200 protein-coding genes and 4 tRNA genes (2 of these 204 cut by a window edge) are annotated in these 230,686 nt (G+C 67.7%); 163 read left to right on the forward strand and 41 right to left on the reverse strand.

The window, feature by feature from the left end; all coding sequences use genetic code 11:
* A protein-coding gene (gene cysS, locus FXO18_RS07555; RefSeq protein ID WP_149360463.1) for a cysteine--tRNA ligase crosses the window boundary here: on the forward strand, positions 1-1,255 show its 3' portion. 149 nt of this gene lie to the left of the window's left edge; 1,255 of the gene's 1,404 nt are visible here — the last part of the coding sequence; its start codon lies beyond the left edge, outside the window; the stop codon is at positions 1,253-1,255.
* Between the two features lie 41 nt (positions 1,256-1,296).
* The gene (gene rlmB / locus FXO18_RS07560; RefSeq protein WP_149360464.1) at positions 1,297-2,265 is read left to right on the forward strand and encodes a 23S rRNA (guanosine(2251)-2'-O)-methyltransferase RlmB; all 969 of its coding nucleotides are present in this window, start codon (positions 1,297-1,299) and stop codon (positions 2,263-2,265) included.
* 261 nt (positions 2,266-2,526) lie between these two features.
* On the opposite strand, the gene FXO18_RS07565 is transcribed toward rlmB, so the two are convergent.
* Entirely contained in the window at positions 2,527-4,449 is a 1,923-nt protein-coding gene (locus FXO18_RS07565; RefSeq protein WP_149360465.1) for an acyl-CoA dehydrogenase family protein, read from the reverse strand.
* A gap of 104 nt (positions 4,450-4,553) precedes the next feature.
* Here FXO18_RS07565 and FXO18_RS07570 point away from each other — a divergent pair, with 104 nt between their 5' ends.
* From FXO18_RS07570 to ccsB, 7 genes are all read left to right on the forward strand, one after another.
* The gene (locus tag FXO18_RS07570; RefSeq protein ID WP_149360466.1) at positions 4,554-4,790 is read left to right on the forward strand and encodes an SHOCT domain-containing protein; all 237 of its coding nucleotides are present in this window, start codon (positions 4,554-4,556) and stop codon (positions 4,788-4,790) included.
* Positions 4,791-4,847: 57 nt separating this feature from the next.
* Positions 4,848-6,182 (forward strand): glutamate-1-semialdehyde 2,1-aminomutase, encoded by a 1,335-nt coding sequence (gene hemL, locus FXO18_RS07575; RefSeq protein WP_149360467.1) that lies wholly within the window; start codon positions 4,848-4,850, stop codon positions 6,180-6,182.
* Between the two features lie 31 nt (positions 6,183-6,213).
* Positions 6,214-6,879 carry a histidine phosphatase family protein gene (locus FXO18_RS07580; RefSeq protein WP_149360468.1) on the forward strand — a complete coding sequence of 222 codons (666 nt, stop codon included), beginning with the start codon at positions 6,214-6,216 and terminating at the stop codon, positions 6,877-6,879.
* Complete coding sequence (locus FXO18_RS07585; protein WP_149360469.1) at positions 6,876-7,475, forward strand: TlpA disulfide reductase family protein; 600 nt, start codon at positions 6,876-6,878, stop codon at positions 7,473-7,475. The genes FXO18_RS07580 and FXO18_RS07585 overlap by 4 nt, the downstream gene beginning before the upstream one ends.
* Positions 7,472-8,305 (forward strand): cytochrome c biogenesis CcdA family protein, encoded by an 834-nt coding sequence (locus tag FXO18_RS07590; RefSeq protein ID WP_149360470.1) that lies wholly within the window; start codon positions 7,472-7,474, stop codon positions 8,303-8,305. The genes FXO18_RS07585 and FXO18_RS07590 overlap by 4 nt, the downstream gene beginning before the upstream one ends.
* 86 nt (positions 8,306-8,391) lie before the next feature.
* A complete protein-coding gene (resB, locus tag FXO18_RS07595) occupies positions 8,392-9,987 on the forward strand; it encodes a cytochrome c biogenesis protein ResB (protein WP_235900527.1) in 1,596 nt (531 codons plus the stop codon).
* A gap of 33 nt (positions 9,988-10,020) precedes the next feature.
* A complete protein-coding gene (ccsB, locus tag FXO18_RS07600; protein WP_149360472.1) occupies positions 10,021-11,001 on the forward strand; it encodes a c-type cytochrome biogenesis protein CcsB in 981 nt (326 codons plus the stop codon).
* 126 nt (positions 11,002-11,127) lie between these two features.
* On the opposite strand, the gene FXO18_RS07605 is transcribed toward ccsB, so the two are convergent.
* The gene (locus FXO18_RS07605) at positions 11,128-12,222 is read right to left on the reverse strand and encodes a calcium/sodium antiporter (RefSeq protein WP_235900565.1); all 1,095 of its coding nucleotides are present in this window, start codon (positions 12,220-12,222) and stop codon (positions 11,128-11,130) included.
* Between the two features lie 228 nt (positions 12,223-12,450).
* Between FXO18_RS07605 and FXO18_RS07610 the strand changes: the two genes are divergently transcribed.
* Positions 12,451-13,575: a MinD/ParA family ATP-binding protein gene (locus tag FXO18_RS07610; protein ID WP_149360474.1), complete on the forward strand. Its 1,125-nt coding sequence runs from the start codon at positions 12,451-12,453 to the stop codon at positions 13,573-13,575.
* Between the two features lie 110 nt (positions 13,576-13,685).
* On the opposite strand, the gene FXO18_RS07615 is transcribed toward FXO18_RS07610, so the two are convergent.
* Positions 13,686-13,904, reverse strand: coding sequence for a hypothetical protein (locus tag FXO18_RS07615; RefSeq protein WP_149360475.1), 219 nt, complete (start codon positions 13,902-13,904; stop codon positions 13,686-13,688).
* A gap of 82 nt (positions 13,905-13,986) precedes the next feature.
* Entirely contained in the window at positions 13,987-14,193 is a 207-nt protein-coding gene (locus FXO18_RS07620) for a BldC family transcriptional regulator (RefSeq protein ID WP_149360476.1), read from the reverse strand.
* Between the two features lie 202 nt (positions 14,194-14,395).
* Here FXO18_RS07620 and FXO18_RS07625 point away from each other — a divergent pair, with 202 nt between their 5' ends.
* From FXO18_RS07625 to FXO18_RS07650, 6 genes are all read left to right on the forward strand, one after another.
* Entirely contained in the window at positions 14,396-14,743 is a 348-nt protein-coding gene (locus FXO18_RS07625) for a DUF4229 domain-containing protein (RefSeq protein ID WP_149360477.1), read from the forward strand.
* A complete protein-coding gene (cds1, locus tag FXO18_RS07630; protein ID WP_149360478.1) occupies positions 14,740-15,879 on the forward strand; it encodes an L-cysteine desulfhydrase Cds1 in 1,140 nt (379 codons plus the stop codon). Before FXO18_RS07625 ends, cds1 begins: the two co-directional genes overlap by 4 nt.
* On the forward strand, positions 15,879-16,580 hold the full coding sequence (locus tag FXO18_RS07635) for an ABC transporter ATP-binding protein (RefSeq protein WP_149360479.1): 702 nt from the start codon (positions 15,879-15,881) through the stop codon (positions 16,578-16,580). The genes cds1 and FXO18_RS07635 overlap by 1 nt, the downstream gene beginning before the upstream one ends.
* Positions 16,573-19,083 (forward strand): FtsX-like permease family protein, encoded by a 2,511-nt coding sequence (locus FXO18_RS07640; RefSeq protein WP_149360480.1) that lies wholly within the window; start codon positions 16,573-16,575, stop codon positions 19,081-19,083. Before FXO18_RS07635 ends, FXO18_RS07640 begins: the two co-directional genes overlap by 8 nt.
* Positions 19,084-19,555: 472 nt before the next feature.
* The gene (locus tag FXO18_RS07645; RefSeq protein WP_149360481.1) at positions 19,556-20,125 is read left to right on the forward strand and encodes a hypothetical protein; all 570 of its coding nucleotides are present in this window, start codon (positions 19,556-19,558) and stop codon (positions 20,123-20,125) included.
* Between the two features lie 552 nt (positions 20,126-20,677).
* A complete protein-coding gene (locus FXO18_RS07650; protein ID WP_149360482.1) occupies positions 20,678-21,058 on the forward strand; it encodes a phage holin family protein in 381 nt (126 codons plus the stop codon).
* A 64-nt stretch (positions 21,059-21,122) separates the two neighbouring features.
* On the opposite strand, the gene FXO18_RS07655 is transcribed toward FXO18_RS07650, so the two are convergent.
* The 3 genes from FXO18_RS07655 to menE all read right to left on the reverse strand — a co-directional run bounded on the left by FXO18_RS07655 (position 21,123) and on the right by menE (position 23,728).
* On the reverse strand, positions 21,123-21,476 hold the full coding sequence (locus tag FXO18_RS07655) for a DUF2568 domain-containing protein (protein WP_187774244.1): 354 nt from the start codon (positions 21,474-21,476) through the stop codon (positions 21,123-21,125).
* Between the two features lie 35 nt (positions 21,477-21,511).
* Complete coding sequence (locus tag FXO18_RS07660) at positions 21,512-22,381, reverse strand: 1,4-dihydroxy-2-naphthoate polyprenyltransferase (RefSeq protein ID WP_149360484.1); 870 nt, start codon at positions 22,379-22,381, stop codon at positions 21,512-21,514.
* Positions 22,382-22,567: 186 nt separating this feature from the next.
* Positions 22,568-23,728, reverse strand: coding sequence for an o-succinylbenzoate--CoA ligase (gene menE / locus FXO18_RS07665; protein ID WP_149360485.1), 1,161 nt, complete (start codon positions 23,726-23,728; stop codon positions 22,568-22,570).
* Between the two features lie 79 nt (positions 23,729-23,807).
* Between menE and FXO18_RS07670 the strand changes: the two genes are divergently transcribed.
* Positions 23,808-24,998 carry a hypothetical protein gene (locus tag FXO18_RS07670; RefSeq protein ID WP_149360486.1) on the forward strand — a complete coding sequence of 397 codons (1,191 nt, stop codon included), beginning with the start codon at positions 23,808-23,810 and terminating at the stop codon, positions 24,996-24,998.
* A gap of 98 nt (positions 24,999-25,096) precedes the next feature.
* Here FXO18_RS07670 and FXO18_RS07675 read toward each other — a convergent pair whose 3' ends face one another.
* Together FXO18_RS07675 and FXO18_RS07680 are read right to left on the reverse strand one after the other, a co-directional pair.
* A complete protein-coding gene (locus FXO18_RS07675) occupies positions 25,097-25,885 on the reverse strand; it encodes an LmeA family phospholipid-binding protein (protein ID WP_149360487.1) in 789 nt (262 codons plus the stop codon).
* An 18-nt stretch (positions 25,886-25,903) separates the two neighbouring features.
* A complete protein-coding gene (locus FXO18_RS07680) occupies positions 25,904-26,305 on the reverse strand; it encodes a VOC family protein (protein ID WP_149360488.1) in 402 nt (133 codons plus the stop codon).
* 944 nt (positions 26,306-27,249) lie between these two features.
* Here FXO18_RS07680 and FXO18_RS07685 point away from each other — a divergent pair.
* From FXO18_RS07685 to FXO18_RS07695, 3 genes are all read left to right on the forward strand, one after another.
* Positions 27,250-27,771, forward strand: coding sequence for a hypothetical protein (locus FXO18_RS07685; RefSeq protein ID WP_149360489.1), 522 nt, complete (start codon positions 27,250-27,252; stop codon positions 27,769-27,771).
* A 121-nt stretch (positions 27,772-27,892) separates the two neighbouring features.
* Positions 27,893-28,267 (forward strand): hypothetical protein, encoded by a 375-nt coding sequence (locus tag FXO18_RS07690; RefSeq protein ID WP_149360490.1) that lies wholly within the window; start codon positions 27,893-27,895, stop codon positions 28,265-28,267.
* Between the two features lie 21 nt (positions 28,268-28,288).
* Complete coding sequence (locus tag FXO18_RS07695; protein WP_149360491.1) at positions 28,289-28,933, forward strand: vWA domain-containing protein; 645 nt, start codon at positions 28,289-28,291, stop codon at positions 28,931-28,933.
* Between the two features lie 48 nt (positions 28,934-28,981).
* Here the strand turns inward: FXO18_RS07695 and FXO18_RS07700 are convergent, their stop codons facing one another.
* The gene (locus FXO18_RS07700; RefSeq protein WP_149360492.1) at positions 28,982-29,899 is read right to left on the reverse strand and encodes a 1,4-dihydroxy-2-naphthoyl-CoA synthase; all 918 of its coding nucleotides are present in this window, start codon (positions 29,897-29,899) and stop codon (positions 28,982-28,984) included.
* Positions 29,900-30,022: 123 nt separating this feature from the next.
* Between FXO18_RS07700 and FXO18_RS07705 the strand changes: the two genes are divergently transcribed.
* Positions 30,023-31,654, forward strand: coding sequence for a 4Fe-4S binding protein (locus FXO18_RS07705; RefSeq protein WP_149360493.1), 1,632 nt, complete (start codon positions 30,023-30,025; stop codon positions 31,652-31,654).
* Between the two features lie 21 nt (positions 31,655-31,675).
* Entirely contained in the window at positions 31,676-32,668 is a 993-nt protein-coding gene (locus FXO18_RS07710) for an o-succinylbenzoate synthase (RefSeq protein WP_149360494.1), read from the forward strand.
* A gap of 4 nt (positions 32,669-32,672) precedes the next feature.
* Here the strand turns inward: FXO18_RS07710 and FXO18_RS07715 are convergent, their stop codons facing one another.
* A complete protein-coding gene (locus FXO18_RS07715; RefSeq protein ID WP_149360495.1) occupies positions 32,673-33,284 on the reverse strand; it encodes a flavin reductase family protein in 612 nt (203 codons plus the stop codon).
* 93 nt (positions 33,285-33,377) lie between these two features.
* On the opposite strand from FXO18_RS07715, the gene menD reads away from it, so the two are divergent.
* The 5 genes from menD (at position 33,378) to FXO18_RS07740 (ending at position 38,619) form a co-directional block, all read left to right on the forward strand.
* Positions 33,378-35,006: a 2-succinyl-5-enolpyruvyl-6-hydroxy-3-cyclohexene-1-carboxylic-acid synthase gene (gene menD, locus FXO18_RS07720; RefSeq protein ID WP_149360496.1), complete on the forward strand. Its 1,629-nt coding sequence runs from the start codon at positions 33,378-33,380 to the stop codon at positions 35,004-35,006.
* Positions 35,007-35,035: 29 nt separating this feature from the next.
* Positions 35,036-35,485 (forward strand): DUF3592 domain-containing protein, encoded by a 450-nt coding sequence (locus tag FXO18_RS07725; RefSeq protein ID WP_149360798.1) that lies wholly within the window; start codon positions 35,036-35,038, stop codon positions 35,483-35,485.
* Positions 35,486-35,547: 62 nt separating this feature from the next.
* Complete coding sequence (locus FXO18_RS07730) at positions 35,548-36,687, forward strand: glycosyltransferase family 4 protein (RefSeq protein ID WP_149360497.1); 1,140 nt, start codon at positions 35,548-35,550, stop codon at positions 36,685-36,687.
* A 33-nt stretch (positions 36,688-36,720) separates the two neighbouring features.
* Positions 36,721-37,419 (forward strand): demethylmenaquinone methyltransferase, encoded by a 699-nt coding sequence (locus FXO18_RS07735; protein ID WP_149360498.1) that lies wholly within the window; start codon positions 36,721-36,723, stop codon positions 37,417-37,419.
* Positions 37,420-37,524: 105 nt separating this feature from the next.
* On the forward strand, positions 37,525-38,619 hold the full coding sequence (locus tag FXO18_RS07740; protein ID WP_149360499.1) for a CaiB/BaiF CoA transferase family protein: 1,095 nt from the start codon (positions 37,525-37,527) through the stop codon (positions 38,617-38,619).
* A gap of 19 nt (positions 38,620-38,638) precedes the next feature.
* Here the strand turns inward: FXO18_RS07740 and FXO18_RS07745 are convergent, their stop codons facing one another.
* On the reverse strand, positions 38,639-39,364 hold the full coding sequence (locus tag FXO18_RS07745; RefSeq protein WP_149360500.1) for a TetR/AcrR family transcriptional regulator: 726 nt from the start codon (positions 39,362-39,364) through the stop codon (positions 38,639-38,641).
* A 227-nt stretch (positions 39,365-39,591) separates the two neighbouring features.
* Between FXO18_RS07745 and FXO18_RS07750 the strand changes: the two genes are divergently transcribed.
* Complete coding sequence (locus FXO18_RS07750) at positions 39,592-40,632, forward strand: polyprenyl synthetase family protein (protein WP_149360799.1); 1,041 nt, start codon at positions 39,592-39,594, stop codon at positions 40,630-40,632.
* Between the two features lie 90 nt (positions 40,633-40,722).
* Positions 40,723-41,589: a zinc metalloprotease HtpX gene (gene htpX / locus FXO18_RS07755; protein WP_149360501.1), complete on the forward strand. Its 867-nt coding sequence runs from the start codon at positions 40,723-40,725 to the stop codon at positions 41,587-41,589.
* Here the strand turns inward: htpX and FXO18_RS07760 are convergent.
* Positions 41,580-42,071, reverse strand: a complete 492-nt coding sequence (locus FXO18_RS07760) for a YajQ family cyclic di-GMP-binding protein (protein ID WP_149360502.1) — start codon at positions 42,069-42,071, stop codon at positions 41,580-41,582. The genes htpX and FXO18_RS07760 overlap by 10 nt on opposite strands.
* Positions 42,072-42,265: 194 nt before the next feature.
* Here FXO18_RS07760 and FXO18_RS07765 point away from each other — a divergent pair.
* The 10 genes from FXO18_RS07765 (at position 42,266) to rplA (ending at position 46,758) form a co-directional block, all read left to right on the forward strand.
* Positions 42,266-42,347 (forward strand) — tRNA-Tyr (locus FXO18_RS07765).
* A 259-nt stretch (positions 42,348-42,606) separates the two neighbouring features.
* Positions 42,607-42,679 (forward strand) — tRNA-Thr (locus FXO18_RS07770).
* A gap of 47 nt (positions 42,680-42,726) precedes the next feature.
* Positions 42,727-42,799: transfer RNA gene (locus FXO18_RS07775), tRNA-Met, on the forward strand.
* 219 nt (positions 42,800-43,018) lie between these two features.
* Positions 43,019-43,483 (forward strand): (3R)-hydroxyacyl-ACP dehydratase subunit HadA, encoded by a 465-nt coding sequence (gene hadA, locus FXO18_RS07780; protein ID WP_187774278.1) that lies wholly within the window; start codon positions 43,019-43,021, stop codon positions 43,481-43,483.
* A 38-nt stretch (positions 43,484-43,521) separates the two neighbouring features.
* Positions 43,522-43,932: a MaoC/PaaZ C-terminal domain-containing protein gene (locus FXO18_RS07785; protein ID WP_235900529.1), complete on the forward strand. Its 411-nt coding sequence runs from the start codon at positions 43,522-43,524 to the stop codon at positions 43,930-43,932.
* Positions 43,933-44,055: 123 nt separating this feature from the next.
* Positions 44,056-44,128 (forward strand) — tRNA-Trp (locus tag FXO18_RS07790).
* 31 nt (positions 44,129-44,159) lie between these two features.
* Positions 44,160-44,528, forward strand: coding sequence for a preprotein translocase subunit SecE (secE, locus tag FXO18_RS16160; RefSeq protein WP_149360505.1), 369 nt, complete (start codon positions 44,160-44,162; stop codon positions 44,526-44,528).
* Between the two features lie 127 nt (positions 44,529-44,655).
* The gene (gene nusG / locus FXO18_RS07800; RefSeq protein WP_407936455.1) at positions 44,656-45,345 is read left to right on the forward strand and encodes a transcription termination/antitermination protein NusG; all 690 of its coding nucleotides are present in this window, start codon (positions 44,656-44,658) and stop codon (positions 45,343-45,345) included.
* A 112-nt stretch (positions 45,346-45,457) separates the two neighbouring features.
* A complete protein-coding gene (gene rplK, locus FXO18_RS07805) occupies positions 45,458-45,892 on the forward strand; it encodes a 50S ribosomal protein L11 (protein ID WP_149360507.1) in 435 nt (144 codons plus the stop codon).
* Positions 45,893-46,047: 155 nt separating this feature from the next.
* On the forward strand, positions 46,048-46,758 hold the full coding sequence (gene rplA / locus FXO18_RS07810; RefSeq protein WP_149360508.1) for a 50S ribosomal protein L1: 711 nt from the start codon (positions 46,048-46,050) through the stop codon (positions 46,756-46,758).
* A 208-nt stretch (positions 46,759-46,966) separates the two neighbouring features.
* Here the strand turns inward: rplA and FXO18_RS07815 are convergent, their stop codons facing one another.
* Entirely contained in the window at positions 46,967-47,884 is a 918-nt protein-coding gene (locus tag FXO18_RS07815; RefSeq protein ID WP_149360509.1) for an alpha/beta fold hydrolase, read from the reverse strand.
* 379 nt (positions 47,885-48,263) lie between these two features.
* Here FXO18_RS07815 and rplJ point away from each other — a divergent pair, with 379 nt between their 5' ends.
* The 25 genes from rplJ to FXO18_RS07940 all read left to right on the forward strand — a co-directional run bounded on the left by rplJ (position 48,264) and on the right by FXO18_RS07940 (position 79,602).
* Positions 48,264-48,800, forward strand: coding sequence for a 50S ribosomal protein L10 (gene rplJ, locus FXO18_RS07820; RefSeq protein ID WP_149360510.1), 537 nt, complete (start codon positions 48,264-48,266; stop codon positions 48,798-48,800).
* Positions 48,801-48,880: 80 nt separating this feature from the next.
* A complete protein-coding gene (gene rplL, locus FXO18_RS07825; protein ID WP_149360511.1) occupies positions 48,881-49,264 on the forward strand; it encodes a 50S ribosomal protein L7/L12 in 384 nt (127 codons plus the stop codon).
* Between the two features lie 459 nt (positions 49,265-49,723).
* A complete protein-coding gene (locus FXO18_RS07830; RefSeq protein WP_149360512.1) occupies positions 49,724-50,737 on the forward strand; it encodes an ABC transporter ATP-binding protein in 1,014 nt (337 codons plus the stop codon).
* A 43-nt stretch (positions 50,738-50,780) separates the two neighbouring features.
* Entirely contained in the window at positions 50,781-51,596 is an 816-nt protein-coding gene (locus FXO18_RS07835) for an MlaE family ABC transporter permease (protein ID WP_149360513.1), read from the forward strand.
* On the forward strand, positions 51,593-52,456 hold the full coding sequence (locus FXO18_RS07840) for an ABC transporter permease (protein WP_149360514.1): 864 nt from the start codon (positions 51,593-51,595) through the stop codon (positions 52,454-52,456). The genes FXO18_RS07835 and FXO18_RS07840 overlap by 4 nt, the downstream gene beginning before the upstream one ends.
* Positions 52,457-53,752, forward strand: coding sequence for an MlaD family protein (locus tag FXO18_RS07845; protein ID WP_149360515.1), 1,296 nt, complete (start codon positions 52,457-52,459; stop codon positions 53,750-53,752).
* A complete protein-coding gene (locus FXO18_RS07850) occupies positions 53,749-54,771 on the forward strand; it encodes an MlaD family protein (protein WP_149360516.1) in 1,023 nt (340 codons plus the stop codon). The genes FXO18_RS07845 and FXO18_RS07850 overlap by 4 nt, the downstream gene beginning before the upstream one ends.
* Complete coding sequence (locus FXO18_RS07855; RefSeq protein WP_149360517.1) at positions 54,768-55,823, forward strand: MlaD family protein; 1,056 nt, start codon at positions 54,768-54,770, stop codon at positions 55,821-55,823. Before FXO18_RS07850 ends, FXO18_RS07855 begins: the two co-directional genes overlap by 4 nt.
* Entirely contained in the window at positions 55,824-56,954 is a 1,131-nt protein-coding gene (locus FXO18_RS07860; RefSeq protein ID WP_149360518.1) for an MCE family protein, read from the forward strand.
* A 41-nt stretch (positions 56,955-56,995) separates the two neighbouring features.
* Complete coding sequence (locus FXO18_RS07865; RefSeq protein WP_149360519.1) at positions 56,996-57,982, forward strand: MCE family protein; 987 nt, start codon at positions 56,996-56,998, stop codon at positions 57,980-57,982.
* Positions 57,979-59,259 carry an MlaD family protein gene (locus FXO18_RS07870; RefSeq protein ID WP_149360520.1) on the forward strand — a complete coding sequence of 427 codons (1,281 nt, stop codon included), beginning with the start codon at positions 57,979-57,981 and terminating at the stop codon, positions 59,257-59,259. The genes FXO18_RS07865 and FXO18_RS07870 overlap by 4 nt, the downstream gene beginning before the upstream one ends.
* A 130-nt stretch (positions 59,260-59,389) precedes the next feature.
* Positions 59,390-59,839 carry a hypothetical protein gene (locus tag FXO18_RS07875; protein WP_149360521.1) on the forward strand — a complete coding sequence of 150 codons (450 nt, stop codon included), beginning with the start codon at positions 59,390-59,392 and terminating at the stop codon, positions 59,837-59,839.
* 285 nt (positions 59,840-60,124) lie between these two features.
* Positions 60,125-61,138, forward strand: coding sequence for an ABC transporter ATP-binding protein (locus FXO18_RS07880; protein ID WP_149360512.1), 1,014 nt, complete (start codon positions 60,125-60,127; stop codon positions 61,136-61,138).
* Complete coding sequence (locus FXO18_RS07885) at positions 61,135-61,935, forward strand: MlaE family ABC transporter permease (protein WP_149360522.1); 801 nt, start codon at positions 61,135-61,137, stop codon at positions 61,933-61,935. The genes FXO18_RS07880 and FXO18_RS07885 overlap by 4 nt, the downstream gene beginning before the upstream one ends.
* A 3-nt stretch (positions 61,936-61,938) precedes the next feature.
* Positions 61,939-62,799, forward strand: coding sequence for an MlaE family ABC transporter permease (locus tag FXO18_RS07890; RefSeq protein WP_149360523.1), 861 nt, complete (start codon positions 61,939-61,941; stop codon positions 62,797-62,799).
* Positions 62,796-64,139 (forward strand): MCE family protein, encoded by a 1,344-nt coding sequence (locus FXO18_RS07895; protein WP_149360524.1) that lies wholly within the window; start codon positions 62,796-62,798, stop codon positions 64,137-64,139. The genes FXO18_RS07890 and FXO18_RS07895 overlap by 4 nt, the downstream gene beginning before the upstream one ends.
* The gene (locus FXO18_RS07900) at positions 64,136-65,215 is read left to right on the forward strand and encodes an MCE family protein (RefSeq protein WP_149360525.1); all 1,080 of its coding nucleotides are present in this window, start codon (positions 64,136-64,138) and stop codon (positions 65,213-65,215) included. Before FXO18_RS07895 ends, FXO18_RS07900 begins: the two co-directional genes overlap by 4 nt.
* A complete protein-coding gene (locus tag FXO18_RS07905) occupies positions 65,212-66,207 on the forward strand; it encodes an MCE family protein (RefSeq protein ID WP_149360526.1) in 996 nt (331 codons plus the stop codon). The genes FXO18_RS07900 and FXO18_RS07905 overlap by 4 nt, the downstream gene beginning before the upstream one ends.
* Positions 66,207-67,448: an MCE family protein gene (locus FXO18_RS07910; RefSeq protein WP_149360527.1), complete on the forward strand. Its 1,242-nt coding sequence runs from the start codon at positions 66,207-66,209 to the stop codon at positions 67,446-67,448. Before FXO18_RS07905 ends, FXO18_RS07910 begins: the two co-directional genes overlap by 1 nt.
* A 95-nt stretch (positions 67,449-67,543) precedes the next feature.
* Positions 67,544-68,725: an MCE family protein gene (locus FXO18_RS07915; protein WP_235900530.1), complete on the forward strand. Its 1,182-nt coding sequence runs from the start codon at positions 67,544-67,546 to the stop codon at positions 68,723-68,725.
* A complete protein-coding gene (locus FXO18_RS07920; protein WP_149360528.1) occupies positions 68,722-69,981 on the forward strand; it encodes an MCE family protein in 1,260 nt (419 codons plus the stop codon). The genes FXO18_RS07915 and FXO18_RS07920 overlap by 4 nt, the downstream gene beginning before the upstream one ends.
* 123 nt (positions 69,982-70,104) lie before the next feature.
* Positions 70,105-70,800 (forward strand): hypothetical protein, encoded by a 696-nt coding sequence (locus FXO18_RS07925; RefSeq protein WP_149360529.1) that lies wholly within the window; start codon positions 70,105-70,107, stop codon positions 70,798-70,800.
* A gap of 82 nt (positions 70,801-70,882) precedes the next feature.
* Entirely contained in the window at positions 70,883-71,620 is a 738-nt protein-coding gene (locus FXO18_RS07930) for a hypothetical protein (RefSeq protein ID WP_149360530.1), read from the forward strand.
* A gap of 388 nt (positions 71,621-72,008) precedes the next feature.
* Positions 72,009-75,482, forward strand: coding sequence for a DNA-directed RNA polymerase subunit beta (gene rpoB / locus FXO18_RS07935; protein ID WP_149360531.1), 3,474 nt, complete (start codon positions 72,009-72,011; stop codon positions 75,480-75,482).
* A 166-nt stretch (positions 75,483-75,648) separates the two neighbouring features.
* Positions 75,649-79,602: a DNA-directed RNA polymerase subunit beta' gene (locus FXO18_RS07940; RefSeq protein WP_149360532.1), complete on the forward strand. Its 3,954-nt coding sequence runs from the start codon at positions 75,649-75,651 to the stop codon at positions 79,600-79,602.
* Between the two features lie 111 nt (positions 79,603-79,713).
* Here FXO18_RS07940 and FXO18_RS07945 read toward each other — a convergent pair whose 3' ends face one another.
* Positions 79,714-80,460 carry an acyl-[acyl-carrier-protein] thioesterase gene (locus FXO18_RS07945; RefSeq protein ID WP_149360533.1) on the reverse strand — a complete coding sequence of 249 codons (747 nt, stop codon included), beginning with the start codon at positions 80,458-80,460 and terminating at the stop codon, positions 79,714-79,716.
* A 23-nt stretch (positions 80,461-80,483) separates the two neighbouring features.
* Complete coding sequence (locus FXO18_RS07950) at positions 80,484-80,981, reverse strand: SixA phosphatase family protein (RefSeq protein ID WP_149360534.1); 498 nt, start codon at positions 80,979-80,981, stop codon at positions 80,484-80,486.
* Between the two features lie 238 nt (positions 80,982-81,219).
* On the opposite strand from FXO18_RS07950, the gene FXO18_RS07955 reads away from it, so the two are divergent.
* The 16 genes from FXO18_RS07955 (at position 81,220) to FXO18_RS08030 (ending at position 132,767) form a co-directional block, all read left to right on the forward strand.
* Positions 81,220-82,020 (forward strand): TIGR03084 family metal-binding protein, encoded by an 801-nt coding sequence (locus tag FXO18_RS07955; protein ID WP_149360535.1) that lies wholly within the window; start codon positions 81,220-81,222, stop codon positions 82,018-82,020.
* 49 nt (positions 82,021-82,069) lie between these two features.
* A complete protein-coding gene (locus tag FXO18_RS07960) occupies positions 82,070-83,776 on the forward strand; it encodes an acyclic terpene utilization AtuA family protein (protein WP_235900531.1) in 1,707 nt (568 codons plus the stop codon).
* A 26-nt stretch (positions 83,777-83,802) separates the two neighbouring features.
* Positions 83,803-84,972 (forward strand): acyl-CoA dehydrogenase family protein, encoded by a 1,170-nt coding sequence (locus FXO18_RS07965; protein ID WP_149360536.1) that lies wholly within the window; start codon positions 83,803-83,805, stop codon positions 84,970-84,972.
* Entirely contained in the window at positions 84,969-86,567 is a 1,599-nt protein-coding gene (locus FXO18_RS07970) for an acyl-CoA carboxylase subunit beta (RefSeq protein WP_149360537.1), read from the forward strand. The genes FXO18_RS07965 and FXO18_RS07970 overlap by 4 nt, the downstream gene beginning before the upstream one ends.
* Before the next feature lie 34 nt (positions 86,568-86,601).
* Positions 86,602-88,584 (forward strand): acetyl/propionyl/methylcrotonyl-CoA carboxylase subunit alpha, encoded by a 1,983-nt coding sequence (locus tag FXO18_RS07975; protein ID WP_149360802.1) that lies wholly within the window; start codon positions 86,602-86,604, stop codon positions 88,582-88,584.
* Positions 88,585-88,588: 4 nt separating this feature from the next.
* Positions 88,589-89,746 (forward strand): acyl-CoA dehydrogenase family protein, encoded by a 1,158-nt coding sequence (locus FXO18_RS07980; RefSeq protein WP_149360538.1) that lies wholly within the window; start codon positions 88,589-88,591, stop codon positions 89,744-89,746.
* A gap of 75 nt (positions 89,747-89,821) precedes the next feature.
* Positions 89,822-90,631 (forward strand): enoyl-CoA hydratase family protein, encoded by an 810-nt coding sequence (locus tag FXO18_RS07985; RefSeq protein ID WP_149360539.1) that lies wholly within the window; start codon positions 89,822-89,824, stop codon positions 90,629-90,631.
* On the forward strand, positions 90,628-91,269 hold the full coding sequence (locus FXO18_RS07990) for a TetR/AcrR family transcriptional regulator (RefSeq protein WP_235900532.1): 642 nt from the start codon (positions 90,628-90,630) through the stop codon (positions 91,267-91,269). The genes FXO18_RS07985 and FXO18_RS07990 overlap by 4 nt, the downstream gene beginning before the upstream one ends.
* 11 nt (positions 91,270-91,280) lie before the next feature.
* Positions 91,281-91,841 carry a DUF3558 domain-containing protein gene (locus tag FXO18_RS07995; protein WP_149360540.1) on the forward strand — a complete coding sequence of 187 codons (561 nt, stop codon included), beginning with the start codon at positions 91,281-91,283 and terminating at the stop codon, positions 91,839-91,841.
* Positions 91,828-92,412 (forward strand): DUF3558 domain-containing protein, encoded by a 585-nt coding sequence (locus FXO18_RS08000; protein ID WP_149360541.1) that lies wholly within the window; start codon positions 91,828-91,830, stop codon positions 92,410-92,412. Before FXO18_RS07995 ends, FXO18_RS08000 begins: the two co-directional genes overlap by 14 nt.
* A 346-nt stretch (positions 92,413-92,758) precedes the next feature.
* Positions 92,759-93,133, forward strand: a complete 375-nt coding sequence (gene rpsL, locus FXO18_RS08005) for a 30S ribosomal protein S12 (RefSeq protein WP_149360542.1) — start codon at positions 92,759-92,761, stop codon at positions 93,131-93,133.
* Positions 93,133-93,603, forward strand: a complete 471-nt coding sequence (gene rpsG, locus FXO18_RS08010) for a 30S ribosomal protein S7 (protein WP_149360543.1) — start codon at positions 93,133-93,135, stop codon at positions 93,601-93,603. Before rpsL ends, rpsG begins: the two co-directional genes overlap by 1 nt.
* Positions 93,604-93,765: 162 nt before the next feature.
* Positions 93,766-95,883 (forward strand): elongation factor G, encoded by a 2,118-nt coding sequence (gene fusA, locus FXO18_RS08015; RefSeq protein WP_149360544.1) that lies wholly within the window; start codon positions 93,766-93,768, stop codon positions 95,881-95,883.
* 137 nt (positions 95,884-96,020) lie between these two features.
* A complete protein-coding gene (tuf, locus tag FXO18_RS08020) occupies positions 96,021-97,214 on the forward strand; it encodes an elongation factor Tu (RefSeq protein WP_149360545.1) in 1,194 nt (397 codons plus the stop codon).
* A 365-nt stretch (positions 97,215-97,579) separates the two neighbouring features.
* A complete protein-coding gene (locus FXO18_RS08025) occupies positions 97,580-131,050 on the forward strand; it encodes a non-ribosomal peptide synthase/polyketide synthase (protein WP_149360546.1) in 33,471 nt (11,156 codons plus the stop codon).
* 259 nt (positions 131,051-131,309) lie between these two features.
* The gene (locus FXO18_RS08030) at positions 131,310-132,767 is read left to right on the forward strand and encodes an AMP-binding protein (protein WP_149360547.1); all 1,458 of its coding nucleotides are present in this window, start codon (positions 131,310-131,312) and stop codon (positions 132,765-132,767) included.
* Positions 132,768-132,869: 102 nt separating this feature from the next.
* On the opposite strand, the gene FXO18_RS08035 is transcribed toward FXO18_RS08030, so the two are convergent.
* From FXO18_RS08035 to FXO18_RS08045, 3 genes are read right to left on the reverse strand one after another with little or no spacing between them, the layout of a single operon-like run.
* Positions 132,870-133,715, reverse strand: a complete 846-nt coding sequence (locus tag FXO18_RS08035) for an ABC transporter permease (protein WP_149360548.1) — start codon at positions 133,713-133,715, stop codon at positions 132,870-132,872.
* 7 nt (positions 133,716-133,722) lie between these two features.
* Positions 133,723-134,553, reverse strand: coding sequence for an ABC transporter permease (locus tag FXO18_RS08040; RefSeq protein ID WP_149360549.1), 831 nt, complete (start codon positions 134,551-134,553; stop codon positions 133,723-133,725).
* Positions 134,550-135,527 carry an ATP-binding cassette domain-containing protein gene (locus FXO18_RS08045; protein ID WP_149360550.1) on the reverse strand — a complete coding sequence of 326 codons (978 nt, stop codon included), beginning with the start codon at positions 135,525-135,527 and terminating at the stop codon, positions 134,550-134,552. Before FXO18_RS08045 ends, FXO18_RS08040 begins: the two co-directional genes overlap by 4 nt.
* A gap of 240 nt (positions 135,528-135,767) precedes the next feature.
* Between FXO18_RS08045 and FXO18_RS08050 the strand changes: the two genes are divergently transcribed.
* The 32 genes from FXO18_RS08050 (at position 135,768) to truA (ending at position 154,868) form a co-directional block, all read left to right on the forward strand.
* A complete protein-coding gene (locus FXO18_RS08050) occupies positions 135,768-136,574 on the forward strand; it encodes an alpha/beta fold hydrolase (protein WP_149360551.1) in 807 nt (268 codons plus the stop codon).
* A 148-nt stretch (positions 136,575-136,722) separates the two neighbouring features.
* Positions 136,723-137,196 carry a hotdog fold domain-containing protein gene (locus FXO18_RS08055; RefSeq protein ID WP_149360552.1) on the forward strand — a complete coding sequence of 158 codons (474 nt, stop codon included), beginning with the start codon at positions 136,723-136,725 and terminating at the stop codon, positions 137,194-137,196.
* 529 nt (positions 137,197-137,725) lie between these two features.
* Positions 137,726-138,031, forward strand: a complete 306-nt coding sequence (gene rpsJ, locus FXO18_RS08060) for a 30S ribosomal protein S10 (RefSeq protein ID WP_003938093.1) — start codon at positions 137,726-137,728, stop codon at positions 138,029-138,031.
* A gap of 20 nt (positions 138,032-138,051) precedes the next feature.
* Complete coding sequence (gene rplC / locus FXO18_RS08065; protein WP_149360553.1) at positions 138,052-138,711, forward strand: 50S ribosomal protein L3; 660 nt, start codon at positions 138,052-138,054, stop codon at positions 138,709-138,711.
* 2 nt (positions 138,712-138,713) lie between these two features.
* Positions 138,714-139,397, forward strand: coding sequence for a 50S ribosomal protein L4 (gene rplD / locus FXO18_RS08070; RefSeq protein WP_149360554.1), 684 nt, complete (start codon positions 138,714-138,716; stop codon positions 139,395-139,397).
* Positions 139,394-139,708: a 50S ribosomal protein L23 gene (gene rplW, locus FXO18_RS08075; protein WP_149360555.1), complete on the forward strand. Its 315-nt coding sequence runs from the start codon at positions 139,394-139,396 to the stop codon at positions 139,706-139,708. Before rplD ends, rplW begins: the two co-directional genes overlap by 4 nt.
* Positions 139,709-139,757: 49 nt before the next feature.
* Positions 139,758-140,591, forward strand: coding sequence for a 50S ribosomal protein L2 (gene rplB / locus FXO18_RS08080; protein WP_149360556.1), 834 nt, complete (start codon positions 139,758-139,760; stop codon positions 140,589-140,591).
* A gap of 13 nt (positions 140,592-140,604) precedes the next feature.
* Positions 140,605-140,886 carry a 30S ribosomal protein S19 gene (gene rpsS / locus FXO18_RS08085; RefSeq protein WP_149360557.1) on the forward strand — a complete coding sequence of 94 codons (282 nt, stop codon included), beginning with the start codon at positions 140,605-140,607 and terminating at the stop codon, positions 140,884-140,886.
* Positions 140,883-141,290 carry a 50S ribosomal protein L22 gene (rplV, locus tag FXO18_RS08090; protein WP_149360558.1) on the forward strand — a complete coding sequence of 136 codons (408 nt, stop codon included), beginning with the start codon at positions 140,883-140,885 and terminating at the stop codon, positions 141,288-141,290. The genes rpsS and rplV overlap by 4 nt, the downstream gene beginning before the upstream one ends.
* The gene (rpsC, locus tag FXO18_RS08095; RefSeq protein ID WP_149360559.1) at positions 141,290-142,096 is read left to right on the forward strand and encodes a 30S ribosomal protein S3; all 807 of its coding nucleotides are present in this window, start codon (positions 141,290-141,292) and stop codon (positions 142,094-142,096) included. The genes rplV and rpsC overlap by 1 nt, the downstream gene beginning before the upstream one ends.
* A 2-nt stretch (positions 142,097-142,098) precedes the next feature.
* On the forward strand, positions 142,099-142,515 hold the full coding sequence (gene rplP / locus FXO18_RS08100) for a 50S ribosomal protein L16 (RefSeq protein WP_149360560.1): 417 nt from the start codon (positions 142,099-142,101) through the stop codon (positions 142,513-142,515).
* Entirely contained in the window at positions 142,515-142,760 is a 246-nt protein-coding gene (rpmC, locus tag FXO18_RS08105; RefSeq protein WP_149360561.1) for a 50S ribosomal protein L29, read from the forward strand. The genes rplP and rpmC overlap by 1 nt, the downstream gene beginning before the upstream one ends.
* A complete protein-coding gene (gene rpsQ / locus FXO18_RS08110; RefSeq protein ID WP_149360562.1) occupies positions 142,757-143,056 on the forward strand; it encodes a 30S ribosomal protein S17 in 300 nt (99 codons plus the stop codon). The genes rpmC and rpsQ overlap by 4 nt, the downstream gene beginning before the upstream one ends.
* Positions 143,057-143,156: 100 nt before the next feature.
* The gene (gene rplN / locus FXO18_RS08115) at positions 143,157-143,525 is read left to right on the forward strand and encodes a 50S ribosomal protein L14 (RefSeq protein WP_149360563.1); all 369 of its coding nucleotides are present in this window, start codon (positions 143,157-143,159) and stop codon (positions 143,523-143,525) included.
* Positions 143,525-143,842 (forward strand): 50S ribosomal protein L24, encoded by a 318-nt coding sequence (gene rplX, locus FXO18_RS08120; RefSeq protein WP_149360564.1) that lies wholly within the window; start codon positions 143,525-143,527, stop codon positions 143,840-143,842. The genes rplN and rplX overlap by 1 nt, the downstream gene beginning before the upstream one ends.
* A gap of 2 nt (positions 143,843-143,844) precedes the next feature.
* Complete coding sequence (rplE, locus tag FXO18_RS08125; RefSeq protein ID WP_149360565.1) at positions 143,845-144,411, forward strand: 50S ribosomal protein L5; 567 nt, start codon at positions 143,845-143,847, stop codon at positions 144,409-144,411.
* Positions 144,412-144,576: 165 nt separating this feature from the next.
* Positions 144,577-144,975 carry a 30S ribosomal protein S8 gene (gene rpsH, locus FXO18_RS08130; RefSeq protein WP_149360566.1) on the forward strand — a complete coding sequence of 133 codons (399 nt, stop codon included), beginning with the start codon at positions 144,577-144,579 and terminating at the stop codon, positions 144,973-144,975.
* Between the two features lie 13 nt (positions 144,976-144,988).
* Positions 144,989-145,528, forward strand: coding sequence for a 50S ribosomal protein L6 (rplF, locus tag FXO18_RS08135; protein ID WP_149360567.1), 540 nt, complete (start codon positions 144,989-144,991; stop codon positions 145,526-145,528).
* A 2-nt stretch (positions 145,529-145,530) separates the two neighbouring features.
* On the forward strand, positions 145,531-145,950 hold the full coding sequence (gene rplR / locus FXO18_RS08140) for a 50S ribosomal protein L18 (protein WP_149360804.1): 420 nt from the start codon (positions 145,531-145,533) through the stop codon (positions 145,948-145,950).
* A gap of 52 nt (positions 145,951-146,002) precedes the next feature.
* Entirely contained in the window at positions 146,003-146,647 is a 645-nt protein-coding gene (rpsE, locus tag FXO18_RS08145; RefSeq protein ID WP_149360568.1) for a 30S ribosomal protein S5, read from the forward strand.
* Positions 146,648-146,649: 2 nt separating this feature from the next.
* A complete protein-coding gene (rpmD, locus tag FXO18_RS08150) occupies positions 146,650-146,829 on the forward strand; it encodes a 50S ribosomal protein L30 (RefSeq protein ID WP_149360569.1) in 180 nt (59 codons plus the stop codon).
* Positions 146,830-146,833: 4 nt separating this feature from the next.
* Positions 146,834-147,274, forward strand: coding sequence for a 50S ribosomal protein L15 (gene rplO, locus FXO18_RS08155; RefSeq protein WP_149360570.1), 441 nt, complete (start codon positions 146,834-146,836; stop codon positions 147,272-147,274).
* 223 nt (positions 147,275-147,497) lie between these two features.
* Positions 147,498-148,811 (forward strand): preprotein translocase subunit SecY, encoded by a 1,314-nt coding sequence (gene secY / locus FXO18_RS08160; protein WP_149360571.1) that lies wholly within the window; start codon positions 147,498-147,500, stop codon positions 148,809-148,811.
* Positions 148,808-149,353 (forward strand): adenylate kinase, encoded by a 546-nt coding sequence (locus FXO18_RS08165; RefSeq protein ID WP_149360572.1) that lies wholly within the window; start codon positions 148,808-148,810, stop codon positions 149,351-149,353. Before secY ends, FXO18_RS08165 begins: the two co-directional genes overlap by 4 nt.
* A 4-nt stretch (positions 149,354-149,357) precedes the next feature.
* On the forward strand, positions 149,358-150,149 hold the full coding sequence (map, locus tag FXO18_RS08170; RefSeq protein ID WP_149360805.1) for a type I methionyl aminopeptidase: 792 nt from the start codon (positions 149,358-149,360) through the stop codon (positions 150,147-150,149).
* 161 nt (positions 150,150-150,310) lie between these two features.
* Positions 150,311-150,532, forward strand: a complete 222-nt coding sequence (gene infA, locus FXO18_RS08175; RefSeq protein ID WP_005443304.1) for a translation initiation factor IF-1 — start codon at positions 150,311-150,313, stop codon at positions 150,530-150,532.
* A 248-nt stretch (positions 150,533-150,780) separates the two neighbouring features.
* The gene (rpsM, locus tag FXO18_RS08180) at positions 150,781-151,155 is read left to right on the forward strand and encodes a 30S ribosomal protein S13 (protein WP_149360573.1); all 375 of its coding nucleotides are present in this window, start codon (positions 150,781-150,783) and stop codon (positions 151,153-151,155) included.
* A 3-nt stretch (positions 151,156-151,158) separates the two neighbouring features.
* The gene (gene rpsK / locus FXO18_RS08185) at positions 151,159-151,572 is read left to right on the forward strand and encodes a 30S ribosomal protein S11 (RefSeq protein ID WP_149360574.1); all 414 of its coding nucleotides are present in this window, start codon (positions 151,159-151,161) and stop codon (positions 151,570-151,572) included.
* A 21-nt stretch (positions 151,573-151,593) separates the two neighbouring features.
* Positions 151,594-152,199: a 30S ribosomal protein S4 gene (gene rpsD / locus FXO18_RS08190; RefSeq protein WP_149360575.1), complete on the forward strand. Its 606-nt coding sequence runs from the start codon at positions 151,594-151,596 to the stop codon at positions 152,197-152,199.
* A gap of 87 nt (positions 152,200-152,286) precedes the next feature.
* On the forward strand, positions 152,287-153,345 hold the full coding sequence (locus FXO18_RS08195) for a DNA-directed RNA polymerase subunit alpha (RefSeq protein ID WP_149360576.1): 1,059 nt from the start codon (positions 152,287-152,289) through the stop codon (positions 153,343-153,345).
* 60 nt (positions 153,346-153,405) lie between these two features.
* Positions 153,406-153,975 (forward strand): 50S ribosomal protein L17, encoded by a 570-nt coding sequence (gene rplQ, locus FXO18_RS08200; protein ID WP_149360577.1) that lies wholly within the window; start codon positions 153,406-153,408, stop codon positions 153,973-153,975.
* A 5-nt stretch (positions 153,976-153,980) separates the two neighbouring features.
* The gene (gene truA, locus FXO18_RS08205; RefSeq protein WP_149360578.1) at positions 153,981-154,868 is read left to right on the forward strand and encodes a tRNA pseudouridine(38-40) synthase TruA; all 888 of its coding nucleotides are present in this window, start codon (positions 153,981-153,983) and stop codon (positions 154,866-154,868) included.
* Here the strand turns inward: truA and eccE are convergent.
* Complete coding sequence (gene eccE / locus FXO18_RS08210) at positions 154,822-156,426, reverse strand: type VII secretion protein EccE (RefSeq protein WP_149360579.1); 1,605 nt, start codon at positions 156,424-156,426, stop codon at positions 154,822-154,824. The genes truA and eccE overlap by 47 nt on opposite strands.
* A gap of 183 nt (positions 156,427-156,609) precedes the next feature.
* On the opposite strand from eccE, the gene eccB reads away from it, so the two are divergent.
* The gene (gene eccB / locus FXO18_RS08215; protein WP_268884924.1) at positions 156,610-158,037 is read left to right on the forward strand and encodes a type VII secretion protein EccB; all 1,428 of its coding nucleotides are present in this window, start codon (positions 156,610-156,612) and stop codon (positions 158,035-158,037) included.
* 150 nt (positions 158,038-158,187) lie between these two features.
* Here eccB and mycP read toward each other — a convergent pair whose 3' ends face one another.
* Entirely contained in the window at positions 158,188-159,591 is a 1,404-nt protein-coding gene (gene mycP, locus FXO18_RS08220; protein ID WP_149360581.1) for a type VII secretion-associated serine protease mycosin, read from the reverse strand.
* Positions 159,591-161,042, reverse strand: coding sequence for a type VII secretion integral membrane protein EccD (gene eccD / locus FXO18_RS08225; RefSeq protein ID WP_187774247.1), 1,452 nt, complete (start codon positions 161,040-161,042; stop codon positions 159,591-159,593). The genes mycP and eccD overlap by 1 nt, the downstream gene beginning before the upstream one ends.
* Before the next feature lie 324 nt (positions 161,043-161,366).
* Between eccD and eccCa the strand changes: the two genes are divergently transcribed.
* From eccCa to FXO18_RS08270, 9 genes are all read left to right on the forward strand, one after another.
* Positions 161,367-165,365 (forward strand): type VII secretion protein EccCa, encoded by a 3,999-nt coding sequence (gene eccCa, locus FXO18_RS08230; RefSeq protein WP_149360583.1) that lies wholly within the window; start codon positions 161,367-161,369, stop codon positions 165,363-165,365.
* On the forward strand, positions 165,347-166,807 hold the full coding sequence (locus tag FXO18_RS08235; protein WP_149360584.1) for a hypothetical protein: 1,461 nt from the start codon (positions 165,347-165,349) through the stop codon (positions 166,805-166,807). The genes eccCa and FXO18_RS08235 overlap by 19 nt, the downstream gene beginning before the upstream one ends.
* Positions 166,808-167,042: 235 nt before the next feature.
* Entirely contained in the window at positions 167,043-167,360 is a 318-nt protein-coding gene (locus tag FXO18_RS08240) for a WXG100 family type VII secretion target (protein ID WP_149360585.1), read from the forward strand.
* A 118-nt stretch (positions 167,361-167,478) separates the two neighbouring features.
* Positions 167,479-167,769 carry a WXG100 family type VII secretion target gene (locus FXO18_RS08245; RefSeq protein ID WP_149360586.1) on the forward strand — a complete coding sequence of 97 codons (291 nt, stop codon included), beginning with the start codon at positions 167,479-167,481 and terminating at the stop codon, positions 167,767-167,769.
* A gap of 207 nt (positions 167,770-167,976) precedes the next feature.
* Positions 167,977-168,420, forward strand: coding sequence for a 50S ribosomal protein L13 (rplM, locus tag FXO18_RS08250; RefSeq protein WP_149360587.1), 444 nt, complete (start codon positions 167,977-167,979; stop codon positions 168,418-168,420).
* A complete protein-coding gene (rpsI, locus tag FXO18_RS08255) occupies positions 168,417-168,971 on the forward strand; it encodes a 30S ribosomal protein S9 (protein WP_149360588.1) in 555 nt (184 codons plus the stop codon). The genes rplM and rpsI overlap by 4 nt, the downstream gene beginning before the upstream one ends.
* Before the next feature lie 250 nt (positions 168,972-169,221).
* On the forward strand, positions 169,222-170,565 hold the full coding sequence (gene glmM, locus FXO18_RS08260; RefSeq protein ID WP_149360589.1) for a phosphoglucosamine mutase: 1,344 nt from the start codon (positions 169,222-169,224) through the stop codon (positions 170,563-170,565).
* A gap of 205 nt (positions 170,566-170,770) precedes the next feature.
* Positions 170,771-171,103, forward strand: coding sequence for a hypothetical protein (locus FXO18_RS08265; protein WP_149360590.1), 333 nt, complete (start codon positions 170,771-170,773; stop codon positions 171,101-171,103).
* A complete protein-coding gene (locus FXO18_RS08270) occupies positions 171,100-172,080 on the forward strand; it encodes a hypothetical protein (protein WP_149360591.1) in 981 nt (326 codons plus the stop codon). Before FXO18_RS08265 ends, FXO18_RS08270 begins: the two co-directional genes overlap by 4 nt.
* On the opposite strand, the gene FXO18_RS08275 is transcribed toward FXO18_RS08270, so the two are convergent.
* Positions 172,006-172,932 carry a dienelactone hydrolase family protein gene (locus FXO18_RS08275; RefSeq protein WP_149360592.1) on the reverse strand — a complete coding sequence of 309 codons (927 nt, stop codon included), beginning with the start codon at positions 172,930-172,932 and terminating at the stop codon, positions 172,006-172,008. The two genes, FXO18_RS08270 and FXO18_RS08275, sit on opposite strands and share 75 nt — an antisense overlap.
* A 162-nt stretch (positions 172,933-173,094) precedes the next feature.
* Between FXO18_RS08275 and glmS the strand changes: the two genes are divergently transcribed.
* The 10 genes from glmS to groL all read left to right on the forward strand — a co-directional run bounded on the left by glmS (position 173,095) and on the right by groL (position 183,852).
* Positions 173,095-174,957 carry a glutamine--fructose-6-phosphate transaminase (isomerizing) gene (gene glmS, locus FXO18_RS08280; RefSeq protein ID WP_149360593.1) on the forward strand — a complete coding sequence of 621 codons (1,863 nt, stop codon included), beginning with the start codon at positions 173,095-173,097 and terminating at the stop codon, positions 174,955-174,957.
* A 6-nt stretch (positions 174,958-174,963) separates the two neighbouring features.
* Complete coding sequence (locus FXO18_RS08285; RefSeq protein ID WP_235900533.1) at positions 174,964-176,409, forward strand: NAD(P)H-hydrate dehydratase; 1,446 nt, start codon at positions 174,964-174,966, stop codon at positions 176,407-176,409.
* 50 nt (positions 176,410-176,459) lie between these two features.
* Complete coding sequence (alr, locus tag FXO18_RS08290; RefSeq protein WP_149360594.1) at positions 176,460-177,650, forward strand: alanine racemase; 1,191 nt, start codon at positions 176,460-176,462, stop codon at positions 177,648-177,650.
* A complete protein-coding gene (locus FXO18_RS08295; RefSeq protein WP_235900535.1) occupies positions 177,637-178,821 on the forward strand; it encodes an alpha/beta fold hydrolase in 1,185 nt (394 codons plus the stop codon). The genes alr and FXO18_RS08295 overlap by 14 nt, the downstream gene beginning before the upstream one ends.
* Positions 178,715-179,227, forward strand: coding sequence for a tRNA (adenosine(37)-N6)-threonylcarbamoyltransferase complex ATPase subunit type 1 TsaE (gene tsaE, locus FXO18_RS08300; RefSeq protein ID WP_149360595.1), 513 nt, complete (start codon positions 178,715-178,717; stop codon positions 179,225-179,227). Before FXO18_RS08295 ends, tsaE begins: the two co-directional genes overlap by 107 nt.
* A 67-nt stretch (positions 179,228-179,294) precedes the next feature.
* Positions 179,295-179,999 carry a tRNA (adenosine(37)-N6)-threonylcarbamoyltransferase complex dimerization subunit type 1 TsaB gene (gene tsaB / locus FXO18_RS08305; RefSeq protein ID WP_149360596.1) on the forward strand — a complete coding sequence of 235 codons (705 nt, stop codon included), beginning with the start codon at positions 179,295-179,297 and terminating at the stop codon, positions 179,997-179,999.
* The gene (gene rimI, locus FXO18_RS08310) at positions 179,989-180,477 is read left to right on the forward strand and encodes a ribosomal protein S18-alanine N-acetyltransferase (RefSeq protein ID WP_149360597.1); all 489 of its coding nucleotides are present in this window, start codon (positions 179,989-179,991) and stop codon (positions 180,475-180,477) included. Before tsaB ends, rimI begins: the two co-directional genes overlap by 11 nt.
* A 19-nt stretch (positions 180,478-180,496) precedes the next feature.
* Complete coding sequence (gene tsaD, locus FXO18_RS08315; RefSeq protein ID WP_149360808.1) at positions 180,497-181,573, forward strand: tRNA (adenosine(37)-N6)-threonylcarbamoyltransferase complex transferase subunit TsaD; 1,077 nt, start codon at positions 180,497-180,499, stop codon at positions 181,571-181,573.
* Between the two features lie 212 nt (positions 181,574-181,785).
* Positions 181,786-182,088 (forward strand): co-chaperone GroES, encoded by a 303-nt coding sequence (gene groES / locus FXO18_RS08320; RefSeq protein ID WP_149360598.1) that lies wholly within the window; start codon positions 181,786-181,788, stop codon positions 182,086-182,088.
* A gap of 153 nt (positions 182,089-182,241) precedes the next feature.
* Complete coding sequence (groL, locus tag FXO18_RS08325) at positions 182,242-183,852, forward strand: chaperonin GroEL (RefSeq protein ID WP_149360599.1); 1,611 nt, start codon at positions 182,242-182,244, stop codon at positions 183,850-183,852.
* Between the two features lie 113 nt (positions 183,853-183,965).
* On the opposite strand, the gene FXO18_RS08330 is transcribed toward groL, so the two are convergent.
* Positions 183,966-184,259 carry a WhiB family transcriptional regulator gene (locus tag FXO18_RS08330; protein WP_149360600.1) on the reverse strand — a complete coding sequence of 98 codons (294 nt, stop codon included), beginning with the start codon at positions 184,257-184,259 and terminating at the stop codon, positions 183,966-183,968.
* A gap of 448 nt (positions 184,260-184,707) precedes the next feature.
* Here FXO18_RS08330 and FXO18_RS08335 point away from each other — a divergent pair, with 448 nt between their 5' ends.
* The 3 genes from FXO18_RS08335 (at position 184,708) to FXO18_RS08345 (ending at position 187,517) form a co-directional block, all read left to right on the forward strand.
* Positions 184,708-185,484 carry a hypothetical protein gene (locus tag FXO18_RS08335; protein WP_149360601.1) on the forward strand — a complete coding sequence of 259 codons (777 nt, stop codon included), beginning with the start codon at positions 184,708-184,710 and terminating at the stop codon, positions 185,482-185,484.
* A gap of 202 nt (positions 185,485-185,686) precedes the next feature.
* Positions 185,687-186,265 (forward strand): sigma-70 family RNA polymerase sigma factor, encoded by a 579-nt coding sequence (locus FXO18_RS08340; protein WP_149360809.1) that lies wholly within the window; start codon positions 185,687-185,689, stop codon positions 186,263-186,265.
* The gene (locus tag FXO18_RS08345; RefSeq protein ID WP_149360602.1) at positions 186,258-187,517 is read left to right on the forward strand and encodes an anti-sigma-D factor RsdA; all 1,260 of its coding nucleotides are present in this window, start codon (positions 186,258-186,260) and stop codon (positions 187,515-187,517) included. The genes FXO18_RS08340 and FXO18_RS08345 overlap by 8 nt, the downstream gene beginning before the upstream one ends.
* Positions 187,518-187,698: 181 nt before the next feature.
* Here the strand turns inward: FXO18_RS08345 and FXO18_RS08350 are convergent, their stop codons facing one another.
* Positions 187,699-188,133, reverse strand: coding sequence for a DUF5319 domain-containing protein (locus tag FXO18_RS08350; RefSeq protein ID WP_149360603.1), 435 nt, complete (start codon positions 188,131-188,133; stop codon positions 187,699-187,701).
* Positions 188,134-188,504: 371 nt separating this feature from the next.
* On the opposite strand from FXO18_RS08350, the gene guaB reads away from it, so the two are divergent.
* From guaB to FXO18_RS08380, 6 genes are all read left to right on the forward strand, one after another.
* On the forward strand, positions 188,505-190,037 hold the full coding sequence (gene guaB, locus FXO18_RS08355; protein WP_149360604.1) for an IMP dehydrogenase: 1,533 nt from the start codon (positions 188,505-188,507) through the stop codon (positions 190,035-190,037).
* A 113-nt stretch (positions 190,038-190,150) separates the two neighbouring features.
* The gene (locus FXO18_RS08360) at positions 190,151-191,284 is read left to right on the forward strand and encodes a GuaB3 family IMP dehydrogenase-related protein (RefSeq protein ID WP_149360605.1); all 1,134 of its coding nucleotides are present in this window, start codon (positions 190,151-190,153) and stop codon (positions 191,282-191,284) included.
* A 153-nt stretch (positions 191,285-191,437) separates the two neighbouring features.
* Entirely contained in the window at positions 191,438-191,884 is a 447-nt protein-coding gene (locus FXO18_RS08365) for an ATP-binding protein (RefSeq protein WP_149360606.1), read from the forward strand.
* 46 nt (positions 191,885-191,930) lie between these two features.
* A complete protein-coding gene (locus FXO18_RS08370; RefSeq protein WP_149360607.1) occupies positions 191,931-192,638 on the forward strand; it encodes a SigB/SigF/SigG family RNA polymerase sigma factor in 708 nt (235 codons plus the stop codon).
* A 94-nt stretch (positions 192,639-192,732) separates the two neighbouring features.
* Positions 192,733-193,464: a HemK2/MTQ2 family protein methyltransferase gene (locus tag FXO18_RS08375; RefSeq protein WP_223114606.1), complete on the forward strand. Its 732-nt coding sequence runs from the start codon at positions 192,733-192,735 to the stop codon at positions 193,462-193,464.
* Positions 193,461-193,676, forward strand: a complete 216-nt coding sequence (locus FXO18_RS08380; RefSeq protein ID WP_149360608.1) for a CDGSH iron-sulfur domain-containing protein — start codon at positions 193,461-193,463, stop codon at positions 193,674-193,676. Before FXO18_RS08375 ends, FXO18_RS08380 begins: the two co-directional genes overlap by 4 nt.
* Here the strand turns inward: FXO18_RS08380 and FXO18_RS08385 are convergent.
* Positions 193,673-194,713, reverse strand: coding sequence for an iron-containing redox enzyme family protein (locus FXO18_RS08385; RefSeq protein WP_149360609.1), 1,041 nt, complete (start codon positions 194,711-194,713; stop codon positions 193,673-193,675). The genes FXO18_RS08380 and FXO18_RS08385 overlap by 4 nt on opposite strands.
* Before the next feature lie 149 nt (positions 194,714-194,862).
* On the opposite strand from FXO18_RS08385, the gene FXO18_RS08390 reads away from it, so the two are divergent.
* On the forward strand, positions 194,863-195,495 hold the full coding sequence (locus tag FXO18_RS08390) for a flavodoxin family protein (protein WP_149360610.1): 633 nt from the start codon (positions 194,863-194,865) through the stop codon (positions 195,493-195,495).
* Positions 195,496-195,531: 36 nt separating this feature from the next.
* Entirely contained in the window at positions 195,532-195,813 is a 282-nt protein-coding gene (locus tag FXO18_RS08395) for a hypothetical protein (RefSeq protein WP_149360611.1), read from the forward strand.
* 69 nt (positions 195,814-195,882) lie between these two features.
* Here the strand turns inward: FXO18_RS08395 and FXO18_RS08400 are convergent, their stop codons facing one another.
* From FXO18_RS08400 to FXO18_RS08410, 3 genes are all read right to left on the reverse strand, one after another.
* Positions 195,883-196,179 carry a hypothetical protein gene (locus tag FXO18_RS08400; RefSeq protein WP_149360612.1) on the reverse strand — a complete coding sequence of 99 codons (297 nt, stop codon included), beginning with the start codon at positions 196,177-196,179 and terminating at the stop codon, positions 195,883-195,885.
* Between the two features lie 74 nt (positions 196,180-196,253).
* Positions 196,254-197,339 carry a baeRF2 domain-containing protein gene (locus FXO18_RS08405; protein ID WP_149360613.1) on the reverse strand — a complete coding sequence of 362 codons (1,086 nt, stop codon included), beginning with the start codon at positions 197,337-197,339 and terminating at the stop codon, positions 196,254-196,256.
* Positions 197,340-198,860: an FAD-dependent oxidoreductase gene (locus FXO18_RS08410; RefSeq protein WP_149360614.1), complete on the reverse strand. Its 1,521-nt coding sequence runs from the start codon at positions 198,858-198,860 to the stop codon at positions 197,340-197,342. It lies immediately after the preceding gene.
* 258 nt (positions 198,861-199,118) lie between these two features.
* On the opposite strand from FXO18_RS08410, the gene FXO18_RS08415 reads away from it, so the two are divergent.
* Positions 199,119-200,333 (forward strand): glycosyltransferase, encoded by a 1,215-nt coding sequence (locus tag FXO18_RS08415; RefSeq protein ID WP_149360615.1) that lies wholly within the window; start codon positions 199,119-199,121, stop codon positions 200,331-200,333.
* A gap of 13 nt (positions 200,334-200,346) precedes the next feature.
* On the opposite strand, the gene FXO18_RS15905 is transcribed toward FXO18_RS08415, so the two are convergent.
* Positions 200,347-200,484 (reverse strand): hypothetical protein, encoded by a 138-nt coding sequence (locus FXO18_RS15905; protein ID WP_187774248.1) that lies wholly within the window; start codon positions 200,482-200,484, stop codon positions 200,347-200,349.
* Between the two features lie 209 nt (positions 200,485-200,693).
* On the opposite strand from FXO18_RS15905, the gene FXO18_RS08420 reads away from it, so the two are divergent.
* Positions 200,694-201,089, forward strand: coding sequence for an STAS domain-containing protein (locus FXO18_RS08420; protein ID WP_149360616.1), 396 nt, complete (start codon positions 200,694-200,696; stop codon positions 201,087-201,089).
* Positions 201,090-201,272: 183 nt separating this feature from the next.
* Positions 201,273-201,992, forward strand: coding sequence for a hypothetical protein (locus tag FXO18_RS16210; protein WP_328593391.1), 720 nt, complete (start codon positions 201,273-201,275; stop codon positions 201,990-201,992).
* Between the two features lie 200 nt (positions 201,993-202,192).
* Here FXO18_RS16210 and FXO18_RS15910 read toward each other — a convergent pair whose 3' ends face one another.
* Genes FXO18_RS15910 through FXO18_RS08440 form a run of 3 tightly spaced genes read right to left on the reverse strand, consistent with a single transcriptional unit; the run spans position 202,193 to position 205,504 of the window.
* Positions 202,193-202,873 (reverse strand): hypothetical protein, encoded by a 681-nt coding sequence (locus FXO18_RS15910; RefSeq protein WP_187774249.1) that lies wholly within the window; start codon positions 202,871-202,873, stop codon positions 202,193-202,195.
* A 14-nt stretch (positions 202,874-202,887) separates the two neighbouring features.
* Positions 202,888-203,349 (reverse strand): SRPBCC family protein, encoded by a 462-nt coding sequence (locus FXO18_RS08435; protein ID WP_149360617.1) that lies wholly within the window; start codon positions 203,347-203,349, stop codon positions 202,888-202,890.
* Between the two features lie 25 nt (positions 203,350-203,374).
* Positions 203,375-205,504, reverse strand: coding sequence for a catalase (locus FXO18_RS08440; RefSeq protein ID WP_149360618.1), 2,130 nt, complete (start codon positions 205,502-205,504; stop codon positions 203,375-203,377).
* Between the two features lie 128 nt (positions 205,505-205,632).
* On the opposite strand from FXO18_RS08440, the gene FXO18_RS08445 reads away from it, so the two are divergent.
* From FXO18_RS08445 to FXO18_RS08490, 10 genes are all read left to right on the forward strand, one after another.
* Positions 205,633-205,866 (forward strand): hypothetical protein, encoded by a 234-nt coding sequence (locus FXO18_RS08445; protein WP_149360619.1) that lies wholly within the window; start codon positions 205,633-205,635, stop codon positions 205,864-205,866.
* A gap of 40 nt (positions 205,867-205,906) precedes the next feature.
* Positions 205,907-206,734, forward strand: coding sequence for an SDR family oxidoreductase (locus FXO18_RS08450; protein WP_149360812.1), 828 nt, complete (start codon positions 205,907-205,909; stop codon positions 206,732-206,734).
* 27 nt (positions 206,735-206,761) lie between these two features.
* Positions 206,762-207,184 carry a ChaB family protein gene (locus FXO18_RS08455; RefSeq protein WP_149360620.1) on the forward strand — a complete coding sequence of 141 codons (423 nt, stop codon included), beginning with the start codon at positions 206,762-206,764 and terminating at the stop codon, positions 207,182-207,184.
* Between the two features lie 30 nt (positions 207,185-207,214).
* Positions 207,215-207,661 (forward strand): DUF4383 domain-containing protein, encoded by a 447-nt coding sequence (locus FXO18_RS08460; RefSeq protein WP_149360621.1) that lies wholly within the window; start codon positions 207,215-207,217, stop codon positions 207,659-207,661.
* 98 nt (positions 207,662-207,759) lie between these two features.
* A complete protein-coding gene (locus FXO18_RS08465; protein WP_149360622.1) occupies positions 207,760-208,002 on the forward strand; it encodes a hypothetical protein in 243 nt (80 codons plus the stop codon).
* A gap of 143 nt (positions 208,003-208,145) precedes the next feature.
* Entirely contained in the window at positions 208,146-209,015 is an 870-nt protein-coding gene (locus FXO18_RS08470; RefSeq protein ID WP_149360623.1) for a hypothetical protein, read from the forward strand.
* Complete coding sequence (locus FXO18_RS08475) at positions 209,012-209,464, forward strand: GntR family transcriptional regulator (protein ID WP_149360624.1); 453 nt, start codon at positions 209,012-209,014, stop codon at positions 209,462-209,464. Before FXO18_RS08470 ends, FXO18_RS08475 begins: the two co-directional genes overlap by 4 nt.
* Entirely contained in the window at positions 209,461-210,726 is a 1,266-nt protein-coding gene (locus FXO18_RS08480; RefSeq protein WP_149360625.1) for an MFS transporter, read from the forward strand. The genes FXO18_RS08475 and FXO18_RS08480 overlap by 4 nt, the downstream gene beginning before the upstream one ends.
* 56 nt (positions 210,727-210,782) lie before the next feature.
* Positions 210,783-212,354, forward strand: coding sequence for a glutamine-hydrolyzing GMP synthase (gene guaA / locus FXO18_RS08485; RefSeq protein ID WP_149360626.1), 1,572 nt, complete (start codon positions 210,783-210,785; stop codon positions 212,352-212,354).
* A 40-nt stretch (positions 212,355-212,394) separates the two neighbouring features.
* Positions 212,395-213,306 carry a phosphatase PAP2 family protein gene (locus FXO18_RS08490; protein ID WP_149360627.1) on the forward strand — a complete coding sequence of 304 codons (912 nt, stop codon included), beginning with the start codon at positions 212,395-212,397 and terminating at the stop codon, positions 213,304-213,306.
* A 229-nt stretch (positions 213,307-213,535) separates the two neighbouring features.
* Here the strand turns inward: FXO18_RS08490 and FXO18_RS08495 are convergent, their stop codons facing one another.
* The 4 genes from FXO18_RS08495 to FXO18_RS08510 form a co-directional block, all read right to left on the reverse strand.
* The gene (locus tag FXO18_RS08495; RefSeq protein ID WP_149360628.1) at positions 213,536-214,465 is read right to left on the reverse strand and encodes a hypothetical protein; all 930 of its coding nucleotides are present in this window, start codon (positions 214,463-214,465) and stop codon (positions 213,536-213,538) included.
* Positions 214,466-214,715: 250 nt separating this feature from the next.
* Positions 214,716-216,296 (reverse strand): BCCT family transporter, encoded by a 1,581-nt coding sequence (locus FXO18_RS08500; protein ID WP_187774250.1) that lies wholly within the window; start codon positions 216,294-216,296, stop codon positions 214,716-214,718.
* A gap of 99 nt (positions 216,297-216,395) precedes the next feature.
* Positions 216,396-216,626, reverse strand: coding sequence for a tetraspanin family protein (locus tag FXO18_RS08505; RefSeq protein WP_149360629.1), 231 nt, complete (start codon positions 216,624-216,626; stop codon positions 216,396-216,398).
* Entirely contained in the window at positions 216,619-217,956 is a 1,338-nt protein-coding gene (locus FXO18_RS08510) for a PspC domain-containing protein (protein WP_149360630.1), read from the reverse strand. The genes FXO18_RS08505 and FXO18_RS08510 overlap by 8 nt, the downstream gene beginning before the upstream one ends.
* Before the next feature lie 138 nt (positions 217,957-218,094).
* Between FXO18_RS08510 and FXO18_RS08515 the strand changes: the two genes are divergently transcribed.
* Positions 218,095-219,372, forward strand: a complete 1,278-nt coding sequence (locus tag FXO18_RS08515) for an ATP-binding protein (protein WP_149360814.1) — start codon at positions 218,095-218,097, stop codon at positions 219,370-219,372.
* Positions 219,369-220,013, forward strand: coding sequence for a response regulator (locus FXO18_RS08520; protein ID WP_407936450.1), 645 nt, complete (start codon positions 219,369-219,371; stop codon positions 220,011-220,013). Before FXO18_RS08515 ends, FXO18_RS08520 begins: the two co-directional genes overlap by 4 nt.
* A gap of 22 nt (positions 220,014-220,035) precedes the next feature.
* Here the strand turns inward: FXO18_RS08520 and FXO18_RS08525 are convergent, their stop codons facing one another.
* Positions 220,036-221,253: a serine/threonine-protein kinase gene (locus FXO18_RS08525; protein WP_187774252.1), complete on the reverse strand. Its 1,218-nt coding sequence runs from the start codon at positions 221,251-221,253 to the stop codon at positions 220,036-220,038.
* Positions 221,254-221,503: 250 nt separating this feature from the next.
* On the opposite strand from FXO18_RS08525, the gene FXO18_RS08530 reads away from it, so the two are divergent.
* The 3 genes from FXO18_RS08530 to FXO18_RS08540 all read left to right on the forward strand — a co-directional run bounded on the left by FXO18_RS08530 (position 221,504) and on the right by FXO18_RS08540 (position 227,775).
* Positions 221,504-222,259: a hypothetical protein gene (locus tag FXO18_RS08530; RefSeq protein WP_187774253.1), complete on the forward strand. Its 756-nt coding sequence runs from the start codon at positions 221,504-221,506 to the stop codon at positions 222,257-222,259.
* Positions 222,260-222,293: 34 nt separating this feature from the next.
* Positions 222,294-223,856: a DNA polymerase Y family protein gene (locus tag FXO18_RS08535; protein ID WP_149360816.1), complete on the forward strand. Its 1,563-nt coding sequence runs from the start codon at positions 222,294-222,296 to the stop codon at positions 223,854-223,856.
* Positions 223,857-224,484: 628 nt separating this feature from the next.
* A complete protein-coding gene (locus FXO18_RS08540) occupies positions 224,485-227,775 on the forward strand; it encodes an error-prone DNA polymerase (protein WP_149360633.1) in 3,291 nt (1,096 codons plus the stop codon).
* 43 nt (positions 227,776-227,818) lie between these two features.
* Here the strand turns inward: FXO18_RS08540 and FXO18_RS16165 are convergent, their stop codons facing one another.
* Positions 227,819-227,953, reverse strand: a complete 135-nt coding sequence (locus FXO18_RS16165; protein WP_268884925.1) for a hypothetical protein — start codon at positions 227,951-227,953, stop codon at positions 227,819-227,821.
* A 129-nt stretch (positions 227,954-228,082) separates the two neighbouring features.
* Between FXO18_RS16165 and FXO18_RS08545 the strand changes: the two genes are divergently transcribed.
* Positions 228,083-228,319 carry a DUF167 domain-containing protein gene (locus FXO18_RS08545; RefSeq protein ID WP_149360634.1) on the forward strand — a complete coding sequence of 79 codons (237 nt, stop codon included), beginning with the start codon at positions 228,083-228,085 and terminating at the stop codon, positions 228,317-228,319.
* Positions 228,320-228,368: 49 nt separating this feature from the next.
* Positions 228,369-229,130, forward strand: a complete 762-nt coding sequence (locus tag FXO18_RS08550; RefSeq protein ID WP_149360635.1) for a thioesterase II family protein — start codon at positions 228,369-228,371, stop codon at positions 229,128-229,130.
* Between the two features lie 23 nt (positions 229,131-229,153).
* On the opposite strand, the gene FXO18_RS08555 is transcribed toward FXO18_RS08550, so the two are convergent.
* A complete protein-coding gene (locus FXO18_RS08555) occupies positions 229,154-229,618 on the reverse strand; it encodes a tRNA (cytidine(34)-2'-O)-methyltransferase (RefSeq protein ID WP_149360636.1) in 465 nt (154 codons plus the stop codon).
* A gap of 315 nt (positions 229,619-229,933) precedes the next feature.
* Positions 229,934-230,686 carry the 3' portion of a condensation domain-containing protein gene (locus tag FXO18_RS08560; protein WP_187774254.1) on the reverse strand. The gene runs 645 nt beyond the window's last position, so 753 of the gene's 1,398 nt are visible here — the last part of the coding sequence; its start codon lies off the right edge, out of view; its stop codon occupies positions 229,934-229,936.

Raw genomic sequence — 230,686 nt, forward strand, 5'->3', positions numbered from 1 at the left:
GCTCCGCCGCTGGCTCCTCGCGAAGGGGCACGATGTCCGGTTCGTGCGCAACGTCACCGACATCGACGACAAGATCCTCACCAAGGCGGCCGATGCGGGCCGCCCGTGGTGGGAGTGGGCCGCCACCTACGAGCGAGCCTTCGATCGGGCCTACGACAAGCTAGGCGTGCTCCCACCATCCGTGGAGCCGCGCGCGACAGGCCACATCACCCAGATGATCGAGCTCATCGAGACGCTCATCGAGCGGGGCCACGCATATGCCGCCGGTGGTGATGTGTACTTCGACGTGCGCAGCTTCCCCGAGTACGGCGCGCTGTCCGGGCATCGCGTCGATGATGTCCACCAGGGCGAGGGCGCTGGCGGGCACAAGCGCGACCAGCGTGACTTCACCCTCTGGAAGGCCGCGAAGCCCGGCGAGCCCTCCTGGCCGACGCCGTGGGGGCAGGGGCGTCCCGGATGGCATCTCGAGTGCTCCGCGATGGCTGCGGCCTATCTCGGCCCGGATTTCGACATCCACTGCGGCGGAATGGACCTCGTCTTCCCGCACCACGAGAATGAGATCGCGCAGAGCCGCTGCGCGGGCGGTGGCTTCGCCCGCTACTGGCTGCACAACGGGTGGGTCACCCTCGGCGGCGAGAAGATGTCGAAGTCGCTGGGCAACACCTTGTCGATCCCCGCGATGCTCGAGCGGGTGCGCCCGCAGGAACTGCGCTACTACCTGGGCAGCGCCCACTACCGGTCCATGCTGGAGTACTCCGAGCATGCCGTCGAGGAGGCCGCAGCGACCTACCGGCGGATCGAGGCGTTCCTGGACCGGGTCGCGCGACGGGCTGGCGGGATCGCCGTGGGGGAGTGGACCGAGGCATTCGCCGCGGCGCTCGATGATGACCTCGGGGTGCCGGCGGCGCTCGCGGAGATCCACACCGTCATCAGCACCGCGAACACGGCTCTCGAGGGCGGCGAGCCCGAACGGGCGCGGGAGCTGGCCGGGCAGGTGCGGGCGATGCTCGCCATCCTGGGGGTCGATCCGCTCGCTCCGCAATGGCGAGCGGGCCAGGCAGCGCCCGGCAGTGCCGATGCCGCCCACGCGGCGCTCGATGCGCTCGTCCGCGATGAGCTCGCCCGGCGCCAGCAAGCCCGCGCTGATCGGGACTGGGCCACCGCCGATGCCGTCCGGGACAAGCTCGCCGCGCTCGGCATCATCATCACAGACACACCAGATGGGCCGGAGTGGGCCCTGAGGAACGACCACTAGCGCTTCCGCGGTTCGCGCGCGGAAGGAGAACGAGGGACACAATGCCAGGAAACTCCAGCCGCCGTGGCGCGGTCCGCAAGGCCGGCACCAAGAAGGGCGCGGTCAAGGGCACCGGTGGCAAGCGGCGCCAGGGCCTCGAGGGCCGCGGCGCTACGCCTCCGGCCGAGGCGAGGGTCGGTCATCCGGCCGCCCGCCGTGCTGCCGCGCAGGCCAAGGCGCGACAGGGCAGGGCCGGCGCCCATGCCGCGCGCCGCAAGGCCGGGGAGGGGCCCGAGCTCGTGCTCGGCCGCAACCCCGTCGTCGAGTGCCTCCGTGCCGGGGTGCCCGCCACCGCGCTGTACGTCGCGGTGGAGAGCGATCCGGACGAGCGTGTCACCGAGGCCGTGCAATACGTGGCCAACAAGGGGATCCCGCTGCTCGAGGTGCCCAAGACGGACCTCGATCGGATGACCACCAACGGCATGCACCAGGGCATCGCCCTGCAGGTGCCGCCGTATGAGTACATGCATGCCGACGATCTGATGCGTGCCGCCCACGAATCCGCCGATCCAGGGCTCGTCGTGGTGCTCGACAACATCACCGATCCACGCAACCTCGGCGCTGTCATCCGCTCGACCGCGGCATTCGGCGGCAACGGCGTGCTCATCCCGGAGCGGCGCTCGGCGAGCGTCACTGCCGTGGCCTGGCGCACCAGCGCCGGGGCAGCCGCCCGCATCCCCGTGGCGCGCGCGACCAACCTCACCCGGACGCTCAAGCATTTCCAGGAGAACGGCTACTTCGTGGTGGGCCTCGACACCGAGGGCGCGGTCCCGCTCGATGAGTTCACCAGCGTTGATGTGCCGCTGGTGATCGTTGTTGGTTCCGAGGGCAAGGGCCTGTCCCGGCTGGTCCGCGAGACCTGCGATGTGATCGTCAGCGTCCCGATGGCCGGCGTCGTCGAGTCGCTCAACGCCTCGGTGGCGGCAGGCGTCGTGCTGGCCGATATCGCCCGGCAGCGTCGTCGGCTCTGAGTGGCCATATAGGGGAGTAGCCGCGCTGGGCTTGGCCGCGCGGGGCGAGTCGGACTGGCTGCTGGGATACCAGTGGCGGGCCCAGCGAGTCTGGCAGCGGGCAGATGCCGCGCAGAAGATCTGCTGGTTGTTGTCAACATCCGGCAGTGTGTGCCGCGGCGTGCCGCGTGACATTCACCAGCAGCTTTGCGAATACCTGGCTCACGCAAGGAGAGGGCCCCGGCGCTAGTCCCGCCGGGGCCCTCCGTTTCAGCATGGAGATTATTCGCGCTCGTACACGCTCGCATCATTGAGCATGGACGCGCGCAGCATGTTCTCGGGAACGCCGAGCCCCTCGACGAGGGTGAGCGCGTGCGGGCGCAGGGACTCGCACAGCTCGTTGACCCCGCGCCGGACGGCCTTGGCGCGCTCCACCGACATGAAGCGGTGCATGATGAACCAGTCGCGATCCGCCTCGATCTCGGTGAAGACGTACAAGTCGCAGAGGGTCTCGGCGATCTTGCGGGCCTCGTCGTCCTTGATCAGCTCGATGCCGTCGATGAACTCCTCGAGGATGAGCCGATCGATGTGCGCGGCCCCGGCCTTGAGGATGTGGTCCTGGGCATTGTTGAACGCCTTGAACGCGTCGCCGTTCTTCGCGCCATTGCGCAGTCGTTGCGCGGCGGTGCGCACGAGGTAGTCCTCCCGGTCGGCGAAGAGCTGCAGCTGCGATGCCCGCCGGGAGAGGTCGCCCTCCTCGACGGACTCATCGCTGCGGTCGAACAGCGTCTGGATCATCTGCCGCACGCCGGAGCGCTCCCGCACCACGTCACCGGCCATGGTCGCGGCGAAGCGCACCCAATCGGTGGCATCGTAGTCGCGCACCTCATCGGCGTAGGCGGTGAGCAGCTCCTTCGCCACGAGCTGGGTCAGGACGGTGTTGTCGCCCTCGAAGGTGGTGAAGACATCGGTGTCAGCCTTGAGGGTGACGATCCGGTTCTCCGAGAGGTAGCCGGCCCCGCCGCAGGCCTCGCGCGACTCCTGGATGGCGCGGGTCGCGTGCCAGGTCTGCGCCACCTTCAGGCCCGCGGCCCGCTTCTCGAGCGCGCGCTGCGCCTCCGGGTCGGTGTTCTGGCCGGTCTGGATGAGGTGCATCTTGCGCACGAGGTCGTTCTGCGCGAACGCGAGCGCGTAGGACTTGGCGATCAGCGGCAGCAGGCGCCGCTGGTGCGAGAGATAGTCGAGCAGCACGTTCTCCGGCTCGTCCTTGGCGGGACGGAACTGGCGGCGCTTGAGCGCGTAGCGGGTGGCGATGCTCAGCGCGACGCGGGCGCCCGCCGCTGCGCCGCCACCGACGCTGACGCGACCGCGCACGAGCGTGCCGAGGGTGGTGAAGAAGCGGCGGCTGTCGTTGTCGATCTCGGAGCGGTAGGTGCCGTCCTCCTCGACATCGGCGTACCGGTTGAGGAGGTTCTCGCGCGGGATCCGCACGTTGTCGAACATGATCCGGCCGTTGTCCACGCCGGGCAGGCCGCCCTTGTGGCCGCAGTCGGAGGTGGTGACGCCGGGCAGATCGCCGCCGTTCTCGTCACGGATGGGCACGACGAAGCAATGCACGCCATGCGATTCGCCCTCGGTGATCAGCTGCGCGAACACCGCCGCCATGGTGGCATGCTCGGCCGCGCCGCCGATGTAGTCCTTGCGGGACGACGGGGTGGGCGAGTTTATCACGAATTCCTGGGTGTCCGGATCATAGGTGGCGGTCGTCTCGAGCTGCTGGACGTCGCTGCCATGCCCGGACTCCGTCATCGCGAAGCAACCGAGCAGATCAAGCTTGATCAGCGGACGGATGTACTTGTCGTGATGGCGCTTGGTGCCGAGGTTCTCCACCGCGCCACCGAAAAGGCCCCACTGCACCCCGGCCTTCACGGTGAGGGAGAGGTCCGCGTAGGCGAGCATCTCGAAGCCCGCGACCGCGGCACCGGCATCGCCCGTGCCGCCGTTCTCGCGCGCGAAGCCGCTCTCGGGGTAGCCGGTCTCGACGAGGGCCCGCATCTGCTCGAGTGCACGCGCGCGGGCGGCCTTCGTGTCGAGCGCCGGGTCGGTGGTGAAGATGTCGGCGGCGAGATACTCGCGGCACTGATCCCGGATCTCTTTCCAGGGGCCGTCGAGTGCGTCGCGAAGGTATTGCCCAGTGCTGGTCATGACTTCGACGATAACCGCACTCGCGAGGGTTGGCAGGGTGTTCTCAGGGCCCGCTCAGGAACGTGTCCATGCGGCCCTGCGTCGCTGGTGCCATCATGGGAGGCATGATGATGGTGCTCCTGGCGGTCGTGGCGATCACGTTGCTCGTCCTCGCCGTAGCGACGATCATGCGGCTCAGCGCGGTACCAGCGCCCGGGGACTCCCGCCCGGAATTGCCGCGCAGGCGCAGCGCCGCGGAGGAAGAGGTGCGGCGCCGGTTCGCGGCGGGGGAGCTCACCGAGGTCGAATACATCGAGAAGCTCGCGATCCTGCGCATGGACGACGAGCAGGACCAGCCCTAGCCGCCGTACTACACCCCGTCGTCGACGTCCGCGCGCGAAGCTGGAACACTGGTAGCCGTGACCGAGCCCCACGACCACGCCCACGTGCCCCGTTCCGCCCAGCTCTTCGACCGTGCCTCCCGCGTGATCCCCGGCGGAGTGAACTCGCCGGTGCGCGCGTTCGGCGCGGTGGGGGGAGTGCCCCGGTTCATCAAGGAGGCGCGCGGGCCCTGGCTGGTGGATGTCGATGGCAATCGCTATGTGGACCTGATCTGCTCCTGGGGGCCGATGATCCTGGGGCATGCCCACCCCGCCGTGGTCGAGGCCGTGCGCGAGACAACCCTCAAGGGCACCTCGTTCGGAGCACCCACCGAGGGGGAGGTCGAGCTCGCCGAGGAGATCGTGCGCCGCGTGGAGCCGGTTGACCAGGTGCGGCTGGTCAACTCGGGCACGGAGGCGACGATGAGCGCGGTGCGTTTGGCCCGCGGCTTCACGGGGCGCAGCAAGATCATCAAGTTCGCTGGCTGCTACCACGGGCACGTCGATTCCCTGCTCGCGCACGCGGGCTCCGGCGTCGCGACCTATGCCCTGCCGACCTCGCCGGGCGTCACCGGCGCGCAGGCGGCCGACACCATCGTGCTGCCCTACAACGATCTCGGCGCAGTCCGCGAGGCGTTCGCCCGGCACGAGGGCGAGATCGCCGCGGTGATCACCGAGGCAGCGGCGGGCAACATGGGCGCGGTCGCGCCGCTGCCCGGGTTCAACGAGGGTCTGCGCGCGACCTGCCACGCGAACGGCGCGCTGCTCATCATGGATGAAGTGATGACCGGCTTCCGCGTCAGCGCATCCGGCTGGCACGGCATCGACGGCGTGGCCGGTGATCTCTATACGTTCGGCAAGGTCATGAGCGGAGGCCTGCCGGCAGCGGCGTTCGGTGGCCGGGCCGACATCATGGCGCACCTCGCTCCGAGCGGATCGGTCTACCAGGCCGGGACGTTGTCGGGGAACCCGGTGGCCGTCGCTGCCGGGCTCGCGACGCTGCGCCACGCCACCCCCGAGGTGTATGCGGCGCTGCGGCGCAACCACGCCGCGCTGCGCGAGCTGCTCGCCGATGCCCTCGATGCCGTGGGCATCGCGCACCATGTCCAATCAGCGGCAACTATGGTGAGCGTGTTCTTCACCGATCATTCCGTGCAAGACTATGCACAGGTGAAGGCGAGCGAGACGTGGCGATATCCGGCGTTCTTCCATGCCCTCCTCGACCGGGGCGTGTATGCGCCACCGAGCGCGTTCGAGGCATGGTTCGTCTCGGCTGCCCTCGATGACGAGGCGTTCGAGGTGATCGCGCGAGCGGTGCCAGCAGCGGCGGAGGCCGCGGCGGCCGCGACACCGCCCGAGCCCGTTAAGGCCTGACAGGACGACATCCGCTCTAGGAGGATGAGACGTGACCGACCCCAGCAATGACCGCGCGCGCTCGAGCGACATCCGCACGATCGTGCATCTCGTGCGCCACGGCGAGGTGCACAACCCCAACGGCATCCTCTATGGCCGCCTTCCCGGCTTCCGGCTCTCGGAGACCGGCCAGGACCAGGCACGGCTCGTCGGCAAGGCCCTCGCTGGCCATGACATCACCCATGTCGTCGCGTCCCCGCTGCTGCGCGCGCAGCAGACCGCGGCACCGATCGCCGAGGAGCATGGGCTCCAGGTCGCTACCGATGAGGACCTCATCGAGGCGGACAACCAGTTCGAGGGCCTGCGCGTCTCGGTCGGCGATGGCGCGCTGCGCCGCCCGCGGCACTGGATGAAGCTGCGCGATCCGTTCACGCCATCCTGGGGCGAGCCCTACTTGCAGATCGCGCACCGCATGCTGGCCGCGGTCAACACTGCTCGCGCCAATGCTTCCGGCCACGAGGCGGTCTGCGTGAGCCACCAGCTACCAGTGTGGTCGTTGCGGCGGTTCCTGCAGGGGCAGCGGCTCTGGCACGATCCGCGCCATCGGCAGTGCTCGCTGGCGTCGCTGACCTCCCTGGTCTACGAGGGCGATGAGCTGATCGACATCGTGTACTCCGAGCCGGCGGGAGCCTCGGACCCCACGGTGACGGGGGCATGAGACCGCGTTCCCCGCGACGCTGGACCTGGGCCGCTGCGGCAGCCCTGGCTGGCTCGCTGCTCGTGGGTTGTGCCTCCGGCGATGATGCCGTCGTCTACGGGGGCACCTTCAACTTCGTCTCCCCGGGCGGGCAGACCGAGATCTTCTATGATCCGCCCGCCGAGCGCGGCACGGCGGGCGCGATCTCCGGTCCCTCGGTGATGCAGCCGGAGGAGACCATCGCCCTCTCGGACTATGCGGGCGAGGTCGTCGTGCTGAACGTATGGGGCCAGTGGTGCGCGCCCTGCCGCACCGAGATGCCCCAGCTGCAAGAGGTCTACGACAACACCAAGGATCTCGGCGTGCAGCTCATCGGCATCAACGTCCGGGACCGGCAGATCGACAAGGCGCAGGACTTCATCACGGACTTCGGCCTCACCTTTCCCTCCATCTACGATCCGCCGATGCGGACCCTCCTCGCGCTGGGCGGCATCCCCACGAGCGTCGTGCCCATGACCGTGGTCCTCGACCGGGAGCACCGCGTCGCCGCTGTGTTCCTCAAGGACCTCCTCGCCGAGGATCTCCAGCCGGTGGTCGAGCGGGTGGCGGCCGAATGACCACCGTGCTCCTCGCCGCGTCCATCGGCGAGACCTTCCGCGATACCGCTGTCGCCGGGCCCATGCTGGCCGCGATCGTTGTCGCGGTGCTCGCGGGCTTCGTCTCGTTCGCCTCGCCGTGCGTCATCCCCCTCGTGCCGGGCTACCTCTCCTACCTAGCGGGACTGGTCGGTGCCGAGGCACCTCCGGCGACGGTCGAGCAAGCCAGCGGCACGACGACCCTCACTACGATCCGGGATCGCACCCGATGGCGCGTGGCCGGGGCCGTAGCGCTGTTCGTCGGGGGCTTCACCGTGGTGTTCGTCCTCGCGACGGCATCGGTGTTCGGCATGATCGGGGCCCTGAGCCTCAATCGCGAGCTGCTCCAGCGCGTCGGCGGGGTCGTCACGATCCTCATGGGGCTGGTCTTCCTCGGACTGATCCCGGCCTTGCAGCGAGAGGCACGATTCTCGCCGCGGCGCTTCACGTCCCTGCTCGGGGCACCCGTCCTCGGCGGGATCTTCGGCCTGGGCTGGACACCGTGCCTGGGCCCGACGCTGGCCGGGGTGATCTCGCTCGCCGCCGGCACCGAGGGCACGACCGCCACCCGCGGCGTGATCCTCATCATCGCCTACTGCATGGGGCTCGGACTGCCCTTCGTGATCCTGGCCTTCGGCTCGACCGCCGCCCTCCGCGGTGTCGGCTGGCTGCGCCGCAACGCGAGGCTGGTGCAGGTGATAGGCGGGATCATGCTCATCGCCGTCGGCGTTGCCCTGGTCACCGGTGCGTGGGAGCTGTTCGTCGGCTGGGCGCGCGATGCGTTCATCACCGATACGGTGCTGCCGATCTGATGGGCCACCACACAGATGAGCAACCATTGATCGACGGGGAACGAGGCGCCCGCCACAGTGCGCGCGCCCGGGAATGGGGAGGATGAGTGCTACGCAAGGCCTTGGCCACGCTACGGAACCTGTGGCGGAGCCTCACCAGCATGAGCACCGCTCTGGTGCTGCTGTTCCTGCTCGCCCTCGCGGCCGTGCCGGGCGCGCTGCTGCCGCAGCGCAGCCTCAACTCGCAGAAGGTGGCGCAATACATCGCTGACCGGCCCACTATCGGTCCGGTCCTCGACACGCTCGGCTTCTTCGACGTCTTCAGCAGCTTCTGGTTCACCGCGATCTACGCGTTGCTGTTCATCTCGCTGGTGGGCTGCATCCTGCCTCGCGCGGCTGATCACTGGCGCGCCATGCGGCAACCCGTGGTGCGCGTGCCCCGCAACCTCGCGCGGCTGCCCCGCCACGCCGTTGGTACCGCTGGCGCCCCGGCCGAGGAGGTCGCTGGCCGGGCGGAGCACCTGTTCCGACGGTGGCGCACCAGCATCCGTCGCGAGGGCGGTGTCATCGAGATCTCGGCGGAGCGCGGCCACTCCCGCGAGCTCGGCAACCTGGTCTTCCACGTCGCGCTGGTCTGCGTCCTCGCCACCGTGGCGATCGGTCGCGTCCTCGGCTACGAGGGCTCGGTCATTGTCATCGCCGATGACGGGCCAGGCTTCTGCAGCGCGAGCCCCGCGGTGTATGACTCGTTCCGCGCGGGCCTCGACGTCGACGGCACTGATCTGGCGCAGTTCTGCGTCCGTGTCAAGGACTTCCAGGCTGATTACCTGCCCACTGGCCAGGCGGAGATGTTCACCTCCAACATCGAGTACCAGGCGGGCGAGGATCTCGTCACGGGCACCTGGCGCCCCTATCGGCTGCGCGTCAACGAGCCGCTGCGCATCGAGGGCGATCGCGTGTACCTGATCGGCCATGGATTCGCGCCCACCTTCACCGTGACTTTCCCCAATGGGGAGGAGCGCACTGAGACCCTGCAGTTCGCGCCGGAGGAGGCCACGACTTTCCTCAGCTCGGGGGCAATGCGCTTCGATCCGCCCGGTGGGCTGTACGAGGACAATGCCGAGCGGCGGAAGAACCAGATCGCCATCGAGGGCCTGTTCGCGCCCACCGCGGCCTTCCCTGACGGCACGCTGCTCACCTCGTCGTTCCCCGCGATGCTCGACCCCGCCGTGGCCATCGACATCTATCGCGGCGATACCGGGCTCGACACTGGCAAGCCACAGAGCATCTTCGCGCTCGATCAATCGATGATCGAGCAGGACCGCCTCGTCCGCGAGGCGCGGGTCAACCTGTACCCCGGGGAGTCGGAGATCCTCGACGACGGCACCGAGGTGCGCTTCGACGGGGCCGAGGAATGGGTATCGCTGCAGGTATCGCATGATCCCGCGCAGAAGTGGGTGCTCGTCTCGGCCGTGACGATGACACTGGGCCTGCTGATGTCGCTGACGATCACCCGCCGCCGGGTCTGGGTCCGCATCGGGGAAGGACCAGCAGGCCCCGGCGACGATGAACGACGTACTGTAGTAGAGATGGGTGGCCTGGCCCGCACCGACCAGGCCGGGTGGGGCAACGAGTTCGACGAGCTCGTCGAGGAGCTCGGGCTGCGCCGTTCCGATAGCGGTGACGATGGCCGCAATGCCTAGCGCAACAGGCAACACGAGAAACTGGAGTGCCGAATGAACGTGGATCCTGAGCTCGCGCGCTGGAGCGATGGCGCCTTCCAGGTTGCTTTCGCCATCTACGTGCTCGCCATGGTGATGTTCGCCGGGCAGTACGCCACCTCGCGCGTGCGTGCCTCGCAGCAGCGCGAGCTCGCCGGCGTGACCGCTGGCGCCTCGGGGGCTTCGCGCTCGCCAGCTCCGGCGCGGCCCGCGCAACGGACCTGGTTCGACAAGTTCGGCGGCATGGGTTATGCCCTCGTCATCCTCGGCGCGGTGTTCCAGCTCGCCTCCATCGTGCTCCGGGGATTCTCGGCGGGCAGGTTCCCGCTCGGCAACATGTACGAGTTCGTCTCCGGCATGGTGCTCGCCACTGTCGTCGGGGGCCTCGTCTTCGTCCGCAAGCCCGAGCATCGCCCGCTCTGGATCTTCATCCTCGCGCCCGTCGTGGCGCTGGTCTTCGTCGCGGGAACCGTGCTGTACGCCGACTCCGCCCCCGTGGTGCCAGCGCTGAGGTCGTTCTGGCTGCCGATCCACGTCTCGCTCGCCGTGCTCGGCAGTGGCCTGTTCCTCGTCTCGGGCGTCGCGAGCCTGATGTTCCTCGTCCGCTACGCGCTCATCGAGGGTCGCACCGAGGATGCCCGTCCCGGGGGAGTGCGCGGTCGCATCGCGAGCCGCCTCCCGGAGGCGCGGACCCTCGACCGCATCGCCTACCGCGTCACGATCGTGGCGTTCCCCATCTTCGGGCTGGGCGTCATCCTCGGTGCGGTATGGGCCGAGGCAGCGTGGGGCCGGTTCTGGGGCTGGGACCCCAAGGAGACCATGTCGTTCGTGACCTGGGTGGTCTACGCCGCATACCTGCATGCCCGCGCCACTGCTGGCTGGCGGGATGCCAAGGCCGCCTGGATCAACGTCGTGGGCTTCCTAGCGATCGTGTTCAACCTGTTCTTCATCAACATGGTGATCTCCGGGCTGCACTCCTACGCCGGACTGAACTAGCGGGGCGAGCGGGGCTGCCCGCCTCTGCCAAATCTGCTGGTCAATGTCACGTTCTCGAGCCCGTGTCGCGGCGTGTCGCGTGACAATGGCTAGCAGATCCCGCTCGGGCAGATCCCGCTCGATCCCCTACGCGCGGGCGAGCCTCTTGCGTGCTTCGTGCACCGCGAGCAGGAGCAGCCAGAACGCGGTGATGGGGATGACGAACCACAGCATGGCCGCGCCAAACGGCTCGAGCGCATCGTGATCAGTGGCATCGAGCACGAGGTAGCCGAGGTAGGCGACGTAGAAGGCCACGAACACCCCGCCCTCCCAGCGGGCCACCGCGAGACCCGTGAAGGCGACCGGGAGCAGCACGAGTGCTACCGCGATCATGATGGGCAGGTCGAAGCCCACCGCACCGGGCACGACGTCGATCCCGCTGGGCGCCACCACTGCGGTGATGCCGAGCACGGCGCCGATGTTGAAGATATTGCTGCCCACCACATTTCCGACAGCAAGGTCGACCTGCCCCTTGCGGACGGCGATGACAGCGGTAGCGAGCTCCGGCAAGGACGTCCCGATGGCAACCACGGTGAGGCCGATGACGAGATCACTGAGGCCGAAGGCCGAGGCAATGGTGGTGGCGCCATGCACGAGCAGCTGCGCCCCGGCGACGAGCATCCCTACCCCGATCAGCACCAGCAGCGTGCTCATGGCTGCTTGCTTCGCGCGCGACCGGGAAGGGGCGCTGCCGGGTGCCGGGCTGGCATCGGAGACTGGTTCCTCACGGTCGCCCGGGTCGCTCCGGGTGGCAGTGACTAGCGCCACCAGGTAGGCCACGAGGAGTGCCAGCAGGATCAGGCCGTCGATCCGGCTGATCGCGCCGTCGAGCGCGAGCCCGAGCAACAGCAGCGAGAACCCGATCATCACGGGGATGTCGGTCCGCACGATCCGGGAGGTCACGACCAGAGGGGCGAGGAGGGCACCGACGCCAAGGATGAGGAAGATGTTGGCGATGTTGGAGCCCACCACGTTGCCGATCGCGAGGCCGGGGTAGCCGTTGAGCGCGGCGCCGGTGCTGACCGCGAGCTCGGGCGCGGATGTTGCGAAGGACACGACGGTGAGTCCGACGACAAGCGCGGACATGCCGATGCTCTGGGCGAGCGACGTCGCGCCCCGGACAAGCAGTTCTCCGCCGCCGACGAGGAGGATTAGGCCTCCTACCAGCGACAATAGAGTCATCACGCTCACGCTGCAACGGTAGCACGCGGGCGGTTCGGTGGCTCGCTGCCTGGAGCTGGGCGGACTCCGGGAAGGCTCTTCACGTCCCTGCTGTTGATCTCATGATGTGGGAGGCCGCTTCGGGAGGGGTTGCGCGGGGGCGTCCGATGGTGCTTACTCAATAGCGGCGACCAATCGGGGGATTGTCGCTTCCATCATTCAGTTCACGCGCTTCAGGGGGAGGTGGCGATGACCAGTCAGGTCAGCCATGCGTACAAGAACGATCCAGTGCAGGGCAACGCCGACGGCATCTGGTCCGACGACCAGGCCGGGCGAGCTGCACCGGCACCCAAGGCCGCGCCAAGCGCATCCAGCAAGGATTCCGATGCCAAAGCAGCGGCCTCCACGGATCTCTTCAGCCGCCCAGGGGCATCCTCGAGCAGCCCGAACTCCTGGGATCTCTCCAGCGAGGTCCTGCTCAAGCCGGTCAAGCCAGCACCACGGCGCGGCTGGCGGAAGGCCGTCTACTCCTGCACCGGCGGCTCCGTCAATCTGGGCGACGGCAAGAAGGAAGCCCGGATCGCCGAGCTGACCGCGGAAATCCGGGGCTCGCTGTACGGCTGCCACAAGATCGCCGTGCTCAGCCTCAAGGGCGGTGTCGGCAAGACCACGGTCACTGCTGCCGTCGGCTCCACGTTCGCCTCCCTGCGCGGCGACCGGGTCATCGCGGTGGACGCGAACCCGGACCGGGGAACCCTGAGCAACAAGCTGCCCCTCGGCACCGAGGCCACCGTGCGTGACCTGCTCCGCCAGGGCGCCGATATCCAGCGCTACAGCGACGTCCGCGCCTTCACCTCGCAAGCGACGAGCCGGCTCGAGGTGCTGGCGTCCGACAGCGATCCCGCCGTCTCGGAGGCCTTCAGCGCCAAGGACTACCACGAGGTACTCGATGTTCTCGAGCGGTTCTACAACCTCGTGCTCACCGACTGCGGCACCGGGCTCATGCACTCGGCGATGTCCGGCGTGCTCGATAGCGCTGATGCATTGATCATTGTCAGCTCGGGATCGGTCGATGGCGCCCGCAGCGCCTCGGCCACCATGGACTGGCTCGAGGCCCACGGCCACGCCGACCTCGTCGCCAAGTCGATCACCGTCATCAATGCTGCCCGCCCCAAGGCTGGCAAGGTCGATCTCGACAAGGTCGTGCAGCACTTCAGCAAGCGCAGCCGAGCAGTACGGATGCTGCCGTTCGACCCGCACCTCGAGGAGGGCGCCGAGATCGACATGGAGCGCCTGCGCCCCGCCACGAAGCTCGCGCTGATGGAGCTCGCAGCAACGCTGGCGAGCGGGTTCGGCAGCGCGCGCAAGGGCTAGACCGGCACCCAGAGCTGGACATGCAGAAGCGGTGGGGAGCACAAGCTCCCCACCGCTTCATCGTGCAACGCACATCTCGACCGCGTGGGCCGTCCCACATTCCCGCTTCCCTATGCCTCGCCGCTCTCGTTCTGCGGGTCGGTCCGCTTCGGGTCGGCCGGACGTTCCTTGCTCAAGTCCCTCTTGATCCGCCACAGGAACTCGGGATCATCGTCCGGGCCGACCGTTCGGGGGGTATTGTCCGTCCGCCCGAGCAAGGTGGGTCCGAAAGCACGCCACAAGAGCACAGTGAGCAGGATCAGCCCCAGAATGGCCAGGATCCACAGCATGACGCACCTCCTTCTCCTTACGAGAGTAGCGGTGCGGTGCTTCCCGGGCCAGGATGGCCCTGGCCCGGGCTCCAGCGTGGGGTCAGCGGTGCGCCTCGGAGGTCAGTCGAGCGTGCAGCTCGCGGACCTCGGACTCGCGGAAGCGACGGTGCCCGCCAGGGGTGCGCAGCGATCCGAGCCGTCCGGCGAGCGCCCAGCGGGAAACGGTCTTCGGGTCGACGCTGAACAGCGACGCGACCTGGCCGGGGGTGAGCAGTCGCTCGTTGGTCTCGAATCCAATGACAGTCATTTCCGTGCTCCTTCGGTTTGTGACCGGATGAACTTTGATCAATAGTGGCACCGCGGGTGCCAGGTACTCGAACGGTACGATGTTGGTAAAGCGGAGGTAAGGGACTAAGCGGGCATTTTCCCGCGCTCGCGGAGGGCCTCTACTCCGGCCCGCGAAGGATGGCGGGCCGAGCCAGCGCGACAGTACTCGGTAGCCTTGAGCCGTGAGCAACTCGTCTTCGTCATCCCAGGCATCGCCGCAGCGCCAGCACACCAAGGGCACCCTCGTCCGCGACATCATCCTGTTCACCGTCGCGAGGCTCCTCCTCGCGGCCCTCATCGCCGGGGTCATCATCGGCGCGGGCATGCTCGTCGGGGTCCAGGTCTATCTCCTCGTCGCGCTGCTCTTCGCGGTCCTCATCGCCATGCCCCTGTCCTTCGTGCTGTTCAAGCCTCTGCGCCAGCGCATCAACGCGGGCATCGCGGCGCTGGACTCGCAGCGCCGCCAGCAGCGCGCGGACCTCGAGGCACGCCTGCGGGGAGCGCAGCAGGGCGATACGGGCGGAGAATGATCCCACCGCGCCACGGTTCCCGGGCCCCGCGCGACCGGGAATGGGCGGACAACGCGGTGCGCCTCATCGAGGCCGACGCGCAGCGCAGCGCCGACACCCACTTGCTGCGATACCCGCTGCCCGAGCAGTGGCCCGGCTCGGCGGCACGCGTGCAGCTCTACCTCAAGGACGAGTCCACCCACATCACCGGCAGCCTCAAGCACCGCCTCGCGCGATCGCTGTTCCTCTACGGGTTGTGCAACGGATGGATCCACGACCGCTCCACCGTCATCGAGGCATCCTCGGGCTCGACCGCCGTCTCCGAGGCCTATTTCGCGCGGTTGCTCGGGCTGCGCTTCGTCGCGGTCATGCCCGCCACCACCAGCCCTTCGAAGATCGCGCTGATCGAGGCGCAGGGCGGTGAATGCCACTTCGTCTCCGAGCCCGGGGAGATCTACCGCGAGGCGCAGCGCCTCGCCGATGCGTGCGGCGGGCACTACCTCGACCAGTTCACCAACGCCGAGCGGGCTACCGATTGGCGGGGCAACAACAACATCGCCGAATCGATCTTCCAGCAGCTCGAGCTCGAGGAGCATCCCGTGCCGGAGTGGATCGTCGTGGGGGCGGGCACTGGAGGCACCAGCGCCACCATGGGTCGCTACCTGCGCTACAAGCGGCATGCCACCCGGCTGTGCGTGGTCGACCCCGAGCACTCGGTGTTCCTCGACGCCTGGTCCACCGGGCAGCGAGGACTCACCGAGACCTGCGGATCACGCATCGAGGGCATCGGGCGGCCGCGGGTCGAGCCATCGTTCGTGCCCGAGGTCGTCGATCACATGGTGCGCGTGCCCGACGCCTCCTCCATTGCCGCAATGCGCTTCGCCTCGCGCCACCTGGGCCGACTTGTCGGCGGATCGACCGGCACCAACCTGTGGGGTGCTTTCGCGCTGATCTCCCGCATGATCGCCGAGGGGCGCAGCGGCAGCGTCGTCACCCTCTTGTGCGACGGCGGGGACCGGTACGCGGGCACCTACTTCGACGACGACTGGGTAGCCCGCGAGGGCCTCGATCTCACCGGGCCCACCGAAGCGATCGAGCACTTCCTCGCGACGGGGGAATGGGCACCCGGAGGAACGGATGCGGGGGAGCGGCACTGATGACCAGCAGCGGCAACGATCCGGCAGTGCGCTTCCACAAGGTGGTGCGCGAGTACCGCCTCGGCGAGGAGATCGTGCGCGCCCTCGACGGCGTCGACCTCGACCTCGCCGGCGGGCAATTCGTCTCCATCGTCGGCCCGTCCGGCGCGGGCAAGAGCACCCTGCTGCACCTGATGGGCGGGCTCGATACCCCCACCTCCGGCACGGTCACCGTCGGCGGCCAGGACATCGGCGCCTACAGCGATACCCAGCTCGCCGAGTTCCGCCGCCACCACATCGGCTTCGTGTTCCAGTTCTTCAACCTCCTGCCCACCCTCACCGCTTGGGAGAACGTGGCCGTGCCCCGCCTCCTCGACGGGCAGGCCCTCTCCACCGCCCGCGACGACGCCATCGCGCTGCTGCAACGAGTGGGGCTCGCCGACCGTGTGGACCACCGGCCCGCGGAGCTCTCCGGCGGGCAGATGCAGCGCGTCGCCATCGCCCGCGCCCTCATCAACGACCCCCCGGTCATCCTCGCCGACGAGCCCACCGGCAACCTCGACTCCCGCACCGGCAGCGGAGTGCTCGACCTGCTCACCGACATCGCGCACAGCAGCACCAACCGGCTCGTCGTGATGGTCACCCACGACAGGTCCGCCGCCGATCGCACCGACCTCGTCCTCACGATGCGCGACGGGCGCCTCGAGCACGCCGATGGCTAGCGTTCGCGCGCACCTCGACCGCTGGTGGCTGCTGCACCTGCGCGAGCTCTGGGCACGACCGGTGCGCGCCGCGATCTCCACGGCCGTCATCGCGGTCTCCTCCGCGCTCATCGTTTCGGTGCTCTCCACCTACGGATCCCTCACCGGATCGGTGGGCGACCTGTCCGCCACCATCGCCGGTGATGCCGACCTCGAGATCACCGCCATCACCGACACCGGGTTCGACGACACCGTCGTGGGCCGGGTGCGCGTCGTGGACGGGGTCGATGCGGCAGTGCCGATGGTGTGGACCCCCGTCCCGACAGCCGATAGCGGAACAACACTGCTCTTCGGCAGCGATGCCAGCGCCGCCCGGCTCGGCAGCATGATCGCCGAGGGCCTCGAAGCCTCGCCCGCCGACCTCCTCGCTGACGGAGTCCTCGCCGGCCCTGGCATCGGTGCCACGGTGGGCGATCGGATCGAGCTGCCCGGCGGCACCGCGACCGTCATCGAGGTGCTCGGCACCCCCAATGCGGCAGCGATCAACGGCGGAAACTTCCTGGTCACCGCGCTTCCCGTGGCGCAGCGCCTCGCGGGCCGCGAGGGCATCCTCGATTCGGTGTTCGTCCTCCTCGAGCCCGGTGCCGATGCGGCCGCCACCCGCGAGCGCATCGAGCAGGCCATCGACGGCGAGGCACTCGTTGCCGAGCCTGGGTTCCGCACCGCCCAGGCCAGCTCGGCCATCGCCCTGACCCGTGATTCCACGCTGATCGTGGCGATGATCGGGCTCGTTGTTGCTGCCTTCCTCGTCTTCAACTCGATGAACATGACCGTCGCGCAGCGCCGGCCCGCCATCGCCACGCTGCGGGCGGTCGGCGCGCGGCGCGGCACCATCGTCCGCGGCCTCATCGGCGAGGCAGCCTTCCTCGGTGCCGTCGGCGGCGTGCTCGGAGTTCCCCTCGGCGCGCTCATGGGCGGCCTCGCCGTTGGCCGGATACCGCCCGTGCTGCTGCAATCGTTCAGCACCGAGATCACCTTCGCCGTGCAGTGGTACGCGCCCATCATCGCGGTCCTGCTGTGCATCCTCGCCAGCGTGGCAGCATCCGCTGTCGCCGCGCGGCAAGTGTTCGCCGTGGCACCGGTCGAGGCGCTGCAGCCCGCGGATGTGATCACCGCGGAGGGCGACCACCAGCCCTGGACGAGGACCGCCGCGCTCGGCGGCATCGCCGTCATGCTGCTTGCGCTCGCGATGGCCTTCCAGTTCGAGGACCGCCGCGCCCTCGTCGCGAGCGCCCTGTTCGCCGCCGGAGGACTTGCCCTGTGCTACGGCGTGATCCGCGGCATCAGCGGAGCCACCGCCTGGCTGGCCCTGCGTGGAGGGGCACCCGGCAGGCTCGCCTCCGAGTCCGCATCCCGCGCGCCCCGCCGCGTGTGGGCCACCGCCGTGACCGTCATGATCGCCGTCGCGGTCGCCGTCTCGACCACCGGATCCATGCGCAACCTCGTCGATTCCTCCGGCGACCTCGTCGCTCCCCTCGCTGATGCGGACTTCTACCTCTCCACCACGCCCGTCGATGTCGTCCCCGCCGGTCCCGTCGTTCCCGAGGCGGCCTACGACGTCCTGGACCAGGCCACGGGGATCGGCAGCGTCACAGAGGGGCAGTGGGCATATGCCAACATCAGCAGCCCCGACGGCGCACCGCTCAAAGCGATGGTTCTCGGGGCGATGCCCGGCACCACCGCTCCAGCCGTGCGCGCCATGGACGAATCCCTGCGGCAAGCCCTGCACCGGGGCGAGGGCATCGTCCTGTCCCGGCAGCTCGCCCGGCAGATTGGGCTCGATACCGGCGATGCCGTCGAGCTCGCCACCCCCAGCGGTGCCCGCTCCGCTCCGATCATCGGCGTCATCGACTACCTCTCGGTGGGATCGGGGATGCTCGCGATGCCGCTGCCGATGATGCAGCAATGGTACGAGCGACCAGGCGCGACGTTCCTCGAGGTCCAGGTGGCTGATGCGGCCGATGCCGCGACCGTGATCGCTGCCGTGCGCGAGCAGCTCCCGGACGGGGTGTTCCTCGAGACGGGCGCCGAGGCATATGGCGCGGCGCGGGGAGCCACCGAGCAGGCCGGGGCGCTCGCGGTGGGCGTGCAGTGGATCGTTGCCCTCGTGGCGGCCGTGGCGCTGCTCAACACCCTCATGCTGTCGGTGCTCGACCGGCGCCGCGAGCTCGGCGTGCTGCGCGCAATGGGGGCGAGCCGACGCTTCATCGCGCGCACCGTGCTCGTCGAAGCCGTCGCGGTCGGCATTGTCGGTGGTTTCCTGGGACTGCTATTCGGCGGCGCGCTGCACTACCTCGCCACCGTGGCGCTCTCGGGCACCACCGCGGTGAGCATCAACTACGAGATCGTGCCCGTGGCGGGGCTCTATGCCCTCGCCGCCCTGGCTCTCGCGCTCGCCGGTGCTCTCGTGCCCGCGTGGCGGGCGGGCCGGATGGACATCCTCAGCGCAGTCGCGGCCGAGTAGCGGGGCGGGTTGTTTCTGCTGGATGTTGCTATGAGTCTGCGATGTAGCGCCGATGTCCTAGCAGGCATCGGGAACCACGAAGGCCAAGGCAGGGCAGTAGAAGTTTACGGGCGGATTTCCACACCACCTAGCCTGCTTCGCTGGTGTCCGACGTCGACCTGTACCAGTCTCGGTGCGCCAGGTGTGGCTCGAACCTAGTGGGACAGGCAGTGTTGGACCGTGCCGCCCTCCTTATATGGTCAGTTCGCAATCCGGTGGGTGTGCGTGCACTGCAGTAAAGGAGTTCGACATCAAGGTGGGGATTGCGACGGCGTTGCCCTGAGTGGGCCTATTCATCATGCGGTCAGGCGCTGAGCATGCGATGTAATAAGTTCGTGCAAACGTGTAATCGTGTGGCCACTGCTGAGGTAGATTCGAGAGTTGACCGGCAGCATCTTCCATCCCTGCTTAGCCTTTCACTGTAAGGAACCTGATGGACTCGGTGTGGATCAACTATTTCTCGATTATCGCAGCTGTGACGGGCTCAATCTTCGCCCTGATGTTCGTGGCTCTTCAGGTGGGGATGAAGCGATGGAAGGACAATCCGACCGGCCCTTTCCTTGCGGTTCTGGCTCTCATTGAGTTGCTGACGCCGCTAGCGATCAGCGTGACGGCAATCCATCCGGTCCACAATTGGCAGGTGGGGGCGCTGCTTCCTAGTTTGATTGGGTTGTGTGCAATTGCTTGGTACTTCAAACGCTTGCGCAGCTTGGGGCATTCTTTCAAGATGAAGTTGTGCGACTCGGACGATTTTTGGGCGTTCAAAGTAGTCGAATGGTTATACATACACGGGAGCTTTATTATTTCGGCGCCAATATACTCAGCGCTGGTAGTCATAGCGATTCGAGGGCTCGTTTTCGGGATCGATTGTGGCCTTCTGGTCGTATCTTGGCTGTGTCTCTGGTTGGTGTTTTCAGGCGTTGTGGAATCGTGGATCTTGCTGGTGCGAAGCGCGGACGAGAATGTCTCGAATGCTATCAATTCTGCCAGTCATGAGGGATAGCGGTTGGTTCTATCGAAGGCCCGTCTCTATGGCAATATTGCGTGCCATAATGGTCCTGTATCCAGTTGTAGGCGTGTGGTAGGTATTCGGAAATTCTTCAGTTTGCCAAGGGTGGTAGAGCTCGATCTCAGTTGAGGGAAGATCGAACTGTTTAAGTCATGGGCAACCTCGAACTCGATGGCAGCTAGGCATTAAGTCGGAGATCGTGCCCATCGCGGAGCACTACATTCTCGCCGCCCTTGTGCTTGCGCTGGCTGGTGCGCTCGTGCCTGCCTGGCGGGCGGGCCGGATGGACACTTGGGCGCCGTCGCGGCCGAGTAGCGGGGCGGGGTGGCCGCCGGGCGCTCGTGGCTCGCGGGGCCCTTGAGTGATGCGACCTTATACTGGTGGCTGTAGCCGCAATCGCGATAGAAGCTGCGGAAACCCCAGGTCGGTTTCTATCGCGTTTGACGGATTCCCGTGCTTCTACCCCGCGCCCGCCCCGACCGCGCCTCTGTGTGATGCTGCCGACTGGACCGGGCATATCGGCCAGCGCCATGCCACGATGGGTCCATGATCTTCTTGCTGACCCTGGCGATCAACTCGTTCGCGATCTGGCTCGCGGCCGAGTGGATCACGGGCATCGACCTGTACACGCCCGGCGAGACCACCACCGAGAACGTGCTGTTCATCGTGGCGATCGGCGCGATCTTCACGCTGATCAACATGTTGATCAAGCCGGTGATCAAGCTGCTTTCCCTGCCGCTGATCATCATCACGCTGGGGCTGTTCCTGCTGGTCATCAACGCGTTCATGCTGCTGCTGACCGAGTGGATCACCAGCTACCTCGACTTCGGCCTCATCATCGCCGGCTTCGGCGCAGCGTTCTGGGGCGGCCTGCTCATCGCCGTCGTCAACCTGGTGCTCGGCATGATCGTCCCCGATCGCGCCTAGCGCTGAGCACGCCAAGAGCTGAGCACGCCTAGAGCGGGGCCGGGCCTGAACTGGTCTGGCCCCGCTATTCGTTCGCTGGCAGGATCGGTGACTCCGCGAGCAGGTGCACCACGATCCATGCCGCCGCGAACGCGATGCCCCACACTGTGCCCCACAGCATCCAGATGGAGTAGGTGGCCGCGGCGAGCAGCGCGAGCTTGACGAGGATGCGGGCGGGCGGCAGGTCGTAGTAGGACCGTGGCGAGGCGTATGCCCACCACAGTGCCGCGATGAGAAGCACGGCAGCGATCGCGAGCGCTGCACCCGTCGCATCGGAGCCTCCAAGCGAGAAGGCGTACGCGCCGACCGCGACGACGGCGATGAACTCGGTGACCAGCAGGAGCAGGAGCAGCGCGCCGACAGCGGCGGTGATCAGCATGGAAGGGTTCCCTTTCGACAAGACCGGACCGGAACTCATCCGGCGTTGAGCCCAACGGTGACGAGGATCGCCCAGCCGAGCAACGCCAGCCCAGTGTCGCGCAACGTCCCGATCAGCGCCAGGCCGGTGTCCCCCGAGCGCACCGGGATGTAGGCCCGTAGGGCCATGGGAATGGCGACGAGGCCGAGGAGCGCGGCGGGATGCTGCAGCGCGAGCGGTATGCACAGCAGGAACGGCACGACCACGAGGGCAAGATACAGCCGCCGGGTGCGGCGATCCCCGAGGCGCACCGCGAGCGTCACCTTGCCCGCCACCTCATCAGTGGGGATGTCGCGCAGGTTGTTCGCCACGAGCACCGCGGTGGTCAGCGAGCCGATGCCGATCGCGCACCACAGGCCCACGAGCGTCACCGATCCGGTCTGCACGAACTCGGTGCCGAGCACCGCCACGAGCCCGAAGAACACGAACACCGCTACCTCGCCGTAGCCCAGGTAGCCATAGGGCCGGGAACCGCCGGTGTAGAACCATGCTCCGGCGACACACAGCAGCCCCACCAGCACGATCCACCAGGCGGTGGTGGCGGCGAGCACGAGACCAGCCAGCATCGCCACGCCGAAGCAAGCAAACGCGACCATCTTGACCAGCGCCGGGGCCGCGGCACCGGATCCGACCAGCCGCATGGGACCCACGCGATCATCGTCGGTGCCGCGGATTCCATCGGAGTAGTCGTTGGCGAAGTTCACCCCGAGCACCAGCGCCACCGCGACGATCAGCGCGAGCAGGGCCTTCCACCACACGACGCCGCCCACGGCGCCCGCCGCGCCGGTGCCAGCGATCACGGGGGCCAGCGCGGTCGGGAGCGTGCGCGGGCGCGCCCCCTCGATCCATTCAGCTACCGATGCCATGCCTTGATCTAATCAGCATTGGCGGGCAGGACGCAGCTTGGGCGCGCGGGGCAGGTGGCGGTGGGCCAGGGGTTGCCCGGCGACTTCCTGGCGGCTGTCTGGCGGCAAAAGCACCGGAGACCGGTAAACGCGATAGAAGCTGACCTGGGCTTCCCGCGGTTTCTATCGCGTGTGCGGCGGGCGCGGCTAGCCCCGAAGCATGAGCTGCTCGCGCAGTGCGCGCCGGTCAATCTTGCCCGGTCCACGGTGGGGGAGGGCAGTCACGATGTGGAGCTCGCGGGGAGCCGCATGCGCCCCGAGCTGAGCCGTCACATGATCGCGCACCTGCTCAAGCGTTGGCTCCGGCATGCTAGGGCGAAGGATGATCGCGACAGCAACGCGCTGTCCAAGCCGATCATCATCGAGGCCCACCACCGCGCACTCAGTGATCGCGGGATGAGTGCCGAGGGCGCGCTCGACCACTTGCGGAACCACGGTGAGACCACCACTGGTGATCGCCTCATCGAGTCGGCCGGTCACGGTGAGCGTGCCACCGCGGAGCTCGCCGGCGTCGTCGGTGCGGAACCAGCCTGGCTCGGCGAACGCGGCATGGGCGGGCGCGTTGAGATAGCCGTGCGCGAGCGTGGCACCACCGAGGACGATGCGGCCCTCGTCGATGCGCGCCTGCACGCCGTCGAGCGGGAGGCCGTCGTAGACACAGCCACCGCAGGTCTCGCTCATCCCGTAGGTCCGCACGAGGCGCGCACCCGCTGCCCGTGCTGCATCCCGGACGGCCGACGGCAATGCAGCACCCCCGACGAGAACAGCATCGAGCCCAGCGAGCGCGGCGCGGGCACGGGGTTCCTCAAGGATCTTGCGCACCTGCCCCGGCACCAGCGAGGTGTAGCAGGGGCCAGGCCCGGCGAGCATCCGTTCCGTCGTCTCGGCGAATGCCTCGGTGGAGAAGCCCCCCGCCACATCGAGAACTTCTGGCGTGGTCCCGGCGACCAGGCTTCGCAGGAGCACCTGCAGCCCCGCCACATGATGCGGAGGCAAAGCGAGCAGCCAGCGGCCCGGACCACCGAGCCGGGCATGGGTGCCCGCGATGCTGGCATGCAGAGCCGCGGGCGAGAGCATCGCGCCCTTCGGGGTGCCCGTGGTGCCGGAGGTGGCGACGACGATGGCGGTCTGCCGATCAGAAGGGAGCACGTGCCCAGCCATCGCCTCCCGCAGCCGCGAGGATACCCGCCGATCATTCTCGGGCACCGGGAGCCATGTCGCGCGGCCAGCGAGAGCCGCAGCAAGATCATCAAGAACACCCAGCGCCCCCATTCCCGCGGGTATCGGCAGGGGATCGGGAGAGGCCATGGCAATGATGCTGCCATCCGGGACGTGGCCAGGCATTCGCCGGGGGGACAGCAGGTCCTCGCAGCGATACATTGGGTATGTGGACGAGTCAGTCGCGGCAGCCATCAGCGCGCTCGATGCTGATGACCCCGCCATCGCAGCGGACGCCGAGTCCGCATGGCACGAGCTCGTCGCGCTCTCCCCGCCGGGCGGGCCCATCCAGGCCAGCGTCCAGCAGTACTGCTGGGCCACTATCCGCCGCCTCGATCTCGGTACCGAACGTGCCTGGGCGCGCAGCCAGGCCCTCGCCGACCTCCTCGACCGCATCGGCCTCGCCCGCTACGCTGCCATCGCCCGCAGCGACGAGACCCGCGACCTGCTCGCCATCGACACCGACGAGGCCTGGGAACCCGCCTTCTACGAGCGCATGCATGCATCCGGCGTCGCGCCCCCCGACACCCGCCTCGTCTCCTGGCAATCCATCTGCACCATCAGCGAGCTCGACATCATCGACCGCATCGCCGCCACCCTCGAGGTCGCCACCATCACCGACGGCTTCGCCACCACCGGACGCCCCTCGCTCAGCCGGCCCCACCGCGAATCGATCACCCACTCCGTCCTCGCCACCGGCCACGACGGCCACACACTCCTCGACGAACTGCTCGATTGCCGCATCGACCTGTGGTCCACCCTGTCGCCGACCCGCGCCGCCCTCTACGACGAGCTCGCCAGCGTCATCCATGCCGCCCGGGTCGTCCCCCTCCACGCCGCGCGCACCGCGTACCGGTACCTGCAGGAACTCGGCGAGCATCGAGGGACCAGCATCGAAGACAGTGGCGAGCGCCAGCTCCGCCTCGTCCTGCAACGACTCGGGCTCGTCCACCGCGCCCACGGGCGCACCACCCTTCGAGCACGCGCCCGCAGCCTCTCCATCGACGACGTGCTCGACACCCTCGTCCACGAGTGGATCGGAACCCGCTACGCGCCCGAGGCCATCATCGCCGAAGCACTCATGATCTCGCTGGCCAGCACCGCCCGCGGCACCACCACCATGGACGCGCACTTCCTCGCCGACGCGCTCCTCACCGAGGAAGGCTGGCACGACGGCATCAGCGAAGCACCTGTGCGGGCCGCCTCGCGCACCCTCGGCAAGCTCCGCCACGAGCTCGAGGCACTCGGCATCCTCCATCCCGGAGAGTCGCAGCCCGACAGCATCGCTGTCATCTTCGCCTGCGCCGTGCTCCGCGCCCGCCTGCTGCACGCCCGTTACCCGCGCGGGCGGGAGGAGTAGCGGGTTAGGGCCGCGCCGCCAGTGGAAACTATTCCCGCCTCAACCGGGAAGAGTTTCCATTCGCGGGACCATCCCCGGCAGCGCAACCCCTAAGCCCTTCACCCAGTGATCTGGTCGACGAGCCGGGTGACGAGGGCGAGCATCTCGGTGAGCGAGATCATGGCGAGGCGCTCGCGGGCGCGGTCGGTGACGCCGTGGAGGATGAGCTCGCCCGGGCCGGTGTCGATGCTGGTGAGCCGGAGTCCGTGGGGGAGGTCGGGGATGGTGACGGCGAAGGGCCGGATGCGGTGGGCGAGGGGGAGGCTGCGCTGCCAGAGGTGGATGCCCACGGGGTCGAGGTAGATGACGGATTCGCCGGCGGTGGCGCGGAGCTCGATGTGGCCGAGCAGGGGACGGCGGGCCCATCGGGCGTGGATGCGTCCGCGGTCGGTGATGGTGACGTCGATGTCGGGGGCTACTTGCTTGACCCAGTGGTGCACTTCGGTGCTGGTGACGGTGATGCGGAGGTCTACGCGCTCCGCGACGAGGTAGGGGGCGGGCAGGGAGCGGAGCCGGACGCCGCGGCAGATGACTTGCACCTGGTGGAGGGTGGTGGATCGCCAGCGGACGTGGTTGGCGGTGAGGCGGATCTCGCTGAGGGAGCCGGTGGCGAGGTCGAGGGTGCGGAGGTTGCTGCTGATCTCGACGGGTGTGAAGGCGACGTCGATGCTGCCGCTGCGGAGGGTGAGGCGCCTGCCGAGGAGGCGGTCGGTGGCGATGCGCACGATGAGCTCGAGGAGCTGCCCGGGGGTGGTGGGCACGGGTGGGCGCAGTGATTTGCCGAGCGCGAGCAGCCGGTCCAGCTCTCGCTTCGGCAGCCATTCGCCGAAGAGTCGCGGGCCGCTCATGGGGTAAGTATGGCGGCTCTAGGTGGCGGGGCTCGCGGGTGGCCGCTGATCGCGGCGCAGGGGATGGTCGGCGGGGATCTCGACGAGCACGATGGGGGTGCCATCAGGGTCGGTTGTCCACATCTCGATGAGACCCCAGGGCTCGGTGCGGGCCTCGCGGGTGATGGTGGCGCCGCGCTCCTCGAGCTGGCGGGTGGTTTCGGCCAGCGACCGGACCTGGAGCCAGAGCGCTCCGCCGAATGTTCCGGCGCAGGGGTCGTGGCCGTGGGCGGCGATCTCGATGAGGCTCTGCCCGGCGAAGAGGACGGTGCCGCCGGGGTACTCGCGGTAGGTGGCTAGCCCCAGGACGTCCCGGTAGAACCGCAGCGTCGCGGCGGGGTCGCGGGGGCGCAGGATGATGCGGCTGCTCAGGATGTCCATGGGGCCAGCCTCCTCTGCTAGTGGCGGTTGGGTCGGCGGACTCCGGCACATTCGCCGGCCAGCTTGGAGAGCGCGCCAGTGACGTGGCGGAGGAGTGTATCGCGATTGTAGTGGATGCCGACACTGGCGGTGGCGCGCCTTTTCGTGTCCCTGGCGCTCGTTCGGGAGGTGCAATCAGGTTCACAGCCAGAGCCTTGGGGGGGAACTCTTGGGATACCAGTCCGGGTGGTGTCGAGATGCTCGAACGTATCGGTCGACGCGGTTCAGCAGCCAGTCGGATTGTGCGCGAGCGTCGGTGGTCCCGGGCTTGCCCGGCGCGTCGCCCGGCAGGCACGGTTACACGCCGCTGAAGCCGCCTACCTGCGACTTCGGCAGTTGGGCGAGCCTCGATGGATCTGACGAGCTTGTCCTTCGGATTGAGGACTGCTTGGCGAGGTAGCAGTCAGGGACCACGGCGATCAACGTCGGCTCGGCCTTCCGATGAGCGTAATCCTTGCTGCGGGTCAGGACAGTGATAGCCCGCTGTCGTTGCCTGTCTCTGGTGGCGCGCGTAGGCGCCCATTCTGGCGGGCCGGTCAGGCATCGCTAGGCCTGGGGCAGGAGGCTACAGCCCGTTGAGCTCGACCATGGCGTTTCCCTTCGGGTATGGGCTCTGGGTTCCACAAGAGCTCAGGTGCCGCTTGCTGGAAAACCGCTTCACGCTATCCGCAGCCTGTTGCGGTACCGCAGATTATGCGGTAACATGCTGGATGTTCAGCCCATGAGGGTAAATCTCGGGACTTCGCGAGTCGCGGTCGCCAAGCTCCGACTAGACCGCGCATCAGCCCCAACGCGTCTTGCGGGGTGATTCGAATTTGGTTGCCAGTCGGCGGCGAGGCAACCGCGCCCGCCTGGTGCGGGCATCACACGCTAGGGGGCTCGCTATGTGTGCTCATCATCAGTCCGTGGGTGATGCTGGCCGGTCCAAGGGCTCGGCTTCTGGCAATACCTCGGAATACGCCCTATGGAAGATGCGCGTCTATGGCCTCATGAGCGAGCGGGAGTTCGACAAGTACTACACCAGTGACGGCCGTAGGCGCCCCTGCGACGGGGACGGCAATCCAATTGTGCCCACCGGGGCCGAGCGTGCGGCCGAGCGTGCCGCTAAAAGCGCTGGGCAGCTCGCGAAGGAAGGGCGAGCGAGGGCGAGGCGGGTCGCCATCCACGAGTTCAAGATGGCTTGGATGGACCTCGATAAGCGAGACCGGATGCAAGTCGCTGATCTCGCCCGGCCGCATCCGCATGCCCGCTACGCGCAGTACTTGGCTGGTGCCACCGTGCAGGAAAGGGCTGATCTCGAGGCGGCCCAGAAGCAAGAGATCAAGGATCTGGAGCGAGCGCAGCAGATGGTTCGCGATGAATCGTTCGCGCAGTTCTATGACTGGCTGGATCGCCAGTGGCCACATGATGAAGGTCTCGAGGGTTGAGCATGCTGCGCCAATCCCGAAGGGGTCGCGCTTCTCGTGAGCGCCGCCTTGCCTCTTGGGCTTGCCGACGCCGACGGCGCGCAGTTAGTGCGTATCCGCAAAATATGCGATAGTATGGGGCATGTCCACTCCCTATGAGCGCATCCGCGCTGAACTTGCTGACGCCGAAAGGTCTGGCCCGGCCACCGCGCTGACGCATCTGCGCGCAGTTCTCGATGAAGTCAGTCAGCTCATCGACGAGCAGCTCGCCGATGCGGTGGTCGACGAGGGGCTCTCCCTGCGAGCTGCGGCGAGCAAGATCAGGCTGACCGAGAACGCGGTCGGCCCCCGGCTGGCGCGCACTGCCAGGCTTTCCGCCTACGCCCACGAGGGTCGTGTCAACGCCAAGAGCGTGATGCGTGCCCGCTACGACAAGGAAACCGGCATCGCCCCGCCGCCTCCGCGCAATATCGAGCGCAAGCCAATGACGTTCAAGCCGCGCCGCCCCACCTCCTAGTTTCTCTGTGAAAGGCTCCTGATGCCCAACCCCGACAGAACTCTGCTCATCTTCCTGCTTGATCGCTCTGGTTCGATGCAGTCCATCAAGCCCGATATCGAGGGCGGGTTCGCGGCCTTCATTGATGAGCAGCGCAACGCAGCGGGGGAGTGCACTGCGACCCTCGCGCAGTTCGATCGCAGCTACGAGGTCGTCTTCGAGAACGTCCCGATCGCCGAGGTCCCGCCCCTGGACTTGCGTCCGCGGGGCAGTACGGCGCTCCTCGATGCCATGGGCACCTTGATCACCAGTGCTCGCGAACAGATCGAGAACCAGCCAGAGAGCCAGCGTCCCGGCACGGTCGTGGTCGCGGTGATGACTGATGGCCATGAAAATGCGAGCCAGGAATGGACGAGGCCTGCGATCCGCAGCCTCGTTGAGCAGCAGACCCGGGAGCTAGGCTGGGAGTTCCTCTACATGGGTGCCGACCAGGATGCGGTTGAGGTCGGCACGGGGCTGGGCTTCAAGCGCGAGCAATCCATTACCTATGGCAGGTCGAAAGCACGTGATGTGATGGCGGAGAGTTCCCGCAAGATCCGTCGCTACCGCGCGGAGAAGACCCACAATCCCGACGCGATGATCGATGGCTTCACCGGCGCGGAACGCGCCGACCTCGCCGAGGACTAGCCGAGACCCCTCGGCCGCGAAGCCCTGAACTGCTAGAACATATTCCCGCTAGTAGTACCAGGGGAACGGGGACCAGTCGGGCGCCCGCTTCTCGAGGAACGCGTCGCGTCCTTCGACGGCTTCGTCGGTCATGTAGCCGAGCCGGGTGGTCTCGCCGGCGAAGATCTGCTGGCCGACCAGGCCGTCGTCGACGGCGTTGAACGCGAACTTGAGCATGCGGATGGCGGTGGGGGACTTGCCGAGGATCTCGCCGGCCCATTCGAGGGCGGTGTCCTCGAGCTGGTCGTGGTCGATGACGGCGTTGACGGCGCCCATGCGGTGCATTTCCTCGGCGGTGTAGGCGCGGCCGAGGAAGAAGATCTCGCGGGCGTTCTTCTGGCCGGTCTGGCGGGCGAGGTAGGCGGAGCCGTATCCGGCGTCGAAGCTGCCGACGTCGGCGTCGGTCTGCTTGAACCGGGCGTGCTCGCGGCTGGCGAGGGTGAGGTCGCAGACGACGTGCAGGCTGTGGCCGCCGCCTGCTGCCCAGCCGTTGACGAGGCAGATGACGACCTTGGGCATGAAGCGGATGAGGCGCTGGACCTCAAGGATGTGAAGGCGTCCGGCGCGGGCCTTGTCGACGGTGTCGGCGGTGTCGCCGCTGGCGTACTGGTAGCCGGTGCGGCCGCGGATGCGCTGGTCGCCGCCGGAGCAGAAGGCCCAGCCGCCGTCCTTGGCGCTGGGGCCGTTGCCGGTGAGCAGGACGACGCCGACGTCGCCGGACATGCGGGCGTGGTCGAGGACGCGGTACAGCTCGTCGACGGTGTGCGGGCGGAACGCGTTGCGTACTTCGGGGCGGTCGAAGGCGACGCGCACCACGCCCTGGCGGGCTCCATCGCGGACGTGCCGGTGGTAGGTGATGTCGGTCAGGTCGTCGAATCCGGGTACGGGCTCCCACAGCGCTTCGTTGAACGTCACGGTCCCGAGCATAGGCGGTGCCCGCGCGGGGGAACGGGATTGGGGGCGGTGAATCTGGCGCGGAACGGCGTGGCGGGGCGCGCATGATCGCATACTGGGGAGGGAGTTTCCGGGGCGACGGTGAGGACTGGTCCGATGGCCTATGTCATTACGCGATCCTGCTGCAATGATGCGTCGTGCGTGCCAGCGTGCCCGGTCGATTGCATCCATCCCGCGCTGACGGATCCGCTGTTCGCTAAGGCCGAGATGCTGTATATCGAGCCGGATGCGTGCATCGATTGCGGCGCCTGCGTCGATGAGTGCCCGGTGTCGGCGATCTTCCCGGAGGATTCGCTGCCGGTGGAGCAGGAGTCGTTCATCGACATCAACGCCGCATACTTCGACCGGCACCCTTATGGCGCGGAGCCGACGAGGCCGGAGCGCCCGCCTGCGCTGCGATTCGCCCCGGGGCCGCTGCGCGTCGCGATCGTCGGCACGGGGCCGGCCGGGCTGTACCTGGCGGAGCAGTTGCTCGGCCTCGGCGGGGTGGAGGTGGAACTGTTCGATCGGTTGCCCACTCCGTTCGGTCTGATGCGGGCGGGCATCGCCCCCGATCACGCTGATACGCAGCAGATCGTGGAGATGTTCGCGCCGCTGCTCGGCAAGCCGGCGCTGGGCCTGCACCTGGACGTGGAGATCGGCACTCATCTGGCGCACGAGGATCTGCTCGCCCATCATCACGCCGTGGTGTACGCGGTGGGCGCGGGCTCGCCGCGACAGCTGGGCATCGAGGGGGAGGGGCTGCCGGGCAGCGTGGCGGCCACTGATTTCGTGGCCTGGTACAACGGGCATCCTGATCATGCCGGTGACCGCTACCGTCTCGAGGGGGACACCGCGATCGTTATTGGCACCGGGAACGTCGCGCTCGATGTTGCCCGCATCCTCGCGATCCGTCCCGAAGCGCTCGAAGGAACCGATATCGCCGATCATGCGCTGGAGGAGCTGCGGCGCAGCAGCATCCGCGAGGTGGTGGTGCTGGGTCGTCGTGGCCTGCTGGATTCCGCGTTCACCCTGCCGGAGCTCGTGGGCATGGGCAACGCCGCCGGGGCTTCGGTCCTCATCGATCCGGCGGACACCGAGGTGGACGCGGCGACGGCGGAGTGGTTGCGGCGCGAGGCCGAGCCGGAGGTGGCGCAGAAGCTCGATGTGGCCCGCCAGCACGCGCGGCGCCCGCCGTCCGAGGGCGATCGCACCGTTCGTTTCCAGTACCACACCACGCCGCTGCGGATCCTCGGCGACAACCATGTGACTGGTATCGAGGTGCGCGAGCACCGGCCCGGCGAGGAGCCGCGCGATCGGATCATCGACGCGTCACTGGTGCTGCGTGCCGTTGGGTACCAGCCTGCACCGCCGCCGGGCCTCCCCCTCGATGCCAGCACCGGCCTCGCCGCGCACAAGCATGGACGGGTGGACGCGATGCCGGGGGCCTATCTGGTGGGCTGGGCGAAGCGTGGCCCGCGCGGGCCGCTCGGATACAACCGCGCCGATGCCATCGACACCATGCGGTCGATCGTCGATGATGCGGCCTCCGGGGCCCTCGACAGGCCCGTGGGGGGCCGGGAGCAGCTCGTCGCGTTGCTCGCGGAACGTCGGCCCGGTGCGATCGGGCTGCCGGGCTGGCGGGCCATCGACGACGCGGAGAAGACCGGAGCGCGGGGGAGCGGACGCCCCCGGAGCAAGTTCACCACCTGGGACGCGCTGCGCGAGGCCGCCCGTGCGTCCCACTGAGTAGCGCTTACAGTGGCGAGCATGGACGCACCTGCCTTGCCCGGACTTGCCGAGCTGCGCGGCAGCGCGCGCGTGGTGTCGCTCCCGCTGCGGGTGCGCTTCCGCGGCATCGAGCATCGCGAGGCGCTGCTCATCGAGGGCCCGCACGGCTGGGGGGAGTTCGCGCCGTTCCCCGAGTACCCGGACGAGGAGGCAGCGACCTGGCTGGCAGCGGCCATCTCCGCGGCCTGGCAGCCCCCGCCCAGTGCGCTGCGCTCCGCCATCCCCGTCAACGCCACCGTTCCCGCGGTGCCCGCTGCTGACGTGCCCGCAGTGCTCGCTCGGTTCCCCGGAGCCACCACCGCCAAAGTAAAGGTCGCCGAGCGTGGCCAGGTCCTCGCTGATGATCTCGCCCGTGTCGCGGCGGTGCGCGAGCTCGTGCCCACCGTGCGCATCGATGCCAACGGTGCCTGGACGGTGGAGGAAGCAACGGCCGCGATCGAGCAGCTCGGTGAGCTCGAGTACGTCGAGCAGCCCTGCCGCACGGTCGAGGAGCTCGCCACCCTGCGTGGCCGCGTGGACGTGCCGATCGCCGCCGACGAGAGCATCCGCCGCGCGTCCGATCCGCTACGGGTCGCCCGGATGCGGGCCGCCGACATCGCCGTCATCAAGGTCTCGCCGCTCGGTGGCCCGGCCCGGGTCCTCGGTATCGCGGAGCATCTTGCCGCAGCCGGGATGCGCGTGGTGGTCTCCAGCGCCATCGACACGGCTGTCGGCATCGGTGCCGGTCTCGCCACCGCGGCTGCCCTGCCCGAGCTGCATCATGCGTGCGGCCTGGCCACCTCCCGGTTGCTGCTCGACGATGTGGCCGAACCACCGGCCTGGACCGCTGGCGCCATGCTGGCCGAGCGGCCCGTGCCGGACCCTGCCGCGCTCAGCCGGCTCGCGCCCTCCCCCGAGCGGCAGCAGTGGTGGCTCGACCGCCTCGACCGGTGCCATCGGCTCCTCGCCGAGCGCCCGGCGGCTGCCGTCTAGGCCTCTAGCCCGCTGCCGGAGGGGCGGGGCGCGGCACCTCGCGCGTGTCCATCCCCACGCCCCACTCGGTGCCACCCAGCCTGCTCAGCGGGGCTAGCGCCTGGCTGGCGGGAAGGCCATCCTCGTCGAGGGCGCGGCTGTTCACGGTGACGAACACCACCCGGCCGAGCACGAGGAACGAATCGCCGATCTCGATGATCCGCTCGCGCACGCACTCGACGCTGACGGGCGCGTGCAGCACCCGCGGCGGGGCGACGCGCACGCTGGGCTCTAGGGCGATATCGAGCTTGTCGAACTCGCTCTCGCCTGCGCCGTACGAGGCCGCGCTGGCATTGACCTGATCGAGCATGGGCTGCGAGGCGAGGTTGACGACGAACTCGCCGGTCTCGGTGACGTTGCGGACGCTGTCCTTGTGGCCGACCGAGCAGAACTGCACGATCGGCGGCCGCGTGCTCGCGATGGTGAAGAAGCTGTAGGGCGCGAGGTTGTCCACCCCGTCGGCGGACCGGGTGGAGACCCAGGCGATGGGCCGCGGCACCACGGTGGCGGTCAGCAGCTGGTATACCCGGTCGGGATCCATGAGGACGGGGTCGAAATGTGTGCGCACGCCTGCCATCGTTGCACTCTCGGCGGGCCATGTCAGCCGGGGCGGGTGCCCAAGCGTGCCCGGTAGGCCGCGCGGTGCCGCGAAATCTGACACCCTGGAGTCGTGAACCCGTCCACTGCCCAGGCCAGTGCTGTCGTCGATGAGCTCGTCCGCGGCGGCGTCCGCGACGTCGTGCTGTGCCCGGGATCCCGCAACGCGCCACTGGCATTCGCGCTCCATGCCGCCGAGGTGGCGGGCCGCATCAGGATGCACGTGCGTATCGATGAGCGCACCGCCGGCTTCCTCGCCATCGGCTTGTCGCTGGGCTCCGGCCTCCCTGTTCCGGTGGTGATGACCTCGGGCACGGCCGTGGCGAACCTCACGCCCGCGGTGTTCGAGGCCAACTACGCGCGCGTCCCGATGATCGTGCTGAGCGCGAACCGGCCCTACGAGATGCTCGGCACCGGTGCCAACCAGACGGTGGAGCAGCTCGGCATGTTCAACGAGCAGGTGCGCGCGTGCATCAGCCTGGGCATCGCGGAGGAGGATCGGGACCAGAACAGCCAGTGGCGCTCGGCGGTGTGCCGGGTGCTGGCCGCCGCGCGAGGGGACCGCACCGGCAACGCGGGGCCGGTGCAGTTCGACCTACCGCTGCGCGAGCCGCTGGTGCCGGAGATCGATGGCGGAGAGGCGCCTCCCGGGCGTCCCGGTGGCGCGCCGTGGACAAGCACTCCCCGTGCCCTGCTCGATGTGCCGCTGCCGATCGATGTCTCTCTGGACACGATCGTCGTGGCGGGCCACGGCTCGGGCGAGCATCCCGAGCTCGAGGGATTGCCGACGGTCACCGAGCCCACGGCGCGGCACGTGCCTGGCGGGATCGAGGTGCATCCCTACGCGCTCGGTGAGCTGCATCCGCAGCAGGCCATCATCACGGGACGCCCCACCCTGCATCGCTCGGTCTCGCGGCTCCTCGCGGATCCGCGGGTCGCCGTCCACGCGCTCACGACGGGGCCGCGCTGGCCCGACATCTCGGGCAACCTGACCGCGGCGGGCACCCGCGCGGTGCTCTCGGGAACGCCACGGCATGCTTTTCTCGAGCAGTGCCGGGAGCTCTCCGAGCGGGCGCGGGTCGCGATGCGGCGCGAGCTCGCGAACCATCCCAAGCCGACTGGCCTGCACGTGGCTGATGCGATCATTGGCGCGGCGCGGCCGGGGGACCTGCTGGTGGTGGGCGCGTCCAACCCGGTGCGCGATGTGGCGCTCGCCGGCCCGGTTCCCGAGCACGTCCGCGTGGTATCCAACCGTGGTGTCGCCGGCATCGATGGCACCGTCTCCACTGCGGTGGGGGCTGCTCTCTCGCATGGTGGCCGGGCCATCGCGCTGCTCGGCGATCTGACGTTCCTGCATGACAGCTCCGGGCTGCTGCTCGGTCCGCACGAGCCGAGGCCGGAGGACCTGACCATCGTGGTCGCCAATGACGATGGGGGCGGCATCTTCGAGCTGCTCGAGCAGGGCGATCCGGTCTACGCGGGCGCGTTCGAGCGGATCTTCGGCACACCGCATGGCGTCAATGCCAAGGCGCTGTGCGAGGCGTACAACATCCCCTACCAGCAGCCGGAGCTCGAGCAGCTCGGCGCTGTCCTGGCCGAGGGCGCGGCCGAGGCGGGCGGCGTGCGCATCGTGGAGGTCCGCACGGACCGGTCGGGCCTGCGGGAGCTGCATAGCGCGATCCGCGCGACCGTCGCCCGCTAGCGGATACGCTGCTCATCGTGAGGTATCGGATGCTGCGGCGGGCCAGGCGGGCAGTGCTCCTGCTGGCCGGGGGGATCACTCTGCTCGCGGTGATCCTCGTGGTGGGCGCGTGGCGCAACGACATGATCATCGAATCGGACATGGGGGTCGCCACCGCAGAGGTCCTCTCGGCAGGGGTGCGGCGTTCCGCGGTCATCTTCAGCACTCCCGACGGCGTGCTGCACAATCCCAGGCTGGGCGTGCTGTACCCGACGGACCTGGTGGTGGGCCAGCGCATCGAGGTCGAGTACGCGCGCAGTGATCCTGACCTGGTGCGTGTCGCGGGCCGGGATGCCCGGGTAGCGATCATGCCGGCCGCGTCCATCGCGCTCATCGCCTGGTTGATCGCCGCGCTGCCGCTCTGGTACATCCGGCGCGAGTTACGGCGATCTGAACATCTCGGGCACGAGAGGCGACGCAGCGCCGAGACCTTCAACTGAGATTCTCTTGCTGGTCATGGCGCGCTTGTCTGGTCGCCGTTCACCTCGTTCACGCTTCAGCTATGCGTATTGCGATCGTGTCCGAATCCTTCCTGCCGAACGTCAACGGTGTGACCAACTCGGTGCTCCGCGTCCTCGAGCATCTCAAGCGAAACGGCCATGACGCGATCGTGATCGCGCCCGGCGCCGTTGGCGACGAGGTGCCCGTGCACGAGTACGAGGGCTTCCCGGTGCTGCATGTGCCCGCGGTGATGGTGCCGATGGTCACCTCGCTGCCCGTGGGCCTGCCGCAGCCGTGGATCACCGAGGCCCTGCGCGAGTTCGACCCCGACGTGATTCATCTCGCCTCGCCGTTCCTGCTGGGCGCGGGCGGCATCGGTGCTGCTCGCCGGCTCGGCGTGCCCGCGGTGGCGATCTTCCAGACCGATGTCGCGGGCTTCGCCGACAGCTATGGGCTGGGCCTGACCGCGCGGGCCGCCTGGGGCTGGACGCGCCGCATCCACCGCGCCTGCGACCGGACGCTCGCGCCGTCCAGCGCATCAGTGCGCGATCTCGAGAAGCATGGTGTTCCCCGGGTGCACCGGTGGGGCAGGGGAGTGGACATCGAGCGGTTCTCGCCCACGCGCCGCGACGGCGAGCTGCGCGAGCAGTGGACGCCGGAGGGCAAGCTCATCGTCGGGTTCGTGGGCCGGCTGGCCCCGGAGAAGCACGTCGAGCGGCTCGCGGTCCTCAGCGGCCGCGATGATGTGCAGGTCGTCATCGTGGGCGATGGGCCGGACCGGCCCAAGCTGCAGCGGCTGATGCTTGACGCGGTCTTCACCGGGCAGCTCGGCGGCCTCGAGCTCGCCCGGGCGTACGCGAGCTTCGACATGTTCGTCCACACCGGCGAGCACGAGACGTTCTGCCAGGCTATCCAGGAGGCCCTGGCCAGCGGCATCCCGGTGATCGGGCCGGATGCTGGCGGGCCCAAGGACCTCATCGCGCATGCCCGCACGGGATTCCTGCTGCCCGTGCCGAGCTTCGAGGAGGTCCTGCCCGGCGCGGTGGAGACCTTCCTCGACCCGATGGCCCGGTCCCAGTTCGGCCGGGCTGCGCGCCGCTCGGTGCTGCAGCGGACCTGGCCGGCGATCTGCGACGAGCTGCTCGGACACTACGCGGATGCCGCGGGAATCGGGGCGGCGCAGCTCCCCGCTACCGCATGACATCGTGTTCCACGAACGGGTAGGTTCGTCTAGGTGACCAACGTGCAGAGTTCCCGCGCCACCCTCGACAAGGACCCCCGCGAGGTCGCGTCGATGTTCGATGGGGTGGCCAGGCGCTATGACATCACCAATACGGTGCTGTCGTTCGGGCAGGACAGCCTGTGGCGCCGGGCCACGCGGCGGGCGCTCGGTCTCGCGCCGGGCGAGTCCGTGCTGGACCTCGCGGCGGGCACGGGAGTGTCCACCGTGGAGCTGTCCCGGTCGGGAGCCTGGGTCGTGGCGACGGACTTCTCGAAGGGCATGCTGCAGGCCGGTGCCGGGCGGCGCGTGCCGATGGTCGCCGGTGACGCCTTGCGCTTGCCGTTCCGGGACGAGGTGTTCGACGCGGTGACGATCTCGTTCGGGCTGCGTAACGTAGCCGATGTGGATCAGGCCCTCGCGGAGCTGCGCCGGGTGACGCGGCCCGGTGGCCGGATGGTGGTGTGCGAGTTCTCCGCTCCGGTGGTTCCAGTGCTGCGGACCGCCTACATGGAGTACCTGATGAAGGCGTTGCCCGCGGTGGCGCGCTCGGTCAGCTCCAACCCGGATGCCTATGTCTACCTGGCCGAATCGATCCGCGCCTGGCCGGATCAAAAGGCCCTGGCGGAGCGGATAGCGGGTGCCGGGTGGCGGGATTCGCAGTGGCGGAACCTGACGGGTGGCATCGTGGCGCTGCATCGCGCCGTGCGCTAGCCGGGCCTTGCTGGCGAGCCGGTGCTTCACCTGGCGTAGTAGATGTGACATTCTGTCCCAGTAATGTTTGGCTGGCGCGCCGCGCCGGGACAGGAGGCAACAGTCATGCCAGGACCGCTCCACGGGATTCGCGTCATCGAGATGGCCGGGCTCGCCCCCGGCCCGTTCGGCTGCATGATCCTCGCCGACCTCGGCGCTGACGTGCTGCGCATCGAGCGCGCCGGCGGCGGTGGCGGGCTCGTTCCGCCGCAGGGCCCCCTCGACCGCGGCAAGAACACCCTCTCCCTCGACCTCAAGAGCGAAGCAGGCAAGAACACGCTCCTCGAGCTCTGCGAGGCTGCCGACGTGTTCGTGGAGGGCTACCGGCCGGGGGTGGCCGAGCGCCTCGGCATCGGCCCCGCCGACCTCCACGCGCGCAACCCCCGCCTCATCTACGGGCGCATCACCGGCTGGGGCCAGGACGGCCCGCTCGCGCCCCGCGCAGGGCATGACATCAACTACGCCGCCGTCTCTGGCGCGCTCGACCTCCTCGGCAGGGCGGGCGAGAAGCCGACGCCGCCGGTCAATCTCCTCGCTGACTTCGCCGGCGGCGGGATGCTCCTCGCGCTCGGGATCCTCGCCGCGCTGCACGAGCGCAACACCTCAGGACAGGGCCAGGTCATCGACGCCGCAATGGTCGACGGATCAGCCCTGATGACCACCTTCCTCCATGGAATGCGCGCCAACGGCCTCTGGAACGGCCCGCGCGGCACCAACCTCCTCGACACCGGCGCGCCCTGCTACGACACCTACGCCACCGCGGACGGCAAGCACATGGCCGTTGGGGCGCTCGAGCCCCAGTTCCACGCTGAGCTCATCGCCCGGCTCGGCATCGACGACGAGGACCTGCCCTTCCACCTCGACCCGACCGGCTGGCCGCAGTGGCGCGAGACCCTCGCTAAGGCATTCCTGCAGCGCACCCAGGCCGAGTGGACCGAGATCTTCGCCGAGAGCGATGCCTGCGTCTCGCCCGTCGTTGATGCGTGGGAAGCACACCACCACCCGCACAACGCCGCCCGCGGCACCTACGTCGAGATCGACGGGGTCACCCAGCCCGCCCCGGCCCCCCGGTTCAGCCGGACCTCGCTCGACACCCCCGCCGCCCCTAGCGACACCCTGCCGGACGGCTACCTCGCCAGCTGGGGGATCACCAGCGACTAGCCGCTACCGCCCTACTGGCCTAGTTCTCCAGCAGGGGCCGGATATCGCCGGTGATCTCGCCAAGCGGCGCCTCACGATCCAGCGTCACCCCGAGATCGCGCAGCGCACCGCTGATCACATCGAGCGCAGCGCTGCTGAGCACGTCCGCGAGCTCGCTGGTCGGCAACCTGCCCTCGCCGTGGTGCAGCCATTGATTGACCGCGCCATCCACGAGACCGACGAGCCCGAACGAGACTGCCTCCGCACGGTCCCCGGGGAGGTCCAGCGTGGCCAGGCCCGCCGCGACCACATCGGTCACATAGAGGCCGAAGGCAGTCTTCACCCCATCCAGCGATTGCGCTGCACGGGCGGGGCGCTTCGGGCCAGTGGAGAGGAACTGGTGCAGGTTGGGGTGCGCCGCTATCCACTCCACATACGTGTGGATGGCGCGATTGATGGCGAAGTCCACTGATCCCTCGGGCACGAGGGCTGGCGCGAGGGTCTCCATCATCGAGGAGACGATGTGCGCGCGCACCTGCTCATCGAGGTCGGTGCGCTCCCGGAAGAGCCGGTACACCACCGAGCGGGGGAGCCGCGCGTACTCCGCGATCTGCTGCACCCCTACATCAGAGCCCTCCGCGTCGATAGCGCGCAGCGCGGAATCCAGCACGATCTTGCGCCGGGCCGCCTTGTGGTCCTCCCAGCGCAGGCTGCGTCCGTCGACCGGCTGCTCGGGAGCGTCCGAGCCTTCGGCTCCGCTTGTCATATCGGTCGCGGACGTCGCATGGGACGAGCCAGTCGAGGTCGAATCGGGGGCGGAAGGACCAGGGGCGGGGGAATCACTTGCTCGGGACACGTGTCCAGCTTACTTCGGGCCGGGGACCGCGCTCGGCGAGACATGTCTCAATCAGCCCGTTCCATCAGGTGCATCGCTCGCGCGTTCGCTACGGTGTTCACATGGTGGATGACATCCACGGCAACCCGAGCGACAGAATGGGCACGAGCATCGTGAATAGTGACGACGCAGCATCACGCGACGATCAGGTCGTCGCTGGGATCGATCTTGGTGACGCCCAGATCGCCGGGGTCGTGCGCAGTGGCCTCGAGTCCGTGGAGAAGCTTCTCATCGACGAGCTGTCCGATGGCGAGGAGTTCCTCACCGAGACCGCTCTCTATCTCGCTCGTGCCGGGGGCAAGCGATTCCGTCCGCTCTTCACCATTCTGTGCGGGCAGCTCGGGCCCGAGCCGGACGAGCACTCCATCACCACAGCGGCCACCGTTGTCGAGATGGTCCACCTCGCCACCCTCTACCACGATGACGTCATGGACGAGGCCAAGATGCGGCGCGGCGCGGTGAGCGCCAACGCGCGGTGGAGCAACAGCATCGCGATCCTCGCCGGGGACTATCTCTTCGCGCACTCGTCCCGGTTGCTCTCGACGCTCGGCCCGGATGCGGTCCGCGTCATCGCCGAGACATTCGCCGAGCTGGTCACCGGCCAGATGCGCGAGACCGTGGGCGCGCCACCCGCCCAGGACAAGGTCCAGCACTACCTCAAGGTGATCCGGGAGAAGACCGCGTCGCTGCTCGCCGCGAGCGGCAAGTTCGGCGGCACGTTCTCGGGCGGCACGAGCGAGCAGATCGATCGGCTCGAGCGGATCGGGGACGCGGTGGGCATGGCCTTCCAGATCTGCGACGACATCATCGACATCGCCTCCGTCTCGGCGAAGTCTGGCAAGACCCCGGGGACCGACCTGCGCGAGGGCGTCCTCACCCTGCCCATGCTGTACGCGCTCGATCAGCAGGGCGGCGACGGCGATCGGCTGCGCGAGCTGCTCGCCGGCCCGATCACCGACGACGACCTCGTCGAGGAGGCGCTGGGCCTGCTGCGCGCCTCCGAGGGCATGTCGCGGGCCCGCGCGGATCTTGCCGCCTACGCCGATATCGCGCGCACCGAGCTTGCTGAGTTCCCTGGCTCGGCCGCGCGCACGGCGCTGCTGCGGGTCATCGACTACACCGCGAGCCGCGTGGGCTAGATCACCGACAGCCGAGCCCGCCCGGGGAACCCAGGGCGGGTGCTTGTTCGTTCCCACAGTGTCAGTACTGCTCTGGTGGAGGAATGAGTCATGACCGGTCACGCGAATGGACTCAAGACCGCCATGCTGCTCGGCGGCATGTCCGCGCTCATCATCTTCATCGGGTCGCTCTTCGGCAACGCCACGATTCTCTGGATCGCGGTGCTCGTGGCGATAGGGATGAACGGCTTCGCCTACTTCAAGAGCGACACGCTCGCCCTGCGCGCCATGCGGGCACGGCCGGTCAGCGAGTTCGAGCAGCCCGCCATGCATCGCATCGTCCGGGAGCTCGCCACGGTCGCGCAGCAACCCATGCCGCGCCTCTACATCAGTCCCACCGTGGCCCCAAACGCCTTCGCGACGGGACGCAATCCACGCAATGCTGCCGTGTGCTGCACCGAGGGGATCCTGCACCTGCTCGACGAGCGCGAGCTGCGCGCCGTCCTCGGCCATGAGCTCGCTCATGTCTACAACCGGGACATCCTGATCTCGTCGGTGGCCGGGGCGATGGCCAGCATCATCTCCGGACTGGCCAACCTAGCGATCTTCGCCTCGATCTTCGGCGGGGGTGATGATGACGACGCGAACCCGATGGGTTTGCTGCTCATCGCGCTGCTTGGCCCGATCGCCGCGGGGATCATCCAGATGGCCGTATCGCGTTCCCGTGAATTCGAGGCCGATGAATCCGGCGCTCGCCTCACTGGCGATCCGTTGGCCCTCGCCGCGGCCCTGCGCAAGATCGAGAGAGGGGTCGCGGCCGCGCCGCTGCCCCCCGAGCCGCGCCTGGCCTCGGAATCCCACTTGATGATCGCGAGCCCGTTCCGCGCCGGGGAGCGCCTCGTGGGGCTGTTCGCCTCCCATCCTCCGATGGCCGAGCGCATCGCGCGGCTCGAGCGCATGGCGTGGGATCAGCGATAGTTCACGAACTGCAGCGCCACCTCGAAGTCCGAGTCCTTCAGCAGCGCGATCACGGCCTGCAAGTCGTCGCGCTTCTTGCTGGATACGCGCAGCTCCTCGCCCTGGACCTGGACCTTCACGCCCTTGGGGCCCTCGTCGCGGATCTTCTTCGAGATCTTCTTGGCATGCTCCTGGGCGATGCCCTCCACCAGGGAGCCGGTGATCTTGAACCCCTTGCCTGATGGGATCGGATCGACCGGCTTGAATGCCTTCATCGAGATGCCGCGGCGGACGAGCTTCTCGCGGAAGACCTCGAGGATCGCCTTGACCCGCTCCTCGCTGCTCGCCGAGAGCACGATGGCTTCCTCGCCCGACCAGGCGATCGACGCATCGGTGCCGCGGAAGTCATAGCGGTTCGCGATCTCCTTCGCGGCCTGGTTCAGCGCATTGTCCATTTCCTGGCGGTCCAGCTTGCTCACGATGTCGAACGATGAATCAGCCATGTTCTCCTCCAGCCTTGTCGAACCCGCGGATGTGCGCACCCACCATAAGCCAGTGATGCGCGGCGCGCGGCCAACCACCGGTGGCCCGGGGGATCACCAGCACCGCCGGACCCGATTTGCATAAGGCATACCCTTTCGATGTATTGTGCCTTCACACGGTGCGCCCACCCCGGAGTGGAACGCGGCGTGTGAACGGCAGGTTGCCCGAGCGGCCAAAGGGAGCGGACTGTAAATCCGTCGGCATCGCCTACGAAGGTTCGAATCCTTCACCTGCCACACCCAAGGACCCAGGAACAGCACATGTTCCTGGGTCCTTTCTTGCATCTCCAGGCTTGCTGCGTGCCCGGCCAGCTGTGCGCGAAGCAGTCGCGCCGCAGGGCCCGGCGGTGGGATCCTGGCTCTATCGAGCGTGTCGTCATCGCGATGAGCAGCGAGTTTGTGCATGGGGCGAGAATCTGTGTACCCTCTTGGAGGCTTCAACGCATGGGGCTCGTGGACCTCGTCGGACCGCGACCATCTATGTGCCGGAGCTCGTGCCCCCTTAGCTCAGTCGGCAGAGCGTTTCCATGGTAAGGAAAAGGTCAACGGTTCGATTCCGTTAGGGGGCTCACTCAACAGTGGGTTTCCCGGTCTATCTTCACCACGGTCCGGGCAAGGCGGTGTAGCTCAGTCGGTAGAGCAAGCGGCTCATAATCGCTGTGTCGCCGGTTCAAGTCCGGCCACCGCTACTGCGCAAGGCATGAAAACGGAGGGGCAGGCTGCCAAGGCCTGCCCCTCCGTTGCTTTTCGTGGCCTGCCGCTAGCGGTGGCTGGCATGGGGCTCCGGATCCCGTCACATTTCGTGGACAGGCCGCGCCCATCCACGAACAACGGGACCAAACGTGGATAAGGTGCATGCACGCATGTTTTTCCGTGATGCGGTGTCCGTCAACGAGGTGGTGAGCAGAGTGGCCTTCACAGCAGACAGTGTCGGCGCGAAGTACCGCATGGCCAACTTCTACGAGGTAGGCCAGGAGAAGATCCGCGAGTTCGCGGTCGCGGTGCAGGACGACCATCCCGCGCACTTCTCCGAGGAGGCGGCGCGCGATCTCGGGCACGATGCGCTCATCGCTCCCGTGACCTTCGCTTCCGTGCTGGGGGTCATCACCACGCTCGAGATGTTCGAGCACTATGGGTGGTCATCGGATCTGCGCAACATCATGCAGACCGACCAGCGGTTCGTATTCCACCGGCCCATCGTCGCGGGTGACCGGTTGCGGGGCGAGACGTGCATCGAGTCCTTCCGGCACATGGCGGGCAACGATGTGATCGCCACGGCGAACTACTTGCTCGACGACAAGGACGAGATCGTGCAAACGACCTACACGACATTGATCCGCCGGGACGATATCGGGGCGGGGGGCGAGCTGTGATGGGCGCGCCAGGCGAAGCCCGTCCCACGCTGGCGACGGTGACCGAGGGCATGGAGCTGCCGCCGCGGGAGTACCGGGTGACCCGCTCGGACCTCGTGCGCTATGCCGGGGTGTCCGGGGATCTCAACCCGATCCACTGGAGCGACGCGACCGCGAGCTCGGTAGGGCTGCGCAGCGTCGTCGCGCACGGCATGCTGTCGATGGGGATCGGCGGCACCTACATCACCTCCTGGCTCGGTGATCCCACCGCCGTGGTCGAGTACGCCGTGCGGTTCACCAGCCCCGTGTTCGTGCCCGATGACGGCGTCGGTGGAGCCATCGAGTTCTCCGGCAAGGTCAAGTCGGTGGACGCGGACGAGGGCACGGCGGTCATCGCGCTCGTCGCTAAGTCGGAGGGCCGCCGCATCTTTGGCCGAGCGGCAGCCACGGTGCGGCTCGCTGCGGAGTGACGCCCACGCGATTGTGACGGATCGCAGATCGTCAAGTACACTCAACAACCTGTGGCTAGAGCGTGGCGCGCCGCCCTATAGGTGGCGCGTTGCTCATGGTCATCCAGAGGTGCACGGCACCGAAGGGGCGTAGCTCAACTGGCAGAGCAGCGGTCTCCAAAACCGCAGGTTGCAGGTTCAAGTCCTGTCGCCCCTGCTGCGACGGTCAGCGACGGAAGGATTCACGTGTGAGTGAGCAGCCAGGTCGACGGGCTGACGGGGAAGAGAACGATCCCCGATCTGCTGGTTCGACCGAATCCGGTGGGGCCCCGCGCCCGACCGGCAAGCGAGCAGCTCGATCGCAGGGATCCAGCCCGAGCAACGCTGTTGAGACCGCTGGTTCGCCGTCAGGGACCGAGGCGCGAGAGAACCCGTTCCAGCTGATCGCGCGGTTCATTCGTGAGGTGATCTCGGAGCTCCGCAAGGTCATCTGGCCCAACCGGAAGCAGATGGTCACCTACACGATCGTGGTGTTCATCTTCCTCTTCTTCATGGTCGGGCTGATCTTCGGCCTGGATCAGGTCTTCTCCCGCGGGGTCCTCTGGCTGTACGGGTAGCCTGGAGCCGTGACCGGATCCCGGCAACAGATGAGGATCCGGTGCCGCCCGGCCCGGAAGCGGACAGAGATTGCGTGACTTTAGAGAGGAAGCGAGTAGCCCAGTGAGCGCCCCGGAGAACGATGCAGTGAACCTCCCAGGCGAGGATGACGTGGTGACCGATCAAACGGACACCATCGTCGACGAGCCGGAGCAGGATCCTGTCGAAGAGCTCAAGGCGAAGCTTCGCCGTGCCGAGGGCGAATGGTACGTCGTGCATTCCTACGCCGGTTACGAGAACAAGGTGAAGACCAACCTTGAGACTCGCGTGCAGAACCTCGATGCGGGTGACTACATCTTCCAGATCGAGGTGCCCACCGAGGAAGTCACCGAGATCAAGAACGGGCAGAAGAAGCAGGTAAACCGCAAGATCTTGCCTGGCTACATCCTGGTCCGCATGATTCTCAATGACGAGGCGTGGGGTGTTGTCCGCAACACCCCCGGCGTGACCGGTTTCGTCGGTGCTACACCGTCCCGGCCGTCGCCGATCACCATCAACGAGGTAGTGAAGTTCCTGCTCCCGCCGCAGGCCCGCAAGAAGCCCGCCGGCGCAGGATCCTCCCACTCCTCGGACGACACCGGGTTCGCGCCGAAGCCCACGATCGAGGTCGATTTCGAGATCGGGGAGTCGGTCACCGTCATGGATGGGCCGTTCGCGACCCTGCCCGCCAGTATTTCCGAAGTTAATGTCGAGCAGCAGAAACTCAAGGTGCTCGTCTCCATCTTCGGACGCGAGACCCCGGTTGAGCTTGGGTTCAACCAGGTCTCGAAGCTCTAGCTTCACGGCCATGTTGATCGGCGCAGTAGCAAACCAGTCCAGCAAGGCTTGCGCTACTGCGCCGTAGTGGCGTGAGAATCAGGAAAACACCGAACAGTTCAGGGAAGTCGAGATGCCCCCCAAGAAGAAGAAGAAGCTCACTGGAGTAATCAAGCTCCAGATCCAGGCCGGCCAGGCCAACCCGGCACCGCCGATCGGCCCTGCCCTCGGTCAGCACGGCGTGAACATCATGGAGTTCTGCAAGGCCTACAACGCGGCCACCGAGTCGCAGCGCGGCAACGTGATCCCCGTCGAGATCTCCGTGTACGAAGATCGTTCATTCGACTTCAAGCTCAAGACGCCGCCTGCCGCGAAGCTCCTGCTCAAGGCCGCCGGAGTCCAGAAGGGCTCGCCGACCCCGCACAAGGACAAGGTCGCCAAGGTCACCTGGGACCAGGTCCGCGAGATCGCGAAGACCAAGCAGGAAGATCTCAACGCCATGGATATCGATCAGGCAGCGAAGATCATCGCCGGCACCGCGCGATCGATGGGCATCACCGTCGAGTGATTCCCGCGGCGAATCCATGCCTCGCGCTAGCTGACGGGGCGCCTGGATCGCTGCACCTGCACGAACTCCAGACATAAATCAAGACAGTGGGAGGACCAAGCGCTGGTCCGCACCACGACTGACCTAGCCGATGCTCTCGGCACGATTGGACAGACATGGCAAAGCGCAGCAAGGCGTATCTCGCCGCTAGCGAGAAGATCGATCAGACAAAGCTGTACACCCCCGTGGAGGCCATCGAGCTCGCCCGCGAGACTGGCTCGAAGAACTTCGATGCCACCGTTGAGGTCGCCATCCGCCTCGGTGTCGATCCCCGCAAGGCGGACCAGATGGTGCGTGGCACCGTCAGCCTGCCCCACGGCACCGGCAAGACCGTCCGCGTGATTGTCTTCGCCGCTGGCGAGAAGGCGAACGAGGCCGAGGCCGCCGGAGCCGACGCAGTCGGCGCGGAGGACCTCATCGAACGGATCCAGGGCGGCTGGCTCGACTTCGATGCCGCTATCGCCACCCCGGACCAGATGGCCAAGGTCGGGCGCATCGCCCGCATCCTCGGTCCCCGCGGACTCATGCCGAACCCGAAGACCGGCACCGTCACCATGGATGTCGCGAAGGCCGTCACCGACATTAAGGGCGGCAAGATCAGCTTCCGCGTGGACAAGCAGTCCAACCTGCACTTCATCGTGGGCAAGACTTCCTTCGATGATCGCAAGCTGGTGGAGAACTATGCTGCCGCGCTCGACGAGGTCCTGCGCGCGAAGCCGTCCGCGGCCAAGGGACGCTACATGAAGAAGGTCACCGTCTCGACGACCACCGGACCGGGCATCCCGGTGGATCCCTCCAAGACCCGGAACCTTCTCGGCGAAGACTGAGCTGTTCGCATCACGGTGCCCCGCTAGCCATCGGCTGGCGGGGCACCGCGCGTTGGTAGGGCAGGCCAGCGATAGTGTGCGGGCCGCAGGTCGGTCAACCGCAAAAGCACCGGATACTGCCAAACGCGATAGAAATCGCGCGAGTTCTCGCGTGGCTTCTATCGCGTTTGCGCCCCTGGGCCCCGCGCGGTCTCCCCGGCAGGGCTCCCTAGCTCGCCCTAGCAGTGGCCGCGAGTATCTCCCCGGCTATGCGCGGTACGAGGGACGGTGGCAGGTCATGGCCCATGCCGTCGATGATCGTCAGCCGGGCATCGGGGATCGCGCGAGCAACAGCGCGTCCCGACCGGAGCCGGACCAGCGGGTCAGCAGAACCGTGGATCACCGTCGTCGGTGCCGTGACAGCACGGGCGTAATCGCGCAGCGAGCCCGTGCCGAGCACTGCCGCGAACTGCCGCACCATGCCAGCGGGGTAGTGGCTCCGCTGCACCTGCTCGAGCGCGAGCGCGCTGAGCTCCTCCGCGGACCGGGGATAGCCGGGGCCCGAGAGCGCGCGGAAGGTGCGCACCGATCGCTCGACGAGCTGCTCGGTCGTGGGGTTCTTCGGTGGGGGAGCGAGGAGAGCGCGGAGCGCCGTGGGCGTCGGGGGTGGCAGGAACGGCTCGTTGGTCGAGGAGAAGATGATGGTCGCCGAGTGGATCCGTTCGGGGTTCCGGGCGGCGAGCACCTGGGTGATCATCCCGCCCATGGAGGCCCCGACGACGTGGGCACGCTCGATGCCGAGCGAGTCAAGCAGCCGGCGCGTGTCCTCGGCCATGTCGACGAGCGTGTAGGGAACGTCGCTGGGCCTGCCGAGCTGGCTGCGCAGGATCCGCCCGAGGAACGCGCCTTCCACGCGGGTGCCGTCGAGCTTGGTGGAGAGCCCGATATCGCGGTTGTCGAACCGGATCACCCGGAAGCCCTTCTGGGCGAGGGTGGTGCAGAGCTGGTGCGGCCAGAGGGTCAGCTGCGCGCCGAACCCCATGATCAGCAGGATCGGTGTCCCGTCCTCGGGCCCGTGCTCCTCGTATGCCAGGCGCAGGTCTCCGGCTTCAGCGAAGCCGGACCTCGTGGGAAGCTCGGTCGTCATGGTCGCGATCCTAGCGCGATGGCCGGGGTGATTTGGTACCGGCAGCCGCGCCGAGTACAGTATCCCCCGGACTTATGTCCGATCGATTTTCCCTTGGGTTGGTCGATCCCATCCCATATACGTTCACCGAAGACCGTTGGTCACATGCTTCTGCCTGCTCCTCCGGGGGCTCGTAGGAAGCGGTTGAAGGTCCGGGTTTTACCCGGCGGCCCGCGCAGGAGGACGAGACTGGGGAGCTGGTGTGCCGTTCGTTCCTGTTCCGACAGGGCGTGGCGTTCCCTCCCGTTGCTCTCTGCCGCCAGCGTTGGCTGTTGCCCGTTCCTTCTCCCGTATGTCCGCCCAATGGTTCTCGGGCGAGTGAGGAGAGAGGAGGCGAAGCATGGCAAATGCAGAGAAGATCGCCGCGGTCACCGAGATCGCTGAGCAGTTCAAGGGCTCTACCGCGGCAGTGGTCACCGAGTACCGTGGCCTTTCAGTTGCCAGCCTGACCGCACTGCGCCGGTCGCTCGGCGCGGGTACCTCGTACTCCGTCGCCAAGAACACCCTCGTCAAGATCGCCGCGCGCGATGCTGGCGTCGAGGGTCTCGATGATCTGTTCTCCGGTCCTACCGCGGTCGCGTTCATCACCGGCGAGCCGGTCGATGCGGCGAAGGCGCTCAAGGAGTTTGCCAAGGAGAACAAGTCCCTCGTCATCAAGGGCGGCTACATGGAGGGCCGCCCCCTCTCGGTGGAGGAAGTCAACAGGATCGCCGACCTCGAGTCGCGCGAAGTCCTGCTGGCCAAGCTCGCCGGGGCGATGAAGGGCAACACGGCGAAGGCTGCGGGTCTGTTCAACGCGCCTGCTTCACAGGTGGCACGGTTGGCAGCAGCGCTACAGGAAAAGAAGGGCGCCGAAGGCGCATCCGCGGAGGCCTGAGGCCACCCCGCGTCCGGCATTCACACCAGCCCCGAACTGCACAACGGTTGGGGCGACCACTTTAGGAAGGAACGTCAATCATGGCGAAGCTCACCACTGACGAGTTGATCGAATCGTTCAAGGAGATGACCCTTCTCGAGCTCTCCGAGTTCGTCAAGGTCTTCGAGGAGACCTTCGAGGTCACCGCTGCCGCTCCCGTGGCTGTCGCTGCGGGCGGCGCTGCACCCGCCGCTGAGGTTGTCGAGGAGAAGGACGAGTTCGACGTCGTCCTCGAGGCTGCTGGCGACAAGAAGATCGGCGTCATCAAGGTCGTTCGCGAGATCATCCCGAGCCTGGGCCTGAAGGAGGCCAAGGAGCTCGTCGAGGCTGCTCCCAAGGCCATCCTCGAGGCTGTCGCCAAGGACCAGGCGGATGCCGCCAAGGAGAAGCTGGAAGCAGCAGGCGCCAAGGTCTCGCTCAAGTGATCTGACGCTAGCTGTACGGGATCGTGTCTTCGGGCTCGCTTCCCGCGAATGGGGCCATCCAATTCTGGATGGCCCCATTACGCGTTTTGTGACGCGTCCGGCTCATCGCTGCCGGCCGCTCCCGTTTCGTGGGAGTCCGCGTACGCAACGGTGTCCGGTTTGGGGTAATCCGCAGGGGTGGAGGCTGCTGGGGAGGGTCGTCCGATAGGGGCCTCGATCAAGCGCAATCCAGGATGGATGGCTTTGGAACCTGCTGTCCCGCAACACTATTCGATTCCCCAAGGTTGCCCTCCTGGATATGCCCGCATGGTGCTGGAATAGCATGCCGTGCCCACAATTTGGAGGGCGCCCGCATCGTCGCATCTGCGGCAGTTTATTGTTCATTGGGTGCGTGCCACCGGGGTGCGTTAAAGTGACGCGACCCACACTGATGGTGGTGTGGCAAAGCTGGGAGGTTCCGTGGGAGTCGAGGTCGCGGTCGAGGGTCTGACTAAGTCATTCGGTTCGACGAATATCTGGTCCGATGTATCGTTCACCATTCCGAACGGGGAGGTGTCGGCGCTGCTCGGCCCGTCGGGCACGGGCAAGTCGGTGTTCCTGAAGTCGCTGATCGGCCTGCTCCGCCCGGAGCGGGGGACGATCGTGATCGATGGCACCGACATCCTGCAGTGCACGCAGCGGGAGCTCTACGAGATCCGCAAGCTGTTCGGGGTGCTGTTCCAGGATGGCGCGCTGTTCGGGTCGATGGACCTGTATGACAACGTGGCGTTCCCGCTGCGCGAGCACACGAAGAAGTCCGAGTCCGAGATCCGCAAGATCGTCATGGACAACATGGAGCTCGTGGGCCTGATGGGCGCGGAGAACAAGCTGCCGGGCGAGATCTCGGGCGGGATGCGCAAGCGCGCGGGCCTGGCCCGGGCGCTGGTGCTCAACCCCGAGGTGCTGCTGTGCGATGAGCCGGACTCGGGCCTCGACCCGGTGCGCACGGCGTACTTGAGCCAGCTGATCCTCGATATCAACGCGCAGATCGACTGCACGGTGCTGATCGTGACGCACAACATCAACATGGCGCGCACGGTGCCCGACAACCTGGGGATGCTGTTCCGCAAGCACCTGGTGATGTTCGGCCCGCGCGAGGTGCTGCTGACCTCGGACGAGCCGGTGGTGGGGCAGTTCCTCAATGGCCGCAAGCTCGGCCCGATCGGCATGTCGGAGGAGAAGGACGAGGCGCAGCGGGCGGCGGAGGAGGCCATGGCCGCGGCCGGGCACGCCGATGGGTCGCCGGACGAGGATGTGCGGGGCATCGTGCCGCAGATCCGGCCGACGCCGGGGATGCCGGTGCGGCAGGGCGAGATCCGTCGCCGCGAGCGGGTGCGGGCGATCGTGGATGATCTGCCCGAGCCGGCGCGGCGGGCGATCTACAAGGAGCTCGAGGAGCATGAGGCCGCGGAGCGGGCTGGGAGCAACCAATGACCAGCGCCACCAGCGCCCAGGAAAGTCGAAATGAGGATCAGCCTTGACTGTTCAAGTCGAATCTAACAAGAAGGGACTGATCGCGGACGCGGTCAATGAGATCGGTGGCCTCGTGACGTTTGCCGCGCAAACGTTCCTCACCGGTCTGGCCGCGATCCTGCGCGGCAGGTTCCCGCTCGCGGAGTTCGTCGGCCAGACAGTGTTTCTCGTGCGCGTCTGCTTCTGGCCGTCGCTGCTGCTGATGCTGCCGATCGGTGTGGTCATCGCCGTGATGATGGGTGGTCTCGCCGGCCGTATCGGTGCCGCCCAGTACTCGGGAGCGGTGGTGTCCTTCGTCATCATCGGCCAGGCCGCCGCGCTGGTGACCGCGCTCATCGTGGCTGGCGTCGGCGGTGCTGCCATCGTGTCGGACCTCGGTGCTCGCACCATCCGCGAGGAGATCGACGCGATGCAGGTCATGAGCATGGACGTCGTGGAGCGCGTCGTCGTGCCCCGCGTGTTCGCGCTGGTGTTCGTCGCCCTGTCGATGTGCGCGATCGTCTCGTTCTCCGGGATCTTGTTCACCTATGCGTACCAAGTGGTCGGCGTTGGTGAATCCCAGGGCGGATTCCTGCTCACGCTGCAGGCATACGGACGCACCACGGACTTCGTCATGGCGCTGTTCAAGTCGTTCTGCTTCGGCGTGGCCTGCTCGATCATCGCCGCGTACAAGGGCACCCAGACCCGGGGCGGCTCCTCGGGCGTGGCCAACTCGGTGAACGAGTCCGTGGTGATGATGTTCATCGCGGTGTTCGTCATCAACGTGGTCCTCACCCAGATGTACATCGTGGTCGTCCCAGCGGTTGGAGAGTACATATGACGACGACAGACGCAGGAGTACGGCTCAAGAAGCTGTCCAAGGGGACCGTCGGCAGGGTCAAGAGCAACCTCGAGGCGCTCGATGGCCACGTCATGTTCGGCGTGAAGATGTTCGCCGGCATTCCCCTCGTGCTCACCAAGTACCGCAAGCACGTCATCACCGAGATCGGCAACATCAGCTTCGGCAAGGCCTCGCTGCTCTCGGGCGGTGGCACCATCGGCGTGGTTGCGGGAATGGCCATCGTCGCGGCGGTGATGGTCTCCATCGAGATCCACCGCGCGCTCGGCCTGCTCGGCTTCACTGCTCTCTCTGGCCTCGCCGGATCGATCGCGAACACCCAGGCGCTCGCCCCGCTGATCGCCTCCCTCGCGATCGCCGCCAAGGTGGGCACGGGCTTCACCGCCCAGCTCGGCTCGATGCGCGTCTCCGAGGAGATCGACGCCCTCGACGTGCTCGGCGTGCCCTCCATCCCGTTCCTCGCCTCGGTCCGCATGGTGGCGATGCTCGTCATCATCGCGCCCGTGTACATGGTTGGCCTGCTCGGCGCCTATCTCGCGTCGCGCCTGGTCATCGTGAACATGCTGGGGGAGTCATCGGGAACGTATGACTATTACTTCCGGCAATCGATCACCCCGGAGTTCTTCGCGTACTCGGTGCTGATGACAGTGATCTTCTCGATCATCATCGCCGTGATCTGCTGCTCCTACGGCTACAACGCCGGTGGCGGACCGGAAGGCGTGGGGCGCGCGGCCGGAACAGCGGTCCGCACCACGATCCTGACGATCGCGCTCGCCGCGATGGTGCTGATCTTCGGCCTCTACGGCCTGACACCAACGATTCCGGGAATGGGGCTTGAATAGATGAAGTCGATTCGTGGATTGATCATTGGCGTCCTCATCCTTGCTGTCTCGGCACTGCTGATCGCTCGCGGTGCCGGTGCGCTTGATCGATCGCCCAAGATCTACGTCGAGGTCCCCGCAGTGGTGGCCTCGGCCGACGGGACCAACAACGAGCCGGGCCTGCTGCTCGGCTCCAACAACGCGGTGCGCTTCGAGGGCGTCATCGTGGGTCGCATGTCCAATCTCGAGACTGGGCTGACCAACGATCAGGGCGAGGACTACTCCCTCGTGGAGATGCAGATCGACGGGGACGTCCTGCGCAACATGCCTGATGACACCCTTGTCCGCGTCGTCCCGCGCACCATCTTCGGTGACAACGAGCTGCACCTCGTGGCGCCGTACCAGCAAGCCGCGGATGGACGCTCGGCATCGACCGTCGAGCCTGGCGAGACCATCGCGCTCGACACCGGCGAGGAAGCGCAGCAGCTCTACAACGTCTACGAGAAGGTCATGCGGGCGGTGTACGAGCTCAATATCGACAAGTCCATCCAGGGCTTGCGCGAGCTGCGCCAGGGCGTCGAAGGCCGTGGCGAGGACATCGGCAACCTCATCGTCCAGGGCGGCGACCTGCTTGAGTCGCTCCAGCCGATGATCGATGGAAACGTCATCCCGGACCTGCGCCGGGTCGCGGAGAACGTCGATGGGGCGCTGCCCGATGTCATCGACACCCTTGACCAGTCGGCCGTGCTCGCCGATATCCTCACCAGCCGCGAAGATGGCCTGCGCGACGTGTTCGTCTCCGGTGCCGCGTTCTCCGGCGACGTCGGATCCCTGTTCGCCCTGATCAAGGACGACACGATCGTCGTCATCGACGGGCTCGTCAAGACTGGCAACGCCGTCAACCAGGGCGAGGGCCTCGACGGAGTGCTCAACAGCCTCGGTGAGCTCGGCACAGGCCTTGCCCCCGCGATCCAGGCGGGCAAGCTCAAGATCACCCTTGTGGCAACATTCGAGGAACCCATGCCCTACACCCCAGCGGATTGTCCCCAGTACCCGGGGCTGTCATCGCCCACCTGCGGGCCGGCGACGCCGAGGACCACGAACCGGTCCGCGCTCTCGGACCTCGTTCCGTTCTTCCCCGCCTCGGGCAATGTCCAGCAGCTGCCCTCGCTCGATCCGCTAGCGGCCATCGAGCAGGAGCTGGCCCGCGCGATCCCGGGATTCACCCCGGCTTCCGCGGCGACCGGTACGCCTAGCGCCCCGACCGCGCTCATGCTCGGCCCCCTCGTCCGCGGAGCGGTGGTGGAGGTCCAGTGAAGCTCAGCAGAGGTGCCCTGATCGGGCTTGTCGTCTTCCTGGTACTCGTGCTGTTCACGTCGTTCAGCGTGTGGCAGACGCTCAGCCCGCCCGTTGACGGCAGCGAGGACCGCTACGAGGCAGAGTTCACCGACATCACCAGCCTCAAGCCCGGCGATGATGTCACCCTCGCCGGCGTGCGCGTCGGCAAGGTCCGTGGCGTCAGCTGGGAACGACAGGACGATGGTGCTGTCAATGCAGTCGTCGAGTTCGGCATCGAGGATCACATCGAGCTCACCGAGGCCGCGACCGCGCAGGTGAAGTTCGCCGACATGCTTGGCGTTCGCTACATGGGCATCGTTGATCCCGGTGGCGCGCCGGTGCTCGAGCCAGGCGGACGGTTCCTCACGGAGGGCAAGCCGCCCACGGATGTGACGGAGCTGTTCAATGGCTTCCGGCCGGTCTTCCGGATCATCGATCCGCCACGGCTCAACGAGCTCGCCGCATCGATCATCGAGGCCCTCGACGGCAACACCGATGTGTTCGAGGCAATGCTGCTCGGCATGCTCGACGTCGCCAACGTGACCCTCGCCCGGCAGACCGAGATCGAGGTGCTCGCCGAGACGCTGCCGGACGCCCTCAAGATGATCAACGACCGCAATGACGACGTCGCGGCAGCGATCGAGGGTGTCGCCAGCCTCACCGAGAAGATGGCGAGCCGCAACCAGGACGTCATCGCGGTCCTCGACCAGGGCGGATCCACCATGGACAAGCTCGCCACCTTCCTGGACACCACGATGCCGGACCTGCAGCGCAGCATCTCGGCAGGCACCGCGGTCAGCCAGGAGTGGAGCGCGAACAACGCCGAGTACGTCCAGCTGCTCGCCAGCCTGGAACGCGCGGCGAAGGCTGTGAACCACTACGGCGAGTACGGGTCCTGGATCAACATCTACATGTGTAACCTCACAGTCCGCGCTGGCAGCGCCGCCGTCGATCCGTTCTCGTTGGTCGGCGGAACCCAATCGGAGGTGTGCCGATGATCCGGTGGATCAAGAACCTCAACCAGCAACTCGTCGGCTCGGGCATCTCGAAGATCTACGTCACCCGCCCTGGCCTCATTGGCGCGGTCGCGCTGGCGATCCTCATCACGGTGCTGCTGATCGCCGCCTTCTTCCCGACGGCGGTATACAACCTGCGCACCAAGGGCTACTCCATCGCGCTCGAGAGCTCGGGCGGGGTCTCGGCCGGAGACCCGGTCTACGTGGCCGGCTATCCGGCGGGCCGCGTGGAATCCGTGGAGATCGAGGGCGACGAGGTGGTCGCTGAGTTCCGGGTCGATCGATCGATCGACCTCGGAGCGGACACCGAGGGCGAGATCAAGCTGCGCACCATCCTCGGTGCGTACTACCTCGATGTGCGGCCGCGCGGCGACGGTGAGCTCGCCGATGGCCGGATCCCGCTCGAGCGCTCCGGTGTGCCGTTCAGCTTCGACGAGATCGCGCGAAGCGCCTACAACGCGACCCGGACCGATGACCCCGACCGGGAAACCATCGACTACCAGCAGCTGTCCGACCTCGCCGATCTTGCCTACGAGTCCATTCCGGACCGGCAGCTCGCCGAGGAAGCGCTCAATGCGCTCGCCGACGCGGCAGCTGTCATCAACAACAATGGCGACCAGATCGAGGAGATCCTCGAGCAGGGCCGTGACCTCGCGGTCCTCGTCGATGGGCAGCAGGATTCCATCGAGGTCCTCTTCGACCAGGGCGCGGTCATCTTCGGCACCCTGGGCGCCCGGGCACAGCTGCTCAGTGGCCTGATCACCGACCTCGAGACTGTCGCGGACCGGGTCACCGAGCTGCTGACCGATGAGCCGGGGGAGATCGACAACCTCCTGATCAGCGTCCAGCAGGTCACCACCATGCTCGCTTCCGAGGCAGATGCCCTCGACCGCAGCATGGAGGAGCTCGCCCCGGCATTCCGGACACTCACCGATGCCACCGGCAACGGCCCCTGGCTGGACGTCACGTTCCCGGCCGGCCCGCTCCCCGACAACTTGCTCTGCCTGATTGGCGCGATGGAAGGATGCCGATAAATGAGCGCAGATCCAAGCGTGCAGACCAAAGGCGGGAAAGCTGGCAAGCTGCTGGCGCTCCTGCTGGTCGCGGTCCTCGTCATCGCGCTGGTGTGGTTCATGTTCATTCGTGACAACCGCAAGACGATCTTCGGGGAGTTCGAGGTCGCCACGGGCCTCTATATCGACAACGAGGTGCGCCTCCTCGGCGTGGAGATCGGCAAGGTCACCGAGATCACTCCATCGGCGCAGGGCGTGCTCGTCGAGATGAAGGTCGAGGACGATGTCGCCATCCCGGCGAACGTCAGTGCCCTCATCACCAACCGCACATTGGTCGCGGACCGCTACGTCGAGCTAGTCCTCCCGCCCCGGGAGGAGCGCTACGGGGATCTCTCGGACGGATCAACGATCCCGCTGGAGAACACCGACGTCCCCATCGACTACGACATGCTGCTGACCTCGGCCAAGGATCTCGCGGACTCGCTGGGCGGCGAGGAAGAGCTCGGCAACATCCGCGAGACCGTCGAGAAGATGGGCGAGGCCTTCGATGGCCTCGGGCCGGACGCGAACCGCGCCATCGAGGAGTTCGCTGGCGCGACCCGCACCCTCGCGGGAAGCTCCGAGGAGATCGATGAGCTCCTCGAGGTGTTCGGGCGCATCGCACGGATGCTCTCCGACCGGGAGGCCGAGATCCGCCAGTTCACCACCTCGCTCACCATCCTCGCTGACGAGGCTGGCCGCCAGGACGTCGATCTCGGCAACATGATCACGCAGATCAGGACCATGTTCGACGAGGCCGATCGACTCGTCACCGAGCGCGGTGGCGACTTCACCCAGATGGTGCAGTCGACCGACGTGCTCGCCAACGTGCTCGCGAGCCGACAGGTCGAGCTGGCCGAGCTCATCGATATCGCACCGACCCTGGGCCAGAACGCGGCGAACGTCATCACGCCGGACCGGCGGGCACGCATTCGCCTGAACATCTCGTCGGACCTGCGGCAGCTTCCGGGGCTCGCCAGGCTCTGTGGCCAGTCGCCCGCATCGTTCTGCACCGGTGCTGGGTTCACCAACCCGATCTCCTACCCGGTCAGCTTCTCCGATCCACTGAACATCGGACAGATCTTGAACAACGCGGGAGGGGGAGGACGATGAACAAACCAGCCCGAAAGCTCGCGATAGCAGGATTGCTCATCATGCCAACCACGGTGGCAGTGTCAGGCTGCTCGGTCGGCATGCAGAACATCGACTTCGACGCCGTGCAGGGCAGGGACGTCTACCCGTTGCAGGTCGAGCTCGAGACCGCTGACCTATTGATGGTCGGCAGCGAGGTCCGGCTCGGGCAGCAGATGCTCGGCCGGGTAACGGACCTGAGCACTGACGTGGCCGCCGATGGACGCCGCATCGCGGTGGCGGACATCAGCCTCCCCGCCGATGTCGAGCTTCCCCGCAACGCCACCATCACGGTGGAGCTTCCCAACACGCTCGGCAACCCGTACCTGCGGGTCCGGATGCCCGAGGACGAAGCACCCATGGCGCCCTACCAGCCGGACGAGCGCATCCCGGAGAGCCAGACGTTCCGTGGCCCCGACCTCGAGAACGCACTCGCCAGCCTCGCGCTCGTGCTGAGCGAGGGGGGAGTGGGCAGCCTCGAGGTCATCGCGAACGAGATGGAGCTCGCCATCGGAGGACGCGGCGACGATATCCGCCGCACCGTGGCGGCGCTTCGCGATACCGCGCAGATCCTCGAGTCCCGGTCAGCGGACATCGATCGGATCCTCGTGGCCGCGTCGAATGCCTCCGCGCGCATCGCGGACGAGCAGGACACCTTCGACAACAGCCTCGATGCCGCATTGCCGGTGTTCGACCAGCTGATCGACCAGTGGGACGAGATCGCTGATCTCCTCGCGAGCCTCGCCTCGATGTCGGGGGAGATCGATCAGGTCATGACAGCATCCGAGGATGATCTCCTCGCGCTGCCCGCGGAGCTCGCGGAGTTGCTCGAGGCGCTCGAGCGAACGGATATCCGCTCGGTGATCGTGCCGCTCGCCGATCTGCTCGGCAGGCTCGATGATGCGCGCTCCGGGGACTACCTCCGCATCGATGCGGACGCGGATGTCCCGGAACTGCTCAACAATCTCGTGGTCGGTGGACAGCCGATCCAGACTGGAGGCGGACGATGAGACGCAGCACGAAGGTTCAGCTCGCGCTGTTCATCGCGATGGCGCTGTTCATCATCCCGTTCGGCACCCGCTACGCGCTTGGCTCGCAGTTCCTGAGCCTGGGCACGATCGGGCTCGGCGATCGCCCGACCAAGGCGACGGCCTACTTCGACGATGGTCGTGGCCTCGGCCCCGGCACCGTGGTCACCTATCAGGGCGTCGTGATCGGCAAGATCCAGGAGATCAAGCCGGTCGCTCCCGATGAGGTTCGGCGGATCCAGACCGATGACGGCGAGGTCGTCCTGCCCGTTCGCGTTGAGTTCCAGCTCGACCCGGGCGTCGAGGTCCCCAACAACGTGACACCGGTCTCGACGATCCTCAACGTTGCCGGACTGGTCAACCTCGAGCTGCGGCCGCAGGAGGACAGCGTGGCCGCGGAGAGCCTCGTCGACGGCGATGAGCTGCTCGTTGATCCGAGCCTGCAGCGCGTCAGCTTCCGCGAGGTCCTCGTATCGGTCAACGAGGTCGTTGACACCCTCGATGTGGAATCGCTCGATGCGCTGCTCAGCATGCTCGGCGATACCTTTGCCGGGCGCGGCGACGACATCGGCGACATCATCGACAATATCGGCGAGCTCGCGGATGTGTTCGACAAGCATGGCGAGACCGTGGACTGGCTGGGCACCGAGGGCCCCGCGACGATGGCGCTGATCGCTGATGCGTCGGACTCGATGCCCTCGTCGTTCGCCACGTTCAATACCTGGACCCGCCAGCTCATCGAGGCCCGTCCGGACCTCGAGGGCCTCATCGATACCGGGCCGGGCTCGATGCGTCGGGTCGCTGACCTCATCGCGAGCAACGAGGCAGGCCTGGACAGCATGATGGATGGCTGGGGAGACGTGGTTCCCGTTCTCGGCGACCGCGAGTCCGCCCTGCAGGCATTCGTCACTGACTTCCCGGCCGGGATCCGCGAGGTCGCGGGCATCGCTCCCGGCGGCGTGGCCCGGTTCGACGTGGTCGTGACCCAGGGACCTGTGTGCTACTACGAGACGACTCGGCGTACCGTGGGCGACAATGGCGATCGCGAGTCGAACAAGTCCGTGTTCTGCCCGCCTGGCCCTGATCGTGGGCAGCGTGGCGCAGCCACCGCTCCCCGCCCCAATGGTCTCGGTCTCGTGGGCTACACCTCGCCCGGGCTCGAGGCAGGCCCGGCGATGGTGTCGGATCCGATCATCCTTGGCCCGGCGAGCCGGGCCGCGCTCGACGGATTGCGCGACGCTGGCGTGCTGCCCCGCTAGGCAGCTGGCATGGAGGCCGTAGTCACGCCTCCCCGATGAAGGAGCTCCAGAAATTAATCAGTTCGACCACGACGCTCGGTCAACGACCAAGGACGGCAACGGCCAGCGGCGAGGAGGTGCAGCGGGCTACGTGCTCGCTGCGCTCTTCGCTGTGATCGCTGCGGTGCTCGGCTTTCTCTACTGGAACGAGGCCAGCAACGGCGAGGCGGCCCTGCGCGAGGAAGCGGTGGCCGCGGCCACGGAGTACGGGGCGCTGATCGGTACCTACGATCACACCGACCTCGATGCCAATGTGGAATCGGTGCGGGCGATCTCGACCGAGAGCTACGCCACGGAGTACGAGACGATCTCGACCGAGCTCGAGGCCGCGGTCGCGGCATTCGAGGCTGTGTCGGTCGGCACCGTCACTCATGCCGCGGCCGAGACCATCAGCGAGGACTCGGCGACGGTACTGGTATTCCTCGATCAGGATGTCAACACCAACCAGCTCGAGGAGCAGGGGATCACGGTGAGCCGACTCGTGATGACTCTGGTCCGGGAGGGCGATCGCTGGCTCCTCGATGGCGCTGAGCCCGCGTAGCGGGGGTTCCTGAATACTGGTGAATGCCTGGCTGCTGATGATGTAGCCAGGCATTCGTCGTGCTGCCAGTGCTGAGCGGCGGCAAGCGGCCTAGAGCGCACGCGTACACATTCGTTTGCCTGGTGTTTGTCAACGCCTCCGACGAAGAACTTTGTCCCCAGTTTGGGGGTTGTTGCAATGTGCTTCATCACTATCAAGTAACGTGCGGAGTCACGTGCATCGCATGTGTGCGTTAGAGTGACGCCACCCACACTGCTCGGTGGTGTGGCCTAGCTGGGAGGTTCCGTGGGAGTCGAAGTCGCGGTCGAGGGTCTGACTAAGTCATTCGGTTCGACGAATATCTGGTCCGATGTATCGTTCACCATTCCGAACGGGGAGGTGTCGGCGCTGCTCGGCCCGTCGGGCACGGGCAAGTCGGTGTTCCTGAAGTCGCTGATCGGCCTGCTCCGCCCGGAGCGGGGGACGATCGTGATCGATGGCACCGACATCCTGCAGTGCACGCAGCGGGAGCTCTACGAGATCCGCAAGCTGTTCGGGGTGCTGTTCCAGGATGGCGCGCTGTTCGGGTCGATGGACCTGTATGACAACGTGGCGTTCCCGCTGCGCGAGCACACGAAGAAGTCCGAGTCCGAGATCCGCAAGATCGTCATGGACAACATGGAGCTCGTGGGCCTGATGGGCGCGGAGAACAAGCTGCCGGGCGAGATCTCGGGCGGGATGCGCAAGCGCGCGGGCCTGGCCCGGGCGCTGGTGCTCAACCCCGAGGTGCTGCTGTGCGATGAGCCGGACTCGGGCCTCGACCCGGTGCGCACGGCGTACTTGAGCCAGCTGATCCTCGATATCAACGCGCAGATCGACTGCACGGTGCTGATCGTGACGCACAACATCAACATGGCGCGCACGGTGCCCGACAACCTGGGGATGCTGTTCCGCAAGCACCTGGTGATGTTCGGCCCGCGCGAGGTGCTGCTGACCTCGGACGAGCCGGTGGTGGGGCAGTTCCTCAATGGCCGCAAGCTCGGCCCGATCGGCATGTCGGAGGAGAAGGACGAGGCGCAGCGGGCGGCGGAGGAGGCCATGGCCGCGGCCGGGCACGCCGATGGGTCGCCGGACGAGGATGTGCGGGGCATCGTGCCGCAGATCCGGCCGACGCCGGGGATGCCGGTGCGGCAGGGCGAGATCCGTCGCCGCGAGCGGGTGCGGGCGATCGTGGATGATCTGCCCGAGCCGGCGCGGCGGGCGATCTACAAGGAGCTCGAGGAGCATGAGGCCGCGGAGCGGGCTGGGAGCAACCAATGACCAGCGCAGTGCGCGATAACAAGGTGACCAAGGCTGCCGGGAGCATGCTCCGCCAGGCCGGCCTGATCTTCCAGCTGTTCGTCGACGTCATCCGCAACACCTTCCGCCGACCGTTCCAGACGCGCGAGTTCATCGAGCAGTCCTGGTTCATCGCGAACGTGACGATCCTCCCGACCGCGCTGGTCGCGATCCCGTTCGGCGCGATCGTCTCGCTGCAGACCGGCTCGCTGATCCGTCAGCTCGGCGCCGAGGGTTTCGTCGGATCGGCCAGCTCGCTCGCGGTCATCCAGCAGGGCAGCCCCCTGGTGACCGCCCTGCTCGTCGCTGGTGCTGCTGGCTCGGCCGTGACGGCTGACCTGGGATCCCGCACCATTCGCGAGGAGATCGACGCGATGAAGGTGCTGGGCATCGACCCGATCCAGCGCCTCGTGGTGCCGCGCGTGCTGGCGATGATCATGATCGCCGCGCTGCTCAATGGTCTTGTCGCCGTGGTCGGCGTCGGCGGTGGCTACATCTTCAACGTGATGCTGCAGGACGGTACTCCTGGAACCTACGTGGCCTCGTTCTCGGCACTGGCCCAGTTGCCCGACCTCTGGATCGGTGAGCTCAAGGGCATGGTGTTCGGCGTGATCGCAGGCGTGATCGCCGCATATAAGGGACTCAACCCCAAGGGCGGGCCCAAGGGCGTCGGCGATGCAGTGAACGAGGGCGTCGTCGTCACGTTCCTCTTGCTGTTCTTCGCCAACTTCATCCTTACCGCTGTGTACATCCAGATCATCCCGCCGAAGGGGGCGTAAGGCATGACGGCAACCAAGGGCCGCCTCGATGTGATGGGGCGGCGCGCGAAGAAAGCCGCCAAGGCACCCCTCAATACGCTGGAGGACCTGGGCGGGCAGCTGTCGTTCTACGGCCGCGCTATCGCCTGGATCCCCGCTGCCATCAAGAAGTACCCGAAGGAGATCACCCGCCTGCTCGCCGAGGTGACCTTCGGCACCGGTGGCCTCGCGGTCATCCTGGGTACCTTCGGCGTCATCATCGCGATGTCCGCCTTCACCGGCGTCGTCGTGGGCATGCAGGGCTATGCGTCGCTCGATCAGATCGGCGCCTCGGTGCTGACTGGCTTCATCGCCGCGTACATCAACACCCGTGAGGTCGCGCCGATCATTGCGGCGCTAGCACTGTCCTCCACCGTCGGATGCGGCTTCACCGCCCAGCTCGGCGCGATGCGCATCTCCGAGGAGATCGACGCGGTCGAGGTCATGGCCGTTCCCAGCCTGCCCTTCCTCGTCACCACCCGGATCGTGGCAGGATTCATCGCCGTCATCCCGCTCTACATCGTGGGACTGCTCTCCTCGTACTTCGCCTCGCGAGCCATCAACGTCTATCTCAATGGCCAATCGACTGGTTCGTACGACCACTACTTCAACCTCTTCCTGCCACCAGAGGATGTGTTGTGGTCGTTCGGCAAGGTCCTGGTGTTCGCGTTCGTGCTCATCATGGTGCACTGCTACTACGGCTACAACGCTAGTGGTGGCCCCGCCGGCGTGGGCGTTGCCGTCGGTACGTCTGTGCGGACGGTCATCGTTACCGTCGCCATCCTTGACTTCTTCCTGAGCCTCGCCATCTGGGGCACGACTACCACAGTGAGGGTTGCCGGATGAGTGCTGTACCCAGCAAGAACAGGCTGCGCTTCATCGGAATCATCTTCCTAGTCCTGATCCTTGCCTTCGTGCTTTTCACGACGCTGACATTCATGAAGGTCTTCAAGCCGGTGACGAAGGCGACCGTTGTCGTCGACACCCTCGGAAACGCGCTGAGCAACCAGGCTGACGTCAAGATCAATGGCGTCGACGTGGGCGAGGTCCGCAGCACCAGCCTCGCGCCCGGCGGCCGCCAGGCGCAGATCGAGATCGCGATCGACGCCGACAGGGTGTCCTACGTCCCGGAGAACGTGACCGCGCGCATCGCTCCGAAGACCCTCTTCGGCGAGCGGTACGTCGCGCTGATCCTGCCGGAGAACCCTGTCGGGGAGATCCAGGCGGGCGCGATGATCCCCGAGGCCACCCAGGGCAGCGTCATCGATGCCTCCCGCATGTATGACGTGTTCCACGACCTGCTCACCGCTGTGCCTCCTTCGGATCTCGCCATCACTCTCGGTGCCCTCAACCAGGCATTCAGCGGGCGCGGCGACAAGCTTGGAGCCATGATCGACCGGTTCCAGGAGATGGCGACCAGCATCAACACCGAGCAGCCGAACCTGGAAGCAACGGTCAGGGATTTCGCGACCTTCGCGGACACTTACTCCGATGCGCTCCCGGACCTGATCAACGCGCTCGATACGTTCCGCACCACCAACCAGACGATCATTGATGAGCGCTCCAACGTCGACGCGATGCTCGTCTCCCTCACTCGCTCGTCGAACCAGTTGGCGGACTTCCTCAACACCAACGGCGATAACATCATCTCCATCGCGGCGGACTCGAGGGAGACCCTGGAGCTGCTGGCTCGCTACTCACCGGCCTACGGCTGCGCGATCGGCTACTTCGCGGACGTCGAGCCGCGGGTCGACCGCGCGTTCGGAGTCGGCGTCGAGGAGCGCGGTCGTGGCCTCAACGTGACGGTGGAGCTCGCCAACCCGCGCGGCCGGTACCTGCCCAACCAGGATGAGCCACGCTTGTTCGATACGCGCGGCCCCATCTGCTACCAGCCGGTGCCAGAAGGACAGGGCAACTTTGGCCAGTACCCGGGTGGCGCGATCAATGATGGAACCTACCCCGTGCCGTCGCGCAACCCTGGCCCGCAGAACCTGCAGGAACTGCCAGACCCGCTGGCCAGCGTGGTGAGCACGAGCGGACCCGACCTCGCCGGTTCCACGGCGGAGCGTGACGCGCTGAGCGTCATCTACAGCCAGGGAACCGGAATCGCGCCCGACGACATTCCAGGATGGACCACCATGATCGGAGCACCAATACTTCGCGGGGCGGAGGTGAGCATCCGATGAAGAGCCTCGCTGCACCCCTGATCAAGCTGCTTGTCTTCGCTGTCATCACCATCGCGTCAGTCTCGGTGCTCGCCGTGGCTGTGGCGAACTACCTGCCAACCTCGGGAGCGAAGTACACGGCTCACTTCACCGATGTCACATCGCTGAGCGTCGGCGACGAGGTCCGGATCGCCGGTGTTCGCGTTGGCAAGGTGACGGCCATCAACCTCCTGCCCCAGGGCGCCGACCGCGATATCGCTGAGGTCGAGTTCCAGCTCCAGGAGGGCATGGAGGTTCCCGCCAACGTCGACGCTGCCATTCGGTACCGGCACCTCGCTGGCCAGCGGTACATGCTGCTGACCCGGGGGACGACTGGCAACGAGAGCGAGGTCCTCGAATCGGGCGATGTGATCCCGCTCGAGCGCACGACGCCAGCGGTCAACCTGACCGTCTTGTTCAACGGCTTCCGGCCCCTGTTCGAGACCCTCGACCCCAACGACGTCAACCGGCTCGCGGACCAGATCATCCAGATCTTCCAGGGCGAGCGGACTACCGTCACCCAGCTGGTCGCCAACGTCGGCACCCTGACCAACGCGATCGCCGACAAGGACCAGGTCATCGGTGCGGTCATCACGAACCTCAACTCCGTGCTCGAGAGGGTCAATGAGCATGACGAGGACATCAAGGACATGGTGACCTCCCTCGACATCCTGGTCTCTGGCCTCGCTGAGGATCGCGGCACAATCGGGAGCGCGGTCGACTCGCTGTCCGTGCTCACCACGGAGCTGTCGGGCCTCCTCGAATCCTCCCGCCCCTCCATCCAAGGCACCATTGGCGGCGTCGAGCAGCTCGCGGGCAACCTCAATGCCAACAGTGGCGAGGTGGAATCCGCGCTGCAGAACCTTCCGGTGAAGCTCGAGCGCGTGGGCAAGACCGCGTCGCTCGGCTCCTGGTTCTCCATCTACCTGTGCGGGCTCGACATCATGCTCGGACCGGGAGCGCCTTCCACGGTTAGTGTTCCAGGCGGCATCCCGCGCCTGAACCAGCCGATCTATACCAACGCTTCGCCACGCTGCCAACCTGGGGGTATCCAGTGACAAAGCACCGCAATCCCGCTGTCACCGGCTTCATCGGTGTCATCGTGATCCTGGCAGCCACGGCATCCGCCTTCTTCCTGACCGATGTCCCGCTATATGGCCAGGCCCAGCGCTACACCGCTGAGTTCAGCGAGACCGCCGGCATGGACGTTGGTGCCGAGGTCCGCGTCGCGGGCGTCAAGGTCGGGGAGGTCACCGACATGACTCTCGAGGGCGACCGTGTCGCTGTCGGGCTCCGCGTCGAGGACACCTGGATCGGCGACCGCTCCGAGGCCTCCATCCAGATCAAGACCGTCCTGGGCCAGAAGTATGTCGCGCTCGATCCTCGTGGTACCGAGGCACTCGATCCCCGCGACCGAATCCCGCTGGAGCGCACGACCGCGCCCTACGACGTCATCCCGGCGTTCTCCGACGCGGCAGAGACGCTCGGCGAGATCGACATGGAGCAGGCGGCCGACGCTTTCCGCACCCTCTCCGACACCTTCGCCGACACTCCTGAGCACATGCGCAACGCGATCGATGGGGTCACCAGGCTTTCGCAGACCATCTCCCAGCGCGACGAGGAATTGGTACGGCTTCTCGCGGAGACCCGCGAGACCACCCAGATCTTCGCTGATCGCAATGAGGAGTTCAGCCGCCTGATCACCAACGCTGGCCTGCTGCTCCAGGAGCTCAACATCCGGCGCGAGGCGATCTCGATCCTCCTGCAGTCCACCCAGGATCTCTCCACCGAGCTCACCGGTCTCGTCGAGGACAACGAGGCCCAGATGGGCCCAGCGCTGGCGCAGCTGCAGGGAGTCACCGATATCCTCGTGCGCAACCAGGAAGCGTTGCAGCGAGGGGTGAACCTTCTCGCACCGTTCTACCGGGTCTTCGCAGACACCCTCGCCAACGGGCGCTGGTTCGACATCGCCATCGTCAACCTCACGCCGCCCGGGCTGCCTGAGGTCCCAGGCGTTCGTGCCCCGATCAACACCGAGGGAGTTAACTGATGGCCAAGAAAGGCATCGGATTCATCGCGGGTGCCCTGGTGCTGCTGCTCCTCGTCGGGACCATCGCTTGGTGGTTCCTGTTCCGGCCGGGGCTCCAGATCACCACGCACTTCCCGACGACTACCGGCATCTACAGCGGAACCAAGGTACGCGTGCTGGGCATGGAGGTCGGCAAGGTCTCCAGCGTCACCCCCGTCGGCGACGAGGTGCGCGTGGAGATGAACATCGACAGGGGAGTGAAGATCCCCGCTGATGCCTTCGCCATGCAGATGACCCCCTCGCTCATCTCCGACCGCTTCATCCAGCTCTCGCCCGCCTACTCGGGCGGTCCGGAGCTCGAGGGCAACGACGCCGAGATCCCGCGCGAGCGCGCCCGCGTCCCGGTCGAGGTCGATGAGATCTACCGCTCGCTCGCCGAGTTCTCCGAGGCAATGGGCTCGGAGGGCGCGAACAAGGACGGGGCGCTGTCGGAGTTCATCGACACCTCCCACGCAAACCTGGTGGGCAACGGAGAGGCCCTCGGTGAATCGATCACCGAGCTCGCCGAGGCATCGCGGACATTCGCGAATGGCAGCGACGACTTCTTCGGCACCATCCGCAATCTGCAGGAACTGACGAGCGCGCTGGCCGAGAACGACACCCAGGTGCGCAACTTCAACACCCAGATGGCGATCTTCACCGACTACCTCGCTGGGGAGAGGGAGAACGTCGGGGCAGCGATCAACCAGCTGTCGTTCGCGCTCGATGACGTCGCGCGCTTCGTGAATGACAACCGCGAGGGGCTGGCGTCCAATGCGGACGGCCTCGTGCAGATCACGTCCCGGTTGACACAGGAGACGGACGCGCTGCGGGAGATCCTCGTGAACGCGCCGCTCGCGACCAGCAACCTCGCGAACGCCTACGATGCGGAATCCGGCACTCTCGCTGCCCGGCTCAACGTGCTCGAGCTCCAGGACCTCGGCGGCTCCATCTGTGGGCTGATCGACCTGCAGCGGCTGTACCCAGGCGATCAGCGCTTCGCTGATCTCGGCAGGCAGATGGCGCCGATCCTGGAGCAATGCGAAGGTCTCGCGGATCAGCTCAATGCTGGTGTGCGCAGCCCAGGAGTGGTGCTGCCACTGGGCATCATGAGCAACCAGCTCGTCCAGGGCGCAGGCCCGGTCCCAGGGACAGTGCCTGGCAACCTGGCACCGATCCCGCTCACTGATCTCGAACGCTCACTGGTCGGAGGTGGACGGTGATCAATCCGTCAAGGGGCAACGCTCCAAGAACCAGCAATGCCACTCCACGGCGCAGGCCGGGCCGCTTGCTCGGCCTAGGCATCAGCCTCGCCGCGGTGGGCGCGACGACCACCGGCTGCGTGATGGAGGACGGCATCTACTCGCTGCCGCTTCCCGGTGGTGCTGACCTCGGCAGTGACCCGATCAGCGTCACCGCCGAGTTCGACCAGGTGCCGGAGGTTTTCCCCGACACCCTCGTCAAGGTCAACGGCGTGAGCGTGGGAATGGTCGATGACGTCAACCTGAGCGAGGACGGCTGGAACGCGATCGTCTCCATGCGCCTGCGCGATGGCCTCGAGCTGCCGGACAACTCGTTGATCTCCATCCAGCAGACCGCGCTCCTCGGCGAGAAGTTCGTCGCCATCGAGCCGCCGGAATCGGACAGGGCGCCTGGTGTCATCGAGGAGGGAGACCTCATCCCTGCGGACAACAGCCGTGTCCAGATCGAGATCGAGGACATCTTCGGCGCGCTGTCGCTGCTGCTCAACGGTGGTGGCGTCGCGCAGATCCAGCCAATCCTCGACGAGCTCGAGAAGGCCTTCGGTGGTCGCGAGCCACAGGTCAAGTCGCTCCTGCAAGAGACCAACACGCTCGTCAATAGCCTGAACAACCAGCGTGGCGAGATCCAGCGAGCGCTGGACAACCTCGAGGTGATGTCGGGACGGCTCGACGCGCAGCGCGACCAGATCAGCGCGATCGCCGAGGAGATCCCCCGGGGCACCCAGATCCTCGCGGAGCAGACGCCGCAACTGATCGAGGCGCTCCGCCAGATCGAGGCGATGAGCACGATCGGCTCGGAAGTAATCAGTGCGGCTCGCGAGGATCTCGTCGCGGACCTGCGCGCATTGCGACCGGTCGTCCAAGCCCTTGCCAACACCGGTGCGGACCTGCCGGATTCACTGTCGATCCTGCCGACCTACCCGTTCCCGGACAGCGCCATCGAGGCGTCGTACGCCGGGGCGGTCAATGGTTGGCTCTCGGTGGACCTCCAGCTTGCTGACACCCTGGAGAACCTGGGCATCGGACAGCCGCCGCCGCAGTACATCGCGCCCTACGGGCAGCCGCAGCCCGTCATCGACCCGAGCAACCCCTACGTCAATGGCAACGGTCCAGTGCCGGGTCCGGGGACAGCGCCGCTGATCCCGCTGGGTAATCTGCTGCCCGCGCGGGCGCCGGTGGAGTCGCCACTCGGACAGTTCCAGGAACTCCTCGACACCTTGGGGGTCGGCCAGCCATGATATCCCGCTTCGTCAAGATCCAACTGGTCATGTTCGTGGTGATCGCCGTCGTCGGCGTCGTGTTCGTGGGCGCCAAGTACGCACGACTGCACACCTTGCTGGGCTTCGGCGAGTACTCGGTCTACGTCGATATGGCCGAGGAGGGCGGCACGGGCGGCATCTTCCCGCTGGCCGAGGTCACCTACCGCGGAGTGCCTGTCGGCCTCATCGGGGAGCTCTCGCCGGTCGACGGAGGCACGCGGGTGGAGCTGCTAATCCGCTCGGGCAGCCCGGACATCCCGGCCTCGTCGCGGGCCGTGGTGGCGAACCGCTCCGCCGCGGGCGAGCAGTTCCTGGATCTGCGCGCTGAGACCGAGGAGGGGCCCTACCTCGAGGAGGGTTCGGTCATTGGGTTCGACCGTTCCTCGGCGCCGGTCCGTGTCGACAGGTTGCTCGATGGTCTCTATGACCTCTCGCAGTCGATTCCGCTGGAGAAGTTCCGCGAGGTGGTCGAGGAGACCGCATCGGTCTTCCACGCCAGGGGCGAGGACCTCGGTACGATTATCGACTCGTTCGATACCTTCTCGGAGGAAGCGAACGACTCCATGCCCGAGGTGCTGCAGTTCCTTCGCGATGGCAGCATCTTCTTGAACACGCAGGCCGAGCAGCAGAACGAGATCCGCTCGTTCTCCAGCGATCTCGGGCTCGTGACCGACCAGCTTCAGCAGAGCGACCAGGACATCCGGCGCATCATCGGCACGTCGACAAACGCGAGTGATGCCGTGAGCGCGCTGCTCGACCGGGCCGGACCGTCGCTCACCGGGATCCTCAGCGATACGGCTCCCATTGCCGGGGTCCTCGCGGAGCGGGGCCAGTACCTGCGCCCGGTGCTGCAAGCGCTGCCTGCCCTCGGCGCCGCGGCGTACACCGTCGCCCCCGGCGACGGGACGGCGCACTTCGGCCTGGTCTTCGAGCTGAACAACCCACCGGCGTGCACGCTGGGCTACGAGGGCACCTATGACCGGCTGCCCGCCGGGCCCACGGTCGATGCGGTGTACAACGGCACGCACGCGGACTGGGAATGGGACACCTCAGTAGGGTGCCGCACCCCCCAGGGAAGCCCGACCGGTGTGCGTAGCTCCAACAAGATGGTCTACGCCGATCCCGATACGCCACAGCCGTGGGACCGCAATCCAAAGGTCGCTCCGGATACCGCGGATCTCAATCCGTTCGCGCAGCAGACCGCGCAGTTGCTCGATCTGCTCGACGGCGACTAGCAGGACAGCATCTAGTGGGGCCCAGGCAGTGACTGGGCCCCACTAGATGTGTGTTTGCTTGCGGTTTCCTGAGAACCGCATGGGTTGTTCGGGCCAAGCACTTGTCGAAGGTACGGTGAACGCGTGAGTGAGAAGCAAGGCACAGAAGCCGGAGAAATGACTGGCGCGCCACAGCGCCGCAGTGGCGCGACGATCGCGCTCGGGGCGGTGGCGGTGCTGCTGGTCGCAGCGATCGCCTGGCTCGCTTGGTTGTGGTGGGGCGTGCTCGAGGGCCGAGGTGTCGCGGCGGAACGCGACCGTGCCCTGACGGCAGCCTATGGCGCCGTGGTCACGATGAACTCCCTCGATGGCGATGATCCCACCGGGACTCTCGAGGAGATTCGCTCCGTGATCACCGGTGAAGAGATCAACGAGCAGATCGACCAGGCCGAGGAGGCTTTGCTCGGCCGTGACACCGCTGGGCGCCGGATCAGCGTGGAGGTGACCGATATAGCGCTGGAGTCCTTCGATCCGGAGGCAGGCCAGGCTGAAGTGTTCGCCGTGCTCAACCAGACGGCGGAGCGCCCCGACACGGGGAACGTCGTGCAGCGGGTCATCGCGGGAATGACGCTGAGCGAGGTCGACGGCAAGTGGCTCGTCTCGGCCTCCGACTATGTCGCTCTCTCCACACCGATCGTGGGTGGTCCTGCCGCAGGGGAGGAGCAGGCCAACCCGGGTTCCCCTGGCGAGGGAGCGCCCCAGCCAGAGGGCGAGCAGGTTCCCGCGCCGGAGGGTGAAGGAACCGCTCCGTCGGACGGCGCGCCGGGGGAGGGCGAGTGAGGGCGCTCGCGATCACTGACCCTGTCACGATGCTCGCGAGCACGCGTGACCGCCGTAGCTTCTTCGAGGGAGAGTAATCATCATGGTGCGACGCAATGCTGCTGGCGGGCAGCGGCCGGAACGTGGTCGCCGCCCAAGGATCGCCGGCCACAATCGCGCCCGGTCCACGGCTGATGCGCAACCGGGCGGCGAGCACGATGCCGGGCCGGGTAGTGGCGAGCCCGTGGGAACGGGCGGTGGCGCAGCCGCTTCGGCAGGACCAGGCGCGCCCCGGTGGCTGATCGTGCTGGTCGTGGTGCTGGCGCTTGTCGCGGCGATCGCTACGGGCGTCTTGGTCGGAACACGGGGAATGTCCGCGCTCGCTGGGGGGCCTGCTGCGGCCGGGCCTGCTGCGGATGGGGCTGGGCCTGCCGCGGATAGGGGCTCGGCGAACCGTGCTTTCGTGGACGAGGCCGCGACCGAGCAGGTCAGGCAGCGCGCAGTGGAGGCCGTGGAGACGATCTTCAGCTACAGCCACGAGACGCTCGATGAGGATTTCGAGGCCGCGCGCGGGTACCTGACTGAATCGATGCGCGAGAACTACGATTCCACCATCGGTGTCACCGAGGATGTCGCCCGGCAACTGGGGGCAGTGGTGGAGACGACGGTTCCGCGGGCGGGAGTGGCGTTCCTGGGCGAGGACGAGGCCGAGGTCCTCGTGCTGACGTCGGTGAGCACCGTGCGGTCCGATGGCGCGGTTGACCAGGCCTCGGGGCCCTTGCGCCTGGAACTGGTCCAGGTCGACGGGGAGTGGCTCGTCGATGCGATCATCGAGCGGTAGGGCTCACATCCTTTGGGGCTGCGTTATCGCCGCTGATTGGGTACGATCTCGTTAGACAGTCGGCAGTGCCTGGTTTGCGCATTTGGAGCGCGGCCGGGCCTGCCTGGCTGTGAGAGCCCCGGGCAGTGCCTGAGGCTCCGGGATGCGGCCTGTCGACGCGACTTGACAAGTGTCGACTATTTTTGCGTGGGATTCGACATCTCCGTTCCGATCGTCTATCGTTGGACGTTGCGCTGGCTGCCTCCTGTACACCACTCGTCCCTCGATCGTGCTTCGTCTCGTCTGATCGTGAGTTGAGGGGTTCGTTCGGGTTGCCTCCAGCGGACTCAATCACTCAGCAAAGCAGACGAAAGCGTTTGCCGTCCGCGAGCCGGGCGGCGCGCGTGAGGTGCTGGAAGGACGCATCTTGGCAGTCTCCCGCCAGACCAGTTCAGTGGCCGGCATTCCCGGAGCTCCGAATAGGGTCTCCTTCGCGAAGATTCGCGAACCCCTCGAAGTCCCTGGGTTGCTTGACCTTCAGTTGGATTCGTTCGAATGGTTGATCGGCGCGGAAAGCTGGCGCGAGCGCGCAGCTTCCCGTGGCGAGGACGCAACCGCCAGCGGTCTTGAATACGTGCTTTCGGAAATCTCCCCCATCGAGGACTTCGCGTCCTCGATGTCGTTGTCCTTCTCCGACCCGCGCTTCGACGAGGTCAAGGCCTCCGTCGAGGAGTGCAAGGAAAAGGACATGACCTACGCGGCGCCCTTGTTCGTCACCGCGGAGTTCATCAACAACGAGACCGGCGAGATCAAGAGCCAGACGGTCTTCATGGGTGATTTCCCCATGATGACCAACAAGGGAACCTTTGTCATCAATGGCACCGAGCGTGTCGTGGTCTCCCAGCTGGTGCGCTCGCCGGGCGTCTACTTCGACAAGACCCGCGATAAGTCCACCGAGAAGGACCTCTATAGCGTCAAGGTGATCCCGAGCCGGGGTGCCTGGCTCGAGTTCGATATCGACAAGCGCGACACGGTGGGCGTGCGGATCGACCGCAAGCGCCGCCAGCCCGTCACGGTGCTCCTCAAGGCGCGTGGCTGGACCGCCGAGCAGATCCGCGAGCGCTTCGGCTTCTCCGAGATCATGATGTCGACGCTGGAGAAGGACAACACCGCCGGCGCCGATGATGCCTTGCTCGATATCTACCGGAAGCTGCGTCCGGGCGAGCCCCCCACCAAGGAGGGCGCCGAGAGCCTGCTCGATAGCCTGTTCTTCAAGGACAAGCGCTATGACCTCGCGCGGGTAGGCCGGTACAAGGTCAACAAGAAGCTCGGCCTGGCCACTGATCCTGCCACGACGACGCTCACCGACGAGGACATCGTCTCCACCATCGAGTACCTCGTTCGCCTGCACTCCGGCGAAACGCTGATGAACAGCGTGAACGACGTCGAGGTGACGGTCCGCACCGACGATATCGATCACTTCGGCAACCGTCGCCTGCGCACGGTCGGCGAGCTGATCCAGAACCAGATCCGGGTCGGCCTGTCCCGCATGGAGCGCGTTGTCCGCGAGCGCATGACGACCCAGGACGTCGAGGCGATCACCCCGCAGACGCTGATCAACATCCGGCCCGTGGTGGCGGCGATCAAGGAGTTCTTCGGAACCTCGCAGCTGTCGCAGTTCATGGACCAGAACAACCCGTTGTCGGGCCTGACCCACAAGCGACGCTTGTCAGCGCTGGGCCCGGGTGGCCTTTCCCGCGAGCGCGCCGGGCTCGAGGTCCGCGACGTTCACCCCTCGCACTACGGCCGCATGTGCCCGATCGAGACCCCGGAAGGCCCGAACATCGGCCTGATCGGTTCGCTGTCGGTCTATGCGCGGGTCAACCCGTTCGGCTTCATCGAGACGCCCTACCGCAAGGTCGAGGGTGGCATCGTCACCGACGAGATCCGCTACCTCACTGCCGATGAGGAGGATCGCTTCAACATCGCGCAGGCGAACTCCCCGATCGATGCGCAGGGCCGCTTCGTCGATGCGCAGGTTCTCGTGCGTCCTCCGGCGACGAGCGACTCCGAGGTGGAGTTCGTCGCGGCCGACGAGGTCCAGTACATGGATGTCTCGCCGCGCCAGATGGTCTCCGCGGCGACGGCGATGATCCCGTTCCTCGAGCACGACGATGCCAACCGTGCCCTGATGGGCGCGAACATGCAGCGCCAGGCTGTTCCGCTGCTGCGCAGCGAGGCACCACTGGTGGGCACTGGCATGGAACTGCGCGCCGCGTATGACTCGGGCGATGTGATCCTCACCGAGAAGGCTGGCGTGGTCGAGGAGGTCTCGGCCGACTTCATCACGATCATGGCCGACGACGGCACCCGGCGCACCTACCAGCTGCGCAAGTTCAGTCGCTCGAACCAGGGCACGTGCATCAACCAGCGCCCGGTCGTCGATGAGGGCCAGCGCGTCGAGATCGGACAGGTCATCGGCGATGGCCCCTGCACCGATCAGGGCGAGATGGCGCTCGGCAAGAACCTGCTCGTGGCCGTCATGCCGTGGGAGGGCCACAACTACGAGGACGCGATCATCATCTCGCAGCGCCTCGTGGAGGAGGACACCTTCACCTCGATCCAGATCGAGGAGCACGAGATCGATGCTCGCGACACCAAGCTCGGTGCCGAGGAGATCACCCGGGACATCCCGAACGTCGCCGACGAGGTCCTTGCCGATCTCGACGACCGGGGCATCGTGCGCATCGGCGCGGAGGTCCGCGATGGTGACGTGCTCGTCGGCAAGGTCACCCCGAAGGGCGAGACCGAGCTGACTCCCGAGGAGCGACTGCTCCGTGCGATCTTCGGCGAGAAGGCCAAGGAAGTTCGCGACACCTCGCTGCGCGTGCCGCACGGCGAGACCGGCAAGGTCATCGGTGTCCGGGTCTTCTCCCGCGAGGACAACGACGATCTCCCGCCTGGCGTCAATGAGCTCGTGCGCGTGTACGTGGCGCAGAAGCGCAAGATCCAGGATGGCGACAAGCTCGCTGGCCGCCACGGCAACAAGGGCGTCATCGGCAAGATCCTCCCCACCGAGGACATGCCCTTCCTCGCCGACGGCACTCCGGTCGACATCATCCTCAACACCCACGGCGTGCCACGACGGATGAACATCGGACAGGTCCTCGAGTCGCATCTCGGCTGGATCGCGAAGACCGGCTGGAAGGTCGACGTCGCCAACGGCATGCCCGAATGGGCGGAGAAGCTGCCGCAGGAAGTCCTCGAGGCACCGCCCAACACGCGCACCGCTACCCCGGTGTTCGATGGCGCGAAGGAGGACGAGCTCGCAGGCCTGCTCGGCTCCACCCTGCCCAACCGCGATGGCGATCACATGGTCGAGGCGAACGGCAAGGCGAACCTGTTCGATGGTCGCTCGGGCGAGCCGTTCCCGTATCCGGTGGCGGTCGGCTACATGTACATCCTCAAGCTGCACCACATGGTCGACGACAAGATCCACGCGCGCTCGACCGGTCCGTACTCGATGATCACCCAGCAGCCGCTCGGCGGCAAGGCCCAGTTCGGTGGCCAGCGCTTCGGTGAGATGGAGTGCTGGGCGATGCAGGCATACGGTGCTGCCTACACGCTGCAGGAGCTGCTCACCATCAAGTCGGATGACGTGGTGGGCCGCGTCAAGGTGTACGAGGCGATCGTCAAGGGCGAGAACATCCCCGAGCCTGGCATCCCTGAGTCGTTCAAGGTGCTGCTCAAGGAGCTCCAGTCGCTCTGCCTCAACGTCGAGGTGCTGTCCTCCGACGGTGCCGCGATCTCGATGCACGACACCGACGACGACGATATCGAGCGCACCGCCGCGAGCTTCGGGATGAACAGCCGCGCGATCTGATGGGAGCGCAAGCCACCGCATCCCCGGATGCGGTGGCGCTCCGGCGCCCGTCGCGCAACACGCGTCTTGGTGCCTTAGCTGAACAAGGTATTGCAGTCCGGCCTCGCAGGCCGGGAACCATTTCCAGCCTGCGAGGCCAATAACCCTTACGGGGAAAGGAAGTTACGTGCTAGACGTCAACTTCTTCGATGAACTCCGCATCAGCCTGGCCACCGCGGACGACATCAGGGCCTGGTCGCACGGTGAGGTCAAGAAGCCTGAGACGATCAACTACCGCACCCTCAAGCCCGAGAAGGACGGACTCTTCTGCGAGAAGATCTTCGGCCCCACCCGGGACTGGGAATGCTATTGCGGCAAGTACAAGCGCGTCCGCTTCAAGGGCATCATCTGTGAGCGCTGCGGTGTCGAGGTAACCCGCGCGAAGGTGCGGCGCGAGCGCATGGGGCACATTGCCCTGGCCGCGCCGGTCACTCACATCTGGTACTTCAAGGGCGTGCCAAGCCGTCTCGGCTACCTGCTCGACCTCGCGCCGAAGGATCTCGAGAAGATCATCTACTTCGCCGCGTACGTCATCACCCATGTCGAGGACGAGATGCGTCACAACGAGCTCTCGACGCTCGAGGCGCAGATGAACGTCGAGAAGAAGGGCGTGGCCGACCAGCGCGACGCCGATCTCGCCGAGCGTGCGCAGAAGCTCGAGACCGACCTCGCCGAGCTCGAGGCCGAGGGCGCCAAGGCTGATGTCCGCAAGAAGGTCAAGGATGGCGCGGAGCGCGAGATGCGCCAGATCCGTGACCGCGCGCAGCGCGAGATCGATCGCCTCGAGGAGATCTGGACCGTCTTCACCAAGATGGCGCCCAAGCAGCTCATCGTTGACGAGCTGATCTACCGGGAGCTCGAGGACCGCTACGGCCAGTACTTCGAGGGCGGCATGGGGGCCGAGGCCATCCAGAAGCTCCTCCTGTCCTTCGACGTCAATGGCGAGGCCGAGATCCTGCGCGAGATCATTCGCAGCGGCAAGGGCCAGAAGAAGATCCGTGCCCTCAAGCGGCTCAAGGTCGTGGCCGCGTTCCAGTCGACGGGCAACTCGCCCGGCGGCATGGTTCTCGACGCCGTCCCGGTGATCCCGCCGGAGCTGCGCCCGATGGTTCAGCTCGATGGTGGCCGGTTCGCTACCTCCGACCTCAACGACCTGTACCGGCGCGTCATCAACCGCAACAACCGGTTGAAGCGGCTCATCGATCTTGGTGCTCCCGAGATCATCGTCGCCAACGAGAAGCGCATGCTGCAGGAATCCGTGGACGCGCTGTTCGACAATGGTCGCCGTGGCCGTCCGGTCACCGGACCGGGCAACCGTCCGTTGAAGTCCCTGTCGGACCTCCTGAAGGGCAAGCAGGGCCGGTTCCGCCAGAACCTGCTCGGCAAGCGCGTCGACTACTCGGGCCGCTCGGTCATCGTCGTCGGCCCGCAGCTCAAGCTGCACCAGTGCGGCCTGCCCAAGCTGATGGCGCTCGAGCTGTTCAAGCCATTCGTGATGAAGCGGCTCGTGGATCTCAACCACGCGCAGAACATCAAGGCTGCCAAGCGGGCTGTGGAGCGCCAGCGCACCCAGGTGTGGGAAGTCCTCGAAGAGGTCATCTCCGAGCATCCCGTGATGCTCAACCGTGCTCCTACCCTGCACCGGTTGGGTATCCAGGCGTTCGAGCCGATCCTCGTCGAGGGCAAGGCCATCCAGCTGCACCCGCTCGTGTGCGAGGCGTTCAACGCTGACTTCGACGGTGACCAGATGGCCGTGCACCTGCCCCTGTCCTCGGAGGCGCAGGCCGAGGCGCGCGTTCTGATGCTGTCGTCGAACAACATCCTCTCGCCCGCATCGGGCCGACCGCTGGCCATGCCGCGACTCGACATGGTGACCGGCCTGTACCACCTGACCCGCCTCGTCGAGGACGGCAAGGGCCAGTACACGCCATCCGCGAAGGATGTGCCGGAGCGGGGCGTCTACGCGTCACCGTCCGAGGCGATCATGGCATTCGATCGTGGCGAGCTTGGCCTGCAGTCGATGGTCAAGATCCGGCTCAACCATCGTCGCCCCACCAAGGACGACGAGCGCGAGCTGTTCCCCGAGGGCTGGAAGCACGGCGACGCATGGATCGCCACCACCACCCTCGGCCGGGTCCTGTTCAACGATCTGCTGCCACGCGACTACTACTTCGTCAACGACGTGATGCCGAAGAAGCGCCAGGCCGTGATCATCAACGATCTCGCCGAGCGCTACCCGATGATCGTTGTCGCGCAGACGGTGGACAAGCTCAAGGACGCTGGCTTCTACTGGGCCACCCGCTCGGGCGTGACGGTTGCGATGTCCGACGTGCTCGTGCCGCCGGACAAGCAGCAGATCCTCGCGGTGTACGACCAGAAGGCAGCGAACCTCGAGAAGATGTACCAGCGGGGCAAGCTGTCGTCCGACGAGCGCCACGATGGTCTCGTCGAGATCTGGAAGCAGGCCACCGATGAGGTCGGCAAGGCGCTCGAGGCGCACTACCCGGACGACAACCCGATCCCGATGATCGTGAAGTCCGGAGCCGCGGGCAACATGACGCAGATCCGGTCGCTCGCCGGCATGAAGGGCCTGGTGACCAACCCGAAGGGTGAGTTCATCTCGCAGCCCATCAAGTCCTCGTTCCGCGAGGGCCTGACCGTGCTCGAGTACTTCATCAACACCCACGGCGCCCGCAAGGGCCTGGCCGATACCGCGCTGCGCACGGCGGACTCGGGCTACCTGACCCGTCGTCTCGTGGATGTCTCGCAGGACGTCATCGTTCGCGAGGTCGACTGCGGCACCTCGCGCGGCCTGGAGATCCCGATCGCGGAGCCCACGCAGGACGGCAGCCTGATCCAGGTCGAGCATGTCGAGACCAGCGCCTACGCCCGTACCCTCGCGGCGGATGCGCTCGACGCGGACGGCAACGTCGTCGTCGAGCGTGGGCACGATCTCGGCGATCCGGCGATCGAGAAGCTCATCGAGTCGGGCATCACCAAGGTGAAGGTCCGCTCGGTCCTGACCTGCACCACCGCCACTGGCGTGTGCGCCATGTGCTACGGACGCTCGATGGCCACCGGCCAGCTCGTGGACATCGGTGAGGCCGTCGGTATCGTCGCGGCCCAGTCGATCGGTGAGCCCGGCACGCAGCTGACGATGCGTACCTTCCACCAGGGTGGCGTCGGTGACGACATCACTGGCGGCCTGCCGCGCGTGCAGGAGCTGTTCGAGGCTCGCGTGCCGAAGAGCCGGACCCCGATCGCGGAGTCCGCCGGTACCGTGCGCATCGAGGACGATGACCGCTTCTTCAAGATCATCGTCACTCCTGATGATGGCAGCGACGAGGTGCACATCGACAAGCTGCCTAAGCGGCAGGGCCTCGCCCGGTTCAAGCACGCCGATGGTGTGGAGCGCATCCTCACCAACGGTGATCGCGTCGAGCTCGGCCAGGAACTGCTCGAGGGTTCCGCCGATCCGCACGAGGTGCTTCGCGTCCTCGGGCCTCGTAAGGTGCAGATCCACCTCGTCAACGAGGTCCAGGAGGTGTACCGGTCGCAGGGCGTGTCGATCCACGACAAGCACATCGAGGTGATCATCCGGCAGATGCTGCGCCGCGTCACCATCATCGATTCGGGCTCCACCGAGTTCCTGCCCGGCTCGCTCGTCGAGCGTGCCGAGTTCGAGTCGGAGAACCGTCGCGTGGTGTCCGAGGGCGGCGAGCCCGCTTCGGGCCGCGCGGTGCTCATGGGTATCACCAAGGCATCGCTGGCCACCGATTCGTGGCTGTCCGCGGCTTCCTTCCAGGAGACCACCCGGGTGCTCACCGATGCGGCGATCAACCGTCGCAGCGACAAGCTCATCGGCCTGAAGGAGAACGTGATCATCGGCAAGCTGATCCCGGCCGGAACTGGCATTGCGCAGTACCGGGACATCCAGGTGCAGCCGACCGAGGAGGCGCGCGAGGCGGCATTCGCTGTCACCTCGTACGAGGACACCTACTTCAGCCCCGACGCGTTCGGGACGAGCTCTGGTGTCGCGGTTCCGCTCGATGACTTCGGCGGATTCCAGGACATGCGCTAGTAGCTAGGCATAACAGCGATGCCCGCTCCCGGATCATCCGGGAGCGGGCATCGCTGCGTTGTGGGGTAGGGGAGGGCAGTCGGCTTCGTCCGCCGCCGCGCGGGGGAACCTCTAGTCGAGTGGCGCGACCCTGGCCTGGGCGCAGGTCTTGCCATCGACGGTGAACCAGCTGGTGAAGGCCTTCTCGTCCTGCCGGATCGCGAGCTGCACCTCGGCGTCGGGGGGAATGGGCGCGAGGTACTCGATGGCGGTGCGGGTGGGCACAGCCTTGAGCTCGGGGCGGCGGTGGAGGATCTCCTCGATGGCCTGGAGGTAGACGCTGTTGTTGACGTGGTCGAGGAGATCGATGTCGACGGCGCGGATGGGGAAGCTGGCGCGGGTGTCGTCCTCGAGGGGTGTCTCGGTTATCCAGGAGCGCCATCGCAAGCGCTGGGTCTCCGCGGTGGCGCCGAGCAACTGCTCGAAGCAATCGGTGATGCGGGTGGGCATCCCGCTGGTGGGGCTGATGTTGATCCAGAATCCCTCGGTCTCGATGAGGCCTCCGGCGGGGGTGGAGAGTCGCACACGCATGGCGCACCAGCGACTCGAGATTCCCGAGCACCAGCGCTCGACGGTGACGGTGTCGGGGAACATGATGGGCTCGATGATGTCGATGACGGTGCGTCGGACGACCCAGAGGGGGTGCTCGCCGCGTGCCTCGACGTGGTCGAGATGATCGAAGCCGGCGTCCTGGAGGTAGCGCGCTATGCCGTCGCGGCGGAGCGTCCGGTGGCGGTCGACGTCGCCGGCGCGGACAGGCCAGGACGTGCGGAAGACGTGGGGGCTGTCGGGGAGCGGGGCGAGGCGTGCGTCGAACATGGATTCCTCGGGGTCGTGCGGCTTCAGCGCGGGACGTGGAAAGTGACGAGGGTACAGGAACCGGGCGCGAGGTTGTCCCAGTCACGCTCGGTGGTGAGCACCGCGAGGGCGGATGTGGGGTACTTGGCGCGGATGCGCTCGGCTGCCTCGCCAGTGTCGTTGCTGGCGAGGGAGAGGGTGGTGTCGGGGATGCCGGGCCAGTGCCCGATGACGAGGAGGGTGCGGATGGCGGGCTCGACGAGCCCGATCTCCTCGATGATGGATCGATCGTCGGCGCCGTAGAGCTCGGGAACGAAGGTGACGGGCGCATCGACATCGGTGGCGGCGAGGGTGTCGCGGGTGCGGCGCGCGGTCGAGCACAGCACGAGGTCGATGCGGGGAGCGTGCTCACGCAGCCAGTCACCGGCGAGGGTGGCCTCGCGCTCGCCGCGGTCGGCGAGGGGGCGGTCGTGGTCGCTTGTTGCCGGCGGGTAGGCGGATTTGCCGTGGCGCAGGAAGATCAAGGTGCGTCCGGTGTCCATGGTGGGCAACCGTAGTGCTGCTCATGGCTGGGGCGCGGGGGAGCGGCGCGGACGTGTCCGGATCGTGCTCAAACCGTTGGGGTGCTGGCTAGCGTGCGGGGAGGGCGGGCCGTGGCCTCCACCCATATTGTGAATTCTCAGGCAACACACAACAAAAAAAGAATCATGCATGCTTGCTTCTTTATCCGCGAGGTGTCACTCTTGTCTCACATAACTCGGCAGATCCGGAAGCGAGCCCATGTCCGATCCCAACCGTCTTGTATCCCAGGTCGTTGACGACCTCGACGCCGAGGGCGACGCCCTCGAGTCCCTTGTCGCGAGCCTTCCTCCCGAGCAGTGGTCGAAGGCCACGCCTGCCGAGGGCTGGACCATCGCCCATCAGATCGGGCACCTCGCCTGGACCGATGCTGCCTCGATCAAGGCCGCCACCGATCCCGAGGCCTTCCAGCAACTCGTCACCGAGGCATGGAGCAACCCTACTGGCTTCGTCGACGAGGCCGCTGAGGAATGGGCGCGGATCCCGCCCGCCGAGCTGCTCGAGACCTGGCGCGCGGGCCGGAGCAAGCTCTCTGATGCCTTGCGCGCGGTCGAGCCAGGCACCAAGCTTCCCTGGTTCGGCCCACCGATGAGCCCGGTGTCCATGGCCAGCGCGCGCATCATGGAGACCTGGGCACATGGCCTCGACATCGCCGACACCATCGGCGCGGCACCGGAGCCCACCGCGCGCATCAAGCACGTCGCCCACATCGGCGTCCGCGCCCGCGACTTCGCCTACGCCGTCAACCAGATCGCCCCGCCCGCCGAGCCCTTCCGCATCGAGCTGGCAGCGCCCGACGGCACAACCTGGACGTGGGGACCCGAGGACGCCGCGCAGCGGGTCACTGGTCCGGCGCTCGACTTCTGCTACCTCGTCACCCGCCGCCGCAACCTCGCCGACCTCGGCCTGAGCGCCGAGGGCGAGGACGCGCGCCAGTGGCTCGGCATCGCCCAGGCATTCGCGGGGCCTCCCGGCAAGGGGCGACCGCCCGCCAACGGCTAGCAGACCACCTCCGATTCCCGTCGCACACCTGAAGCAACAAGGACACCTCATGCCACAACCCACCATGATCCGGGTCGGAAACTGCTCCGGCTTCTACGGCGACCGCATCTCCGCCATGCGCGAGATGCTCGAGGGCGGCGACCTCGATTACCTCACCGGCGATTACCTCGCTGAGCTCACCATGCTCATCCTTGGCCGCGACCGCATGAAGGATCCCAGCCTCGGCTACGCCAAGACTTTCCTCCGCCAGGTGGAGGACACCCTCGGGCTCGCGCTCGAGCAGGGCGTCAAGATCGTCACCAACGCTGGCGGGCTCAATCCAGCCGGTCTCGTCGACAAGATCCAGGAGTTCGCCAAGGCTCAGGGCCTCACCGCGCGCATCGCCCACGTCGAGGGCGATGACCTGCGCGAGCGGGCCGAGGAGCTCGGTCTCGGTACCCCCTTGACCGCCAACGCCTACCTCGGCGCCTTCGGCATCGCCGAATGCCTCAACGCCGGCGCGGACATCGTCGTCACCGGCCGCGTCACCGACGCCTCCGTCATCGTCGCCCCCGCCATCGCCGAGTTCGGCTGGGGCCGCACCGACTACGACCAGCTCGCCGGTGCCGTAGCCGCTGGGCACATCATCGAGTGCGGGACCCAGGCCACCGGCGGCAACTACTCCTTCTTCACCGAGATCCCTGACCTCGGCCGCCCCGGCTTCCCCATCGCCGAGATCCATGCCGATGGCAGCAGCGTCATCACCAAGCACGAGGGCACCGGGGGAGAGGTCAGTGTTGGCACCGTCACCGCGCAACTGCTCTACGAGATCTCCGGCCCTCGCTACGCCGGTCCCGACGTGACCACCCGCATGGACAGCATCGAGCTCTCGCAGGAGGGTCCCGATCGGGTCCGCGTCAGCGGTGTCACCGGCGAGGCCCCGCCGCCGGACCTCAAGGTCTCGCTGAACACCCTCGGTGGCTTCCGCAACCAGATGGAGTTCATCGTCACCGGCCTCGACCGCGAGAAGAAGGTCGAGCTCGCCAAGTCCCAGCTCGAGTCCTGGCTGACCAAGCGCCCCACCGAGCTTCGCTGGGAGTACTCCGGAACCGCGAAGGACGATGCCGAGACCGAGGAGCAAGCCACCTCGCTGCTGCGCTGCATCGTCAAGGATCCAGACCCGAAGGTCGTGGGTCGGCCATTCACCAGCGTCGCCGTAGAGCTCGCGCTCGCCAGCTACGCCGGCTTCACCTTCACCTCCCCGCCCGCCAGCGCCCAGCCGTACGGACTGTTCACCCCCGGCTACGTCCCGCAGGACAAGGTTCCGCACATCGCGGTCCTGCCCGACGGCACCCGTGTCGACATCCCCGCGCCGGAGCAGGCGAAGGCCCTCGCTGACGCGGATGGGCCCGCCCTGCCCGAGCCCATCGAGCCCGGCCAGACCCGCTCCGTGCCGCTCGGCCTCGTCGCGGGCGCGCGCAGTGGCGACAAGGGTGGCAGCGCCAACATCGGCGTCTGGGCCCGCAGCGACGAGGCCTGGGCCTGGCTCGCCCACGCACTCACCGTCGAAGAGCTCAAGCGGCTCCTGCCCGAGGCCAAGGACCTCGAGGTCAAGCGCTACGTGCTGCCCAGGCTCCGGGCCGTGAACTTCGTCATCGAAGGCATCCTCGGCCAGGGCGTCGCCTCGCAGGCGCGCTTCGACCCGCAGGCCAAGGGCCTCGGCGAATGGCTCCGCTCCCGCCACATGGACATCCCCGTCTCCCTCCTCCCCGCATGACCACACCCCCGGAAGGGAACCCCAGCATGACCTCTGCAGGAACATGGCCGCCCCGCGCACTGTGGGAGAGCCCCGAACGACTCGAGCTCCGCAAGACGGTGCGCCGCTTCGCCGAGCAGCACATCCTCCCGTACCAGGAGCAGTGGGAGCGCGATGGCGAGCTGCCGCGCGAGCTCCACAAGAAGGCCGGTGACATCGGCCTGCTCGGTGCTGGCTTCCCCGAGGAGGTCGGCGGCGGCGGGGGCAACCTCATCGACGCCATGATCGTCGCCGAGGAGATCTGCTACGCCGGTGCTCCCGGTGGCCTGCTCGCCTCCCTGTTCACCCACGGCATCGCCCTGCCACACATGGCCACCGCTGGCGATCCCGACCACATCGCCAAGTGGGTCCGCCCGACCCTCGACGGTGACCTCATCGGATCGCTGGCCATCACCGAGCCCGGTGGCGGCTCCGATGTCGCGAGCATGCGCACCACCGCCCGCCGGGAGGGCGACGAGTTCGTCATCAACGGCTCCAAGACCTTCATCACCTCCGCGGTGCGCGCCGACTTCGTCGTCACCGTCTGCCGCACCGGGGAGAAGGGCCAGCTGTCGCTGATCGTCGTCGAGAAGGGCACCCCGGGATTCACCGTGGCGCGCAAGCTCGACAAGATGGGCTGGCTGTGCTCCGACACCGCTGAGCTGCACTACGACGAGGTGCGCGTGCCCGCCGCCAACCTCATCGGCGAGGAGCACAGCGGATTCCAGCAGCTCGCCCAGGGCTTCGTCACCGAGCGGGCCGCACTTGCCGTCCAGGGCTACGCCAGCGCCCAGCGCTGCCTCGACCTGTCGGTGCAATGGTGCCGCGACCGCGAGACCTTCGGCCGCCCGCTCATCAGCCGCCAGACCGTGCAGGCCACCCTCTCCGAGATGGCCCGCAAGATCGACGTGGCCCGCGTCTACAGCCGCCAGCTCATCGAGCGCTTCACCTTCGGCGACGGCGACCTGATCGCTGAGATGTGCTTCGCGAAGAACACCGCGGTGGAGACCGGCGAATGGGTCGCCAACCAGGCGGTGCAGCTCTTCGGCGGCATGGGCTACATGCGGGAGAGCGAAGTAGAACGGCAATACCGAGACATGCGCCTCCTCGGCATCGGGGGCGGCACCAACGAGATCCTTACCGGCCTGGCCGCGAAGCGATTGGGGTTCAAGGCATGACCACACTGAAATCCACCCTCGACACCTCCTCCGAGGAGTTCGCTGGCGCCCGCGAGGCAATGCTGGCCAAGCTCCAGGAGGTCGAGGCCGAGTACGACAAGGCCCTCTCCGGCGGCGGCGAGGACAAGATGGCGCGCCACCGCAAGCGTGGCAAGCTCACCGCCCGCGAGCGCATCGAGCTGCTCATCGACCCGGATTCCGCGTTCCTCGAGCTGTGCCCGCTCGCGGCCTGGGGCAGTGACTTCCATGTCGGTGCGAGCCTCGTCATTGGCATCGGTGTCGTCAGCGGCGTCGAGTGCCTCATCGTCGCCAACGACCCCACCGTCAAGGGCGGCACCTCCAACCCGTGGACGCTCAAGAAGTCGTTCCGCGCCAACGAGGTCGCTTTCCAGAACCGACTTCCCGTCATCTCCCTCGTCGAGTCCGGCGGAGCCGACCTGCCCACGCAGAAGGAAGTATTCATCCCCGGCGGCAAGATGTTCCGGGATCTCACCCGCGCCTCGGCGGCGGGCATCCCCACCATCTCGCTGGTGTTCGGCAACTCCACCGCCGGTGGCGCCTACATCCCCGGCATGTCCGACCACGTGGTGATGATCAAGGAGCAGTCGAAGGTCTTCCTCGGCGGCCCGCCCCTGGTGAAGATGGCCACCGGCGAGGAATCCGACGACGAGTCCCTCGGCGGCGCCGACATGCACGCCCGCGTCTCCGGCCTCGCCGACTACTACGCCATCGACGAGCCCGACGCCATCCGCATCGGCCGCGACATCGTCTCCCGCCTCAACTGGCACAAGAAGGGCCCGGAGCCGCGCGCCGACTACGCCGACCCGCTCTTTGACTCCGAGGACCTGCTCGGCGTGGTGCCGAGCGACCTGAAGATCCCCTTCGACCCGCGCGAGGTCATCGCCCGCGTCGTCGACGGCTCCGAGTTCGACGAGTTCAAGCCCCTCTACGGCACGTCGCTGGTCACCGGCTGGGCGCAGCTGCACGGCTACCCCGTCGGCATCCTCGCCAACGCCCGCGGCATCCTGTTCAGCGAGGAATCGCAGAAGGCGACGCAGTTCATCCAGCTCGCCAACCGGGCCAACACCCCGCTGCTGTTCCTCCACAACACCACCGGCTACATGGTCGGCAAGGAGTACGAGCAGAACGGCATCATCAAGCACGGCTCGATGATGATCAATGCCGTCTCCAACTCGAAGGTCCCGCACATCTCGCTGCTCATGGGAGCCTCCTACGGCGCTGGCCACTACGGCATGTGCGGCCGCGCCTACGACCCCCGCTTCCTGTTCGCCTGGCCGAGCGCCAAGTCCGCCGTGATGGGCGCCCAGCAGCTCGCGGGCGTCATCTCGCTGGTCATGCGGGCGGGTGCCGAGGCCAAGGGCAAGCCGTTCGACGAGGAGTTCGACAAGAACATGCGTGCCATGGTCGAGGCGCAGATCGAGGCGGAGTCGCTGCCGATGTTCCTCTCCGGCCGGCTCTTCGACGACGGCGTGATCGACCCGCGCGATACCCGCACCATCCTGGGCCTCTGCCTCTCCGCGATCCACACCGAAGCGGTCGAGGGCACGGACAACTTCGGCGTCTTCCGGATGTGAGTGGACCGACATGAACGCTCAGACAGGAACAAGCATGCAAGCCATCACCAATGTCCTCGTGGCCAACCGCGGGGAGATCGCCCGCCGCGTCTTCGCCACCTGCCGCCGCGCCGGAATCGGCACCGTAGCGGTCTTCTCCGACGCCGACGCCCAGGCACCGCACGTTCTCGAGGCTGACGCCGCCGTGCACCTGCCCGGCAACACCCCCGGCGAGACCTACCTGCGCGCCGACAAGATCATCGAGGCCGCTCACGCAGCCGGAGCGGACGCCATCCACCCCGGCTACGGCTTCCTCTCCGAGAACGCCGACTTCGCGCGCGCCGTCATCGACGCCGGGCTCATCTGGATCGGCCCGCCCGTAAAGGCCATCGAGCTCATGGGCTCCAAGGTCGAGTCCAAGCGCATGATGGACGACGCCGGCGTGCCCGTGCTCAAGAAGCTCGATCCCGCCACCGTCACCGAGGCCGAGCTGCCCGTGCTCATCAAGGCATCCGCGGGCGGCGGCGGGCGCGGCATGCGCATCGTGCGCAAGCTCTCGGACCTCAACGACCAGATCGAGGCCGCCCAGCGCGAGGCCGGATCCGCCTTCGGCGATCCCACCGTGTTCTGCGAGCGCTACCTCGAGACCGGTCGCCACATCGAGGTGCAGGTCATGGCCGACCAGCACGGCGAGGTGTGGTCAGTGGGGGAGCGCGAATGCTCCATCCAGCGCCGCCACCAGAAGGTCGTCGAGGAGGCCCCCTCGCCGCTCGTCGAGAAGATCGATGGCATGCGTGACCGGCTCTTCGAGGCCGCCCAGCTCGCCGCGAAGGCCATCGACTACGTCGGAGCCGGGACCGTCGAGTTCCTCGCGGACGAATCAGGCCACTTCTTCTTCCTGGAGATGAACACCCGCCTGCAGGTCGAGCATCCCGTCACCGAGAACACCACCGGGCTCGACCTCGTGCAGATGCAGCTCGACGTCGCCGCCGGCGCGCCCCTGCCCGCCGAGCAGCCGGCGATGCGCGGGCACTCCATCGAGGTGCGCCTCTACGCCGAGGATCCCGCGCAGGAGTGGCAGCCGCAGTCCGGCACTGTCCACCACATCGATGTCCCCGGCACCCGCAATGCCTTCGAGGTGCTCACCGAGACCGGTGTGCGGCTCGATTCCGGCGTGGTGGACGGCTCGGTGGTCAGCGTGTTCTACGACCCGATGCTGGCCAAGGTCATCTCCTTCGCTCCCACGCGCTACCAGGCCGCGCAGGTCCTGGCAGCGGGCCTGGCCGGGATGCGCCTGCATGGCCTCGTCACCAACCGCGACCTGCTGGTCAACATCCTGCGGCACCCGGCCTTCCTCGCCGGTGACACCGACACGGCATTCTTCGACAAGCACGGGCTCGACACCCTCTCCACGCCCATCGCCTCCACGGAGGCCGTGACGCTCTCGGCGATCGCCGCTGGACTCGCCGATGCCGAGCTCGCTCGCGCCGGGGCAAAGGTCCAGCCGCGCATCCCGTCGGGCTGGCGGAACATGCCGTCCCAGCCGCAGCGCCGCGACTACGAGCACGGCGAGGAGACCCACGAGGTCGAGTACCGGTTCTCCCGCAACGGAGTCCTCGTGCCCGGCCATGAGGGCATCGCCGTCGTCAGCACCTCCCCGGACGTCGTGGTCATCGACGTCGCTGGGGTGCGCCGCCGGTTCACCATCGCTCGCTACGGGACGATGCGGTGCGTCGATTCCCCGCTCGGGCATGCCACCTTCACCGCCAAGCCACGGTTCATCGACCCGTCCGCGGCGGTTGCGGCAGGCTCGCTGCTCGCGCCCATGCCGGGCTCGGTCATCCGGGTCGCGGCGTCGGTCGGTGACACCGTCACCGCGGGCCAGCCGATCCTCTGGCTCGAGGCCATGAAGATGGAGCACACCATCGCTGCCCCGGTCGATGGCGTGGTCACCGAGCTCAATGTCCAAGCAGGCCAGCAAGTCGACGTCGGCACCATCCTGGCCGTCGTCAGCGACGAAACCCCCGAAAGCGAGTAGAACAATGTCGTTCATCGAGACCGAGGAGCAGAAAGAGCTCCGCAAGGCCGTCTCCGAGCTCGGCCACAAGTACGGCTGGAAGTACCTGCTGGAGAAGGCGAAGAACGGCGAGAAGACCACCGAGCTGTGGGAGGAAGCGGGCAAGCTGGGCTTCCTCGGCGTGAACCTGCCCGAGGAGTACGGCGGCGGCGGGGCTGGCATGTACGAGCTGTCCCTCGTCCTCGAGGAGCTCTCCGCGGCCGGTGCTGGCCTGCTCATGATGGTCGTCTCCCCGGCGATCTGCGGAACCATCATCAGCCGGTACGGCACCGACGAGCAGAAGCAGACGTGGCTGCCCGGGATCGCCGACGGATCGATCACCATGGCGTTCGGCATCACCGAGCCCGACGCCGGATCGAACTCGCACAACATCATCACCACTGCCCGCCGTGATGGCGACGAGTGGATCCTCAACGGCCGCAAGACCTACATCTCGGGCGTCGACCAGGCGCAGGCCGTGCTGATCGTCTCGCGCATGGCGGACTCGAAGACCGGCAAGCTCAAGCCGGCGCTGTTCATCGTCCCCACCGATGCGCCCAACTTCGAGTACCAGGCCATCGAGATGGGCATGCGCAGCCCCGAGAAGCAGTTCACGCTGTTCATCGATGATGTGCGGCTGCCCGCTGACGCGCTCGTCGGCTCCGAGGACGCGGCGCTGATGCAGCTGTTCGCCGGACTGAACCCCGAGCGGATCATGGCCTCGGCCATGGCCATCGGCACCGCCCGCTACGCCCTCGACAAGGCAACGGCATACGCCAAGGAGCGCCAGGTCTTCAAGACCCCCATCGGCGCGCACCAGGCGATCGCGCACCCCCTCGCGCAGTGCTTCGTCGAGATCGAGCTGGCCAAGCTCGCGATGCAGAAGGCCGCGGTCCTGTACGACAGTGGCGACGACTGGGGCGCCGCCACGGCAGCGAACATGGCCAAGTACGCCGCGGGCGAAGCAGGCGTGAAGACCGTCGACCAGGCGGTGCACACCCACGGTGGCAACGGCCTCGCCGTCGAGTATGGGCTCGTGGATCTCCTCGCTGCCTCTCGCCTGATGCGCATCGCGCCGGTCAGCCGCGAGATGATCCTCAACTTCATCGCCCAGGCCAACCTCGGCCTGCCCAAGTCCTACTAGGCACAAAGATCAAGGGGGCGGGCGGCGCATCACGTGCTGGCCGCCCCCTTGCTTCACCCCCGAAGGAGAACACGCATGAGCGACACCCAGCTCGTCACCTACTCGATCGACGGCGGCGTGGCGACCCTCACGCTCGACTCGCCGCACAACCGCAATGCCCTATCCACGAAGCTCGTCCAGCAGCTCCAGGACCACCTCGACGCCGCGGCCGCCGATGACGCCGTGCGCGCGATCGTCCTCACCCATACCGGCGGGACATTCTGCGCCGGAGCGGACCTCTCGGAGGCAGCCTCCACCGACGGGCAGCCGCTCGACCCGCAGGAAGTAGCGAAGCTGCGCACCAGCCAGATGCGCGACCTCCTGCGCTCCATCGTCGCCCACCCCAAGCCCATCCTCGGGCAGATCGACGGTCATGTCCGCGCCGGCGGCATGGGGCTCGTCGGCGCCTGTGACTTCGTCGTGGCGGGCCCCGCGTGCACGTTCGCGCTCACTGAGGCCAAGCTCGGTCTCGCGCCATCGATCATCTCGCTGACCCTGCTGCCGAAGCTCACCGCGCGGGCAGCATCCCGCTACTTCCTCACCGGCGAGAAGTTCGGGCCCGAGGTCGCCGAGCAGATCGGGCTCGTCACCATCGCCGCCCAGGATCCCGCGGCAGCGGCACGGGAGCTGTGCGCAGAGCTGCTCAAGGCCTCGCCGCAGGGCCTGGCCGAGACCAAGTCGCTCACCACCGACACCGTGCTCGCAGGCTTCGAGGAGCGGGGCGACGCGCTCGCCGCGATGTCCGCGCGCTTGTTCGCGTCCGAGGAAGCGCGCGAGGGCATGATCGCCTTCCTCCAGCGCCGACCACCGCGCTGGGCCGAGCCCACGGTACGGTCTACCGAGTGACCATCCGCGAGCCCCAGCAGGAGCGCAGCCGCGCGACGCACCAGCGACTGCTCGAAGCGACCATCGAATGCCTCGCCGAGCGCGGCTGGGCAGGCACCACGGTGGGCGTGGTCGCGCAGCGGGCCGGAGTGTCGCGCGGGGCGATCCAGCATCACTTCCCGACCCGCGAGGACCTGATCACCTCGGCGCTCGAGCACATGTTCGACCGGCGCATGCACGAGGTCCGGGTCGCCGCGGAGGGACTGCCGCGCGGCGAGGGCCGGGTCGAGTCGATCGTGGTGCGGCTCGTGGACTACTTCACCGGAGTGGTGTTCAAGGCCGCGCTGCAGGTATGGACGGCCGCCGCTGCCGACCCGGTCCTGCGGGAGCGGATCGTGCCGCTCGAGCTGAAGTTCGGGCGCACCGTGCACGCCGTCGCCATCGAGCTGCTCGAGGCCGATGACACCGACCCGACCACCCATCGCCTGGTGCAGGCCACCCTCGACATGGCGCGGGGCCTCGGGCTCGCCGATGTGCTCACCGACGATTCGCGGCGCCGCTCCGAGATCGTCAAGGCGTGGGCGGTGCACCTCTCCGAGTCCCTCGCGCCCGCCCGGGCCGATCGCGCTCCTGCGGACACGCGCTCGCCGCGCGAGTAGCATGCGAAGGCGTGGACGCTAGGTCATCGCCAGGGGCGCGCGGCAAGCTCGCCGTCGGTGTGGCCGCGCTCGCGATGCTGCTGGCGGGCTGCTCGTCGGGCGAGCCGGAGGACGGGGAGGCTGGTTCCGGCAATGATCAGGAGAGCACCGTCCTGCGCGAGGCAGGCTTGTTCTTCGGGGAGTGCGGCGGGGTGTCCACCGACGAGCTCATGGCGCTCACGGGCATTCGTGGCGTGCGCCTGCAGGAGCGCAATTCAGTGGGCTGCCGCTGGGAGTCCAGCCTGTTCGGCCCGCATGCCTCGTTCTCCTGGTACCGGGGCAGCCCGATCGGTCGCGAGCGGGCCGTCGTGGAGCTCTCCGGCCGCGGGGTCCGTGATGTCTCCGTCGCGGGGCCGTCGGGGGAGCTCACCGGGTTCGCGGGCTGGGGGCGCTTCATCTGCGAGGTCTCCATCCAGTCCAACTCTGACTTCTTCGTCTGGTCCGTGGTGTTCGCCGAGGAGCTCTCCGATGACGAGATGTGCCGGCGCGTGCTCGCGCTCGCGGAAGCGACGGTGAACCGTGCGGAGCCATGATCGACGCCTGCGATCCCGTTGCGCCGGGCCCGTCGCGTCGGCCGCTGCGGCGGTGCTGCTCGCGGGCCTGGCGGGATGCGGCCAGGACGAGCCAGGAGCCGATCCAGCCACCAGTCCGGCGGAGGACCGATCCGCAGCGCCCGGCGGCACCTCCACCGAGGAGTTCCGCAACCTGCTCGACGAGTGCCTCGTGGTGCCCCCGGAGCAGATCGTCGAAGTATTCGACGCACAGGCCCTCGACAACACCTTCTACGGCGCGATCTGCCGCTTCACCATCATTGGCGGGGCCGTGCCCACGAGCGTGACGCTGGCATGGTTCGAGAACAGCTCGCTGTGGCACGAACGCCGCGCCACCGAGCGACTCGGGTACGACATCGAGAACACCACCGTCGCTGGGCAAGGAGGTTTCCTCATGCGCATGCCTGATGATCCAGCCGCGTGCGGCGTGGCCACCAGGGCAGGGGAGGGCGGTACCCTCATCTGGTGGGTGCATCCGCAATCACGCTCGGGAGGCGATGGCTGCGCGGCCGCGATGGAGCTAGCCGAGCTGACCGTGCGCACCCACTTCTAGGCCTGCGCGTGGCAGCAGCGCGGTCCCGGCGTCCACGCGGCGTTTGACCAGTGCTAGTGAGGTTTTGACCTCGACAGCATGTTGGATGTATTGTTGCCGGTCGTGCCCGATGCATCCGGGTGTAGCACAATCCTTGAGCCTGGCGAGCAAGCCATACCGAGCTCCTGCGTGATCGAAGCAGGCGGTGGCGCGACTGCCAATATGCGATGTCCTCGCAGTTCAGGGGTGTGACACTCCCGACCTCGGGGTAGCGGGACCGGGCCTTGCGGCCTGGTTCGCCCGGAAAGAATTACAACGTTCCCGCTCTTGACCATGAGAGTTAGAAGCACCAGAGGAAAGCCGGTCTATGCCCACCATTCAGCAGCTGGTCCGTAAGGGGCGCCGCGACAAGGTCGCCAAGACCAAGACCGCGGCCCTGAAGGGAAGCCCCCAGCGTCGAGGTGTGTGCACGCGTGTGTACACCACCACCCCAAAGAAGCCGAACTCAGCGCTGCGAAAGGTGGCTCGTGTTCGCCTGACCAGCCAGATCGAGGTCACGGCCTACATCCCCGGTGAGGGGCACAACCTTCAGGAGCACTCGATGGTGCTCGTGCGTGGCGGTCGTGTGAAGGACCTTCCGGGTGTCCGTTACAAGATCATTCGTGGTTCGCTCGACACTCAGGGCGTGAAGAACCGCAAGCAAGCGCGCAGCCGCTACGGCGCCAAGAAGGAGAAGAGCTAATGCCTCGCAAGGGCCCAGCCCCGAAGCGTCCCCTGGTCGCGGATCCGGTCTACGGTTCCCCTCTGGTCACCCAGTTGGTGAACAAGGTCCTCCTCGATGGAAAGAAGTCCATCGCGGAGAGCATTGTCTACCAGGCGCTGGAGCTTGCCCGGGAGCGCACTGGCACCGATCCGGTGATCACCCTCAAGCGCGCGCTCGACAACGTCCGCCCCGCCCTCGAGGTGCGCAGCCGCCGTGTCGGTGGCGCCACCTATCAGGTCCCGGTTGATGTTCGCCCGGCCCGTGCCACCACGCTCGCTATGCGCTGGCTGGTCACGTTCTCCCGCGCTCGCCGCGAGAAGACGATGGTCGAGCGACTGGCGAACGAGATCCTGGATGCCAGCAATGGCCTGGGAGCTGCCGTCAAGCGTCGCGAGGATACGCACAAGATGGCCGACGCCAACAAGGCTTTCGCACACTACCGTTGGTGATTGGCCGCGGGCACCCGCATGCTTTGCGCGAGGTGCCCGCAACGGTCCTGTCCTGGCTGGCTAGAGTAGCCAGGACAGGGTGATGAGCTTCTAGTCGGTGGCATTAGGCCGCCCGACGAGGATTCCGCACAAGACGACACGAGACGAGCGGGGAAGATTCCAGTGGCACTTGACGTGCTGACCGACCTGAACCGGGTCCGCAACATCGGCATCATGGCGCACATCGACGCCGGTAAGACCACCACCACCGAGCGGATTCTGTTCTACACCGGCATTAACTACAAGATCGGTGAGACGCACGAGGGTGCGTCGACGATGGACTGGATGGCGCAGGAGCAGGAGCGGGGTATCACCATTACCTCGGCAGCCACCACCTGCTACTGGAACGACAACCAGATCAACATCATCGATACCCCCGGCCACGTTGACTTCACGGTAGAGGTCGAGCGCTCCCTGCGCGTGCTCGACGGTGCCGTGGCTGTCTTCGATGGCAAGGAGGGCGTCGAGCCGCAGTCCGAGCAGGTGTGGCGCCAGGCCGACAAGTACGACGTGCCGCGTATCTGCTTCGTCAACAAGATGGACAAGCTCGGTGCTGATTTCTACTTCACCGTGCAGACCATCAAGGACCGCCTGGGTGCCAAGCCATTGGTCCTCCAGCTCCCGATCGGTGCGGAGAACGACTTCACGGGCGTTGTCGATCTCGTCGAGCAGCGTGCCATCATCTGGCACGACAAGGATGCCGACGGCAACGACACCAAGGGCCAGGTCTTCGAGGTCATCGATATCCCCGAGGATCTCGCGGAGAAGGCCGAGGAGTACCGCCAGGAGCTCATCGAGGCCGTTGCAGAGTCCGACGAGGCGCTGCTCGAGAAGTTCTTCGGTGGCGAGGAGCTGACCGTTGACGAGATCAAGGGCGCGATTCGCAAGCTCACCATCAACGGCGAGGCGTACCCGGTCCTGTGCGGCTCGGCGTTCAAGAACAAGGGCGTCCAGCCCATGCTCGACGCCGTGATCGACTTCCTCCCGTCGCCGCTCGACGTCCCGTCGATCGAGGGCCACCCGCCCGGCGACGAGGAGACTGTCCTCGAGCGCAAGCCCAACTCGGACGAGCCCTTCGCGGGCCTCGCCTTCAAGGTTGCTTCGCACCCGTTCTTCGGCAAGCTCACCTACGTGCGCGTCTACTCGGGCAAGCTCGATTCCGGTGCCCCGGTGCTGAACTCCACGAAGGGCAAGAAGGAGCGCGTCGGCAAGCTGTTCCAGATGCACGCGAACAAGGAGAACCCTGTTCCCAGCGCATCGGTCGGCCACATCTACGCGTTCATCGGCCTGAAGGACACCACCACTGGTGACACCCTGTGCGATGCGAGCTCGCCGATCATCCTCGAGTCGATGTCCTTCCCCGATCCTGTGATCGAGGTGGCCATCGAGCCGAAGACGAAGTCCGACCAGGAGAAGCTCAGCACCGCGATCCAGAAGCTCGCCGAGGAAGACCCGACCTTCAAGGTCCACCTCGACGACGAGACCGGCCAGACCGTCATCGGCGGCATGGGCGAGCTTCACCTCGACATCCTTGTCGATCGCATGAAGCGAGAGTTCAAGGTCGAGGCGAACGTGGGCAAGCCCCAGGTCGCGTACCGCGAGACCATTCGCGGTACTGTCGAGAAGCACGAGTACACCCACAAGAAGCAGACCGGTGGATCCGGGCAGTTCGCGCGCGTCATCATCAAGCTCGAGCCGTTCCACGGCGAAGAGGGCGAGCATTACGCGTTCGTGAGCGCTGTCACCGGTGGGCGTGTGCCGAGGGAGTACATTCCTTCGGTAGATGCTGGTGCCCAGGACGCCATGCAGTACGGCGTGCTGGCTGGCTATCCGCTGACCGACATCAAGGTCACGCTCCTCGACGGTGCGTACCATGAGGTCGACTCCTCGGAAATGGCCTTCAAGGTCGCCGGTTCCCAGGCCCTCAAGGAGGCTGTCCGCAAGGCGCAGCCGGTGATTCTCGAGCCGCTCATGGCGGTCGAGGTCATCACTCCCGAGGACTACATGGGTGATGTCATCGGTGACCTGAACTCCCGACGTGGCCAGATCCAGGCCATGGAGGAGCGCAGCGGCGCGCGTGTCGTCAAGGCAAGCGTTCCACTGTCGGAGATGTTCGGCTATGTCGGCGACCTTCGGTCGAAGACGCAAGGCCGGGCGAACTACTCGATGGTTTTCCATTCCTACGCCGAGGTTCCCGCGAACGTGGCGAAGGAAATCATCGCGAAAGCCACCGGCGAGTAGCTCACTCACCGCCGACCATAGGTAGTATCTCCGGGTAGCTTCCTAGGAGCAGCTTCTCTGGGAGTCGGCAGACCACCTCGTTAGATCAACCGCACTGCTGCAAATCGCAAGCACCAATCAGTCCAGGAGGCCATAAAGTGGCGAAGGCGAAGTTCGAGCGGACCAAGCCGCACGTCAACATCGGCACCATCGGTCACGTTGACCACGGCAAGACCACGCTCACCGCTGCTATCACCAAGGTTCTGCACGATACCTTCCCCGAACTCAACAAGAGCTTCGCGTTCGATGAGATCGACAAGGCTCCTGAAGAGAAGCAGCGCGGCATCACCATCAACATCTCGCATGTCGAGTACCAGACGGAGAAGCGTCACTACGCTCACGTCGACGCACCCGGCCACGCCGATTACATCAAGAACATGATCACCGGCGCAGCGCAGATGGATGGTGCAATCCTCGTGGTTGCCGCTACCGACGGCCCGATGCCGCAGACCCGTGAGCACGTGCTGCTCGCCCGTCAGGTTGGCGTTCCGTACATCCTTGTCGCGCTGAACAAGGCCGACATGGTCGACGACGAGGAGATCCTCGAGCTCGTCGAGATGGAGGTGCGCGAGCTCCTCTCCTCGCAGGAGTTCGACGGTGACAACGCTCCCGTCGTCCAGGTGTCCGCGCTCAAGGCTCTTGAGGGCGACCCCGAGTGGGCCAAGAAGATCGTGGAGCTCATGGAGGCGGTCGACGCTTCCATCCCCGATCCCGAGCGTGACACGGACAAGCCGTTCCTCATGCCCGTCGAGGACGTCTTCACCATCACCGGCCGCGGCACCGTGGTCACCGGCCGCATCGAGCGTGGCAAGGTCAACGTGAACGAGGAAGTCGAGATCGTCGGCATCCGCGAGAAGTCCACCAAGACCACCGTCACCGGCATCGAGATGTTCCGCAAGCTGCTTGACTACGGCGAGGCTGGCGACAACGTCGGCCTGCTGCTCCGTGGCATCAAGCGCGAGGATGTCGAGCGTGGCCAGGTTGTTGTGAAGCCGGGCTCCACCACCCCGCACACCGAGTTCGAGGGCCAGGCCTACATCCTGTCCAAGGACGAGGGCGGACGGCACACCCCGTTCTTCAACAACTACCGTCCTCAGTTCTACTTCCGCACCACCGACGTCACCGGTGTGGTTACCCTGCCTGAGGGCACCGAGATGGTCATGCCCGGTGACAACACCGACATGTCCGTCAAGCTCATCCAGCCTGTCGCCATGGATGAGGGCCTCCGCTTCGCGATCCGTGAGGGTGGCCGCACCGTCGGTGCAGGCCGCGTCACCAAGATCGTCAAGTGATCTGACGCCGTTTCGGGCAGAAGGCGCTTGCTTCCTCGTGAAGCAGGCGCCTTCTGCCTTTTTTGCGTGCGCGCCCGCTGCGGGGGCGCACCGCATGGGATCCCGGGGCCGCGCGGAACCGGCACTCCGACCGGTTCTCGCGACTATGCTGAGGGATTGTTGATGGAAACTGTCTCGTAACACAGTGCGGCAGTAGGACGATGTGCCAATGGCAGCGTTGCCGGGTTCTCCAGTTGGATTGCGCGGCACGTATTGTCGGATAAGTGAGCGGGGCTGGGGACCGAGGTCCCCAACGATGCTGGAAACGGAGTGGGTGCGTGAATCCGTTCGATGGAGCCGGGCTGGAGAGCAAAGGGGCCGAGGGAATGTTTCCGATCACTCCGGCGCAGCACGGGATCTGGCTCGCGCAGCAGGTAGACCCCGACCTGCCGATCAGCATCGCCCAGTACCTCGAGATCATCGGCCACGTCGACGAGGACGTGCTCAACCGAACCATCCAGCTTGTCGTGGGCGAGGACGGGACCAACGCCACCCGCATCGTGGAGGTCGACGGCCAGGCCTGGCAGAAGACAGTTCCGTCGGGCGAGCTTGATCCCACGCTCGACTTCTCGGGCGAGGACGACCCGCACAAGGTCGCGCTCGACTGGATGCGCGCCGAGTACTCCTCCCCGCACGAGCTGCTCGATCATCGGCTGTGGGTATCACGCCTGATCAAGATCGGCGATGAGCACTACCTGTGGTACATGCGCGTTCATCACATCGCCGCTGACGGCTATGGGGCGCTCAATGTCATCAACCGCGGGGCCGAGGTCTACACGGCGCTCGCCGAGGGGCGCGAGCCAGCACCCTCCAAGATGGTCCCCACGCGCAAGATCGCCGAGCACGAGGCGAAGTACCCTGGTTCCGCTCGCTACGAGGCAGATCGCGAGTACTGGGCGTCCTTCCTGAAGGATGTGCCGGAGTCGGTCAGCCTCGCGGCGCGCTCGGCCCCGCCCCAGCCCACGGCCAGGGTGTGCGGCGCGGCGCCTGGCGAGGCATTGTCCGGGGCGCTCGACGCGGCCGCCAAGCACTACTCGGGATCGCACGCGCCCGTGGTGATCGCCGCGTTCGCTGCCTACCTCTCTCGCATGACGGGCCAGCACGAGGTCATGCTGAGCCTGCCCGTCACCGCGCGCACCACGGCGCTGATGCGCAAGTCCGGCGGCATGGTGTCCAACGTCGTGCCGCTGCGGCTCTCGGTGGACCCTGGCGTCAGCATCGGGGATCTCGCTGACGCGGTGCAGGTCCAGCTCTTCGGCGCGCTGAAGCATCAGCGCTTCCGGCACGAGGAGATGCGTCGCGCTACCGGTGCCGTCGCTGGCGGTCGTGGCTTCTTCGGCCCGATGGTCAACATCATGCTGTTCAAGCCGGACCTGCGTTTCGGCCCGAACACCTCTCGCGTGCATATCCTCACGACGGGTCCGGTCGAGGACCTCAGCCTGAACCTCTATCACGGCGGGGATGGCGGCGATGAGCTGCGCATCGACTTCGAGGCGAACCCGGCTCGCTACGATGCCCCGGAGCTGCGGCTCCAGCACGATCGGTTCCTGAGGTTCCTCGAGTCCTTCGCGGCGGCTGACCCCACCACCGATGTCAGCGATATCGCCATCATGAGCGATGCGGAGCTGCGGACCGTCCTCGCGGACTGGAATGACTCCGCGTTCAGCGTTCCAGCCGACGCGACCCTGGTCGGCCTGTTCAGCGAGCAGGCCGCGCGGACACCGGATGCGATCGCGGTAGTGTCGGGCAATGATCGGCTGACCTACGCGGAGTTCGCCTCGCGCGTGAATCGTCTTGCGCGGCACCTGATGACGCTCGGGGTTGGCCCGGAGGACCGGGTCGCTGTCGCGATGCGCCGATCAACGGACCTCATCGTCTCCCTGTATGCCGTGCTGCAGGCGGGCGGGGCCTATGTGCCCATCGACCCCGATCATCCTGCCGAGCGCACCGAGCATGTCCTCGAGTCCGCGCGCCCGGTATGCGTGCTGACCACGCACCGCGATGGCAGCGGTGGCTTCGGCGACCATGCGACGGTGTTCACCGATACGGTCGATCTCACCGTGTATCCGCCCGAGCCGGTGGTGGCTTCCGAGCTGCGGCGGCCGATGACCCCGGGCGCGGCGGCATATGTCATCTACACCTCGGGGTCGACGGGCCTGCCGAAGGGCGTCGAGGTCTCGCACCGCGCGATCGTCAACCAGGTCCTGTGGATGGCGGACGAGTATCGGTTCACCGCGCGTGATGTGGTGCTCCAGAAGACCCCCTTCACGTTCGACGTATCGGTGTGGGAACTGTTCGTCCCGCTGCTGACCGGCGGCAGGGTAGTGATCGCGCCACCGGACGCGCACCGTGATCCGGAGGAGCTCGCGGACCTGATCGCCACCGAGGGCGTCACGGCGACGTCGTTCGTCCCGTCGATGCTCGCCTTGTTCGTGTCGACGGCCGATCAGCGCAAGTGCCATCCATTGCGGGTGGTGTTCTCTGCCGGAGAGGCATTGTCGGGCGATGTTGCCGCGCGGTTCCGCGCATTCTCCGGGGCAGGGCTGCACAATCTCTACGGCCCGACCGAGGCAGCTGTCCACACCACCTACTGGGAGGTCAGCTCGCGCGATCAGGCATCCGTGCCGATCGGTCGCCCGGTGGGCAACACTGCTGTCTACGTGCTTGATCCGGCGCTGCGCCCGGTCCCGCCCGGCGCGCCCGGCGAGCTGTATATCGCCGGTGTCCAGCTGGCCCGGGGCTACTTCGGGCGAGCCGACCTCACCGCCGACCGGTTCGTCGCCAGCCCGTTCGGTGAGCCCGGTGAGCGGATGTACCGCTCGGGCGACCTCGTCCGGTGGCGCGCGGATGGCGGGATCGATTACCTGGGCCGCACGGACTTCCAGGTGAAGATCCGCGGCCAGCGGATCGAGCTCGGCGAGATCGAAGCGGTGCTGACGAAGCATCCAGCGATCGGGCAGGCCGCAGTGACAGTGCATTCCGGCGAGCTGGGGCAGCGGCTGGTCGCCTACGTCATCCCGGCCGCGGGATCGGATGCCGCGCCCGCCGACCTGTTGAGCTTCACGTCGCGCTCGCTGCCTAGCTACATGGTTCCCGACGTCGTGATGAAGCTCGACAGCTTCCCCCTCAACGTCAATGGCAAGCTCGATCGCAAGGCCCTGCCCGAGCCTGAATTCGGTAGCAGCAGCGGCGAGTTCGTTGCCCCCCGCACCCCGGCGGAGCAGGTCCTCGCCGATGTCGCCGCCGAGCTGCTCGGCGTTGGCCGGGTCAGCGTCGAGGAGTCCTTCTTCGCCCTCGGTGGCGACAGCATCATCGCGATGCAGTTCGTGTCACGGGCCAAGGCCGCGGGCCTGAGCTTCACCCCCCGGGATGTCTTCGAGCGGCCCACCATCGCCGAGCTCGCGGAGGTAGCCGTCGCATCGGGCTCCGGCCCCGCTCTCGCCGAGCTCGACGGCGGGGGCATCGGCACGGCCCCGCTGGTGCCGGTGATGCACTGGATGCTCGACCGCGGCGAGCACAAGCGCTTCAGCCAGGCTGTGATGCTCACGGCGCCCGAGGGCGCCACCAAGCGGCAGCTCGCGGATGTGCTGCAGGCTGTCCTCGATCATCATGATGGCTTGCGCGCGCGACTGACCGGCGACGGGCGCATCGAGCTGCAGCCGCGCGGCTCCGTGCGTGCCATCGATCTGATCTCCCGCGTGGACATCTCGGTGCCGTTCGATTCCGATGAGTTCGAGCGCGTGGCCGCCGAGCAGCTCGACGCAACGGCGGACAAGCTCGATCCGCGCGCGGGAGCGGTGCTGCGTTGCGCCTGGTTCCCCGCGGAGCAGGGAGCCGGCCGGATCCTCGTGGTGGCGCACCACCTCGTGGTCGATGGTGTGTCGTGGCGGATCATCGTCCCGGACCTCGCCACCGCCGCGGGCCAGCTCGCTGCGGGCCATGAGGTTGCCCTCGAGCCAGTAGGAACATCCTTCCGCAGGTGGGCCCACGCGCTCACCGAGGCTGCGAGCCGCGAGGAGATCCTCGGCGAGGCTGCTTTCTGGCGCGATGCATTGCGCGCCGGGGGCGACGGGCTCGGCGCCCGGCCATTCGATCCGGAACGCGACACGGCCGGCAGCGCGCAGCGGGTCGAGGTTGCCGTGGACCCGTCGATCACCGAGGCACTGATCACCGAGCTGCCCGTGCTGTACCGGGGGACGCCGCAGGATGCATTGCTCGCGGCGCTCGCTGTCGCGGTGAATGAATGGAAGAATCGCGAGACCCCTCTCGTGGTCACCGTGGAGGGGCATGGCCGCGAGGAGGATCTCGCCCCGGGGGCCGACCTCTCGCGCACCGTCGGATGGTTCACCAGTGTCTATCCGGTCCGGCTCGATCCAGGCCCGCGCGGCGCGGATGCGTCACGGATCCTCAAGAACGTCAAGCAGCAGCTCGCGGAGCTGCCCTCGCGCGGCGCGAGCTTCGGCCTGCTGCGGTACCTGAACCCCGAGACCCGGCAGATGCTCGAACCTGTCGCCATGCCGGAGATCAGCTTCAACTACCTCGGCCGCGTCTCTGTGGCGGAGATCCCCGAGGAAGCACGCCAGGCCGGATGGCTGCCGAGCGTGGAGGGAGCCCGCCACAACAGCACGGCGGACGACGGCATGGCCATGGCGGCCGCGCTCGACATCAATGCGATGGTCGAGCCGTCACCGGATGGCGCGGTGCTGCGCGCGACGTTCGACTACGCGCCCGGTGTCTTCACCAGGAAGGACATCGACGAGCTCACCGAGGCGTGGCTCTCGGCCCTCGCGCGCCTTGCCCAGCACGCGGCCTCTCCCGATGCCGGTGGGCTCACGCCGTCGGACATCCCGCTCGTGCCCGCCACGCAGAACCAGATCGAGAGCTGGGAAGGCCAGTACCCGGACCTCGTGGATGTGTGGCCGCTCTCGCCGCTGCAATCCGGGCTGCTGTTCCACGCGCTGCTGTCGGACCAGACAGTGGATGTCTACACCGCGCAGATCGTGCTGGACCTCGGTGGCACCGTCGATGCGGCACGGATGCGCGAGGCCTGCCAGGCGCTGGTGGACCGGTACCCGAGCCTGCGGGCCGCGTTCCTCCACGACGACTCGGGCAATGCGGTGCAGGTCGTTGTTGACAAGGCGCCGGTGCCGTGGCGGATCGCGGACATCACCGACTACCCGGAGCAGGTCCGCGACGAGAACCTGCGCAGCATCCTGCAGGATGAGCGGACCCGGCGCTTCGACATGGCCCGGCCGCCGCTGATCCGGTTCGCGCTCATCCAGGTCGACGAGGAGTCGTTCCGGCTGGCGATCACCAGCCACCACATCCTCATCGACGGCTGGTCGATGCCACTGCTCATCACCGACCTCATCTACCTGTATGTGGCGATGGGAACCACCGGTGATGCTCACCCAGCGGCGGGGCTGCCACGCACCCGCAGCTACCGCGATTTCCTCGCCTGGCTGGCCCAGCGCGATGCGAAGGCCTCGCGGGAGGCATGGCGGGAGGTGCTCGCTGGCCTCGACGAGCCGACGCTGCTCGCTCCGGTCGGCCACGCCTCGGCGGACGCGTCAGCTCCCGAGGAGGTCTCGCAGCCAGTTCCGTCGGCACTGACGGGGATGCTCGAGCGGCTCGCGCGCGAGCAGGGCGTCACCATGAACACGATCATCCAGGCAGCCTGGGGCATCGTGCTGTCCCGGCTGACCGGCCGGGACGATGTGGTGTTCGGCGCTACTGTCTCGGGGCGGCCGCCGCAGTTGTCCGGCGTCGAGAAGATGGTCGGCCTGTTCATCAACACGCTTCCTGTTCGTGTCCGCATCGCGGAGAAGGACACCATCACTGACCTGCTCGCACGCGTGCAGAACGAGCAGGCGGACCTGCTCGATCACCACTATGTCGGGCTGACCGATATCGAAGCCGTCGCCGGCCAGGCCGCGACCTTCGATACCCTCACGGTCTTCGAGTCGTACCCCGTCGATCGCGCGGGGCTGACCGCGGACACGGATCTCGCCGGGATGCGGCTGCACGATGTCGCGGTCAACGATGCGACCCATTATCCGTTCACCCTCGTCGCGCTGATGGATCCCGATCTGCGGCTCAACGCGAAGTTCCTTCCGGATGTGTTCTCCCGCGAGGACGTCGAGCGGGTCGTGGCACGGATCGTGCGCGTGCTCGAGGCGATGGCATCGAACGCCAGCGAACCCGTCGCGCGGGTATCCGTGCTCGAGGAATCCGAGGGGGAGCGCCTTGTCCCGGTGACGGGCAGGCCCGGCGAGCAACCACGGCTCCTGCCCGAGATCTTCGCCGCGTCGGCCAGCGAGGCGGCCGGCAGCCCCGCAGTGGTGATGGGGCAGCGCGAGCTGTCCTACGCCGATCTCGATGCGCGCTCGAACCAGCTTGCCCGCTACCTGATCCAGCGCGGAGTGACGCCTGAGTCGTTCGTTGCCCTCGGTGTCTCCCGCTCGATCGAATCGATCCTCGGTGTCTGGTCAGTGACCAAGTCCGGGGCAGCGTTCGTGCCAGTCGATCCGGACTATCCGCCCGAGCGCATCAGCCATATGGTGACCGACTCCGGCACCACCATTGGTCTCACGGTGGCCGCGCAACGAGCGGGGCTTCCCGAATCCGTCGAATGGATCATCCTCGACGCTCCCGAGCTCGAGGAGGAGCTCGCGGCACTGCCGTCCGGGCCGGTGTCGCGCCGCGAGATCCGCGGCGTGGTCACGCCCGCGACAACGGCCTACATGATCTACACCTCGGGCTCCACCGGCGTGCCCAAGGGCGTGGTGGTCACCCATCGCGGCCTCGCGAACTTCACCGAGGAGCAGCGCGAGCGGTACTCCGTCGGGCAGGGCTCGCGGGTGCTGCACTTCTCGTCCCCGAGCTTCGATGCCTCGGTCCTCGAGTACCTGATGGCGTTCGGCACCGGCGCCACGATGGTCATCGTCCCGCCCCGCATCTATGGCGGGGAGGAGCTCGCGGACATCATCCGTGCCCACCACGCCACGCACGCCTTCATCACCCCGGCGGCACTGTCCTCGGTGGATCCCTCCGGGCTCGACGACTTCGCGCATGTCTGCGCGGGCGGCGAGGCCGTGCCGGCTGATCTCGTGGCGCGCTGGGCGCCCGGTCGCCGGCTGTACAACGGCTACGGGCCCACGGAGACGACCATCATGGTCGCCATCTCCGATCCGATGGAGCCCGGCGAGACCGTCACCATCGGTGGGCCCATCCGCGGCACCCGGGCCGTGGTCCTTGACGCGCGGCTGCGCCCCGTTCCCGCCGGTGTTCCCGGCGAGCTCTATGTCGCGGGCCTCGGCGAGGCCCGCGGGTACCATTCCCGCGCCGCGCTCACCTCCGAGCGCTTCGTGGCGGACCCCTACGGCCCGGCGGGCGCGCGCATGTATCGCACCGGCGACCTCGTCCGCTGGGTCGAGCGGGGCACATCGGGCCTCCCCGAGATCGAGTACCTCGGCCGGACCGACTTCCAGGTGAAGGTTCGTGGCTTCCGCATCGAGCTCGGCGAGATCGATGCCGCGCTCGGCAAGCACGAGGCGGTCGAGTTCGCGGTGACGATCGGCCACACCGGCGAGAACAAGATCACCCGCTTGGTGTCGTACGTGAAGCTGGTGGCTGGTCCTGCCAGCGAGGGCGTCGATCCGGCCGCGCTCTCCGACTACCTCGCGCAGTCATTGCCCGCGCACATGGTGCCCTCCTCGATCATCGAGCTCGACGAGGTGCCGATGACGGTGAACGGCAAGCTCGACCGCAGCCGGCTCCCGGAGCCAGTGTTCGCTGGCAGCGGGGACGACTACCAGGCGCCCCGCTCGACCACCGAGGAAGCCGTCGCGGGGATCTTCGCCGACGTGCTCGGAGTGGACCAGGTGAGCGTATCCGCCAGCTTCTTCGAGCTCGGCGGCAACTCCCTGACCGCGACGAAGGTGATCGCCCGGGTCAACGCTGCCCTGAACTGCAAGCTCGGCGTTCGCGAGATCTTCGACGCCCCGACCATCGCGGAGCTGTCCGCGCGGGTCGATGAGCAGATCGACGCCAGCGGAACCGTCGAGCGGCCCAGGCTCGTCCCGCAGGAGCGCCCGGACCGGATCCCGCTGTCGCTCGCGCAGCAGCGCATCTGGTTCCTCAACCAGTTCGATCCCGAGTCGGCGGTGTACAACATCGTCTTCTCCGTGGCGCTCGAGGGCGTGCTCGACACGGCTGCGGTGCAGCAAGCGATGAACGATCTGCTCGACCGGCACGAGGCGCTGCGAACCATCTACCCGAGCAGCTCCGAGGGCCCGCACCAGGTGATCCTGCCTGCCGAGGACACATCCATCGAGCTTGTCCCGCAGCAGGTCTCCGGCGAGGAGCTGCACGAGCGGATCCGCGAGTTCGCCTCGCGCGGGTTCAACGTGTCCAAGGAGCTGCCGGTGCGCGCGGCACTGTTCCGCACAGCGCCGGAGTCGCACATGCTCGCGTTCAGCGCGCATCACATCGCGGCCGACGGTTCGTCCATGGCACCGCTCGCGCGCGATCTGATGGTCGCCTACCACGCCCGCAGCTCGGGCGCGGAGCCGGAGCTCGAGCCGTTGCCGGTGCAGTACGCGGACTTCGCGATCTGGCAGCGCGCTGTCCTCGGCGACGAGAACGATCCCGATAGCCTCCTGCACGCGCAGATCGAGTACTGGAAGCAGATGCTCGGCGGCGCGCCGTCCCTGCTGCCGCTGCCGACCGACAAGCCGCGGCCGCCCGAGCAGTCGCTGCGGGGGGCCACGCACACCATCACGATCCCCGCGAGCGTGCACCGCGATCTCGAGCAGCTCGCCCGCTCCCGCGGGGCCACGGTGTTCATGGTGAGCCATGCGGCGCTCGCGCTGCTGCTCGCCAGGCTGACGGGCAGCAGCGACATCTCGATCGGCACCCCCAACGCTGGCCGTGGCGAGGAGTCCCTCGACAACCTCGCGGGCATGTTCGTCAATACGCTGGTGCTGCGGGCGCACGTGGAGCCCGATCTCACCGTCGCCGAGCTGATCGATCAGCTGCGCGAGCGCGACCTCGCCGCGTTCAACAACGCCGACGTCCCGTTCGAGCGGCTCGTGGAGGTGCTCGGCGTGCCGCGCTCGGCGGATCACGCGCCGCTGTTCCAGGTGATGCTGTCCTTCCAGAACACCGATCCGGTGCAGCTCGCGCTGCCGGGGCTCGACGTGACGATCGCGCCGCTCGACATCAGCACCGCGAAGTTCGACATCACCTTCACCCTGACCGAGCATCACACCCCGGACGGCGAGCCCGACGGGATCACCGCCTCGCTGACCTACGCCACGGACCTGTTCGAGCGGGACACGATCGAGCGCTACGCCGACCGGTTCGAGCGGATCCTCTCCTCGGTACGGCACGAGGCCGGTACCGCCATCGGCGACATCGAGATCCTCAGCGACCAGGAGCAGGCGATCTTCGCGCCGCAGAAGCAGCAGGACGATTCCGCGCTGCGGGTGCACAGCATCTTCGCTGCCGCGGCTGCCGAGACGCCGGGCGCCATCGTGTTCTCCTCGGGCGGCACCGAGGTGACCTACGCCGATGTCATGGCGCGCGCCCGGGAGCTCGGGCAGCGACTCGGGCGGCATGAGATCAGCAAGGACAGCGTCCTTGCCCTCGCTCTGCTGACCTTCGCGTCCGGCCTGCTCGACGAGGCCTCCGCGTCGGGCCTGATGGATCGCCTCCTGCCGGCCCTCGAAGGAGGCAGCGGTGGCGCCGAGGCATCCCGCATCGCGTCCGGCGAGATCGCCGGGCTCGACCTCATCAGCGCTCTCGGCGAGGCCGCCGATCCTGGCTGGGCCAATGGTGTCGGCGGATGGAACGACACCGACTACTGGATCCCCGACACCACCCTGGTGACGCTGTTCGACGAGCAGGTCCGGCGCACGCCTGGCGAGGTAGCTGTCGTCTACGAGCGCAAGCAGCTCACCTATGCGGAGTTCGACGCGTGGGTAAACCGCCTCGCCCGCAAGCTGATCGCCCTGGGCGTGGGCCCGGAATCGCGGGTGGCGCTGGTCATGCGCCGCTCGATGGAGATGCTCGCGGGCATGTACGCGATCGCCAAGGCTGGCGGCGCCTACGTGCCCGTGGATCCCGACCATCCCGCTGACCGCTCGGCCTGGGTGCTGGAAGCATCGGATCCAGTGTGCGTGCTGACCACGAGCCGCGACCGCGTGGGCGAGCTCGTCGGCGCGAGCACGATCGAGATCGACAAGCTCGACCTCGAGGGCGTCAGCGATGCACCGATCACCGACGATGAGCGCATCGTGCCACTGCGCCCGGACAACGCCGCCTACGTGTTGTTCACCTCGGGCTCCACCGGCCGCCCCAAGGGTGTGGTGGTCAGCCACCGCGCTGTTGTCAACCAGGCAAAGTTCAAGCAGCATCTTCTCCAGCTGACGCCGAAGGACGTGGTGCTGCAGAAGACGCCTTTCACCTTCGACGCGTCCTTCCGAGAGCTCTGGATTCCGCTGTTCGCCGGTGCTCGCATCGTGATCGCGCAGCCCGAGGGGCATCGGGACGCGGACTACCTCGCCTCGATCATCCGCGAGCATGGCGTGACCTACACCCACTTCGTGCCGTCGATGCTCAGCACCTTCATGATGGGCACCGACCCGGCGGCGCTCGAGTCATTCCGCGCCCTGACATGCGGTGGCGAAGGGCTGAACGTCGAGACCGCGCGCCAGACGCGCAGGCTGACGGATGCGGAGATCTTCCACACGTACGGCCCCACCGAGGTCGGCGTATCCGCGACCGCGCACAAGTGGTCCGAGGAAGACGATGTGTATGTCATCCCCATCGGCGGACCGATCTGGAACACCAACGGATTCGTGCTCGATGGCCGCCTGCGGCCCGTCCCGGTGGGTGTCGTGGGAGAGCTCTATCTCGCGGGCGACATGCTCGCGCGCGGCTACATCGGTCGCCCGGACCTGAGCGCGGACCGATTCGTCGCGAACCCGCACGGAGCGCCGGGGGAGCGCATGTACCGCACCGGCGACCTGGTGCGCTGGACGAAGAACGGCGAGTACGAATACATCGGGCGCTCGGACTTCCAGGTGAAGCTGCGGGGGCTGCGCATCGAGCTCGGCGAGATCGAAGCGGCCCTGCGGAACCATCCGAGCATCACCCAGTCGGCCGCGATGGTGTACAGCGATCCGGTCAGCGGTGACCAGCTCGTCGCCTACGTGACCCCCGAGTCCGGCGCCGAGGTCGACGTCGATGAGCTGCGCAAGGCGATCAGCAAGGTGCTGCCGGAGTACATGGTGCCCCGCGCGATCACCGTCCTCGACGAGTTCCCGCTCAACATCAACGGCAAGCTCGACCGCAAGGCCCTGCCAGCCCCGAGCCTGAGCAGCACCACGACGGCGTTCCAGGACCCGTCCGGCCCGGTCGAGGAGATCATCGCCGGGATCTTCAGCGAGGTCACCGGCGTCACGCGGATCAGTGCCACCGATTCGTTCTTCGACATCGGCGGCAACTCGCTGAGCGCCACGCTGGTCATCTCGCGGATCAACGAGGCATTCGGCTCGGACCTCGGGGTGCGCGACATCTTCGAGAACCCGGGCGTGGCGGCGCTCGCCACGCTGGTCGAGCACGAGGGCGCGCGCCTTCCGTCGCGCCCGCCGCTCGAACCGGTCACGCGGCCCGCACGGATCCCGCTGTCGCTCGCGCAGCAGCGCATGTGGTTCATCAACCAGTTCGATACCGCCTCGGCGGCCTACAACATGCCGCTGATGCTGCGCCTGTCGGGCAAGCTGTATGTCTCGGCGCTGCAAGAAGCAATCCACGATGTGGCCGGGCGCCATGAATCGCTGCGCACGGTCTACCCCCGGGTCGGCGACGGCCCCGTCCAGGTGATCCTGCCGGTATCCGATGTCGACACCGACATCAGTCCGATCGACGTCACCGAGGACGATCTGCACGAGCACCTGTTCGAGTTCGCCTCGCGCGGATTCGACGTCACCGAGGTCCCGCCGCTGCGCGGGGCACTGTTCCGCCTCGCGCCCGAGGAACATGTGTTCGTCATGGTGGTCCACCACATCGCCGCCGATGGAGTGTCGCTGCGGCCGCTGGCCACCGACCTCGTCGCGGCGTACCTGGCCCGGCGCGACGGCGACACCCCGCAGTGGGAGCCGCTGAAGGTGCAGTACGCCGACTACGCGATCTGGCAGCGCACGCTGCTCGGCGACGAGAACGATCCCGAGTCGCTCGCGGCCCGGCAGATCGCGTTCTGGACCGAGGCGCTCGCCGGCATCCCCGAGCTGCTCGAGCTGCCCACCGACCGGCCACGGCCGGCACGGCCTTCGATGCAGGGCGCGCGGTACTTCTTCGGCATCGATGGCGACCTGCAGCAGAAGCTGCTCGGCGTCGCCCGCGAGAACCGGTCGACCCTGTTCATGGTCGTCCACGCCGCTTTCGCAGCGCTGCTGTCGCGGTTGTCCGGCGAGGACGACATCACCATCGGCACACCCATCGCCGGTCGCGGCGAGCGGGCGCTCGACCCTCTCGTCGGCATGTTCGTCAACACCCTGGTGCTGCGGTCCCCGGTGGAGCGCAGCGGCAGCTTCGCCGACCTCCTTACCAGCGTGCGCGAGCGTGACCTCAGCGCGTTCACCCACACCGACGTGCCATTCGAGCGGCTCGTCGAGGTGCTCAACCCCGGCCGCTCGACCGCGCACAGCCCGCTGTTCCAGGTGGTGCTGTCCTTCCGCAACCAGGACGAGGCGAAGGTCGAGCTGCCCGGCTTGACGGTCAGCTCGGGAGCGGTGGACGTCTCGCTCGCGAAGTTCGACCTGCAGCTGAACCTGACCGAGCTGTGGGACGAGACGGGCGCGCCCGCGGGCATCGATGCTTCGTTCGAGTACGCCACCGACCTGTTCGACGAGTCGACAGTGGCATCGTTCGCGCAGCGCTTCCTGCGGCTGCTTGGCGCGGTGATCGCTGATCCCGCGCGGCCGATCGGCGATATCGACCTGCTCGACAGCGCGGAGCGCAGCGAGCTCGTGCCCGTGCGCGGGCCCCAGGCTCCGGAGCCCTCCACGCTGCGGGACATCCTGATCGGCTCGGCCAGCGAGTTCGCGGACCGCCCCGCGATCATCGACCCGGCAACGACACTGTCCTACCAGGAGCTCGACGAGTCCTCGTCGCGGCTTGCCCGCGTCCTCATCGGCAGGGGAGTCGGCACCGAGTCCATCGTCGCGCTCGCGATGTCGCGCGGCGTCGAGCTGCTCACCGCCATCTGGGCCGTCGCCAAGGCTGGCGGCGCTTTCGTGCCCGTGGATCCCTCCTACCCCGCGGACCGCATCGCGCACATGTGCGTCGATTCCGGCGCGGTGCTCGGGCTGACCGTGGGCGCGGAGATCGAGGGCCTGCCCGGCACGCTCGACTGGAACGCCATCGATGCCGAGGCGTTCGCCAGCGAGCTCGCGCAGCAGCCGTCCGGGCCCGTGGCTGCCAGCGAGCTGCTGCGTCCGGTCGCGGTCGCCAACGTGGCCTACATGATCTACACCTCGGGCTCCACCGGCTTGCCCAAGGGCGTCGTCGTCACCCATCGCGGAATCGCGAACTTCGTCCGCGAGCAGCGCGAGCGCTTCGGCGTCACGCCGGAGAGCCGTGTCCTGGGCTTGTCGTCCCCGAGCTTCGACGCGTCGATCTTCGAGTACCTGATGTCGTTCGGCCTCGGCGCCTCGCTCGTCGTCGTCCCGCCAGGGGTGTACGGCGGTGAGCAGCTGCGCGACGTGATCCGCGAGCATGGCGCCACGCACGGCTTCATCACCCCCGCCGCGCTGGCATCGGTGCCGCTCGACGGTCTCGAGACGTATGCCGACGTGTCCGTCGGTGGCGAGGCAGTTCCCGCCGATCTCGTCACCCGGTACGGCACGGACCGCAATCTCTACAACGGTTACGGGCCCACCGAGACCACCGTGATGATCGCGATGAGCGATCCGCTGCGGCCCGGCGAGCGCGTCGTGATCGGTGAGCCGGTCCACGGCACGGAGCTGATGGTCCTCGACTCGCGGCTGCAACCGGTCCCGTTCGGTGTCGCTGGCGAGCTGTACGCCAGTGGCGAGGGCGTTGCCCGTGGATACCACGCCAGGCCAGGATTGACGGCCGACAGGTTCGTTGCCCGGCCGCATGGCAAGCCTGGTGCGCGCATGTATCGCACCGGCGACCTCGTCCGCTGGGTGCGCGATGAGTCCGGCAAGCCCGTGGTGGAGTACCTCGGCCGCACCGACTTCCAGGTGAAGGTCCGTGGACTGCGCATCGAGCTCGGCGAGATCGAGGCAGCACTGGCCCGCCACGAGGACATCGCCCAGGTAGCGGTGCTCGTCAATCGCGATGATGTCGTCGGCGATGCCATCGTCGCCTATGTCGTTGCCACCTCGGGCGCGCGCATCGACGTGGAGCAGTTGAAGGACTTCGCCGGGGAATCGCTGCCGGCCTACATGGTCCCGCAGCTCGTCATGGTGCTCGACGAGCTGCCCATGACGGTGAACGGCAAGCTCGACCGCCGTGCTCTGCCGGAGCCGGATCTCTCGCTGCTGCACACCGAGTTCCGGGCGCCCTCCACGCCGATCGAGGAGATCATCGCCGGTATCTTCGGCGAGGTCGTCGGCCAGGACCGGGTCGGTGTCGACGAGAGCTTCTTCGACATCGGCGGCAACTCGCTCTCCGCCACCCGGGTCACCGCGCGGGTCTCGGACGCGACCGGCAAGCACATCGCCGTGCGCGATCTGTTCGATGCACCCACAGTTGCGGAGCTCGCGGCGCTCGTCGAATCCTCCGCGGAGGAGTCCGGCGGCCCCCGGCCGCCCCTGGTGCCGCAGCGCCACGACGGCCCGGCTCCGGTCTCCCAGGCCCAGTCCCGGATGTGGTTCATCAACCAGCTCGACACCGCGTCACCGGGCTACAACATCCCACTCGCGCTGCGGCTCTCCGGCAACCTCGACGTCGCTGCCCTGCGGCAGGCGCTCGCCGACGTCGTCGCCCGCCACCAGGTGCTGCGCACCGTGTTCCCCGATAGCGGGGACGGGCCCGTCCAGGTGGTCATCCCGATGCGCGATGTTCCCATCGACCTCGAGCCCGTCGTCGTCGCGAACGAGGACGAGCTGCGCGAGCACGTGCTCGATGTGGCCCGCACCGGCTTCGACGTCGCCGAGGACCTGCCGATCCGCGTGGCGCTGCTCGATGCCACAGCGGGCGGCGACGTTCCCGAGCACATGCTCGTCGTCGTCGTGCATCACATCGCGGCGGACGGCGAATCCATGGCCCCGCTCGCTCGCGACATCATGGTCGCCTACACGGCCCGGGCCGAAGGGGCCGAGCCTGGCTGGTCCCCGCTGCCCGTGCAATACAGCGACTTCGCTCTCTGGCAGCGCGAGATGCTCGGCGACGAGCAGGACCCCGCCTCGCTCGCGGCCCGGCAGCTCGGCTACTGGACCGAGGCCCTCGCCGATCTGCCCGAGCTCGTGGAGCTGCCCGCCGACCGGCCCCGGCCAGCGGTGGCGTCGCTGCGCGGCGCGAACCACGAGATGAGCATCAGCGAGGACCTGCACCGGCGCATCGTCCGCCTGGCCCGCGAGCATGGCTCGACCCCGTTCATGGTCTTCCATGCCGGGCTGGCGGCGTTGCTCGCCAGGCTCAGCGGAACGACCGACATCCCGATCGGCACCCCGGTCGCCGGACGTGGCGAGCGGGCGCTCGAGGATCTCGTCGGCATGTTCGTCAACACCCTCGTCCTGCGCGCCGATGCGCGTGGCGACCTGGCGTTCGCCGAGCTGCTCGAGGATGTCCGCAAGACCGACATCGCGGCGTTCACCCACACCGATGTGCCGTTCGAGCGGCTCGTCGAGGTGCTCAACCCGGCGCGGTCCCGCGCGCACGCGCCACTGTTCCAGGTGATGCTCGCGTTCCAGAGCGGCTCGGCCCCCGCGATCGAACTGCCCGGCCTGACCGTCGCTCCGCTCGAGACCGACAATGGTGTCGCCAAGTTCGACCTCCACGTCACGGTGATCGATCAGCGCGACGAGCGGGGCGCCCCGGCCGGGGCGAGGCTCATCCTCACCTATGCCACCGATCTGTTCGATGAATCGACGATCGCGGCGTTCGGCCGCCGATTGACCACGCTGCTCGATGCGGTAACGGCTGATCCGCGACTGCGCGTCGGTGACGTGGACCTGCTCGATAGCGCGGAGCGGGATCGCGTGCTCACCGAATGGAACTCGGGCGCGATCGAGCTTCCGAGCGCCGATCTCGACAGCACCATCCCGGACCTGTTCGACCAGCAGGTAGTGCGCGTCCCCGACCAGGTCGCGATCAGCGTGCCGGGAGGGGAGCAGCTCACCTATGCGGAGTTCGACGCCCGCGCCAACCAGCTCGCCCGGCTGCTGATCGAGCAGGGCGTTGGTCCCGAGTCGCGGATCGCCGTGCACATGCGCCGGTCACCGGACATGGTGGTGGCGACCTACGCCATCCTCAAGGCAGGCGGCGCGTACGTCCCGATCGATCCCGACTACCCGATCGACCGCAAGTCGTTCGTGCTGGACTCCGCGAGCCCGGTGTGCCTGATCACCACGTCCGCGGACGCGCCGGAGATGGACTTCGACGGCACCCTCATCGTGCTCGATGACGTTGATCTCGCGGCGTACGACGACCGGCCGGTGCGAGCTGCTGGCAGGCGTGGCCCGCTGGCAGCCGACAACGCGGCCTACATCATCTACACCTCAGGGTCGACGGGCCAGCCGAAGGGCGTGCAGGTCACCCATCGCAACACGATCAACCAGTCGCTCTGGGTCGCGAAGCAGTACGGGATCACCGAGTCCGACGTGGTCCTGCAGAAGACGCCCTACACGTTCGATGTGTCAGTGTGGGAGTTGTTCACCCCGCTGCTGACCGGCGCGACGATGTGCGTGCCCGCGCCGGACGCGCACCGTGATCCGGATGTCCTCGTCGACATCGTGGAGAGCGAGAAGGTCACGGCAACGTCGTTCGTGCCCTCGGTGCTCGCCGTGTTCACCGCGGCCGCGGACAGCGAGAAGCTGCGAACGCTGCGTGTCGTCCTCTCGGCCGGCGAGGCACTGCCCGCCGAGACGAAGGAACGGTTCGACGCTATCCGGCCGAACGCGCTGCACAACCTGTACGGCCCCACCGAGACCACCGTGCATGTCACCTTCTGGGACGGGGTGGGCTTCGAGGGCGCAGCTCCGCCGATCGGCCGCCCGGTCTCGAACTCGGATGCCTTCGTGCTCGATTCCCGGCTGCATCCGGTGCCGCCGGGAGTTCCCGGTGAGCTCTACATCAGTGGTGACCAGCTTGCCCGCGGCTACTTCGGCCGCGCTGATCTCACAGCCGACCGGTTCGTCGCCTGCCCCTTCGGCGGGCCCGGCGAGCGCATGTACCGCACCGGCGATCTCGTCCGGTGGGCCCCCGACGGCAACCTCGTCTACCTCGGGCGCACGGACTTCCAGGTGAAGGTGCGCGGCCAGCGCATCGAGCTCGGCGAGATCGAAGCGGTCCTCGCCGGCCACCCCGCGGTCGAGCGCGCCACGGTCCTCGTCCACGAGGGCGAGGCCGGCCAGCGGCTCGTCGCCTATGTCATTCCCGCGGATGGCCAGGAACCCGGCCCCGCGGAGCTCCGGGACCATGCGGGCGCTTCACTGCCGCGCTACATGGTGCCGGATGTGGTGATGACTCTCGACGAGTTCCCGCTCACGGCAAACGGCAAGCTCGACCGCAAGGCGCTGCCGAAGCCCGAGATCGTGGCGTCGAGCGGCGATTTCGTCGCCCCGCGCGACCCCGTCGAGGAAGCCATCGCGAGCGTCTTCGCGGACCTGCTCGGGGTGCCCCGCGTGGGTGCGCACGAGGAGTTCTTCGAGCTCGGTGGCACATCCCTCGCCGCGATGAAGGCCGTGGCGCGGCTCAGCACCACGCTCGGCGTCAAGGTCCGGGTACAGGACCTGTTCGACGAGCCCACCGTCTCCGGGCTCGCCACGAGGCTCGAGCATGCCCAGACCCATGCGACGGGCCGCCCGCGCCTCGAGCCGGTCCGCCCGCGCCCCGAGCACATCCCCCTCTCGCTCGCCCAGCAGCGCATGTGGCTGATCAACCGGATCGATCCCGGTTCGGCGGCCTACAACATGCCGCTCGTTGTACGCCTCGAGGGGGACCTCGATGCCGCGGCCCTGCAGGCCGCGGTGGTCGATGTGCTCGAGCGGCATGAGTCGCTGCGCACGCGCTTCCCCGATTCGGACGAGGGCCCGCGCCAGGTGATCGTCCCGGCCCACGAGGTGCCGATCGATCTCTCGCCGGTCGACGTCAGCGCCGCTGACGTCGTGCAGAAGGTCACCGACATCGCCATGGCCGGGTTCGACGTCACCAAGGCCGTGCCGGTCCGCAGCGCATTGTTCCGCATCAGCGACACCGAGCATGTGCTCGCGATGATCGTCCACCACATCATCGGTGACGGTGAATCCATGACGCCGATGGCGCGGGATGTGATGGTGGCCTACGCGGCACGCTCCAGCGGGGACGTGCCCGGCTGGGCGCCGCTCGAGGTCCAGTACGCCGACTTCGCGATCTGGCAGCGCAAGGTGCTCGGCGACCCCGCCGACGCGGATTCGCTGGCCGCCGAGCAGATCGAGTTCTGGAAGAAGTCGCTCGCGGGATTGCCGGAGCTGCTCGACCTGCCCACCGACCGGCCGCGTCCCGCGGTGGCTGGGCCGGAGGCGGGTCACGTCAGCTTCAGCCTCAGCGCCGAGGAGCACCGCGCGCTCAGCGGTATCGCCGCCGAGCAGGGCGTCTCGCTGTTCATGGTGCTGCACGCGGTCTTCGCGACCGCTCTCGCGCGGATCACCGGGACCAGCGACATCGCCATCGGCTCGCCTGTCGCGGGCCGCGGCGAAGCAGCGCTCGATGATCTGATCGGCATGTTCGTCAACACCCTGGTGCTGCGCACCGAGGTGGACCAGGACGAGAAGTTCAGCGATCTCCTCACCGATGTCCGGGCGACGGACCTGCAAGCGTTCGAGCATGCCGATGTGCCGTTCGAGGAGCTCGTCGAAGCGCTCAAGCAGCAGCGCACCGCGGCGCACGCGCCGCTCGTGCAGGTGCTGATGACGCTGCAGAACCCCCAGCAGCGCACGCTCGAGCTGCCCGGCCTGCGGGTGACCCCGCTCGACCGCGGGCCAGGGTCGGCGAAGTTCGACCTGATGCTCACCCTCGAGCAGAAGTTCGACGGCGCCGAGCCCGCCGGCATCGCGGCGGGGCTCGTCTACCGCAGTGACATCTTCGACGAATCGACCGCGACGATGTTCGGCCGACGGATCGCGCGCGTCGCGGCTGCGGTCACCACGGATCCCGAGGTCGTCGTGGGCGATATCGACGTCCTCGACGCAGCGGAAAGGGAACAGTTGACCAGGGCCACCAAGGAGGCTGAGGAACCGAAGGTGATAGCACAGACCCCGGGAGTCGTACGAAGCGCTGTTCCGGAAGCGCAGATCCAGGCACTGCCCCAGCTGTTCCTCGCAGCGGTGGAGGCCAACCCCACCGGGACCGCGATCATCGATGGCGAGAAGTCGGTCACGTGGCTCAACCTGGACAAGCGGTCGTCGCGCCTGGCGCGCCTGCTGATCGCCAAGGGCATCGGCCCGGAGGACTTCGTGGCGGTCGGCGTTGCCCGATCGATCCAGTCGATGGTCGCGATCTGGGCGGTCGCCAAGACCGGTGCAGCCTTCGTCCCCGTGGACCCGGTCTATCCGCATGACCGGATCAGCCACATCCTCGATGACTCCACCGCGCGGGTCGGCGTGACCAACAAGGCCGAGCACGAGAAGTTCGCGGCCGCTGGACCTGGCGTCGACTGGGTCGTCATGGATGCCGATGACACCAAGGCCACGCTGAAGCAGACCCCGCCAGCGCCGATCTCCTACTTCGACCGGATCACCCCGCTGCGCCCCGAGAACGTGGCGTACATGATCTACACCTCCGGATCGACCGGCAAGCCCAAGGGCGTCGCCGTCACCCACACCGGCCTGGCGAACCTCGTCGCCGAGTACCGCGAGCGCTTCCACCTCACGCAGGATTCCCGCACGCTGCACTTCGCGTCACCGAGCTTCGACGCCTCCGTGCTCGAGTACCTGATCGCCATCGCCGCGAGCTCGACGATGGTCATCAGCCCGCCCGGGGAGATCTACGGCGGCACGGAGCTCGCGGACCTTATCCGCGAGCACGGCGTGACCACCGCCTTCATCACGCCGGCCGCCCTGGCCACGGTGCCGCCCGAGGGGCTCGACACTTTTGTCGATGTCCTGCCCGGCGGCGAGGCCGTCTCCGCCGAGCTCGTCGAGCAGTGGTCCGCGCCCGGCCGCCGGATGCACAACATCTACGGCCCCACCGAGACCACCATCTGCGTCACCGCTGGCGCGCTGCACGCAGGGGACCCCGTGCGTCTCGGGCCCCCGCTGCGCGGCGTGCTCGCCATGGTCCTCGACCAGCGGCTGCGCCCGGTGCCCCCCGGCACGCCCGGGGAGCTCTACATCGCCGGCCCGCAGGTCTCCCGCGGCTACCACAACCGCTTCGCCCTCACCGCGGACCGGTTCGTGGCATGCCCCTTCAACGAGCCGGGCCAGCGGATGTACCGCACCGGCGACCTCGTGCGCTGGTCGGGTGATTACAGCCTCGAGTACATCGGGCGCACCGACTTCCAGGTCAAGATCCGCGGCTTCCGCATCGAGCCGGGCGAGATCGATGCCGCCCTGCGGCAGCACCCCGGAGTCGATTTCTCCCTGACGATCCCGCGCGAATCCCCAGCGGGGGAGACCGTGCTCGTCACCTACGCCAAGAGCGTCGACGGCTCGACCCTCGACGCCGACGAGCTGACCCGCTTCGCTGGCCAGGAACTGCCCGCCTACATGGTGCCCGGCATCATCATGGTGATCGACGAGATCCCGCTGACCCCGCAGGGCAAGGTGGATCGTCGAGCACTGCCCGAGCCCGAGTTCGCCGCTGTCGAGCGGGAATACATCGCCCCGGAGACCCCTGCCGAGCGGATCATCGCGGACGTGTTCAGCGACATCCTCGGGGTGGAGCAGATCAGCCGCACCGAGTCCTTCTTCGAGCTCGGCGGCAACTCCCTGATGGCCACGCGCGCGGTCTCCCGCATCAACGAGGCCATGGGCACCGACGTCATCGTCCGCCAGCTGTTCGAGACACCGTCGCCAGCAGAGCTCGGCGCCGTGCTCGGGGAGCCGGGCGCGGAAGCCTCGACCCGGCCACCACTGGTGCGCCGCGAGCGGCCGGAGAACATCCCGTTGTCGCTCGCGCAGCAGCGCATGTGGTTCATCAACCAGTTCGACCCGTCGTCGCCCGCCTACAACATCCCGATGGCGCTGCGGCTTACCGGCGAGATCGACATCGATGCGCTCCGCGCGGCGTTCAGTGACGTGCTCGAGCGGCACGAGACCCTGCGCACCATCTACCCCTCCACGCCCGACGGTCCCGTCCAGCTCATCCAGACGGTCGACGAGGCAGGCCTCGACCTGCCCGTGGTGCCGGTCAGCGATGACCAGGAACTGTACAAGCGGGCCGCCGAGATCGGTCTGCGCGGCTTCGATGTCAGTGCGGAGCCGCCCATCCGCGGCGCCCTGCTCCAGCAGGCGCAGGACAATCACGTGCTCGTCATCGTGGTGCACCATGTCTCCGCCGATGGTGCATCGCTCGCGCCGCTCGGGCGCGATGTCATGCTCGCCTACACCGCGCGCCTCGCCGGCGAGCCCCCGGCGTGGGAACCGCTCGACGTGCAGTACGCGGACTTCGCGCTCTGGCAGCGGGAAGTGCTCGGCGACGAGAACGACCCCGGCTCGCTCGCGGCCCGGCAGATCGACTACTGGAAGAAGGCCCTCGCTGGCCTGCCGGATCTCCTCGAGCTGCCCACCGACAAGCCACGGCCGCCCGCGCAGTCCATGCGCGGAGGCCGCGTCACCTTCACCATCCCGAAGGAACTGCACGTCGCGCTCTCCGAGATGGCAGCCAAGCACGGCGCCACGGTGTTCATGGCCGTGCACAGCGCGTTCTCGGTGCTGCTCGCACGCCTGAGCAACACCACCGACATTGCTGTCGGCACGCCGATCGCTGGCCGTGGCAACAAGGCGCTCGACGATCTCGTGGGCATGTTCATCAACACCCTCGTGATGCGGGCACAGGTCTCGGGCAACGAGACGTTCGCCGAGCTGCTCGCCACGATCCGCGACACCGACCTCGAGGCATACGCCCATGCGGATGTCCCGTTCGAGCAGCTCGTCGACGTGCTCAGCCCGGCGCGCACCACCGCGTACGCGCCGCTCGCGCAGGTCGGCTTCTCCTTCCACAACCTCACGAAGGCCAAGCTCGAGCTGCCCGGCCTGACCGTCGCCCCGCTCGAGGTCGATACGGAGGTCGCCCAGTACGACCTGCAGCTCGTCGTGAGCGAGAACGTCACCGAAGAGGGCGCGCCGGATGGCATGACCTCGGTGATCACCTACGCCCAGGACCTGTTCCTGCCCGCCACCATTGAGCGGATTGCCGAGCGGTTCGTCCGCGTGCTTGCCGCGGTCACCGAAGATCCGACCGTCCTGACGGGCGATATCGACCTGCTCGATGCGGACGAGCGGACGATGCTCCTCGAGACGTACAACGACACCGCCGGCCCGCGCGCCGAGGGACTGCTGCACGATCGCTTCGACGAGCAGGTCACCCGTACCCCGGACAACATCGCCCTCTACTACGAGGGCGCGGAACTGACCTACGCCGAGTTCGATCGTCGCGCGAACAAGCTCGCGCGGCACCTGATCGGCCTCGGGGCCGGGCCGGATGTCGTCGTCGGCCTCGCGATGCGCCGGTCCCTCGACCAGCTCATCGGCATGTACGCGATCGTCAAGGCCGGTGGCGCATACCTGCCGATCGACCCCGATCACCCGGCGGACCGCACGCGGTACGTCCTCGAGTCCGCGCAACCCGTGTGCGTGCTGTCGATCACCCGTGACCCGATCGAGCTGCCCGAAGGCGTCCCGCTCGTCGAGATCGACACGCTCGACCTCGACGGTCTCGACGGCTCGCCCGTCACCGATGCTGATCGCAGCGCCCCGCTGCGGCCATACAACCTCGCCTACGTCATCTACACCTCCGGCTCCACCGGGCGCCCGAAGGGCGTGGCGATCCCGCATTCCGCGATCGTCAACCAGGTCGTCTGGCTGCAGGACTACTACGGGATCGGCGACGAGGACGCGGTGCTGCTCAAGACGCCCGTCACCTTCGACGTGTCGGTGTGGGAGTACTGGTGGACCCTGATGACCGGTGCACGCCTGGTCATCGCGACGCCGGACGGGCACCGGGACCCCGCGTACCTCGCGGACCTGATGCGCGACCAGGACGTCAGCGTGGCGGCGTTCGTGCCGTCGCTGCTCGACACCTTCCTCGCGGTCAACACCACCGAGCACGAGGATCTGCGCCTGCCCAGCTTCAAGCTGGCCATGCCGATCGGCGAGGCGCTGCCACCTACAACGGTGAGCAAGTTCGTCGAGTCCTGCGATGCACGCATCGACAACCTGTACGGGCCCACCGAGGCCGCGGTATCGATCACCGTCTACACCGCCACCGGCAAGGAGACGGCCACCACGCCGATCGGTGTCCCGCAGACCAACTGCCGGGCATACGTTCTCGACACCAGGCTCAACCCCGTGCCGCCCGGCGTCAACGGCGAGCTCTACCTCGCCGGGGTGCAGCTCGCCCGCGGCTACTTCGGCCGTGCCGACCTCAGCTCGGACCGGTTCATCGCCGACCCGTACGGCGAGCCAGGCACCAAGATGTACCGGACCGGCGACCTCGCGCGGTGGAACTCCGATGGCGATCTCGAGTACATCGGCCGCACCGATTTCCAGGTGAAGGTCCGCGGCTTCCGCATCGAGCTCGGCGAGATCGAGAACGCGCTCGCCGCTATCGACGGCATCATCCAGGCCGCGGTGATCGTGAACAAGGATCCGCACACCGGCGAGCAGCTCGTGGCCTACATCGTGGCCGAGGGCACCGCCGACCCGGCCGAGCTGAAGGCCATCCTTGCGCGCGACCTGCCCGCTTACATGGTGCCGCCGGTCTTCATGCAGCTGCCCGAGATGCCGCTGAACGTCAACGGCAAGCTCGATCGCAAGGCGCTGCCGGCGCCGGACCTGTCGAGCAGCGCTGGGGACTTCATCGCCCCGCGCAACCCGGTCGAGGAGATCGTCGCCGGGATCTTCCGCGACGTCCTTGGCATGGAGCAGATCAGTGTCGCCACGGACTTCTTCGAGCTCGGCGGCAACTCCCTGCTCGCCACCCGCGTGGTAGCGCGGATCAATGCTGCCCTCGGCGTGCGGGTAGCCGTGCGTGGCCTGTTCGAGAACGGGACCGTCGCCGACCTTGCCCAGCACATCGAGCACATCGGCAGCGGGGACCAGCGCGCCCCACTGGTGCCGCAGCGCCGGCCAGCAGAGATCCCGCTGTCCCTGGCGCAGAAGCGGATGTGGTTCATCAACCAGTTCGACACCTCATCGGCTGCCTACAACATCCCGATGGTGCTCAAGCTGACCGGTTCGCTCGACGTTGCGGCCCTCAGTGATGCGCTCGCCGATGTCGCGGCGCGGCACGAGACCCTGCGCACCGTTTACCCGGGTGGGCAGGACGGCCCGCACCAGGTGGTGCTGCAGGACACTGGCACGCTCGAGCTGCGTACCGAGCAGACCACCGGGGCCACGGTCTTCGACCGGGTCGCGGCACTGGTCACCGAAGGGTTCGATGTCGCGGAGGACGTGCCCGTTCGCGCCGCGCTGCTCGAGCTCGGCCCCACCGAGCACGTGCTCGTCGTCGTGATCCATCACATCTCGGCCGATGGCGCGTCCATCGCCCCGCTCGCCCGCGACGTGATGATCGCCTACAGCGCGCGCACCGCAGGCAGCGAGCCGTCCTGGCCGGCGCTGGAGGTGCAGTACGCCGACTACGCGATCTGGCAGCGCGAGGTGCTCGGCGATGACTCCGATCCGCAGAGCCTCGCCGCGAAGCAGATCGACTTCTGGCGCCGCGAGCTCGACGGGCTGCCCGAAGTGCTCGAGCTTCCCACCGATCGGCCCCGGCCCGCCGTGCAGTCGATGCGGGGCGCCGAGTACCGCTTCGAGATCAGCGCGGACCTGCAGCGCCAGCTCGATGCGCTCGCCCGGTCCCAGGGCGTCACCATGTTCATGGTCGCGCACGCCGCCCTCGCCGTGCTGCTGTCGAGGCTCAGCGCGAGCAACGACATCGCCATCGGCACCGCGATCGAGGGCCGCGGCGAGCGTGCCCTCGACGACCTCGTCGGCATGTTCGTCAACACCCTAGTGCTGCGCGCGCAGGTGGATCCCGCGATGCCGTTCGCCGAGCTGCTCAAGCAGGTGCGGGCATCCGACCTCGAGGCATTCACCCACACCGATATCCCGTTCGAGCGGCTCGTGGACATCCTCGCGCCGGAACGCTCGACGGCGCACTCGCCGTTGTTCCAGGTGGTGCTCGCTTTCCAGAACATCACCCGGGCGCACCTCGAGCTCGCGGGCCTCACCATCGAGGGCATGGAGAGCAACCTCGGTACCTCCAAGTTCGACCTGCAGCTCACCCTCGCCGAGGAATCGGACGACGACGGCTCACCGGCGGGCATCGTGGCACTGTTCACCTACGCCACCGATCTGTTCGACGAGTCGACGATCGCCGGATTCGCCGATCGCTTCACGCGGATCCTGGCCACCGTCGCTGAGATGGCCACCGTGCAGGTCGGCGATATCGACCTGCTCACCGAGGCCGAGCGTGACCAGCTCGCACCGGTCGCAGGACCGTCGGCGGCGGAGCCCGTCCGGCTGTTCGACCTGTTCACCGACGCCGCAGCGGTGGATCCGTCCGCGCCCGCGGTCATCGGGAGCCACGCCACCCTCAGCTACTCCGAGCTCGATGAGCGGTCCAATCAGCTTGCTCGCGCGCTCATCGCGGCAGGAATCCGGACCGGCGACTTCGTTGGCCTCGCCATGCCACGGTCGATCGACACGATCGTCGTGATCTGGGCAGTGTCGAAGGCTGGTGCCGCCTACATCCCGATCGATCCGTCCTACCCCGAGGACCGGATCCTGCACATGACCCGCGACAGCGGCATCGCGATCGGCGTGACGAGCAGCGAGTACGCCGACGGGCTGCCCTCCGACGTCCGGTGGATCATCATCGACGACCCGGAGCAGCAGGCACGTGCCACAGCGCAGCCAGCAGCGCCGGTCACCGACGCCGATCGCTCGCGGCCGGTGCACATCCTCGATCCGTCGTACGTCATCTACACCTCGGGCTCGACGGGCAAGCCGAAGGGCGTGGTGCTGACCCATGCCGGCCTGACCAGTGTCATCGCCAGCCAGCGGGACCTGATGGGGCTCGTGCCCGGGGCGCGGAGCCTGCACTTCGCCTCCCCGAGCTTCGATGCCTCGGTCTTCGAGGTGCTGATGGCATTCGGATCGGCCGCGACGATGGTGATCGCCCCGCCGACGATCTACGGCGGCGACGAGCTCGCCCTCTTCATGCGCGACCACCGTGTCACCCATGCGTTCGTGACACCGGCCGCCCTGATGTCTGTCTCGCCATCCGGCCTCGATGAGCTGCGGACCATCGCTGCGGGCGGCGACGTGATGCCGCCCGAGCTGGTCGCGCGCTGGGCGCCGGGCCGGACGATGCTCAACCTGTACGGGCCGAGCGAGGTCACGATCTGGAGCACCTCGAGCCGCGCGATGGTCCCGGGCAAGCCCGTCGACATCGGTGGCCCCATCCACGGGATCGACGCGATGGTCCTCGATAGCCGGCTCCAGCCCGTGCCCATGGGCGTGCCGGGCGAGCTGTATGTCGCCGGCCCGGCGATCGCGCGTGGGTACCACGACCGGCTCGGGCTGACGGCCGAGCGATTCATCGCCAACCCGTACGGGCGCCCCGGCGCTCGCATGTACCGCACCGGTGACATCGTCCGCTGGATCGACCGCGAGACCCTGGTCTTCGTCGGCCGGACCGACCATCAGGTCAAGGTGCGCGGGTTCCGCATCGAGCTCGGCGAGGTCGACGCGGTCCTGTCCAGCCACGACAGTGTCGATCTTGCCCTCACCATGGGATACAAGCGGCCAGAGACCGGCCAGACCGCGCTCGTCTCCTACGTGCTCGCCGCGGAGGGGCGCGCCATCGACGTGACGGCTCTCGCCGAGCATGCGGCCGAAACGCTGCCCAGCTACATGGTGCCGTCATCGATCACCGTGATCGACGAGGTGCCCCTGACCCCAGCGGGCAAGCTCGACCGCCGGGCACTGCCCGAGCCGAGGTTCGCGACCGTGGCCCGCGACTACCGCGCGCCACGGACCGACATGGAGCACACCCTCGCGAAGGTCTTCGCCGAAGTGCTCGGTGCCGAGCAGGTCAGCATCGATGAGTCCTTCTTCGGGCTCGGTGGCGACAGCATCCTGTCGATCCAGCTCGTGTCGAGGGCCAAGGATTCCGGCGTGGTGTTCCGGGCACGGGACGTGTTCGAGCGCAAGACGGTCGCCGCGCTGTCCGAGATCGCGCAGTGGGCATCGGAGGCCACCGCGGCCGAGGTGCTTGCCGAGCTCGAGGGCGGCGGGGTCGGCGACATCCCGCTCACGCCGATCATGCACTGGCTGACCGAGCTCGGCGGCGAATTCCGCCGCTTCTCGCAGGCCGTGTTCCTCGCGCTGCCCGCCGGGATCGACCGCGAGCAGCTCGCCAGCACGATCGGTGCAGTGATCGCCCGCCACGACGCGCTGCGCACGAGCTTCGCCCGCACCGCGGACGGCTGGCAGATGCACGCGCTGCCCGTCGACGCCGTCGATGCCGGAGACCTCATCCACCGCGTCGAGTACAGCGACCCCACGGGTTCCGAGGCATTCGGCGACCTCGCGCGCGCTGCGCAGGATGCCGCAGCCGACCGGTTCGATCTCGAAGCGGGCAAGGTCGTCAGCTGCACCTGGCTCGACCCGGCGCCGTCGCTGGCCGAGCGTGGCGAGACAGGACGACTGCTGGTGGCCATCCACCACCTCGCCGTCGACGGTGTGTCGTGGCGGATCATCATCCCCGACCTCGCCACCGCATGGGCACAGCTCGAGCAAGGAGCCGAGCCCCAGCTCGCGCCCACCGGGACATCGATGCGTCGATGGGCGCACGGGCTCGCCGAGGCCGCGTCCGCTGGCCGCTTCGACGATCAGCTCCCGTACTGGCGCGGCATCACCGATTGCCCCGACCCGCTGCTCGGTTCCCGGCCACGCGATCCGCGCACCGACACCTTCGGCTCCCTGACCCGGATCGAGGCCACCATCCCGGTGGAGGCCAGCGAGGCACTGATGACCTCGGTGCCGAAGGCGTTCCGGGGCGGGGTCAATGATGGCCTGCTGGCCGCGCTCGCGATCGCGGTCACGCGCTGGCGGGCCCGCCGCGGGATCACGCCCGCGGATGCCGGTAGCTCGGTTCTCGTGCATCTCGAAAGCCACGGGCGCGAGGAGGATGCCGTGCCAGGCGCCGACCTCACCCAGTCCGTCGGCTGGTTCACCAGCATGTATCCCGTCCGGCTGGACCTGTCGGGAATCGACGCCGACGATGCGAATGAGTCCGGCCCCGCTGCGGGGCGCGCGCTGAAGGCCGTGAAGGAACAGTTGCGCTCCGTGCCGGACAATGGCATCGGCTACGGGGTCCTCCGCTACCTGTCCACGGACGGGCGCGACCAGTTGTCCGGCCTCGCCGAGCCGCAGATCGCGTTCAACTACCTGGGCCGGACCGCTGGCTCGTCCGGATCGGATGAGCAGCACGCGTGGATCCCCGACGGCTCGGTCAGCGGGCTCGGCGGCGCCACCGACGATTCGATGGCCGCGACCGCGACGATCAGCGTCAACGCGGTGGCGAGGGAAACCTCCAGCGGCCCCGAGATCACCGCAGCGTTCGCGTTCCCGCAGGGACTGCTCGGCGACGATGACGTCCGCGAGCTCGCCGCCCTCTGGGTGGAGGCCGCCAGCGGGCTCGGCACGTTCGCCCAGCGCACCACCGCGGCGAACCTCACGCCCTCCGACCTGCCTCTCGTCGAGCTCGACCAGGCGCAGATCGACCGCATCGAGGACACCTACCCCTCGGTGTCCGACATCTGGCCGCTCGCGCCATTGCAGGCAGGGCTTTTCTTCCACGCTGTCCTGTCCGAGCAGTCGGTCGATATCTACACCGCGCAGGTCGTCCTCGGGCTGACCGGCACGGTCGACGCGGCACGCATGCGAGCGGCTGCCAACGCGCTCGTCCAACGCCACGCCAACCTGCGCGCGGCCTTCCTCGTCGACACCACGGGCGGTGGCGCGGTCCAGGTGATCGCCAACGGTCTCGAAGTGCCGTTCGAGGAGGTCGACCTGTCCGGCCATGACGTGGAGGGCCGGGACGCCGAGCGGCGCCGGATGCTGCACGATCACCGGCTCGCGCGGTTCGACATGACCTCGCCCCCGCTCATCCGGTTCCTGCTGATCCGCACGGGCACCGATGAATCCGGCCAGGCGACATGGGACCTGTCGATCGCCAACCACCACATCCTTCTCGACGGCTGGTCCATGCCGTTGCTGATGAAGGACCTGCTGATGCTGTACGCCACCCGTGGCGACGCATCCGTGCTGCCGCCCGCGCGGGAGTACCGCGACTTCCTCGTCTGGCTCGGCGAGCGGGACCGGGAGACCGGACGCGCGGCATGGTCGGACGCCCTCTCCGGGCTCGAGCAGGCCACGATCATCGCGCCGAACGCGCAGGGCGCCAAGCTTGATGTCCCGGCGGAGAAGACGATCGATGTCGGGCGAAGGCTGAGCGAGGAGCTCGCGGGGATCGCCCGCGACCGCGGCGTCACGCTCAACACCATGATCCAGGTGGCATGGGGCATCGCGCTCTCGCGGATGACCTCCCAGGACGATATCGTCTTCGGTGCAACCGTCTCCGGGCGTCCGGCGACCCTCAACGACGTCTCCTCGATGGTGGGCCTGTTCATCAACACCCTGCCGGTGCGGGTGCGCATCGATCCCAACGAGTCCCTCGCGGCATTGCTCGAGCGAACCCAGGGCGAGCAGGCGAGCCTGATCGAGCACCAGTACATCGGGCTTCCCGAGATCCAGCAGGTCGCCGGCATCGGTACCCTCTTCGACACGCTGACGGTGTTCGAGTCGTATCCGATCGATCGGGCCGGTCTCAACGAGAACGCCGACATCGACGGCATGCGCATCACCGGTGTCCAGATGGAGGACGCGACCCACTATCCGATGACATTGCTCGCGCTGCCCGGCGACGAGCTCTCCCTCAGCATCCGCTACCTGCCCGGAGCCGTCGATAGTGATATGGCGGAAACCCTCGCGGTGCGGATGCGGACCATCCTGTCGCTGGTCGTCACGCACAGCGAGACTCCCGTCGGGGAGCTCGGGGTGCTCACCGAGGCCGAGCGGGCCGCTGTCCTGCATGAGTGGAACGACACCTCCCACGAGCTGCCGGACGCCACGGTCGTCACGATGCTCGCCGAGCAGGTCCGCTCGACCCCCGACAGGGTGGCGGTCGTCAGCGAGGACACCTCGCTCACGTTCTCCGAGCTCGGCGAGCTCACCGACCGCATCGCGCACCGGCTCGTCGGCGCCGGTGTCCGGCCGGACACCGTGGTGGGTGTCTCCATCCGGCGGGGGATCGACATGCTCGCCGCGATCATCGCCACGGTCAAGGCTGGCGCGGCCTACGTTCCCATCGACCCGGACCACCCGGCGGACCGCATCGAGTACGTCGTGCGCAACGCCCGCCCAGCGGTGATCCTGACCGCGGCAGGAGACTCGGCGGCGGTGACCCGGGCGCTGTCGGAGGGTGGCATGCATGACTGCGAGCTGCTCATGGTCGGTGACCTGTCCGCCGAGGGCACCGTCCCCGCCACGAGGCTGCCGGTCGCCAGGCCGCAGCAGCTCGCCTACACCCTGTACACCTCGGGCTCTACCGGCCAGCCCAAGGGCGTGGCGATCTCGCACCAGGCGCTGCTCAACCAGCTGCTGTGGCTGCAATCCGAGCACGCCCTCGACGGCGACGACGCGGTCTTCCAGAAGACCCCCGTCACCTTCGACGCTTCGGTGTGGGAGATCTTCCTCCCGCTTATCACCGGGGCGCGACTGGTGCTCGCCGAGCCTGATGGGCATCGCGATCCGGCATACATGGCGCGCGTGGTAGCCGAGCTCGGCATCACCGTGGTGCAGTTCGTGCCGTCGGTGCTGTCGCTGTTCATCGACGAGCTCGAGGCTGTCGGTGCACCGGACCTGCGGCTGGTGTTCGCTGGTGGCGAGGCACTGACCCCGTCGCTGGTGCAGCGGCTCGGCGAGGTCAGCAGCGCGGAGCTGCACAACCTGTACGGGCCGACCGAGTTCACCGTGGACGCGACCTCCCACCAGGCGTCGCCGTCGGACATCGGGACCATCCCGATCGGCACCCCGGCCTGGAACAGTCGCGCCTATGTGCTCGATTCGAGGCTGCAGCCAGTGGCCCCCGGCGCGGCGGGGGAGCTGTATCTCGCCGGCATCCAGCTGGCCCGCGGCTATGCGGGGCGGCCGGACCTGACGGCCGAGCGCTTCATCGCGTGCCCGTTCGGTGACCGGGGCGAGCGCATGTACCGCACCGGTGACCTCGTGAGGTGGCGCACCTCGGGCGAGCTCGAGTTCATTGGCCGCACCGACTTCCAGGTGAAGCTGCGCGGTCTGCGCATCGAGCTCGGGGAGATCGAGTCCGTGCTCACCGGGCACCACGCGGTGGCGCAGGCAGTGGTCATCGTGCACGAGGGTGCCGCGGTGGAGCAGCTCGTGGCCTACGTGGTCCCGACAGCGGGAACGATGCCCGGCGCCAGCGAGCTGCTCGAGCACGCACGGTCCGCGCTGCCCGACTACATGGTGCCGGACCACATCGTGGTGCTCGACGCCTTCCCGCTGAATCCCAGCGGCAAGGTGGACCGGCGGGCATTGCCTGCTCCGGAGATCGAGCAACGGCAGTACCGGGCCCCGGACACCGAGGCCGAGATCGCTATCGCCGATGTGTTCTCGCAGGTCCTGGGAATCGAGCAGGTCGGCGCCGACGATTCGTTCTTCGAGCTCGGTGGCGACAGCATCGTCTCGTTCCGCCTCGTCGCGCAATCACGCAGGTCTGGCTGGTACTTCACCGCGCGGGACGTGTTCGAGCGCCGTACCGTTGCTGGCCTCGCCGAGGTCGCGCGCCGGACCGGGGGTGCCGGCGACGAGCAGGATGCACCGCGCTCGGGCATCGGTCTCGCCCCGCTCACCCCGGTCTCGGCGAAGATGATCGAGCGTGGCGGCGACTACAGCTCGTTCGCCATGCCGATCATGCTGAAGCTGCCGGGCGGGATCGACCGCCGCAAGCTCGTCGACATCCTGCAGGCCGTGATCGACCAGCATGATGCGCTGCGCGCCCGGCTCGTCGCCACCCACGGCGGCCGCCCGGATGCGCTGGAGATCCGCCCACCAGGCTCGGTGCATGCTGGCCGCCTGCTGCGGCGAGTGCCGCTCGTCGCCTCGTCGCTGCCCGGATCCGACCGGTACGAGACGCTCGTTCGCAAGCACTTCCGCGAAGCGGTGTCCAGCCTCGATCCGATCGCGGGGTCGATGCTGCAGTTCGTCTGGTTCGTCCCGGCCGCGGGGCGCAACCGCGATCGCGGCCAGCTGCTGATCGTTCCGCATCACGCCGTGATCGACGCGGTCTCCTGGCGATTCCTGATCCAGGACCTCGCAACCGCGGGCATGCAGGTCGATGCCGGGCAGGAGCCGCAGCTCGACCCCGTCGGGACGTCGCTGAAGGAATGGAGCGAGCGCCTGGTCAAGGCAAGCTCCGAGGAGCGCTGGGAATCGCAGCTCAGCACCTGGGAGAAGATCCTCGATGGCTCGGATCCGCTTCTCGGCGACCGGCCCCTTGATGTCGACCGCGATCTGATCGGCACCGTGGTGCGCGAGCGCGTCGAGCTGCCACCCGCGGTGACGTCCGCGCTGCTTGATCGCGTCACTGCCGCGACGGGCGCGGATATCGCTGATGTGTTCACCGCCGCGCTCGCGCTCGCGGTGGCACGGTGGCGCGAGGCCCGCGGTGACGATGCATCGTCGGTGCTGCTCACGCTCGAGGGGCATGGCAGGGAGGAGTCCGTCTTCGAGGGCGCTGACCTGTCGCGGACCGTGGGATGGTTCACCACCATGTATCCGGCGCGGATCTCGTTGCAGGGGGCCGGTGCTGCCCCGGAGACGCTCGATGCGCAGGCAATGACCCGCATCATCCGGTCCGTGTCGGAACAGGTGCGTGCCATCCCTGATCATGGAATCGGGTTCGGGATGCTGCGCTACCTGAACCCGCGCACCGCGGCACAGCTCAAGCAGCTCGGGGAACCGCAGATCCTGTTCAACTACATCGGCAAGCTGAGCTCCTCGGACGTGCCGGACGAGCTGCGGGAGTACGGCTGGATGCCAGATCCGGACAGTCCTGAGCTCGACAGCGGCGTGCGCAACGCGATGCCGGCCCAGGCCGTCATCGACATCCAGTCGATGATCGGCGATGCCGGTGATGGCCCCCGCTTCACCGCGATGGTCTCGTACCCGGCGCAGCTGCTGCCGCAGGTCGAGGGCGAAGCGATCGTCCGGTACTGGGTAGGGGTGCTCGAGCAGTTCGCTGACCTGGGCTGAGAAGCAGGTGGCAGCCCGTCCGCAGCAAGCGCGGGCGGGCTGTCGCCGTGCGCAGGGCCGTCGCGGGGAATGCTCGTGCATCACTGCTAGGTCACTGTGGATTGCTTGGAATGTGCTCTTATCGTGACAGCGATTAGTGGTCGACTAGTTCCCGTGGCGGTTGGCCCGCGAGTATTCTTGGGCTTGTTGCGAATGTGACTCGTTGTGCGCTTTTTGCCGATTAGCGCGGGATGGCCGTATCCGATGGAGAGAGCTGAGGATGGGATTGCTGCACTCGCCAGTGTCGCTGACCAGCGGTGATCCGTCGGACCCAGCACCAGTGATGAGGAACGCCGAGCCAGGGGAGAGCGGTGCGCCCGTGGCGCCTCGCCATGCCGCGAGCCTGGATGCGCCGCCCGAGGGCATGACCACGGGCGATGCGCGCGCTGCGGCCCGGACTGTCCGCGAGCACCTGGGCACCTCGGTCTCCATGCCGCTCGATGCCATCGTGCTGGGCGCGGCTGCCCATATCGCGAGTGGCAATGACGGCCAGCAGGCCACCGAGCTGATCAAGAGGGTCGCGGAGATCATCGCCGCGCTCCATCGGGGCGAGAAGCTTGCGCTCGGTCCCTTCCCTCGTGCCGGGGGCGGGCATCCCTTCGCCCCGCGCATGCTTGTCGATTCCGTGGCCCTGATCGCCTCCCGGATCCCTGAGCGCCCCGCGATGATGTGCGGAGCGACGGGCGCGGTGCGGCTGACATACAGCCAGCTCGATCGGGCCTCGGACACGCTCGCGAGGCAGCTCAACGGCATCGGCGCGGGCCGGGGGCAAGTGGTGGCAGTGGTCGCGGACCACGGGCCGGAGCTTGCCATCGCAACGCTGGCCACCTTGAAGGCTGGTGCCGCCTGGTCGCTGATCGATCCGAGGCTGCCCGCCGAGACACGGCGAGAGATGCTGCGATCAGCAGGCCCTTCCTGCGTGCTCGCGGCACCGGACGAAGCGGCATCGCTCTTCGGGCTCCTCGCGGCCGAGGGGGCCACCATCCCGGTGCTGACTCTTCGTGAGATCGGCGAGCTCATCGATGCCTCGCCGCGCGAGCCAGCGCCCACCGATCGCTGGGACAGCGCTGATCCGGAGCAGTTGGCCTGCGTCGCCTTCCGGGCCAGGCCAGTGGGGAGGCTCCGCCGGATCGCGATCACCCAGGCGATCGCCATGGGGCAGCTCGCCGGCCTGCAATCCGAGCATCCGCTCACCGAGAACGACGCCGTCCTGCTATCCGGGCCGGCATCCTACGACAGCGTGCTGCTCGGGATGCTATGGCCGCTGGAAGCCGGGGCGACGGTGATCGCGCTGCCGCAGATCGCGAAGTACAACTTCTCCGAGCTGGGCGTGATGCTTCGTGAGCGGGCAGTGACCACGCTGCACTCCTCCCCGCAAATGGTGCAGCGCATCCTCTATGCGGCAGACCTGGCGAGGACCACCTCGCTGCGCCGGGTGTTCATCGCCTCGCGCGAGGTAGCAGCCACGATCAACGCCCGTGCCCGCGAGCTCACTGGAGCGGATGCCATCGCGATCGAGAGCCCGCTGCGGGCCGCGGCATACCGGATGGTCTCCGCGGCATCCTGGTCAGGCGCGACAGGTCGCCACGCGAGCAGGAAGCCGGATTCGTCCGCCGATGCGCGGTCCCTCGGTCGCAGCGATCGCACTATCGACGACTTGCACGTCGCCAGCCTGTAGCAGTCCAGGCAGTCGCTACCCAGCCAGCCTTGGCAATCCTGCTACGAGCAGGATGCAGGCTGGGCCTGCTGCGCTAGCGCAGCAGGCCCAGGGCAAGCGTTGCTATCCGGCGGCGGACTTCCGGTACCCGCGGATCGCGGGGAAGGCGAACAGCACCACGAACCCTCCGGACCACAGCGCGCAGTACGTCAACGGAGTCATGTAGTCCCCGCCCGTCGCTAGCGCCCGCATGGTATCCACGGCGTGAGTGATGGGCTGGTTCTCGACGAATGGATGCGCCCAGTCCGGGAACGCCGCGACCTCGGTGAATCCTGTGCTGAAGAACATCCCGATCATCATGAACAGGCTCAATGCCGCCACGAGCGCCTGGCTCGTGGTGGCGAGCGCGGCCGCAGTGGCCAACGTGGCGAACCCGATGCCGAACATCAAGGGGATCGCCAGGAACGTAAGGAACGACCCCACGCTCTGGAAGGTCAGGCCCAGGGGCAGTGCGACGATGATGATGAGCAGTGTCGTCAGGATGATCCGGGCGCTCTCCGCCAGCAACCGTCCCGTGAGGTCGGCGCCCCGATGGATCGGCAGTGCCCAGTAGCGACTGAGGATCCCGTTCTCGCGCTCCTGCATGACCAGGACGACCCCGGCGAGAGCTCCGGACATCGCGGCGACCAGCGCCATCAGTGGAGCGAAGCGGAATACCGCGGCCTGGCCCGAGAAGCGCTCGATCGTATCGCCCATCACCAGGCGCAGCATCAGCAGCATGATCGCGGGATAGACGACGGCCTGGACCATGGTGAACGGGTCCCGTGACCAGATGATCAGCAGGCGCTTGGCCATGAGCAGGCTCTGCCGGGCCCACGATCCCAGCGATGACTCCGGCGCGGAATGCGACAGCTCGGGGAAAAGGACGATGGGCGATTTTTGGGGAGTATCCACAGCAGGTGAAGTCATGGTCGGATCACTTCCTTCTCGCGCTGGCCCAGATCGCGAAGGCAGCGAACAGGATGAGCAGCCCGCCGCCCCACAGTGCCGTCGGCAGCATGATGTCCCGGGTGGGGTCGCCGTCCGCGAGTTGCCGCAGGGCCTCGGTGAAGATGGAGACAGGCTGGTTGCGAACGAAGGGGCGCACGAACTCGGGGAAGCCGCTCTCGGGAATGAACCCGGTCGACATCATGCCGAAGATCAAGGTGGGCAGTGTCAGTGCCTGCGTGACCGCGCGAGGATTCTCGGACCATGTGCCCAGGCCATCGGCGGCCATCATCAGTGCGAGGCTGATCATGATGGCGAGCCCGAGGAAGCTCAAGGTCTCGGTCCAGGTCCCGTTGAACCGGAAGTTGACGAGGTGGCCGTAGGCGAGAGCCGCCGCCAGGGTGAGCACGGACCGGACCATGTTCGCGGAGATGCGGGACCACAGCGGCACCATGCGGGGGATGGGCATCGTCGCGAAGCGCGTTGTGATGCCGTCCGCCGCGTCCCTCGCGGCGCGCAGCGCGGCCTGGGTCATGGTCAGTGCTACTGCGCCGAGCGCGATCAGCGGAACCACGAACTGGCCGTAGTTGTCGAGCCCGCCGCCACCGAAGTAGGTGGCGGTCTCCATCATCTTGCGCAGCGGCACGTAGTAGGCGAGCGTGAACAGGGCGGGGGTGAGCAGGGCCACGATGAAGTCGCCACTGCGGGCCATGTCGCGCAATGCCCGGCTATTGAGCGCGGCCCACTGCTGGAGCTGGCTGGGCTTGGCCAGTGCCGCGCTCGATGACTCGAGCGGAATATCGATCGTGCCGACCGTCATGGGCGCGAGGCCTCCTTGCTGCCGTGCCCGGTCAGCGATAGGAACACATCATCGAGCGAGGGCCGCCGCAGAGCGACATCAGCGAGCTGGATGTTCTCCATGTCGAGGCGCCGCAGCACCTCGCTCAGCGTGGCCGGGCCGTCAGTGGCGGGGAGCGCGAGCCGATCAGCGTCGGAGGTGATCTCGGGCAGCGGCGCGTCCTGTGGGTAGAGATCCGCGAGCAGCGCCTGGATCTTCGGCAGCTGCGTGGGGTTGAGCGGCACGACCTCGCAGTAGGATCCGCCGGTGCGTTCCTTGAGCTGGTCGGCCGTTCCCTCGGCGATGACAGTGCCCTTGTCGATCACGATGATGTTGTCGCTGAGGATGTCAGCCTCTTCGAGGTACTGCGTGGTCAGCAGGACAGTGATGCCCTCGTTCTTCAACGACTGGACCAGTGACCACACTGCCTGCCGGCTGCGGGGGTCGAGGCCCGTCGTGGGCTCATCGAGAAAAACAACCTCCGGCCGGGTGACCAGGCCGCAAGCGATGTCGATGCGGCGCCGCATGCCGCCGGAGTAGCCGCCCACGCGGCGGTTCCCGGCGTAGACCAGATCGAATGCCTCGAGGAGCTGCTGGGCACGGGACTTCGAGTCGCGCCGGTTGAGCCCCATCAGCCGTCCGAACAACTGCAGGTTCTCCCGGCCGGTGAGGGTCTCGTCGAGCGCGGCGTACTGCCCCGTCAGCATGATGGACCGGCGCACGTCGGCAGCTTGCTCGACGACGTCGAATCCCGCGACCCAGGCCTTGCCGAAATCGGGCCGCTGCAACGTCGACAGCACGCTCACCGTGGTGGTCTTGCCCGCTCCGTTGGGGCCCAGCACACCGAGCACGGTGCCCTTGGGCACGGAGAAGCTGATGCCACTCAGGGCGGTTACGTCGCCGAAGGTCTTGACAACATCGTCGACAACCACCGCAGTCTCCGGCGATGAGCGCATCCAAACTCCTGTATTTGTCAGGTGCGGTACGGAACGCCGCCCGATTCGGCCTCGTTCGCGCACCATCACCAAGGTTTCCGGCTGGTGCTCGCCTTGCCTCAACCTACCGGGTTCCGTGGCGAGGCGTTCGCCATGAAGACCGATGCACAGTAAATTGATCAAACAGGCCCGGGCCAATCGTAGCCCTTTACCAACACGCTACCCGCAGAGTGCGCCCGAATCCTCGGAAGAAAGGCAATCATGCCCAGCGTCACACTTAATGGCATCACCCTGAACTATCGACTCCACGGCCAAGGGCCGCTGGTCGTGATGATCATGGGAACGGCCAGCCCGGGAAGGGTCTGGGAGATGTACCAGGTCCCGGCGCTCGTGGGCGCGGGCTTCAGCGTGGCGACCTTCGAGAACCGCGGCATCGCGCCGAGCAGCGAGTGCCCGGAAGGGTTTGGCATCGATGACATGGTGGCCGACGTTGCGGCGCTCATCGAGCACCTCGCGCAAGGTCCCGCGCACGTCGTGGGAACATCGCTGGGTGCTCGCATCGCCCAGGAGCTGGCCCTGTCCCGCCCCGACCTCGTGCGCAGCGCTGTATTCCTGACCGCGCATGGCCGGGTCGATCCCGTCATCAAGGCGCTCTCCCGCGGCGAGGCAGAGATGCATGATCGTGGCATCGAGCTGCCCGCCCCGTACTTCTCCGCGGTCAACGCCATCATGAACCTCTCGCCAGCGACGCTGCGCAAGGATATGGACGCCGCCGATTGGCTCGCGATCATCGAGTACTCGCACGCGCCGACCACGCCGGGCGTGCGCGCCCAGATCGCCCTCTCGGAGTTCCCCGACCGGCTGCAGGCATACCGTGCGATCACGAGGCCCGTGCTCGCGGTCGGCTACCAGGATGACCGGTTGATCCCGCCGCACCTCGCGCGGGAGGTCGCCGACGCCATACCGGGAGCTCAGTACCTGGAGGTGGCTGATGCCGGTCACTATGGGGCTCTCGAGCGGCCCGAGGCGGTCAACAAGATCCTCCTCGAATGGCTCCGCGCCTCGTGACGCTAGCCCGCCCGCGCTCCGTGGTCGCAGGCCTGGCTAGCAATCCGGACGATGCGGTACTGTCCTGCGGCGGGGGAGGGGCCGTCGATCGTCATGGCGGGCATCGATCCCGTGGCGAATCCGAAAACTGACGACAAGGGTGGCTACCGTGACCGAACCCCGCGCGCTCGCGCTATGGAACAAGCTGAACAAGAATGCCGTTGGGCGTCTCGCATTCTCGGCAGGCGTGTGGGCGAAGGCACCGTACTTCGCCACCGTCGTGCCAGTCGTGCGGAGCGCCGAGCCGGGCCGCGTCGTGATGTCCGCGCCGAAATGGCCGGGCGTGCACAATCACATTGGCACATTCCACGCTATCGCCGCGTGCAACCTCGCGGAGGCGGCGATGGGCGTGCTGATGGAGGTGACCGTGCCGCCTACTCATCAGTGGATCCCCAAGGGCATGTCCGTGGAGTACTTGCGCAAGGCACCATCGGGCCTGACCGCTACGGCCCAGATCGAGGTTCCCGACTTCGCCGCGATCGTCGAAGGGCTGGATGTAGTGGTGCCGGTCTCCCTGACCGACAAGGATGGCAACGAGGTCGTCCGTGCCGATATCACGACCTGGGTGCGGGCCCGGAGCTGAGCCAGGAGCCCTGTTTCGCCTGGCGCCACCATGCCGGGGCAGTGATTTGGCCCTGACGATGAATTGATGCATACTATTCGGGTTGCCTTGAACTGGCAGGAATCCGCACGCGCTCCGCGCCTGTGGTGACAGCTTGGACTGGGCATGCCTCATGACCGGTGGCAAGAGGCAGGCTCGTTGTCGACGTGATCGTCGTCGCGGGCGTGCCGATGGCTGGCGGGTGCAATAGCAAAACCAAGACCATGTGCCCATTTGGGTGCGACTGGTCCGGCATGCGGTCGTTGAATCGGCCGCATGAGAAGCGAGAGGGCGACACGCCCGACCGCGTGGACCGGAGAACCATGACAGGTGAACAGCGGCGACGGATCGGGCTTTGATCCTGTTGCAGGCCGCGGCTTCGCATGTCATGGCCGTTTGCGCGGAGGCTGGGAATGCTCAGCGCAAGCATCGAAGGGGTGGCGGGAAAGCCACAACATCGAAGGTGTGGTCGACATGGCCACAGCGACAGCGGCAAGAAAAGGACACAAGCGTGGCGGGACAAAAGATCCGCATCAGGCTCAAGGCCTACGACCATGAGGCGATTGATGCGTCAGCGCGCAAGATCGTCGAGACCGTGACCCGGACGGGCGCTCGGGTCGTTGGCCCGGTGCCGTTGCCGACCGAGAAGAACGTATATTGCGTCATCCGCTCGCCGCACAAGTACAAGGACTCGCGCGAGCACTTCGAGATGCGCACGCACAAGCGCCTCATTGACATCCTCGACCCGACGCCGAAGACCGTCGACGCGCTCATGCGCATCGACCTCCCGGCAAGCGTCGACGTCAACATTCAGTGATCGCGGCGGAGACAGGACCGATGGCTAAGCAGAATGAAGCAACGAACAAGGGCATCCTGGGCAACAAGCTCGGCATGACCCAGGTCTTCGATGACCGCAACCGGGTCGTGCCCGTGACGGTCGTCAAAGCCGGGCCATGCGTTGTGGCCGGGGTGCGGACCGAAGAGCGCGACGGCTATAACGCCGTGCAGCTCGCATACGGGGCGATCGACCCCCGCAAGGTGAGCAAGCCGGTCGCCGGCCAGTTCACCAAGGCGGGTGCCACGCCTCGTCGTCACATCGTCGAGCTCCGCGTCGCCGATCCCTCGCAGTTCGAGATCGGCCAGGAAGTCACCGCCGATGTCTTCGCCGACGGCGCGTTCGTCGACGTGACCGGCATCAGCAAGGGCAAGGGCTACGCCGGCGTCATGAAGCGCCACGGCTTCCGCGGCCAGGGTGCCTCGCACGGTACCCAGGCAGTGCACCGCCGCCCGGGCTCCATCGGTGGCTGCGCCACGCCAGGCCGCGTTTTCAAGGGCATGCGCATGGCTGGCCGGATGGGCAACGAGAAGGTGACGACCCAGAACCTCAAGGTCCACAAGGTGGACTCCGAGGCCGGGCTGCTCCTCATCAAGGGCGCCATCCCCGGACGCAAGGGCGGTCTCGTTGTTGTGAAGACCGCAGTGAAGGGCGGCGAGTGATCATGACAAGCGCAACCAACACCGGAACGACCAAGCTGACTCTCGATGTGCGCACCCCGGACGGTGCCACCAGCGGAACCGTTGACCTGCCCGCCGAGCTCTTCGACGCGCCGATCAACATGCCGCTGATGCACCAGGTGGTCATCGCGCAGCTCGCGGCAGCACGCCAGGGCACGCACTCGACCAAGACGCGCGCCGAGGTCAGTGGTGGTGGCAAGAAGCCTTACCGCCAGAAGGGCACTGGCCGGGCACGCCAGGGCTCCACCCGCGCCCCGCAGTTCGTCGGCGGTGGCACGGTGCACGGGCCCAAGCCGCGCGACTACAGCCAGCGCACCCCCAAGAAGATGATCGCGGGAGCACTGCGCAGCGCGCTCTCCGACCGCGCTCGCAACGAGCGCATCCAGGTCATCACCGAGCTTGTTCCCGGGCAGAAGCCCTCGACCAAGGTCGTCAAGGATGTGCTCGCCAGCCTGAGCAGCCGGAACAAGTTCCTGGTCGTCCTTGGACGTGACGATCTGGCGGCATGGAAGAGCATCAGCAACCTTGACAATGCTCACCCCATCGCGCCCGATCAGCTCAACACCTATGACGTGCTCAACAGCGAAGACGTGATCTTCACGGTCGAGGCACTTCACACGTTCATCGCCGCCCGCACGGGTGCCAGCACAGGGGAGGAGTCGAAGTGAACGTCTCGCAGACACTCACTGATCCGCGTGACATCATCCTCGCGCCGGTGATCTCCGAGAAGTCCTACGGACTGATCGAGGAAAGCACCTACACCTTCCTGGTGCATCCCGATGCGAACAAGACGCAGATCAAGATTGCCATCGAGAAGATCTTTGGCGTCAAGGTCGTCAGCGTCAACACCGCGAACCGCCAGGGCAAGCGCAAGCGAACCCGCCTCGGGTTCGGAAAGCGCAAGGACACCAAGCGGGCCTTCGTCACCCTGACGGCCGACAGCAAGCCCATCGAGCTCTTCGGAGGTCCGGTCGTCTAGCGCTCAGCGTGACAATCGGAACTGACGAAACAAAGAGGACGAGAGACTCATGGCAATCCGCAAGTACAAGCCGACATCCCCGGGCCGCCGGGGATCGAGTGTGGCTGACTTCTCCGAGATCACCCGATCCACCCCGGAGAAGTCCCTGATCAAGCCGCTGCACGGCCATGGAGGCCGCAACGCGCACGGACGCATCACCACCCGCCACAAGGGCGGTGGCCACAAGCGTGCCTACCGTGTCATCGATTTCCGCCGCGCGGACAAGGATGGCGTCAACGCGAAGGTCGCGCACATCGAGTACGACCCCAACCGCACTGCGCGCATCGCGCTGCTGCACTACCTCGACGGTGAGAAGCGATACATCATCGCTCCCGCCAAGCTCAAGCAGGGCGACATCGTCGAATCAGGACCAGGTGCCGACATCAAGCCCGGCAACAACCTGCCGCTGCGCAACATCCCCACGGGTACCGTTGTGCACGCGATCGAGCTCCGCCCCGGTGGCGGCGCGAAGATCGCCCGCAGCGCAGGCTCCTCGGTCCAGCTCGTCGCCAAGGACGGTGCCTACGCGCAGCTGCGCATGCCGTCCGGCGAGATCCGCAACGTCGATGCGCGTTGCCGCGCTTCGGTGGGCGAGGTCGGCAATGCCGAGCACGCCAACATCAACTGGGGCAAGGCCGGCCGCATGAGGTGGAAGGGCAAGCGCCCGACCGTCCGAGGCGTCGTCATGAACCCGGTAGACCACCCACATGGTGGTGGCGAGGGCAAGACCAGCGGTGGGCGTCACCCGGTCAGCCCGTGGGGCAAGCCCGAAGGGCGGACCCGTCGTCGCAAGGAGAGCGATCGTCTGATCGTTCGTCGTCGCCGCACAGGCAAGAAGCGCTAGGAGGGAGTGAAAGATGCCGCGCAGCCTAAAGAAGGGCCCGTTCGTCGATGACCACCTCCTCGCAAAGGTGGACGTTCAGAACGAAAAGGGTACCAAGCAGGTCATCAAGACCTGGTCCCGTCGCTCGACCATCCTTCCGGACTTCATCGGACATACGTTTGCTGTCCACGATGGTCGCAAGCACGTCCCGGTGTTCGTCTCGGAGAACATGGTTGGCCACAAGCTCGGAGAGTTCGCGCCGACCCGGACGTTCAAGAGCCACATCAAGGAAGACCGGAAGAGCAAGCGCCGATGAGCAACAACAACACCGCGACCGCGAACCCGACCGCTCGGGCGACGGCTCGCTACGTGCGCGTGACCCCGATGAAGGCTCGGCGAGTCGTCGACCTCATCCGTGGCCGGGAAGCAGCCGATGCACTCACCGTGCTGAAGTTCGCCCCCCAGGCCGCCAGCGAGCCGGTTGCGAAGGTGCTCGCTAGCGCAGTAGCCAATGCCGAGAACAACCTGAGCCTTGATCCACGCACCCTGGTGGTCTCCGAGGCCTATGTCAACGAGGGCCCAACCCTGAAGCGGTTCCAGCCGCGTGCCCAGGGCCGGGCCTTCCGGATCCGCAAGCGCACCAGCCACATCACCATCGTTGTGGAGAGCCTGCCATCCAAGGCCGAAGGAAACCGTAACCGCCGGAAGGGAGCTCAGTAGTGGGCCAGAAGATCAACCCGCACGGCTTCCGCCTCGGCATCACCACCGACTGGAAGTCGCGCTGGTACGCCGACAAGCAGTACGCCGAATACGTCAAGGAAGATGTCGAGATCCGCAAGCTCCTCAAGACGGGGCTCGAGCGTGCTGGCATCTCCAAGGTCGAGATCGAGCGCACCCGTGATCGCGTCCGCGTCGACATCCACACCGCGCGCCCCGGCATCGTGATCGGTCGCCGCGGCACCGAGGCCGACCGCATCCGTGCCCAGCTCGAGAAGCTGACCAGCAAGCAGGTCCAGCTCAACATCCTCGAGGTCAAGAACGCGGATGCCGATGCCCAGCTCGTCGCGCAGGGCATCGCTGAGCAGCTGTCCAACCGTGTCGCTTTCCGCCGTGCCATGCGCAAGGCGATCCAGTCGGCGATGCGCAACCCGAACGTCAAGGGCATCCGGGTGCAGTGCTCGGGCCGCCTTGGCGGTGCGGAGATGTCGCGCTCGGAGTTCTACCGCGAGGGCCGCGTGCCCCTGCATACCCTCCGTGCCGACATCGACTACGGCCTGCACGAGGCGAAGACCACCTTCGGCCGCATCGGCGTGAAGGTCTGGATCTACAAGGGTGATGTTGTTGGCGGACGCCGCGAGGCCGATGTCGTCATCCCCGGCAGCGATGACCGCCGGCCCCGTCGCGAGCGCCCCGCACGTCCCCGGCGTACCGGGGGAGCGGGCAGCGCGCCTGACGCGGGCAAGCAGACCGCCGATGCCACCGCAACGGCCGGAGCCCCCGCGGGCGAGCAGAACAAGGAGGCCTGACGATGTTGATCCCACGCAGGGTGAAGCACCGCAAGCAGCACAAGCCGAAGCGTACCGGCCTCGCCAAGGGCGGCACCCAGGTGGTATTCGGTGACTACGGTATCCAGGCTCTCGAGCCCGCGTACCTCACCAACCGGCAGATCGAGTCCGCGCGTATCGCCATCAACCGGCACATCCGCCGTGGCGGTCGCGTCTGGATCAACGTCTTCCCGGACCGGCCACTCACGAAGAAGCCTGCCGAGACCCGCATGGGCTCGGGCAAGGGCTCCCCGGAGTGGTGGATCGCGAACATCAAGCCAGGGCGCGTGCTGTTCGAGATGACATACCCCAACGAGGAGGTGGCTCGCGAGGCACTGCGCCGCGCGATCCACAAGCTCCCCATGAAATGCAGGATCGTGACGAGGGAGGGACAGTTCTGATGGCTACAGGAACAAAGGCCTCAGAGCTTCGTGAACTCAACCAGGAAGAGCTCGTTGAGCGGCTTCGCGAAGCTAAGGAAGAGCTCTTCAACCTGCGTTTCCAGATGGCAACCGGCCAGCTCGACAACAATCGTCGACTGGGCACGGTGCGCAAGGAGATCGCGCGGGTCTACACCGTGCTTCGCGAGCGCGAGCTCGGCCTTGCCGCCGGACCAGAGGCAGACACGGCTGGTGACGCAGCATGAGTGAGGACAAGGCAGTGGAAGCAACCGCCGCAGAAGCGCAGCAGGAGCGCAACCAGCGCAAGACGCGTATCGGTTACGTCGTCTCCGACAAGATGCAGAAGACCATCGTCGTGGAGCTCGAGGATCGCGTGAAGCACCCTCTCTACGGTAAGGTCATCCGGCGCACCAGCAGGGTCAAGGCCCATGACGAGAACGGGACCGCCGGAATCGGCGACCGCGTGCTCGTGATGGAGACCCGCCCGCTGTCCGCCACCAAGCGTTGGCGCCTCGTGGAGATCCTCGAGAAGGCCAAGTGATTCATCGGCGGGTCCCTGCGTCGCAGGGACCCGCCGTGGACCAGGCGTGCACAGGTCGGAAATCTGGCACGCATCAATCCAGGTTCAGGAGTGAACAACAGTGATCCAGCAGGAATCGCGACTCCGCGTCGCCGATAACACCGGGGCCAGGGAAATCCTGTGCATCCGCGTGCTCGGTGGCTCGGGTCGCCGCTACGCGGGGATCGGCGATGTCATCGTCGCCACCGTGAAGGAAGCCATCCCCGGCGGAAACGTCAAGCGTGGCGACGTGATCAAGGCCGTCATCGTCCGGACCACCAAGGAGCGGCGCCGTCCCGACGGCTCGTACATCCGGTTCGACGAGAACGCAGCGGTGATCCTCAAGAACGCCACGGATCCCCGTGGCACGCGCATCTTCGGCCCGGTTGGCCGCGAGCTCCGCGACAAGAAGTTCATGAAGATCGTCTCGCTGGCGCCGGAGGTGCTGTGATGAAGGTACGCAAGGGCGATACAGTCCTGGTCGTGTCCGGCAAGGACAAGGGCGCCAAGGGCAAGGTCATCGAGGCCTACCCGAAGCGCAACAAGGTCCTCGTCGAGGGCGTCAACCGGATGAAGAAGCACACCCCCGTCTCCGCCAACCAGCGGGGCGCGCAGTCCGGCGGCATCGTGACCCAGGAAGCGCCGATCCATGTCTCCAACGTCATGGTCATCGATGCGGACGGGAGCCCCTCCCGCATCGGCTACCGGCGTGACGAGGAGTCCGGCAAGAAGGTCCGGATCTCCCGCAAGACCGGGAAGGACATCTGAACATGACCTCTGTGGAGAACAAGATCCAGCCGCGCCTCAAGACCCGCTACCGGGCCGAGATCCGCGACGCGCTCAACGAGCAGTTCGACTATGCCAACGTCATGCAGATCCCCGGCGTCGTCAAGGTCGTCGTCAACATGGGTGTCGGTGACGCAGCTCGCGACGGCAAGCTCATCAACGGTGCGGTCCGCGACCTCACGCTGATCACCGGGCAGAAGCCCGAGGTCCGCAAGGCGCGCAAGTCCATCGCCCAGTTCAAGCTCCGCGAGGGCATGCCCATCGGCGCCCGCGCAACCCTGCGCGGCGATCGCATGTGGGAGTTCCTCGACCGGCTGGTCACCATCGCGCTGCCCCGTATCCGGGACTTCCGTGGCCTGTCCCCGAAGCAGTTCGACGGCAACGGCAACTACACGTTCGGCCTCAACGAGCAGTCCATGTTCCACGAGATCGATATCGACTCGATCGATCGTCCCCGCGGCATGAACATCACCGTAGTGACGACGGCCACGAACGATGAAGAAGGGCGCGCGCTGCTGCGCCAGCTCGGCTTCCCGTTCAAAGAGAACTGATACCAGGGGCTAGCGCCCAGGCGCGGACATGGCCCAGCGGTAATCCTCGGGGCGGCGCGAGCGGCCCCGAGGATCCGCAAGGATCAAGTCCTCACCACACACCAACTTCCACTTCGCTGTAGGCCCTGCGGGAACCGCGGCGAGAAAGGTGAACAGGTCACTTCCATGACCATGACCGATCCCGTCGCAGACATGTTGACACGTCTGCGCAATGCAAACTCGGCATTCCACGACACCGTGGCCATGCCGCATTCGAAGCTCAAGGCGAACATCGCTGAGATCCTCAAGCGCGAGGGCTACATCGCCGACTACCGCAGCGAGCCTGCGCGCATCGGCCAGACGCTGGTGCTCGAGCTGAAGTTCGGACCGAGCCGGGAGCGCTCCATCGCGGGCCTCCGCCGCGTGTCCAAGCCCGGGCTGCGCGTGTACGCGAAGTCCACCAACTTGCCCAAGGTTCTTGGCGGCCTGGGCGTGGCCATCATCTCCACGTCCTCCGGCCTGGTCACTGACCGTCAGGCTGCGGCTCAAAAGGTAGGCGGGGAAGTCCTCGCCTACGTCTGGTGAGGGAGGCCACGTCATGTCACGCATTGGAAAGCACCCAGTTGACGTTCCCTCCGGCGTCGATGTCACCATCGATGGCCAGGACGTCGTAGTAAAGGGGCCCAAGGGCACCCTGTCGCTCACTGTCAGCCAGCCGATCTCGGTTGCTCGCGGCGAAAGCGGCACCATCGAGATCTCGCGCCCGGACGAGGAGCGCAAGAGCCGTTCCCTGCACGGACTGTCCCGTACTTTGATCAAGAACATGGTCGTGGGAGTCACCGAGGGCTACACCGCCAACATGGAGATCCATGGTGTCGGCTACCGCGTGCAGCAGAAGGGCTCGAACCTTGAGTTCGCGCTCGGCTACAGCCACCCGGTTCCTGTCGAGGCTCCCGAAGGCATCACGTTCAAGGTCGAGACCCCCACCAAGTTCTCGGTCTCCGGCATCGACAAGCAGCAGGTCGGTCAGATCGCCGCGAACATCCGCCGCCTCCGTCGCCCCGACCCCTACAAGGGCAAGGGAATCCGCTACGCCGGCGAGCAGATCCGTCGCAAGGAAGGAAAGACGGGTAAGTGACCATGAGCCAGACAACGAGTTCAGAATCCAAGAAGCCCATCAAGCGCACCCCGCTTGGAACCGACGCCTCCACCCAGCGGCGCATCTCCAGGGCACGCCGTCACTTCCGGCTCCGCAAGAAGGTCTCCGGCACGCCGGACCGGCCTCGCCTCGCAGTGCACCGCTCCGCGCGGCACATCCACGTCCAGATCATCAACGACATCGATGGTCGCACCCTGGCCGCGGCCTCCAGCATGGAGGCCGACGTCCGCGCGATCGAGGGCGACAAGTCAGCACGCAGCGCCAAGGTAGGTGCCCTCATCGCTGAGCGCGCCAAGGAAGCCGGCATCGAGGCTGTGGTGTTCGATCGCGGTGGCCACGACTACCACGGCAGGATTGCCGCGCTAGCCGACGCAGCACGTGAAGGTGGCCTGAACTTCTAATGATGACCACCACAAGCAACACCCCAGAACGTACGAACGGAAGGAAAGCCTGATGCCGGGACGTGGTCGGCGCGACGGCGGAAGCGGACCCGCCGCGAGCAACAACCCAGGCGGCGGGGACAACGACCGCCGCGATCGCCGCGATCGCCGCGATAGCAACCGCGGTGGCGCAGCGCCCGAGAAGTCCAACCATCTCGAGCGCGTGGTCACGATCAACCGTGTCGCCAAGGTCGTCAAGGGCGGACGGCGGTTCAGCTTCACCGCGCTCGTCGTCGTCGGTGACGGCAACGGCGTTGTCGGTGTGGGCTACGGCAAGGCCAAGGAAGTTCCCTCGGCCATCCAGAAGGGCGTTGAGGAAGCGCGCAAGAACTTCTTCCGCGTCCCCCTCATCGGTGGCACCATCACCCACCCGGTCCAGGGCGAGGCTGCCGCGGGAGTCGTTCTCCTGCGTCCGGCTAGCCCCGGTACCGGTGTGATCGCCGGTGGTGCGGTGCGCGCGGTCCTCGAGTGCGCGGGCATCCACGACATCCTTTCCAAGTCGCTTGGAAGCGACAACGCCATCAATGTCGTGCACGCGACCGTTGCCGCGCTCAAGCAGCTGCAGCGTCCCGAGGAAGTCGCTGCTCGCCGCGGCCTCCCTATCGAGCATGTCGCTCCTGCTGGCATGCTCCGTGCACGCGCAGCGCAGGAGGCATAGCAATGGCCGAACTGAAGATCACCCAGGTGCGCAGCACCATCGGTGCCAACCCCAAGCAGCGCGAGAGCATCCGCACGCTCGGTCTCAAGCGGATCCGCCACTCGGTCGTCCGCGAGGACAGCCCGCAGGTCAAGGGTCTTGTCCATCGGGTGCGGCACCTCGTCACCGTTGAGGAGGTCTAGATCCATGACCATCAAACTGCACCATCTTCGCCCCGCTGAAGGGTCGAAGAAGGACAAGATGCGCGTCGGTCGAGGCGAAGGCTCCAAGGGCAAGACCGCGGGCCGCGGCACCAAGGGCACCAAGGCGCGCAAGCAGGTTCCCGTGACCTTCGAGGGCGGGCAGATGCCGCTGCACATGCGGCTGCCCAAGCTCAAGGGCTTCAAGAACCGCTTCCGCACCGAGTACCAGCCCCTCAACATCGGTGACATCGCCCGCGTCTTCCCCGATGGGGGAGCGCTCGGGGTCGATGACTTCGTCAAGGCCGGGCTCGTCCGCAAGAACGAGCTCGTCAAGGTCCTCGCCGAGGGCGACATCGACGTGGCCGCGCAGATCACCGCGCACAAGTTCTCCGGCTCCGCCAAGGAGAAGATCACCGCAGCTGGTGGCACCGCTACCGAGCTGTGACGGTCGAGACACCGCACAACATGCCCGAGAGGCCGTGAAGGATACTCCTTGACGGCCTCTCGGCGTGTCCGCGCCTGGCAGCATTCCTCGCGGTCCCCGCGGCGGGTGCGTAGCTCGGGCTCGCGCGTCCGGGGGCAGATCCCCGGATGCTGTTAGAGTTGACCAGAATCGACAGGCCAAGCCGGACTTGTGCCTGCATTATCCCGCCAAGCCAGGAGGATCGTTGCTCTCCGCCTTCGTAACGGCCATCAGGACACCAGACCTGAGGCGGAAGATTCTCTTCACGCTGTGGATCATTGTCCTCTATCGCCTCGGAGCACAGGTTCCGTCCCCTGGCGTGGATTTCGCCAACATCAGGGTGTGCGTCGAGCAGGCCACCGGAGGAGATGCGGCGGGCCTGTACTCGCTCGTCAACCTGTTCTCCGGCGGCGCTTTGCTCCAGCTGTCGGTATTCGCCATCGGCGTGATCCCATACATCACTGCCAGCATCATCGTGCAGTTGCTGACCGTGGTGATCCCGAAGTTCGAGCAGCTGCGCAAGGAAGGCCCCTCGGGGCAGGCCAAGATGACGCAGTACACGCGCTACCTGTCGGTGGCGCTCGCCCTGCTCCAGGCCACAGGCATCGCCGCGCTCGCCCGGAGCGGGCAGCTGCTCCAGTGCGAGCTGCCCATCATCGCCGACGATAGTGTCTTCGGGCTCTTTGTCCTCGTCCTCACCATGACGGCAGGCGCCACGCTGCTCATGTGGTTCGGCGAGCTCGTCACCGAGAAGGGCGTCGGCAACGGCATGTCCTTGCTGATCTTCGCCGGCATCGCCGCGATGCTGCCGGTGGAGGGTCGCAATATCCTCCAGAGCCGTGGTGGGGTCACATTCGCGCTCGTCTGCATCGCTGCCGCGGTCATCATCACGGGCGTGGTTTTCGTCGAGCAGGGCCAGCGCCGCATTCCGGTGCAGTACGCCAAGCGCATGGTGGGCCGCCGCATGTATGGCGGCACCTCGACCTATCTGCCGCTGAAGGTCAACCAGGCCGGCGTCATCCCGGTGATCTTCGCATCGTCGCTGCTCTACATGCCGTTCCTCGTCGTCCAGCTGACGGTGGGGCAGGAGGAGCCACCGGCGTGGCAGCGATTCATGACCGAGCACCTGATGAATCCGAGCAGCCCGGTCTACATCGTCGTGTACTTCGCGCTGATCATGTTCTTCACGTTCTTCTACGTGTCGATCACCTTCAACCCGGAGGACCGGGCCGAGGAGATGAAGAAGTACGGTGGCTTCATCCCCGGGATCCGCCCCGGCCGCCCGACCGCGGAGTACTTGCAGTACGTGCTCAACCGCATCACCCTCCCTGGCTCGATCTACCTCGGTACGATTGCAGTCTTGCCGAACGTGTTCCTCAACGCGGGCAGCGGTGGCGACTTGCAGAGCATTCCATTCGGAGGCTCGGCTGTCCTCATCATGGTCGTCGTGGCGCTCGATACGGTGAGGCAGATCGAAAGCCAGTTGATGCAGCGAAACTACGAAGGGTTCTTGAAGTGAGAATTGTTCTGCTAGGCCCCCCCGGAGCGGGCAAGGGAACGCAAGCCGCCATCCTGTCCGAGAAGCTCGGTATCCCGCATATCTCCACTGGCGATCTGTTCCGCGCGAACATCGGCCAGGGAACCCCGCTCGGGCTCGAGGCCAAGGCGTACACCGATTCGGGCAAGCTCGTTCCGAGCGAGATCACCAACCGGATGGTGGAGCAGCGCATCGAGGAACCAGACGCGGCCAATGGGTTCCTCCTCGACGGCTACCCCCGCACGGTCGACCAGGCCGAGGCGCTCGAGCGGATCCTTGCCGACCATGGCACCAAGCTCGATGCCGTCGTTTCCTTCGTCGTTGACGAGGACGTCGTGGTCGCACGGATGCTCGACCGCGGCCGCGCGGACGACAATGAAGACGTGATCCGCACCCGCCTGCATGTATACCGCGATGAGACCGCGCCGCTGCTCGAGCACTACGCGGACATCGTGAAGACGGTCGATGGCATCGGCGAGATCGACGAGATCAACGCTCGAGCCATGAAGGCCCTTGGCAAGTGATCGCATGCGGCTGAGGCGACGCAAGGTCGTGCCCTTCCGCACGGCAGGCGAGCTCGAGGCAATGGACGCGGCGGGCGCAGTGGTTGGTCGCGCGCTCGTCGCTGTCCGCGATGCCGCCCGGCCAGGCGTGACGACGAAGGAGCTCAACGAGGTCGCGCATGCTGTGATCCGCGAGGCTGGGGCCGTGCCATCCTTCCTGGGCTACCACGGCTTCACTGGCTCGATCTGCGCGTCTGTCAACGAAGAGGTCGTCCACGGGATCCCGGGGGAGCGCGTCCTCAAGCCCGGTGACCTGGTGTCGATCGACTGCGGCGCGATCCTCGACGGATGGCACGGGGACTCCGCCTGGACCTTCGGGGTCGGCGAGCTATCGAAGCCGGATGCTGACCTCAGCGAGGCCACGCGGCTCACCCTCGAAGCTGGCATCGCCGCGATGGTTCCGGGCAACAGGTTGACCGATGTGTCTCATGCCCTCGAGCTGGGAACCCGCGCGATGGAGCGAAAGCATGGCCGCAGCTACGGCATCGTCGATGGCTACGGCGGTCACGCTATCGGGCGGGAGATGCATCTTGATCCGTTCCTCCCCAATGAGGGGCCCGGCGGCAAGGGGCCCGAGCTGGTCGTTGGCTCGGTGCTGGCGATCGAGCCCATGCTGACCCTGGGGACGGTCGACACCCTCGTCCTCGATGATGACTGGACCGTTGTCACCGCGGATGGCACGCGCGCCGCCCACTGGGAGCACACCGTCGCGGTCACCGAGGACGGTCCGCGGATCCTCACGCAGCGTCCGGAGTAGTTCCCCGGGGCTTGCTCGCGGTGACTGCCACGAGGCTCGGATTTTGATGTGCGACGAACTGTTGCGTACTATTGTGCGTTGGTGCCTCGAGCACCTTCACGGATCGCACAACTAGGTAGACGAATGGGCCGGGGTGAGCTCTGCCCGGGAACGCGGAGGATATGGCTAAGAAAGACGGCGCCATCGAGGTCGAGGGGCGTGTGATCGAACCACTTCCCAACGCGATGTTCCGAGTGGAGCTCGAAAACGGTCACAAGGTACTCGCGCACATCAGCGGGAAGATGCGCCAGCACTACATCAGGATTCTCCCCGAGGACCGGGTCGTGGTGGAGCTTTCACCCTACGACCTGTCGCGGGGCAGGATCGTCTACCGCTACAAGTAGCTTCCGGCGGGCCAGTGGAGCAATTCGCTGGCATCGGATCGGAATTCCCGTGGGTTCCCGGCGTGACGGCTTGCTAGCCGGATCGCTGTGAGCGCGCGGGCATCAAGAAGAAGGCCTCCCAGCACCACGTGCCCGATACGCGGGCACGCTCCCCCCGGAACGGAGGCCGGGGCCTGGTCCTCATCCATTCGGATGGCGGACCGGGACGGACTGGGAGAAGACCTCCGCAACGGAGAGGAAAACGCCGCATGGCACGGCTCGTAGGCGTCGATCTACCGCGCGACAAGCGCATGGAGATCGCGCTCACCTATATCTACGGCATTGGCCGTACGAGCTCGCAGAAGATCCTTGAGGACACCGGCATCAGCCCGGACCTGCGCACCAAGGACCTGACCGACGAGCACATCGCAACGCTCCGCGAGTACATCGAGCGGGAGTTCAAGATCGAGGGCGACCTGCGTCGCGAGGTGCAGGCGAGCATCCGTCGCAAGATGGAGATCGGCTGCTACCAGGGGCTTCGTCACCGGCGTGGCCTGCCCGTCCGCGGTCAGCGCACCAAGACCAACGCGCGCACCCGGAAGGGCCCCAAGAAGACGATCGCCGGCAAGAAGAAGGCAAGGTAAGACATGCCCCCCAAGTCACGCGTCACCGGCGGCAAGAAGGGCCAGAAGACCCGTCGCCGCGAAAAGAAGAACATCGCTCACGGACATGCTCACATCAAGAGCACGTTCAACAACACCATCGTCTCGATCACCGATCCCATGGGCAACGTTGTGTCCTGGGCCTCATCGGGCCACGTCGGGTTCAAGGGCTCTCGCAAGTCCACCCCGTTCGCCGCGCAGCTCGCTGCCGAGAACGCTGCCCGCAAGGCGCAGGAGCACGGCATGAAGAAGGTCGATGTGTTCGTCAAGGGCCCCGGCTCCGGTCGTGAGACCGCGATCCGCTCGCTGCAGGCAGCGGGCCTCGAGGTCGGCACCATCTCCGATGTCACCCCGCAGCCGCACAACGGCTGCCGTCCGCCCAAGCGCCGCCGGGTCTAGCAGGAAAGGGAAGGTCAGAAAATGGCACGTTATACCGGTCCTGTAACCCGCAAGTCGCGTCGGCTCAGGGTGGATCTTGTTGGTGGCGACCAGGCGTTCGAGCGTCGCCCCTACCCGCCCGGCCAGCACGGCCGCGCGCGGATCAAGGAGAGCGAGTACCTGCTCCAGCTGCAGGAGAAGCAGAAGGCACGCTTCACCTACGGTGTGATGGAGAAGCAGTTCCGCCTCTACTACCAGGAAGCAGTGCGCAAGTCCGGCAAGACCGGCGAGAACCTGCTCCGCATCCTGGAGACCCGCCTCGACAGCGTCGTGTACCGCGCAGGATTCGCGCGTACCCGCCGCCAGGCTCGCCAGCTCGTGACCCACGGTCACTTCATGGTGAACAACCAGCGCGTGGACGTCCCGAGCTACCGCGTCTCGCAGTACGACATCATCGATGTCCGTCCGCAGTCGCGGGAGACCGTTCCGTTCCAGCTCGCCAAGGAGCTCATCGCTGAGCGCCAGGCACCGAGCTGGATGCAGGTCGTCCCGTCGAAGCTTCGCATCCTGATCCACAAGGAGCCTGATCGCGAGCAGATCGACGTGGCACTGCAGGAACAGCTCATCGTCGAGTACTACTCGAAGTAATCACTGCCGAGGGTGCCCGGTACCGGGCACCCTCGCTTCCCCGTCGCTGGCATCAAATAGCGGATGCCCAAGGAGGACAACGCACACATGCTTATCTCACAGCGCCCCGAGCTCAACGAAGACGTTGTTGCCGAGAACCGCTCGCGCTTCGTCATCGAGCCTCTCGAGCCGGGCTTCGGCTACACCCTCGGCAACTCGCTGCGCCGTACGCTGCTCTCGTCCATCCCGGGCGCGGCAGTGACGAGCATCCGGATCGAGGGCGTGCTCCACGAGTTCACCACGGTTCCCGGCGTGAAGGAAGATGTCACTGAGATCATCCTGAACCTGAAGAACCTCGTGGTCAGCTCCGAGGAGGACGAGCCGGTCACGATGTACGTGCGCAAGCAGGGGCCCGGCGCGGTCACTGCTGGCGATATCGTTCCGCCGGCCGGGGTAGAGGTCCATAACCCCGACCTGCACATCGCGACGCTCAACGACAAGGGCCACCTGGAGATCGAGCTGATCGTCGAGCGCGGACGCGGCTACGTCCCCGCCCTGCAGAACAAGCTCACCGGAGCCGAGATCGGTCGCATCCCGATGGATGCCATCTACTCGCCCGTTCTCAAGGTGACCTACAAGGTCGAGGCGACCCGAGTGGAGCAGCGTACCGACTTCGACAGGCTCGTCGTCGATGTCGAGACGAAGAACTCCATCAGCCCCCGCGATGCCGTGGCCTCCGCAGGCACGACCCTCGTGGAGCTGTTCGGCCTGTGCCGCGAGCTCAACATCGAGTCCGAGGGCATCGAGATCGGCCCCTCGCCGCAGGAGGCCGACCACATCGCCGCCTACGCGATGCCGATCGAGCAGCTCGACCTGACTGTGCGTTCGTACAACTGCCTCAAGCGCGAGGGCGTCCACACCGTGGGCGAGCTCGTCAGCCGCACCGAGTCAGACCTCCTCGACATCCGCAACTTTGGCCAGAAGTCCATCGACGAGGTCAAGGTCAAGCTCCACACTCTCGGACTGTCCCTCAAGGACAGCCCCGGACCGTTCGACCCGTCCGCAGTGCAAGGCTACGACGCGGCGACCGGAACGTGGAGCGACAGCGACGCAGAGGGTGAGTACCCCGAGCAGGACTACGTAGAACCGGAAACTGAACAGCTTTAATCACACCTCACCCGGCCTTGGTGGACATGCCAGGACGGGCGATCCCAGAGGAGCATCACCATGCCCAAGCCCACCAAGGGGCCGCGCCTTGGCGGCTCTGCGTCGCATCAGAAGCTGATGCTGGCGAACCTCGCCACGTCACTGTTCGAGCACGGCCGCATCACCACCACCGAGGCCAAGGCTCGTCGGCTTCGCCCGCTCGCCGAGAAGCTTGTCACCCACGCCAGGAAGGGTGACCTGCACCATCGCCGCGAGGCTTTCAAGACCATCCGCGACAAGGATGTTCTCCACAAGCTCTTCGCGGAGATCGGCCCCCACTTCGCCGAGCGCGACGGTGGCTACACCCGTATCGTCAAGACGCTGCCACGCAAGGGCGACAACGCCCCCATGGCCGTGATCGAGCTGGTCCGGGAGCAGACCGCCACCTCCGAGGCTGACCGCGCTCGCCGCGTCGCCGCTTCGCAGGCAGCGGCCCCCGCCGCGACCGAGGCTCCCGCAGAGGAGAACCCGGTGGCGGAGGTTGTCGACGCCTCCAGCGACGCTGCCGAGAGCAACGCCGAGGAGATCGTCGAAGCAGTGGAGGACCAGACCGCCACTGCCGCCGATGTCGATGAGGCCAAGAAAGACTGACCTGCATGTCATCTGGCACGCACCAGGACGCAGAGCCCGCCAGCCCCACTGGGGACGGCGGGCTCTCGCCTATCACTAGGATTCGTCTCGGCGTCGCCTACGACGGGACCGATTTCGCCGGCTGGGCACCGCAGCGGGACCAGCGCACGGTCGCGGGGGTCATCGAGGACGCGCTCAGCACCATCCACCGCACGCCCGTGGTGCTGACCTGCGCGGGCCGGACCGATGCGGGAGTGCACGCGCTCGGCCAGGTAGCCCACGCGGATCTGCCCACCGAGAAGCTGCCCGAGGAGCCTGCGCGGCTCGTGCGGCGGCTCGCGCGCATGCTGCCCCGCGACGTTCGCGTCACCAGCATCGCGGCCGCGCCGGAAGGCTTCGATGCCAGGTTCTCCGCGCTGCGCCGCCACTACGTGTATCGCATCACCACCGCACCGCATGGCGCGAGCCCGCTGGCCCGCGACATCCTCGGCTGGCCGCGCGAGCTCGATACCGACCGCATCGCGGAGGCCGCCGCTGGCCTCGAGGGCCTGCACGACTTCGCCGCGTTCTGCCGCCGCCGGGAGGGCGCGACCACCGTGCGGCACCTGCAACGACTCCAGTGGCGGCACATCGCCCCGCACCATCACGAGGTGCATGTCACCGCGGATGCGTTCTGCTGGTCGATGGTGCGCAGCCTCGTGGGCGCGCTCCTCGCCGTCGGGGAAGGACGCCGGGACCCATCATGGGCCGCAGGGCTGCTCGAGCTACGGGAGAGAGCAAGCTCGGTGGCAGTAGCCCCAGCACATGGCCTCACCCTCGTGGGAGTGGACTACCCGCCCGACGAGGAGCTGCGGGCCCGCGCGGAGCTCACCCGGCAGGTTCGTGGACCGCTCGGGCGCCGCTGCTGCGAGTGACGTAGTCGGTCTCCTCCGGGATCGCTACCGCCGCGAGATCCACATGGCGGGAGCCCACCACCAGTCGCAACCGCTGCGGCGCCTGCGGTGACTGCACGATATGCACATCAGGCTCGACCAGGGAGTCCACCACCGTGCTGTCCTGCCGCGCGGTGTCCTCCACCGCGAGGATGGTGGTGCCCGTGGGCGCATCGGGCGCGGGATCGCCACCATCGAGGACAAGGAGCAGCGGATCGCTGGGGCGTGGCTCGTGCCACGGCTCGTCGGCGAGCCCGATCTGCCCGGCGGCGCCCAGCCCGATGAGCGCCTGCCAGGAATGCGGGCGATCAGTGGCGATGCGTGCCTGCGCGCCGGTCGCCGCGGCACGCAGCACCACCTGCTGGGCGAGGGCGAGCTGGCCCGTCACCCGCACATGGGTGCCGGACCGGGACGCCACCGGGATGCTGATGGCACGATCGTGCTGATCGACGCCGACGAGCTGCCCGCAACCAGTGACCGGTACGCGCAGGGCCGCGAGGTCATCCCTGGTGACACGGAGGATGCCGTCGCGGCCAACGATGTCCTGCGCGGCGTATCCACTGCCGGGGACGAGGGCCTGGGCCGCGACCGCGCGCTGGCCGGTCGTCGAGATCGTCCTGGGGAACCGCGGCAGGCCGCTCGCGGGCACCGCATGGCCGACGACACCGTGGATCTCGAACAGGGGAGTGGCCGAGGCGGGGTTGCTCGTCGGCGCCCCGGGGCGCAGGGACAATGCCAGGGCCGACTCGGTGGCGGAGGGCTGCCACGCGCGCAGCAGGTGATCAGTGGTGAGGGCGCCTGGCTGGATCCCAGCGGTGCGGTCCATCGGATCGAGCTCGGCGCGAAGCCCAGCGAGGGTCGCGCCGGTGCATCGCACGGTTCCGAGGCCCTCGGCGCGCAGCATCCGCTGCAGGCGTCGTGCGGCGATATCGAGTGCCTGGCGGGTGCCTCTCGCCCCGCCGCCGCGGCGGTCGACAGCGTCGCGCTGCGCGAACGGATCGAGCCGCAGCACGATCCACGCACGGCGATGGGCAGCGATGGGCAGCGCGCTCAGGATGCGGGAGTAGGCGTTGCCGAGCGGATGGCCGGGGGCGCTGGAGCGTCCGCGGATGATCACATCGATTCCGCTGAGCGTGATGTCGTACTGGACGAGCGCGTCGGCGAGCACTGCTAGCGGGACAGGGGCGGCCCCGGCATGGGAACCCGGGCTGGCCGCGGTGGGCGCTAGCGGGGCGCTGGTGACCTCGAGCGCGGCGCAGGCATCCCCGCCCGGGTACAGCAGGACGTCGTGGCCGAGCAGGGTCGGTGCCTCGACGCTGGTGCCGCGTTGGCCGAGCATCAGTGCCATCCAGGTGGTGATGTGGCGCCCGCGTACCCGGAGGAGCAGCAGGATTGCTGCGAGCGCCGCAGCGAGCGCGATGCCGTAGGGCGGCCAGCCGAGGACGAGCCCCGTCCCGGCGATAGCGATGGCGCTGGCCTGCGCGAGGATGACCGTATCGATCGGCCACCTCTGCATGGCGCGCATGATGAGTGAATCCATGTTTCCCCCCAAGTTATTCCAGTAGCGAGGGCGCGCGATGTGCCTGCCGTTGCGATGCAGGCCCGTCAATGGCTTCCCGTAATGGAAATTCGCCCCCCAGCGATCTATTATCAGGAGTGCGCGCCCCTCACGGGGGAATTATCGAGGGTCGCGCATGATTCGCGCAAGTCCAGGGGGGGAATTATGGCGGGTCAAGTGACCACGCGTACGCAAGTGAGCGGCTATCGCTTTCATCTCAAGCGGATGGATCATGCACTGGTCCGTGGTGATGCGCGAATGCTGGCAGACCCTATCCGGTCGCAGAACCGTGCGCTCTCCGTGGGCCTGGTCCTCGCGGCGCTGGGCCTCGCGGCATGCGGCATCCTCGCGGTCCTCAAGCCGCTCGACAAGCTGTCGGGCTCGCTGATCGTCGTGGGACGCGATACACAGGGCGTCTATGTGCGGATGGACGACACGTTCCATCCAGTGACCAACCTCGCGTCCGCCAAGCTCATCGTGGGCGGCGGCGAGGACGCGGCGGTGATCAATGAGGATGAGCTCGCCGCGCATCCCCGTGGCCCGCTGCTCGGGATCCTCGGGGTTCCGGCGGTGCATGCGGCAAGCCCGGGCGGGGAGTCCTGGGCGGTGTGCGACACCATGACCGGCAAGGGCAGCGCCGCAGCGGTGCGTACCTCGGTGATCGTCGCTGCCGAGGAGCGCGCGATGGTCCAGCATGACTCGGGGCGGGCGGTCCTCGTGCAGGCGGAGGACAAGCACTACCTGCTGCATTCGGGCCGACGGTCCGTGGTGGATCTCGATGATCGTGAGGTCGCCCTCGCGCTCGGGCTCGACGGGATGAGGCCGCGCCTGGTCAGCGAGGCACTGCTCGCTAGCATTCCCGTGGCGCCGCCGCTGGCCCCGCCGGTGATCGAGGGACGGGGCGAGAAGCCAGGCTTCGCTGCTGCGGGACGCAAGGTCGGGGAGGTCTTCAAGGTGAACCAAGCTGGAGAGACCCAGTACTTCGTGGTGCTGCGGGAGGGCGTGCAGCACGTGGGCGAAGCCGTTGCCGATCTGGTCCGGTTCACTGATTCCCTCGGGGCGGGAGCGATCCCGGTGATGACGCCGGACGTGCTGAGCGGAATGCCGACTGTCGATGGGATCCCGGTGGAGACCTATCCGTGGACCGCGCCGGAGATGGTCGAGGGCAGTGATGTGCTGTGCGCCGTGTGGAGCGTGGCCGGCGAGGGTGATCGCGCGCGCATCGTCTCGGGCCCCGGGGTCCCGGTGCCTGCTGGCGCGACGATGATCGAGCGCATCGGTGGCGGCGCCCCGGGCGAGCTCCGCGCGGATGAGGTCTACGTGCCGCCGGGCGCTGGCCGCTACGTCTATCCGGTGGTCGCGGCGGGCAGCGAGCTTCCCGCTGGGACGCGTTCCGCGCTGCCGCACTATGTGGCCGATACGGGCATCCGGTATGGGATCCCTTCCGCCCGGGACGCGGAGGCACTCGGTGTGGAGGTGGCGCCATCGCCAGTGCCCTGGAGCGTGCTCCGGCTCCTCGAGCCCGGCCCCGCGCTCTCGCAGGAGAATGCATTGAAGGCGCATGGTGGCGTCCCGAGCGCCAGTGCTCGATAACAGAAGGCCACGGCACGCGGAATTGCCGACCAGGATAGTTCCTGGTCGGCAATTCTTGCTCGCCCTTTACCGCGCTCGCGAATATTGAGGCGAGCGTCGAATGAGTATCCGATAAGGGATTGGTTGGGGGTTCTCCTGGCTTCCCCGCGTCTATTCGCGGCGGCGCCCGGAAATGAGGAGCACGATCGCGGTCGCCATCACAAGACCGAAAGCTGTTACTGCCGCAATGGTCCCGGCGGGTCCCACGGAATCGCTCTGGATAGCAGGAGCGGCCACGGGCTGGGCAGCTTTCCCCGGATAGGCAGCCTTCTCGACGATGGGTGGCCGATCACCGAGCTCCGCGGTGACGGCCGCTAAGGGGTCGACGATCCCATGCCCGAGGGTGGGGTTCCATCCCTCGGCCGGGGCGTGCGCGGTCGCTACGATCCGATTGATCACCTCGCGCGCGGAAAGCTCCGGGAATCGTTCCCGGACAAGGGCCGCGGTGCCGGCGACGAAGGGTGCCGCGTAGCTGGTGCCGGCGATGCCAGCAAGCTGCACAGCGCCCGTCTCGTCGGTGCTCGCGAGCGCATCGGCGAGGACCTCGGAGCTCGGATCGAGGGAGATGATGGCCTCTCCTGGCGCGGCGATGTCCACCCAGGGCCCGCTGAGGGTGAAGTCCGACGGCGCGCCCTCGGTGTCGACCGAGGCGACCGCGAGCACATAGTCGTCGTACCAGGCGGGGGTCGCGATGGTGTCGAAGCTGTTCCAGTTCGGCTGGCCACCATCGTCCGGGCTCGCTGCCGGGTTGTGCTTGCAGGGGCCTTGCTCGGTCGCGTTCCCCGCTGCCGCGACGACGACGACATCGCGCACATCCACCGCATAGCGCAGCGCGGCTCCGAGCGTCCGGTCCTCGAGGGCCAGCCGGGAGGGGGCGCAGGCGACCTCCGAGATGTTGATGACGGTCGCGCCGAGGTCCGCGGCACGTCGCACGGCCATCGCCAGGGTCATCACGGTGCCGGTGGAGTTCTCGGACTGGTAGCTGTTCTCGTCGGAGCGGGCGGATTGCCCGAACTTGAGGCTGGACTGGCGGATCGACAGGATCGTGGCCTCGGGCGCGACCCCGGCGAAGGAGTCGGTCGGGCTGCTGGTCGCAGCGATGATCCCGGCGACGAGTGTGCCGTGCGCGTCGCAATCGGAGGTGCCGTCGCCAGTGCCCACGAAGTCTCCGCCCGCGATCAGGCCGGGCAGTCGCGGGTGCGGATCAACGCCGGTATCGATGACCGCCACGATCTGCCCGCGCCCGCGGGCGAATGGCCAGGCGGACTCGTAGCGCAGCGACTGCGCCGAGTGGGGCAGCGCCGCGGCATCGAGGCCTTCGCTGGCCGCGCCCGAGGTGCAGGTGAACCGTTGCGTCGTCGGCTCGAGCGGGGCGGCGGGCCCGCCCGGGGGCAGCAAGGCATCATCGATCGTGGGTGGCTGCGCGGTCACCGTGCCGGTGCCGACGGCGATCGCGAGGCCGAGCCCCGCGAGGGAGGCGCCGAGCCTGTTGGTGGTTGGTGATGGCGATGGCATCACAGGCCCCGGACGTAGCTGAACAGGTCGAGGGCCCACAGGCCGGCTGGCACAGCGAGCGCGAGCATGAGGTATTCGAGCAGCTCGACGAGGCGGTACTGCACGGGCGTGTAGGTGCCACCGGGCAGGACGACTCCGATGATGAACGTTCCGAGCAGCATGACGAGCGCGACGGCCACGACGGCAGTGGTGGGCACCAGTGGCGACCAGGCCGCGCCCAGCATCGCTGCCGCGGCTACCAGCGCGCCCGTGCTCGCGATGATCACTGCGGGGGCAGTGCGCGCGATGCCGCGGCCACGCAGCAGGAATGCCGAGGCGATGACAGCGAGAAGAGCGAGCTCCGCGTAGCCGTGGGGGTCGTCTGTGCTCGCGAGGTGGAAGGCTGTCATCGCGGCTGCTCCCGCGCTCAGCGCGAGCACTGCCGCGAGCAGTCCATCGAGGTAGCGGTAGGCCACCACGGTCCGGCTCTCCACGTCCGCTGTCGCCGTCGCGGGGTGGCTCGTAGCTCCGGGGGCATCGCCTGCTGGATCCGCCAGCGAGAGAGACATCCCGGGTGATGGCACCGGGGGCAGCGGGAGCCGGGCGAGCGCCATCGCGAGGCGTGGGGCGAGGGCCGCGGCGAACGGGCTGGCGGCAAGGCAGGCCATCGCGGCATGCACAGGTGCCATCGGAGCGATCATCAGCAGGATCGTTCCGAGCGCGACAACGGCTGCTATTGCCGCGAGCGAGGTCTGGATGTGCGCGGTCTCCGGGGCCTGGCGGGCCGCGATGATCATCAGGCACAGCGTGTAGATCGCGGCGACCAGAGCATGGGGGGCGCCGGGGTCGCCGGGAATGAGCTGTCCCAGCGCTCCGGCGACCAGCGGCACGGTCGCGATGAGCAGGCTGGTGGTGGCCCAGGGCGATCGGGAACGCTTGCCCAGCAGCGCGAGGGTGATCAGGGCTGGTATCGCGAGCAGCACGATGCTGGCGAGCGCGAGGTGCGTTCCCGCGGGCGCGCCGAGCATTGCCGCAGCGGCGACGAGAGCTGTGAGGATGAGCATGAGGCACGTGATCGGCAGGGTCCTGCCGGTGGCCCAGATCGACGATTCGCTGCTGGCGTAGCTCGCGACCGCGTCGATGACATCGTCGGACAGCACCGAAGGGGGTGCCTCCTCGGCGGGGCTGAGCAGCAGCATCTCGCCGTTGCGGATGCCGAGGCGCCCGAGCGAGTGGTTGTGATCGAGCGGCTCGCCGCCGATGCGCGCGACGGTCCATCCACTGCCATGCTGACGGCCGCTGCCGCTGCCGGTATCGGCGGCGGTGAGCTCCACGAGCCGGGGCATGAGCAGGATCAACGGAACGGTGTCGGGCAGGGCGATGTCGATCTGCCGAGTGGGCGAGACAACACAGATGTGGCAGAGCGATGGCGCATCGCTGGTGCCGAGATTTTCATGCGACAGATCATTCACGCGAGTTCCCCCCGGAATTCGTGGTGCGCGGTGGCGATGTGGCAAGGCCGCCGAGCGTGCTTGTGCTGGTGCGCTTTCCGGTTCCCATGCCGGTGGCGCGAGGTGGTTCCGAGCACTGGGATACCCCCATCGTCAGTGCTTGGCCGCCTCCAGTATGTGCTGGATCGGTGAATTTGAAAAGTCGTAGGCGGGGTTCGCGATGCTAGAGTACATGTGCGAACCGGGTGATCCGGGGAGCGATCTGGCGTGGTGGAAGTTGGCCGCGCCACGTGCCCGCTTGGGGGAGTGGGGCACGTAAAGACCTGTTCACAGGGGGGAAATGCGATGAGTATCGTGCATGTCGTTCGTGGCCGCCGCAGCGAGGCGCCACTCATGCCGGGTGGTGAGCTCGGCCTCAGCACTCCACCCGAGCTGCCACGGTCCGTGCCGGGAAACATGGTGCAGAAGCTGCTGCCCGTGGTGATGGTGCTCGCGATGATCGGCATGGTCGCGCTGATGTTCTCCTCAGGAGCAGCGCGCAACCCGATGATGCTGATGTTCCCGGTCATGATGGCCGTATCGATGATAGGCATGCTCGCTGGCGCGGGCGGGCGCGGCGGGACAAGCACCGCGGAGCTCAACGAGCAGCGCAAGGACTACCTGCGCTATCTCGGCGACGCTCGCGTTGATGTGCTCGACGCCGCGTCCCGCCAGCGCGCCGCCGTGCAATGGCATCACCCCGCGCCAGATGGACTGTGGTGCCTCGCCGGTAGCCGACGCATGTGGGAACGCTCCGTCGATGACGACGAGTACCTCTCCGCGCGCATCGGCATCGGGGCGCAGCGCCTCGCGCTGGCCCTGGTGCCACCAGAGACAGGCCCCACCGAGGACCTCGAGCCGATCTCGGTGATCGCGCTGCGCCGCTTCGTGCGGACCCATTCCATCGTGCCCGATCTTCCGGTGGCCTTGTCCATGCGCGGATTCGCCGCTATCACCATGCGGGGCAGCGCGGGCCGTCGCACCGAGCAGGCGCGCGCTGTCGTTCGCGCGATGGCGTGCCAGCTGGCCCTGTTCCACGGTCCTGACGACCTGCGCGTGGTGATCGTCTGCGGGGATGCCGAGCTTGCCGACTGGGAGTGGGCCAAGTGGCTGCCGCACGCCGAGCACCCGGGCCGCCGCGATATCGCCGGTCCGGAGCGGATGATCTATCCAAGCCTGCACGATGCCGCGGAACGGCTGGCCCCGTTCCTCGAGGGCAGGTCGCGGTTCGTCCGGGGCGCCCCGGCCACCGCGGGCCAGGCCCATGTGCTCATCGTTGTCGACGGGGGCATCGTCGATGGCGATGAGCCCCTGATAGCTGGCGATGGCGTCGATGGCGTGACCATCATCGACCTGGATGGGTCGGCGGCCGCTCTTGCTGATCGCCGCGGGATCTCGCTGCTCGTGGAGGACGACCAGATCGGCGCCGAGGGCCCCAGCGGGCCCGAGATGTTCGCTCGCGCCGACCATGTGGGGCTTGGTGTGGCGCGCATGACCTCGATGGCGTTGTCGCCCTATCGCGTTGCCGCGCCGGGTACCGTGCACAGCGCCCAGGATCCGACGGCTGCGGGATTGCCGGACTGGGCCGCCATGATCGGTGCGGGCGATGTGGCACGCTTCGATCCCGATGCGATGTGGCGCCCGCGCCGCGGGCGGGACCGGCTCCGCGTGCCGGTGGGGCATGCGGAGGATGGCAGCGTCATCGAGCTCGACCTCAAGGAATCAGCCGAGAACGGCATGGGACCGCACGGCCTGTGCGTCGGCGCCACCGGATCCGGCAAGTCCGAGTTCCTCCGCACCCTCGTGCTGGGCCTGATCGCCACCCATTCCCCCGAATCGCTCAACCTTGTCCTCGTTGACTTCAAGGGCGGCGCGACGTTCCTGGGCCTCGAGGGCGCCCCGCACGTGGCCGCGATCATCACCAACCTCGCCGATGAGATCACCATGGTCGACCGGATGCGTGATGCGCTCGAGGGCGAGATGAACCGTCGCCAGCAGGTGCTCCGCTCGGCGGGCAACTTCGCCAGCGTCGCCGAGTACGAGCGTGCCCGCCACAACGGGGCCGCGCTCGATCCGATGCCCGCGTTGTTCATCGTCGTCGATGAGTTCTCCGAGCTGCTCAGCCAGAAGCCCGACTTCGCGGACCTGTTCGTGATGATCGGCAGGCTCGGCCGGTCGCTGCACATGCACTTGCTGCTCGCCAGCCAGCGGCTCGAGGAAGGCCGCCTGCGTGGCCTCGAGAGCCACCTGTCCTACCGGATCGGCCTGAAGACCTTCTCCGCGCAGGAGTCCCGCTCGGTGCTCGGCGTTCCGGACGCCTACCACCTGCCCCCGGTGCCCGGTGCCGGCTACCTGAAGGTCGACTCCGCCGAGCCGCAGCGCTTCAACGCTTCCTATGTATCGGGCGGCTATGTCCCGCCCGCCACCATCGAGGATGCCGCCGTGGCCACCGGAACGGGCGAGCTGCGCGTGGTCCCGTTCACCGCGCGACCATCCGATCCGGAACCGGCCCAGGAGCAGGCCGAGGCTCCCGCGCGACCCCGCCCGGCGCCCACCGCGATGCAACGCACCGTGCTCGACCTGGTGCTCTCCGCTGTCCGTGGCCGCGGGCCCCATGCCCACGAGGTATGGCTGCCCCCGCTGGCCACCTCCCCGACAGTGGGCCAGCTTGTCCCGCCCGCCCAGCGCATCCCGCGCGAGGGGGTCGCCGGCAGCTCGCTGCGAGTGCCCATCGGAATCGTCGATCGTCCCTACGACCAGCGGCGCGACCCCCTGGTCATCGATGTGTCATCCAGCCAGGGCAATATCGTGGTCGTGGGTGGCCCGCAGAGCGGCAAGTCCACGACGATCCGCACCATCATCATGGCGCTCGCCGCGACCCACACCCCGCGCGAGACGCAGTTCTACTGCCTGGACTTCGGTGGCGGCTCGCTTGGCGGGCTCGCCCAGGTGCCGCATGTGGGCTCGGTCGCGAGCAGGCTGGAGCCGGACCGGATCCGGCGCACCGTCGCCGAGGTCACCACAGTGATGCGGCACCGCGAGAAGCTGTTCCAGCGGCTTGGCATCTCCTCGATGGCCGAGTACCGCCGGGCCCGCAACCAGCAGCGCGACACCGACTGGCACAGCATCGATGACGCACCGTTCGGCGATGTGTTCCTCGTCGTTGATGGCTGGCAGACCGTGCGCCAGGAGTTCGAGGAGCTCGAGGCCGCCATCGGCGCGCTCGCCACGCAAGGGCTGTCGTTCGGCGTGCACGTCATTGCTAGCGCTTCCCGATGGACCGACTTCCGGGCAGGCACCAAGGACCAGCTCGGCACCCGCATCGAGCTGCGCCTCGGCGATGCCAACGATTCCGAGATGAACCGCAAGACAGCAATGCTCGTGCCCGAGGGGCAGCCGGGACGCGGCATCACCCGCGACGGCCTGCACATGCTGATCGCCGTGCCCACGTTCCTCCCTCCCGCGGATCCGCAGGACCTCACCGACGGCGTCGGCGCAGCGGTGCGGGAACTAGTCGAGAGGGCGGGCGACAGGGCTGCTCCACCGGTGCGGATGCTGCCCGAGCAGTTTCCGCGGCACGAGCTCGATCTGCAGGCCAGCGCCAGCAATCCGTTGTCGATCCCGATCGGCATCAACGAGGCAGAGCTGCGGACGGTCTGCGTGGACTTCGCCGCGCAGTCGCACCTCGTGGTGTTCGCGGACTCCGAGTCCGGCAAGACAGCGCTCCTGCGCTCCCTCTGCGAGGGCATCATGGAGCGCAACTCGCCCCAGCAGGCCAAGATCCTGCTCGCGGACTTCCGCCGCACCATGCTCGGCGTGGTCGAGACGAACCACCTCGCCGGGTACGCGGTCTCGGCCGCGAACCTGCAGGACCTGATCGGCGAGCTCGGCGCGTTCCTGCGCGATCGCCTACCTGGTCCTGGCACCACCCAGCAACAGCTGCGGGACCGTTCCTGGTGGTCGGGCCCCGAGGTGTTCGTGATCGTCGATGACTACGACCTCGTCGCGACCAACGGTGGCAACCCGCTCTCGGGCCTGCTCGACCTGCTGCCCCAGGCGAAGGACGTGGGCCTGCACCTGATCATCGCCCGGCGCACCGGCGGTGCCTCGCGGGCCCTGTTCGAGCCGGTCATGGCCTCGCTGCGCGATCTCAACCCGATGGGGCTGGTGATGAATGGCAGCCGTGACGAGGGTGCGTTGATCGGCTCGGTGCGGCCCAGCGAGCAGCCTCCGGGCCGTGGCGTGCTGATCACCCGCAGTGGTGGTGAGCAGCGGGTCCAGCTCGCATGGACACCGCCCCAGTGATCCAGGCCGGTGCGCGGCCCACCAGTGCGACGATCCCCGGCGAGGCCTTCGCGCGCCAGCGGTGCATGGTGATCGGGGCCGGATACATGGCCTGGCGGGAACAGGGCCGCATCGTGCGGCGACCGACCATGGTGAGGCTGCGGGGCAGCTCCATCGTGGTGGGCGACGAGCATTTCGGAGACGAATCCGGGCCGGGGCGGACGGAGGCCGAGCTGCTCGACGCCGAGCCTGATCCGCTCGAGTTCCTCGACGACCCGGTGCTGGCGTTCTCCTCGAGGACCATCCCGATGCCAGCAGTCATCGATGCGCTCGCGCGGCACGCCAGGCTGGATGCGCGCGAGCCGCTCGACACGCTGGTCATCGTGCACCCGACGTGGTGGCCCGCGGGGCATCGACGCGCTCTGGCCTCCGCCATGCGGCGCTATGCGAGCGTGGTGCAGCTGGTGAGCGTGGCCGTGGCGTGCGCGGCGGACCGGGCGAGACGCTTTCCGGGCGAGAGCAAGCTCGTGGTCGTCGAGAACGATGGGCTGCGGCGAGTGGAGACGATCCTCGGGATCGGGGCGTCCCAGCCTCGGGTGCTGGCGACGAGCATCGACGATCCCGATGCCGTGCCGCCCCAGGCCGCGGGGGTCGATCCCGCCGCCGCGCGCGTCGATGCCACGGGGACCGGCATGGAGGAATGCCTGCTCGACGGTGCCGCCGGGCTCCTGCCCGCGATGCAGCTGCAAAGCCCTCCATCAGCCTGGGGCAGCGCGGCCCACAACTCGCCAGCGGGGCGGCCACAGCGACCACAGGCCCAGCCATCATGGGCATCCCGCTCCGCGCGAGGCGGCCTGGCGCTGGCGTGCTCCGTGCTGCTGCTCGGTGGTGCGGCGCTGCTCCTAGCTGCGTTCCGGGGCGGTGCCGACGGCGTTCCACCCGTGCCCGGCCGGACCGCCGCGAGCGATGCCGCGCCCACCTCCACCGTTCAGCAGCCACGATCCGGCTATGGGACCGAGGCCACCATCGGAGATCTTGTCATCACGCTCCCAGAGGGCTGGGGGATGGGCTGGAGCGATTTCGCGGATCACCGCGATCCCGGCGGATTCCTGGCGGAGCTGCTGCCTTTCGACCATGCCGATGAGCGACGCATCCTGATCGCGCGGCGCGGTCCTGGCCCTGGCATCGATCGGGATGGGATCGCTGGGGAGATCTCGCGGCTCGTGGAATCGGACCCGCGGCTCGAGCAGGCTTCGGCGGGCGGGACCGGAGCGGAGGCCGCGTATCGCGAAGTGCTGGTCGACGCGCGCGGCGCTGTCCGGGGCAACGTGACGTGGTTCGTCCTCCTGGTGGGCGGCAGGCAGGCCAACATCGGTTGCGAGTCGAGCAGCTCCGTCCCGGCGATGGATGGGGCGTTCCCGGAATGCCTGGAGCTTGCTGAAACGGTTCGGCACGCGGGATGAGCGCGGGAGCCAGGAGTGTGACCCACCTCATCTGGCTGCTGTCTGTGCAGCTCAAGTGCTGTTCATTGGATGGTTCGACAACACCGGCAGAAGATTCTGGAACTTTTTTTGCCCGGGCGGAACCAAACCGGGATCCGCCGCGTCAGATATTAGCGAACCCGGAGAATGCATCCGCGGCAGTGCTTGGGCCCGGTATCGATCGCGCCGGGTCCATCGGAACTAGGGGAGGGAACCCATGAGCAACAACTTGACGACCACCACGGCGGACATGAATGCCGCTGCCAACCATGTCCAGCAGGTCAGCGAGGACGTGCGCGCCCAGCTCAACGCGCTGCATGCCAAGATCGCCAACGTCGAGGGCGCATGGCGCGGCCAGGCCAAGGGCGCGTTCGGCTCGCTCATCAGCCGGTGGGACGCCGAGGCGGTCAAGCTCAACAACGCGCTCGCCGCGATCAGCGAAGCCATCCGTGAGAGCGGCCGCAAGTACGACGGCGCCGAGGTTGCCAACGCCAGCTCGCTTAACAACGTGGGCGGAATGCTGAACATGTCCTAGGCGCTAGGGCCGCCCCGATCCGGCGGCGCCCAGCCCCGCACGGAACGACCTCTGTGCTGCACCACTTTTGCGATCTCATTCTGTGAATTCACTCTGCGACCTCACAAGGAAGAACCTCATGTCTGATCAGATCAAGTACAACTTCGGGCAGATCGAGGCGCTCCGCGCCGATCTCGCGACCTCCGCCGCCAGCCTCGACAACACGCTCAACGACCTCAAGGGGTACGTGGCGACCCTCGCGGCCTCCTGGGACAGTGGCGCCTCGGCGAACTACCAGGCGCAGCAGCGCCGGTGGGACGACGCCGCGCTGAACCTCAAGCTCATCCTCGACGCTGTCGGCCGGGCCGTCGGCGACGGCAATGACCAGATGCGGGACGCCGAGCGTGCCGCCGCCCAGCAGTGGGCCTAATCCCCCAATAGCCGCCCACTGCGAGCAGCCCCGATGGAAGGAGAGGTCCATCGGGGCTGCTTTCATATTTGACCAGCGGAAATGGTTCGCGGTAGAGTGCTCCCTCGGCATGTAGCGAAGACAGGTCCCCGGGTCTCAACCGGCCGCCGGGCTCGGCCCCGCTACACCGCTTGGCCGGCAGCAATACGAATAAGACGAGGTAGAACCGTGCCTACGTACAGCCCCAAGGCTGGCGACGTCACGCGCACCTGGTACGTCATTGACGCTACCGATCTGGTGCTCGGACGGCTCTCAGTCCAGGCCGCGAACATTCTTCGTGGCAAGCACAAGCCCACATTCGCCCCCAACTTCGACGGTGGCGACTACGTCATCATCGTCAACGCCGCGAAGGTCGCCCTCACCGGCAACAAGCGCGACAGCAAGCGGATCTACCGCCACTCCGGCTTCCCCGGTGGCCTGAAGTCCCGCACCATCGGCGAGGCGCTCGCCACGCGCCCCGAGCGTGTCGTGGAGAAGGCCATCGTTGGCATGATCCCGAAGAACAAGCTGGGCAGCCAGATCGCGACGAAGCTCAAGGTCTACGCAGGCCCCGAGCACCCGCACTCCGGCCAGAACCCCATCCCGTTCGAGATCAAGCAGGTGGCCCAGTGACCACACCGGAGGAGCAGGACGTGACCACGCCTGAATACGAGAACGTCGACGAGGGCATCATCGCCGACGAGTCCGCGGATCCCGCGGAGATCGTCGCCGAGGACGTCGCCGACGAGGGCTACTCCACCGAGTCCGAGCCCGAGGCCGCGGCCCCGATCAACCTCGACCGTCCCGTGCAGACCGTGGGCCGGCGCAAGGAAGCTGTCGTTCGGGTGCGCCTGAGCTCCGGTGATGGCCAGTTCACGCTGAATGGCCGCAGCCTTGAGGAGTACTTCCCCAACAAGGTGCACCAGCAGCTCATCAAGGCACCGCTGGTGCTTGTCGAGCGTGATGGCGCGTTCAACATCCACGCGCGCCTCCACGGCGGCGGCCCGTCGGGCCAGGCAGGCGCGCTGCGCCTCGCCATCGCTCGTGCGCTGATCGACGTCACCCCGGATGATCGGCCCGCCCTCAAGAAGGCTGGCTTCCTCACCCGTGACGCGCGCGCCACCGAGCGCAAGAAGTACGGCCTCAAGAAGGCCCGCAAGGCGCCTCAGTACTCGAAGCGCTGATCCATCGATACGTGTGGGCTGCTCATTGCCGCACGTGATCGCGAGCAGGCCCGGACCGCACAGGTCCGGGCCTGCTCGTTTTCCGCGCTGTTATCCCCGCTCCCTGCTCCGGCCGCCCTGCTCCTTGGGACGCGAGCCTTTTCCCACCGCGCCACAACCAGGCCGGGCGCACCGGTCCGTCGTGGAGCCCAACCGGCCAAGATAATGCGATAGTTGACGTCGACGACGTGGAAGGGAAGTGAACGGGCGGATGAGTCGACTATTCGGAACCGACGGAGTACGGGGGCTCGCCAACGCTGATCTCACCGTGGAACTGGCCGTGTCAGTGGCCAGCGCTGCCGCCGGAGTCCTCGCGCGCGGCGCGGAGAACCCATCCGGCGCGCGGTCGATCGCTATCGTTGGCCGCGACCCCCGCGCTAGCGGCGAGATGCTCGAGGCTGCCGTCACCGCCGGGCTCGCGGCCGCAGGCGTTGATGTGGTGCGCGTTGGTGTGCTGCCCACTCCTGCCGTCGCCTACCTGACCGCGGCATACGATGCCGCGCTCGGCATCATGATCTCTGCCTCGCACAACCCCATGCCTGACAACGGCATCAAGATCTTCGGCCCCGGTGGGCGCAAGCTGCCCGACGATATCGAGGACCAGATCGAGACCGCGATCGCCGAGGGCAGCGTCGAGCGCCCCACCGGCAGTCATATCGGGCGCATCACCGACGCCCCCGGTGCGCAGGACCGCTACCTCGCGCATCTCGCTACCACCATCTCCACCCCCCTCCAGGGGATCACCGTCGTGGTGGATTGCGCGCACGGGGCCGCGTCGAGCACTGCGCCCGCCGCCTACGCTGCCGCCGGGGCGACGGTCATCGCGATCAACAACGAGCCCACCGGGCTGAACATCAACGAGGGCTGCGGCTCCACCCACTTGACGATGCTCCAGGACGCGGTGGTGCGGCACCAGGCCGATATCGGGCTCGCCCACGACGGTGACGCCGATCGCTGCCTCGCCGTGGACGCCCACGGGCACGTCGTGGATGGTGACGCCATCATGGCTGTGCTCGCCATCGCCATGCGCGATGCTGGCGAGCTCAGCGAGGACACCCTCGTCGCGACCGTGATGAGCAACCTGGGCCTGCACATCGCCATGCAGGGCGAGGGCATCACCGTGCGCACGACGGCGGTGGGTGACCGCTACGTCCTCGAGGAGCTCAAGTCCGGGGACTACAGCCTCGGGGGCGAGCAGTCCGGCCACATCGTGATGCCGGGCCACGGCACCACCGGCGATGGCCTCCTCACCGGGCTGCGCCTGATGGCCCGCATCGCCGAGACCGGCAAGCCACTCAGCGAGCTTGCCGGCGTGATGGAGATCCTGCCGCAGGTCCTGATCAACGTGCGGGTCCGGGACAAGAACGCGGCGACCCGCGACATTCTTGTCCAGGCTGCCGTGGCCGATGCCGAGCAGGACCTGGGCGAGCGGGGCCGGGTGCTGCTGCGCCCGTCGGGCACCGAGCAACTGGTTCGCGTCATGGTGGAATCGACCACGGCGGAGCACGCGCAGCGCGTCGCCGAGCAGCTCGCGAAAGTCGTCTCCTCGGTGTAGGTCCCTCGGTGCGAGCCCCGGACATGTCTGCAAACGCGATAGAAGCCCCGCAGGATCCAGGGTGGTTTCTATCGCGTTTGACGTTTTCCGGTGCTTTTGCCGCTCGCGGACCTCGGCAAGTCCCCGGCCGCTGCCCGATGCCAGGGAAAAACTTGGGTGACGCGGGAACCTCGCGCGCATTCGCTGCGTCTGACTCAATGGGCCGGTGCTTCCGGTATCCAAGAGCGAGGAGCAGCAGATGCAGCAACCAGGCATTATCGACGGACCGGGCAGCGACGCCGCGTTGCGCGGGCATATCGCTAGCACGGCGAGGCTGGCCTCGGGCGCGGCCGCTCTGGCGCGTGGCATCGAGCCGCGTTCCGTGCTGCTCGACGAGGCATGGGAATCCTGGACCGAAGCACTCGCAGCCTGGGCGCGCCGGAGGGAGATGGCGGTGGCGCGCGTGGACGCGGCCGTGTCGCGCATCGAGGAAGCTGATGCGGACTGGGCGCGCGGCATCGACCGGTGCGGTCGCCATCTCAACTGGGACGCATCGTGATGGAGGTGCCGGAGGGCGCCGCCGTCTCCGCGGCCAGGCTCCGCGAAACGCACCACGTGCCGATCTCGGTGCTCGGGGCTCTGCTCGGGCTGCTGCGCGAGGCGGCGCTGGCTGCCCCTGAACCGGGGATGCTCGCCGCGATCGACGAGGTGTGGCCAGGATTGCTCCATGATGCCGACGATCTGGATCTGGCGGCCTGGGCGGCGTGCGCTATCGTCGCCGGGCGCATCGCCGGGCTCGGTGCCGCCGTCGCGGAAGAGGAGCACGAGGCCAGCAGGCTGCCTGGCGCCACGGTCGAGGCATGGGAGTGGCTCGCCGCGTCGCACCGGGAATCCGGGGCAATCGCTGATCACGCGCGCAGTGTCGCCGAAGCGTTCGCCACGGCGACGGAGCATGTCAGCGAGGGCCTCGTCGCGCTGTTCAGCACGGTTTCCCGGATCGCTGAGGAGTGGCCTGCCGAGATCATGGGCGAGGACGTCCCCGATGTGATCGGTCGGCTGCTGCACGGTGATCCCCCCACCTCCGCGGACTGGATGCGGACGCACGTCCTGCTTCGGGGCGCAGGGATGGTGGAGCGACTGGGCGTCGCGCGCCAGCGATTCCAGGAGGCCCGCGAGCACAGCACCAACACGCTCAGGACGGCACTGCTGGAGTCGCCGGACTCTCTGCCCGGTCCGCTAGCGAACGCCCGCGTGCCCGGTGGCTCTCCGCTTGCTGGCTCTCCGCCGGATCGCTCTGCAATGGGCGCTGCTACGACGGGCGGGCATGAACCTCTCGACGCGGGGGGCGGCGTCCTAGACCTGCCTGCCCCAGTTCACGAGCCTGTTGCGGCAGAGCTGTCGACGCCCCAGATCGATGTGCCCGCCGGGGCCGAGCCGACTCCGGAGCCCGCGGACGAGCAGCTAGCCGAGGATCCCGGCCCGGCTGGGCTGCTCAGCAGGGCCAGCGAGTTCGGTTCGCGACGGCGCGCCCGGTAGCTCGACCGGCGGCAGCGACAGGATGTCGTCGAACTCGTCTTCGGGCAGCGTGCGCTGCGCCGGGTCGACGACGAACGTTCCCTTGATCTCGGTGGAGGGGTCGGCGAACGCCGCGTAGTTCTTGTCGCCCTCCACCTGGTGCAGCAGGAAGCCGGTGAGCAGTGCCCGGCTGATTGCCTGGGTCTTCTTCTCGCTCTTGCCGAGGCCGAACCAGCTGGAGATGCGGTGCCCCTCGATGAGTCCAGCGCTGGATGCTCCGACGATGGTGCGGAGGATCCCCTCGCCCTGCCAGTCCGCGGCGAGCGCGCGCGCATTGCTGGTGAGGGACTTCAGCTCGGCGGCGAGGAAGAGGGCAGGCATCGAGAGCTGCTGCGCTGCCTTTTCCGGGGAGGGGCTGACGGTGGTGGGGAAGAGCGACGCGACCGCTGCCACGGGGTGGTCCTTGCGGCGTTGCGCGGCGAGCACGGCGGCGCCCGCGCCGAAGCCATGGCCGACGAAGCCGAGCTTGCTGGGCTTGACGCTGATCTGGCCCGGCCCGAGGCGCACGTCGGTAGCGATGGAGAGGGCGGTATCGAGATCCGCAGCGAGGTTCAGGGCGGACGGCACCACGCCACGTTCCGTGGACGGCGCGACCACCACGAAGCCCCACGAGGCGAGGTGCTTGAGCGTTGTGAGGTAGCGCTCCGGGCTGGTCAGCCAGTGGTGCCCGAACGCCACGGCGGGAAGGTTGAATCCTTCCTCGGGGGCGAGCACCAGGCCAGGCATGCCCGCGATGGCGAGATCGCCGCGCAGCACGCGGTGCGGTCCGCGGCGCGACAGCTGGGCTACGAGCTTCTTCGGGTTAGTGGCCACGTCCACGACGTTAGCGGATGGGCGCGCTGTCGTCGCGCAATCGGATGCCAAACCGCCCGAGCGTGCCCGCTCAGTGCGCGTGTGGTGCGGGTCATAGGCTTTTTCCTGCGGAAACGCCGGAGGTGCGGAAGTCGCGGTGATTCATCAGTAGGCTGTGGACCTATGTGTGGGATTGTCGGGTATGTCGGTCACCGGCAGGCGCTGGACGTTGTCGTCGAGGCGCTTCGCCGAATGGAGTACCGCGGATATGATTCGTCGGGCGTCGCTGTCCTGGATGGCAGCGGGGGGCTGGCGATCGAGAAGCGAGCGGGTCGGCTCGCCAATCTCGAGGCGGCCCTCGACGAGGATGGGCGCGATTCCTTCAAGGGCACCGCAGGCATGGGGCACACCCGTTGGGCGACGCACGGCCGTCCCACGGATCGCAATGCCCATCCGCATCGGGATGTGGAGCAGCGCATCGCCGTCGTCCACAACGGCATCATCGAGAACTTCGGGCCGTTGCGCGCCGAGCTCGAGGACGCTGGCGTGGACCTGCTCAGCGATACCGACACCGAGGTCACGGTGCATCTCGTCGCCCGCGCCTACGCGGAGGGTGACACGGCTGGCGATTTCGAGGCGAGCGCGCTGAAGGTGCTGCGCCGCCTCGAGGGCGCTTTCACGCTGCTGTTCACCCACGCGGACCATCCCGGCACGATCATCGCGGCCCGCCGCTCCACGCCGCTCGTGGTGGGCGTGGGCACCGACGAGATGTTCCTCGGCTCGGACGTCGCAGCCTTCATCGAGCACACGCGCGAGGCGATCGAGCTCGGGCAGGACAACGTCGTCATCATCACCGCGGACGACTACCGCATCCTCGACTTCGATGGCGAGCCCGTGGAGGGACGCCCGTTCCACATCGACTGGGACCTCGAGGCCGCCGAGAAGGGCGGGCATGACTTCTTCATGCTCAAGGAGATCGAGGAGCAGCCGCTCGCGGTCGCCGACACCCTGCGCGGCCACTTCACCAACGGCCGGATCGTGCTCGATGAGCAGCGCCTGACCGATCAGGATCTCCGCGATATCGACAAGGTCTTCGTGGTGGCGTGCGGTTCCGCCTACCATTCGGGCCTGGTCGCCAAGTATGCGATCGAGCATTGGGCGCGCCTGCCAGTGGAGGTGGAGCTCGCGAGCGAGTTCCGCTACCGCGATCCGGTCCTTGACCGCTCCACGCTCGTGGTGGCGATCTCGCAGTCCGGCGAGACAGCGGACACGCTCGAAGCGGTGCGCCACGCGCGCGAGCAGAAGGCACGCGTCCTCGCTGTCTGCAATACCAATGGCTCGCAGATCCCGCGGGAATCCGACGCGGTCCTCTACACCCGGGCAGGACCGGAGATCGGTGTCGCGTCGACGAAGGCGTTCCTCGCGCAGGTCGCGGCGAACTACCTCGTTGGCCTCGCCCTGGCGCAGGCGCGCGGCACCAAGTATCCCGATGAGGTGGCGCGCGAGTTCGCCGAGCTCGCCGCGATGCCGGAGCTCATCGAGAAGCTGATCGGCCGCGCCGAGTCGGTGCGCGAGCTCGCCCGGGACATGGCCAGCAAGTCCACGATCCTGTTCCTGGGCCGTCATGTGGGCTACCCGGTGGCGCTCGAGGGCGCGCTGAAGCTCAAGGAGCTGGCGTATATCCATGCCGAGGGCTTCGCGGCGGGCGAGCTCAAGCATGGCCCGATCGCGCTGATCGAGGACGAGCTGCCCGTGATCGTGGTGATGCCTTCGCCGAAGGGCCGCGCGGTGCTGCACTCGAAGATGCTGTCGAACATCCGGGAGATCCAGGCCCGTGGCGCGCGGACCATTGTCATCGCGGAGGAGGGCGACGAGACGGTCAAGCCGTTCGCGGATCACCTCATCGAGATCCCGGCCTCCCCGACGCTGCTGCAGCCACTGCTATCGACGGTGCCGCTGCAGATCTTCGCCGCCCAGGTGGCGCAGACCCGTGGCTACGACGTGGACAAGCCCCGCAACCTCGCCAAGTCCGTCACGGTGGAGTAGCTACTCGTGCCGCTCGGTTACTTCACGGTCGCCGAGATCCGCGATGCGGAGTCGGCGTTGTTCGCGCGCGTCGCGGACGGTGTCCCCATGCGCCGGGCCGCGTGGGGGCTCGCCGCCATCGTCGCGCGCGAGCTGCGTGCACGCACTGGTGCGGTTGCCGGTCGGCGGGTTGGCCTGCTCGTGGGCAGTGGCGACAATGGCGGGGATGCCTTGTGGGCCGGGGCTTTCCTGCGCAGGCGCGGAGTCGCCGTGGATGCGGTGCTGCTCTCGCCGGATCGTGCGCACCCGGCAGGCCTCGCAGCGCTGCGCGCGGCAGGCGGCCGGATAGTGCCCGCGCTGGGTCAGGCTGATCTCGTCCTCGACGGCATCGTTGGCATCAGCGGGCGCGGACCGCTGCGCCCGGCCGCGGCCGAGCATGTGGCTGGCATCCGGTCACCGATCATTGCCGTCGACCTGCCCAGCGGCGTGGACGCCGACAGCGGTGCGGTGCAGGGGCCTGCCGTCCGGGCAGCGCTGACAGTGACGTTCGGCGCGCGCAAGCCGGGCCATGCCCTCGCGGGGGAGTGGTGCGGCGGCATCGAGGTCGTCGATATCGGGCTGGAGCTGCCCCCGCCGTCGCTGGCCGAGCTCACCGATACCGAGGTGGGTGCCCGCTGGCCGGTGCCGGGCCCGCGCGATCACAAGTACACCCTCGGTGTCACCGGAGTGGTTGCCGGATCGGCCCGATACCGGGGGGCTGCGGTCCTCGCCGCGGGTGGAGCGATCAGCAGCAAGTCCGGCATGGTCCGCTGCTTCGGCGGGGCCGCGGCGACCGTGGTGGAGCGCTACCCGGAAGCGATCGTGGCCGATGACCTGCCCGATCCGGCCGCGGGGAGCTTGCCGCGGATCGATGGCTGGGTGATCGGCCCCGGGATGGGCACTAGCGAGCAGGCCCGGGCCGCATTGGTGGCCGTGCTGCAACGCGATGCGCCCACCGTCGTCGATGCTGATGGCCTGACGCTGCTCGCCGCGGATTCCAGCCAGTTGCGTGACCGCTCGGCCCCCATCGTGATGACGCCCCATGATGGCGAGATCGCGCGGCTTCTCGGGGAGCCGGTGGGCGATGACCGCATCGCTGCGGCGACCGAGGCCTCACGTCGCTACGATGCCACGGTCCTGCTCAAGGGCCATGCCACGATTATTGCCTCGCCAGGATCGGCGCCGCTGGTGGTGCGCGCGCGCTCCTCCTGGGCAGCCACGCCCGGCACGGGGGACATCCTCGCCGGAATGGTGGGCGCGCTGCTCTCGGCCCGCGTGCCACCGCACGAGGCCGCGGCGATGGCTGCGCATGCTCACGCCCGTGCTGCGCGCATCGCGGCAGGTGGTGGGCCTGCGGAGGGCGGTCCGATCTCGGCGAGCCAGTTGCTCGCCGCGGTGCCGGCCGCGATCCGTGCCCTGCGCTCGGACCAGTGACGCGAGCGGCAGCCGTCCTGCCTTGGTGAGCGGCACGATAGGCGGGAGCGGTGACCAGCACGGCGCGAAGTGGCAGGATCATAGCCGTGAGCAATCCACAGTTCGAAGCCGCGGTCGACCTCGGCGCGATCGCGCACAATGCCCGGATCCTGCGTGACTGTGCCGGTCCGGCCGATGTGATGGTCGTGGTCAAGGCTGATGGCTATGGGCACGGCGCGGTACCGGTAGCGCGGGCCGCGCTCGCCGCGGGCGCCACCGAGCTGGGCGTGGCCACGGTCGGGGAGGCGGTGGAGCTGCGTGAGGCGGGGATCAGCGCGCCGATCCACTGCTGGCTGCACGCGCCGGACGCGGACTTCGCGCCTGCTCTGGCGCGCGGCATCACGATTGGCGTCTCCTCGTCGCGGCACCTTGCTGGAGTCCTTGCCGCTGCGGAGGCCGCGGGCACGCAGGCCAGGGTGGCGGTGAAGGTCGACTCGGGCCTCAACCGCAATGGCGTGTCGCCCGGCGAGTGGCCGGCGCTGCGCGACTTGCTGGCCAAGGCCGTCGTGGACGAGAGCGTGGCGGTGCAATCGTTCTTCACGCATCTCGCCCACGCCGATGAGCTTGATCACCCCGTGATCGACATGCAGGTCGCCCGCTTCCGAACGATGGTGGCCGATGCCCGGGCGAGCGGCATCGATCCGGGACGCCTGCATGTCGCGAACTCTGCCGCCACGTTGACCCGTCCCGATCTGCGATTCGACATGGTGCGCCCGGGGATCGCCCTGTATGGATTGTCCCCGGTGCCCGGGCGTGGCCAGATGGGGCTGCGGCCCGCGATGACTGTCACGGCGCGGATCGCGCTGGTCAAGGACGTCGCGGCGGGCGAGGGGGTGTCCTACGGCCATGTGTGGACGGCGCCGGGCGATACGACCGTGGCGCTGATCCCGGCCGGCTATGCCGATGGCATTCCCCGCAACCTGACGGGTCGCTTCGAGGTGCTCGTGGGCGGGCGGCGCCGTCCGGCGGTGGGGCGGGTCTGCATGGATCAGTTCGTGGTCGATCTCGGGAACGGGGAGACCTCGGTGGCGGAGGGGGACGAGGTCGTGCTGTTCGGCACGGGCGAGGACGGCGCGCCGATCGCGCAGGACTGGGCCGATGCGCTCGGAACGATTCATTATGAAGTGGTGACGGGAATCAAGGGGCGGGTGGCGCGCACGTATCGCGACCCGGAAGGCGTGGGCACCCATGGCAGCGACTGAGCGGCAAGAGACTCCAGCGGAGGGGCGGGCACGCCGGCGGCTGCCCAACGGATCGCGGCGGCGCGCGGCGGTGTCCTCTCGTCCCGTGCGTGGCGTGGAGGATCCAGTGGCGGCGACGAGCGCGCCGGCGAGCGCGGCGCGGCGCTCGTTCGAGCATGATTTCCGGCTGATGCAGACCGACCGGGCGAGCTTCGTCGTCACCGACGATCAGTTGCTGCTCAACGTGCGCGAGGTCGGCCCGGCCGATGCCCCGTTGACGGTGGTGTTCGCTCATGGGTTCTGCCTGCACATGGGTGCCTGGCACTTCCAGCGGGTGGATCTCGAGCGGATGTTCGGGCCGAGGGTGCGCATGGTCTTCTACGATCAGCGTGGCCACGGCCAGTCCGGCATGCCGTCCTCGGAGTCGTCGACCATCCCGCAGCTCGGGCGCGACCTCGCGGCGGTGCTGCGCGCCAAGGCTCCCGAGGGTCCGGTGGTGCTCGTGGGCCATTCGATGGGCGGCATGACGGTGCTTGCGTTCGCGCGGCAGTTCCCCGAGATCGTCCGCGAGCGTGTCGTCGGGGTGGGGCTCGTGGCGACAGCGGCGAGCGGGCTCTCGGAGGCCGGTGTCGCGCGGATGCTCGACACTCCCGCGGTCAAGGCTGCCCAGCTCGCGGTCAAGGCAGCGCCAGCGATGATCCAGCAGAGCCGCGATGCCATCCGTCCGTTGCTGTCACCGATCCTGAAGGTGACTTCGTACGGCGATCGGCGGGTTCCCCCCGAGGTGGCGCGGTTCTCCGAGCAGATGACCAATGAGACGAACCTGCTCACGATGGTGAATTTCCTCGTGGCGCTGGAGAAGCATGACGAGTCGCTCGCGCTGCCGATCCTCAAGCCCGTCCCGGCCGCGGTGGTGTGTGGCGATGGCGATATGGTGACGCCGTTCCGCAACTCGGTGGCGATCGCGGAGGCATTGCCGCATGCCGAGCTGCTCCGCGTGCCGAAGGCAGGCCACATGGTGGAGATGGAGCGGCCCCAGGTGGTCAGCGAGGCCCTGGAGCGCCTGATCCACCGGTCCCTCGAGCATGCCCGATCCGAAAGGTCCCTTGCCGGTGTATTCAGAGCAGTTGCCGACCGTTCAGGACACCGAGGCGTTTGGTCAGCGGTTGGCGGCTGGGCTCGCCGCCGGTGACGTGGTGCTCCTCGGGGGCCCCCTCGGAGCTGGCAAGACCGCGCTGGCCCGGGGGATCGCCGCGGGGCTGGGCGTTCAGGGCAGGGTGAGCTCGCCGACGTTCATCATCGCCCGCGAGCACCGGGCGGGCGCGAGCCGGCCTGGTGGCCTGCCGCCGGTAGCGATGGTGCATGCCGACCTGTACCGGCTGCTGGGCGATGCCGAGCGTGCCCACGACGCGCACCTCGCGCTCGATGAGCTCGATGCGCTGGATCTCGATACCGAGCTCGAGGACGCGGTGCTCGTGGTCGAGTGGGGCGAAGGGCTCGTCGAGCGGCTCGTTGACCGCTACCTGTGGGTGCAGCTCGACCGCGACAGGGAGGACGAGGCACGGGTGGCCCGCTGGGAATGGGTGGACGCCGCCTGACCGCTGGGTGCTCGTTGGAGGATCGGCGGGTCGGCAATGCCCGGCTGTGTCGGTATCCTCAATAATCGTGCTTGTTCTCGCCGTTGATACCTCCACGCCCGCTGTCACCGCGGGAGTCGTGCAGCTCGACCCGCAGCGATCGGGGCCGGTCGAGCTCGCGCGCCGCGTGACGGTCAATGCGCGGGCGCACGCCGAGGTGCTGACCCCGAGCATCGTGGAATGCCTGGAATCAGCGGGCCTCGGCTTCGCCGACCTCGACGCCGTGGTGGTGGGGACCGGTCCCGGTCCCTTCACAGGACTTCGGGTCGGCATGGTCACCGGGGCCTCGCTGGCCGATGCTCTCGGCATTCCCGCGCATGGCGTGTGCAGCCTCGATGCGATCGCGGAGCAGTGCCAGATGGACGCCATTGCTGCGCGGATCCAGCCAGGGGCGCAGGAGCTGCTGGTGGTCACCGATGCGCGCCGCCGCGAGATCTATTGGGCCCGCTACCGCGCGAGCGAGCGCATCGCTGGCCCGGCCGTGAGCAAGCCTGCGGACGTGCTGCTCGACGGCGCTACCGGCGTCGCTGGCTCAGCGTCGCACACGGCATTGTTCGAGGCTCCTGATCTCGGGGTCGCGAGCCCCACGCCGATCGGGCTGGTCGCTGCCTCGGCCTCGTTGCGGGAGGGGACGGCACCAGGCCCCCTCGTGCCGCTGTACCTGCGCCGGCCGGACGCCACCGAGCCGAGCGCGATGAAGAACCCGCCGGGGACGTGGCGCTATGGTGCCTGAGCCCGCGTCCGGCGCCGTCGCGCTCCGGCCGCTCGCTGCTGCTGACGCACCGGCGTGCGCGCGGCTGGAGAAGCTGCTGTTCGCCTACGACAATCCGTGGCCAGCCTGGGCGTTCGCGCAGGAGCTGCGGGACCGCAGCAATCACTACGTCGCGGCCGATCTCGGCGGCGAGCTCGTGGGATACGCGGGGATCGCGCTGCTCGGCGCGAGCCGGGACCCGGAGAACGAGGTCCATACGATCGGGGTGGCTCCGGAGCACCAGGGCAAGGGCATCGGTCGGTTGCTGCTCGCGGACCTCCTCGCTGTGGCGGACGTGCATGGCGGCCCGGTGTTCCTGGATGTTCGCACCGACAATGCCGCGGCGCAGGGCCTGTACCGCAGCGTGGGGTTCGAGGTGATCGGCCTGCGTAAGCGCTACTACCAGCCGAGTGGTGCCGATGCTTTCGTGATGAAGCGGGAAGGTGGCGATCATGCCTGAGTGGGATGGCCGGGAAACGATCACCGTGCTGGGGCTCGAGAGCTCCTGCGACGAGACAGGGGTGGGCATCGCGTCGGTGGCGCTGCGCGGCGAGAACGCGGGCACGGTGGCGTTGCTGGCCGATGAGGTGGCATCGAGCGTGGACGAGCATGCGCGGTTTGGCGGCGTGGTGCCGGAGATCGCCTCGCGCGCGCACCTCGAGGCCGTGGTGCCGACGATGCGGCGGGCGCTGGCGGCCGCGGGCATCGAGCGCCCCGATGCGGTGGCCGTGACGATCGGGCCAGGGCTCGCTGGCGCGCTGCTCGTGGGGGCAGCCGCGGCGAAGGCGTACGCCGCGGCCTGGGGCGTGCCCTTCTATGCCATCAATCACCTGGGCGGGCACGTCGCGGTGGATGCGCTGGAGCATGGCCCGCTGCCGCCGTGCGTGGCGCTGCTGGTCTCGGGCGGGCATACGAGCCTGCTGCATGTGCGCTCGCTCGCGGAGCCGATGGTCGAGCTGGGCTCGACGGTCGATGATGCGGCGGGCGAGGCGTACGACAAGGTCGCGCGCCTGCTCGGGCTGGGATATCCGGGCGGGCCGGTGGTCGATGAGCTCGCGCGCGGCGGCGATCCGCGGGCGATCATCTTCCCCCGGGGGATGACGGGGCCGCGGGATGCGCGGCATGGGTTCTCGTTCTCGGGCCTGAAGACGGCGGTGGCCCGGCATCTTGAGTCGGCGCACCGGCGGGGCGAGCCGATCGATCGGGCGGATGTGGCGGCGTCCTTCCAGGAGGCAGTGGCGGACGTGCTGTCTATGAAGCTGGTGCGTGCTGCGCGCGATACCGGCGTGGGCACGGTGGTCATCAGCGGGGGAGTGGCGGCGAACTCGCGGTTGCGCGCGCTCGCGGAGGAGCGGTGCGCGGCCGCTGGGCTGGAGCTGCGTATTCCGCGGCCGCGGCTGTGCACGGACAACGGGGCGATGATCGCGTCGCTGGGCGCGCACCTGATCGCGGCGGGGGCGCGGCCGTCGAGCTTGCTGGTGGCGACCGATCCCGCACTGTCGGTGCAGGTGAGCCAGGTAGCTGGGGTGGGTGCAGGGGCTGCGGCAGCGGGGTAGGGGCTGGTCCTGAGGTGCCGTTCGCTGCAAGCTAACGACATTCAGCCACGCCTGCCTTGAGTGCTAGCACTCTCGTGTATAGAGTGCTAGGTGACGCAGAATTGGTCCCGGCACCCGCGACGACGGGGCTCGAAGACGTGTCGCGAATCGTAGATCGAACCAAGCTGCCCGCAACGGGCGGGCATCACACCCAATAACGTGGAGGGTTCAACGTGGCGAGCGTGAACATCAAGCCGCTCGAGGACAAGATCCTCGTCCAGACGAACGAGGCGGAGACCACTACTGCTTCTGGTCTGGTCATCCCAGACACCGCCAAGGAGAAGCCTCAGGAAGGCACCGTCATCGCAGTCGGCCCCGGCCGCTGGGACGATGCGGGCGCCAAGCGCATCCCGCTGGATGTGCAGGAAGGCGATGTCGTCATCTACAGCAAGTACGGTGGCACCGAGATCAAGTACGCCGGCGAGGAGTACCTCATCCTCTCGGCCCGCGACATCCTCGCTGTCGTCTCCAAGTGACGCGTTCACTGTAGATGTGACCCCCTTGTGCGAGCCCCGGAGGCGAGGCCAGTCAGGCCCTGGCCACCGGGGCTTCGCATTTTCCCGAGTGCTGGCGGGCGCGGGCACCGTGCCGACGCGCAGCTGGCCAGTTGAGGAGCATTGAGACCAACTATGTCCAAGCAGATCAAGTTCAATGATGACGCTCGTCGCGCGCTCGAGCGTGGCGTCGATGCGCTCGCTGACGCCGTCAAGGTCACCCTCGGGCCGCGCGGCCGCAACGTCGTTCTCGCCAAGGCCTTCGGTGGCCCGGTGGTCACCAATGACGGTGTGACCATCGCCAAGGAGATCGACCTCGAGGATCCCTTCGAGAACCTCGGCGCCCAGCTCGTCAAGGCTGTCGCCATCAAGACCAACGATGTCGCCGGCGACGGCACCACCACCGCGACCGTCCTCGCGCAGGCCATCATCAGCGCCGGCATCCGCAACGTCGCTGCCGGCGCGGGCCCGATGGCGCTCGGCAAGGGCATCGCCAAGGCTGCGGAGGCCGTCGCCGAGCACCTCGTGAAGGTCGCGACCCCGGTCGAGGGCGAGTCCGCGATCGCGCAGGTCGCTACCGTCTCGTCCCGCGACGAGGAGATCGGCGATCTCGTGGCCCGCGCGATGACCCGCGTCGGTGTCGATGGCGTCGTCACCGTCGAGGAGTCCTCCTCCCTGCTCACCGATCTCCACGTCACCGAGGGCGTGCAGTTCGACAAGGGCTACCTGTCGCCCTACTTCCTCACCGATGTCGAGGCCCAGGAAGCTGTCCTCGAGGATGTGCAGATCCTGCTCAGCCGCGAGAAGATCAGCTCGCTGCCCGACTTCCTTCCGCTGCTCGAGAAGATCGCGGAATCGGGCAAGCCCGTCCTGATCATCGCCGAGGACGTCGATGGCGAGCCGCTGTCGACCCTCGTGGTCAACTCGGTGCGCAAGACGCTCAAGGCCGTGGCGGTCAAGGCGCCGTTCTTCGGCGACCGCCGCAAGGCATTCCTCGACGATCTCGCGATCGTCACCGGGGCGCAGGTCATCAACCCCGAGGTGGGCCTCACCCTCAAGGACGCCAGTCTCGATGTGCTCGGGCATGCCCGCCGCGTCGTGGTCACCAAGGACAACACCACCATCGTTGACGGCTCCGGCTCCGATGAGGCCATCGCTGATCGCGCGGTGCAGCTGCGCCGGGAGATCGATCAGGCCGACTCCGACTGGGACCGGGAGAAGCTCGAGGAGCGGCTCGCCAAGCTCGCCGGAGGCATTGCTGTCATCCGCGTGGGCGCAGCGACCGAGACCGAGCTGCGCGAGCGCAAGCATCGCGTCGATGATGCTGTGCACGCAGCGAAGGCAGCCGTCGAGGAAGGCATCGTGCCTGGTGGCGGCAGTGCCCTCGTCCAGGCGCGCGTGGCGCTCGCCAATGATCTCGGGCTCGTGGGCGACGAGGCAACGGGTGTGCGGGTCGTCCGCGAGGCGCTCAGTGCCCCGCTGTACTGGATCGCGCGCAACGCTGGCCTCGATGGTGCTGTCGTCAGCGCGAAGGTCGAGGAGCTCGGTGTCGGTGAGGGCTTCAACGCCGCCACCCTGACCTACGGCAACCTCGTCGAGCAGGGCGTCATCGACCCGGTCAAGGTCACGCGCAACGCTGTCATCAATGCGGCGTCGGTCTCGCGGATGGTCCTCACCACGGAGAGCGCTGTGGTGGACAAGCCCGAGGAGTCAGAGGACGAGCACGGCCACGGCCACTCCCACTGATCCCGGGCACTGATCCCCGGCACTGATCCCTGGGGCAGCATGGCTCGGAATAGAGCACAGGGTGCCAGCACCGTACGAGGTGCTGGCACCCTTGTTGCTGGGTAGGGCCGGTGCTACGCGATGTTGCGGGACTGCTTCATCCTCAGGTGATGCAGCCGCTCCGACTCGGACATGCCGCCCCAGATCCCATAGGGCTCCCCGACGGACAGCGCGTGCTCCCGGCATTGCGCGAGCACGGGGCACCGGTAGCACAGCGCCTTGGCACGGAGCTCGCGCTCGTGCCGCGCGCGCCCGCGCTCCCCATCGGGGTGGAAGAAGACCGACGAGTCCACCCCGCGGCAGAGGCCGTGCCGCTGCCAATCCCAATGATCGACGATCGGCCCGGGGAGCTGGTGGGGCTGCGGCATCTCTTCTCCTTTGTCCTGCATGTCCGAATTACGATCGGAAAGAATTCCCCGGCTAGCGGGCAAGAATATTTTGGGGTCAACCAGGCAACACCTTATGCGTTGCAAAGAAAAACCGTCAACCCTCCGGATCGGCTTGCGTGATCAATGCTGGCGCGCCTCGCTGGGGCGGTCATGGATCGCGCATCGTCCCTTGCCGCGCGTGGCCGGACTCTAGCATGTATCCCCAGTTCAAACGTGTAATATGTGACTGGCACCGCACCGGTTTCGGGTGAAGGCGTGGGCGGGGCGCCGGAGGGGGCGAAAAACGTTTGACCAAAATCACATGCCGCTTGGATGATTCAACCATTGCAATAGTTTCATCTAGTTTAAAATTTGTTGACCATAGTGTGAACGGGTGACGCGGGATGCGACTTGTCGGAGCATCCGAATGCCCGGTAAGGAGCGATGCATGGAGCTGCTCGACGCATGGGCGCGGGCCGTCGAGCTCGGGGCCAGTGGGCACTACGCCGCGGCCCGGGGGCTGCTCGAGGACATCGAGCGCGCGACCACACCGTCCCCAGCCCTGCCCGAGGGGCTAGCGGCGCGCTCGCTCGCCCTGAGCACGGCCGCATCGCTCGATCGCCAGCTCGGCCACTACCGGCGCGCGGCGATCCGGGACGGGGCCGCGGCGCGGATCGCGATGACCGCGCAGCGCGATGCACGCCTGGTGGCCGGTGCTGATCTCGCTGGCGAGGCCTGGTGCGACGCGATGACCGGGCTCGCGGCGGACATGCTCGGATCCTTCCGGATGAGCACCGTGGACGCCTTGCTCGGTCGCGTGCGGCAGCGACTGGACGGAGCCCCGGCCGGGGCGCTCTGGCGGCAGCGCGTGCGGCTCTCCTGGGTCCAGGCCGAGCGGGCGCTGTTCTCCGGAGCCGGGGCATCCGTGGTCAACGTCGCGCGCGATGCGGCCCGGGGCTCGGTGGAGGCCGGATCGGAGCGGCATCGCATCAAGTCCGAGCTCATCCTGGCCGCGGCGCTCGGCGCGGACGGGCAGGCGGGGGAGTCGCTCGAGCTCGCTGCACGATGCCATCGGGATGCCTCGGCCGCTGGGCTGCTGCCGCTTGCCTGGGCCTCCGCGATGCTGCTGACGAGCGATCCGTCCCCTGAGCGGTCACGATGGTGGCAGGGGCGTGCCGCGGAGTGGAAGCGGACGATAGAGCTGAGAGGCGGGTGGTTCGCATGAACGGACTGCAGTTGAGCTACCGGGAGCTCGTTGTCGGCGGCTGCCGGTATTGTCGTATGGATACCAATAACATGCTGGCAACCCAAGGGTGCGACCTCGACGTATGACTGAAGCACACAAGCTGGTCCCCAGCGGGGACAGACCTGGAGAGGGTGCGCGCGATTCGGGGGACTCGCGTGTAACACCTGCTCCTCATCATGCGATGAAACTGACAGATGAGGAGCTCACGCTTGCCGTCGCTGCAGCCAGCCAGGGCGACAGGAAGGCTCTCTCGACTGTTCTGGAAACGATCCGCCCCCCGGTGTTCCGTTATTGCCGGGCCCGGATCGGATTGGGAGAGCGCGGAAACGTATCCGCCGACGATGTGGCTCAGGAGGTGTGCATGGCCGTCATGACAGCCCTTCCCCGGTATCGGGACCAGGGGCGACCATTCATGTCGTTCGTCTATGGCATCGCCGCCCACAAGGTCGCGGATGCGCATCGCGGAACAGCGCGGAACCGGCAGGACCCGACAGCCGATATGCCGGATTTCGCCTCGTCCGCGCAGGGCCCCGAGGACCACGCGTTGCTCGGTGAATCCTCCCGACGGGTTCAGGAGCTGCTGGGCTCCCTCTCTCCGGAGCAGCGGGAAATCCTCATCCTCCGCGTCATCGAGGGCGTTTCTGCCGCCGAGGCCGCGGAGATCGTAGGAAGCACTGCGGGCGCCGTGCGCGTGGCACAGCACCGTGCTCTGGCAAAGCTGAAGAAATCAATGGGGAGAGTAGGTGACATCGATGGCTAGGCGCAATGACGACGGCGAGACCGGCGACCGCGTCGGCCGCGATCCAGAGGACCTGTCGCAGGGGGCTGGCGAGGGCGGGGAAGCATCGATGCCTGATATCGGCGAGCTGCTCGCTGACGACGCGTTCCTCGATGCGCTAGCGCGTGGCATCGAGCAGGACGCTGATTCAGAGGAAACCGCTGCGCTCGCGGGCCTTCTCGGGGACTGGCGGAACGACATCATGTCGGCACCACTTCCGCCTGCCCCGTCGCTCGACGAGGTCGAGGCCGCGATGCAACGAGCAGCGGCCCCGGCGACAGTGGCCTCGATCCGGCCCGGCCAGGGCGGAGGCAATCGGCGCAACCGGTGGCTCACTTCGGTCGCGGGCGTCGCCGCAGCCGCGGCAGTGGTCCTCGGAGGCCTTGCCGTGGTGTCGCAGAACGCGCAGCCCGGGGATCCGCTCTGGGGCTTCCGGCAGCAGATCCATGGCTCGAGCGAGACCACGGTGATGGTCGCGGGCCTGTGGGACGAGCTCCAGCAGGCCGAGCGCGCGCTCGAATCCGGAGACGTGGCACAGGTGCAACGCATCCTGAGCGAGGTAGCACCACGGATAGGCCAGCTCCAAGGATCGGACCAGGACACTCTGAGCAGCAAGTTCCAGCAGCTCAGCGAGGACCTCCAGCAGAACCCGGGCAATCTCGACCAAGTGCTCGACATGCCGCGTCCCGCTGTTCCTGGAGCGACCTCGGACGAGGAGACCAGCGAGCCGCCACTGGGGCAGTTGCCAACCGAAGCCGTGATCCCGGGCCTGCCAACCGATCTGCCCGCTGGCTTCCCGACGGAGTTGCCTACTGGGGTGCCTACTGGGGTGCCGCTGCCGGATTTTACCGTTGACCCGGAGATCCTCTCGAACTTCCCCTGGTATCCGGGCGCGGATGCCTCGGCGACGGAGGGTGCGAGCCAGCCGCCGGCTACCACGACGACCGGGCAGGGCGGAACGAGCACTGCGCCGACGACAACGGGATCCTCTTCCACCACGACCGGGGGGACCTCAACGACAACGGGAGCCAGTTCGGCGCCGAGCACTACCACCAGTGCTCGCCCCACGTCGCCCCGTGCCTCTGCCACCACCGCCGCGGCACCGGTCCCCGAGGAGACCCAGGAAAAGCTCGACGATGTGACCACCTCGACCAGCAATGCTGGCATCGAGGGATCCGAGGACCAAGCCACCACATCCGGCTCCTCGGATGCTTCCGGCCCCTCCGACTCGTAGCGGCTCGGATGGACAAGAATGCGGCCCCTGCCCGGATCGATCCTGGGTAGGGGCCGCATTCGCATGCTGCAGGGAGAAAGCTAGGCATCGCACGAGCGGGTCATGCAGTACCGCCCGCGGCAGCAACCAGGCGTCGGGGGCGCGGTCATTCGGGCCGCTGTGAGGGCTGCATGCCGCCGGATCACATGTCGCTGCCGCCCTGGATCCAGGAACGATAGATCCCGCGATGCTGGGGCGACACGTCGCTCATCACGCCATCCGCGTAGCCCCGGCAGTAGTCCCACGTGACATAGGCGTCCGGGTTCGGATCGAACGCGGGCTCGTGGGGGCGCACGGTTCCATCCTCGAGCAGCTGCAGGAGGTTCGCGCGCAGCATGTCCCAGTCGTGGAAGTGATCCCGCTGGCAGTCCTCGCACAGCACGACCAGCCCGCGTATGCTGCGATGGGCCAGCAAGGCCTCATACACGGCGAGATCCTGCAGGTCCTCCTCGATGGCCATGCGTTCGTGCGGGTCGAGTGGCTGCCCCGGCTCCAGGGAGTCGAGGGCCGAAGCAGGGTCCTGCGGATCGTCAGCGAACGGATCCGGCGGTAAACCAGGTGGTAGATGATCGCGCACGTGTCCTACCGTACTGAGTGCGAGGGGTTCTCCGCCACCGGTTCGCCCGTCAAACCACGATATTGGGTGCAAAAATTCGCCCATACGCGGCTCGGGGCGGTCGCTCGCTGCCGGAGGGAGCGGGTCACCGGGCTGGGCAGTGTGCGCTGGGATGCCCAGCCCGGTTAGCGATATCCTGCCAGCCTGGCCAGGGCCGGGGCCGTGCGTGCGCTGGGAATACGCTGTGGATTCCCTGAGTTGAGCGGACTAGTGACCGCTGCTCCGGCGGCCTATCATCACGGCGGGCCTGCACCGGGTTAGCTTCCGGGCCGTGTTTTGCCTACGCTGTGATGATTCGGTGGGGAACCAGCAAGTTAGGAAGGGCGCTCGGCATGACCAGCTCTGCACCACGTGCTTTCACGGGCGGGGATGATCCCGGCAAGATCGCGATGCTAGGGCTCACGTACGACGATGTGCTGCTGCTGCCCGCGGCCTCGGACGTTATTCCCAGCCAGGTCGATACCTCGAGCCAGCTGACCAAGCGGATCCGGTTGAACGTGCCGCTCGTCAGCTCGGCGATGGATACCGTGACCGAGGCGCGCATGGCCATCGCCATGGCTCGCGCGGGCGGCATGGGGGTATTGCACCGCAACCTCTCGGCGGAGGCGCAGGCCGCGCAGGTCGAGACCGTCAAGCGTTCCGAGGCCGGGATGGTGACCGATCCGGTCACCTGCGGCCCCGATGACACGCTCGCCGAGGTGGATGCGAAGTGCGCGCGGTTCCGCATCTCGGGATTGCCCGTCGTCGATGCCAACGGCATGCTGCTGGGAATCGTGACGAATCGCGATATGCGGTTCGAGGTGGACCAGTCGCAGCGAGCAGCTGATGTCATGACCCGGATGCCCCTGGTGACAGCGAGCGAGGGCGTCACCGCGGAGGCCGCGCTCGGGCTGCTGCGCCGCCACAAGGTGGAGAAGCTGCCGATCGTCGACGGGCAGGGCAAGCTGCGTGGACTGATCACCGTCAAGGACTTCGTCAAGACCGAGCAGCACCCCTATGCCACCAAGGACACCGATGGCCGGTTGCTCGTCGGGGCCGCGGTAGGCGTGGGCGAGGATTCCTGGTCGCGCTCGATGCAGCTCGTCGACGCCGGTGCGGATGTGCTCATCGTCGATACCGCGCACGCGCACAACCAGCGCGTGCTCGACATGGTCTCGCGGCTGAAGCGGCAGGTTGGCGAGAACGTCGACGTCATTGGCGGCAACGTGGCGACCCGCGAGGCTGCTCAGGCGCTCGTGGACGCGGGCGCGGACGCGGTGAAGGTCGGCGTTGGCCCCGGCTCGATCTGCACCACCCGTGTCGTGGCGGGCGTTGGCGCGCCGCAGGTCACCGCGATCCTCGAGGCCGCGTCGGTGTGCCGCCCGGCCGGTGTGCCCGTGATCGCGGATGGCGGGCTCCAGTTCTCCGGCGATATCGCGAAGGCGCTCGCGGCAGGTGCCTCGACCGCGATGCTGGGCTCCCTTCTCGCCGGCACGGCGGAATCGCCCGGCGAGCTGATCTTCGTCAACGGCAAGCAGTTCAAGAGCTACCGCGGCATGGGCTCGCTCTCGGCGATGCAGGGCCGCGGCCAGTCCGGGGAAGCACGCAGCTTCTCGAAGGACCGCTACTTCCAGGATGATGTGCTCTCCGAGGACAAGCTCGTCCCCGAGGGCATCGAAGGCCGTGTCCCGTACCGCGGTCCGCTCGGCACCGTGATCCATCAGCTCGTGGGTGGACTGCGCGCCGCGATGGGGTACACCGGTTCGGGAACGATCGAGCATCTGCAGGATGCGCAGTTCGTGCAGATCACCACAGCGGGCCTGAAGGAAAGCCACCCGCACGACATCACCATGACCGTCGAGGCGCCGAACTACACTGCTCGCTAGAGCATCCACCGGGCCACTGGGTCGCTGCGACTCCGCGGCGGAACGGCCATGAGGGCGCAGCACACCGAGCAGCTCGGGCATCGAGCAGGGACACAGCAGAGAAGGGAACGCGGGTGCAGGACCACGTAGAGATCGGCATGGGGCGTTCCGCGCGACGTACCTACGAGCTCGCGGACATCAACATCGTCCCCTCCCGCCGGACCCGGTCCGCCAAGGAGGTGTCCACGGCCTGGCAGCTCGATGCCTACAAGTTCGAGATGCCGGTGCTCGCGCACCCGACCGATGCCGTGGTCTCGCCCAGCATGGCGATCGAGCTGGGCAAGCGCGGCGGCCTGGGCGTGCTCAACGCCGAGGGCCTGTGGGGGCGCCACGCGGATGTCGAGGCTCGGCTCACCGAGGTTGTTGGCCTCGCTGATGATGAGGTGCATCCGACCGAGGCGATCCGCAAGCTCCAGGAGCTGCACGCCGCGCCCATCAAGACGGGGCTGCTGGGCGCAGCGATCGCGCAGGTCCGCGATGCCGGTGTCACCACCGCGGTGCGGGTGAGCCCGCAGAACGCCCGGTGGCTGACGCCCGTGCTGCTCGAGGCCGGTATCGACCTCCTCGTCATCCAGGGCACGATCATCTCGGCCGAGCATGTCTCCAACAACGAGCCTCTGAACCTGAAGCGGTTCATCGCCGAGCTCGATGTCCCCGTCGTCGCCGGTGGTGTCAGTGACCATCGCACTGCCCTGCACCTGATGCGCACTGGTGCTGCTGGCGTGATCGTGGGCTACGGCGCGTCCGCGGCGACCACCACGCGCGAGGTCCTCGGGATCGGTGTGCCGATGGCGACCGCGATCGCGGATGCCGCAGCAGCCCGTCGCGAGTACCTCGACGAGACCGGTGGCCGCTATGTGCATGTCATCGCGGACGGTGACCTGCATTCCTCCAGCGACGTCGCCAAGGCCATCGGGTGCGGCGCGGACGCTGTCGCGCTGGGCTCGCTGCTCGCGGCGGCGCGCGAGGCACCTGGCATGGGCTGGTACTGGCCTTCCGTGGCGGCCCATCCCTCGATGCCGCGCGGAACCATTGCTCGCTTCTACGACAAGGACGAGCAAGCGCCTCTCGACAATGTGCTCAATGGTCCCTCGCATGATCCCTTTGGCTCCACCAACATCGTTGGTGGCCTGCGGCGGGCGATGGCCAAGGCTGGGTACTCGGACCTCAAGGAGTTCCAGAAGGTCGGGCTGTCCGTCCGGGGGTGATCCGGTCGGCCGAGCGGCGCGCGATCACCGGACCAGCGAGCGCACGGGCAATGGTGCAAACCGGCCGAGCTGCGGCGAGTTCGTACTGGCAAAGGTGGCAGGGAGTACGCTGGCCTGTGGAGAGCTTTTCCGCAACCCTTCGGGGGGAGATCATTGATCGCGAAAAAAACCACCACCGCGCCCGAGGGCGTTTCCGTCGATATCGCGATACGTGCTGATATCCACTATCTCCCTGTCTTCCGGGAGATAGTCAAGTCTGTCGGCAAGGCCTCGGGGCTCGTCACGGATGACATCGATGATATGCAGCTCGCCGTGGATGAGATCGCCACCACTCTCATCGAGATCGCCGCAACGGGTTCCGAGGTGACGTGCTCCATCGAGGACAATGGGGCCGCGCTCTGCGTGACCATGACCGCGGAGTGCGCTGCAGCGCCGTTGCCGCGGACCAATAGCTTCCGCTGGCATGTGGTGCGCACCCTCGCTGATGACCTGGATTGGCACCAGGATGCTCACATGGAGAACCACGGGCGCCGCAACGGCAAGTGCCCGTCTACCACCGTCCAGGTCGTGAAGCGAAAGGCCTTACCTGTCGGTGAGTGACTCCGAGTATTCCGATGTCCCGCGGCTTATCGCCCGGTTGCGAAATATGGATAGCGATGAGGAGCAGGCGATAGCGCTCCGCGAGGAGGCGATCTCTCGCTGCGCCCCGCTGGCGGAGCACATCTCGCAGCGCTTCGCCCACCGCGGCGAGCCCATCGACGACCTCAGGCAGGTCGCACTGGTCGGATTGATCCATGCCGTCGATCGCTTCGACCCGTCCGTCGGTGCAGATTTCCTCGCGTTCGCCGTGCCGACCATCATGGGCGAGGTGCGGCGGCACTTCCGCGATACCCGGTGGGCCGTACGGATGCCGCGGCGCCTCCAGGAGGCCCATCTCGCCATCGGCTCGGCCACCTCCGAGCTCGTGCAGCAGCTCGGGCGCGAGCCGACCCAGGCCGAGATCGCCGAGGCTCTCGATCTCACCGTCAGCGAGGTCGAGCAGGGGCAGCTCGCGGGCCGGGCATTCGTGGCCCAGTCCGCCGATGCGGGGAACGGACAGGTCGACGATGATCGGTCCCTTTTCGATACTGTCGGTTCCATCGATACCGACCTCGAGCAGTTCGAGGAACACGAGGCGCTGCAAGCGGCGCTCGAGGAGCTTCCCGCCCGGGAGCGCAGCATCATCATCATGCGCTTCTTCGGCAACAAGACGCAGGCCCAGATCGCCGAGCATCTCGGTATCTCGCAGATGCACGTGTCGCGGCTGCTCGCGCGCACCCTCGGCCAGATGCGCAGCCGCATGATCGGCGACTAGCCCGGCCTGCCGGGCGCACCATCCCAACGTTTCGCGGCCCCGTTAAGGGGTATCCGGTACGTGATCCGATCACGCGCGACACGGGAGGTGCAGGGTGACCCTGGAGATCGAAAGCGTTTCCCCGGGGCCCGCATGGCCCCAATCCGGCGTCGCCCTCGATGCCCAGCCGCCCAAGGTCTTTCGCCTTCCCGGGGTGTACCGCCCGCAGGAGGACAGCATGCTGCTCGCGCGCGAGTACCTGCGCAGCGGGCTAGCCGGGCAGGGGGAAGTGCTCGATGCGTGCTGCGGCACCGGCTACCTCTCGCTGATCGCGGCCTGGAGCGGCTGCCCCTCGGTGACCGCCGTGGATTCCTCGCTGCGGGCGGTACTGTCCGCCCGGGCGAACGCTGCGGTCCTCGGCGGTCGCATCGACGTCATCCATGGCGATCTCGCGGGGCTCGCGGGCAGACGGGCGTTCGACACTATCCTCGCCAATCCGCCCTACGTCCCCTGGTTCGACGAGGGCGCCGCGCGCCCCTGTACCAAATGGGACGCGGGCCGCGATGGTCGCAGTGTCATCGATGTGCTGTGCCTCGCGGCGCAGCGGCTGCTGCGGCCCGGAGGGACGCTGCTGATGGTGCACTCCGCGATCAGCGGCGTCGAGGAGACGCTCGATGCGCTCGGCCGCGAGGGGCTCGACGCGTCGGTCTCCGCTCGCCAGCGCATTCCGTTCGGCCCAGTGATGCGCCGCCGCAGGGAGGCCCTGGTGCGAGCAGGCTATCTCGATCCGTGCCAGTCGCTCGAGGAGATCGTTGTTGTCCGGGCCAGCAAGCCGGCACGCCCATGAAGTGCCTGCGCTACACCGCCGATGGTCCGCTGCTGGTGCCCGGACCGGTGCGGATCGAGCTGCCGGATGGAACCGTCGCCGAGTCCGACCGGGTCACGGTGGCGCTGTGCTTGTGCCGCAGGAGCCGGATCTTCCCGTTCTGCGACACGAGCCACCGGAGGAAGCGCAAGCCCCGCACCGAACGGCGCCAGGACGGCACGGAAAAGGCCTAGCGCAGGCTCGTGCGCCCTTCCTCCCAGGCGCCGAGCAGCCGCGCCGACAAGCGATCCTCCAGGAATTCGCTCGCTCCGATGCCGAAGCTGACCTCCTCGCGCATCGACGGATGGTCCCGCAGCAGCGCATCCACGACATCAGTGCGCATGAGCTGCTCGTGGACAGCATCCGCCTCGATGTGCTCGCGGTAGAAGTGAACGCACGCCTCGGGAGCACCGAGCCGGTCGAGAGCATCCGTCATCACTTGCGCGCCCGGCCCGTTGGAGATCTCCGCCGCAGCGAACATGCCCACCAGCGCGCCGAGGCGCGAGCGGTGCAACCCGCACAATGACATGAAGTTCACTGTGGCCAACATCTCGGCGGGCACCTGGTCGAGGTAGGCGAGGTACCGCGAATCGAGGTCCGCGGCGTCCATCAGGCCGGCGAAGAGGCGGGAGTGCATGCGCTCATGCTGCCCGCCGCCATACTCATCGAACTCCACGGCCACGAGCGCGGCCTTGGGCCGGCCCGTCAGGCGCGGGATCGCCCATGCCTGCGGGTCGGCTTCCTTCAACTGGTAGACGGAGCGCTGGATGAACAGCTCGCGCATCTGCTCCCACGTGCCAGTGTCGCGCAGGAACGTGCCCACGGTGCCGGTGCCCGGCGCGGGAGCGCACAGGTCCTCGAGCGACTGGACGGGATCGTCGAGGCGCACGTGCTCGCGCAGCACCGCGAGGAACAACTCCTCGAGCGCGGCGCGCACGCCGAGCAGCGCGGGATGCCATTCCCATTCCGGATCCGTGCCGGCGAAGCCGTGGTAGTGCAGCTCGTAGCACACGGTGAGCGCGAGCTGCACGTCCTCGCCCAGCGCATCGCCGCTCCGCGCAAGTGCGGCCAGCTCGCGCAATCCATCGTCGGGAACATTCTCGGGCCGGCGGGCCAATGCCTCGATGAGTCGTGCGGAGACCGGGCCTCGAGACGGCGGCAGCGGCGGACTGGCCAGCGGCGAGGGCGTGGCGGGCGGATGCTCGGCAACGGCGGGCTGATGGGGGCTCATGGCGCGTGGGTTCCCCGGGGCCTTGGGAGGTAAACCTCGCCCTGCCCTGGCCGGGCGGCAGCATCCTTGCCCGAGGGACGGTGGCAGTGGCGAATATTCCGCGTTCCAGCGGGTAGCACACCAGGGAAGCCACAACGAGGAGGAGACCGATGACCCAGCCCCAGGCGAACCAGCCCCGCGCGCTCGCTCTGGCATGCAGCCTCAAGCCCAGCAGCGAGAGCTCGAGCAGCGACCTGCTCGCCAGGCAGATCCTCGACGCGCTGGCGGAGCACGGCGTGCGCGGCTCGTCCGTGCGCGTGGCCGACCATGTCATCCCGCCCGGGGTGGGGCACGAGATGAGCGACGACGACGCGTGGCCCGCCATCCGCGAGGAAGTGCTCGCCTCCGATGTGCTCCTGCTATGCACGCCGATCTGGCTCGGGCATCCCTCGAGCCTGGCCCAGCGCGTGCTCGAGCGGCTCAACGCTGACCTGAGCGAGACCGGGGAGGACGGTCGGCCGATCATGTTCGACAAGGTGGCGGTGGTGGGCATCGTCGGCAACGAGGATGGCGCGCACAAGGTGACGGCGGACCTGTTCCAGGGCCTCGCCGATCTCGGGTTCACCGTTCCCGCGCACGGATCCGCCTACTGGGTGGGCGAGGCCAGGGGCGGCACGGACTACCAGGATCTCGACGAGATGCCAGCCGGGCTGGAGGGCAATATCAGCAATCTCGCGCGCAATGCCGCCCACCTGGCCGGGCTGCTCTCCCGCACCCCCTACCCGGCACCACCGAGCGACTAGCCCCCCGGACCACCCCCACGAGAGGAGGCCACGATCATGGCCGAGGATGAACGCGATCGCCAGGATGTGACACCGCCGCAGGATAGCGGCGACCCGGACCAGGTGGAGAGCGACCCGGCATCGCTCAATAGCGCCGAGTACGTCGACGAGGATCGCCTGGGCGAGAATCCGCTCACCGGGGCGATGGCCCCGCCGGATGACTGGTCGGAGGCCGATGCGTATGGCACTACTCCCCGCGAGCAGAAGGAGGGGGAGACGCTCGACGACAGGCTCGAGCAGGAGGAGCCTGATATCCAGCCCGGCGAATCGCCGCCGTAGCCGGATCCGCAGCGAGGGCCCCGGGCACGATGGTGCCCGGGGCCCTCGCTTCCTGTTGCGGGAGGGCCGTCAGATGTCGAGCGGGCCCTTGCCCTCGGTGGATAGCTGGCGGTCCTTCGTCTCGAGATGCGTCCGGCGCTTGCGCCGCGCCTGCCAGAGCCAGGCAACAGCCGCCGCCGCGACGAGCGCGACGCAGCTCGCGCCGGCGATCCACGCCGGGCCGGAGGATCCCGTGCCCGCTGCGTAGAGGGTGAGGGCCAGCGCGACCACCGATAGCAGGATGAACAAGTACGCGAGCCGCGCGAGGGCTCGTCCAGCCTTGTCGGGGAACGACGCTTCCTGTCCAGGAATCTCGGGATCCTTCATGAGAATGCCTCCATTTCGAACGTCGGGGTTGTGGGCCAGCCGCCCACCGCGACGGTGGCTGATCCTGGAGCGGGCTAGCCCTGCTGCGCGTAGCGATCGCTCATCGCCAGCGCGGGCGCCCGCAGGATCGCGCCGATCCCGTCCTCGAACCTCACGTCCTCCTTGTCGCACACGATGATCTCCGCGCCCTGCTGGATGGACGTGGCGACGACGGCATCGGCCTCGCGGGTGTCGGTCTCGGGGGCGGGTGCCTCCTCGCGGTCGAGGCGGCGCGCCACGAGCAACGTGTCGACATTGCCCTGCTGCAGGTTCGCTGCGATGGTGTGGAGGCCATCGACGGCATAGCCGGATGAGCGTCCCGACTCGATGCGGAACCGCTCGAGCGCCTCGGCGACCTTCTCGGACTGCCGCTTGCGCACGAGGTCGGTGATGGCGTCCTCGAGCTGGGCATCATCGGTGCCCTCGGCGCGGCCGCCGCCGGTCACTTGATGAGCGATTGCGCGCACATCGTCGGGCAGCAGTTGCTCGATGCTGGTGCGTGCCTGCACCTCGCCCGCGAGCACCAGGATCGACGGGCGGATCTCGCGCGCCGCCGCAGCGAGATGATCCGCGGTGTCCCGATGGTTCCGATCGATCATCTCCTCCGTGCGTTCCTCGACGCGTGCCCAGCTGAACCGGTCACCGACGTTCGCCTTGTGCACGGGATGGCGCTCCTGGTCCTCCGAGTCCGAGGCGAGAGTATGGCCGTACTCATCGATGCAGCGCACGTCCACGCCGGTGCGATCGACCTCGGCGACCATGATGGTCTGCCGGGTGACACCATGCTCGAACAGCGGGAGCAGGTGCGGCATGAGCGAGAACCGCGCGTCGGGCTGGTCCGGGACGAAGGGAAGCTCCTCGTCGACGACGACGGAGTCCTCCGAGAACACCAGTGCCCGGCCCCGCCTGCCGATCGGCGGACGCCAGCGCTCGCTCAGCGACTGGATCCGATCGACGAGAGCATCCGGTGCTCCCTGCTCGCGCGCCCGCGCCGCGATGTCCCGCCAGCGCAGCTCGCGCGCCTTGCCCGCATCCTCGGTGTTGTGAGAATCATCGATATAGATCGATAGGAACGGCCCGTGGGCGTTCTCCAGGCGGTCCTTCAGTTCCTTGATGTCCATTCAGGATCGACTTCCTTTCCATTCCAGTGTTCGGCAGGGCCCGAGGCCCCGGGTCGCCGGACCCTCGATGAGGCTGCCATCGGGCTCGAAGCGCGACCCATGCAACGGGCAGTCCCAGGTGCGCTCTGCCCTGTTCCAGGCGAGCAGGCCCTTCAGGTGCGGGCAGATCGCCGAGACCGTGCAGGTTGCCCCGTCCACGGTGCTCGTGGCGACCGGTCGCCACCGATGCCAGTGGACGTATCCCTCGCCCTCCGCCGGGGGCTCGCGCCGTGGTTGCGCTAGCCGTGGTAGTCCTGCCGCTAGCGCGGTGCCCACGTGCGCGTTCAGCGACAGGAAGCTGGGGAGCCTGCGCGTGATGAGCGCGCGCTGGCTATCGAACAGCTCCATGCCGGGCGCGTCCGAGCCCGTGATGCGGGCAGCGAGGATTCGTCCCGCGGCGATTCCGTTGGTCATGCCCCATTTCGCGTAGCCGCTCGCCATCAGGACCCCGGTGCTTCCCGCGAGCAAGCGGCCGACGAGCGGCAGCCCATCGATGCTGCGGTAGTCCTGGGCGGACCATTGGTGGGAAGGGGCCAGCCCGGGGAAATACCGGGCGGTCCAGTCGCGGAGGTCGCGCTCGCGCTCGCGCGTATCGCTCGCCCGGCCCGTGACATGACCATTCCCGCCGACGAGCAAGTGATCCGGCGTGGAGCGCACCGACCGCGAGGGTGCGTTTTCCGGGGGGTCTATCGATACGTACATGCCTTCCGGCCGCAACGCATCCGGGGCGAGCGGGTAGGCGGCGAGGTAGGAGCGCTGCGGCTCGAGGGTGGCGAAGAATCCGCCCCGGTCGAGGATGGGGGTGCCCGTCGCGAGCACCACGCGGTCAGTGGCGATATCGCCCTGCGAGGTGTGGACGGTCGTCGCGCCCGACATGGTGGCGCCGCGCGCGGTGATGCCCTCGAGGATGGTGCCGCCGAGCTCGATGATCGCCTCGGCGAGGGCCACAGAGAGCTCCACCGGGTCGCATTGCGCCTGGCGCTCGAGGCCGACGAACCCCGCGATGGGGAAGGGGAGGTAGTCCAGCGGGGCGCCGCGTCCCCAGCCCACGTCGAGCCCGGCGGCGCGGGCTGCCTCCGCCTCGCGGTGCAGGGCAGGGAGGGTGGCCTCGTCCTGGGCGATGGAGTACGCGGAGCGCTCCTGCGTCGCGACCCCGGCGCTGGCGCAGAACTGGCGCAACCATTCGAGCGCCGATTGGTTGGTCGCCACGTACTCGCGCGCCGCGTCCGCCCCGTGGGTACGGGTGATCCTGCTGATCCGGTCACCCTGCAGGCACGTGGCTTTCGCGGTGGTCTTGCCGGTGGTGAGGCCCGCGACGCCATGCCGGTCGATGAGCGTCACAACGATGCCCGCGCGCGCGCACTCGAGGCCGCACACGAGCCCGGTCAGGCCAGCGCCAATGATCAGCACCTCGGTGGCGGCGGGCGCGGAGATGGCGCGCGGGGCGGGGTGCGAGCGCGTGTCGAGCCAGAGTGATCCCATGGGGAGGGGCTACCACGCTGGAGGGGCTCCTAATCCTCGCGGCACTGATCTCCTGTGCCTTCCCCTGCTCGACTAGCCCCCGCGAGCACCTCCCGTGACCAGACCGTGAGGTTTGGCGGCGGGCAGGAACGGGTACCAGAGAATTCATGGCAGAACCCCACCGATCGCTCTCGGTACTGGCATGGCAGGTGCATGGCCCGTGGATGTCAGCCTTCGCGCAGGGCCCGCACCGCTCTCTCGTCCCAGGAAAGGCCTGATATGCGAATCGCGATGGTATCCGAGCACGCGAGCCCTCTCGCGACCCCCGGAACGGTGGACTCGGGCGGGCAGAGCGTTCATGTCGCGGCACTGTCCGCAGCGCTGGCGCGCCGCGGCAACGACGTGGTGGTCTATACGCGGCGCGATGCCGGGGAACTGCCCGAGCAGGTGTCGAGCGAGGACGGGTATCGAGTCGTCCATGTGCCGGCGGGGCCGCCGAGCCGAATCCCGAAGGACGAGATCATGCCCCACATGACCGAGTTCGCCCGGTTCCTGCGGGCCGACTGGGTGGTGGACCCCCCGGATGTGGCTCATGCGCATTTCTGGATGTCGGGCATCGCCACGCAACTGGTCTCGCGCGTCCTCGGCACACCGACGGTCCAGACGTTTCATGCGCTGGGCTCGGTGAAGCGACGGTTCCAGGGCGAGGAGCACACGAGCTCGGACGGGCGCATCCGCACCGAGCGTGCCATCGCCCGGGCGGCTTCCCGGGTGATCGCGACGAGCTCGGAGGAGGCTTTCGAGCTCGCGCGGATGGGCGTGCCAGGGACACGGATCTCGCGCGTGCCGTGCGGTGTCGATCTGGATGCATTCCGCCCGGCGGCCCAGCAGCAGCGAGCCGGGGGTGGTCGCAAGCGCATCGTTTCGGTGGGCAGCCTGGTGCCGCGCAAGGGATTTGATATCGCTATCAGGGCGGTGGCGCACATCCCGTCGGCGGAGCTGGTCATCGCGGGCGGACCGGAGCCAGCGCGGCTCGAGCAGGACGCCGAGGCCCGGCGCTTGCGCTCGCTGGCACGCGAGCTCGGGGTGGAGGAGCGCGTGCGCTTGCTCGGCCAGGTGCCGCGCGAGGAGATGCCCGGTCTGTTGCAGTCAGCGGACGTGGTGCTGTGCACTCCGCGCCACGAACCATTCGGGATGGTGCCGCTCGAGGCGATGGCGTGCGGGGTGCCGGTGGTGGCCCATGCGGTCGGCGGCCTTCCCGATACCGTTGTCGATGGCGTCACCGGGGTGCTGGTGCCGCCCCAGCGGCCCCGCCTGCTGGTCAATGCGTTGTGCCACGTGCTTTCCCGGCCAGCGCTCGCGGAGGCCTGGGGAATCGCTGGCCGTGATCGCGCGGTGGCCCGCTATTCGTGGGACCAGATCGCGGCAGAGACGGAGCATGCCTACTTGCATGCAGTGCCCGCGCCCAGCGGTGCGCTCGGGCGCGGTTCCTGATCGATGCGGGCTGCTAGTCGTCGTCGGGGTGCTTGGCCGTAGGGTTTCCGGTGGGGCGCTCCTCGTCCACGGACGGGGCCTTGCCTGCTTTCCATCGGAATGCCCAGACCGCTATCAAAACCAGCAGCGCGGCGATCACGATAAGTTCCATTTTGTTATTATATTTGTCCGTCGGCAAGGGTTCAATCAAATGTGACATTTCCGTACGCGAACTCAGGTTGAATATTGCATTAAGTATCCATTTACATTAAAGGCACGGTAAAGCTTGCTCAAAAGGCCAGCGGATTGGTTGCGGCGCGCGTCACATTCGGGGAGTGTTGTTGGTGGGGATGAACTGCACTCAACGGGTGAGGAGTCGATATGGGTCCAATAGGGACCGGCCACGATAAGGACGCGAGAGATCTCGCGCATCACCGGAGCGCCTCGCGGCAGCAGGTGCGCCTAGCGGTATTCCAGGGAGAGCTTGATGCCACGAGCCACGAGGAGCTAGCACGCACCCTGGACGAACTGCTGGAAACGCCAGAACCGATCATTGTTGATCTTTCCGGCTCGCGCTTCTGCAGCGCCTCCTGCATCGAGCTCATAGCCCAGCGCGCCCAGCACGCGCAGGCGATGAGGATCGATTTCTCGGTCATGGCGCCACGGTTCATGGCGCGATGCTTCGAGCTGCACGAGCCGGCGCCACGCGTCATACCCGGCCATCGGCCGCTCTCTGCCGGGGCCGAGAGGAAGTTCGTGCACATCTACACCGTCTAGCCGGTACGGGTTTCGCCGGGCGCCGAGCAGGGTATGCACGGCTAGCCGGACCAGGCGCGCCTCATTCCAGGTCCTCGGACTAGTCGAGAGGACCATGATGCTCAGGACCAATCCGCTCCCAGGCCCCGATGAGGCCTCGAGCCCCCGCTCCTCGAGCCCGCATGGGCCGACGCCGCAGTATGGATGGCCGCCCGGCACGGCATCGACGGGCCCGCTATCGACCCCGTGGCACAAGCGCACGTACCCATCGCGAAGCGGATCGCCGACCTCCTCGCGACCATCACCGACGCCCTGTGCGAAGCCGGTGACTACCAGCAGGCCCGCACCATGCTCGCCGGGTTGCAGCGACGCGGCACCGGGGCAGAGGTGCAGCGCCGCGCGGGATGCGCGGGGGTCGAGCACATCCTCGCGGTGACCGAGCAGGCAACGGGGCAGCCCGACGGCCTCGGCAACGGTGGCCGCAGGATCGTGGCGCGCGCGAGGGAGGACCATATCGCGCACGGCGAACCAGAGGCTGGACAGGGGGAGCCGGGCGCGGCCCCAGGGCCTCCACTCCCAACGCAAGGAGGAGCACGAATGACCAACGATGTCGAGAAGCGCTTCCACGACCCGCGGGCCTTCCGCCGGGCGGCGGCCTACGTCCTCACTGTTGTTGCCGTGGCGCTCGCGCTCATGGGCGGGATCGTCATCTGGGGAACCCCCCGCGACTCGGAGCCTGCCGCCATGTTCCTGGCCCTCGGCCCATCAGCGATCATCCTCGTGGGTTTCCTCGGCGCGTTCGTCCAGGCCTACCGCACCTGGCGCAGAGGCGGCACCTGGCCGATCTGGCAGGGCGCCGGATGGTTCCTGCTGATGCTCTTCCTTGTCTATGCCGCTCTGTCGCTCACCGTGGTCGCCCGCTGAGCTGTCCCGCCGAGCTGTTTAAGCAGCACCGGTCCGGGTAGGGGTCTAGCAACGATCACCCCCCCCGGACCGAGGCAGGCACCATGGCATCGACCCTTCGCGCCAGCGCAGCCCCCACCGAAGTCTGGAACGTTCTGAACGACGCATGGCTCTACGCCGGATGGGTCGTGGTCTCATCCTGGATCCGGGACGTCGGGTCATCACCGCCCCGTGACGGCCGCGCCCCGCGCGCTCCGGCTGCCCCGGTAGGCGCCCGCCCGCATCGTGGCGAGCCACGCCAGGGCCAGCGACCACCCCGCGCGGTCATGGAGCACCGGATCGAAGGACCACTGCGCGTTCACGGGCATGGTGAGCAGCAGTGAGCCGATCGCACGGTACCCGTCGGTGCCACCGCTGCCGAGTACGAGCTCGAGGGGACGCTCGGCAACGGCGGCGGAGAGCGCTCCCCGGCGACAGGGGATCCTCCTGTCATTCGCGGCGCGGGCATGGAACCACGCGAGGCCGCTGCCGGGGGACCGGTAGGGCATCAGGGTGCTGAAAGCCGGGCCGGTCCAGGAAACCGCTGGCACTGGCACCAGGCGGCCCAGCGGGCCCGCGCTCGCGATGCTGATGAGCAGCACGTCCCACGGGCGGGGCTCGAGGAACCGCACGGAGATGCCCAGGGCATCCGGTAGGGATCCGCCCAGCCCGAGGCCCTTGGACAGGCGCACGTGGCAGGCAGAGGCCTCGAGCTCGACGGGAGCGTCAGCGCTTGGCCGGAACTGCCCGGTGAAGCATTCCCCGCGCGGGTGGAACAGTCGCTCGCCGCGCGCGCGTGGCGCAGCGCGCGCACCGAGGCACGACCATCGATCGACCTGGGCGCGCAGCGCATCGGTCCTCATGCGATCACGATCTCCTACGGGGCGGGCGGATCCACGTCGCCGCGCCAGCCCCCGGTCGCGTTGCCGCGCTCCTCGATGAACTCCTTGAAGCGCTTCATGTCGGCCTTGACTTGCATATCGACGATGTTGAGCGCATCGCCGATGTCCTCGGCGATCCCCTCGGGGTCGATATCCATCTGGGCGGTCACCCGGCACTTGCCCTCATCGAGGCGGTGGAACGTCACCACCCCGGCGTGCTTCGGCCCGTCGGTGGAGTGCCAGGCGACGCGTTCGTCCGGGTGCTGCTCGTCGACCACGGCGTTGAACTCGCGGGAGATGGGGCCGAAGCGGACGTGGAATCGCAGCCGGGTGTCGTCGAGCTGCTCCACCCGTTTCATGTGTTCCATGAACTGCGGGAATTCCTCGAACTGCGTCCACTGGTTGTAGGCCGCGGTGACCGGAACGTCGACGTCGATCGATTTCTCAACTGTTCCCATCTTAAGGGTGTCCTTTCTTTGTGATTCATGCGGTCGTATGCGTGGTATCGCGACCCCATGCGCGGTGATGCGCCACCGCGTCGAGGAAGGTGCTGATGAAGTCCTCGGGCAGCTCGCGCCCCTCGCGGTTCGTGACGATCACTCCCTCCTCGTCGGTCACGGGGACGTGGCTGGTCTCGGCACTGCTCATCCCGAGGCGCCGCAGCAGGTCCGCGGCCTCGCCGAACGCCGCGATCGGCTTCTGGTGAAGGAATGCCTCGAGCAGGAAATGCTTCGCGGGACCACCGGGCTCGATGAGGCCAGCCACTGCGCCGCCCGGCACGACGATCGCGTCGTAGACCGCCGAGGGCGTGGAGTGCAGGCCATGCGTGGCGGTGATCCGTTCCCCGCTGGAGCCGCGCAGCCAGCCCTCCCGCGGACCCACGAGATCGAGGGTGGCGCCTGCGTCGGAGAGCGCCGAGGCCAGTGCGGTGATGCCCACATCGTCCACGTCATCGCACACCACGGCGGCGACGCGGCGAGTGGCAGCCGTGGGCGCGGTGTTGTCGAAGCCCGCGAGCGGAGGCACCTGGCTCAGCGCGGCGGAAGCCCGATCATGCAGCTCGATCCCCTCCGGCCGCGGCGCGGGCAGGCCCAGCTTGTCCGCGACCTTCGACGCGAGGCCGGGATCGATGCGCACGATGTGCTCGAGGACCCCCTCGCGAATGGTCGTCGAGCCGACCTTCGACAGCTCGAAGGAGAACGCATCGGCGATGTGGCCCTGCTCGACCTCCTTCATGCTGTTCCAGAACAAGCGCGCCTGGCTGTAGTGATCGCGGAAGCTCTCGGGACGCATGCGCGCGGCCTCGCCCTCCACGCGCTGGGTGTAGTGGCGGAACACATCGTCGGGAGGCTGGCTCTGCGCCATGGTCATGGGGCAGCCGCCGCCGATGCTGTTGCTGGCGTAGCTGGTGGGATGCGTGTGGATGGTGTGCTGCCCGTAGCCGTCGCGCTGGTTGGTGTGCACCTCCGCGATGGGCCGGTTGATCGGCAGCTGCGAGAAGTTGGGGCCGCCGAGCCTGATGAGCTGGGTATCGAGGTAGCTGAAGTTGCGGGCCTGCAGCAAGGGATCGTTGGTGAAATCGATGCCCGGCACCACGTTGGCGGTGTGGAAAGCGATCTGCTCGGTCTCGGCGAAGAAGTTCTGCGGATTCCTGTCGAGCACCATGCGGCCCACCGGCTCCACGGGAACTACTTCCTCCGGGATGATCTTGGTGGGGTCCAGCAAATCGATATCCAGTTCGTCGGCGCGGGACTCATCGACGAGCTGCACGCCTAGCTCGAACTCGGGATGCTCGCCAGCCTCGATCGCTTCCCAGAGGTCGCGCCGGTTGAAGTCGGGATCCGCCCCGGCAAGCCGCTGCACCTCGTCCCACACCAGGGAATGCGTGCCCAGCAGCGGGCGCCAGTGGAACTTCACGAACGTTCCCTTGCCCTCGCGGGTGACCAGCCGGAAGGTGTGCACGCCGAAGCCTTGCATCATGCGATAGCTGCGGGGCAGCGCCCGGTCCGACATCAGCCACATCACCATGTGCAGCGACTCCGGGTGCAGCCAGATGAAATCCCAGAACGTGTCATGCGCCGACTGCGCCTGCGGGATCTCGCTCGCCGGCTCCGGCTTCACCGCATGCACGAAATCGGGGAACTTGATCCCATCCTGGATGAAGAAGACCGGCATGTTGTTGCCCACGAGGTCGTAGTTGCCCTGCTTCGTATAGAACTTCGTGGCGAAGCCCCGCACGTCGCGCACGGTATCCGCGGAGCCCCGCGAGCCCGCGACGGTGGAGAAACGCACGAACACCGGGGTAGTGACGGACGGATCGGTGAGGAACTCCGCAGCGGTGTAGTCGCGCAAGCGTGAGTCATAGGGCCGGAAGTAGCCGTAGGCGCCAGCGCCGCGAGCATGCACGACGCGCTCGGGAATGCGCTCGTGATCGAAATGCGTGAGCTTCTCGCGCGCATGGAAATCCTCGAGCAGGGTGGGGCCGCGGGTCCCCGCGGTGAGGGAATCATCGGTGGTCTCGACGCGCACCCCCTGCTGGGTGGTCAGCCATGACTGGTCGTCGCTCGTGCGCGCGCTGTCAAGATCGCGATCCTTCTGGTCCCGGTTTCCCATCCTGGCTCCTCTCGAATGTCCTGCCCCGGTGCGTACCCGCCGCTTCGGGCGCTAAACAGGTTTCGCCCCCGCTGCCACGGGTAGCCCGACGTTTGCTGACCACCCGGGACGACCGCGAAGGAGTTCCCATGGACAAGTGCGAGACCTGCGGCAATGCGTACGACAAGCCATTGACCGTGAGCCGGGGCGAGGAAACACACGTGTTCGACAGCTTCGAGTGCGCCATCGAGGCGATGGCGCCGCGCTGCGAGCATTGCGGCTGCCGCATCATCGGCCATGGCGTGGAAGCCAGCGAGCGCCAGTACTGCTGCGCCCATTGCGCGCGCGAAGCGGGCATCGACCGCTCGGCCATCCGCGCCTGACCACAAGCCAGTGTGACAAGGAGTCCCCGTGGACGAACCCATGATCGACTACCCGGGCCGCACGCGCGAGATGCCGTCGACGCCGAGGGACGAGATGCGCGACTACGTCGGGCGCGACCTGCTCGCTGGGCAAACAGCCCTGGTCACGGGCGGTGACTCGGGCATCGGCCGCGCGGTCGCCATCGCGCTCGCCAAGGAAGGCGCCGACGTGGCCATCGGCTACCTCTGCGAGCATGATGACGCGCGCCGCACCGCCGAGCTGATCGAGGCAGAAGGACGCAAGTCCTTCCACAAGGCCGTCGACCTCACCGATGCCAGCGCCTGCCGCGGCCTCGTGGCGGACGCCGCCAACGAGCTCGGCAGCATCTCCATCCTGGTGAACAACGCGGCATACCAGATGCCAGTGGAGAAGCTCGAGGACATCAGCGACGAGCAATGGCGCCATACCTTCGCCGTCAACCTCGATGCCATCTTCTACATCACCAAGGCAGCGCTCGCGCACATGCCTGACGGCGGCGCGATCATCAATACCTCCTCCATCAACGGCCTGCGCGGCAACAAGCACCTCATCGACTATGCGGCCACCAAGGGCGGCATCCTCGCCCTCACCTACTCCCTTGCGCAATCCCTGATGGAGCGCCGGATCAGGGTGAACTGCGTGGCCCCGGGGCCCGTATGGACCCCCTTGATCCCCGCGACGTTTCCCGAGGAGGCGGTCGAGGACTTCGGCGAGCAAGCCCCCTACGACCGGGCCGCCCAGCCCGACGAGATCGCGCCCTCCTTCGTCTTCTTCGCCGCGAGCAAACTGTCCTCGTACTACTCGGGCGAGGTGCTTGCCCCGATCGGCGGCGAGACGCTGCCCGGGTAGCCGATCCCCAGGAGGTGGAGACCCCTAATGCCGAAGACAACGAAATCGGGCAGCGCCCGCAAGAGCGAGCTCCCCAGCACCCTCAAGCGCTCCAGCGCGAAGGCGCAACGGACATTCGCCAAGGCCTACGACTCCGCGATATCGGAGTATGGCAGCGAGGAGCGCGCCCACCGGGTGGCGTACGACGCGCTCAAGCGCACCTTCCAGAAGGTGGGGGATAAGTGGGAGGCGAAGCAGGACCGCGGGCCCTCCGATGAGCGTGCCCGCGATAGCAGCGACCCGGATGCATCGACACATGGAGGGGTCGATGCGAACGCCACCAAGGACGAGCTGATGCGCATCGCCCGCCGCCTCGACATCCACGGGCGCTCCACCATGCGCAAGGCAGAGCTTGTCACGGCCATCGAGAAAGCAAACGATCGGGAGACCAGGGCTGCCCGGGAGGACTAGGGCTGCCCGGGCTGAGCACGGAGGAACATCATGAAACTCGGTTCCCATAAGGAGAGCGACCTCTCCTCCTCGCGCCTCCGGCAGCTCTTCGCGCTAGCCGTGGGCATCGCCTTCGTCGCCGTGGGAGTCCTCGGATTCATTCCCTGGGCCACTACGGACGTGGCCGAGTTGCCCGCTGCAGGCCCCGAGAGCGATGCCTACCTCTTTGGCATCTTCGCCGTGTCGATCCTGCACAACGTCGTGCACCTGGCATTCGGCGTGGCGGGGATCCTCATGGCGATGCGCGCGATCGGTGCCCGCCTCTACCTCGTCGGTGGCGGCATCATCTACCTCGCGCTGACGGTGTACGGGCTGGTCATCGATCTCGACAGCGAGGCCAATTTCGTTCCCCTCAACCACGCGGACAACTGGCTTCATCTGGGCCTGGGCATCGGGTTGATGGTCCTCGGACTGGTGCCGCTGCGTCCGAGCCGATGACCCGGCCACAACATCCTGCCAAGGATGTTTAGCCCAGGACTCAAGTGGAAGCCCAATGAGGCACATGGTTCCCATGAGTGGAAAGGAGCGCATCACCCATGACCGATGCCGTTCGAGAAGCCGAGACCGGGACCGTCAGCGGCACCCGTGACAGGAACTATGACCTGATCTGGTTCACCGAGGCATGCCTGAGCAATGCCGTGCGGATGGAGGTGTACGCCCAGGACGCGGAGCGCGACGGCGACACCGAGCTCCGTGACCTGTTCCGCCGCGCCCAGCAGGAAAGCCGCAAGGGAGCGGAGGAGGGCAAGGAACTCCTTGCCGCCCGCCTGAACCGCTAGGCGTTCTGCCCTCCTGGGACCGCTCGCGCTGGATGCGCGGGCGGTCCTTTCCGCGCGGATGCTCCTCCGCTCGCATCGATCGTTTGACACGAGTGCCCACCACCGTCACCCTTGTATCAACTGCTTGATACAAGGGGGTTCTCGTGGTCGCCGCACCGCTCGTGCTGTGCATATTCCTGCTCAGCCTCATCCTGATCACCACCGCCGCGCGCGCCACCAGCACCAGCATCCACCCACGACCGTTCCTGCGCCCGCGGCTCTTCCTCTGGTCAGGGATCACGGTCGGCATCATTGCGGCCTCGTGGGTGAGCACCACCGCCACCCTCGGCCGCGGCCCCGCGCTCGCCGCGCCCGTGCTCACCCTCGCCGTCCTCGGCGGCGTCATCGCCGCTGAGGTCAGTGCCCGGCGCCCGCGCGGTCCGGTCCGGACCGCGAGCCTCACGGCGCGCGCGCCCCGGCGCTACCTGCCACCAGCGCTCACCGGAGCCGTTCTCGCCAGCGTCCTCCTGCTCGGCGTCCTCATGGTCCTGGGAGCACGTACCGCATCGAGCGATGACCTCGGCCGTCAAAGCCGAACCCTGGTGTATCGATGCGGCGAGCTGATCGCCGGCAGGGTGTCCCCATGGCCCGGCACGTTCTACACGGTGCCCCTCGCCGAAGCCCTCGGCGCCGTGATCGTCCTCTCGGCGATCGGGCTGTGGGCGCTCACGCACCGCCCGCCCACGAGCCTCGACCCCGGCACCGACACTGCCGAGCGCCACCGCTCGGCCTCCCGCATCATCGCTGCGGCCGGCCTCGCCACCGCCGTGCCCCTCGCTGGATACAGCCTCATCATGGCCGCGGCCCTGCGCAGCGTCCCCGCTATGCAGCAAGGCGTAGCCTGCGCCCCGGCCTGGCCGGGCATCCTCGTCCCCGCGCTCATCGCGACGCAGATCGGCGCCGCGATCCTCGCCATCTGGTGCCTCGCCGTGCTGCTCGCGCCCCTCTCGCCGCGCACCAGGGAAACGCGATGAATGACGCGTACCTCGCCATCGACACCACCGACCCCACCCCGCCCTACGAGCAGCTCCGCCGCCAGATCATCGGGCACATCCGCCGCGGCGCGCTCTCGGAAGCGGACCGGCTCCCGCCCGTGCGGCAGCTCGCGCGCGACCTCGGACTCGCGCCCGGCACCGTCGCTCGTGCCTACAAGCAGCTCGAGGGCGAGGGCTACGTCACAACCCGTCGCGGAGCGGGAACACGCGTCGCGCACCGCGATGTTGCACCCCCCGGAAACCCACCGAGAGGCAAGGCGCCGAGCGGCGAATGGGCCGACGAGCGCCTTGCCCGCGCAGCACGTGACTACGCGGCCACGGCCGCCGTCAGTGGACATTCGCTCACCGACGCCATCGAGGCCCTCGCGCAAGCCTGGGGGACACCCGCGGGACGGAGAGCGCGCCACGACGACGAGAGGCAGCAATGAGCCGAGGACTGCTCGCCGACGTGACGCCCCTGCGCAACCAGCACTACCGCCGCTTGTGGACGGCAGGCGTCATCACCGTCATCGGCGCGCAGCTCAGCATCGTCGCGGTGCCGGTGCAGATCTACCAGATCACCCAGAACTCCGCCTACGTCGGCCTCGCCGGGATCTTCGCGCTCGTCCCGCTCGTCATCTTCGGGCTCTGGGGCGGGGCGCTCGCCGACGTCATGGACCGGCGGCTGCTCATGATCCTCGCCACGAGCGGCCTCGTCCTCACCGCCATCGCGTTCTGGGCCCAGGCCGCCGCCGGCCTCGACAACGTCTGGCTCATCCTCGGCCTGCTCGCCCTCCAGCAGGCATTCTTCGCCATCAACCAGCCCACCCGGTCCGCGATCATCCCGCGGCTGCTGCCCGGCAACCAGCTCCCCGCCGCCAACGCGCTGAACATGATGGTGTTCAACTTCGGCGCCATCGCTGGGCCCCTGATGGCCGGAGCCATGATCCCGGTGCTCGGGCTCCCCACCCTCTACCTGATCGACGCGATCGCCCTGCTCGCCACACTGTGGGCCGCCTTCATGCTGCCGCGCCTGCCACCCACCGGAACCTCGCGCCGGGCCGGGTTCGCGCAAGTATTCGAAGGCTTCGCGTTCCTCGCGACCCAGCGCATCCTCCTCGCTTCGTTCGTCGTCGACATCATCGCCATGGTGGCCGGGATGCCGCGCGCGCTGTTCCCGCAGATCGCCCACGAGACATTCGGCGATCCCGTGAGCGGCGGCCTCGTGCTCGGCATGCTGTTCGCCGCGATCTCCGCCGGAGCCGTGCTCGGCGGCGTCTTCTCCGGCTGGCTCTCCCGCATCGAGCGGCAAGGCCGCGCTGTGCTCCTCTGCATCCTCGTGTGGGGCATCGCGATGACCGGGTTCGGGCTCATGATCGCCTTCGCGCCCCTTGGCGGCCCACGCCTGTTCCTGTGGCTCGCGCTGGGCTTCCTCGCCCTCGGTGGTGCTGCCGACATGTTCTCCGCCGCGCTGCGCTCCACCATGCTCCAGGAGATCGCCTCCGACGAGATGCGCGGCCGCCTCCAGGGCGTGTTCATCGTCGTCGTCGCGGGCGGGCCACGCATCGGCGATGCCCTGCACGGCGCTGCCGCAGCGATGGTCGGCACCGCGGCCGCCGCCGCCGGGGGAGGCGTGCTCGTCATCATCGGCATCATCGCCGCCACGCTCGCGTTCCCCGCGTTCGTGCGATACCGCGTCCGCCGCGGCTGAGCGCCCGCCCGCCCCGGCGGTACGGAGCACACGCCGGGGCCGCTTACACTGTTCGGGTGACTGATGCTGTCCAGGAACACCCCGTCCTTGTCATCGACTTCGGCGCCCAGTACGCGCAACTGATCGCCCGCCGCGTTCGCGAGGCCCGCGTCTACTCCGAGGTGCTGCCCCACACCGCCACCATCGCGGAGATCGCGGCCAAGCAGCCCCGCGCCATCGTGCTCTCGGGCGGCCCCTCCAGCGTGTACGAGGACGGGGCGCCCGCGCTCGACGCCGCCCTGTTCGACCTCGGCGTGCCCGTGTTCGGCATCTGCTACGGATTCCAGGCCATGGCCCAGGCGCTCGGCGGGACCGTCTCCCGCACCGGCACCCGCGAGTACGGCCGCACCGACCTCACCGTGCGCGGTGGCCTGCTCCACGACGGCCTCCCCGAGGTGCAGCCAGTGTGGATGAGCCACGGCGATGCCGTCACCGAGGCCCCCGCGGGCTTCGAGGTCACCGCCATCAGCGAGGGCGCTCCCGTCGCCGCGTTCGAGGACCGCGACCGCAAGCTCGCCGGCGTGCAATACCACCCCGAGGTGCTCCACTCGCCGCACGGGCAGCAGGTCCTGTCCCGGTTCCTCCATGAGATCGCCGGCATCCCCGGCGCCTGGACCGCCGCGAACATTGCCGAGGCGCTCGTCGAGCAGGTGCGCGAGCAGGTCGGTGACGGACGCGCGATCTGCGGCCTCTCCGGCGGCGTCGACTCCGCCGTCGCGGCCGCGCTCGTGCAGCGCGCCATCGGTGACCGGCTGACCTGCGTCTTCGTCGACCACGGGCTGCTGCGGGCAGGGGAGCGGCAGCAGGTCGAGCAGGACTTCGTCGCCGCCACCGGCGCCCGTCTCGTCACCATCGAGGCGGAGCAGACCTTCCTGCGCGAGCTCGCCGGGGTATCCGACCCCGAGACCAAGCGCAAGACCATCGGCCGCGAATTCATCCGCTCCTTCGAGGGCGCCATCTCCGAGGTCCTCGGCGACAACGCCTCCCACGGCGACACCGTCGAGTTCCTCGTCCAGGGCACCCTCTACCCGGATGTCGTGGAATCCGGTGGTGGCAGCGGCACCGCCAACATCAAGAGCCACCACAACGTCGGCGGCCTCCCCGAGGACCTGCAGTTCGCCCTCGTCGAGCCACTCCGGCTGCTGTTCAAGGACGAGGTGCGCGCCGTGGGCCGCGAGCTTGGCCTCCCCGAGGAGATCGTGCAGCGCCAGCCCTTCCCCGGACCCGGCCTCGCCATCCGCATCATCGGGGAAGTCACCGCCGACCGGCTCGCCACCCTCCGCCACGCCGATGCCATCGTCCGTGAGGAACTCACCAGCGCCGGGCTCGACAAGCAGATCTGGCAATGCCCCGTCGTGCTCCTCGCCGACGTCCGCAGCGTGGGCGTGCAAGGCGATGGTCGCACCTACGGCCACCCCATCGTGCTGCGCCCCGTCAGCAGCGAGGACGCCATGACCGCCGACTGGACCCGCGTGCCCTACGAGGTCCTCGAGCGAGTCTCCACACGCATCACCAACGAGGTCGCCGAGGTCAACCGCGTCGTGCTCGACATCACCAGCAAGCCGCCCGGCACCATCGAATGGGAATGACGGACACCGCGCGGACGGCACCAGCGCTAGGGTAGCGCCCATGACACCAGCGACCCTGGCGGTGCCGCCCGCCCGCAACCGCGACGTCACCGGGCCACCCCTCGCCAGTGCTGCACGCTGGTGGGCGCTCGGCCTTCTCGCCCTCGCCGGGGCCGCTGGGGCATTCGCGGCGCTCGTGCTCACCACCACCGGGCAGCGCATCGAGAACGCTGCCCTCCGCGGCGCCGACCAAGTGGATGCCGCGCTCGTCGCCGAGTCCGACGCAGCCCTCGACGCCATCACCGTCACCTCGCTCGCAGTCGCCTCCGTCCTCGTGGTGCTCATCGCGCTAGCCCGCAAGCGCCCCGACCTCGCCATCGCCGCGAGCACCATCATCATTGCGTCCTCGATGATCACCCAGGTGCTCAAGCGGCTCGTGCTCCAGCGGCCCGAGCTCATCGAAGTGACCGGCCCCTACACCAGCAACAGCTTCCCCAGCGGACACACCACCATCGCCGCATCGATCCTGTTCGCGCTGCTCATCGTCGTGCCCTTCCGCTGGCGCGGCGTCGCCATGTTCTTCGCCGCCTCCTACGCCGTCGCGATAGGCGCCCACACCCTCACCTCCAAATGGCACCGCTTCAGCGACGTCCTCGGCGCGAACCTCATCACCCTCGGCGTCGCCTGCCTCGTCACCGCCGCCCTCGTTCACCGAGGCTCCCTCATGCACGTCACCGCCGGGCGCTACCCGCTGCGCATCATCTTCGTCGTCATCCCCATCGCGCTCTCCACCATCGCCACGCTTCTTATTGGTGCACTGCTCCTCGCCCTGAGCGATGTCCCCGCAGTGCCCGACGCCACCCTCGACTACAACATGTACCTCGCCCTGCACTCCCTCGCCGCCGGAAGCTCCGGCCTCGCCTTCCTCCTCTTCTGGTGGACCTGGCGGCGCGTGGACATCGCCGAGAAGTAGGCCGGTTGGCGGCTGGGGCTTCGGCGGCGCCGAGGCGCGGTCGGCCGGGGACCATCGGCGGCGCGGGCGCGGTCGGCGCGGGCGCGGTCGGCCAAAAGCACTGGAAACAGCCAAACGCGATAGAAATCGACCTGGGATCGAGGCGGTTTCTATCGCGTTTGCGGCGGGTGGCCCCGCGGGACTTGCTGGTGGCCTGCGGCTGGCAGCCGCTAGCCGGCCGCACCGGTGCTCATGACGGGCGCCACGTTCCCCGCGGCGCGGGCAACCGGCGGGCACGCTCGATCGCTCGGCGCACCTGCTCGCCGAGTCGAGCTGGATCCGCGAGATCCGCCCACGTCCAGCGGACCACCGTCCAGCCTGCATCGCGAATCGCATCCTCGCGCAGCTTCTCACGGAACACCACGTCACCAGGATGATCGCCCGCCCGGAGGAGAGCACCGTACTTGATGCGCCCATCGAACTCGCCGACCACGCGTTCCTCGAGCAGGAAATCCCCACGACCGATCAGCGCGCCACCTTCATCGAACAGCAGTGGTTGCAGCACCGGAGGCGGCAGCCCCTCATCCTTGAGCACGAGCCGACTGCGTGATTCACCCACGCTCTCGCTGCGCCCGTCGATCAACCCGACCGCATCGCGAGCCCAATGGATGCCCTTGCGGCGCGGCAACCGATCCAGGCACTCGCGCACCTGAGCCATGCTCGCGAGCTTCTTGTGGATAGCAGCGTCACCCGTGACTATCCCGGCCTCGATGCCACTGGTGCGCGCTACATCGAGAACGGTGCGCGCGGGAGTAGTCACCGCGATGCCATGACGGGAAGTGATATCCAGCGGGTCGAGCGCATCGATATGCAGGTGGCGAGATTGCTCGATGCGACCACCGCTGCTGCCCGCGCGCGTCACATGGACTCGCGACAAGGTGCTGCCCCACGTAGGAAGGCCCCACAGTGCCGCGGCCGAGGCATGGCTGATCACGGTTCCGCCGCCGCGCAGCGAACGATGCACATCCACCGCTCGGGCGACGTGCTGGTCCTCGACCGAGAGTGTTTCCCACGCTTCTCGCTCGACGAAGCAGTCGCGCCTCAGCCGCACGAGCCCCCGCGTGCCAGGGCCTCGTGGCGAGCGGATCAGCAGGTGCCGATGCGGGTGCGTATTCCTCATGTGGGCATCATGCCGCTGGATCGCGCCACTGCGGCTGGAGCGTTCCTGACCTGTGGATAGCGCGGAATCTGTCCACAGGCGGCTGGGGCTTCGGCGGCGGTCGGCGCCACCGAGGCGCAGTCGGCCAAAAGCACTGGAAACGGCCAAACGCGATAGAAATCGACCTGGGATCGAGGCAGTTTCTATCGCGTTTGCGGCGCGGGGTGCGGGTGGCGGGGCCGGCACCGCCAGCCAGCCATCAGCCAGCCAGCTACCGGGGGCTGGAGTGCATCTGCGGCACCCATTGCCGGGTGCGCAGCGCGGGCGGGGGAGTCACATCGTGGCGCAGCGCGCGCCAGAGGTTGTACATCATCAGGAAGGCGATGATGAAGAACGGCAGGCCAACGACGATGATCACCTGTTGCAGCGCGTCGAGCCCGCTGCCGCCTGCGGAGGCGAGCAGTGTCCCGGCGATGACTCCGGTGGTGATGGCCCAGAAGACGCGTTGGCGGGTGGGGCCGACCTCGTCCTCGCCGGTGCACAGCATGTCAGTGACGAGCGCCGCGGAGTCCATGGAGGTGGTGAAGAAGATGACCACGATGAGGATGGCGAAGAGCGACATCACGGTGCCGAGCGGGTAGTGGGAGAGGAAGGCGAACAGTGCGCCGGGGATGTCGCCTTGCTCGACGACTTCCTCGACGAGCCCGCCGCCACGATTGAACTCGATGTCGAAGGAGGCGAGGCCGAAGATGCCGAACCAGATGATGCTGAAGGTGGTGGGCAGGCCGAGGACGCCGAGGACGAACTGCCGGATGGTGCGGCCCTGGGAGATGCGGGCGACGAAGATGCCGACGAAGGGCGCCCAGGTGATGGTCCACGCCCAGTAGAAGACGGTCCAGCCGCCTTGCCAGCCGGTGTCGCCGAAGGTGTCGTTCCAGAACGCGAGCTCGACGACGGAGCTGAGGTACGAGCCGGCGGACTCAATGGTGCCGCGCATGAGGAAGAGGGTCGGTCCGAGCACGAGCACGAAGAGCAGCAGCCCGATGGCCATCACGATGTTGATGTTGGACAGCCACTTGATGCCCTTGTCGAGGCCCAGGGACACGGAGATCACCGCGATGGTGGTGATGATCGCGAGGATGATGAGCTGGGTGAAGGTGTTCGACGGCAGTCCGACGAGGCGGGCAAGTCCGCTGTTCACCTGGAGGGTGCCCAGGCCGATGGAGACGGAGACACCGAAGATGGTGCCGACGACGGCGAGGATGTCGATGGCGCGGCCGATGGGACCGTTGATCTTGTCGCCGAGCATGGGGTGGAAGATCGAGCTGACGCGCAGGGGCAGCTTCCGCTTGAACGCGAAGTAGGCGAACGCGAGCGCGGGCAGACAGAAGATCGCCCAGGTGTGCAGGGCGAAGTGATACATCGTGAAGGTCAGTGCCTCGCGGGCCGCCTCGGTGCTCTCCGGCTCGACGTCGCGCATCGGCGGGTTGGCGAAGTGGCTGATGGGCTCGGCGACGCCCCAGAACATGAGGATGGTGCCGATTCCGGCGGCGAAGAGCATCGCGAACCACACGGGCGTGGGGTACCGGGGCTGCTCGTCGTCATCGCCGAGCCGCACGGAGCCGAAATGGCTCAGGGCCATCCAGAGGAGGAAGACCACGAACGAGGTCACTCCGAAGATGTAGAACCAGCCGAGGCTGGTGAGGATCCAGTCGGAGCCGGCGGCGAAGAAGCTCTCCACCGGCCCCGGGAAGGCGATCGTCGCCGTGACGAACATGGCGAGGATCGCTGCGGACAGGAAGAAGATGACGGGGTTCGTGCGCAGCCCCAGCCTGTCGTGTAGTCGATGCATGCGCGCAACCCTAGATATGTGTCGCGGCAATGACTATGGGGCAGCACACGATCCAGGGTTTGTTCACACGCCCGTGATGGGGGGCGTGGCGCGCGTCACTCAGCCCGGGGGCGGATTGTCCTTGCTCGTCCCATTGGGGGCAATGATGAGGATCAGCCCGACGAGGATGGCGATGCTGATCAGCAGCCAGGGGATCAGGGCGAGCGGTCCGGCGCCGGATGTCGGATCGATCATCGCCCAGACGGCGAGGCCTATCACGGTGACGCCAGCCAGCAGGAGCGCGGGCGAGAACCGGGCGCGGCGGGGGGTGCGGGTCTGGTGCTCATTCATGGCGGACCTCGATGCTTCCGGCGAGAACTGATGCTTCGACAGTAAGGACGGGGGAGTCGTCGGGGGCGCCGTCGCGGGAGAGACCCGGCGGCGGGCAGGCGAGCTCGCCCATGCGGACCGAGCAGGTCACCCGGCTGGCGGTATCGGGCGGCAGCAGCACGATGAGCTCCCCGAGCATCAAGCTGGCCCGCACGGTGGCATCCTGCTCGAGCTCGACCTGGCGCAGGTCCACGATCAGCTCGCCGGCGCCGAGGCGATACTCGGTCACCGGATCCGCGAGGGCGGTGACCTCATGGTTGCGCTCGCCCGCGCCATCCTGGAATCGGCTCCAGTCGACGGGCCCGAGCAGCGTGGCGAGGATGACGAACACCGAGAGCGGTGCCGCGACGATGAGCAAGCCATGCCCGGTGCCGCGCAGCGATCCGGCGACCAGGCCGAGGCCGACGATGGCGAGCGCGATGGCACCGATGCGGCCGGGGGTGAGCCAGTCCGCGCCGGTTCCCAGCGAGATGGCGGTGAGGATGCCTGCCACGATGATCGCGAGGCCCAGGGTGAATGGTGCGATGCGGGAACGCGGGCGGGGTACAACCGGTGCGGCGGCGCTGCTGGGCTCGGGCAGGTCCCAGGCGAACGGTGCGACGCCGAGCGGATCCCAGGAGGGTGGTTCGGTGCGCTCCGCGGCCGCGGCTGTTGCAGCAGAGGGGTCAGTCGGCTGGTAGGGGACGTGCGGGCCTGGAGAGGGAGCGACGGGCATCCCGCTCGGGCCGGGAGCCTGGGCCGGGGGCATCCAGGGAGCAGCTGTCCCGGTGGCCGACGGTGGCGGGAACATGCCCGGCGCCGGGGGCATTGCAGGAGAACCGGGGCCGCCGACGGTTGGCCGGATCGCGGAGACCGGCAGCGGCGGAGCAACGGGAGTGCGCTGGTAGAGCATCCACCAGCCCAGCAGCATCAGCGCCAGGCTCACCATGCCCGAGCCGCTCATCGCGATCCCGATGGGGGTGAAGACGCTGACCGCGATCGCGAGCGCGACCACCAGCATCAGCGAGCTGCTGGATGACTGCGACGAGCGGCCACGCCCGAGCAGCGACTCGCCGCCCGAGACGTCATCATTGTCCTTCGGGAACAACAGCCATGCCAGCAGGTACAGCACGATGCCAGTGCCACTGAAGAATGCCGACACCACGAACGCGACGCGGACCAGCGCGGGGTCCACCTGGTAGCGGTGCGCCGTGCCCGCGCACACGCCACCGATCTTGCCCTCGGCGGAGAGCCGGGCAGGGCGGGTCCGCCACAGGTCATGCAGCTGATCGCCGAAAGTTGTCGTTGCCATGGAATTATCATCGGCCCGGGGGAGCCTCCCGCGCATCAGGGGATGCCCCTGATCTTTTGCCCCCGTTCCCCGGTATCCCCGGGGATATCCCTGATGTGCGACGCGGCCGATCCGTGCCAGGATCGGGGTGTGCCCCTCATGCTCCAGCCCGGCCCCACCACGCCCGTCCTCTACCGGCGTGGGCGGGGACGTGTCATCGGTGGGGTAGCGGGCGGGCTCGCGGACCACCTGGGCGTCGATGAGCAGAAGGTGCGCATCGCGTTCGTCCTCACCAGTGCCGCGGCCGGGATCGGTGTCATGTTCTACGGCCTGCTGTGGATCGTCACCCGGCCCGGCGGCCCTGATGTCGACATGCCCAGGGCCCAGCGGCGCCGCGCGCTCGGCCTCGCCACCATCGGTGGGGCGCTCGCGCTGCTGTTCGGCATGCTCTCCAGCGGCCCCCTCGGGTCAGTGCTGGTGCCGATCCTCGTGGCCATCGCGGGTGCCGGGCTGGTGTGGCGCGAGCTCGATACCACGGCGCCTCGATCCCCGCGTCGCCTTTCCGCCACCACCTGGGCCCGGGTGGTCGGTGGTATCAGCCTCGTCGTGCTCGGCCTTGCCGTCATCTGGATCGGCCAGGTCGATCTGGGCGCGCTGCGCTCATCCCTGATGGCCGTCGTGGTGACGCTGGTGGGCGTGGCACTGCTGACCGTGCCGCTCTGGGTGCGGCTGTGGCATGAGCTCAACGAGGAGCGCGCCGCCCGCATCCGCACCGAGGAGCGTGACGAGATCGCCTCCCACCTGCATGATTCAGTGCTGCAGACCCTCGCGCTGATCCAGAAGCAGGCGCACAGCCCGCAGGAGGTGCAGCGCCTCGCGCGCAGCCAGGAGCGGGAGCTGCGCCGCTGGCTGTTCCATGCGGAGGAGGCCAGCCATGACAGTCTCGCCGCCGCGCTGAAATACCTTGCCGGCAATGTCGAGGACCACTACGGCATTACTATCGAGACCGTCACCGTCGGGGATGTTCCGCTGCGGGATTCCCCGGTCTACGGCGCCCTGCTCGGCGCGGCCAGGGAAGCGCTGGTCAATGCCGCCAAGCATTCGGGGGAGAGTGCGGTGGATGTGTATGCCGAGGTCGAGGAGGAGCGCGTGAGTGTCTTCGTCCGTGATCGTGGCACGGGATTCGACCCCGGCGCGGTGCCTGCGGACCGGCAGGGGCTCGCCCGCTCCATCCAGCAACGCATCGAGCGCAAGGGCGGCACCGTGGAGATCCGCACCCGCCCCGGCCGGGGCACCGAGGTCCGGCTGTTCGTTCCCCGCGAGGACACCACCGGCACTGATGACCTCGCCGTTGGCGATGGCGCCGGCGCCGGGTCACAATCAGTTCCCGGCAGCAATCCGGGCAACAGCGGGCAGGACAAGGAGAAGCAACCATGACGATGCGGGTATTCCTCGTCGATGACCATGCCGTGTTCCGCTCCGGGGTGCGCGCCGAGCTCGCGACCCAGCCGGACATCGAGATCGTCGGTGAGGCCGGCACCGTGGCCGATGCCATCCGTGGCATCAACTCCACCCGCCCCGACGTCGTGCTGCTCGATGTGCACATGCCCGACGGCGGTGGCATCACCGTGCTGCGCGATATCGACGATGGGCCGGTGTGCCTTGCCCTGAGCGTCTCCGATGCGGCCGAGGATGTCATCGCGGTCATCCGTGCCGGTGCGCGCGGCTATGTCACCAAGACCATCTCCGGCAGCGAGCTCGCCGATGCCGCGCGCCGGGTCGCGGGCGGCGATGCGGTGTTCAGCCCCCGGCTCGCCGGATTCGTGCTCGACTCGTTCACCGGGCGCTCGCCCCTGCCGGAGCCGCCGCTGGACCCCGAGCTGGACTCGCTCACCCCGCGCGAGCTCGAGGTGCTGCGCCTGCTCGCCCGCGGCTACACCTACCGCGAGATCGCCGAGGAACTGTTCATCTCTATCAAGACCGTCGAGACGCACGCCTCCAACGTGCTGCGCAAGACACAGCAATCCAACCGCAACGCCCTGACCCGCTGGGCGCACCGCCGGCACATCGTCGGCTAGCGGCGCGCCCGGGCGGGGGCCGCTAGATCTGGCTGACGATGATCCCCACGATCACCGAAGCGCCGAACCCGAGGCTGAGCAGCATCAGCGCGACGATCAGCGACAGCTTGCGGGTGCTCATCAGGTCCGCGAGCTCGTTCTCGTCATACTCCTGGTACTCGACGATCTCGGGCTCGGGGATGAACGGACGGGGCTTGAACCGCGGCTCGCCGATGGGGGAACCGGTGCTGCCCGACCAGAGCGGCGCCGACTGGGGAGCGCGCCGCGCCGCGACAACGCTGGAGGAGCTTCCGGCGGCAGGGCTGGAGAGGCTGCGCCGCTGCCACGGCGGGATCTCGCCCGGGGCCACCTGCAGGGGGGCGGTCAGCACGAAGCGCGTGTTGTTGTCGTCCCCGGCCGCGATCTGGGCCAGCGCGTCGCGAGCCTCGCTCATGGTGGGCCGGTGCGCGGCATCGGGGTCGAGCATGCGGCGCACCACGGCTGCTGCCGCGCCATCGCGGCGCGGGGGACGGATGGTGCCGCTGACAGCATGGTTGAGCTGCCCCACGGGATCATTGTCGGGGCCGAACGGGGAGCAGCCCTCGAGCGTGGCGTACAAGGTAGCGCCGAGCGAGAACACGTCGGAGGCGGGCGAGGCATCCTCGCCGCGGGCCACCTCGGGAGCGAGGTAGCCGGGGGTGCCAATGACGTTGAGGTGCCCGAACCCGGCATCAGCGGGGTGGGCGAGGCCGAACCCGGCGAGCTTGACCCGACCCGGCTGGCGGCCATTGGTGATCAGCACATTGCCCGGATGGACATCGCGATGCAGCAACCCGGCGCGGTGCGCGGTCGCGAGCGCGTCCGCGAGCTGCGCGCCGAGCTGGGCCACCATCAAGGAAGTGAGCCGCGTGCTCAGCTCGAGCGCCTGCGTCAGGCCGATGGACGGGATGTGCTCCATCACCATCCACGGCTCGTCCCTATCGAGCGCCACGTCATACAGGGTGACGATGCTGGCATGGGAGAGCCGGGCCGCTGCGCTGCCGTCGCGGAGCGCGCGCTGGCGGGCAGCCGCGATCATCTGGGGTGGCAGGCCGGGGATGCTCACGGCTGGCTTGAGAACCACGTCGCGGTCAAGGAGCTGATCCTTGGCGAGCCACGGCGAGGAGAGGCTGGAGCCGCCCAGCCTGGAACGGAGGCGGTAGCGACCAGCTATGAGGGAGCCGGACCCAGCGCCGCGTCGAGCTTGTTCCAGGTTCGTCATTCCCCCGAAGGTAGTGGCGCCAAGGCGTTCTGCGAAGACCCTGGGCCAAACCGTGACCAAGATAGTGCCGGCCCGTGACGGTGCCGGGGGCCCGGAGGCATCTGGTAGGCTCGCGCGATAGTAATCGAACATGTGTTCGATGCGGTACGTGCTTGATGCGGTTGCGCCTTCCCCGCTGCGACTGGCAACCCGTGTCGCATGGTCCTGTGCCGTGTGGTTCGTGTTGCCGAGATCCGGATGGAGGGAAGCCATGGGAGCTGGTCGGCTGGAGGCGGCAGGAACTGGCGCGGGCGGGCCAGCCAGCTCTGCCCTGGGCGGGCGAGGGCCTGCCCCGGCGGCCCGGATGCACAGCGCCTCCTCCAGCGCGCACCGCCTGGCCCTGCTGCGGGAGCAAGTTCCAGGAATGGTCGAGCAGGGAACGCTGCCGGTGCCAGCGCCCCTGCGGGAAGCCATGCCGGGAGGGGGGCTCGCTCATGGCACGGCTTGCCTGTTCTCCGGCACGCCGCTGGTGCTGATGGGCGTCCTTGCCGAGGTGACCCGGGCAGGTGGCCATGCCGCGCTGCTCGGCTTGCCCGAGCTCGGGCTGCTGGCGGCCGCCGAGATGGGGGCGGACCTGCGCCGCATCGCGCTGATCCCGCGTCCGGGGCGGGATCCCGCCCAGATCATCTCCGTCCTGCTCGAGGGCATGGACCTGGTGGTCCTCGGTCCAGGAAGCCTCGATGTCGCCCCTGCGCGGGCGCGCGCGCTCAACGCTCGGCTGCGCGGGAAGAAGACCGTCCTCGCGGTGCTGGGCACGGAGTGGCCAGGGGCGCGCACGACCGTCGCGGCGCACGTGCGCAGGTATGCGGGGGTCAGCCGGGGCAAGGGGCGGCTGCGCTCCCTCGAGCTGCTCATCACCGTCCAGCGGCGTGGCTCGCCACCGAGATCGGTGCCAGCCTGCCTCTCCGTGGCGGCGCGAGGCACTGCCCAGGACCGATTGGTCCGCTGGAGCAGCCCCGATGAATGACGCGAGGAACGGGATGCCCACCGAGGCCGCGCCGATGGGGCGGATCCTCGCGATCTGGTTCCCCGACTGGCCCGCGCTCGCGGCCCTCGCCGACGCGGGACTGGCCGCGGATGCCCCGCTTGCCGTGGTGGCGGGAAACCGGGTGACCGCATGCACCGCTACCGCCCGCGCGCAGGGAGTGCGGCGAGGCATCCGTCGCCGCGAGGCGCAGTCCCGTTGCCCCGGGGTGCGGATCGCCGCCGAGGACGCCCAGCGTGATGCGCGCGCCTTCGAGCCGGTCCTGGCCGAGCTCGACGGGATCGCTCCCCGCGGGGAGATCCTGCGCCCCGGCCTGCTCGTGCTCTCCCTGCATGGCATTGCCCGGTACTACGGCAGCGAGACCGCGGCGGCGGAGGCGCTCGTTGATGCTGCCGCCCGGGCCGGGCACGAGTGCCAGACCGGTATCGCCGACCGGATCCTCACTGCCGTCCTTGCCGCGCGCCAGGGCCGGATCGTGCCCCCGGGCGCTGACCGGGACTATCTCGCTGGCCTGCCCATCACCGACCTTGCCGCCGAGCCCTCGCTCTCGGCCCCCGACCGGCACGAGCTCGTCCACCTGCTGCACCGCCTCGGCATCCGCACCATCGGTGACTACGCGGCACTATCCGCCAGGCACGTGGCATCCCGGTTCGGCAACGACGCGATCACCGCACACCGCCGCGCCCGCGGCGAGCCGGACCGGCCGCCCTCAGGCCTGCCCACGCCGCCCGGGCTCGAGATCGAGCACGACTATGACCCGCCGATCGAGCGGATCGACTCGGCCGCCTTCGCCGGGCGGGCCCTGGCCACCGAGCTGCATGGAAAGCTTGCCGCCATCGGCGTCGCCTGCACCAGGCTGCGAGTGCAAGCCCGCGCCGCGGAAGGCGCCAGCCACGAGCGCACCTGGCATTGCGCGCAGCCCCTCACTCCCGAGAGCACGGCGGACCGGATCCGGTGGCAGCTCGACGGCTGGCTCTCCCGCCGCGATGCCGGGCACGCAGCCGGTCCTGCCGGGGGAATAACCACCCTGCGGCTCGAACCGGTGGAAGTAGTCACCGCCAGCGGGCTGCAGCTCGGGCTATGGGGACAGGCCGGGGCCCGCGAGGAACGCGCCCGGCGCGCGGTAGTGCGCGTCCAGGCGCTGCTCGGCGGCGATGCCGTCCAGGCCCCCGCCACCCAGGGCGGGCGCGCGCACCGAGCACGCATCACCACCAGTCCGCATGGAGAGCAACAGCTCATCATCCGCCCACCAGGAGCGCCTTGGCCGGGAGTGCTGCCCCCGCCTGCTCCTGCATGGCTGCCCGACCCGCCGAGGCCGGTGCACCTGCTCGATGGCGCGGGCACGCCGATCCATGTCACCGGGCGGGGCATTCTCACCGCCGTGCCCGGCTTCCTCCGCGACCAGGGAATGTCGTCCCGGATCATTGCCTGGGCGGGCCCCTGGTGCTTGGACGAGGAGTGGTGGGACTCCGAGGCCGGGCAGCGCGCCGCCCGGCTGCAGGTGATCACCCACCCTGGCCGCGCTTATCTGCTGGTGAGCAACCGCCAGGAGTGGGCCATCGAAGGCATCTGGGATTGACCGGCGGGGGGCTGCCGATCCAGGGCCGGGGCGCTGGGCTGCTGGACTGCCGCGCTGGTGATCTAGGGCGTGCGTGGCGGTCGATCTTCGGCAAAAGCACCGGAAACCGCTAGACGCGATAGAAATCGACCTGGTGCTGGGGCGGTTTCTATCGCGTTTGCGGCAGAGGCATGGCGCGCAGAGGCATAGCAGAGCGCGCGGCGGGGGACGCTCCTGCCCGCGAGGATCAGGGGATGTTCGGGAACAGCTGGAGCGCCTCGAGGGTCAGGCCGAGGTTGTTGTAGATCCAGTCGCGTACCAGTGCATCGATCTGCGAGATGTCGGGGAGCATGGTGGCGTCCTCTCGTGGTTGGCCCTGCTGGGTATCGGCAAGGGGGCATGTCCGGTGGTGCCAGTATGGCCATCGAGGGCCGCGTTGTCCTAGGAAGACAGGGCAATTCTTAGCGAGTGCTAAGGGGCCGCAGCGCCAGAACCTCGCATCCTTCCCATTTCTCCCGCTTGATCGAACATATGTTCTATACTGCTCGTGGCGCGTCACCTTCCCCCGCGCCATCGTCGTAGTGGGCCCAGCGTCGTGATGGGCCCAGCGTCGTAGTAGGGCCGGTTTCTTGATGGGGAAGGGGCGCGCATGGGATGGTCCGATGGCCCGCCGTCATGGCCGGAGCTGGAGCGGATCCTCTCCGGACGCCCGGACCCGCGGGAGGCGGATCACCCCGGGGATGGGAACGATAGCCCGGCCTGGTCCCGCGTCCGCGAGCCCTATGCCGCGCCTCCCCGAGAGGGGGAATCCAGCCCGGCCACGGTGCCCTACGCGGAGCTGCATGCCCACACGGCGTTCAGCTTCCTCGACGGCGCGAGCCACCCGGAGGAGATGGCGGAGCAGGCTGCCAGGCTGCGGCTCGATGCACTGGCCATCACGGACCACAACGGCCTCTACGGGGTGGTGCGCTTCGCCGAGGCCGCTCGCGAGCTGGGGCTGCGCACGATCTATGGCGCCGAGCTGACCGTGGGCACGAGCGAGCCGCGCACGGGCAGCCCGGATCCGCCGGGGGCGCACGTGCTGGTTCTCGCGCGGGGCGCGGAGGGCTACCGCAGGCTCTCCCGCTGTATCGCCGCCGCGCACCTCGAGGGCGGGCACAAGGGCACCCCACGCTTCGGCCTCGCGGGCCTCGCCGACGCTGCCGGGGGGCACTGGCAGATCCTCACGGGCTGCCGCAAGGGGCATGTGCGGGCAGCGCTGGAGCGGGGCGGGCCCTCGGCCGCGGAGGTAGCGCTGCGCGAGCTCGTCGAGCTGTTCGGCCGTGAGCATGTGGCCGTCGAGCTGACCCGGCATGGCCTGCCCGATGACGACGAGCGCAATGATGCCCTGTACCGGCTTGCCCGCGCGCACGGCCTGCGGGTGGTCGCCACCACAGCCGCGCACCACGCCACTCCGTCCGGGGGTCGTCTGGCGCACGCGATGGCGGCGATCCGGGCGAGGTCGAGCCTCGATGAGGTCTCCGGCTGGCTGCCCCCGGCGGGGCAGGGCTTCCTGCGGCCGGGCGAGGAGATGGCGCACCTGTTCGCGCACTACCCGGAGGCGGTGCCCACGGCCGCCGAGATCGGGCACGAGTGCGCGTTTGACCTGAGGCTGATAGCGCCGAGGCTGCCCCCATTCACGGTCCCGGAGGGCCACGACGAGGACAGCTGGCTGCGCGAGCTCGTCATGACCGGGGCGCGCGAGCGGTATGGGCCGCCCGCTGGCCATCCGGGGGCCTACCGGCAGATCGAGCATGAGCTGCGGGTGATCAAGCAGCTCGGCTTCCCTGGCTACTTCCTCACCGTGCATGACATCGTCGGGTTCTGCCGCGGCCACGGCATCCTCTGCCAGGGGCGGGGCTCGGCCGCGAACTCGGCGGTGTGCTACGCGCTGGGCATCACCAACGTTGATGCGGTGACCAATGGACTGCTGTTCGAGCGGTTCCTCGCCCCGGAGCGGGACGGGCCCCCTGATATCGACCTCGACATCGAGTCGGACCGCCGGGAGGAAGCGATCCAGTATGTCTACGCCCGCTATGGCCGCACCCACGCTGCCCAGGTGGCCAACGTGATCACCTACCGGGGCAAGTCCGCGGTGCGCGACGCGGCCCGGGCGCTGGGCTTCCCGCAAGGGTCCCAGGACGCGTGGAGCAAGCAGGTGGATCGCTGGCATGGCGTGCGCGTGGATGCGGAATCCAGTATTCCCCGCCCGGTGCTGGAGCTTGCCGCGCAGCTCGAGGGCTATCCGCGCCACCTGGGCATCCACTCCGGTGGCATGGTGATCTGCGACCGTCCCATCGCCGAGGTGTGCCCGGTGGAGTGGGCGCGCATGCCCGGCCGCAGCGTCCTGCAATGGGACAAGGATGATTGCGCCGCCGCTGGCCTGGTCAAGTTCGACCTGCTGGGGCTGGGCATGCTCTCGGCGCTGCACTACGCCATCGATCTCCTCGCCGAGCACAAGGGCATCACGGTCGACCTGGCCCGCCTCGATCTCGCCGAGGCCGCCGTCTACGACATGCTGTGCCAGGGCGATTCGGTGGGAGTGTTCCAGGTGGAGTCCCGCGCCCAGATGGCTACCTTGCCGCGGCTGCGGCCGCGCACCTTCTTCGACCTGGTCGTGGAGGTGGCGCTCATCCGTCCTGGTCCCATCCAGGGCGGCTCGGTGCATCCGTACATCCGGCGCCGCAATGGTGCCGAGCCGGTCGCCTACGATCACCCAGCCCTGGAGAAAGCACTCGGCAAGACGCTCGGCATCCCGCTGTTCCAGGAGCAGCTGATGCAGATCGCGGTGGACATCGCGGGATTCAGCACCGCCGAGGCCGATCAGCTGCGTCGCGCGATGGGGTCCAAGCGGTCCCCGGAGAAGATGGAACGCTTGCGCGCCCGCTTCTACGACGGCATGCGCGAGCTGCATGGCATCACCGGCGCCACCGCCGACCGCATCTACGAGAAGCTGCGTGCCTTCGCCAACTTTGGTTTCCCCGAGAGCCATTCGCAGAGCTTCGCCGCGCTGGTCTTCTACTCGGCATGGTTCAAGCTGCACCATCCCGCAGCGTTCTGCGCGGCGTTGCTGCGTGCCCAGCCGATGGGGTTCTACTCGCCGCAGTCCCTCGTCGCGGATGCCCGCCGGCATGGGGTGCGCGTGCACCGTCCCGATATCAACGCGAGCCTCGAGCACGCGACCCTCGAGGAGCAGGGCACCGAGGTGCGGCTCGGGCTCGCTGCGGTCCGGGGGATCGGTACCGCCACCGCGGCCACGCTGGTGCGGGAGCGGCAGCAGCACGGTCCCTACCAGGACCTCGAGGAACTGTCCCGCCGCGCGGGCCTGTCCACCGCCGAGCTGGAGTCCCTCGCCACGGCCGGGGCATTCGCGGGCCTCGGGCTAGACCGCCGGGAAGCGCTCTGGGGCGCTGGCGCGGCCGCGCGCGCGACGGGCGGACACCTGCCGGGGACGGTTGTCGCCACGACCCCGTCGCTGCCGGGCATGAGCGCGCTCGAGCTTGCCGCCGCCGATGCCTGGGCCACGAGCATCACCCCGGACCAGTACCCGACCGAGTTCCTGCGCCAGCATCTCGACGCGCTCGGCGTCACGCCCGCCGACAAGCTGCTCGCGGTGCCGGACGGGCAACGCATCCTCGTCGCGGGAGCCGTGACCCACCGGCAGCGTCCCGCCACCGCGCGGGGCGTGACGTTCCTCAGCCTCGAGGATGAGACCGGATTGGTGAACGTGCTGTGCTCGCCGGGATTGTGGAAGCGCTACCGGGTCCTCGCCCGCACCTCTACCGCATTGCTGGTGCGCGGCATCATCCAGAATGCCGAGGGGACCGCCACGATCATCGCTGACCAGCTCAACGCGCTGGACCTGCGCATGGCGGCCACGCGCTCACGGGACTTCCAGTGAAGCGGGCTCCCGCAGGTGGTCCAGGACCAGAGTCACGAAGGGATCAGGGGAAGGGGAACGGCACGAACGGAACCGGCCCCGAGCAAGGCTGGAACAGTGCCGGGCCGATCTCGCACAGGAACCAGGCAAGGTGCTGGCCGAGCTGGAAGGCCTGGTCCGGAGTGAAGGGAAAGAACACGAGCGCCCCCTATGTCGATGCTGCCGCCATCAATGCTGGCCGGGCAACTGCTGCTGCCAGAATGATCCGTGGAATGCCCGGAATTCTAGCGCCGTGCCCGGCCCAGCAGGAGCGGAACACCACCGACCGATGATTATCGACGCGTATATCAAGCCGAACAGCACCAAGGGGCCCCTCGTCGAGACCGGCGAGGATGGAGTACTCGTCGTATTCGTGCGGGCGCCCGCGGTGGAGGGCAAGGCCAACAAGGCTGCCATCGAGGCCCTCGCCGCGCACTTCGGGGTGCGGCGGGGCGCTGTATCCCTGCTCAAGGGCGCCACCTCACGACGCAAGCGCTTTGTTATCGACGTTCCCGGGCACCGCTAGAGTGATGCCGGATAGACCCATACCAGCACGACCACCCCGAGGACACCGCATGGCATTCGCGAGCTCCCCCTGGCTGCGCACCTTCAAGACCACTCCGGGCACGCCCCGCACCGACCTGGTGTGCTTCCCGCCCGCCGGCGGGTCCGCCAGCGCCTACCACGGCCTTGCCAAGGAGCTCGCGCCCGGCATCGCGGTAGCGGCGGTGCAATACCCAGGACGGCAGGACCGCCTCGACGACCCCATGATCGACACCATCGAGGGCATGGCCAGCGCCATCGCCGAGGCGATCACAGCCTCCCGCAGCGTTGGTCGGCCACTCGCGCTGTTCGGGCACAGCATGGGCGCGAGCGTGGCCTTCGAGACTGCCCGCGCGCTCCACGAGCGTGGCGCCGCGTCCGCCCACCTCATCATCTCTGGCCGCATCCCACCGCATCATCCGCGCGACACCGCGTTCCACAAGGCCACTGATGCGGATCTCATCACCGAGCTCGAGCGGCTCGCCAACGATCCCGCGAGCGTGCAGATCCTTCGCGAGGTGCCCGAGATCGCCGAGATGGTGCTGCCCTCGGTGCGTAATGACTACAAGGCCGTCGAGACCTACCACTACCAGTCAGCTACCCCGTCGCTCGACTGCCCGCTGACCGTCTTCGTCGCGGACGACGATCCCACCGTCACCGTCGAGCAATCCCGCGAATGGGCCCGCCACACCACCGGTCCGTTCGACCTCGTCACTTTCCCGGGGCGGCACTTCTACCTCGATGAGCAGACCGAGGCCGTCGCCAAGAACATCGCCACCCTCATCGGCGGATAGGCGCTGCCCGCTGCCCGCGTGGCCTACACCGCTCCGTGGAAGCCGTGCTGCCGCCAGGCCTCGTACACCGCCACGGCCGCGGAGTTGGCGAGGTTCAGCGAGCGGCGCCCCGCGAGCATGGGGATCCGCACCCGGTTGGTGACGTGGGGGTCATCGAGCACCTCCGCGGACAAGCCCGTTGGTTCGGGGCCGAACAGCAACACATCGCCCGGCTCGTAGGCGATCTCGGTGTGCGGGGTGGTGGCGTGCGCGGTGAAGGCATGAACCCGCTGCGGGCGCAGCGCTGCCCAGGCTGCCTCAAGGTCCTCGTGCACGGTGACGGAGGCGAGGTCGTGGTAGTCGAGCCCGGCGCGGCGCAGCTTCGGTTCGCTCAGGTCGAACCCGAGCGGACCGACGAGATGCAGCTCGCTGCCCGTGGCGGCGGCCAGCCGGATGGCGTTGCCGGTATTGGGCGGGATGCGGGGCTCGTGGAACATCACTCGGAACACGACACCCATTCTCCGGGGTCGGGGCGGCCAGCCCCAACCCGGGATGGGTATCCCTCCGTCGACCCCGTCACAGCTGCCCGTCCGCTGCACTGGCCTAACCTGCCTCGCTACCCCCGCTGCACTGGCCGAACCTGCCTCGGTTGTGTGAGGCTTTGCACCCAGGAAGGCGCGATCGAGGGTGCATTTGGTAACACAACCGGCGGTCCCGGGCGGCCGACGCGCGCAACCGGCGGCCCCGGGCGGCCGACGCGCGCAACCGGCGGTCCCGGGCGGCCGACGCGCGCACACCAGCAGTCCGCCAGCCCGCGAAACCCGCTACTGCACCGAGGCGTGGTAATCGCCGGTGCGGGCGATCGAGCCCATGATCTCGCGGACGGAGTCGAAGTAGCCCGCCAGCACCTCCTGCGCGCGAGGGGCGCTGGGGGTCTGCGAGCTGAGGAACAGGCCGTCCTCGGTGCGCACGAGCCACATGTTGGCGTTGCTCGTGCGGCCCTCCCCGGTGAAGATCAGCCCGTTGCGGTGGGCCTCGGTCCTCGCGCCGGGCATGCGCCGGGTGTCGAGGTAGTTGACCATCTGCGGGGTGCTGGTGGGCGGCGCGAGCCGACCCTCGGCGATGAAGCGCGCGAGCACGGCGTGCACGGGGGTGGGCGCGAGGTCCTTCGCGGTGTTGAAGCTGTCCTGGGCGCGGGGCAGCAGCGCGGCGAAGGTCGGGTCCGCGGGGAGCGGGAACGCGACGGGAACAAAGTTGCAGAACCAGCCCTGGGAGAGGGCGTGCTCGGGGGCGCGGGTGGAGAGCACGGTGAGCCCGAAGGAGGTGGTGGAGCCGGTGAGCTGGTGCTCGGCGAGCGCGAGGACCGCGAAGATGGCGCCGCTGGGGCGTGCTCCGTGGCTCGCGCAGGCCTGCTCGAAGGCGGTGGCGCCAGCATCATCGAGCAGGTGGTGGGTGACGATGCGCACGGGAGCGGTCTCGCCCGGGGCGAGGCCGAGGTCGAGGGGGAAGCGGGGGATGCGCCAGTCGCCGAGGGCGAAGATCCCGGACCAGCGTTGCTGCAAGTCCGGATCGGTGGC

This window comes from Lolliginicoccus suaedae (assembly GCF_008312885.1).
GTDB lineage: Bacteria > Actinomycetota > Actinomycetes > Mycobacteriales > Mycobacteriaceae > Lolliginicoccus > Lolliginicoccus suaedae.

Bases quoted from the DNA above. Each gene is read 5' to 3' on its own strand.
- rlmB (WP_149360464.1), top strand. From the start codon at position 1,297: ATGCCAGGAAACTCCAGCCGCCGTGGCGCGGTCCGCAAGGCCGGCACC.
- FXO18_RS07565 (WP_149360465.1), bottom strand. From the start codon at position 4,449: ATGACCAGCACTGGGCAATACCTTCGCGACGCACTCGACGGCCCCTGG.
- FXO18_RS07570 (WP_149360466.1), top strand. From the start codon at position 4,554: ATGATGATGGTGCTCCTGGCGGTCGTGGCGATCACGTTGCTCGTCCTC.
- FXO18_RS07585 (WP_149360469.1), top strand. From the start codon at position 6,876: ATGAGACCGCGTTCCCCGCGACGCTGGACCTGGGCCGCTGCGGCAGCC.
- FXO18_RS07590 (WP_149360470.1), top strand. From the start codon at position 7,472: ATGACCACCGTGCTCCTCGCCGCGTCCATCGGCGAGACCTTCCGCGAT.
- ccsB (WP_149360472.1), top strand. From the start codon at position 10,021: ATGAACGTGGATCCTGAGCTCGCGCGCTGGAGCGATGGCGCCTTCCAG.
- FXO18_RS07605 (WP_235900565.1), bottom strand. From the start codon at position 12,222: ATGACTCTATTGTCGCTGGTAGGAGGCCTAATCCTCCTCGTCGGCGGC.
- FXO18_RS07610 (WP_149360474.1), top strand. From the start codon at position 12,451: ATGACCAGTCAGGTCAGCCATGCGTACAAGAACGATCCAGTGCAGGGC.
- FXO18_RS07615 (WP_149360475.1), bottom strand. From the start codon at position 13,904: ATGCTGTGGATCCTGGCCATTCTGGGGCTGATCCTGCTCACTGTGCTC.
- FXO18_RS07620 (WP_149360476.1), bottom strand. From the start codon at position 14,193: ATGACTGTCATTGGATTCGAGACCAACGAGCGACTGCTCACCCCCGGC.
- cds1 (WP_149360478.1), top strand. From the start codon at position 14,740: ATGATCCCACCGCGCCACGGTTCCCGGGCCCCGCGCGACCGGGAATGG.
- FXO18_RS07635 (WP_149360479.1), top strand. From the start codon at position 15,879: ATGACCAGCAGCGGCAACGATCCGGCAGTGCGCTTCCACAAGGTGGTG.
- FXO18_RS07640 (WP_149360480.1), top strand. From the start codon at position 16,573: ATGGCTAGCGTTCGCGCGCACCTCGACCGCTGGTGGCTGCTGCACCTG.
- FXO18_RS07645 (WP_149360481.1), top strand. From the start codon at position 19,556: ATGGACTCGGTGTGGATCAACTATTTCTCGATTATCGCAGCTGTGACG.
- FXO18_RS07650 (WP_149360482.1), top strand. From the start codon at position 20,678: ATGATCTTCTTGCTGACCCTGGCGATCAACTCGTTCGCGATCTGGCTC.
- FXO18_RS07655 (WP_187774244.1), bottom strand. From the start codon at position 21,476: ATGCTGATCACCGCCGCTGTCGGCGCGCTGCTCCTGCTCCTGCTGGTC.
- FXO18_RS07660 (WP_149360484.1), bottom strand. From the start codon at position 22,381: ATGGCATCGGTAGCTGAATGGATCGAGGGGGCGCGCCCGCGCACGCTC.
- menE (WP_149360485.1), bottom strand. From the start codon at position 23,728: ATGGCCTCTCCCGATCCCCTGCCGATACCCGCGGGAATGGGGGCGCTG.
- FXO18_RS07675 (WP_149360487.1), bottom strand. From the start codon at position 25,885: ATGAGCGGCCCGCGACTCTTCGGCGAATGGCTGCCGAAGCGAGAGCTG.
- FXO18_RS07680 (WP_149360488.1), bottom strand. From the start codon at position 26,305: ATGGACATCCTGAGCAGCCGCATCATCCTGCGCCCCCGCGACCCCGCC.
- FXO18_RS07690 (WP_149360490.1), top strand. From the start codon at position 27,893: ATGTCCACTCCCTATGAGCGCATCCGCGCTGAACTTGCTGACGCCGAA.
- FXO18_RS07695 (WP_149360491.1), top strand. From the start codon at position 28,289: ATGCCCAACCCCGACAGAACTCTGCTCATCTTCCTGCTTGATCGCTCT.
- FXO18_RS07700 (WP_149360492.1), bottom strand. From the start codon at position 29,899: ATGCTCGGGACCGTGACGTTCAACGAAGCGCTGTGGGAGCCCGTACCC.
- FXO18_RS07705 (WP_149360493.1), top strand. From the start codon at position 30,023: ATGGCCTATGTCATTACGCGATCCTGCTGCAATGATGCGTCGTGCGTG.
- FXO18_RS07710 (WP_149360494.1), top strand. From the start codon at position 31,676: ATGGACGCACCTGCCTTGCCCGGACTTGCCGAGCTGCGCGGCAGCGCG.
- FXO18_RS07715 (WP_149360495.1), bottom strand. From the start codon at position 33,284: ATGGCAGGCGTGCGCACACATTTCGACCCCGTCCTCATGGATCCCGAC.
- FXO18_RS07725 (WP_149360798.1), top strand. From the start codon at position 35,036: ATGCTGCGGCGGGCCAGGCGGGCAGTGCTCCTGCTGGCCGGGGGGATC.
- FXO18_RS07730 (WP_149360497.1), top strand. From the start codon at position 35,548: ATGCGTATTGCGATCGTGTCCGAATCCTTCCTGCCGAACGTCAACGGT.
- FXO18_RS07740 (WP_149360499.1), top strand. From the start codon at position 37,525: ATGCCAGGACCGCTCCACGGGATTCGCGTCATCGAGATGGCCGGGCTC.
- FXO18_RS07745 (WP_149360500.1), bottom strand. From the start codon at position 39,364: ATGACAAGCGGAGCCGAAGGCTCGGACGCTCCCGAGCAGCCGGTCGAC.
- FXO18_RS07750 (WP_149360799.1), top strand. From the start codon at position 39,592: ATGGGCACGAGCATCGTGAATAGTGACGACGCAGCATCACGCGACGAT.
- htpX (WP_149360501.1), top strand. From the start codon at position 40,723: ATGACCGGTCACGCGAATGGACTCAAGACCGCCATGCTGCTCGGCGGC.
- FXO18_RS07760 (WP_149360502.1), bottom strand. From the start codon at position 42,071: ATGGCTGATTCATCGTTCGACATCGTGAGCAAGCTGGACCGCCAGGAA.
- rplK (WP_149360507.1), top strand. From the start codon at position 45,458: ATGCCCCCCAAGAAGAAGAAGAAGCTCACTGGAGTAATCAAGCTCCAG.
- rplA (WP_149360508.1), top strand. From the start codon at position 46,048: ATGGCAAAGCGCAGCAAGGCGTATCTCGCCGCTAGCGAGAAGATCGAT.
- FXO18_RS07815 (WP_149360509.1), bottom strand. From the start codon at position 47,884: ATGACGACCGAGCTTCCCACGAGGTCCGGCTTCGCTGAAGCCGGAGAC.
- rplJ (WP_149360510.1), top strand. From the start codon at position 48,264: ATGGCAAATGCAGAGAAGATCGCCGCGGTCACCGAGATCGCTGAGCAG.
- rplL (WP_149360511.1), top strand. From the start codon at position 48,881: ATGGCGAAGCTCACCACTGACGAGTTGATCGAATCGTTCAAGGAGATG.
- FXO18_RS07840 (WP_149360514.1), top strand. From the start codon at position 51,593: ATGACGACGACAGACGCAGGAGTACGGCTCAAGAAGCTGTCCAAGGGG.
- FXO18_RS07845 (WP_149360515.1), top strand. From the start codon at position 52,457: ATGAAGTCGATTCGTGGATTGATCATTGGCGTCCTCATCCTTGCTGTC.
- FXO18_RS07855 (WP_149360517.1), top strand. From the start codon at position 54,768: ATGATCCGGTGGATCAAGAACCTCAACCAGCAACTCGTCGGCTCGGGC.
- FXO18_RS07860 (WP_149360518.1), top strand. From the start codon at position 55,824: ATGAGCGCAGATCCAAGCGTGCAGACCAAAGGCGGGAAAGCTGGCAAG.
- FXO18_RS07865 (WP_149360519.1), top strand. From the start codon at position 56,996: ATGCCAACCACGGTGGCAGTGTCAGGCTGCTCGGTCGGCATGCAGAAC.
- FXO18_RS07870 (WP_149360520.1), top strand. From the start codon at position 57,979: ATGAGACGCAGCACGAAGGTTCAGCTCGCGCTGTTCATCGCGATGGCG.
- FXO18_RS07885 (WP_149360522.1), top strand. From the start codon at position 61,135: ATGACCAGCGCAGTGCGCGATAACAAGGTGACCAAGGCTGCCGGGAGC.
- FXO18_RS07890 (WP_149360523.1), top strand. From the start codon at position 61,939: ATGACGGCAACCAAGGGCCGCCTCGATGTGATGGGGCGGCGCGCGAAG.
- FXO18_RS07895 (WP_149360524.1), top strand. From the start codon at position 62,796: ATGAGTGCTGTACCCAGCAAGAACAGGCTGCGCTTCATCGGAATCATC.
- FXO18_RS07900 (WP_149360525.1), top strand. From the start codon at position 64,136: ATGAAGAGCCTCGCTGCACCCCTGATCAAGCTGCTTGTCTTCGCTGTC.
- FXO18_RS07910 (WP_149360527.1), top strand. From the start codon at position 66,207: ATGGCCAAGAAAGGCATCGGATTCATCGCGGGTGCCCTGGTGCTGCTG.
- FXO18_RS07920 (WP_149360528.1), top strand. From the start codon at position 68,722: ATGATATCCCGCTTCGTCAAGATCCAACTGGTCATGTTCGTGGTGATC.
- FXO18_RS07930 (WP_149360530.1), top strand. From the start codon at position 70,883: ATGGTGCGACGCAATGCTGCTGGCGGGCAGCGGCCGGAACGTGGTCGC.
- FXO18_RS07945 (WP_149360533.1), bottom strand. From the start codon at position 80,460: ATGTTCGACGCACGCCTCGCCCCGCTCCCCGACAGCCCCCACGTCTTC.
- FXO18_RS07950 (WP_149360534.1), bottom strand. From the start codon at position 80,981: ATGGACACCGGACGCACCTTGATCTTCCTGCGCCACGGCAAATCCGCC.
- FXO18_RS07955 (WP_149360535.1), top strand. From the start codon at position 81,220: ATGTCCGATCCCAACCGTCTTGTATCCCAGGTCGTTGACGACCTCGAC.
- FXO18_RS07960 (WP_235900531.1), top strand. From the start codon at position 82,070: ATGCCACAACCCACCATGATCCGGGTCGGAAACTGCTCCGGCTTCTAC.
- FXO18_RS07965 (WP_149360536.1), top strand. From the start codon at position 83,803: ATGACCTCTGCAGGAACATGGCCGCCCCGCGCACTGTGGGAGAGCCCC.
- FXO18_RS07970 (WP_149360537.1), top strand. From the start codon at position 84,969: ATGACCACACTGAAATCCACCCTCGACACCTCCTCCGAGGAGTTCGCT.
- FXO18_RS07975 (WP_149360802.1), top strand. From the start codon at position 86,602: ATGCAAGCCATCACCAATGTCCTCGTGGCCAACCGCGGGGAGATCGCC.
- FXO18_RS07980 (WP_149360538.1), top strand. From the start codon at position 88,589: ATGTCGTTCATCGAGACCGAGGAGCAGAAAGAGCTCCGCAAGGCCGTC.
- FXO18_RS07985 (WP_149360539.1), top strand. From the start codon at position 89,822: ATGAGCGACACCCAGCTCGTCACCTACTCGATCGACGGCGGCGTGGCG.
- rpsL (WP_149360542.1), top strand. From the start codon at position 92,759: ATGCCCACCATTCAGCAGCTGGTCCGTAAGGGGCGCCGCGACAAGGTC.
- rpsG (WP_149360543.1), top strand. From the start codon at position 93,133: ATGCCTCGCAAGGGCCCAGCCCCGAAGCGTCCCCTGGTCGCGGATCCG.
- FXO18_RS08025 (WP_149360546.1), top strand. From the start codon at position 97,580: ATGTTTCCGATCACTCCGGCGCAGCACGGGATCTGGCTCGCGCAGCAG.
- FXO18_RS08030 (WP_149360547.1), top strand. From the start codon at position 131,310: ATGGGATTGCTGCACTCGCCAGTGTCGCTGACCAGCGGTGATCCGTCG.
- FXO18_RS08035 (WP_149360548.1), bottom strand. From the start codon at position 133,715: ATGACTTCACCTGCTGTGGATACTCCCCAAAAATCGCCCATCGTCCTT.
- FXO18_RS08040 (WP_149360549.1), bottom strand. From the start codon at position 134,553: ATGACGGTCGGCACGATCGATATTCCGCTCGAGTCATCGAGCGCGGCA.
- FXO18_RS08045 (WP_149360550.1), bottom strand. From the start codon at position 135,527: ATGCGCTCATCGCCGGAGACTGCGGTGGTTGTCGACGATGTTGTCAAG.
- FXO18_RS08050 (WP_149360551.1), top strand. From the start codon at position 135,768: ATGCCCAGCGTCACACTTAATGGCATCACCCTGAACTATCGACTCCAC.
- rplC (WP_149360553.1), top strand. From the start codon at position 138,052: ATGGCTAAGCAGAATGAAGCAACGAACAAGGGCATCCTGGGCAACAAG.
- rplD (WP_149360554.1), top strand. From the start codon at position 138,714: ATGACAAGCGCAACCAACACCGGAACGACCAAGCTGACTCTCGATGTG.
- rplB (WP_149360556.1), top strand. From the start codon at position 139,758: ATGGCAATCCGCAAGTACAAGCCGACATCCCCGGGCCGCCGGGGATCG.
- rpsS (WP_149360557.1), top strand. From the start codon at position 140,605: ATGCCGCGCAGCCTAAAGAAGGGCCCGTTCGTCGATGACCACCTCCTC.
- rplV (WP_149360558.1), top strand. From the start codon at position 140,883: ATGAGCAACAACAACACCGCGACCGCGAACCCGACCGCTCGGGCGACG.
- rplP (WP_149360560.1), top strand. From the start codon at position 142,099: ATGTTGATCCCACGCAGGGTGAAGCACCGCAAGCAGCACAAGCCGAAG.
- rpmC (WP_149360561.1), top strand. From the start codon at position 142,515: ATGGCTACAGGAACAAAGGCCTCAGAGCTTCGTGAACTCAACCAGGAA.
- rpsQ (WP_149360562.1), top strand. From the start codon at position 142,757: ATGAGTGAGGACAAGGCAGTGGAAGCAACCGCCGCAGAAGCGCAGCAG.
- rplX (WP_149360564.1), top strand. From the start codon at position 143,525: ATGAAGGTACGCAAGGGCGATACAGTCCTGGTCGTGTCCGGCAAGGAC.
- rplE (WP_149360565.1), top strand. From the start codon at position 143,845: ATGACCTCTGTGGAGAACAAGATCCAGCCGCGCCTCAAGACCCGCTAC.
- rpsH (WP_149360566.1), top strand. From the start codon at position 144,577: ATGACCATGACCGATCCCGTCGCAGACATGTTGACACGTCTGCGCAAT.
- rplF (WP_149360567.1), top strand. From the start codon at position 144,989: ATGTCACGCATTGGAAAGCACCCAGTTGACGTTCCCTCCGGCGTCGAT.
- rplR (WP_149360804.1), top strand. From the start codon at position 145,531: ATGAGCCAGACAACGAGTTCAGAATCCAAGAAGCCCATCAAGCGCACC.
- rpsE (WP_149360568.1), top strand. From the start codon at position 146,003: ATGCCGGGACGTGGTCGGCGCGACGGCGGAAGCGGACCCGCCGCGAGC.
- rpmD (WP_149360569.1), top strand. From the start codon at position 146,650: ATGGCCGAACTGAAGATCACCCAGGTGCGCAGCACCATCGGTGCCAAC.
- rplO (WP_149360570.1), top strand. From the start codon at position 146,834: ATGACCATCAAACTGCACCATCTTCGCCCCGCTGAAGGGTCGAAGAAG.
- map (WP_149360805.1), top strand. From the start codon at position 149,358: ATGCGGCTGAGGCGACGCAAGGTCGTGCCCTTCCGCACGGCAGGCGAG.
- infA (WP_005443304.1), top strand. From the start codon at position 150,311: ATGGCTAAGAAAGACGGCGCCATCGAGGTCGAGGGGCGTGTGATCGAA.
- rpsM (WP_149360573.1), top strand. From the start codon at position 150,781: ATGGCACGGCTCGTAGGCGTCGATCTACCGCGCGACAAGCGCATGGAG.
- rpsK (WP_149360574.1), top strand. From the start codon at position 151,159: ATGCCCCCCAAGTCACGCGTCACCGGCGGCAAGAAGGGCCAGAAGACC.
- rpsD (WP_149360575.1), top strand. From the start codon at position 151,594: ATGGCACGTTATACCGGTCCTGTAACCCGCAAGTCGCGTCGGCTCAGG.
- FXO18_RS08195 (WP_149360576.1), top strand. From the start codon at position 152,287: ATGCTTATCTCACAGCGCCCCGAGCTCAACGAAGACGTTGTTGCCGAG.
- rplQ (WP_149360577.1), top strand. From the start codon at position 153,406: ATGCCCAAGCCCACCAAGGGGCCGCGCCTTGGCGGCTCTGCGTCGCAT.
- truA (WP_149360578.1), top strand. From the start codon at position 153,981: ATGTCATCTGGCACGCACCAGGACGCAGAGCCCGCCAGCCCCACTGGG.
- eccE (WP_149360579.1), bottom strand. From the start codon at position 156,426: ATGGATTCACTCATCATGCGCGCCATGCAGAGGTGGCCGATCGATACG.
- eccB (WP_268884924.1), top strand. From the start codon at position 156,610: ATGGCGGGTCAAGTGACCACGCGTACGCAAGTGAGCGGCTATCGCTTT.
- mycP (WP_149360581.1), bottom strand. From the start codon at position 159,591: ATGCCATCGCCATCACCAACCACCAACAGGCTCGGCGCCTCCCTCGCG.
- eccCa (WP_149360583.1), top strand. From the start codon at position 161,367: ATGAGTATCGTGCATGTCGTTCGTGGCCGCCGCAGCGAGGCGCCACTC.
- FXO18_RS08235 (WP_149360584.1), top strand. From the start codon at position 165,347: ATGGACACCGCCCCAGTGATCCAGGCCGGTGCGCGGCCCACCAGTGCG.
- FXO18_RS08240 (WP_149360585.1), top strand. From the start codon at position 167,043: ATGAGCAACAACTTGACGACCACCACGGCGGACATGAATGCCGCTGCC.
- FXO18_RS08245 (WP_149360586.1), top strand. From the start codon at position 167,479: ATGTCTGATCAGATCAAGTACAACTTCGGGCAGATCGAGGCGCTCCGC.
- glmM (WP_149360589.1), top strand. From the start codon at position 169,222: ATGAGTCGACTATTCGGAACCGACGGAGTACGGGGGCTCGCCAACGCT.
- glmS (WP_149360593.1), top strand. From the start codon at position 173,095: ATGTGTGGGATTGTCGGGTATGTCGGTCACCGGCAGGCGCTGGACGTT.
- FXO18_RS08295 (WP_235900535.1), top strand. From the start codon at position 177,637: ATGGCAGCGACTGAGCGGCAAGAGACTCCAGCGGAGGGGCGGGCACGC.
- tsaE (WP_149360595.1), top strand. From the start codon at position 178,715: ATGCCCGATCCGAAAGGTCCCTTGCCGGTGTATTCAGAGCAGTTGCCG.
- rimI (WP_149360597.1), top strand. From the start codon at position 179,989: ATGGTGCCTGAGCCCGCGTCCGGCGCCGTCGCGCTCCGGCCGCTCGCT.
- groL (WP_149360599.1), top strand. From the start codon at position 182,242: ATGTCCAAGCAGATCAAGTTCAATGATGACGCTCGTCGCGCGCTCGAG.
- FXO18_RS08330 (WP_149360600.1), bottom strand. From the start codon at position 184,259: ATGCCGCAGCCCCACCAGCTCCCCGGGCCGATCGTCGATCATTGGGAT.
- FXO18_RS08335 (WP_149360601.1), top strand. From the start codon at position 184,708: ATGGAGCTGCTCGACGCATGGGCGCGGGCCGTCGAGCTCGGGGCCAGT.
- FXO18_RS08340 (WP_149360809.1), top strand. From the start codon at position 185,687: ATGAAACTGACAGATGAGGAGCTCACGCTTGCCGTCGCTGCAGCCAGC.
- FXO18_RS08345 (WP_149360602.1), top strand. From the start codon at position 186,258: ATGGCTAGGCGCAATGACGACGGCGAGACCGGCGACCGCGTCGGCCGC.
- guaB (WP_149360604.1), top strand. From the start codon at position 188,505: ATGACCAGCTCTGCACCACGTGCTTTCACGGGCGGGGATGATCCCGGC.
- FXO18_RS08370 (WP_149360607.1), top strand. From the start codon at position 191,931: ATGGATAGCGATGAGGAGCAGGCGATAGCGCTCCGCGAGGAGGCGATC.
- FXO18_RS08380 (WP_149360608.1), top strand. From the start codon at position 193,461: ATGAAGTGCCTGCGCTACACCGCCGATGGTCCGCTGCTGGTGCCCGGA.
- FXO18_RS08385 (WP_149360609.1), bottom strand. From the start codon at position 194,713: ATGAGCCCCCATCAGCCCGCCGTTGCCGAGCATCCGCCCGCCACGCCC.
- FXO18_RS08390 (WP_149360610.1), top strand. From the start codon at position 194,863: ATGACCCAGCCCCAGGCGAACCAGCCCCGCGCGCTCGCTCTGGCATGC.
- FXO18_RS08395 (WP_149360611.1), top strand. From the start codon at position 195,532: ATGGCCGAGGATGAACGCGATCGCCAGGATGTGACACCGCCGCAGGAT.
- FXO18_RS08400 (WP_149360612.1), bottom strand. From the start codon at position 196,179: ATGAAGGATCCCGAGATTCCTGGACAGGAAGCGTCGTTCCCCGACAAG.
- FXO18_RS08405 (WP_149360613.1), bottom strand. From the start codon at position 197,339: ATGGACATCAAGGAACTGAAGGACCGCCTGGAGAACGCCCACGGGCCG.
- FXO18_RS08410 (WP_149360614.1), bottom strand. From the start codon at position 198,860: ATGGGATCACTCTGGCTCGACACGCGCTCGCACCCCGCCCCGCGCGCC.
- FXO18_RS08415 (WP_149360615.1), top strand. From the start codon at position 199,119: ATGCGAATCGCGATGGTATCCGAGCACGCGAGCCCTCTCGCGACCCCC.
- FXO18_RS15905 (WP_187774248.1), bottom strand. From the start codon at position 200,484: ATGGAACTTATCGTGATCGCCGCGCTGCTGGTTTTGATAGCGGTCTGG.
- FXO18_RS08420 (WP_149360616.1), top strand. From the start codon at position 200,694: ATGGGTCCAATAGGGACCGGCCACGATAAGGACGCGAGAGATCTCGCG.
- FXO18_RS16210 (WP_328593391.1), top strand. From the start codon at position 201,273: ATGGCCGCCCGGCACGGCATCGACGGGCCCGCTATCGACCCCGTGGCA.
- FXO18_RS15910 (WP_187774249.1), bottom strand. From the start codon at position 202,873: ATGAGGACCGATGCGCTGCGCGCCCAGGTCGATCGATGGTCGTGCCTC.
- FXO18_RS08435 (WP_149360617.1), bottom strand. From the start codon at position 203,349: ATGGGAACAGTTGAGAAATCGATCGACGTCGACGTTCCGGTCACCGCG.
- FXO18_RS08440 (WP_149360618.1), bottom strand. From the start codon at position 205,504: ATGGGAAACCGGGACCAGAAGGATCGCGATCTTGACAGCGCGCGCACG.
- FXO18_RS08445 (WP_149360619.1), top strand. From the start codon at position 205,633: ATGGACAAGTGCGAGACCTGCGGCAATGCGTACGACAAGCCATTGACC.
- FXO18_RS08450 (WP_149360812.1), top strand. From the start codon at position 205,907: ATGATCGACTACCCGGGCCGCACGCGCGAGATGCCGTCGACGCCGAGG.
- FXO18_RS08455 (WP_149360620.1), top strand. From the start codon at position 206,762: ATGCCGAAGACAACGAAATCGGGCAGCGCCCGCAAGAGCGAGCTCCCC.
- FXO18_RS08460 (WP_149360621.1), top strand. From the start codon at position 207,215: ATGAAACTCGGTTCCCATAAGGAGAGCGACCTCTCCTCCTCGCGCCTC.
- FXO18_RS08465 (WP_149360622.1), top strand. From the start codon at position 207,760: ATGACCGATGCCGTTCGAGAAGCCGAGACCGGGACCGTCAGCGGCACC.
- FXO18_RS08475 (WP_149360624.1), top strand. From the start codon at position 209,012: ATGAATGACGCGTACCTCGCCATCGACACCACCGACCCCACCCCGCCC.
- FXO18_RS08480 (WP_149360625.1), top strand. From the start codon at position 209,461: ATGAGCCGAGGACTGCTCGCCGACGTGACGCCCCTGCGCAACCAGCAC.
- FXO18_RS08490 (WP_149360627.1), top strand. From the start codon at position 212,395: ATGACACCAGCGACCCTGGCGGTGCCGCCCGCCCGCAACCGCGACGTC.
- FXO18_RS08495 (WP_149360628.1), bottom strand. From the start codon at position 214,465: ATGAGGAATACGCACCCGCATCGGCACCTGCTGATCCGCTCGCCACGA.
- FXO18_RS08500 (WP_187774250.1), bottom strand. From the start codon at position 216,296: ATGCATCGACTACACGACAGGCTGGGGCTGCGCACGAACCCCGTCATC.
- FXO18_RS08505 (WP_149360629.1), bottom strand. From the start codon at position 216,626: ATGAATGAGCACCAGACCCGCACCCCCCGCCGCGCCCGGTTCTCGCCC.
- FXO18_RS08510 (WP_149360630.1), bottom strand. From the start codon at position 217,956: ATGGCAACGACAACTTTCGGCGATCAGCTGCATGACCTGTGGCGGACC.
- FXO18_RS08515 (WP_149360814.1), top strand. From the start codon at position 218,095: ATGCTCCAGCCCGGCCCCACCACGCCCGTCCTCTACCGGCGTGGGCGG.
- FXO18_RS08520 (WP_407936450.1), top strand. From the start codon at position 219,369: ATGACGATGCGGGTATTCCTCGTCGATGACCATGCCGTGTTCCGCTCC.
- FXO18_RS08525 (WP_187774252.1), bottom strand. From the start codon at position 221,253: ATGACGAACCTGGAACAAGCTCGACGCGGCGCTGGGTCCGGCTCCCTC.
- FXO18_RS08530 (WP_187774253.1), top strand. From the start codon at position 221,504: ATGGGAGCTGGTCGGCTGGAGGCGGCAGGAACTGGCGCGGGCGGGCCA.
- FXO18_RS08535 (WP_149360816.1), top strand. From the start codon at position 222,294: ATGGGGCGGATCCTCGCGATCTGGTTCCCCGACTGGCCCGCGCTCGCG.
- FXO18_RS08540 (WP_149360633.1), top strand. From the start codon at position 224,485: ATGGGATGGTCCGATGGCCCGCCGTCATGGCCGGAGCTGGAGCGGATC.
- FXO18_RS08545 (WP_149360634.1), top strand. From the start codon at position 228,083: ATGATTATCGACGCGTATATCAAGCCGAACAGCACCAAGGGGCCCCTC.
- FXO18_RS08550 (WP_149360635.1), top strand. From the start codon at position 228,369: ATGGCATTCGCGAGCTCCCCCTGGCTGCGCACCTTCAAGACCACTCCG.